This is a genomic window from Halorubrum salinum (assembly GCF_024494575.1).
Classification (GTDB): Archaea; Halobacteriota; Halobacteria; order Halobacteriales; family Haloferacaceae; genus Halorubrum; species Halorubrum salinum.
The window spans coordinates 164643-387355 of record NZ_JANHDO010000003.1 but is presented as its reverse complement, the minus strand read 5'-3'; the positions used below and the strand labels follow the sequence as shown (position 1 = coordinate 387355).

The 222713-nt window shown below is 67.9% G+C and carries 220 protein-coding genes, 5 tRNA genes and 2 pseudogenes (1 of these 227 only partly in view); 90 read left to right on the top strand and 137 right to left on the bottom strand.

Annotation, left to right across the window (positions count from 1 at the left end; genetic code table 11):
- On the top strand, positions 1–293 hold the final stretch of the coding sequence (gene larC, locus NO930_RS10660; RefSeq protein WP_256403444.1) for a nickel pincer cofactor biosynthesis protein LarC. Its footprint begins 1114 nt before the window's first position; 293 of the gene's 1407 nt are visible here — the last part of the coding sequence; its start codon lies off the left edge, out of view; the stop codon is at positions 291–293.
- A gap of 106 nt (positions 294–399) precedes the next feature.
- Positions 400–1704 (top strand): aspartate--tRNA(Asn) ligase, encoded by a 1305-nt coding sequence (gene aspS, locus NO930_RS10655; protein ID WP_256403443.1) that lies wholly within the window; start codon positions 400–402, stop codon positions 1702–1704.
- A gap of 52 nt (positions 1705–1756) precedes the next feature.
- Here the strand turns inward: aspS and NO930_RS10650 are convergent, their stop codons facing one another.
- Together NO930_RS10650 and NO930_RS10645 are read right to left on the bottom strand one after the other, a co-directional pair.
- Positions 1757–2035 (bottom strand): UPF0058 family protein, encoded by a 279-nt coding sequence (locus tag NO930_RS10650; RefSeq protein WP_137784064.1) that lies wholly within the window; start codon positions 2033–2035, stop codon positions 1757–1759.
- 119 nt (positions 2036–2154) lie between these two features.
- Positions 2155–2370 (bottom strand): DUF7120 family protein, encoded by a 216-nt coding sequence (locus NO930_RS10645; RefSeq protein ID WP_049982317.1) that lies wholly within the window; start codon positions 2368–2370, stop codon positions 2155–2157.
- 221 nt (positions 2371–2591) lie between these two features.
- Here NO930_RS10645 and NO930_RS10640 point away from each other — a divergent pair, with 221 nt between their 5' ends.
- Together NO930_RS10640 and NO930_RS10635 are read left to right on the top strand one after the other, a co-directional pair.
- Entirely contained in the window at positions 2592–3200 is a 609-nt protein-coding gene (locus tag NO930_RS10640; protein WP_137784063.1) for a sulfite oxidase-like oxidoreductase, read from the top strand.
- A 125-nt stretch (positions 3201–3325) separates the two neighbouring features.
- Positions 3326–4708 carry an isochorismate synthase gene (locus NO930_RS10635; RefSeq protein ID WP_256403442.1) on the top strand — a complete coding sequence of 461 codons (1383 nt, stop codon included), beginning with the start codon at positions 3326–3328 and terminating at the stop codon, positions 4706–4708.
- A 10-nt stretch (positions 4709–4718) separates the two neighbouring features.
- On the opposite strand, the gene NO930_RS10630 is transcribed toward NO930_RS10635, so the two are convergent.
- On the bottom strand, positions 4719–5459 hold the full coding sequence (locus tag NO930_RS10630; RefSeq protein WP_256403441.1) for a proteasome assembly chaperone family protein: 741 nt from the start codon (positions 5457–5459) through the stop codon (positions 4719–4721).
- Between the two features lie 119 nt (positions 5460–5578).
- On the opposite strand from NO930_RS10630, the gene NO930_RS10625 reads away from it, so the two are divergent.
- Both NO930_RS10625 and NO930_RS10620 read left to right on the top strand, forming a co-directional pair.
- Positions 5579–6544 carry an RsmB/NOP family class I SAM-dependent RNA methyltransferase gene (locus NO930_RS10625; RefSeq protein WP_137784366.1) on the top strand — a complete coding sequence of 322 codons (966 nt, stop codon included), beginning with the start codon at positions 5579–5581 and terminating at the stop codon, positions 6542–6544.
- Positions 6541–7092, top strand: coding sequence for a DUF7122 family protein (locus tag NO930_RS10620; protein ID WP_256403440.1), 552 nt, complete (start codon positions 6541–6543; stop codon positions 7090–7092). The genes NO930_RS10625 and NO930_RS10620 overlap by 4 nt, the downstream gene beginning before the upstream one ends.
- A gap of 3 nt (positions 7093–7095) precedes the next feature.
- Here NO930_RS10620 and NO930_RS10615 read toward each other — a convergent pair whose 3' ends face one another.
- The 3 genes from NO930_RS10615 to NO930_RS10605 form a co-directional block, all read right to left on the bottom strand.
- Positions 7096–7593, bottom strand: coding sequence for a DUF371 domain-containing protein (locus NO930_RS10615; RefSeq protein ID WP_256403439.1), 498 nt, complete (start codon positions 7591–7593; stop codon positions 7096–7098).
- Positions 7594–7700: 107 nt separating this feature from the next.
- Positions 7701–8531 (bottom strand): amidohydrolase family protein, encoded by an 831-nt coding sequence (locus NO930_RS10610; protein ID WP_256403438.1) that lies wholly within the window; start codon positions 8529–8531, stop codon positions 7701–7703.
- A gap of 92 nt (positions 8532–8623) precedes the next feature.
- Positions 8624–9811, bottom strand: a complete 1188-nt coding sequence (locus NO930_RS10605; protein ID WP_256403437.1) for a redox-regulated ATPase YchF — start codon at positions 9809–9811, stop codon at positions 8624–8626.
- Positions 9812–9960: 149 nt separating this feature from the next.
- Here NO930_RS10605 and NO930_RS10600 point away from each other — a divergent pair, with 149 nt between their 5' ends.
- From NO930_RS10600 to NO930_RS10575, 6 genes are all read left to right on the top strand, one after another.
- On the top strand, positions 9961–11436 hold the full coding sequence (locus NO930_RS10600) for a D-aminoacyl-tRNA deacylase (RefSeq protein ID WP_256403436.1): 1476 nt from the start codon (positions 9961–9963) through the stop codon (positions 11434–11436).
- A gap of 142 nt (positions 11437–11578) precedes the next feature.
- A complete protein-coding gene (ftsZ, locus tag NO930_RS10595) occupies positions 11579–12736 on the top strand; it encodes a cell division protein FtsZ (protein WP_256403435.1) in 1158 nt (385 codons plus the stop codon).
- Positions 12737–12813: 77 nt separating this feature from the next.
- A complete protein-coding gene (locus NO930_RS10590; protein WP_006628863.1) occupies positions 12814–12990 on the top strand; it encodes a protein translocase SEC61 complex subunit gamma in 177 nt (58 codons plus the stop codon).
- Positions 12990–13442, top strand: a complete 453-nt coding sequence (locus NO930_RS10585) for a transcription elongation factor Spt5 (protein ID WP_008004357.1) — start codon at positions 12990–12992, stop codon at positions 13440–13442. Before NO930_RS10590 ends, NO930_RS10585 begins: the two co-directional genes overlap by 1 nt.
- Positions 13443–13557: 115 nt before the next feature.
- Positions 13558–14520: an archaeosortase A gene (artA, locus tag NO930_RS10580; RefSeq protein ID WP_137783925.1), complete on the top strand. Its 963-nt coding sequence runs from the start codon at positions 13558–13560 to the stop codon at positions 14518–14520.
- Between the two features lie 129 nt (positions 14521–14649).
- Positions 14650–15897 (top strand): MgtC/SapB family protein, encoded by a 1248-nt coding sequence (locus NO930_RS10575; RefSeq protein WP_256403434.1) that lies wholly within the window; start codon positions 14650–14652, stop codon positions 15895–15897.
- A 25-nt stretch (positions 15898–15922) separates the two neighbouring features.
- Here the strand turns inward: NO930_RS10575 and NO930_RS10570 are convergent, their stop codons facing one another.
- The 3 genes from NO930_RS10570 to dph5 all read right to left on the bottom strand — a co-directional run bounded on the left by NO930_RS10570 (position 15923) and on the right by dph5 (position 17611).
- Positions 15923–16297 (bottom strand): CBS domain-containing protein, encoded by a 375-nt coding sequence (locus NO930_RS10570; protein ID WP_137784262.1) that lies wholly within the window; start codon positions 16295–16297, stop codon positions 15923–15925.
- Between the two features lie 68 nt (positions 16298–16365).
- A complete protein-coding gene (locus tag NO930_RS10565; RefSeq protein WP_137784263.1) occupies positions 16366–16749 on the bottom strand; it encodes a CBS domain-containing protein in 384 nt (127 codons plus the stop codon).
- A 64-nt stretch (positions 16750–16813) separates the two neighbouring features.
- Complete coding sequence (gene dph5 / locus NO930_RS10560) at positions 16814–17611, bottom strand: diphthine synthase (RefSeq protein ID WP_256403432.1); 798 nt, start codon at positions 17609–17611, stop codon at positions 16814–16816.
- A 163-nt stretch (positions 17612–17774) separates the two neighbouring features.
- Between dph5 and NO930_RS10555 the strand changes: the two genes are divergently transcribed.
- From NO930_RS10555 to lrpA1, 3 genes are all read left to right on the top strand, one after another.
- Positions 17775–19670 (top strand): 2-oxoacid:acceptor oxidoreductase subunit alpha, encoded by a 1896-nt coding sequence (locus tag NO930_RS10555; RefSeq protein WP_256403431.1) that lies wholly within the window; start codon positions 17775–17777, stop codon positions 19668–19670.
- A 2-nt stretch (positions 19671–19672) separates the two neighbouring features.
- Positions 19673–20611: a thiamine pyrophosphate-dependent enzyme gene (locus NO930_RS10550; RefSeq protein ID WP_137783604.1), complete on the top strand. Its 939-nt coding sequence runs from the start codon at positions 19673–19675 to the stop codon at positions 20609–20611.
- Between the two features lie 105 nt (positions 20612–20716).
- A complete protein-coding gene (gene lrpA1 / locus NO930_RS10545; RefSeq protein WP_256403430.1) occupies positions 20717–21145 on the top strand; it encodes an HTH-type transcriptional regulator LrpA1 in 429 nt (142 codons plus the stop codon).
- A 19-nt stretch (positions 21146–21164) separates the two neighbouring features.
- On the opposite strand, the gene NO930_RS10540 is transcribed toward lrpA1, so the two are convergent.
- From NO930_RS10540 to ileS, 3 genes are all read right to left on the bottom strand, one after another.
- Complete coding sequence (locus tag NO930_RS10540) at positions 21165–21659, bottom strand: hypothetical protein (RefSeq protein WP_137783606.1); 495 nt, start codon at positions 21657–21659, stop codon at positions 21165–21167.
- A gap of 63 nt (positions 21660–21722) precedes the next feature.
- Entirely contained in the window at positions 21723–22193 is a 471-nt protein-coding gene (locus NO930_RS10535; RefSeq protein ID WP_137783607.1) for a GNAT family N-acetyltransferase, read from the bottom strand.
- Between the two features lie 166 nt (positions 22194–22359).
- Positions 22360–25509, bottom strand: a complete 3150-nt coding sequence (ileS, locus tag NO930_RS10530) for an isoleucine--tRNA ligase (protein ID WP_256403429.1) — start codon at positions 25507–25509, stop codon at positions 22360–22362.
- A 131-nt stretch (positions 25510–25640) separates the two neighbouring features.
- Between ileS and NO930_RS10525 the strand changes: the two genes are divergently transcribed.
- Entirely contained in the window at positions 25641–26090 is a 450-nt protein-coding gene (locus NO930_RS10525) for an Lrp/AsnC family transcriptional regulator (protein ID WP_137783260.1), read from the top strand.
- 91 nt (positions 26091–26181) lie between these two features.
- Here the strand turns inward: NO930_RS10525 and NO930_RS10520 are convergent, their stop codons facing one another.
- The 5 genes from NO930_RS10520 to NO930_RS10500 form a co-directional block, all read right to left on the bottom strand.
- Complete coding sequence (locus NO930_RS10520) at positions 26182–26679, bottom strand: DUF7332 family protein (protein WP_137783261.1); 498 nt, start codon at positions 26677–26679, stop codon at positions 26182–26184.
- A gap of 88 nt (positions 26680–26767) precedes the next feature.
- Positions 26768–27139: a methylglyoxal synthase gene (locus NO930_RS10515; RefSeq protein WP_137783262.1), complete on the bottom strand. Its 372-nt coding sequence runs from the start codon at positions 27137–27139 to the stop codon at positions 26768–26770.
- Positions 27140–27220: 81 nt separating this feature from the next.
- The gene (locus NO930_RS10510; protein WP_137783263.1) at positions 27221–27508 is read right to left on the bottom strand and encodes a lipoyl domain-containing protein; all 288 of its coding nucleotides are present in this window, start codon (positions 27506–27508) and stop codon (positions 27221–27223) included.
- Complete coding sequence (locus NO930_RS10505) at positions 27505–28533, bottom strand: alpha-ketoacid dehydrogenase subunit beta (RefSeq protein ID WP_137783264.1); 1029 nt, start codon at positions 28531–28533, stop codon at positions 27505–27507. The genes NO930_RS10510 and NO930_RS10505 overlap by 4 nt, the downstream gene beginning before the upstream one ends.
- Positions 28530–29546, bottom strand: coding sequence for a thiamine pyrophosphate-dependent dehydrogenase E1 component subunit alpha (locus NO930_RS10500; RefSeq protein ID WP_137783267.1), 1017 nt, complete (start codon positions 29544–29546; stop codon positions 28530–28532). Before NO930_RS10500 ends, NO930_RS10505 begins: the two co-directional genes overlap by 4 nt.
- Positions 29547–29695: 149 nt before the next feature.
- Between NO930_RS10500 and NO930_RS10495 the strand changes: the two genes are divergently transcribed.
- Positions 29696–30235 carry a CBS domain-containing protein gene (locus NO930_RS10495; RefSeq protein ID WP_137783265.1) on the top strand — a complete coding sequence of 180 codons (540 nt, stop codon included), beginning with the start codon at positions 29696–29698 and terminating at the stop codon, positions 30233–30235.
- 33 nt (positions 30236–30268) lie between these two features.
- Here the strand turns inward: NO930_RS10495 and NO930_RS10490 are convergent, their stop codons facing one another.
- A complete protein-coding gene (locus tag NO930_RS10490; protein WP_137783266.1) occupies positions 30269–30457 on the bottom strand; it encodes a hypothetical protein in 189 nt (62 codons plus the stop codon).
- On the bottom strand, positions 30454–30582 hold the full coding sequence (locus NO930_RS10485) for a hypothetical protein (protein WP_255511561.1): 129 nt from the start codon (positions 30580–30582) through the stop codon (positions 30454–30456). The genes NO930_RS10490 and NO930_RS10485 overlap by 4 nt, the downstream gene beginning before the upstream one ends.
- A 216-nt stretch (positions 30583–30798) precedes the next feature.
- On the opposite strand from NO930_RS10485, the gene NO930_RS10480 reads away from it, so the two are divergent.
- The 3 genes from NO930_RS10480 (at position 30799) to NO930_RS10470 (ending at position 33259) form a co-directional block, all read left to right on the top strand.
- Entirely contained in the window at positions 30799–31116 is a 318-nt protein-coding gene (locus tag NO930_RS10480; protein WP_199242195.1) for a DUF8134 family protein, read from the top strand.
- A gap of 80 nt (positions 31117–31196) precedes the next feature.
- Entirely contained in the window at positions 31197–32945 is a 1749-nt protein-coding gene (locus NO930_RS10475; protein ID WP_256403428.1) for a nitrite/sulfite reductase, read from the top strand.
- Between the two features lie 2 nt (positions 32946–32947).
- Positions 32948–33259: a DUF6360 family protein gene (locus NO930_RS10470; protein ID WP_137784410.1), complete on the top strand. Its 312-nt coding sequence runs from the start codon at positions 32948–32950 to the stop codon at positions 33257–33259.
- Between the two features lie 28 nt (positions 33260–33287).
- On the opposite strand, the gene NO930_RS10465 is transcribed toward NO930_RS10470, so the two are convergent.
- The gene (locus NO930_RS10465) at positions 33288–34049 is read right to left on the bottom strand and encodes a ribonuclease H-like domain-containing protein (protein WP_256403427.1); all 762 of its coding nucleotides are present in this window, start codon (positions 34047–34049) and stop codon (positions 33288–33290) included.
- 328 nt (positions 34050–34377) lie between these two features.
- Here NO930_RS10465 and NO930_RS10460 point away from each other — a divergent pair, with 328 nt between their 5' ends.
- A complete protein-coding gene (locus tag NO930_RS10460; protein WP_256403426.1) occupies positions 34378–35136 on the top strand; it encodes an SOS response-associated peptidase in 759 nt (252 codons plus the stop codon).
- A 153-nt stretch (positions 35137–35289) separates the two neighbouring features.
- On the top strand, positions 35290–35541 hold the full coding sequence (locus tag NO930_RS10455; RefSeq protein WP_256403425.1) for a hypothetical protein: 252 nt from the start codon (positions 35290–35292) through the stop codon (positions 35539–35541).
- 82 nt (positions 35542–35623) lie between these two features.
- Here the strand turns inward: NO930_RS10455 and NO930_RS10450 are convergent, their stop codons facing one another.
- From NO930_RS10450 to NO930_RS10440, 3 genes are all read right to left on the bottom strand, one after another.
- On the bottom strand, positions 35624–37123 hold the full coding sequence (locus NO930_RS10450) for a small ribosomal subunit Rsm22 family protein (RefSeq protein ID WP_256403424.1): 1500 nt from the start codon (positions 37121–37123) through the stop codon (positions 35624–35626).
- A gap of 38 nt (positions 37124–37161) precedes the next feature.
- A complete protein-coding gene (locus NO930_RS10445) occupies positions 37162–37935 on the bottom strand; it encodes an NAD(P)-binding domain-containing protein (RefSeq protein WP_256403423.1) in 774 nt (257 codons plus the stop codon).
- A gap of 88 nt (positions 37936–38023) precedes the next feature.
- Positions 38024–39301, bottom strand: a complete 1278-nt coding sequence (locus tag NO930_RS10440; RefSeq protein ID WP_256403422.1) for an MFS transporter — start codon at positions 39299–39301, stop codon at positions 38024–38026.
- Positions 39302–39693: 392 nt separating this feature from the next.
- Here NO930_RS10440 and NO930_RS10435 point away from each other — a divergent pair, with 392 nt between their 5' ends.
- Together NO930_RS10435 and NO930_RS10430 are read left to right on the top strand one after the other, a co-directional pair.
- A complete protein-coding gene (locus NO930_RS10435; RefSeq protein ID WP_256403421.1) occupies positions 39694–40638 on the top strand; it encodes an NAD+ synthase in 945 nt (314 codons plus the stop codon).
- 111 nt (positions 40639–40749) lie between these two features.
- A tRNA-Gly gene (locus NO930_RS10430) sits at positions 40750–40820 on the top strand.
- Positions 40821–41063: 243 nt separating this feature from the next.
- On the opposite strand, the gene NO930_RS10425 is transcribed toward NO930_RS10430, so the two are convergent.
- The 3 genes from NO930_RS10425 to NO930_RS10415 form a co-directional block, all read right to left on the bottom strand.
- Complete coding sequence (locus NO930_RS10425) at positions 41064–41537, bottom strand: redoxin domain-containing protein (RefSeq protein WP_256403419.1); 474 nt, start codon at positions 41535–41537, stop codon at positions 41064–41066.
- Positions 41538–41661: 124 nt separating this feature from the next.
- Positions 41662–42165: a DUF367 family protein gene (locus tag NO930_RS10420; protein ID WP_256403418.1), complete on the bottom strand. Its 504-nt coding sequence runs from the start codon at positions 42163–42165 to the stop codon at positions 41662–41664.
- Positions 42166–42219: 54 nt separating this feature from the next.
- Complete coding sequence (locus tag NO930_RS10415; RefSeq protein WP_256403417.1) at positions 42220–42516, bottom strand: DUF7565 family protein; 297 nt, start codon at positions 42514–42516, stop codon at positions 42220–42222.
- A gap of 143 nt (positions 42517–42659) precedes the next feature.
- Between NO930_RS10415 and NO930_RS10410 the strand changes: the two genes are divergently transcribed.
- Positions 42660–43451 carry a PHP-associated domain-containing protein gene (locus NO930_RS10410; protein ID WP_256403416.1) on the top strand — a complete coding sequence of 264 codons (792 nt, stop codon included), beginning with the start codon at positions 42660–42662 and terminating at the stop codon, positions 43449–43451.
- A gap of 50 nt (positions 43452–43501) precedes the next feature.
- Here NO930_RS10410 and NO930_RS10405 read toward each other — a convergent pair whose 3' ends face one another.
- On the bottom strand, positions 43502–44002 hold the full coding sequence (locus tag NO930_RS10405; protein ID WP_137784592.1) for a metal-dependent hydrolase: 501 nt from the start codon (positions 44000–44002) through the stop codon (positions 43502–43504).
- A 108-nt stretch (positions 44003–44110) separates the two neighbouring features.
- Positions 44111–45082: a phosphoadenosine phosphosulfate reductase family protein gene (locus NO930_RS10400; RefSeq protein WP_256403415.1), complete on the bottom strand. Its 972-nt coding sequence runs from the start codon at positions 45080–45082 to the stop codon at positions 44111–44113.
- A gap of 212 nt (positions 45083–45294) precedes the next feature.
- On the opposite strand from NO930_RS10400, the gene NO930_RS10395 reads away from it, so the two are divergent.
- Entirely contained in the window at positions 45295–46638 is a 1344-nt protein-coding gene (locus NO930_RS10395; RefSeq protein WP_256403414.1) for an alkaline phosphatase family protein, read from the top strand.
- Positions 46639–46726: 88 nt separating this feature from the next.
- Here the strand turns inward: NO930_RS10395 and NO930_RS10390 are convergent, their stop codons facing one another.
- Both NO930_RS10390 and aglM read right to left on the bottom strand, forming a co-directional pair.
- Positions 46727–47629: a DUF7847 domain-containing protein gene (locus tag NO930_RS10390; protein ID WP_137784426.1), complete on the bottom strand. Its 903-nt coding sequence runs from the start codon at positions 47627–47629 to the stop codon at positions 46727–46729.
- A gap of 110 nt (positions 47630–47739) precedes the next feature.
- Positions 47740–49083: a UDP-glucose 6-dehydrogenase AglM gene (aglM, locus tag NO930_RS10385; RefSeq protein ID WP_256403413.1), complete on the bottom strand. Its 1344-nt coding sequence runs from the start codon at positions 49081–49083 to the stop codon at positions 47740–47742.
- Between the two features lie 88 nt (positions 49084–49171).
- Between aglM and NO930_RS10380 the strand changes: the two genes are divergently transcribed.
- From NO930_RS10380 to NO930_RS10370, 3 genes are all read left to right on the top strand, one after another.
- Positions 49172–49726, top strand: a complete 555-nt coding sequence (locus NO930_RS10380; RefSeq protein ID WP_256403412.1) for a TIGR04206 family protein — start codon at positions 49172–49174, stop codon at positions 49724–49726.
- 100 nt (positions 49727–49826) lie between these two features.
- Positions 49827–50681 carry a ZIP family metal transporter gene (locus tag NO930_RS10375; RefSeq protein WP_256403411.1) on the top strand — a complete coding sequence of 285 codons (855 nt, stop codon included), beginning with the start codon at positions 49827–49829 and terminating at the stop codon, positions 50679–50681.
- Between the two features lie 51 nt (positions 50682–50732).
- The gene (locus NO930_RS10370; protein WP_256403410.1) at positions 50733–50942 is read left to right on the top strand and encodes a hypothetical protein; all 210 of its coding nucleotides are present in this window, start codon (positions 50733–50735) and stop codon (positions 50940–50942) included.
- 161 nt (positions 50943–51103) lie between these two features.
- On the opposite strand, the gene aroC is transcribed toward NO930_RS10370, so the two are convergent.
- Positions 51104–52291: a chorismate synthase gene (gene aroC, locus NO930_RS10365; protein ID WP_256403409.1), complete on the bottom strand. Its 1188-nt coding sequence runs from the start codon at positions 52289–52291 to the stop codon at positions 51104–51106.
- Between the two features lie 118 nt (positions 52292–52409).
- On the opposite strand from aroC, the gene NO930_RS10360 reads away from it, so the two are divergent.
- Entirely contained in the window at positions 52410–52631 is a 222-nt protein-coding gene (locus tag NO930_RS10360; RefSeq protein ID WP_137784224.1) for a hypothetical protein, read from the top strand.
- 110 nt (positions 52632–52741) lie between these two features.
- Positions 52742–53515 carry an enoyl-CoA hydratase/isomerase family protein gene (locus tag NO930_RS10355; protein WP_256403408.1) on the top strand — a complete coding sequence of 258 codons (774 nt, stop codon included), beginning with the start codon at positions 52742–52744 and terminating at the stop codon, positions 53513–53515.
- A gap of 166 nt (positions 53516–53681) precedes the next feature.
- Here the strand turns inward: NO930_RS10355 and NO930_RS10350 are convergent, their stop codons facing one another.
- Positions 53682–54470 (bottom strand): SDR family oxidoreductase, encoded by a 789-nt coding sequence (locus NO930_RS10350; protein ID WP_256403407.1) that lies wholly within the window; start codon positions 54468–54470, stop codon positions 53682–53684.
- 177 nt (positions 54471–54647) lie between these two features.
- The gene (locus tag NO930_RS10345) at positions 54648–55997 is read right to left on the bottom strand and encodes a nickel pincer cofactor-dependent isomerase, group 22 (RefSeq protein WP_256403406.1); all 1350 of its coding nucleotides are present in this window, start codon (positions 55995–55997) and stop codon (positions 54648–54650) included.
- A gap of 102 nt (positions 55998–56099) precedes the next feature.
- On the opposite strand from NO930_RS10345, the gene NO930_RS10340 reads away from it, so the two are divergent.
- From NO930_RS10340 to NO930_RS10325, 4 genes are all read left to right on the top strand, one after another.
- The gene (locus NO930_RS10340) at positions 56100–57458 is read left to right on the top strand and encodes a glycerate kinase type-2 family protein (RefSeq protein WP_256403404.1); all 1359 of its coding nucleotides are present in this window, start codon (positions 56100–56102) and stop codon (positions 57456–57458) included.
- 409 nt (positions 57459–57867) lie between these two features.
- A complete protein-coding gene (locus NO930_RS10335) occupies positions 57868–58629 on the top strand; it encodes an IclR family transcriptional regulator (protein WP_256403403.1) in 762 nt (253 codons plus the stop codon).
- A gap of 104 nt (positions 58630–58733) precedes the next feature.
- On the top strand, positions 58734–60005 hold the full coding sequence (locus NO930_RS10330; RefSeq protein ID WP_137784469.1) for an MFS transporter: 1272 nt from the start codon (positions 58734–58736) through the stop codon (positions 60003–60005).
- Between the two features lie 53 nt (positions 60006–60058).
- Positions 60059–61315: a CaiB/BaiF CoA transferase family protein gene (locus tag NO930_RS10325; RefSeq protein ID WP_256403402.1), complete on the top strand. Its 1257-nt coding sequence runs from the start codon at positions 60059–60061 to the stop codon at positions 61313–61315.
- 13 nt (positions 61316–61328) lie between these two features.
- Here NO930_RS10325 and NO930_RS10320 read toward each other — a convergent pair whose 3' ends face one another.
- On the bottom strand, positions 61329–62312 hold the full coding sequence (locus tag NO930_RS10320; RefSeq protein WP_256403401.1) for an NADPH:quinone reductase: 984 nt from the start codon (positions 62310–62312) through the stop codon (positions 61329–61331).
- A gap of 99 nt (positions 62313–62411) precedes the next feature.
- Between NO930_RS10320 and NO930_RS10315 the strand changes: the two genes are divergently transcribed.
- Positions 62412–62801, top strand: coding sequence for a VOC family protein (locus NO930_RS10315; RefSeq protein ID WP_137784756.1), 390 nt, complete (start codon positions 62412–62414; stop codon positions 62799–62801).
- A gap of 7 nt (positions 62802–62808) precedes the next feature.
- Here the strand turns inward: NO930_RS10315 and NO930_RS10310 are convergent, their stop codons facing one another.
- The 5 genes from NO930_RS10310 to NO930_RS10290 all read right to left on the bottom strand — a co-directional run bounded on the left by NO930_RS10310 (position 62809) and on the right by NO930_RS10290 (position 68321).
- Positions 62809–63135: a Zn-ribbon domain-containing OB-fold protein gene (locus NO930_RS10310; RefSeq protein WP_256403400.1), complete on the bottom strand. Its 327-nt coding sequence runs from the start codon at positions 63133–63135 to the stop codon at positions 62809–62811.
- Positions 63132–64331, bottom strand: a complete 1200-nt coding sequence (locus NO930_RS10305; RefSeq protein ID WP_256403399.1) for a thiolase family protein — start codon at positions 64329–64331, stop codon at positions 63132–63134. Before NO930_RS10305 ends, NO930_RS10310 begins: the two co-directional genes overlap by 4 nt.
- A gap of 636 nt (positions 64332–64967) precedes the next feature.
- Entirely contained in the window at positions 64968–66467 is a 1500-nt protein-coding gene (locus NO930_RS10300; RefSeq protein WP_137783732.1) for a tripartite tricarboxylate transporter permease, read from the bottom strand.
- The gene (locus NO930_RS10295; RefSeq protein ID WP_256403398.1) at positions 66468–66965 is read right to left on the bottom strand and encodes a hypothetical protein; all 498 of its coding nucleotides are present in this window, start codon (positions 66963–66965) and stop codon (positions 66468–66470) included.
- Between the two features lie 216 nt (positions 66966–67181).
- Positions 67182–68321, bottom strand: a complete 1140-nt coding sequence (locus tag NO930_RS10290) for a Bug family tripartite tricarboxylate transporter substrate binding protein (RefSeq protein WP_256403397.1) — start codon at positions 68319–68321, stop codon at positions 67182–67184.
- A 371-nt stretch (positions 68322–68692) separates the two neighbouring features.
- On the opposite strand from NO930_RS10290, the gene NO930_RS10285 reads away from it, so the two are divergent.
- Entirely contained in the window at positions 68693–69124 is a 432-nt protein-coding gene (locus NO930_RS10285; protein ID WP_137783493.1) for a universal stress protein, read from the top strand.
- Positions 69125–69339: 215 nt separating this feature from the next.
- Here NO930_RS10285 and NO930_RS10280 read toward each other — a convergent pair whose 3' ends face one another.
- Complete coding sequence (locus NO930_RS10280; RefSeq protein ID WP_137783494.1) at positions 69340–70395, bottom strand: isocitrate/isopropylmalate dehydrogenase family protein; 1056 nt, start codon at positions 70393–70395, stop codon at positions 69340–69342.
- Between the two features lie 109 nt (positions 70396–70504).
- On the opposite strand from NO930_RS10280, the gene NO930_RS10275 reads away from it, so the two are divergent.
- On the top strand, positions 70505–71287 hold the full coding sequence (locus NO930_RS10275; RefSeq protein ID WP_137783495.1) for an enoyl-CoA hydratase/isomerase family protein: 783 nt from the start codon (positions 70505–70507) through the stop codon (positions 71285–71287).
- Positions 71284–72489 (top strand): CaiB/BaiF CoA transferase family protein, encoded by a 1206-nt coding sequence (locus NO930_RS10270; RefSeq protein ID WP_137783496.1) that lies wholly within the window; start codon positions 71284–71286, stop codon positions 72487–72489. The genes NO930_RS10275 and NO930_RS10270 overlap by 4 nt, the downstream gene beginning before the upstream one ends.
- A gap of 138 nt (positions 72490–72627) precedes the next feature.
- Here the strand turns inward: NO930_RS10270 and NO930_RS10265 are convergent, their stop codons facing one another.
- From NO930_RS10265 to NO930_RS10255, 3 genes are all read right to left on the bottom strand, one after another.
- A complete protein-coding gene (locus tag NO930_RS10265; protein WP_256403463.1) occupies positions 72628–75591 on the bottom strand; it encodes an FAD-binding and (Fe-S)-binding domain-containing protein in 2964 nt (987 codons plus the stop codon).
- Positions 75592–75765: 174 nt separating this feature from the next.
- The gene (locus NO930_RS10260) at positions 75766–78024 is read right to left on the bottom strand and encodes an NADP-dependent malic enzyme (RefSeq protein WP_256403396.1); all 2259 of its coding nucleotides are present in this window, start codon (positions 78022–78024) and stop codon (positions 75766–75768) included.
- A gap of 109 nt (positions 78025–78133) precedes the next feature.
- Positions 78134–79798 carry a thiamine pyrophosphate-requiring protein gene (locus tag NO930_RS10255; RefSeq protein WP_255511564.1) on the bottom strand — a complete coding sequence of 555 codons (1665 nt, stop codon included), beginning with the start codon at positions 79796–79798 and terminating at the stop codon, positions 78134–78136.
- 107 nt (positions 79799–79905) lie between these two features.
- Here NO930_RS10255 and ddh point away from each other — a divergent pair, with 107 nt between their 5' ends.
- Positions 79906–80844, top strand: coding sequence for a D-2-hydroxyacid dehydrogenase (gene ddh, locus NO930_RS10250; protein ID WP_137783560.1), 939 nt, complete (start codon positions 79906–79908; stop codon positions 80842–80844).
- Positions 80845–81234: 390 nt separating this feature from the next.
- Here the strand turns inward: ddh and NO930_RS10245 are convergent, their stop codons facing one another.
- On the bottom strand, positions 81235–82002 hold the full coding sequence (locus NO930_RS10245) for an IclR family transcriptional regulator (protein WP_137783561.1): 768 nt from the start codon (positions 82000–82002) through the stop codon (positions 81235–81237).
- 182 nt (positions 82003–82184) lie between these two features.
- Here NO930_RS10245 and NO930_RS10240 point away from each other — a divergent pair, with 182 nt between their 5' ends.
- Together NO930_RS10240 and NO930_RS10235 are read left to right on the top strand one after the other, a co-directional pair.
- Positions 82185–82943: a helix-turn-helix domain-containing protein gene (locus NO930_RS10240; protein ID WP_256403395.1), complete on the top strand. Its 759-nt coding sequence runs from the start codon at positions 82185–82187 to the stop codon at positions 82941–82943.
- 74 nt (positions 82944–83017) lie between these two features.
- Positions 83018–85516, top strand: coding sequence for a heavy metal translocating P-type ATPase (locus NO930_RS10235; RefSeq protein WP_256403394.1), 2499 nt, complete (start codon positions 83018–83020; stop codon positions 85514–85516).
- Between the two features lie 32 nt (positions 85517–85548).
- Here NO930_RS10235 and NO930_RS10230 read toward each other — a convergent pair whose 3' ends face one another.
- Complete coding sequence (locus tag NO930_RS10230) at positions 85549–87501, bottom strand: archaea-specific SMC-related protein (protein WP_256403393.1); 1953 nt, start codon at positions 87499–87501, stop codon at positions 85549–85551.
- Between the two features lie 66 nt (positions 87502–87567).
- Positions 87568–88179 carry a rod-determining factor RdfA gene (gene rdfA, locus NO930_RS10225; RefSeq protein WP_137784304.1) on the bottom strand — a complete coding sequence of 204 codons (612 nt, stop codon included), beginning with the start codon at positions 88177–88179 and terminating at the stop codon, positions 87568–87570.
- Positions 88180–89047: 868 nt separating this feature from the next.
- Between rdfA and NO930_RS10220 the strand changes: the two genes are divergently transcribed.
- A complete protein-coding gene (locus NO930_RS10220; protein WP_137784849.1) occupies positions 89048–89530 on the top strand; it encodes a universal stress protein in 483 nt (160 codons plus the stop codon).
- The gene (gene truA, locus NO930_RS10215) at positions 89527–90489 is read left to right on the top strand and encodes a tRNA pseudouridine(38-40) synthase TruA (protein ID WP_256403392.1); all 963 of its coding nucleotides are present in this window, start codon (positions 89527–89529) and stop codon (positions 90487–90489) included. The genes NO930_RS10220 and truA overlap by 4 nt, the downstream gene beginning before the upstream one ends.
- Positions 90490–90493: 4 nt before the next feature.
- Here truA and NO930_RS10210 read toward each other — a convergent pair whose 3' ends face one another.
- A complete protein-coding gene (locus NO930_RS10210; RefSeq protein WP_256403391.1) occupies positions 90494–91180 on the bottom strand; it encodes a DsbA family protein in 687 nt (228 codons plus the stop codon).
- Between the two features lie 105 nt (positions 91181–91285).
- On the opposite strand from NO930_RS10210, the pseudogene NO930_RS10205 reads away from it, so the two are divergent.
- Both NO930_RS10205 and NO930_RS10200 read left to right on the top strand, forming a co-directional pair.
- Positions 91286–91579 (top strand): annotated as a pseudogene (locus NO930_RS10205) (DUF5779 family protein); the annotation flags it as partial.
- A 149-nt stretch (positions 91580–91728) separates the two neighbouring features.
- Positions 91729–92703: a nucleotidyltransferase family protein gene (locus tag NO930_RS10200; RefSeq protein ID WP_137783776.1), complete on the top strand. Its 975-nt coding sequence runs from the start codon at positions 91729–91731 to the stop codon at positions 92701–92703.
- On the opposite strand, the gene NO930_RS10195 is transcribed toward NO930_RS10200, so the two are convergent.
- Positions 92700–92918 carry a DUF8145 family protein gene (locus NO930_RS10195; RefSeq protein WP_256403390.1) on the bottom strand — a complete coding sequence of 73 codons (219 nt, stop codon included), beginning with the start codon at positions 92916–92918 and terminating at the stop codon, positions 92700–92702. The genes NO930_RS10200 and NO930_RS10195 overlap by 4 nt on opposite strands.
- Positions 92919–93011: 93 nt before the next feature.
- Positions 93012–94475 (bottom strand): DHH family phosphoesterase, encoded by a 1464-nt coding sequence (locus NO930_RS10190; protein WP_137783778.1) that lies wholly within the window; start codon positions 94473–94475, stop codon positions 93012–93014.
- 194 nt (positions 94476–94669) lie between these two features.
- Here NO930_RS10190 and NO930_RS10185 point away from each other — a divergent pair.
- Positions 94670–94743: transfer RNA gene (locus tag NO930_RS10185), tRNA-Lys, on the top strand.
- A 542-nt stretch (positions 94744–95285) separates the two neighbouring features.
- On the opposite strand, the gene NO930_RS10180 is transcribed toward NO930_RS10185, so the two are convergent.
- Together NO930_RS10180 and NO930_RS10175 are read right to left on the bottom strand one after the other, a co-directional pair.
- Complete coding sequence (locus NO930_RS10180) at positions 95286–95549, bottom strand: hypothetical protein (RefSeq protein ID WP_256403389.1); 264 nt, start codon at positions 95547–95549, stop codon at positions 95286–95288.
- 40 nt (positions 95550–95589) lie between these two features.
- Positions 95590–96237 carry a transcriptional regulator FilR1 domain-containing protein gene (locus NO930_RS10175; RefSeq protein ID WP_321169342.1) on the bottom strand — a complete coding sequence of 216 codons (648 nt, stop codon included), beginning with the start codon at positions 96235–96237 and terminating at the stop codon, positions 95590–95592.
- 58 nt (positions 96238–96295) lie between these two features.
- On the opposite strand from NO930_RS10175, the gene NO930_RS10170 reads away from it, so the two are divergent.
- Both NO930_RS10170 and NO930_RS10165 read left to right on the top strand, forming a co-directional pair.
- Positions 96296–96826 (top strand): CinA family protein, encoded by a 531-nt coding sequence (locus tag NO930_RS10170; protein WP_256403388.1) that lies wholly within the window; start codon positions 96296–96298, stop codon positions 96824–96826.
- A gap of 94 nt (positions 96827–96920) precedes the next feature.
- Positions 96921–97340: a universal stress protein gene (locus NO930_RS10165; RefSeq protein WP_137784115.1), complete on the top strand. Its 420-nt coding sequence runs from the start codon at positions 96921–96923 to the stop codon at positions 97338–97340.
- A gap of 41 nt (positions 97341–97381) precedes the next feature.
- Here the strand turns inward: NO930_RS10165 and NO930_RS10160 are convergent, their stop codons facing one another.
- Entirely contained in the window at positions 97382–97585 is a 204-nt protein-coding gene (locus NO930_RS10160) for a hypothetical protein (protein WP_137784116.1), read from the bottom strand.
- Between the two features lie 115 nt (positions 97586–97700).
- Here NO930_RS10160 and NO930_RS10155 point away from each other — a divergent pair, with 115 nt between their 5' ends.
- Entirely contained in the window at positions 97701–98531 is an 831-nt protein-coding gene (locus NO930_RS10155; RefSeq protein WP_256403387.1) for a M14 family metallopeptidase, read from the top strand.
- A gap of 19 nt (positions 98532–98550) precedes the next feature.
- Here the strand turns inward: NO930_RS10155 and NO930_RS10150 are convergent, their stop codons facing one another.
- The 4 genes from NO930_RS10150 to pan2 form a co-directional block, all read right to left on the bottom strand.
- On the bottom strand, positions 98551–98928 hold the full coding sequence (locus NO930_RS10150; RefSeq protein ID WP_049982231.1) for a DUF5811 family protein: 378 nt from the start codon (positions 98926–98928) through the stop codon (positions 98551–98553).
- A gap of 48 nt (positions 98929–98976) precedes the next feature.
- Entirely contained in the window at positions 98977–100128 is a 1152-nt protein-coding gene (locus NO930_RS10145; protein WP_256403386.1) for a cobalamin-independent methionine synthase II family protein, read from the bottom strand.
- A 139-nt stretch (positions 100129–100267) separates the two neighbouring features.
- Entirely contained in the window at positions 100268–100828 is a 561-nt protein-coding gene (locus NO930_RS10140) for a pyruvoyl-dependent arginine decarboxylase (RefSeq protein WP_137784190.1), read from the bottom strand.
- A 61-nt stretch (positions 100829–100889) separates the two neighbouring features.
- Positions 100890–102113, bottom strand: a complete 1224-nt coding sequence (gene pan2 / locus NO930_RS10135; protein ID WP_256403385.1) for a proteasome-activating nucleotidase Pan2 — start codon at positions 102111–102113, stop codon at positions 100890–100892.
- 383 nt (positions 102114–102496) lie between these two features.
- Between pan2 and NO930_RS10130 the strand changes: the two genes are divergently transcribed.
- Complete coding sequence (locus NO930_RS10130) at positions 102497–103054, top strand: response regulator (protein WP_256403384.1); 558 nt, start codon at positions 102497–102499, stop codon at positions 103052–103054.
- 39 nt (positions 103055–103093) lie between these two features.
- On the opposite strand, the gene NO930_RS10125 is transcribed toward NO930_RS10130, so the two are convergent.
- The 4 genes from NO930_RS10125 to NO930_RS10110 all read right to left on the bottom strand — a co-directional run bounded on the left by NO930_RS10125 (position 103094) and on the right by NO930_RS10110 (position 106366).
- A complete protein-coding gene (locus tag NO930_RS10125; protein WP_256403383.1) occupies positions 103094–103375 on the bottom strand; it encodes an amphi-Trp domain-containing protein in 282 nt (93 codons plus the stop codon).
- A 129-nt stretch (positions 103376–103504) separates the two neighbouring features.
- On the bottom strand, positions 103505–104584 hold the full coding sequence (locus tag NO930_RS10120) for an aminopeptidase (RefSeq protein WP_137783854.1): 1080 nt from the start codon (positions 104582–104584) through the stop codon (positions 103505–103507).
- Between the two features lie 54 nt (positions 104585–104638).
- Positions 104639–105352, bottom strand: a complete 714-nt coding sequence (locus tag NO930_RS10115) for a haloacid dehalogenase type II (RefSeq protein ID WP_137783855.1) — start codon at positions 105350–105352, stop codon at positions 104639–104641.
- Between the two features lie 246 nt (positions 105353–105598).
- Positions 105599–106366, bottom strand: a complete 768-nt coding sequence (locus NO930_RS10110) for an IclR family transcriptional regulator (protein WP_256403382.1) — start codon at positions 106364–106366, stop codon at positions 105599–105601.
- A gap of 204 nt (positions 106367–106570) precedes the next feature.
- Here NO930_RS10110 and NO930_RS10105 point away from each other — a divergent pair, with 204 nt between their 5' ends.
- Both NO930_RS10105 and NO930_RS10100 read left to right on the top strand, forming a co-directional pair.
- Entirely contained in the window at positions 106571–109021 is a 2451-nt protein-coding gene (locus NO930_RS10105) for a DNA topoisomerase VI subunit B (RefSeq protein WP_256403381.1), read from the top strand.
- Positions 109022–110107, top strand: a complete 1086-nt coding sequence (locus tag NO930_RS10100) for a DNA topoisomerase IV subunit A (protein WP_137783551.1) — start codon at positions 109022–109024, stop codon at positions 110105–110107.
- A 51-nt stretch (positions 110108–110158) separates the two neighbouring features.
- On the opposite strand, the gene NO930_RS10095 is transcribed toward NO930_RS10100, so the two are convergent.
- The gene (locus NO930_RS10095) at positions 110159–110392 is read right to left on the bottom strand and encodes a CDGSH iron-sulfur domain-containing protein (RefSeq protein WP_137783552.1); all 234 of its coding nucleotides are present in this window, start codon (positions 110390–110392) and stop codon (positions 110159–110161) included.
- A gap of 115 nt (positions 110393–110507) precedes the next feature.
- On the opposite strand from NO930_RS10095, the gene msrB reads away from it, so the two are divergent.
- Positions 110508–110930, top strand: coding sequence for a peptide-methionine (R)-S-oxide reductase MsrB (gene msrB, locus NO930_RS10090; RefSeq protein ID WP_137783553.1), 423 nt, complete (start codon positions 110508–110510; stop codon positions 110928–110930).
- Positions 110931–110991: 61 nt separating this feature from the next.
- Here msrB and NO930_RS10085 read toward each other — a convergent pair whose 3' ends face one another.
- From NO930_RS10085 to NO930_RS10075, 3 genes are all read right to left on the bottom strand, one after another.
- On the bottom strand, positions 110992–112134 hold the full coding sequence (locus NO930_RS10085; protein ID WP_256403379.1) for a pyridoxal phosphate-dependent aminotransferase: 1143 nt from the start codon (positions 112132–112134) through the stop codon (positions 110992–110994).
- The gene (locus tag NO930_RS10080) at positions 112131–112619 is read right to left on the bottom strand and encodes an Lrp/AsnC family transcriptional regulator (protein ID WP_049982218.1); all 489 of its coding nucleotides are present in this window, start codon (positions 112617–112619) and stop codon (positions 112131–112133) included. Before NO930_RS10080 ends, NO930_RS10085 begins: the two co-directional genes overlap by 4 nt.
- 97 nt (positions 112620–112716) lie before the next feature.
- A tRNA-Glu gene (locus NO930_RS10075) sits at positions 112717–112827 on the bottom strand.
- 372 nt (positions 112828–113199) lie between these two features.
- On the opposite strand from NO930_RS10075, the gene NO930_RS10070 reads away from it, so the two are divergent.
- The 7 genes from NO930_RS10070 (at position 113200) to NO930_RS10040 (ending at position 116897) form a co-directional block, all read left to right on the top strand.
- The gene (locus tag NO930_RS10070; RefSeq protein WP_256403378.1) at positions 113200–114198 is read left to right on the top strand and encodes a phosphate signaling complex PhoU family protein; all 999 of its coding nucleotides are present in this window, start codon (positions 113200–113202) and stop codon (positions 114196–114198) included.
- A gap of 62 nt (positions 114199–114260) precedes the next feature.
- Positions 114261–114644 carry a DUF7971 family protein gene (locus NO930_RS10065; RefSeq protein ID WP_256403377.1) on the top strand — a complete coding sequence of 128 codons (384 nt, stop codon included), beginning with the start codon at positions 114261–114263 and terminating at the stop codon, positions 114642–114644.
- Between the two features lie 79 nt (positions 114645–114723).
- A complete protein-coding gene (locus NO930_RS10060) occupies positions 114724–115005 on the top strand; it encodes a ubiquitin-like small modifier protein 1 (protein WP_137784841.1) in 282 nt (93 codons plus the stop codon).
- Positions 115002–115364 (top strand): MoaD-like domain-containing protein, encoded by a 363-nt coding sequence (locus tag NO930_RS10055; RefSeq protein ID WP_137784842.1) that lies wholly within the window; start codon positions 115002–115004, stop codon positions 115362–115364. The genes NO930_RS10060 and NO930_RS10055 overlap by 4 nt, the downstream gene beginning before the upstream one ends.
- Positions 115364–115807 carry a DUF8048 family protein gene (locus NO930_RS10050; RefSeq protein ID WP_256403376.1) on the top strand — a complete coding sequence of 148 codons (444 nt, stop codon included), beginning with the start codon at positions 115364–115366 and terminating at the stop codon, positions 115805–115807. Before NO930_RS10055 ends, NO930_RS10050 begins: the two co-directional genes overlap by 1 nt.
- 77 nt (positions 115808–115884) lie before the next feature.
- A complete protein-coding gene (locus NO930_RS10045) occupies positions 115885–116109 on the top strand; it encodes a hypothetical protein (protein WP_256403375.1) in 225 nt (74 codons plus the stop codon).
- Between the two features lie 71 nt (positions 116110–116180).
- Entirely contained in the window at positions 116181–116897 is a 717-nt protein-coding gene (locus NO930_RS10040; protein ID WP_137784752.1) for a fumarylacetoacetate hydrolase family protein, read from the top strand.
- 54 nt (positions 116898–116951) lie between these two features.
- Here NO930_RS10040 and NO930_RS10035 read toward each other — a convergent pair whose 3' ends face one another.
- From NO930_RS10035 to NO930_RS10020, 4 genes are all read right to left on the bottom strand, one after another.
- Complete coding sequence (locus NO930_RS10035; protein WP_256403374.1) at positions 116952–117863, bottom strand: bifunctional methylenetetrahydrofolate dehydrogenase/methenyltetrahydrofolate cyclohydrolase; 912 nt, start codon at positions 117861–117863, stop codon at positions 116952–116954.
- Positions 117864–118010: 147 nt separating this feature from the next.
- Entirely contained in the window at positions 118011–120041 is a 2031-nt protein-coding gene (locus tag NO930_RS10030; RefSeq protein ID WP_256403373.1) for an AMP-binding protein, read from the bottom strand.
- Between the two features lie 87 nt (positions 120042–120128).
- Positions 120129–120563 (bottom strand): universal stress protein, encoded by a 435-nt coding sequence (locus NO930_RS10025; RefSeq protein WP_137784010.1) that lies wholly within the window; start codon positions 120561–120563, stop codon positions 120129–120131.
- 86 nt (positions 120564–120649) lie between these two features.
- Positions 120650–121603 (bottom strand): transcription initiation factor IIB, encoded by a 954-nt coding sequence (locus NO930_RS10020; protein ID WP_256403372.1) that lies wholly within the window; start codon positions 121601–121603, stop codon positions 120650–120652.
- A 353-nt stretch (positions 121604–121956) separates the two neighbouring features.
- Between NO930_RS10020 and NO930_RS10015 the strand changes: the two genes are divergently transcribed.
- Both NO930_RS10015 and NO930_RS10010 read left to right on the top strand, forming a co-directional pair.
- The gene (locus NO930_RS10015) at positions 121957–122097 is read left to right on the top strand and encodes a hypothetical protein (RefSeq protein ID WP_158298442.1); all 141 of its coding nucleotides are present in this window, start codon (positions 121957–121959) and stop codon (positions 122095–122097) included.
- Positions 122094–122717 carry an METTL5 family protein gene (locus NO930_RS10010; protein WP_256403370.1) on the top strand — a complete coding sequence of 208 codons (624 nt, stop codon included), beginning with the start codon at positions 122094–122096 and terminating at the stop codon, positions 122715–122717. Before NO930_RS10015 ends, NO930_RS10010 begins: the two co-directional genes overlap by 4 nt.
- Before the next feature lie 30 nt (positions 122718–122747).
- On the opposite strand, the gene NO930_RS10005 is transcribed toward NO930_RS10010, so the two are convergent.
- The 3 genes from NO930_RS10005 to NO930_RS09995 form a co-directional block, all read right to left on the bottom strand.
- Entirely contained in the window at positions 122748–124544 is a 1797-nt protein-coding gene (locus NO930_RS10005) for a rhomboid family intramembrane serine protease (protein WP_256403369.1), read from the bottom strand.
- A gap of 105 nt (positions 124545–124649) precedes the next feature.
- Complete coding sequence (locus tag NO930_RS10000) at positions 124650–125405, bottom strand: DUF2064 domain-containing protein (RefSeq protein WP_256403368.1); 756 nt, start codon at positions 125403–125405, stop codon at positions 124650–124652.
- 84 nt (positions 125406–125489) lie between these two features.
- Complete coding sequence (locus NO930_RS09995; protein ID WP_256403367.1) at positions 125490–126137, bottom strand: NUDIX hydrolase; 648 nt, start codon at positions 126135–126137, stop codon at positions 125490–125492.
- Positions 126138–126262: 125 nt separating this feature from the next.
- Here NO930_RS09995 and NO930_RS09990 point away from each other — a divergent pair, with 125 nt between their 5' ends.
- Positions 126263–127684 carry an ATP-binding protein gene (locus NO930_RS09990; RefSeq protein WP_256403365.1) on the top strand — a complete coding sequence of 474 codons (1422 nt, stop codon included), beginning with the start codon at positions 126263–126265 and terminating at the stop codon, positions 127682–127684.
- 124 nt (positions 127685–127808) lie between these two features.
- Here the strand turns inward: NO930_RS09990 and NO930_RS09985 are convergent, their stop codons facing one another.
- The 3 genes from NO930_RS09985 to dps are packed head-to-tail and all read right to left on the bottom strand — an operon-like array spanning position 127809 to position 129258.
- Positions 127809–128180, bottom strand: a complete 372-nt coding sequence (locus tag NO930_RS09985) for a RidA family protein (protein WP_256403364.1) — start codon at positions 128178–128180, stop codon at positions 127809–127811.
- A gap of 1 nt (position 128181) precedes the next feature.
- On the bottom strand, positions 128182–128565 hold the full coding sequence (locus NO930_RS09980; protein WP_256403363.1) for a 2Fe-2S iron-sulfur cluster-binding protein: 384 nt from the start codon (positions 128563–128565) through the stop codon (positions 128182–128184).
- A 33-nt stretch (positions 128566–128598) separates the two neighbouring features.
- Complete coding sequence (gene dps, locus NO930_RS09975; RefSeq protein ID WP_256403362.1) at positions 128599–129258, bottom strand: DNA protection during starvation protein; 660 nt, start codon at positions 129256–129258, stop codon at positions 128599–128601.
- A 129-nt stretch (positions 129259–129387) separates the two neighbouring features.
- On the opposite strand from dps, the gene NO930_RS09970 reads away from it, so the two are divergent.
- Positions 129388–130137: a helix-turn-helix domain-containing protein gene (locus NO930_RS09970; RefSeq protein ID WP_256403361.1), complete on the top strand. Its 750-nt coding sequence runs from the start codon at positions 129388–129390 to the stop codon at positions 130135–130137.
- A 179-nt stretch (positions 130138–130316) separates the two neighbouring features.
- On the opposite strand, the gene NO930_RS09965 is transcribed toward NO930_RS09970, so the two are convergent.
- Positions 130317–131318 (bottom strand): sulfurtransferase, encoded by a 1002-nt coding sequence (locus NO930_RS09965; protein WP_256403360.1) that lies wholly within the window; start codon positions 131316–131318, stop codon positions 130317–130319.
- Between the two features lie 122 nt (positions 131319–131440).
- Entirely contained in the window at positions 131441–132022 is a 582-nt protein-coding gene (locus NO930_RS09960; RefSeq protein WP_256403359.1) for a class I SAM-dependent methyltransferase, read from the bottom strand.
- A gap of 128 nt (positions 132023–132150) precedes the next feature.
- Between NO930_RS09960 and NO930_RS09955 the strand changes: the two genes are divergently transcribed.
- Positions 132151–132744, top strand: a complete 594-nt coding sequence (locus NO930_RS09955; RefSeq protein WP_256403358.1) for a GNAT family N-acetyltransferase — start codon at positions 132151–132153, stop codon at positions 132742–132744.
- Positions 132745–132992: 248 nt separating this feature from the next.
- Here the strand turns inward: NO930_RS09955 and NO930_RS09950 are convergent.
- A tRNA-Gly gene (locus NO930_RS09950) sits at positions 132993–133063 on the bottom strand.
- Between the two features lie 199 nt (positions 133064–133262).
- Here NO930_RS09950 and NO930_RS09945 point away from each other — a divergent pair.
- Positions 133263–133787, top strand: a complete 525-nt coding sequence (locus NO930_RS09945) for a DoxX family protein (protein ID WP_137783879.1) — start codon at positions 133263–133265, stop codon at positions 133785–133787.
- Between the two features lie 13 nt (positions 133788–133800).
- On the top strand, positions 133801–134091 hold the full coding sequence (locus NO930_RS09940; protein ID WP_137783878.1) for a hypothetical protein: 291 nt from the start codon (positions 133801–133803) through the stop codon (positions 134089–134091).
- A gap of 8 nt (positions 134092–134099) precedes the next feature.
- On the opposite strand, the gene NO930_RS09935 is transcribed toward NO930_RS09940, so the two are convergent.
- The 4 genes from NO930_RS09935 to NO930_RS09920 form a co-directional block, all read right to left on the bottom strand.
- Positions 134100–136577 (bottom strand): methyl-accepting chemotaxis protein, encoded by a 2478-nt coding sequence (locus NO930_RS09935; RefSeq protein WP_256403357.1) that lies wholly within the window; start codon positions 136575–136577, stop codon positions 134100–134102.
- A 60-nt stretch (positions 136578–136637) separates the two neighbouring features.
- A complete protein-coding gene (locus NO930_RS09930; protein ID WP_256403355.1) occupies positions 136638–137270 on the bottom strand; it encodes a class I SAM-dependent methyltransferase in 633 nt (210 codons plus the stop codon).
- 93 nt (positions 137271–137363) lie between these two features.
- The gene (locus NO930_RS09925) at positions 137364–139517 is read right to left on the bottom strand and encodes a type II secretion system F family protein (RefSeq protein ID WP_256403354.1); all 2154 of its coding nucleotides are present in this window, start codon (positions 139515–139517) and stop codon (positions 137364–137366) included.
- The gene (locus NO930_RS09920; RefSeq protein ID WP_256403353.1) at positions 139514–141205 is read right to left on the bottom strand and encodes a type II/IV secretion system ATPase subunit; all 1692 of its coding nucleotides are present in this window, start codon (positions 141203–141205) and stop codon (positions 139514–139516) included. The genes NO930_RS09925 and NO930_RS09920 overlap by 4 nt, the downstream gene beginning before the upstream one ends.
- Before the next feature lie 137 nt (positions 141206–141342).
- Here NO930_RS09920 and NO930_RS09915 point away from each other — a divergent pair, with 137 nt between their 5' ends.
- Positions 141343–141798 (top strand): DUF5793 family protein, encoded by a 456-nt coding sequence (locus NO930_RS09915; RefSeq protein WP_137784834.1) that lies wholly within the window; start codon positions 141343–141345, stop codon positions 141796–141798.
- A 64-nt stretch (positions 141799–141862) separates the two neighbouring features.
- On the opposite strand, the gene NO930_RS09910 is transcribed toward NO930_RS09915, so the two are convergent.
- Together NO930_RS09910 and NO930_RS09905 are read right to left on the bottom strand one after the other, a co-directional pair.
- Positions 141863–142702: an SAM hydrolase/SAM-dependent halogenase family protein gene (locus tag NO930_RS09910; protein WP_256403352.1), complete on the bottom strand. Its 840-nt coding sequence runs from the start codon at positions 142700–142702 to the stop codon at positions 141863–141865.
- A gap of 136 nt (positions 142703–142838) precedes the next feature.
- Positions 142839–143369, bottom strand: coding sequence for a nicotinamide-nucleotide adenylyltransferase (locus NO930_RS09905; protein WP_137784383.1), 531 nt, complete (start codon positions 143367–143369; stop codon positions 142839–142841).
- A 170-nt stretch (positions 143370–143539) separates the two neighbouring features.
- On the opposite strand from NO930_RS09905, the gene lonB reads away from it, so the two are divergent.
- The 3 genes from lonB (at position 143540) to NO930_RS09890 (ending at position 146964) form a co-directional block, all read left to right on the top strand.
- Entirely contained in the window at positions 143540–145795 is a 2256-nt protein-coding gene (lonB, locus tag NO930_RS09900; protein ID WP_256403351.1) for an ATP-dependent protease LonB, read from the top strand.
- A 53-nt stretch (positions 145796–145848) separates the two neighbouring features.
- Entirely contained in the window at positions 145849–146631 is a 783-nt protein-coding gene (locus NO930_RS09895; protein ID WP_137784472.1) for a CBS domain-containing protein, read from the top strand.
- Between the two features lie 93 nt (positions 146632–146724).
- Positions 146725–146964, top strand: a complete 240-nt coding sequence (locus NO930_RS09890; RefSeq protein WP_256403349.1) for a hypothetical protein — start codon at positions 146725–146727, stop codon at positions 146962–146964.
- Between the two features lie 104 nt (positions 146965–147068).
- Here NO930_RS09890 and NO930_RS09885 read toward each other — a convergent pair whose 3' ends face one another.
- The 6 genes from NO930_RS09885 to NO930_RS09860 form a co-directional block, all read right to left on the bottom strand.
- Positions 147069–147758, bottom strand: a complete 690-nt coding sequence (locus NO930_RS09885) for a MogA/MoaB family molybdenum cofactor biosynthesis protein (RefSeq protein ID WP_256403348.1) — start codon at positions 147756–147758, stop codon at positions 147069–147071.
- A gap of 73 nt (positions 147759–147831) precedes the next feature.
- On the bottom strand, positions 147832–148248 hold the full coding sequence (locus NO930_RS09880; protein WP_256403347.1) for a DUF7124 domain-containing protein: 417 nt from the start codon (positions 148246–148248) through the stop codon (positions 147832–147834).
- A gap of 45 nt (positions 148249–148293) precedes the next feature.
- Positions 148294–148503 carry a DUF7979 domain-containing protein gene (locus NO930_RS09875; RefSeq protein WP_256403462.1) on the bottom strand — a complete coding sequence of 70 codons (210 nt, stop codon included), beginning with the start codon at positions 148501–148503 and terminating at the stop codon, positions 148294–148296.
- Between the two features lie 67 nt (positions 148504–148570).
- On the bottom strand, positions 148571–150748 hold the full coding sequence (locus NO930_RS09870) for a PAS domain S-box protein (RefSeq protein WP_256403346.1): 2178 nt from the start codon (positions 150746–150748) through the stop codon (positions 148571–148573).
- 54 nt (positions 150749–150802) lie between these two features.
- Complete coding sequence (locus NO930_RS09865) at positions 150803–152041, bottom strand: NAD(P)/FAD-dependent oxidoreductase (protein WP_137783928.1); 1239 nt, start codon at positions 152039–152041, stop codon at positions 150803–150805.
- A 95-nt stretch (positions 152042–152136) separates the two neighbouring features.
- The gene (locus NO930_RS09860) at positions 152137–152730 is read right to left on the bottom strand and encodes a DUF1684 domain-containing protein (protein ID WP_256403345.1); all 594 of its coding nucleotides are present in this window, start codon (positions 152728–152730) and stop codon (positions 152137–152139) included.
- 139 nt (positions 152731–152869) lie between these two features.
- On the opposite strand from NO930_RS09860, the gene NO930_RS09855 reads away from it, so the two are divergent.
- Together NO930_RS09855 and NO930_RS09850 are read left to right on the top strand one after the other, a co-directional pair.
- Positions 152870–153466, top strand: coding sequence for a DUF6149 family protein (locus NO930_RS09855; RefSeq protein WP_256403344.1), 597 nt, complete (start codon positions 152870–152872; stop codon positions 153464–153466).
- A 60-nt stretch (positions 153467–153526) separates the two neighbouring features.
- Complete coding sequence (locus NO930_RS09850) at positions 153527–154567, top strand: AI-2E family transporter (RefSeq protein ID WP_256403343.1); 1041 nt, start codon at positions 153527–153529, stop codon at positions 154565–154567.
- Between the two features lie 79 nt (positions 154568–154646).
- On the opposite strand, the gene hpt is transcribed toward NO930_RS09850, so the two are convergent.
- The 24 genes from hpt to NO930_RS09730 form a co-directional block, all read right to left on the bottom strand.
- A complete protein-coding gene (gene hpt, locus NO930_RS09845; protein ID WP_137783861.1) occupies positions 154647–155216 on the bottom strand; it encodes a hypoxanthine/guanine phosphoribosyltransferase in 570 nt (189 codons plus the stop codon).
- Between the two features lie 127 nt (positions 155217–155343).
- Positions 155344–155820: a hypothetical protein gene (locus NO930_RS09840; protein ID WP_256403342.1), complete on the bottom strand. Its 477-nt coding sequence runs from the start codon at positions 155818–155820 to the stop codon at positions 155344–155346.
- 73 nt (positions 155821–155893) lie between these two features.
- Positions 155894–157330 carry a 7,8-didemethyl-8-hydroxy-5-deazariboflavin synthase subunit CofH gene (gene cofH / locus NO930_RS09835; protein ID WP_256403341.1) on the bottom strand — a complete coding sequence of 479 codons (1437 nt, stop codon included), beginning with the start codon at positions 157328–157330 and terminating at the stop codon, positions 155894–155896.
- Between the two features lie 134 nt (positions 157331–157464).
- The gene (locus tag NO930_RS09830) at positions 157465–158511 is read right to left on the bottom strand and encodes an HFX_2341 family transcriptional regulator (protein ID WP_256403340.1); all 1047 of its coding nucleotides are present in this window, start codon (positions 158509–158511) and stop codon (positions 157465–157467) included.
- Positions 158512–158619: 108 nt separating this feature from the next.
- A complete protein-coding gene (locus NO930_RS09825; protein ID WP_256403339.1) occupies positions 158620–160398 on the bottom strand; it encodes a Na(+)/H(+) antiporter subunit D in 1779 nt (592 codons plus the stop codon).
- Complete coding sequence (locus NO930_RS09820) at positions 160395–162530, bottom strand: cation:proton antiporter (protein WP_256403338.1); 2136 nt, start codon at positions 162528–162530, stop codon at positions 160395–160397. The genes NO930_RS09825 and NO930_RS09820 overlap by 4 nt, the downstream gene beginning before the upstream one ends.
- Complete coding sequence (locus tag NO930_RS09815) at positions 162527–164134, bottom strand: proton-conducting transporter transmembrane domain-containing protein (protein WP_256403337.1); 1608 nt, start codon at positions 164132–164134, stop codon at positions 162527–162529. Before NO930_RS09815 ends, NO930_RS09820 begins: the two co-directional genes overlap by 4 nt.
- Entirely contained in the window at positions 164127–164627 is a 501-nt protein-coding gene (locus NO930_RS09810) for a cation:proton antiporter subunit C (RefSeq protein ID WP_256403336.1), read from the bottom strand. The genes NO930_RS09815 and NO930_RS09810 overlap by 8 nt, the downstream gene beginning before the upstream one ends.
- Entirely contained in the window at positions 164624–165289 is a 666-nt protein-coding gene (locus tag NO930_RS09805) for an MnhB domain-containing protein (protein WP_256403335.1), read from the bottom strand. The genes NO930_RS09810 and NO930_RS09805 overlap by 4 nt, the downstream gene beginning before the upstream one ends.
- Positions 165286–165864, bottom strand: a complete 579-nt coding sequence (locus tag NO930_RS09800) for a DUF4040 domain-containing protein (protein WP_256403334.1) — start codon at positions 165862–165864, stop codon at positions 165286–165288. Before NO930_RS09800 ends, NO930_RS09805 begins: the two co-directional genes overlap by 4 nt.
- A complete protein-coding gene (mnhG, locus tag NO930_RS09795; protein ID WP_137784056.1) occupies positions 165861–166187 on the bottom strand; it encodes a monovalent cation/H(+) antiporter subunit G in 327 nt (108 codons plus the stop codon). The genes NO930_RS09800 and mnhG overlap by 4 nt, the downstream gene beginning before the upstream one ends.
- Positions 166187–166492: a cation:proton antiporter gene (locus NO930_RS09790; RefSeq protein ID WP_137784054.1), complete on the bottom strand. Its 306-nt coding sequence runs from the start codon at positions 166490–166492 to the stop codon at positions 166187–166189. The genes mnhG and NO930_RS09790 overlap by 1 nt, the downstream gene beginning before the upstream one ends.
- The gene (locus NO930_RS09785) at positions 166489–167730 is read right to left on the bottom strand and encodes a monovalent cation/H+ antiporter subunit E (protein ID WP_137784053.1); all 1242 of its coding nucleotides are present in this window, start codon (positions 167728–167730) and stop codon (positions 166489–166491) included. Before NO930_RS09785 ends, NO930_RS09790 begins: the two co-directional genes overlap by 4 nt.
- 286 nt (positions 167731–168016) lie before the next feature.
- Positions 168017–169186 (bottom strand): bifunctional phosphopantothenoylcysteine decarboxylase/phosphopantothenate--cysteine ligase CoaBC, encoded by a 1170-nt coding sequence (gene coaBC / locus NO930_RS09780; protein ID WP_256403461.1) that lies wholly within the window; start codon positions 169184–169186, stop codon positions 168017–168019.
- A gap of 144 nt (positions 169187–169330) precedes the next feature.
- Positions 169331–170482 carry a DUF63 family protein gene (locus NO930_RS09775; RefSeq protein ID WP_256403333.1) on the bottom strand — a complete coding sequence of 384 codons (1152 nt, stop codon included), beginning with the start codon at positions 170480–170482 and terminating at the stop codon, positions 169331–169333.
- A gap of 86 nt (positions 170483–170568) precedes the next feature.
- A complete protein-coding gene (locus tag NO930_RS09770) occupies positions 170569–171144 on the bottom strand; it encodes a DUF6517 family protein (RefSeq protein WP_256403332.1) in 576 nt (191 codons plus the stop codon).
- A 105-nt stretch (positions 171145–171249) separates the two neighbouring features.
- Complete coding sequence (locus tag NO930_RS09765; RefSeq protein WP_137784665.1) at positions 171250–171570, bottom strand: transcription factor S; 321 nt, start codon at positions 171568–171570, stop codon at positions 171250–171252.
- A gap of 77 nt (positions 171571–171647) precedes the next feature.
- Positions 171648–172484 carry a DUF7289 family protein gene (locus NO930_RS09760; protein WP_256403330.1) on the bottom strand — a complete coding sequence of 279 codons (837 nt, stop codon included), beginning with the start codon at positions 172482–172484 and terminating at the stop codon, positions 171648–171650.
- Complete coding sequence (locus NO930_RS09755) at positions 172481–173026, bottom strand: DUF7266 family protein (protein ID WP_256403328.1); 546 nt, start codon at positions 173024–173026, stop codon at positions 172481–172483. Before NO930_RS09755 ends, NO930_RS09760 begins: the two co-directional genes overlap by 4 nt.
- The gene (locus NO930_RS09750) at positions 173019–174017 is read right to left on the bottom strand and encodes a DUF7261 family protein (protein WP_256403327.1); all 999 of its coding nucleotides are present in this window, start codon (positions 174015–174017) and stop codon (positions 173019–173021) included. The genes NO930_RS09755 and NO930_RS09750 overlap by 8 nt, the downstream gene beginning before the upstream one ends.
- Complete coding sequence (locus NO930_RS09745) at positions 174005–174643, bottom strand: DUF7288 family protein (protein ID WP_256403326.1); 639 nt, start codon at positions 174641–174643, stop codon at positions 174005–174007. Before NO930_RS09745 ends, NO930_RS09750 begins: the two co-directional genes overlap by 13 nt.
- A 2-nt stretch (positions 174644–174645) precedes the next feature.
- A complete protein-coding gene (locus NO930_RS09740; protein ID WP_256403325.1) occupies positions 174646–175251 on the bottom strand; it encodes a DUF7287 family protein in 606 nt (201 codons plus the stop codon).
- The gene (locus NO930_RS09735; RefSeq protein ID WP_256403324.1) at positions 175241–177271 is read right to left on the bottom strand and encodes a type II secretion system F family protein; all 2031 of its coding nucleotides are present in this window, start codon (positions 177269–177271) and stop codon (positions 175241–175243) included. The genes NO930_RS09740 and NO930_RS09735 overlap by 11 nt, the downstream gene beginning before the upstream one ends.
- A 27-nt stretch (positions 177272–177298) precedes the next feature.
- Positions 177299–180253, bottom strand: coding sequence for an ATPase, T2SS/T4P/T4SS family (locus NO930_RS09730; protein WP_256403322.1), 2955 nt, complete (start codon positions 180251–180253; stop codon positions 177299–177301).
- A gap of 218 nt (positions 180254–180471) precedes the next feature.
- Between NO930_RS09730 and NO930_RS09725 the strand changes: the two genes are divergently transcribed.
- Positions 180472–181146: a DUF1405 domain-containing protein gene (locus tag NO930_RS09725; RefSeq protein WP_137784572.1), complete on the top strand. Its 675-nt coding sequence runs from the start codon at positions 180472–180474 to the stop codon at positions 181144–181146.
- Between the two features lie 33 nt (positions 181147–181179).
- Here the strand turns inward: NO930_RS09725 and NO930_RS09720 are convergent, their stop codons facing one another.
- Positions 181180–181902, bottom strand: coding sequence for a metal-dependent hydrolase (locus NO930_RS09720; protein ID WP_256403321.1), 723 nt, complete (start codon positions 181900–181902; stop codon positions 181180–181182).
- Positions 181903–182118: 216 nt separating this feature from the next.
- Between NO930_RS09720 and NO930_RS09715 the strand changes: the two genes are divergently transcribed.
- The 3 genes from NO930_RS09715 to NO930_RS09705 all read left to right on the top strand — a co-directional run bounded on the left by NO930_RS09715 (position 182119) and on the right by NO930_RS09705 (position 185187).
- The gene (locus NO930_RS09715; RefSeq protein WP_256403320.1) at positions 182119–183315 is read left to right on the top strand and encodes a sensor histidine kinase; all 1197 of its coding nucleotides are present in this window, start codon (positions 182119–182121) and stop codon (positions 183313–183315) included.
- Between the two features lie 60 nt (positions 183316–183375).
- Entirely contained in the window at positions 183376–184119 is a 744-nt protein-coding gene (locus NO930_RS09710) for a fumarylacetoacetate hydrolase family protein (RefSeq protein ID WP_256403319.1), read from the top strand.
- Positions 184120–184191: 72 nt separating this feature from the next.
- Positions 184192–185187 (top strand): SDR family NAD(P)-dependent oxidoreductase, encoded by a 996-nt coding sequence (locus tag NO930_RS09705; protein WP_256403318.1) that lies wholly within the window; start codon positions 184192–184194, stop codon positions 185185–185187.
- Between the two features lie 198 nt (positions 185188–185385).
- Here NO930_RS09705 and NO930_RS09700 read toward each other — a convergent pair whose 3' ends face one another.
- The 12 genes from NO930_RS09700 to NO930_RS09645 form a co-directional block, all read right to left on the bottom strand.
- Positions 185386–185580 carry a cold-shock protein gene (locus NO930_RS09700; protein ID WP_137784680.1) on the bottom strand — a complete coding sequence of 65 codons (195 nt, stop codon included), beginning with the start codon at positions 185578–185580 and terminating at the stop codon, positions 185386–185388.
- Between the two features lie 78 nt (positions 185581–185658).
- Positions 185659–185919, bottom strand: coding sequence for a DUF8119 family protein (locus tag NO930_RS09695; RefSeq protein WP_137784681.1), 261 nt, complete (start codon positions 185917–185919; stop codon positions 185659–185661).
- Positions 185920–186024: 105 nt separating this feature from the next.
- Positions 186025–186486: a universal stress protein gene (locus NO930_RS09690; RefSeq protein WP_256403317.1), complete on the bottom strand. Its 462-nt coding sequence runs from the start codon at positions 186484–186486 to the stop codon at positions 186025–186027.
- Positions 186486–188252: a VC_2705 family sodium/solute symporter gene (locus NO930_RS09685; RefSeq protein ID WP_256403316.1), complete on the bottom strand. Its 1767-nt coding sequence runs from the start codon at positions 188250–188252 to the stop codon at positions 186486–186488. The genes NO930_RS09690 and NO930_RS09685 overlap by 1 nt, the downstream gene beginning before the upstream one ends.
- On the bottom strand, positions 188249–188719 hold the full coding sequence (locus NO930_RS09680) for a DUF4212 domain-containing protein (RefSeq protein ID WP_137783573.1): 471 nt from the start codon (positions 188717–188719) through the stop codon (positions 188249–188251). Before NO930_RS09680 ends, NO930_RS09685 begins: the two co-directional genes overlap by 4 nt.
- 110 nt (positions 188720–188829) lie before the next feature.
- Entirely contained in the window at positions 188830–190821 is a 1992-nt protein-coding gene (gene acs / locus NO930_RS09675) for an acetate--CoA ligase (RefSeq protein WP_256403315.1), read from the bottom strand.
- Between the two features lie 93 nt (positions 190822–190914).
- On the bottom strand, positions 190915–192711 hold the full coding sequence (locus tag NO930_RS09670; protein ID WP_256403314.1) for a bacterio-opsin activator domain-containing protein: 1797 nt from the start codon (positions 192709–192711) through the stop codon (positions 190915–190917).
- Between the two features lie 260 nt (positions 192712–192971).
- Positions 192972–194942, bottom strand: coding sequence for an acetate--CoA ligase (gene acs / locus NO930_RS09665; RefSeq protein ID WP_256403313.1), 1971 nt, complete (start codon positions 194940–194942; stop codon positions 192972–192974).
- 99 nt (positions 194943–195041) lie between these two features.
- Positions 195042–196403 carry a GTPase HflX gene (gene hflX / locus NO930_RS09660; protein ID WP_256403312.1) on the bottom strand — a complete coding sequence of 454 codons (1362 nt, stop codon included), beginning with the start codon at positions 196401–196403 and terminating at the stop codon, positions 195042–195044.
- Complete coding sequence (locus tag NO930_RS09655; protein WP_256403311.1) at positions 196400–196756, bottom strand: DUF2209 family protein; 357 nt, start codon at positions 196754–196756, stop codon at positions 196400–196402. Before NO930_RS09655 ends, hflX begins: the two co-directional genes overlap by 4 nt.
- 169 nt (positions 196757–196925) lie before the next feature.
- Positions 196926–197465 (bottom strand): cyclic pyranopterin monophosphate synthase MoaC, encoded by a 540-nt coding sequence (gene moaC, locus NO930_RS09650; protein ID WP_137784603.1) that lies wholly within the window; start codon positions 197463–197465, stop codon positions 196926–196928.
- Positions 197458–198951, bottom strand: coding sequence for an NAD(P)H-hydrate dehydratase (locus NO930_RS09645; protein WP_256403310.1), 1494 nt, complete (start codon positions 198949–198951; stop codon positions 197458–197460). The genes moaC and NO930_RS09645 overlap by 8 nt, the downstream gene beginning before the upstream one ends.
- Before the next feature lie 300 nt (positions 198952–199251).
- Between NO930_RS09645 and NO930_RS09640 the strand changes: the two genes are divergently transcribed.
- Both NO930_RS09640 and NO930_RS09635 read left to right on the top strand, forming a co-directional pair.
- Positions 199252–200280 (top strand): glycosyltransferase, encoded by a 1029-nt coding sequence (locus NO930_RS09640; RefSeq protein ID WP_256403309.1) that lies wholly within the window; start codon positions 199252–199254, stop codon positions 200278–200280.
- Entirely contained in the window at positions 200281–201933 is a 1653-nt protein-coding gene (locus NO930_RS09635) for a DUF2070 family protein (protein ID WP_256403308.1), read from the top strand.
- A gap of 37 nt (positions 201934–201970) precedes the next feature.
- On the opposite strand, the gene gatE is transcribed toward NO930_RS09635, so the two are convergent.
- Together gatE and NO930_RS09625 are read right to left on the bottom strand one after the other, a co-directional pair.
- Complete coding sequence (gatE, locus tag NO930_RS09630) at positions 201971–203854, bottom strand: Glu-tRNA(Gln) amidotransferase subunit GatE (RefSeq protein WP_256403307.1); 1884 nt, start codon at positions 203852–203854, stop codon at positions 201971–201973.
- Between the two features lie 455 nt (positions 203855–204309).
- A tRNA-Leu gene (locus NO930_RS09625) sits at positions 204310–204394 on the bottom strand.
- 160 nt (positions 204395–204554) lie between these two features.
- On the opposite strand from NO930_RS09625, the gene NO930_RS09620 reads away from it, so the two are divergent.
- Both NO930_RS09620 and NO930_RS09615 read left to right on the top strand, forming a co-directional pair.
- Positions 204555–205115 carry a DUF420 domain-containing protein gene (locus NO930_RS09620; protein WP_256403306.1) on the top strand — a complete coding sequence of 187 codons (561 nt, stop codon included), beginning with the start codon at positions 204555–204557 and terminating at the stop codon, positions 205113–205115.
- 126 nt (positions 205116–205241) lie between these two features.
- The gene (locus NO930_RS09615; RefSeq protein ID WP_256403305.1) at positions 205242–205754 is read left to right on the top strand and encodes a metal-dependent hydrolase; all 513 of its coding nucleotides are present in this window, start codon (positions 205242–205244) and stop codon (positions 205752–205754) included.
- Positions 205755–205771: 17 nt separating this feature from the next.
- Here the strand turns inward: NO930_RS09615 and NO930_RS09610 are convergent, their stop codons facing one another.
- From NO930_RS09610 to rqcH, 4 genes are all read right to left on the bottom strand, one after another.
- On the bottom strand, positions 205772–206503 hold the full coding sequence (locus NO930_RS09610) for a halocyanin domain-containing protein (protein WP_256403304.1): 732 nt from the start codon (positions 206501–206503) through the stop codon (positions 205772–205774).
- Between the two features lie 165 nt (positions 206504–206668).
- Positions 206669–208168 carry an amidophosphoribosyltransferase gene (purF, locus tag NO930_RS09605; RefSeq protein ID WP_256403303.1) on the bottom strand — a complete coding sequence of 500 codons (1500 nt, stop codon included), beginning with the start codon at positions 208166–208168 and terminating at the stop codon, positions 206669–206671.
- Positions 208169–208298: 130 nt separating this feature from the next.
- Entirely contained in the window at positions 208299–208682 is a 384-nt protein-coding gene (locus tag NO930_RS09600; protein ID WP_256403302.1) for a DUF5820 family protein, read from the bottom strand.
- Positions 208683–208758: 76 nt separating this feature from the next.
- Positions 208759–210939 carry a ribosome rescue protein RqcH gene (gene rqcH, locus NO930_RS09595; RefSeq protein ID WP_256403301.1) on the bottom strand — a complete coding sequence of 727 codons (2181 nt, stop codon included), beginning with the start codon at positions 210937–210939 and terminating at the stop codon, positions 208759–208761.
- Between the two features lie 194 nt (positions 210940–211133).
- Between rqcH and NO930_RS09590 the strand changes: the two genes are divergently transcribed.
- The 5 genes and pseudogenes from NO930_RS09590 (at position 211134) to NO930_RS09570 (ending at position 215667) form a co-directional block, all read left to right on the top strand.
- Entirely contained in the window at positions 211134–211529 is a 396-nt protein-coding gene (locus tag NO930_RS09590; protein WP_256403300.1) for a MarR family transcriptional regulator, read from the top strand.
- A pseudogene (locus NO930_RS09585) lies at positions 211526–211875 on the top strand (type II toxin-antitoxin system PemK/MazF family toxin). Before NO930_RS09590 ends, NO930_RS09585 begins: the two are co-directional and overlap by 4 nt.
- A 164-nt stretch (positions 211876–212039) precedes the next feature.
- Positions 212040–212870, top strand: coding sequence for an MBL fold metallo-hydrolase (locus NO930_RS09580; protein ID WP_256403299.1), 831 nt, complete (start codon positions 212040–212042; stop codon positions 212868–212870).
- A 100-nt stretch (positions 212871–212970) separates the two neighbouring features.
- On the top strand, positions 212971–214659 hold the full coding sequence (locus NO930_RS09575) for a hypothetical protein (protein WP_256403298.1): 1689 nt from the start codon (positions 212971–212973) through the stop codon (positions 214657–214659).
- A 102-nt stretch (positions 214660–214761) separates the two neighbouring features.
- On the top strand, positions 214762–215667 hold the full coding sequence (locus tag NO930_RS09570; protein WP_256403296.1) for a phosphoribosyltransferase HisG-related protein: 906 nt from the start codon (positions 214762–214764) through the stop codon (positions 215665–215667).
- A 9-nt stretch (positions 215668–215676) separates the two neighbouring features.
- Here NO930_RS09570 and NO930_RS09565 read toward each other — a convergent pair whose 3' ends face one another.
- The 4 genes from NO930_RS09565 to NO930_RS09550 are packed head-to-tail and all read right to left on the bottom strand — an operon-like array spanning position 215677 to position 218253.
- Positions 215677–216507 carry an energy-coupling factor ABC transporter ATP-binding protein gene (locus tag NO930_RS09565; protein ID WP_137784496.1) on the bottom strand — a complete coding sequence of 277 codons (831 nt, stop codon included), beginning with the start codon at positions 216505–216507 and terminating at the stop codon, positions 215677–215679.
- Positions 216495–217304: a cobalt ECF transporter T component CbiQ gene (cbiQ, locus tag NO930_RS09560; RefSeq protein WP_256403295.1), complete on the bottom strand. Its 810-nt coding sequence runs from the start codon at positions 217302–217304 to the stop codon at positions 216495–216497. The genes NO930_RS09565 and cbiQ overlap by 13 nt, the downstream gene beginning before the upstream one ends.
- The gene (locus NO930_RS09555; RefSeq protein WP_256403294.1) at positions 217301–217600 is read right to left on the bottom strand and encodes a PDGLE domain-containing protein; all 300 of its coding nucleotides are present in this window, start codon (positions 217598–217600) and stop codon (positions 217301–217303) included. The genes cbiQ and NO930_RS09555 overlap by 4 nt, the downstream gene beginning before the upstream one ends.
- Positions 217597–218253 carry an energy-coupling factor ABC transporter permease gene (locus NO930_RS09550; protein ID WP_256403293.1) on the bottom strand — a complete coding sequence of 219 codons (657 nt, stop codon included), beginning with the start codon at positions 218251–218253 and terminating at the stop codon, positions 217597–217599. Before NO930_RS09550 ends, NO930_RS09555 begins: the two co-directional genes overlap by 4 nt.
- Before the next feature lie 180 nt (positions 218254–218433).
- Between NO930_RS09550 and NO930_RS09545 the strand changes: the two genes are divergently transcribed.
- The 3 genes from NO930_RS09545 to NO930_RS09535 all read left to right on the top strand — a co-directional run bounded on the left by NO930_RS09545 (position 218434) and on the right by NO930_RS09535 (position 221258).
- The gene (locus tag NO930_RS09545) at positions 218434–218847 is read left to right on the top strand and encodes a CopG family ribbon-helix-helix protein (protein ID WP_137782955.1); all 414 of its coding nucleotides are present in this window, start codon (positions 218434–218436) and stop codon (positions 218845–218847) included.
- A gap of 1003 nt (positions 218848–219850) precedes the next feature.
- On the top strand, positions 219851–220231 hold the full coding sequence (locus NO930_RS09540) for a DUF5805 domain-containing protein (RefSeq protein ID WP_137783395.1): 381 nt from the start codon (positions 219851–219853) through the stop codon (positions 220229–220231).
- Positions 220224–221258, top strand: coding sequence for a tyrosine-type recombinase/integrase (locus tag NO930_RS09535; RefSeq protein WP_137783394.1), 1035 nt, complete (start codon positions 220224–220226; stop codon positions 221256–221258). Before NO930_RS09540 ends, NO930_RS09535 begins: the two co-directional genes overlap by 8 nt.
- Positions 221259–221335: 77 nt before the next feature.
- Here NO930_RS09535 and NO930_RS09530 read toward each other — a convergent pair whose 3' ends face one another.
- Positions 221336–222583: an MFS transporter gene (locus NO930_RS09530; protein WP_256403460.1), complete on the bottom strand. Its 1248-nt coding sequence runs from the start codon at positions 222581–222583 to the stop codon at positions 221336–221338.
- Positions 222584–222713 lie beyond the last annotated feature (130 nt).

The following is a 222713-nucleotide window of genomic DNA, read 5'->3' as shown; positions in this document are numbered from 1 at the left end:
ACGCCGAGGCGGTCGCGGAGGCGCTCGCCCGCGAGACGGGGACGCTCGGCGTCCGACAGTCGGGAGCGAGCCACCGCTGGATCGCCGATCGCGAGTTCGAAACGGCGACGATCTCTCTCGACGGCGCGGACCACGAGGTGTCGGTGAAGGTGGCGTCGACGGCCGACGGCGAGGTCTACGACGTCAGCGCCGAGTACGACGACGCGGCCGCGGTCGCGGCGGAGACCGGACTCGCTGTGCGGGAGGTGCTCCGCCGCGCGGAAGCGCAGGTCCGCGCGCCGATAGACGGGTGACCGCGACGGAGATTACGGACGAGACGACCCAGCGCGTCGGGTTCTGTCGAGGCGAGACGACAGGCCTATGACGGCCGCCCGACCAGTGGGACGTAACTCAGTCTCCATGATAGAGCGTATCCACACGTCGGACGTCGAACCGGACGCGGACGAGGTCGCCATCGCCGGCCACGTTCACGAGATCCGCGATTTAGGCGGGCTGGTTTTCCTCATCGTACGCGACCGTGAGGGGCTCATCCAGATAGTCTTCAAAGAGGAGCGGGAGCCGGACCTGTTCGAGGCGGTCCAAGACGTCGGAGCCGAAGACGTCGTTCGCGTCGTCGGCGAGCCGCTGGAGAGCGACCAGGCGCCAGGCGGCGTCGAGATCGCGCCGACCGAGTACGAAGTCATCGACGAGGCGGGCTCGCCGCTGCCGCTCGAGATCTCGAAAGACATCGAGGTCGACCTCTCCACCCGGCTCGATAACCGCGCGCTCGACCTCCGGAAACCGGAGACGCTCGCCGTGTTCACCCTGCGCTCGAAGCTGATCACGGCGATGGAAGAGTGGTTCGACGACGAGGGGTTCGTCGACATCAAGACGCCGCTCATCTCGAAGGGCGGAGCCGAGGGAGGCGCGGAGCTGTTCCCGATCCTCTATTACAACCAAGACGCGTTCCTCTCACAGAGCCCGCAGCTGTACAAGCAGATGCTCATGGCCTCCGGCTACGAGGCAGTCTACGAGACCGGCACCGCGTTCCGCGCCGAGGACTTCGCGACCTCACGGCACGTCTCCGAGATCGCGATGTTCGACGTCGAACTCGCGTACATCGACGACCACGACGACGTGATGGACGTCCAAGAGGAGTCGCTCCGCTACGCGCTTCGCGCGGTCGCAGAGGACGCCGAGCGCGAACTGGACTTACTCGACGTCGACCTCGAGGTGCCAGAAGACGACTTTCCGCGGGTCACCTTCGAGGAGGCGCTCGACATCCTCGAAACCGAGTACGGCCACTTCCCGGACGACCCGACCGACCTCGACACGAAGGGTGAGAAGCTGCTCGGCGAGCATTTCGAGGAGCAGGGACACCCCGCCTTCTTCGTCGTCGGGTACCCCGACGAGAAGTTCTACTACATGCAGGACGTCGACGAAGACGACATCGCGTCTCGGAAGTTCGATCTGATCTACAAGGGACAGGAGTTGTCGTCGGGCGGGCAGCGTGAACACGACGTCGATCGGATGGTCGAGGTCATGGAAGAGGAGGGCGTCGAGACCGCCAACTTCGAGTTCTACATCGAGGCGCTGAGCTACGGCACGCCGCCGCACGGGGGCTACGGGCTCGGTATCGACCGACTGGTTCAGAAGGTCGCCGGGCTCTCGAACATCAAAGAGGCGATCATGTTCCCGCGGGACCCGAACCGTTTAGAACCGTAGAGCGCGCCGTCGCTGCCGGCAGGGAGTCCGCGTATCGGCGTACAACCGCCTTTCAGATCTTGTTTTCGGCGTCGTCGGCGAGTTCTTTCATCCGCTTTCCGACGCGGCCCGCAGGCGAGAACTCGTCTTCGCTCATCGCGTTCGCGAGGGCGTTGCCGAGCACGAACACGGCGTGTTTGTGCTCGCTCTTCGACTTGTGGACGTGCGACGGGTCGACGTCGAGTTCGTCGTACGGATCGAAAAGCGAGCCGTCGACCGTCTCGTGGTCGCGGAAGTGCTCCATTATCGTCACCATCTGTTCGTGAAGTTCGAGCAGCTCGTCTTTGTGCATACCCGCAGATACGGGTCCTCGCCCCTTTAAGCGTTGTTGAGGGGGGTACGCACGGTTTTGTCGGTGCGATAGCGGTCGGATATCGCCGCGTCGGCGAGACCGGGCCCGACCGCCGCCGGTCAGAACACGTACTCGTCTTCGTGGCCCATCATCCCCTCGTCCTCGAAGCCACTCGACTCCTCGTCGTCTCGGGGACCGCTGGTTTTGTACGCCTTAATTCCCGTCGACAGGAGTTCTTCGACCGCTTCTTCTCGGTTGAGGAACTCCCCCTGCTCCACCATCTGGGCGATCTGCATCTCCAGATGCTCCGGCACGGTTATCTCCACTCGTGGCATTTCCTGTCCGGGAGTAATGGCAATGGGGATATAAATGTGGCGTCGAAGATGCGGGTATAAGAAAACAAAAGTAGAATACTTCAAAAGACTACTTCGAATTCATCTAACTCTATTTCAGAATATGCGTATTAGTGAGTGTGTGCGTATGTGTTCGCCGCGTCGGATTGCGCTCTCCGGCCGGGAGCGACACCGATAGGTGCGTACGCCACTGATCGGCACGCATGGCCGACACCGACGGCGTGACCGATCTCACGGGGCTCTTTCGAGAGTACGGCGACGACCGGCTCCCGCCCGGACAACGCGAGACCGACCGCTTCCCGGTGCTCTCGAAGGGCGAGACGCCCGCGTGGGACGCGGACTCGTTCGCCTTCGAGGTGTGGGGTGCCGTCGACGAGCCCCGGTCGTTCTCGCTCGCGGCGTTTCGCGACCTCCCCTCTGTCACGCAGCGGCAGGACTTCCACTGTGTCACCGGCTGGAGCAAGTTCGACTGCACGTTCACGGGCGTCGAGTTCGCCGAGATCGCGGCGCGTGCCGGGCTCGATGACGACGTCTCTCACGTGGTGTTCCACGCGCTCGACGGCTACACGACGAACCTTCCGATAGACGAGTGCACAGAGCCCGGGGTGCTGTTCGCGTACGGCTACGACGGCGGCGACCTCCCCGCCGACCACGGTGGCCCGATCCGGGTCGTCACTCCCCACAAGTACGCGTACAAGGGCGCGAAGTGGGTCACGGGCGTGGAGTTTCTCACCGAGAAGACGCTCGGGTACTGGGAGAAGCGCGGGTACAGCGACACGGCGAACCCGTGGGAAGAAGAGCGGTACAGCTAGCGGCCGCGTGCGGCACGACGAACCGCACGTCGGCCGGTCGAGTCGGGGATCGTCGCGCCGGTCGACGGGCGGGCGGGTTCCCCCGATAGTCAGGATAAAGGTTCCTCGGCCCGGAGTTCACGGCAATGGAACAGGCGCGTTCGACGTCGCCGCCGTCGCTCGTCAGCCGCACGACCGCGATCGACGCCCCGACGTTCGCGGCGGCGTTCGACGCGCTTCCGGCACCGCGGACGACGTGGAACGCACCCGACGACGCGCTGGTGCTCGGGAGCGGGGCGGCCGCGACGCTGACCGGCCGCGGCCCCGACCGTTTCGCCGAGATCCGCGCCGCCGCCGCCGACCTGTTCGACTCCGGCGACGTCCACGCCGGCACCGAGGCCGCCCGCCCTCGCGTGTTCGGCGGCTTCGCGTTTCACGCGGGGAGCTGTGACGGCGACCCGTGGAAACCGTTCCCCGAGGCGCGGTTCGTCCTCCCGCGCGTGCAGGTGACGTTCGCCGACAACGGCGTCTGGCTGACGGTGAACGCGAACGGGTCGGACGCGTCCGTGGGCGACGTAGAGCGTCGGCTCGAAGCCGAGGCGGATCGACTGTCCGGGCTCGACGCGGAGACGGAACGGCCGCCGCGTCCCGGGATCGCAGCGAGCCACCGCACCACGAGCCGCGAGGCGTGGCGCTCAGGGGTGGAGGCCGCAGTCGACCGGATCCGAGGCGGCGATCTACAGAAGGTCGTTCTCGCGCAGGCGCTCGAAGCGGAGCTTTCCGCGCCGTTCCCGCGCTCGGCGACCCTGGAGCGGCTCGCGGAGAAGTACCCCGACTGTCACCGGTACTACTTCGAACCCGCGGGCGACGAGCGCGGGAGCGCCTTCTTCGGCGCGACTCCCGAACGGCTGGTCGCGCTCCGCGGCCGAACGGTGGAGACGGACGCGCTCGCCGGGACCACCGGCCGCGGCGAGACGCCGACGGAAGACGAGTGGCTCGCGCACGAACTCCTCGACGACGCGAAGAACGTCCACGAACACGAACTCGTCGCGGAGACGGTCCGCGAGCAGTTGGAGCCGTTCGCCGCGTCCATCTCGGCCGGCGACAGGCGCGTGCGTCGGCTCGCCACGGTACAGCACCTCCACACGCCGATCACGGCGGAGCTCGACGACGACCGCCACGTCCTCGAACTGGTCGAGGCGCTTCACCCGACACCCGCGGTCGGGGGACTTCCGCCGGACCGCGCGCTCGACACCATCCGGGAGGCGGAGCCGTTCGATCGCGGGTGGTACGCCGCGCCGGTCGGCTGGATCGACGCCGCCGGAAACGGCGCGTTCGCGGTCGCGATACGCTCTGCGGTCGCGCGTCCGCGTCGAGCGACGCTCTTCGCCGGCGTGGGTCTCGTCGCCGACTCCGACCCCGACCGGGAGTGGGACGAGGTGCAACTCAAGTACCGGCCGATCCTCGACGAACTGGAGGACGGAACCGCCGCTCCCGGCGAGGAGACGGGGGCGGCGGACGGCGGCTAGGCTACTCTCGTCACTGGAACATCTTCAGCGGCTCCGCCTGCGAGCTCTCCTCGGTCGCCTCCCGCATCTGCTCTGCGAGCTGCTGTTTGGCGTTGCGGATCTCGGTCGCCTGATCCACGAGGCCGTCGGTCGGCGTCTCGGTCCCGGCGATCGGGTCGATGCCGTCGCGAACGAGGACCCGTGCGGCCTCCGGGTCGGGGAACTGTGGATCCGATTCGACGATCAGACCGACGGCGTCGCGGCCGCGCTCTAACGCCGCCGCGATCATCGCGCCGGTCGGCCCGGAGACGAGCCCGGACTCCGGGGGGTCGTCGACCGACGCGCGCGACAGTGCGTCGCCGCCGTCGCCGGTCGCGATCCCGTACAGCGCCGGCGGCTCCTCGTCCTTCTCGCGGCCGAGTCCGGAGAGGAACACGGGGAACGCTTTCGTCTCGTCGAACCAGCCGTCGAGGCAGTTCGCGACCTCCGTGGCGGCGTTCGGGTGGACCGGCACGTCGCTTCTGAGCGCGACGAGATCGAGTTCGGGGTCGGCGTACAGCCGCACGGGAGCGGTCACCGTCGGATCGTCTTCCCGGTACACCGCCACTCGCGGGAGGCCGTCGCAGTGGACGTTGGCGTAGTGAGTCATCTCGTGTGCGTCGATCATGTGATCGGTCGCGATCTTGCCGACGAGCCCCACGCCGGGAAACCCCTCGACAAGGGTCGGTTCGGACAGCGACACCTCGTCGTCGAGTACGGATATTCGCGCCATGTGCGGCGGTACGCCGCCGACCGACCTAAAACGGTGGGGCCGTCGGGCCACGGGAGCGCGGCGAGTTCCGGACCGTTCCGTGCCGAAACCGACTAACGCCCCCGCGGGGTAGACAGGCCATGAATCCGCTCGACCGGTACGAGTCACTCGTCGACGACGTCGACGCGTTCCGGGCGGCGTGTGACCGGCCGCTGCCGTCGGTCGTGCGCACGAACGGGATAGCCGCCTCGCCGTCGCGCGTCCGCGAGGCGTTCGAAGAGGAGGGTGTGTCGTACGAGCCCGTCGACTGGCACGACGGACTGTTTCGGCTGCCCGACGGGAACCCCGGCGGGAACTGGCCGTACGTCCACGGCTGGACCCACGGCCAGGAGGAGGTCTCCGTCTTGCCGGGGCTCGCACTCGACCCGCAGCCCGGCGAGCGCGTCTGGGACGCCTGTGCCGCTCCGGGGAGCAAGACGACGCAGATCGCCGACGCCATGGACGACCGGGGGACCGTCGTCGCGAACGACAACAATCTCGGTCGGCTCTCGGCGCTGCGGCACAACGCCGAGCGGCTCGGCGTGACGAACGCGATCGTCACGAACCAGGACGCGCGCAACTTCTCCGTGAAACCGCTCGCGTTCGACGCGTTCGACCGCGCGCTGGTCGACGCCCCCTGCTCGTGTGAGGGGACTTGCCGGAAGAACCCGGACGTCCTCGACCAGTGGACGCTCGATCACGTCCACGGCGTCGCCGGGATCCAGAAGGGGATCCTCTCGCGCGCCGTGCAGGCGACCCGTCCCGGCGGGACGGTCGTCTACTCGACGTGCACGTTCGCGCCGGAAGAGAACGAGGCGGTGCTCGACCACGTGCTCGCGAACGAGGCGTGCGAGGTGGTCGAGTTCGACCTCCCGCTTGTAACCGATCCGGGCGTCACCGAGTGGGAAGACGAGACCTACGACGAGGCGGTGACCCGCGCGAAGCGGATCTACCCGCACCGGAACGACACGGGCGGGTTCTTCTGTGCGAAGCTGCGGGTTGACGGTGGCGATGCCGACGGTAACTCCCCCGACGAGGGGGTCGACGAGACGGAGGTGGCGACGTGAGCGACAACACCGACGGCGAGAAGCGAGGCGACCCGGCCAACGACGGCCAGCGGTTCGACCGTCTGCCCGAGACGCCGGCGGACCGGGTGGTCGAGGGGCGCGCGAGCCGCGCCGAGGTGCTCGACTGGTGGCAAGAGCGGTTCGGGATCGGAACGGGCGTGTTCGAGGGGTACAGCTTCTGGGAGAAGGGGGCCGGGAAGATCTGGATATTCAACGGGGAGGCGAGCGACCCGAGCGAGGTGGAGGCCGTCGGGATGACGTTCCTCCGGACGCGACAGGAGCACTGGAAGCCAACCGGTCGGGCGGCGTCGCGGTTCGGGGCACACGCGACGCGAAACGTGATCGACTTGGGTCCCGAACGGGCCGCCCGGTTCGCGGCCGGCGAGGACCAGGACCTCCCCGAGTGGGACGGCGACTGGGGGTACCTGATCGCGACCCACGAGGTCGCCGGCGAACCGGTCCCGATCGGCGTCGGGCTCTACCTCTACGACGAGCTTCGCTCCGTCGTGCCGAAGGGGAGCCGAGCGGACCTGCCGGTCGTCGAGTGACGGCTACGCTCCGGGATCGACCGTCAACCGCAGCGCCGCGGGCGCGCCGGCCGCGAGCGCGTCGACGAGGTCGCGGGCGAGGTCGCCGGCCGCCGCGTTCCCGTCGACGAGGACCGTCCGCTCGTCGTCGGTGTACGCGCTCGTCCGAGCGACCATGGAGCGGTCATCGAGGAGCGTCAGGTCGGGGTCGCCCCGGCCGACGATCGCCCCCGCGTGGGCCGGGTCGTCGAGCGCAACCGTTTCGTCGTCGGGCGATCCCACCGCGATCTCCGCGGTGATCGTCGCCTCGGCGTCCCGACACGCCTCGCGGAACTCGGCGGAGAAGTCCCGCGGGGTACGGTCGGCCGCGACGCCGACGATGCAGTCGCCCGCGGGCGTGAGCCAGTCGTCGGTGGTGAACTCGACGGTGCTCGCGTGCTCGGCGGTGACGTTCTCGTGGCCGGTCGCGCGGACGACCTCGACGAGGGGGTCGTCGGGGCCGTCGGCGTCTGCGTCGCTCATGGTCGCGAGTGGGCGACGCGCCGGCAAGTGGCTACCGCTTGGCGTCGGCGGTGCGGTCGGTAGGAGTCGTCGGCAGCGCGTCAGTCGGCAGCGCGGCACAGTCAGGGTCAGACGTCGGCCCCCTCGGCGAGCGCGGGCACCAGCCGAACCGGGTTCTTCGCGAACACCCGGCGCATCAGGTCCTCGGAGACGTCGAGCGTGAGCACCTCCATCACGCCCACGTTCGGATGGGCGTCCGGCGCGCCGGAGCCGAACAGCACGCGGTCCGGGTGTTCCAAGATACCGCGTTCGAGCACCTCGCGGTAGCGCACGGCGGTCGTGTCGACGTACAGCCGGTCGTGGTCGTCGAGCAGGTCGAGCGTCTCGTTCATCAGGTCGGCGTCGAGCGGATGGCCGCCGAAGCCCCCGAGCACCACCGGGAAGTCGTACCCGAGCAGTTCCGTCTCGACCGCCGACGGCGGGAACCGCTTGCCCGCGTGGACGATGAGCGGGAGGTCCGCGTCCGCCAGCCGCGTCAACACGTCTTCGTTGGGGAGCCCGTCGACGTGCGGCGCGAGCGTGAACCCGTGAAAGCGGTCGTCGTAGGAGTACTGCTCGACGTCGTCCGGTCGCGTGTGGTGGTCCTCGCGCTCCGCGCGGAGGTTCCGAACCACGGACATCGGTCCGGTTCCGGCGTCGCGCGGACCGTTGAGGCGGGCGAACGCGACGAAGGGGCGATCGATGGAGAGCCGCGCGACGGCGTTGTTCGCGCGGAGGTAGCTCCGTCCCGCCGCGCGCTGTCCGGGGCTCGCGACGGCGCGGACGATCCCGGCCTGCAGCATCTCCCGTTCCAGCCGCTCGGGGGAGATGTCACGGCCGTGGGTCGCGACCGACGACTCGTCGGGATCGAGCGTCGCCCGCGTGTCGACGATCCGGAAGTCGTGTTCGAGCCCCAGCATGGCCGGTGTCTACCGGTCCCTCTCTCCCGAATCGGATGTGTCTATCGGTCGCACGGCGGGGAGCGTCCGACGCCAGCGGCTCCCGGAACCGGTCACGGCCCCGCCGTCGAGACTATCTTGATCACGTCGCCCTCCGACAGCTCGTGACTCTCTCCGATCCGGCGCGAGGAGCGCGCGTCGACCGCGTGGAGGTACCCCTCGCCGATGTCGGTGTGAACGGCGTACGCCAGATCGGGCGGCGTCGACCCCGCGGGCAAGAGGTGGGCGTCGGGGAGGACGTTCCCGGTGCCGTCGGTCCACTTCCCGGCGTCCTGGACCGGATACACCGTGATCCGATCGAGGCGGTCGTAGACGGCCGCGTTCAGCGCCGCCTGCACGCCCGTTCCCCCGTGGCTCGCCATCGCGTCGGCGATAGCGTCGAGGCCAGCCCGCTGACTCTCGGAGACGTCGCCGACGACCTCGAACGACTCGTCGCCCGGGTCGTAGTCGACGACGCCGGCCTCGGCGGCGCGGCGGAGGGCGCGCTCGCCGTCCGCGGTCGCGGGGACCACGGGCTTGTCGGTCCCCTCGCGGATGCGGTCGACCGCGCCCTCGGGCGCGGCGTCGACCTTGTTGGCGACGACGACGATCGGCTTGGTCCGGCGGCGGACCGCCCGCGCCAGCGCCTCGCGGTCGTCGTCGGTCCACGCCTTCGGGTCGGCGGGGTACTCCAGCCCGCGGAGCACCGCCGCCACGTCGTGCTCGCTCGCGCCGAACCCCGTGAGCATGTCCGTGAGCGCCGCCTCGATGTCGAACTCCGGCGACCGCGACTTGCGCTCGACGCCCTCCCAGTTGCGGTCGACGATCCCCGTGAGCCACAGGTCCATCTCCTCCTCGATGAAGTCCACGTCGTCGAGCGGGTCGCGGCTCCCCGGTTCGACCGGCTCGCCCTCGGCGTTCGTCGCCCCGGACGCGTCGACGACGTTCACCACCACGTCCGCGTTCGTCAGCTCGTCTAAGAACTGGTTGCCGAGCCCCTTCCCCTCGTGTGCGCCCGGGACGAGCCCGGCCACGTCGAGGAGTTCGACCGGGACGTACCGCTTGCCGGCACGGCAGCGCTCGTTGCCGCAGCGCTCGTCGCGGTCGAGACAGGGGCACTCGGTCCGGACGTGGGTCACCCCGCGGTTGGCGTCGATCGTCGTGAACGGGTAGTTCGCGACGTCGACGTCGGCCATCGTCGCGGCGGTGTAAAAGGTTGACTTGCCGGCGTTCGGCTTTCCCGCCAGCGCGACCGTGATCATACGCGAGGGTCGCGGGCCCGCGAAAAGCGCCTTTCGGTCGTCGTTCGCCGGCGGCCGCTCGTCCGCCCGCGACCGGAAACGGCCCGACAGCCGTTCGAGCCCGCCCGCGAACCGACGGCTATTCGGGCGACGCTCCCGGAGCGACGGGCGTGATAGCGATCGTCGTGAGTCGGGCAGACAGCGCCTCGGTACACATCGGAGAGCAGCTGCTCGCGGTCGGCGACTGGGAGCCGCACGAGGACGAGACGCGCCCCGACGCGGCGGGAGGCGGTACCTACTACCGGACCGACGGGTTCGAGCTCCGCGAGTTCGACGACCTCCACGTCGATCTGGACGATCCGACGGACGCGTTCGGTACGGACGGCGAGACGCCGGCGGTCCTCGTGTTCGTCTCCAGGCACTCGGGCGAGAGCGGCGAGCTGCTGACCGCACACGTCACCGGGAACTTCGGCCCAGCGCCGTACGGCGGCGCGTCCGAGACGCTCTCGCGGGCCGCGCCCGGCACTGAAAAGCGCGCGGTCGCGGCGCTGGCGTCGCACGCGCCCGCGGGGTACGACGTGGGGATCGAGTGCACGCACCACGGACCGACAGACGTGGGCGTCCCGTCGCTGTTCGTCGAACTCGGCTCGGACGAGCCGCAGTGGAGCGACCCGGACGCGGCCCGCGCCGTCGCGCGGGCGGTCCTCGATCTGCGGGGCACGGGGCCGGACCTGCTCGTCGCCGGCGACGACGGAGGGGAGCCGACCCCGCGCCACGTGGTCGGATTCGGCGGCGGCCACTACGCGCCGCGGTTCACCCGGATCGTCCGCGAGACGGCGTGGGCGGTCGGTCACGTGGGCGCGGACTGGGCGCTCGGGGAGATGGGCGCGCCCGACGCGAACCGAGACGTACTACGGCAGGCGTTCGAGCGGAGTCGAGCCGACCTCGCCGTGGTCGAGGGAGACAGACCGGCCCTCGAAGCGGTGATCGACGACCTCGGGTACCGCGTCGTGAGCGAGACGTGGGTGCGGGCGGTCGGCGACAGACCGCTCGGGCTCGTGGAGCGACTGGAGGCCGACCTCTCGGCGGTCGACGACGGGCTCCGGTTCGGCGAGGTCGCGCCCGCGTCGACGGACTCCGACGGGCTCCGGCGACGCGACCTGCCCGACGCCCTGCTCTCTCGGGCGCAGGGCATCGACTCGACTGCGGCCCGCGCGGCGGTCGAATCGGCGACGGTCGCCTTCGAGACCGAGCAGGCCGGGACGCGAGCCGCCGGGCGAGCGGCGTTCGCGACGGCCTCCGAAACGCCGGACTACGCCGACCTCGTCACCGAACTCGCGGGCGTCTTGGAACGACGGTACGACGCGGTCGACGTCGAGTACGGTGACTCCGGTGCCGGACCGACGGCTGGCTCCGGTACCGAACCGGCCGCTGACGCTGATACCGAACCGGCCACTGGCACCGGAGAACCGACGGCGGTCGTCGCCCGCGAGACCGCCTTCGATCCGGGACTCGCCGCCGAGGAAGGCGTACCCGAGGGGCCGGCGTTCGGGCGACTCGCCGACGGCGAGCCGGTGGACGTCGGCGACGGGACGGTCGAGCCGGCGGACGTGTCGCGGACGCAGGTGGATCGGTTCCCGGTCTGAACCGCGGAAGACGACGACCGTCACGGCTGATCGGCCTCCCGGCGCATGTCGGGTACGGAGCCTCCGATCGACGGAATACGTCCGACTATCGTCAGACGATCGGGCAAAAATAAATACGTCCGGGTCGCAACCACACCACATAATGGACTCCATCGTAGAGGACGCCATCGACGAAGCCGAGGAATCCCCGGGCGACGACGCCGGGGAGGCCGGCGCGGACGCCGGCACCGGCGACGGAACCGCCAGTGCGCCGCCACAGACCGGAACGATGACCGACGACGAACTGCAGGACGTTCTCCAAGACCTCCAGACGAACATCACGGTGGTCGGCTGCGGCGGGGCGGGCGGCAACACCGTCAACCGGATGACGGAGGAGGGGATCCACGGCGCGAAGCTCGTGGCCGCCAACACGGACGTGCAACACCTCGTCAACATCGAGGCGGACACGAAGATCCTGATGGGACAACAGAAGACGCAGGGGCGCGGTGCCGGCTCGCTCCCGCAGGTCGGCGAGGAGGCGGCGATCGAGTCCCAAGAGGAGATCCAGGACGCCATCGACGGCTCCGACATGGTGTTCGTCACCGCCGGGCTCGGCGGCGGCACGGGCACCGGCTCCGCCCCGGTCGTCGCGAAGGCCGCCCGCGAGTCGGGCGCGCTCACCATCGCCATCGTCACGACCCCGTTCACCGCCGAGGGCGAGGTGCGCCGGACGAACGCCGAGGCCGGCTTAGAGCGGCTCCGCGACGTGAGCGACACGGTCATCGTCGTCCCCAACGACCGCCTGCTCGACGCGGTCGGCAAGCTCCCCGTCCGACAGGCGTTCAAGGTGTCCGACGAGGTCCTCATGCGCTCCGTGAAGGGTATCACGGAGCTCATCACGATGCCCGGGCTCGTCAACCTCGACTTCGCCGACGTCCGCACCGTGATGGAGAAGGGCGGCGTCGCGATGATCGGCCTCGGCGAGTCCGACTCCGACTCGAAGGCGCAGGACTCGGTGAAATCGGCGCTCCGCTCGCCGCTTCTCGACGTCGACATCTCCGGCGCGAACTCCGCGCTGGTGAACGTCACCGGCGGGCAAGACATGTCGATCGAGGAGGCCGAAGGAGTCGTCGAGGAGATCTACGACCGGATCGACCCCGACGCGCGGATCATCTGGGGCACCTCCGTCGACGACGATCTGGAGGGGGAGATGCGGACGATGATCGTCGTCACCGGCGTGGAGTCGCCGCAGATCTACGGCCGCAACGGCGAGGCCCCGGAGGGCGCGTCCGAGGTCGAAGACATCGACTACGTGGAGTGATCGAGGCAGGACGGTCCGACCTGCGACCGGCCAGCATCAAAAGGTAAAAACCGTCGCGTCTCGAAGCCGGTCGTAACATGGACGTTCCGTACGACCTCAACAGCTACATTCGGGTGCTGAAGCTGGCGAGCACGCCGAGCACCGACGAGTTCCTCCAGGTGTCGAAGATCGCCGGCGCGGGCATCCTCCTCATCGGCTTCATCGGGTTCCTGATGTTCGCGATCATGAGCCTCCTGCCGGGGGTCGGCGCGTAATGCCGATCTTCTCGGTCAAAACCACCGCGAGCCAGGAGCGGACCGTCGCCGACATGCTCGCCGAAAAGGAGATGCCGGAGATTCAGGCGGTCATCGCCCCCGACCAGCTCACGAGCTACGTGATGGTCGAGGCGACGGACGGGAGCGTGTTCGCGCGTATCCTCGACGAGATCCCGCACGCCCGCGGCGTGATTCAGGGCTCCGAGGGACCCGCGGAGAGCCCCTTTTCGGAGGTCGAACACTTCCTCTCGCCGACCCCCGACGTGGAGGGGATAGCGGAGGGCGACATCGTCGAGCTGATCGCCGGTCCGTTCAAAGGCGAGAAGGCCCGCGTTCAGCGGATAGACGAGGGGAAAGACCAGGTGACCGTCGAGCTGTACGAGGCGACCGTCCCGATTCCGGTCACCGTGCGCGGGGACCAGATCCGCGTGCTCGACTCGGACGAACGCTGATCGGATCGGCGGCGACCCGACGCCGCCGAACTCCCGTTCTCGTCCCGCGTCCGGATACCCGACGCATCGTCGGCAACGACAAGGGCTTTATTCGGCGACGACCGACAGGTCGGATATGTTCGGTTCCGGCGTGCCGGCGGTTTTGAGCCTTATCCCGGACACGTTCACGTTCGCGTGGATCGTCGCGATCTTGTTCGCCACGGCGTGGCTTCTGGACAGCCGCGGGCTGGCGGCCGGACGCGCGCTCGCGGCCGGGACGTGGGCGCTGTTCGGGCTGTTCTGGCTGTCGACGGTGCCGTACTTCGCGTTCGAACACCAGAGCTACGTCGAGTCGATCCTCGCGCTCGTGGGCTTTCCCGCGAGCGTGTACGCCGGCTACCTGCTGTACAGCGGTCGCGCGTCGCTTTTCACCCTCACGCGAGCGATCGCGATCATGCTGTTCATCTACCTCCCGTTCGAGACGATCCCGGCGTTCACCGTCGCGGGCGTTGCGGTTCCGGAGCCGCGACGGGTGCTGATCGAGATCGTCGCGGCGCAAACCGGGGCGCTCATCGACCTGCTCGGCTACGCGCCCGAGGCGGTGACGAGCAGCGAGGGGTACGACGCGGCGTACTCGTGGACGCTTGAGGACGGCCACACCGTCGTCATCCACATCGTGCTGGCGTGTACGGGACTCGGGAGCATGGCGATCTTCGGCGGGCTCGTCGCCGCGGTGCAGGCTCCGCTGTCGCGGAAGTTCCGCGCGCTCGCGGTGTCGCTCCCGCTCATCTACGTCCTCAACATCCTCCGGACCACGTTCATCTCCGTCGTCGCCGGCAACCAGTACATGCACTGGTACCCCGATCTCGTGTTGACGATGTTCGGCGCGACCGACCCGTACCGCGTCTCCTTTCTGATCTCAGACCGGATCATGAGCCAACTCCTCGCGGTCGTCGCGCTCGTCGGGATCACGTTCCTCGTGGTGCGACAGATGCCCGAACTCGTCGTCATCCTCGAAGACGTGCTGTACCTCCTCACGGGCGAGGAGCACGACCTCACCGAGTCGCTCGACCTTCCGCGAGAGCCGACGAACCGGTGACCGGAGCGGCCGTCGCCGGGTAACGCGTTGCATGGCAAACTATAGGCGTCGCTGTCGAGTGGTTCGGCGTATGCGAGGTACAGCTTCGACGGCGAACGGGCGCGGGTTCGCGACCCGGCGGTGGTGGAGATGGTAGACGCGGTCGACCCGCTCGTGTACCTCCAGACGAACGTCGCCAAGCTGGCGTTGGCGACGGCGCTCGGGATGTTCCTCGGACTGGAGCGGGAGTGGTCCCACAAGTCGGCCGGGATACGGACGTTCGCGCTGATCAGCCTCTCGGCCGCGGTGTTCTCTCTCGTCGACAGCGACGGGCTCCTGATCGTCGGGGGGATCCTCATCGTCGTCATCGCGGTGCTGCTCGCGGTCCGCAGCTTCGTTGAATCCGACGTCGAGGGGCTCTCGCTCACGACGTCCGTCTCGATGCTCGTCACCTACGGAGTGGGCGCGCTGGTCGCGAACGAGTTCTTCATCGAGGCGGTGACGGTGGCCGTGCTCTCCTCGCTGCTCCTGGTGTTGAAACGCGAGCTTCACCAGTTCGCGTGGGGACTCTCCAGAGAGGAGGTGCGAAGCGCCGTCGAGTTCACCATCCTCGCGTTCGTCGTCTTCCCGCTGCTTCCGACGGAGACCGTCGACCCGTGGGGGGCGATCCAGCCGCGGCTCGTCTGGTCGCTCGTCGTCGCGGTCAGCGGTATCGGCTTCGTGAACTACGTGCTCGTGAAGCGGTACCAGAGCAGGGGGTACGCGGTCACCGGCTTCTTCGGCGGGCTCGTGAACTCCACCGCGGTCGTCGCCGAGATGGCCAAGCGAGCGCGGGGGCGCGAAGACCTCCGACGCGTCGCCGTCGGGTCGATCCTGCTCGCGAACGCGGCGATGGCGCTTCGAAACGCCGCGGTCGTCGCCGTCTTCGTACCGGACGCCGCCCTCGTCGTCGGCGTGCCTCTCGGCGCGATCACGGTCGTCGGGGTGGCCGTCGCGGTGTGGCGAAGCGACTGGGAGACGCCGATAGAGACGGACCTCACCTCGCCGTTCAGCCTCCGGAACGCGCTGACGTTCGGCGCGCTGTTCCTCGCGGTCCTGTTCGTCTCTGCGGGCGCGGAGCGCGCCTTCGGCGCGGGCGGATTCGTCGCCACGTCGTTCCTCTCCGGTCTCGTCTCTTCGGGGACCTCGACGGCGACGGCGGTGTCGCTTCTCGGAACCGGACAGATCGGCGTCGAAACCGCGGTCGCGGGCGTGATCGCCGGAACGGTAGCGAGCATCCTCGTGAAGACCGCCTTCGCCGCGAGCGTCTCGCGAGAACTCGTTCGACCGGTGTTCGTCTGGAACCTCGTGTTGATCGCCGCGGGCGTCGTCGCGGGCGTTCCGCTGTTGGTCCTGTGACCGGTACGAACGGCTCGTCAGACCGTCACGAGAGGTGCTCGGCCACGTCCGTCGAGGAGACCATCCCGACGTAGTCGTCGTCGACGACCGGGAGGTGTTTGACGCCGTACATGGTCATCATCGCCGCGACTTCCTCCATCATCAGATCGGGAGTCACGGTCTCGACGTTCTCCGTCATCACGTCTCGAACCGTCGTCGATTCGACGTCGCGCGCCTCGGCGACCGCGCCGACGATATCGCTCTGGGTGACGATACAGCCGCCGCCCGTCGTGACGACGAGCGCGCTGATCCCGTCGTCGTGCATCCGTCTCGCCGCGTCTCGCAGCGGTTCGTCCGCGCCGATCGTCTCCAGTGGTGTCGACATGACGTCGCTGACGCGGGTCCGATCGTTCAGATCCATGCAGTGGTGTGTGCTATCACGTTAAATTACTCTTCCGGAACACCCACCGGGGTCGGGGTGCCCCGTCGCTACTGCGCCTTCGAGAGAAACGCCGTGAGGTCGGTCGAAGAGACCATCCCGATCAGCTCGTCGTCCCCGGTGGTCACCGGTAGGTGGGTGTACCCGTGCGCCGTCGGCTCGGCCAGCTCTTCGACGGTGTCGTCCGGCCCGACCGTGACGACGTCGTGCGTCATGAACGCGTCGACGGGCGTCTCGTCTTCCGGGTCGTTCTCGTGGACCAGCGAGACGAAATCGGTGGCGGTGATGAGTCCCGTGAGCCGACCCCCGTCGACGACCAACACGGAGTTTACGCCGGTTTCGAGCATCAGCGCCGCGGCGTCGGCCGCGGTCGCGTCCGGTCCGATCGTGACGAGGTCCGTCGACATGATCGCTTCGACTGCTGGTGAGTCCATGAGACATGGTACCGTGCTACGTCGATATCAAACGTGGGGTCGCGACGCGACGGGCTGTGGCGACTCACCGTTCGACGAGGTCGTCCGGTGCGCCCGCCAGCCCGGCGAGCGCGTCGGCTTCGACGTGATGGAGGTCGCCGGGGATCACGAGCAGGTGGAGCGGGTCGCCGAAGTCGCGGTCTGCGAGCGCCGAAAGCCGATCGGCGGTGACGACGGCGTCGGGGGAGCCGGCGCGGGCGACGACCACCGCCAGCACGTCTTCCCATCCCTCGGCGAGCAGCTCGGCGGCGACGTCCGCGGTCATGTACTCCTCGTGGTCGGGATCCGGCCCCGTCGGACCGGTCCCGACCTTGATATCGAGGTAGACGACCGTGTGGAGCCCGCGCTCGCGGTTCGCCTCGATCGTTTCGATCACGCTCTGTGGCACGTCGTCGCCGCCGTGTGCGTACGGAAACGGGAGGGTCGTCGCCTTCCCGAACCGGTAGTTCTGGAGGCCGGTGAGACTCGACGCGGCCGACTGCGCCGTCACGCCGTGGATCACGCGCGTGTCGATCCCGCGCTCCGCGGCGCGGAGCCGGAGGTCCGTGTGGGTCGTCGAGATCATCGTATCGCCCGCCGTCAGGAACGCGGCGTCGCCGTCCGCGGCCGCGTCGAGGATCGCCTCCGGGTCCTGTTCGACGCCCTCGCGCGGACGGACCTCGATGTCGACGTCGTGGTACGCCTGCAGGTCGGCCACGTCCGCGCCGACGAGCTTGCTGGTGTAGAACTCGGCGAAGACGCGGTCGGCCGCCCGGATCGCCTCGCGCCCCTCGACGGTGACCGACCGCTCGTCGTAGAGGCCGAGCCCGATGAAGGTGAGCATGCCACTGGTCGGAGCGGAGACCGTTAAAGTGACCCGGAACCGCGTCGCCGACGGAGAGCGGTCCGGTATTCTTCACGATCGTCTCTTGTGATTCCATAGCAAGCACTAAGAGGTAACCGACACAACCCCAAGCTACGAGGCCTACACGGGCTCACATACCACTATGACTGACGATGAACTCATCTGGCGAATATCGGGGGGATCCGGTGACGGGATCGCTTCGACGAGCCAGAACTTCGCGAAGGCCCTGATGCGCTCGGGGCTGAACGTCTTCACGCATCGCCATTACCCGTCGCGGATTCGCGGCGGCCACACGTACACCGAGGTCCGCGCGTCCGCGGACCCGGTACAGTCCCGCGGCGACGGGTACAACTTCCTCTTGGCGCTCGGCGACTCGTTCGCCCGTAACCCGCAGGAGGAAGCCGTCTACGGGAACGAAGAGGTCAAGCCGCTCTCGGAGAACCTCGACGAGCTTCGCGAGGGCGGGGTCATCGTGTACGACGAGGGCCTGCTCGACGCCTCCGAGATCCCGAACTTCGAGGAGCGCGCCGAGGAGAACAACTGGCACGTCTACCCGCTCGACCTCCGCGGGCTCGCCCGCGACATGGGCCGGGAAGTCATGCGCAACACCGCCGGAGTCGGCGCGACCCTCGCGTTGATCGGGATGGACCCCGAGCACGTCGAGGACCTCATGCGCGACGCGATGCCGGAGAAGATCCTCGACCCGAACCTCGAGATCCTCGAGACCGCGTACAACCAGGTCCAAGAGGAGTACGACGTCGACGCGCCCGACGTAGCCGTACCGACCGGCGAGCACGACGAGACGCAGCTTCTCATGTCCGGGTCGGACGCGATCTCCTACGGTGCCATCGACGAGGGCTGCCGGTTCATCGCCGGCTACCCGATGACGCCGTGGACCGAGGTGTTCACCATCATGACGAAACACCTGCCGAAGCTCGGCGGGATCTCGGAGCAGGTCGAAGACGAGATCGCGGCGGCCGCGCTCGCGGTCGGTGCGTCGCACGCCGGCGTCAAGGCCATGTCCGGCTCCTCCGGGGGCGGCTTCGCGCTGATGTCCGAGCCGCTCGGGCTCGCCGAGATGACGGAGACGCCCGTCGTCTTGGTCGAGGCCATGCGCGCCGGTCCCTCGACCGGCATGCCGACGAAGCCGGAGCAGTCCGACCTCGAACACGTCCTGTACACCTCACAGGGCGACTCCCAGCGCGTCGTCTTGGCGCCGGGAACCGTCGAGGAGGCCTACGAGCAGTCGCGGCTCGCCTTCCGGCTGGCCTACGAGTACCAGATCCCGTCGATCCTGCTGTACGACCAGAAGCTCGGCGGCGAACTCGTCAACGTTCCCAAGAGCCACTTCGATCGCGAACCCAACCCGACGCTCGGCAAGACGCTGACCGAAGACGCGCTCGCGGAGCAGCCCCACTCGGCCGACGGGAAGTTCCACCGGTTCCAACACGACGTCGACGACGGCGTCTCACCGCGCTCGCTGCCGGGCCAGAAGGGCGGTCGCTTCCTCGCGACCGGCAACGAACACGACCCGACCGGCCACATCGCCGAGTCCCCCGACAACCGCGTCGCGCAGATCGACCGGCGGACACAGAAGCTGGAGGCGATCCGCGCCGACCTCGACGCCGAGGACACCGGCTCGTACGCCGGTCCCGAGGACGCCCAGTACGGGATCCTCACCTTCGGGAGCCAGCAGGGCACGGTCGAGGAGGCCGTGGGTCGGCTCAACGACGCCGGAGTCTCGGTGAAGTCGTACGGCGTCTCCGACATGCTCCCGTTCCCGACCGAGCAGGTCGAGGCGTTCGTCGAGAGCGTCGACGAGGTGCTCGTCGTCGAGATGACCGCTTCGGGACAGTTCCGCGGGCTCATCCAGAAGAACCTCGGCCGCTACGGCGAGAGGCTGTCGAGCCTGCTGAAGTACAACGGGAACCCGTTCGAGCCGGCGGAGATCGTCGACGGGTTCGAGGCCGCCATCATCGAGGGCGACGGCGACGCGTCCGGCCACCAGACCACCTTCGTCCCAGCCGCAGGTGACTAACAATGAGCACGTTTTCAGCAATCGGAGAGGAGCGAGAGATCGACCGCGACGAGTACACACCGGGCGTCGAGCCCCAGCCCACGTGGTGTCCGGGCTGCGGTGACTTCAGCGTCCTGAAGGCGCTGAAACAGGCGCTCCCGGAAGTCGGGCGCACGCCCGAGGAGACCCTGCTCTGTACCGGGATCGGCTGTTCCGGCAAGCTGAACAGCTACCTCGACACGTACGGGTTCCACACGATCCACGGGCGCTCGCTGCCCGTGGCCCGCGCCGCGAAGCTGGCGAACCCCGACCTCGAAGTCATCGCCGCCGGCGGCGACGGCGACGGGTACGGGATCGGTGGGAACCACTTCATCCACACGGCCCGGGAGAACCACGACATGACGTACATCGTGTTCAACAACGAGATCTTCGGGCTCACGAAGGGGCAGACGTCCCCGACCAGCCCGAAGGGCCACAAGTCGAAGACCCAGCCGTCCGGCAGCGCCAAGGAGCCGATCAAGCCGCTCTCGATGTCGCTCAACGCGGGCGCATCCTACGTCGCCCGCACGGCCGCGGTCAATCCGAACCAGGCCAAAGAGATCCTCATCGAGGCGATCGAACACGACGGGTTCGCCCACGTCGACTTCCTCACTCAGTGCCCGACTTGGAACAAGGACGCGCGTCAGTACGTCCCGTACATCGACGTCAACGAGTCCGACGACTACGACTTCGACAAGACGGACCGCGTCGAGGCCCAAGAGATGATGCGGACGACTGAGGAGTCGCTCTACGAGGGCGAGGTCCTCACCGGCCGCTTCTACGTGGACGAAGACCGCCCGTCGTACGGCGAAGAGAAGCGCGCGATCGGCGAGATGCCAGAGGAGCCGCTCGCAGAGCGGTACTGGGACGACGACTACGAGTGGGAGCGGTCTCACGACTCGTTCCTCGACAAGCACGCGTAACGCCCCGACCGCCAGAGCGGGCCGCCGATCCGGCGCGGTTCGGTGTCCGTTCGTCTCGTTTTTCGATTCGGAAGGTATTTTTTCTACGGAGACAAACCCACGGGTATGAGTACGGTATCGACGGAAGAACGGATCCTGTCGGTGTTAGAGGAGGACGCGCAGGCGTCCTGCGCCGAGATCGCAGAACGCGCCGAGGTCTCCAAGCCGACCGTGCGGAAGTACATCGATCGTTTAGAAGAGAAGGGGGTTATCGTGGGGTACTCGGCAGAGATCGACCCGAAGAAGCTCTCTTCGCAGTCGATCGCCATGGTTGGGATGGACGTCGACTCCGGCAAGTACGTCGGGGCGACCCGCGAGCTGAAAGAGCTCGACGAGGTGCAGGCGCTTTACACCTCTTCTGGCGACCACATGCTGATGGCCGAAGTCCGCGCCGGCGACGGCGACGAACTGGGTGACGTGATCTCGGATAAGCTGCTCGCGATCGACGGTGTCACCGCTGCACACCCCTCGTTCTTACAGGAACGGCTGAAGTGACGACGCTGGCAGAACAGATCTACCGATACGCGAGCGCCACGAGGCCGCCGACCATTCCGCCGACAAAGAGTGTCACGGCCGCTATCACGGTCTCGCTGGCCCCCAGTAGGACCCCCACGAGCGGGAAGCAGAGCAGGACTCCGGTCGCCATCGCCGCACCGCCGAGCCGGCGCGCCCGCTCGCGGCTCACGTCCGGGGTCGTCAGGAGTTCACGCCGGTCGCGGTAGCGGACGAGCCAGCCGAGACCGAGCGTCCCGACGGCGCTGACTCCGAGCGCCCCGCCGGCGACGATCCGGTCGGGGACGTCGGCGACGATCGCGGCGGCGAGCGCGAGCAGAAACGCGCCGGTTCCCGCGAGGACGGCCGCGTTCGCCCGTGCGCCCCGATCGTCCGTGTCGGCGACTCCGTAGAGCCGGCGCAGTCGGCTTCCGGACGGCAGGCTCGCGAGAGCGACGATACAGAGCGCGACACCGAGCGCGACGAGGAGGGCGGGGGCGACGTCGGCGGAACTCATCGGTGGACGGGTGTCGTTGGGAACGCTATCGTCTTCACTTCACCCCGTCGCGCGTGCGGTGCGTCACTGGAGCGCGTCCACGTCGGTGGCGACGATGGTCTCGTCGCCCGCGGGACCGCGTCGCGTCTCCCGCGGCTCGAAGCCGTACGACGCGAAGAACTCCTGTGCGCCCGGGCTGTCGGTCGGGACGCTCGCACGGAGGGTGTCGACGCCGCGGTCGATCACCGAGGACGCGACCCGAGAGAGCAGGTCGTCCGCAACGCCTTCGCCGGCGTGGGTCGGGTGGACCCAGAGGGCGAGCAGCTCGGCCTCCGTCCCCTCCGTGTCGGGGTGTGCGATGGCGACGCCGACGGGGCCGTCGTCGTCTTCCATCAGGAACGACCACTCCGCCTCCGCGGCCGCCTCGCGGACGCCGGCGGCGGACACGTCGAGAAGCGGGGATCCGATATCGTCGAAGACGGTCGCCTCTCGGGCTCGCGAGACGGCCGTCCGTAGCGCCTCCGCGTCGTCGGGCCGGGCCGCCCGAACATGCATACGTGACCATGGGGAAAGCGATCACCTATAGGTTTCGGGATGTCACTGTACCCCACACAGATACTCGACGAACAGCCGATCGGCTGGCCGCTCACTCACAGAGACGCGGCGTTCGATCGATTTCGACCCCGACGGCCACGCGGTTCGTGCGTCGACCAGCGTCCGCTTACGACACCGGTTCGATCCCGATCGTGACCGTGACCCCTTCGACCTCCCACTCCTCCGTGAGTCCCTCCTCTCCCGCCGCCTCGCTCGGGTCGTCGAGCCACGCGTCGGCTCGGACTTCGCCGGCGATCAGGTCGGCGTGGTCGTCGACGAACCCGGCGACGCGGTCATCGTCGACGGCCACGCCGACGCGGATCCGCGCTTCGACGTCCAGATCGAGGTCCTTTCGCATCTCCTGAATCCGACGGATCACGTCGCGGGCGTACCCCTCGGACTCGATCGCCGGCGTCAGCGACGTGTCGACGTACACGGCCCCGCCGTCGAACTCGACGCCGGTGACGTTCTCCGGCGGCTCGGCGACGTACTCGACCATCGCGTCGTCGAGGTCGACGGGATCGTCGTCGACCGTGACGTCGCCGGCCTCGACGGCCTCGCGAGTCGCCCCCTGCACCGCTTCCATCACTTCCTGGGCGTCGCCGCCGAAGGCGGGACCGATCTCGCTCATCTGCGGCTCCGCGGTCTCGACCAGTTCGTCGAACGCGTCGGTGACGCGAACCTCGCGGGCGTTGACGCGGTCGGCGATGAGGTCTGCGAGCCGCTCGACGGCGGCGGCGACCTCCTCGTCGTCGGTCTCGACGACTACGCGCGGCACGGGCCACCGGAGCTTGCGACCGGCCTGCTGGCGGGCGTTGGCGGCGGCCTCTTCGACGTCGCGGAGGACCGCCACGTCGCGTTCGAGGTCGGGGTCGCGCAGGTCGTCGTCGGGCTCCGGATACGCGAGCTGGTGGACCGTGGTCGCCCCGCCGTCGAGCGTCTGGTACATCCGCTCCGTGAGGTAGGGAGCGATCGGCGCGAGCAGTCGGATCACCTCGTCGAGGACCGTCGCGAGGGTCGCGTACGCCCCGCGCTTCGAGGCGGAGTCGGCCTCCTCCCACATCCGGTCGCGGACGGCCTTCACGTAGAATCGAGAGACGTCCTGCGTGACGAACTCGATCACGGCGTTGACGGCGTCGCTGACGCGGTAGTCGTCCCACGCCTCGGTGACCTCCGTCTCGACCGACTGAAGCCGAGAGAGCACCCACCGGTCGACGAGTTCGAGGTCGCCGTCCGACAGGTCCGGCTCGGCCGGGTCGTACCCGTCGAGATCCATGTATTCGAGCGGGAACCGGAACACGTTCCAGAGGATGTTGAGTTTCCCCTGGATCTCGCCGAGCCCGTCCCACTCGAACGCGAGGTCGACCCCCTGTTGGTCGTGACTGAGCAGGTAGGTCCGCAGCGGGTCGCGACCGGCGCGCGCTATCGCCTCCTCGGGCGTGACGATGTTGCCGACGGACTTGGACATCTTCCGGCCGTCTTCGTCGTTGGCGAACCCGTGCATTATCACCTCCTCGTAGGGGACCTCGCCGACCGCGGCGGTCCCCATCCCGAGCTGGGACCAGAACCAGCCGCGGGTCTGGTCGTGCGCCTCGATGATCAGGTCCGCGGGCCACAGCTCGTCGTGAGCGGCCTCGTCGCTCGGGTAGCCGAGCGTGCCCCACGTGGCGACAGAGGAGTCCAGCCACACGTCGAAGACGTCCTCGACGCGGCGGTACGTCGTACCGTCCTCGACGATCGTGAGGTCGTCGACCGAGGGACGGTGGAGGTCGATCGCGTCGGGGTCGACGTCTTCTTCCACCCGCTCTGACAGCTCCTCGCGGGTGCCGACCACGATCATGTCCTCGTCGAGGTGGTCCGGGTCCGCGTCCTCGGGCACCCAGATCGGGATCGGAATTCCCCAGTACCGCTGGCGGGAGACGTTCCAGTCGGGGGCGTCCTCGATGAAGTCGCGGAAGCGGTTGTCTCGGGCCCACTGAGGGTGCCACTCCGACGCCTCCATGTTGTCGAGGAGGTCGTCTTTCACGTCCGTGATGGAGATGAACCACTGGTCGGTGACGAGCTGGATGATCCCGGTGTCACACCGCCAGCAGTGGCCGTAGCTGTGCTCGACGGTCCCGTGCGCGAGCATGTGACCGTCGGCGACGAGGTCGTCGATGATGTCGCCGTTGGCGTCGCGGACGAACTCCCCGGCGTACTCGCCTGCGGCCTCGGAGAACTCTCCGTTCGGCCCGACGGGACAGTAGACGTCGAGTCCGAGCTCCGTGCCGCGATGGAAGTCCTCCTCCCCGTGGCCGGGCGCGGAGTGGACGAGTCCGGTCCGGTCGGCCTCGACGTAGTCTGCGGCGTACACCTGCCCCGCGCCCTCGAAGTCGGGGTACTCGGCGACGTGGTCGGCGAGCGGATGGTCGTACGCCCAGCCGACGAGGTCGCTCCCCGAGAGCTCCGCCTCGATCTCGTAGTCCTCGTAGCGCCCCTCACCGAGCACGTCTTCGACGCACTCTTCGGCGACGTAGAGCAGCTCCTCCTCGCCGTTCTTCTCCGCGCGAACCGCGTTGTACGCGAGGTCTTCGTCGACCGCGACGAAGGTGTTCGCCGGGATGGTCCACGGCGTCGTCGTCCAGATGACGAGGCTCCCCTCGCGGTCGGCCAGGGGGAACTTCACGTAGATGGAGGGGTCCTCGACGTCCTCGTACTCGACCTCGTTGTTCGCGAGGCCGGTCTCACACCGCGGGCACTGCGAGATGGAGCGTTTCCCCTGCTCGACGAGTCCCTTGTCTGCGACCTCCGAGAACGCCCACCACGCGGCTTCCATGTACTCGGGCGAGACCGTCTCGTACGGGTCCTCCCAGTCCATCCACACGCCGATCGACTTGAAGTCCTCGTCCATCGCCGCGCGGTTCTCTAAGGCGAACTCCTTACACCGCTCGATGAACGGTTCCATCCCGTACTCCTCGATGTCGCGTTTGTTCTCGAAGCCGAGCTCCTCCTCGACTTTCACCTCGATCGGGAGCCCGTGCATGTCGTAGCCCGGTCGGTCGGTGACGCGATGGCCGGTCATCCGCTTGTGGCGGATGACGGCGTCTTTCAGCGTCTTGTTCCACGCCGTCCCGAGGTGCATCTGACCGGAGGTGTACGGCGGTCCGTCGACGAAGAAGAACGGCGGGTCGTCGGCGTGCGCCTCCTTGGCCGCCTCGTAGGCGTCGGCGTCGTCCCAGTACTCGTCGACCGCCGACTCGACGTCGGCGGGCGTGTACTGGTCGTCGATATCGTCCATACGGATCGGTCTTGGCGCGGATATTTGAATACGGCGGAGTCACGCACCGGCGTGGTGTCGCGTATCACGGGTCGTGTATCGCGACCACGTGGCTCCGGAAGGGCCAAGTCCGGCGGATGCGTATCGTACGCATGGAACTCGACGAGACGGACCGCGCCATCCTCCGAATCCTTCAGGCGGATGCACGAACGCCGTTCTCCGAGGTCGCACGCCGCATCGACATGTCCAGTGCGACGGTCCACGACCGGGTGGGTCGCATGGAGGAGGCGGGAGTCATCGAGGGATACCACGCGTCGGTCGACCCCGAGGCGGTCGGGTACGGCGTGAGCGCGTTCGTCGGGCTCCGGGTCGAACAGGGGCGCGAGGAGAACGCGATCGACGGACTTCGCGACGTGGACGAGGTCCGCGAGATCCACCTGACGACCGGCGAGTGGGACGTGCTCCTCCGCGTCGTCGCCGCCGACACCGGGAGCCTCCGAGAACTGATGTTCGACCGGATAGCGGAGATGGACGGCTTCTCGCGGTCACAGACGATGATCATCCTCGAAACGAACTACGAGGAAGACGGTCCTCCGGTCTGACGTCGGGACTCGCCGGCGGTCGAGTCAACGAACGCTGGCGTCGCGTTCGATGACCTCGACCCGCGAACCCGAACGCGACGGCCGGAACACGTCAACACGGGACGACGCCCGCGCTCGATCGGAACGGCGAGCCGCTGTCCCGGTATTCCGTCTCGTCTATCGACCCGCTGAACATCGGGAGGCGGAGTTCGTAGGTATATAGGATGTCGAACGCCGCGAACGGGTCGACGCCGTCCGCGATCGCCTCTCGCGCGGTGAGTCTGACGCCGGCGGCGAGCGTCACGATCGAGTCGTCTTCTAACGTGCCGGCCGCCTCGATTCCGAACTCGTTGCCGACCGCCGGGTCCGTCAACACGGAGAGGTGGACGAGCGCGTCCAGCGTCGCCCCCGTCTCACCTATCGAGATGGGATATCCGTCGCCGGTGAAACACGCCGTCATCGGCTCGACCGAGCCGTCGCTCGGGTCGCCGGGGAGCCCGTCGTCTGCCGCCTGAGCCGGCCCCGTGAGGGCCGCGCCGCTCACAGCCCCCGGAGCCGCGAGGAGCAGCGCGACCGCGACGACGACGCGGAGCCGATCCGGACGCTTCATCGGCGGGTCGTACGACGGCCGGGGGTAAAACATCGCCGGACGGAGTCTCTACGATGATAATCGGCGGCCTCGACGGGACCGAACGCGCTCACCCGTCGCCGAGGAGTCCGTCGACGAGGAGGTCGGCGGAGGCGACGTTCGTCGCCAGCGGGACGTCTTTCACGTCGCACACGCGCAACAGCGCCGAGATGTCCGGCTCGTGTGCCTGCGCGGTGAGCGGGTCCCTGAGGAACACGACGCCGTCTACGGTCCCGTCCGCGATCATCCCGCCGATCTGGAGGTCGCCGCCGTACGGACCCGAGGCCTGTCGATTCACCGCGAGGCCCGTCTCGTCTGCGATCCGCTTTCCCGTCGTCCCGGTCGTCACCAGTTCACACTCTCCGAGGGCGTCAGCGTGAGCGGTGACGAACGCGACCATCTCGTCTTTCAGTTCGTCGTGGGCGATGAGCGCAATGCGCATACCACAGACCGCACGTTCCGTCGATATATAATCCCCCGGCCCGGCCGAGCGAAACCGGGGGAATCGGGCGCTCCGGTGTGCTCACTCGGACCGGAGCCACCCGAGCGTGTCGCCGATCTCGAACGCGTCGTCTTCGTCCACGACGATCTCGTCGAGGGTTCCCGCGACGGGCGCGTGGATATCGACGCTCACCTTCTCCACTTGTATCTCACAGACGGTATCGCCGGCCTGCACCGACCGCCCCTCGCGGGCGAACCAGTCGACGACGATCCCCTCGGTCTCGTCGACGTCCTCCTCCCAGTCGCCGGCGGCGCGAACCGCGACCCGCATCCCGGATCCGCCGTCGGTCACGCGTCTCCGGTCGGTCATTCTCCCGAGACGACCTCGCGGACGCTCGCTTCGATGTCCGTGGCGTCCGGGATGACCTCGTTCTCCATGGGGCGAGCGTACGGGATCGGGACGTCGGGGACGGCGACCCGCTCGACGGCGTCGAGCGCGTCGAGGTCGCCGTCGGCGACGCTCGCGATGATCTCTCCGGTCACGCCGAACGACCGGTAGTCCTCGTCGACGACGACGAGCCGTCCGGTCTTCCGGACGGACTCGAGTATCGTCTCCGTATCGAGGGGAACGAGCGTGCGGAGGTCGATGACCTCCGCGTCGATACCGCCCGCCGCGAGCGACTCCGCCGCGTCGAGCGCCCGGTGGACGTGGAGACCGAGCGTGACGACGGTGACGTCTGCTCCCTCGCGTTTGACGTCCGCCGACCCGAAGGGGATCGTGTAGTCCGTCTCCGGGACGGGCGTCTTCGGCCCGTCCGGGGCCGGCATCCAGCCGATACCCATCAGCCGCTTGTGGAACAGGTACATGACCGGGTCGTCGTCGCGGATCGCGTTGTGCATCAGCCCCTTCGCGTCGTACGCCGTCGACGGAACGACGACCTTCAGCCCCGGCACGTGCGCGAACGTCCCGTACAGCGTCTGTGAGTGCTGGGCGGCGTCGTTGTACGTTCCGCCGACGGCGGCCGTGAGAACGAGCGGGACGTTCACGTTCCCCCCGCTCATGTAGGTGTTCTTCGCGAGCTGGTTGTAGATCTGGTCCATCGCGACCCCGAAGAAGTCCACGAACATCAGCTCCGCTATGGGTCGCATCCCCTCTTGGGCGGCGCCGACGGCGGCCCCGAGGTACGCCGTCTCGCTTATCGGCACGTCCATGATCCGGTCGCGGCCGAACTCGTCGAGGAGCCCTTGGGTGCTGTCGAAGATACCGCCGTAGTCGGCTACGTCTTCGCCCATGTAGAAGACCTCCTCGTTCGCGCGCATCTCGTGGGCGATCGACTCCACCATCGCTCGGCTCATCGTCAGCTCGCGGTCGACCGCGTCGTCCGCGTCGCTCATCGGTCGTCACCTCCTGCGAGATCGAAGTCGGGCTCCTCCGTCGTCACGCCCGACGGCGGGTTGACGAACACGTCGTCGTAAGCGTCCTCGGGAGCCGGCTGCGGCTGCTCTTTCGCCCACGCGATCGCCTCCTCGACCCGCTCTTCCGCGTCGCCGCGAATCGCCGAGAGGTCGTCGTCGCCGAGGCCGTGGTCGCGGAGCGTCGATTCGAGCCTGTCGATCGAGTCGCGAGCGAGCGCCGCCTCCTCGTCGTCGTCGGGGCGGTACGTCTGTGGATCGCCCATGAAGTGGCCCATCCGGCGGTGGACCTGCACCTCCAAGAGGGTCGGTCCGTTCTGGTCGCGCGCGCGGCCGATCGCCTCCCCGGCCGCCTCGTAGACGGCGAGGGCGTCGTCGCGGTCGACGCGGAAGCCGGGCATGTCGAATCCGGCCGCCCTGTCCGAGCCGTTCTCCACGTCGGTGACGCGCTCTTTCGGCATGCTTATCGCCCAGTCGTTGTCCTCCACGACGAACACGACCGGCAGGTCGTGAACGCTCGCGAAGTTCAGCGATTCGAGGAACGCTCCCTGATCGATCGCGCCCTCGCCGAGGAACGCGACCGCCACGGAGTCCTCGTTTCGCTTCTTCGCCGCCAGCGCCGCCCCGGCGGCCGGCGGACACCCCTCGGCGATGATCCCGCTACAGGCGAAGTTCACGTCGGGGTCGAACAGGTGCATGTGACCGCCTTTCCCCTTGCCGAGTCCCGTCTTCCGTCCGAATATCTCTGCGGTCATCCGCTTCAGGTCCACGCCCTTCGCGATCGCGACGTGGTGTGGTCGGTGCGGCGCGGTCACGGTGTCGTCCGCTCGGAGGTGGTGACAAACGCCGACGGCCGCCGCCTCCTGTCCCGCCGCGAGGTGGAGTTCTCCGGGGATCGGTCCCGCCGAGATGTCGAACGCCGGCTGTTTCCCCTCCAGATACTCCTCCTGTAAGCGCTCCTCGTAGTGGCGCGCCGTGACCATGTCGGCGTACAACTCCCGCATCCTGCCCAGTGATACCATGACACGGTATCGTACACGATCGATGATAGTGTTTCCGGCGGCAGTCGGACGTCCGGAACTGTCCCGCTGCGATATCGGACGCCGTCGAAACCTTTTCTAATAACCCGGAGTTATCCGTCGGTATGGAACTTCCGACGCCACAGGACCTCCGCGAGCGCCGAACGGACCTCGAGTTGACACAGAGTGAACTCGCGGAGGCGGCCGACGTCTCACAGCCGCTCATCGCGCGGATCGAGGGCGGTGACGTCGACCCGCGGCTCTCGACGCTGCGTCGGATCGTCAACGCGCTCCACGCGGCCGAAGGCGAGGTCGTCCGCGCGACCGACCTGATGAACGAGACGGTCATCAGCGTCGCGCCCGACGACGCGGTTCGTGAGGCGGTCGAACTGATGGAAGCGGAGGCGTACTCGCAGTTACCGGTCCTCCAGAACGGGGTGCCGGTCGGGTCGATCAGCCAAGGCGACGTGATCCACGCCGGCGACAACGTCGGGGAGCACCCGGTCAGCGAGGTGATGAGCGAGTCGTTCCCCACCGTCGCGCCGAGCGCGACGGTCGACGAGGTCCGGAACCTCCTCGACCACTACAAGGCCGTGATGGTCACCGACGGGGGCGAGACGGTCGGCATCATCACGGAGGCCGACATCGCGGCACACCTGTCCTAGCGCGCGTTTCTGACGCGTGCGCGTCCGCTGAAGCTACTCCCGTCCCTCGGAGAGCTTCTCCCAGATCTCCGTACATCCCGCGCCGTCTTCGAGGTCGTCGAGGTGGCTCGCGTCGCCGTCCGCCGGTCGCGGACCGTCGTCGGCGTCGTCGCTCGGGGCCGCGCCGTGTTCGGTCTCGGACTCCGACTCGTCCGTCGACGGCGGTGCGGTGTCGAGCGTCATCGGCCCTCTCCGTCTGCGTCGCGCTCGAACAGCTCCGGTGCCACGTCCGCGGACGCGTGCTCTCTGTGCTCCGCACTCGCCGGAACGGCGGAGGGCGCTTTCGATCCGGTAGTCGGGTCGGTCATCGATATGGTCCACGGCCCACCGGGCCATAAGCGGCCGTTCAGGAGTAATTCGCACCACTACTCGGGGATACCGGAACCGGTGTCCGGTACTCGTGACGACGGCGCGGCGACCGTTCGCGCCTCAGTCCGGCGATTTCGCCTGTTCGAGGCGTCACGGAAACGCCGGCCGTTTGCACGCACCGACACGCATTGACGGCCTCGCGCCTAATTCGACCCGTGACAACTCGCCTGCGAGTCCTCGACGACGGGGCGTGGATCTCCGTCGACGACCACCGAGAAGTGCGCGTTAGCGAACTGTGGCGGCTCGACACCGACGAATTCTGTGGCTGCGATCTCGCCGATCTGGTCGTCGAGAACTTCCAGACCGTCGGCGTCGACGGGTCGACCGTCGAGGTCCGCGTGTACGGACAGTGTATCGCCTGCGGCGCGTCCGGAACGACCGGCTGGATACCCGTCGGACGGATTCGCGACGGTTCCTTCGCCGCAATCGATCGGTCCGCTATCAGACGGCCACGCCCCGAGACGAACCAGTAACAGTTGCCGCTTCGGGGCAGCACCGGGGAAGGTTGACTCGACGCAGTCGCCTATGTGATGGGGGCGTGTAGGCGATATCGATGCCAACGGACGTCGAAAACTGGAAGTCGGAGGTCTACGGGTCGGAGATCCGAGACCACCTGTTCGAGTTCGCCGAACGGGGGTTCGACTCGATCCCCGACGACGAGCGGGACGCGTGGTTCGAGCGGTTCAAGTGGTGGGGCCTGTACCACCAGCGGAACGGACAGGAAGGGTACTTCATGATGCGGATCGGGACGCCGAACGGCGTGCTCGAACCGGGGCAGCTCCGCGTCGTCGGTGAGATAGCCGACGAGTACGCCCGGGGTCCGGGAACGAACCCGATCTTCGGCGACGCGTACGCCGACTTCACCACCCGCCAGTCGATCCAGCTCCACTGGATCGAACTCTCGGACGTGCCCGCCATCTTCGAGAAGCTCGAAGCGAACGGGCTCTCGACTCAGCAGGCCTGTGGCGACTCGTGGCGGAACATCGTCGGCAACCCCGTGGCCGGCAAGGACGCCCAAGAGGTCATCGACGCGTGGCCCGTGATCCGCGACCTCAACGAGACGTTCAAGGGGAACGACGACCACTCGAACCTCCCGCGGAAGTGGAAGGTGTCGGTGACCGGCTCCGCCGACGGTTCGGGTCAGGGCGACATCAACGACCTCGCCTTCGAGCCCGCGTACAAGGAGGTCGACGGCGAGGACGTCGTCGGATTCAACGTCCGCGTCGGCGGCGGCCTCTCGCGCAACGAGCCGCGGCTCGCCCGCGACATCGACGTCTGGGTCTCGCCCGAGCGCGTCTCCGACGTGGCCGGCGGGCTCTCGGCGCTGTTCCGAGACAACGGCGACCGCGAGGACCGCTACAACGCTCGGATCAAGTTCCTCGTCGACGAGTGGGGAGCCGAGAGGGTCCGCGAGACGCTCCAAGAGGAGTACGTCGACTTCGATCTGCACACCGCCGGCCGCGACGTCCGCGAGGAGTACACGTACAACACGGGCGCTGGCGAGCGGAACGATCTCATCGGAATCCACGACCAGAAGGACGGGACGAACTTCGTCGGCCTGAACGTCCTCGTCGGGCGGATGGGTGCCGAAGACGTCCTCGAACTCGCGGACGTCGCCGAGGAGTACGGCTCCGGCGAGGTGCGTCTCTCACAGCGCCAGAACGTCATCGTGACCGACGTGCCGGACGACGCGATCGACGACCTGCTCGACGAGCCGATATTGGAGCACTACTCGCCGTCGCCGTCGCCGTTCATGCGCGGCTCCGTCGCGTGTACCGGCACCGAGTACTGCTCGCTGTCCATCGTCGAGACGAAGAACCGACAGGTCCGGTACGCCCGGTGGCTCAAGGAGAACGTCGAACTGCCCGACGACGTCGACCAGTTCCACATCCACCTCTCGGGCTGTACGGCCTCCTGCGCGCAGCCGCAGATCGCCGACGTGAGCCTCCGCGGCATGAAGACGCGTAAGGACGGCGAGCCCGTGGAGGCGCTCGACGTCGGTCTCGGCGGCGGCCTCGGCGCTGAGCCGCAGTTCGCCCGGTGGGTAACCCAGCGCGTCCCGGCCGACGAGGTCCCGGGCGCGATCGCGAACCTGATCGACACCTTCGCCGCCGAGCGCGAGGAGGGCGAGTCGTTCCGGGCGTTCGTCGCCCGCCACGACGACGACGAACTGGACGCGTTCGTCGACCCCGAGGAGACCGACTACGACGACCCCATGATGCACAACACGAAGCGGACGTGGTACCCGTACGCCGAGGACGACTCGCTCGATTCGGCGCCACCCGCGCCGGCGGACGACTGATGATGGCCGACAGGCTGCTTCGGGTGAACGCGTACACCACTCTCGATCTGGTCGACGGCCGCGCCCGCGGCCACGAGTTCGAGGCGGACGCGCCGGGCGTGGTAAACGTCACGGCCCCGCGGGAGGACCCGGAGCACGTGACGCTACAGGTCGAACTCGACGGGACGGACACCGACGCGCTCGCGCCGCACGCCGACGAGATCGACCTCTCGCCGGCGCAGGCGCGGACGCTCGGCGACGCGCTGGAGTCGACCGCCGATCGCGTCGAGGCGGCGCGAGCCGATTCGTCCGCCGACGGCGACGCCGACCGGTAGCGGGGCGTTCCGTCGGTTTCTCACCGCGCTACAGCTCACGCTCGTCGACGAAGACGCTCTCGTGAAGCGACTCACAGACCACGTCGGCGAGCGTGCGCAGGTTCTCCGCGTCCTCTCGGTTGTACGAGACGAGCGTGTCGAGTGCGTCCTCGTCGCCGCGCTCGTACTCGCGCCACAGCCGGACCGCGTCGCGCCCGGAGATGTCCGGCCGGTCGCGCTCGATACCGAGCTGCTTCTCGATGGGTTTCAGTCCGCCCGAGAGCCCGATCCGCTTCGCCGGGTACATCAGGTCGAGGTGCGGCGTGTCGACCTCGATATCGAATGAACTCTCTAAGAACGGAACGTCGAAGCGAGCCCCGTTGAACGTCGCGAGCAGGCTGGCGTCGCGGAACTCCGCGGCGATCGCCTCGGCTGTGAGGTCCTCGCCGGCGACGAGCGTCGTCGTCTCGCCGTCGCGGTGGAAGCTCACCGTGGTGACCCGGTCGCGGTGCTCGTCGAGCCCCGTGGTCTCGATGTCGAAGAAACACGTCTCCGACCGGAAGTTCTCGTAAAGCCGCCAGCGCTCCCCGCTCGGGAACGCGCGGTCGAAGTAGGCGGCGTCGCCGTCGTCGAGCCGGGTCAGCGCCTCGGCGATGAACGACTCGATCCGCGTTGCGGTCGCGTCCCCGACGCCTGCGACCCCGACGCCGGGATCGAACGCCTCCCACGTCGTGACCCCGGACCGCCAGAGCCGGCGCTCCGTCGTCTCGCCGACGCCCTCGACCGGGATGAAGCTGTTCTCGATGCGCATACCCGACCGCGGCGTCGCGCCGGTAAAAAGCCGACGGGAGCGAGAGCGCCGACAGTTCATAAACGAGGCGCCGAAGGCCATACCAAGCGCGATAGCGCACGGCCGTCATCGACCGGCGCGCCGCCGAGCGGCCGCTTACGAGCGGGCGCGAGGGGCTCGCGAGGGAGGCGCCGGGCGGACGTGAGACGGTTCGCGTCCGCCGGACGCCGAGGCTGGGGAGGGACGAGGGCGGCGCTCGGCCGACCGCCCCGTGCCGACCCGCGTCGGCCGGTCGAACCGTCCTGTCCCGCTTCGCATTTAACTACTCGCCGCACGAATCACCGACAGAATGTGCGGCCGCTACACCCTGTTCACGCCCGCCGCCGACCTCGAAGCGCGGTTCGACGCCGACTTCGGTGGCCACGAGCCGAGCTACAACTGCGCGCCCGGCCAGTCGCTCCCGGTGATCACCGGCGAGGACCCTGCGGCCGCGACGCGGATGGAGTGGGGGCTCACCCCGCGCTGGGCCGACGAGTCGTTCGATCTGATAAACGCCCGCGCGGAGACCGTCCGCGAGAAGCGGAGCTTCGCCGACGCCTTCGAGCGCCGGCGGTGTCTGGTGCCCGCGGACGGGTTCTACGAGTGGGTCGAGCGCCCCGACGACTCCGCCGGACGCTCGTCCGGAAAACGGCCGTACCGGGTCGCCTTCGCGGACGATCGGCCGTTCGCGATGGCGGGGATCTACGAGCGGTGGGAACCGCCCGAGCCGGAGACGACCCAGACCGGGCTCGACGCTTTCGGCGACGCGAGAAACGGGGCCGACGACGGGGGTGACGCGGTCGACGACGGGAGCGGCGGCGACGTGGTCGAGACGTTCGCGGTCCTCACGACCGAGCCGAACGACCTCGTCGCCGACCTCCACCACCGGATGGCCGTCATCCTCGGCCCGGACGAGGAGGAGGCGTGGCTCCGGGGCGACTCCGCCGAGGCCGCCGACCTGTTGGACCCGTATCCCGCCGACGACATGACCGCCCACCCGGTGTCGACGCGGGTGAACTCGCCCGCGGTCGACGCGCCGGAGCTGATCGAGCCGGTCGGCGCGGAGTGATAGCGCGGAGTGACGGCGACGAGCCGGACGCCACGCTGACGCGCCCGGGACCGCCCGACGCCCTGCTGACGCGCCCGGGACCGCCCGACTCTCCCGCGTCGTCGACCTCGCGGAGGAACGTTTTTGACTCTCGTCACGGTAGTTGGTCGCGTTATGCCACTCCCCCTCCAAGGCATTCCCGTCGGTCCGGAACTGTTCGTTCTGCTCGTGGTTCCCGTGTTTTTCGCCCTCGTGGCGGTGATCGTCTCGGCGCTCATCTATCGCGACGCGAAGCGTCGCGACAGCGGACACGCGATAGCGTGGACAGTCGGCGCGTTCTTCGGCGGTCTGATCGTCTGGGTCCTCTACTTCGTCGTCCGGGACGAGATCGGTCGGAGCGGCTCGGCGACAGGAAGCGGACTCTGACCGCGTTCGCGGACTCAGCTTCGTTCGCGGACCCCCTGCGTTCGCGGACTCGCTGCGCCGGATCCCCACGGATCTGGAGCCGTCAGGGCGCGACGAGGTCGACGACCGTCTCGTCGTCGACGACCACGTTGTATGCGCCCTCGTCGTCGTTCCAGAGGACGAGCCCGTTCTCGACGAAGACGACCGCGCCGTAGCCGGCCTCGCGGAGGTCGCGGTTCAACGCCGTCTCCCGGGTGCAGACGAGGTAGTGGTCGACCGTCTGTGATCCGTCACCGACGAGGTACAGCGCGTTGTCGCCGCCGCTGAGGTCGTGGCTGAGCTTCACCGCGAGCAGGTTCACCCGGTCCGTGACGTGCGACTCGGAGTCGGCCATGGGCGCGCACCGGTCCGCGCTCGCGCGCACGTCCACCCGCCGTCTCCCGTCCGGTCTGAGGATCGCGTACGCGAACTGCACGTCGACGTTGACGAACTCGCCGGGCTCGTCTCCCGCCTCGCGCGCGGCCGCCTCGTCGAGCCGGCGCTGGAACGGCGGCACGTCGAGGTCGGACGCGACGTCGAACGACCACCCGCCGTCGGCGGGCGTCGCGTCCGGCCACAGGCGGAGCGTCGGCGCGTACACGGACACGCCGGATTCGGGGGTCGCGACCGCGCGCTCGACCTCCCGGAGCCCCATCGCGGTGTTGCGGTCGGCGGGCGCGAACGCGACGACGCTCCCGTCGGCCGCGAGCCGGTCGAGCGCGGCCTCGACGACCGCGACCGGGTCGTCCAACTCCGAGAGGACGTTGCCGAACACGATCAGGTCGAACTCCTCGTCGCTGTCATCGGTGCCGGCCGCTTCGTCTGCGTCGCCCGCGTCGTCGGCGTTGTCTACGTCGTCTGCGCCGTCGGCTCCGCCCTCGGTCCCCAGGAATTCCTCCGCCGTCGTCCGATGGATCGTCGACCGGAAGTTGCGCCCCGTCTCGTCGAGCATGTGGTCCAGCACGTCGGCGGCCGCGCTCGGCTCCACCGCGTGGTAGTCGACGACGGCGTCGTCCGGCAGGTAGTCGTGGAGTCCGAGCGCCGGGCCGCCGACGCCCGCGCCCACGTCGAGGACTCGGAGCGTCCGGTCGATAAGGCCGTTCTCCGCGAGGTCGTCGAGCACGTAGCCGACCGTCGCGTAGTACGCCGGCAGGTGATACGTGGCGTAGCCGAGCGCGGCGACGCGGTCGTAGGCCACGTCGTTCTCGTAGAGGTAATCCGTCTTCAGCCGCCGGACGGTTTCCCGAAGTCGATCGCCGGACTCCCCGCGGTGCCAGTTCGCGCCGAACTCGCCGACCAGGAGGTCTTCGAGCGCGAACGAGTACGCGTCCGGGAGCGCCGTCGGCGACCAACTCGGAGCCGGGATCGGTCCCGCTTCCACGGGTTCGAAGGTTCCGTCGTCGCGTTCGCGGAGCCGGAGGTCGAACGCTTCTTCGCGGAGCGTCTCGCGGACGACCGCCGGATGCGGCGTCCCCTCCACGTACTCCGCGATCTCGTCGGGGTCGATCGGTCTGACGTTTCGCAGGTAGTTCGCGTTGTTCCGGACTGCCTCTCGGTCTATCATTGGTGTGTCGTCTCCGTCTCGGGTCCGCCTCGCTCTCCTCACTCGTGTCGCTCCCGCCCCTCGTGGTCGCCGCGGGCCGCCTCGTACAGGGACGCGAACGCCTCGCCGTCCGCGTCTGCGATCTCGCGGGCCGCCGCCGCGACCTCGTCCGCCCCGTCGAACGCGCGCTGGATCTCGGCGTACACCTCGGGCGCGCCCTCGGTCACCGTGTCCGCGACCTCGTCGAGCGCGGCCGAGACGGGCGTGTGAAACTCCTCGCGCACGTCGTCGCCAGCGAGTCGCCACGCCAGCACGGCCGCGTGCGCGCCCGCCTGAACCGTCTCCATCGCCTCGTCGTGTTCCGCGGGCGTCGTCTCGAACACGTCGTTGCCGCCCGCCGCGATAGCGGCGGAGATCCCCTCGACGACGGGACCGTCGGCGTCGATGACGGCGGCGACGTTGCCGGGAACGCGCGGCGGGGCGAAGAGCGGGTGGTAGCTCGCGCGTTCGAGCGCCGGCGCGTGCTCGCGCATCGCCGCGACCGCCTCCGTCATCTCGCCCGACACGTCCACCATCGCCCGCTCCGCGCGGGGCGCGTACGCCTCGACCGCGGCGGGAACCGCCGACATCGGCACCGCGAGACACACCGCGTCGTGTGTCGTGTCGCCGTCGGCCGGGACTACGTCGGCGTCGCGACTCTCGGCCGCGTCGGCGGCGACATCGGGATCGCGGTCCGCGAAGGCGACCGTCGCGTCGAGCGGCGACTCGTCGGCCCCGACCGTGTCGGCGATCCAGCGGCCGATCTCGCCCGCCCCGACGATCAGGAGGTCCATCTGTCGTCCGTACGGATGGCGCGGGTGCGGTAAAAAGGCTCGACTCGGGCGGCCGTTCGGTCAGGCGGGCCCGTCGACCGGGTCCCGCTCACTCCGAGACCGACCGGTCGGTCTCGAACAGCCCGCCGACTCCCCTCCCGGGCGCGATCGCTTTCACCGCCGGGAGCAGGGCGATCGCGATGGCGAGTTCGAGGCCGCCGACAGCGAGGAACGCCGGCGTGTACCCGAACAGGTCCGTGGTGCCGCCGCCGACGAGGAACCCCGTGAGGAAACCGAGCGAGCCGAACACGTTGAAAAGCCCCATCGCCGCGCCGCGCGCCTCCGGATCGACGAGGTCGGTGACGAGCGCCATCGTCGCCGGTGCCATGAACGCCCCGCAGACGCCGACGAGCACCATCAGGCCGGCCGCGACCGGGTATATCGGTGCGACACCGACACCGATCGTGACGACGCCGTACGCGAGCGACCCCGCGACGACCGGGAGGAATCTCCCGATCCGATCCGACAGCGACCCGAACGGGGCCTGCAACAGCGCGAACGGGACGAAAAACAGCGCGAGCGTCGCGCCCGCGCCCGCAGCCGAGAGGCCGAACGTCGTCGGGTCCTGGAAGTAGTACACACCGACCAGCGCGAAGAAGCCGGCGGTGAGCCGGTCGATGAATCCGAACGCGAGCGGAACCAACAGCCCGGGCGTCGACCGCGTCCGGTCGAGCACGGCACGGAAGCCGACGCCGGTCTCGTCCCCGTCGTCACCGGAGAGTCTCCCCTCGCCACCGTCCCCGCGCCGGGCTTCCGCGATCGCCTCCTCGTCGACCGTCGCCGCGACGGCCGCGGCGGCCGCGAGCACCGCCGCCCCGGCGTACACCGGATAGAAGGTGTTCATATCGGCGAGCGCGCCGCCGACGACGGACCCGATCGCCGCGCCGAGTCCGATAGCGAGCCCCGCGGTGCCCATGTTGCGACCGTTGCCGCCGCGCAGATCCATCAGCGAAGTGATCGCGAGCGAGAACGCCCCGATCGTGAGCGCGCCGCCGCCGACCCGGACGGCGAGGACCGCGTCGAAGCCGAGACCGAATCGGGGCAGCGCCGCGAGCGCGACGTAGGAGGCCGCGCCGCCGAGTGCCCCGACGACGACGAGCGGGAGCCGCCGACCGAGGGCGTCGCTCGCGGCCCCCCAGACGACCGCGAAGGCGACGAACGCGCCGAACTCCGCGACGAGGAACCACATTCCGGCGTCGATCCCGGCGGGCGCGCCGAGCGCGACCACGAGGTCGGGGACCCCCGGATACAAGAGCACCTGCGAGATCAACACCGCGAGTACGACCGCTCCGAGCCGGCGACGCGTCCCGCGGTCCGCCTCCGTCATGGGGTTATAACCGGCGCGCGCGCTCAAAAGGCCGACGCTCCGCGGTGGCCCGGGCGCGTGAGAGGCCTCGGACGCCTCGTACCGGCGTCAGCCCACACCGACGCCTGCGCTCGCGGATCGTATCGTTTACCTGCTAGCCGCACTGATACCTTGGATTTCGACACGAATATAATTATTAATCGATTATTAGTGCAGATACACTACCGTAGACGCAGTATTCCTTAAATAATGTGTACCACGAGTATTTATTCGCTCGTTGGGAACCGCCGCGTGAACATGAGCGATCGAATCGCCGTTCCGGTCGCGCTCGCGTCGCCCGCGGCCGACACCGCTCGATCGGATCGCGGAGGAGACGACCGGCGTCGCGCCGCCGGCGACGGAGGGTCGCGGCGATGAGTGACCGCGGACCGTCGGCGTTCGAGTCCGACGCGCTCGACGAGCGGGCGGCGTCTGGCACCCGGGGCTCCCGGTCGTCGGACGGGCTCGACGCCGGACCGCGCCCGGGGGAGTCGGGTGACGACGCGGACGCGCCCCTCGACGCGGCGGACCCCGCGGCAGAGCGTGAGCGCGTCTGTGCGTTCATCGAGCGGACGGTCGAAGACGCGGCCGCAGACGGCGTCGTCGTCGCCATGAGCGGCGGGCTCGACTCCACCGTGACGGCGGCGCTGGCCGTCGAGGCGCTCGGCTCCGAGAACGTGTACGGGCTGATACTCCCGTGTAACAAGATCGGGGCACCGCACGCGAGGGACGCGGAGGCCCTCGCGGACGCGCTCGGGATCGACCACGACACGGTCCACCTCCAGCCGCTCTTCGCGCAGTTCGGCGCGGTCGCGCCGGAGCGGTTCGACCTCCACGACGACCCGGTCCGCTCCGGCAACGCGATCGCGCGGCTCCGGATGACGATTGCGTACCTCGCCGCGAACGCGACGGGCCGGCTCGTCTGCGGCACGAGCAACCGGAGCGAGCGGCTGCTCGGCTACCTCACGAAGTACGGCGACGGCGCGGCCGACCTCCTGCCGCTCGGTCACCTGTACAAGACGGACGTCCGCGCGCTCGCGGCCGAGATCGACGTGCCGCAGTTCGTCGTCGAGAAGCCGCCGACGGCGGGGTTCCTCCCCGGACAGCGGGATGAGGAGGACCTCGGTGCGCCCTACGAGACGATCGACCGCGTGCTCCGTCTCGGGGTCGACCGAGGCCTCGATCCGGAGGCGATCGCGGAGCGTCTGGACTCGACGGACTGCGTCGACGCGGCGACGGTCGCCGACCTGCTCGCGCGACACCGCGCGACCGCGCACAAGCGCGGACCGCCGTCGATACCGACGGATCCCGATGAGTGACATGAGTGACCCCCGCGGGCGGCGACCCGCCGACCCGGGACCGCCGGGTCGGGTCCGACCGGCCGCCGGAAACGCTACGTTGAAGTGTCGCGGTCGGGTACCGGCGAGTGCGCACCGTTGGTCCAGTGGTAGGACATTAGCTTCCCAAGCTAATAGCCCGGGTTCAATTCCCGGACGGTGCACTTCTCGAACGTAGTGAGAGAAATCACCGTCCGGGAATTGAACCCTGAAAGCCGCAGCCCGGAACGGCCGACCGGAGCGAGGTCGCACGCTCGGACCGGCTTCCTCTGGTTCGATTCCCGGACGGTGCACTCTTTTCAGCCGCGCCCCGTCCGTTGTCCCGTTCGCTCCGCTCACCTGACTCCCGGACGGTGCGCTCCTCGAACGAACTGAGCCGACTGAGAGAAATCTCCGAGCGCGGGGTTTCAGGCCGACTCGGCGGCGGAGAGGACGGCCTCGTAGTCCGGCTCGTTGGTGGGGTCGTCGGCGACCCAGCTGTAGACGACCTCGCCGCCGTCGTCGATGACGAACACGGCCCGGTTCGCGATGCCGTGCAGCCCGAGGTCGGCGATGTCCATCTCAAGGCCGTACGCGCGGATCGCCTCGCCGGCCATGTCGCTCACGAGGTCGAACTCGATCCCGTGCTCATCGCGGAACGCGCCGAGCGAGAACGGCGAGTCAGCGCTGAGCCCGAGAAGCGTCGCGCCGGCCGCCTCGAACTCGTCGGCCCGCTCCTGGAACGCGATCATCTCGTTCGTACACGGCGGGGTGAACGCCCCCGGGAAGAACGCCAACACGACCGGGCCGTCGCCGAGTCGGTCGGTCAGGTCGAACGGTTCGTGGTCGCTCGTGCCAACTGTCGCGGTGAACGTCGGTGCGGTGTCTCCCTCGGTTACCATCACCTACCCGTACGGGCGATCGACCGAAAAATGTTGTCTCACACTCGATCGCCGCCGGTACCGACGATCATCGTCTGTCTCACCGGTTGTCTGCTCGACCGCCCCTCTGTCCCACCGGTCGGCGTCACTCCCGGTCGAGGTACTCCTGTTGGACTGCGACGATCTCGCTCGAATCCTCGCAGTCGGCGTACCGCCGGAGCGGCTCCTCGTTGAGGTCCAGGAACGTCTCGCCCCACGTGAACTTCGCCATGACCCGCTCTGCGTGGTCGGGCTCGCCGAGGATGGCGAGCGCACCGGCGAACGCCTCGACGGTCGTGAGACGCATCGGCCGTCCGAAGTTCACCGGGTTGCCGGCCACGAGGTACGGCAGCGCGCGGTGCTCTCCGGGAAGCGTGAACTGTTTTTCGCCCGCGGATTCCCACGAACAGTCGAGCGCGACGAGCGCGTTCCCGCGAGCGGTCTCGGCGTCGGCCGGCGACAGAGCACGCTCCGCGTGGGGATTGAGGACGACCCCGTACGGGGTCGCGCGGTCGGACCGGTGGAGCGTCGCGAGGTCGAACCGCGCGAGCTTTCGCGCCGTACACTTGTCGGGGTCGTCGTCGCCCTCGTACCGGACGTGCAGGTCCACGGACGGTGTTCGGCTGTCGTCGATATAAACGAAAGGAACGCGCCCGACCGCAGACTACTCCGAGCGGTCCAACTGCTCGACGACGCTCTGGAGGTCCGCTTCCCGTTCGATGTCGCGTTTAATCTCCTCGCGGCGGCGAACGGCGGCGGAGTCCGCGTCGTACGCCCGAACGAACTCGGCGCGGGTGTGCTCGTCGAACGCGTGTCGGATCGCGAAGTAGCCGTCGGGAACGATCGTCCCGCACACCTTACACTCGTGGCGCTGGTGGCCGTTCGTCTGGTGGACGATGGCCGATTCCACGTCGTCGAAGGCGGCGTCACAGCCGTCGATGCCGCACGTCCAGCGGGGCATGTCCGTGTGGTCGCCGCCGAGGGGGATTAACCGTTTCCCCCGCTTCTCGTCGAGCCGGCCGCGGGTCAGGTGTCTGCGGTTCCGCCGCCGCCGCGTGACCGTCGAACGATACGCCTTTGCTCGGCGACGCACACCGTCCACTCGTGACCAGACCGAGAACGCGCGTCGACGCACACGTGAAGGTGCTCGACGACGACGTCGTGGCCCTCGCGAAGGAGCGAGGGATCGACGCGCTCGTGTACGCGCCGCACTTCACCCGCCTGCCGACGATCCGAGACCGTGCGGCGCGGTTCTCAGACGACGACCTCACCGTCGTTCCCGCCCGCGAGGTGTTCACCGGAGACTGGGGCAACCGACGGCACGTTCTCGCGATCGGCCTGTCTGATCCCGTTCCGGATTACATTACCTTTGAGGCGGCGATGGCGGAGTTCGATCGACAGGACGCCGCCGTGCTCGTCCCGCACCCCGGGTTCGCGACCATCTCGCTCACCCGACCGGAGATCGCCGCGCACGCCGACCGACTCTCCGCGGTTGAGACGTACAACACGAAGCTGCTCCCGCACCAGAACGCGCGGACGCGACGGATCGCGGAGGCGACGGGCCAGCCGGGGTTCGGCTCGTCGTACGCCCACCTGCGCGGTACGGTCGGTGAGGCGTGGACCGAGTTCGACGCGGCCCTCGACGGCGTCGACGAGGTCGTCGACGCCTTCCGTACCGGCCTGTCGCGGACGGTCGTCCACCGCGGCGGCGCGGCCCATCAGATCCGCGGGATGGTCGAGTTCGCCCACCTCGCGTACGAGAACACGTGGGAGAAGCTCGACCGGCTCTTTTTATCGGGCGACGAGCCGACGCTTCCGACGAACGTCGCCTACGAGGGGCGGTTCTCCGACGTGAGCGTCTACTCGGGTGCGCTGTCGGATTACCGGCCGAAGTAGGACGCGGCGGCGACCACGGTTCGCGCCGACTGCGGCGCGGCGGCGGCCGGTCAGAGCCCGAGACCGGCCGCGGCCTCGGAGGCGGCCGACAGGTCGAGATCGAGCGTGACGACGTAGGTGTGGAGCGCCCAGAACATCGCGAGTTCGACCGCGGTGACGACGACGGTGACGAGGTCCGCGTACTTGCTGCTCGTCGTCACGCCCGACGGGAGCCCGTACTCCGCGTCCGACAGCGGGTGGAAGAGCGCGATGCCGCGCCGGCTTCCGACCACGTCGAGCACGTAATGTGTTAACACGCCGATCCAGACGTACTGAAGGTTGCCGAACACGATCGGGTACGCGAGGAAGATCCCGAGCACGGGCAGGCTGTGAAGCGTCTTTCGGTGTCGACCGAACGCCGTGTCGACGTCAGGAAACAGCGCGCCCAGGACGATCGGGACGGTGATCTGCGCCGTCGTCCGCACCGTGGCCGCGTCGAGCCCGGGTTCGATGACGACCCCGAGTCCGAGCGCGAGCAAGAGGGCGTTGAGGACGTGGCCGCGTTTGTTCATATCCCGCGGTCGGCGGGGCGGTAAGTGAACCCACCGGATCGGAGTCGTCGGCCACGGCCGGTCGCGGCGTCGGCGATCGAACCCACCTCGGCCGCGACGCCCGGACGCCTACATGTAGCCGAGGTCGCGCAGGCGCTCCATCAGGTCCTCCTTGTCCTGGGCGCGGCCGGCGCGTTCGGTGGTGTCTTCGAGGTTCTGGAGCCACGCGGGCTCCTCGGTCGTCTTCTCCGTGCTGACCTCGCTGCCGAGCGAGCGGAAGCCGGCGAAGTACTTCGGCGAGATAGGGATGTCGGCCTGCGTGACGCCGTCGGGCAGGTCGTCGTCCGCCTGCGGGACGTACCCCTCGTCCGGGAACGCCTCGACGGTGTCGGGGACGACGTACCCCCAGAACGCCTCCCACACGTCGGCCTCCGCGAACTGCAGGATCGGGTGGACCCGGTCGTGCGGCGGGAACAGATCCGGGTCGTGCCGCGGCGAGAAGAACGTCTCGTCGGCGCGGGCCTCCTGTTCGTCCCAGCGCACGCCGGAGATGACGCCGTCGATGTCGTACTCCTCTAAGGCGTCGTTGAGCGCGACCGTCTTCAGCAGGTGGTTGCCGACGTACGTGTCCAAGAGGAACGGGAACGTGTCCTCCTCGTACTCTAAGATGTCGCGGATGTGGTGTTGGTTGTGCTCGGAGAGCGCGTCGACGGGGATGTCGTCGCCCGGCTCTAACCCGTGTTCGTCGACGTACGCGCCCACGTCCTCGTTGCGGGCGTACACCAACTCGATGTCCCACTCGTCGGCCCAGCGCTCGACGAAGTCCGTAATCGAATCGAAGTGCTGGTAGTGGTCGATGAACACCGCGGTCGGCTTCTCGTAGCCGTATTCTTCTGCTACCTGATTGATGAAGTACAGCGTCAGCGTCGAGTCTTTCCCGCCCGTCCACATCACCGCGGGGTTGTCGTACTCTTCGAGCCCGCGACGGGTGACCTCGACCGCCTTCTCGATTTTGTGCTGTAACGACGGGTAGTCGGACGGGTCTTCGCCCTCGCCGTCGTCGTACTCGACGTCGACGCTCGCCGGGAAGTCATCGCTCATACGCCCGATATGTCTCCGCCGGGGTGAATAGGCCTTCTGAATCGGCCGCGCTTGCCACCCGACGCCGACGACGGCGGGTGTCGCCATGGGTCAGCGACCCCGGTCGCCCTCGCTGCCGCTCCGAGACCTCGGTGGATCCTGCCGGATCACCGGCGACGCGGCGTGAATCGCCAGAGCACAAGCGATATGTCGGCGGAAGCGGATTTCCGAGTATGGGACTGTTCGACCGGCTCCGCGGCGACGACGACGGGCGCGTCGTCTTCCTCGGGATCGACGGCGTACCGCTCGACCTCGTCGAGGACCACCCCGACGTCTTCGAGAACCTGACAGACATCGCCGAAGCGGGCTCGGCGGGACGATTAGAGAGCATCGTGCCGCCGGAGTCGAGCGCGTGCTGGCCGAGCCTCACGACCGGCGTCAACCCCGGCGAGACGGGGGTGTACGGCTTCCAGGACCGCGAGATCGACTCCTACGAGACGTACGTTCCGATGGGCCAACACGTGAAGGCGACGCGGCTGTGGGACCGCGTCACCGACGCCGGCCGCGACGCGACCGTGCTCAACGTCCCGGTCACGTTCCCTCCCTCGACGCGGATCCAGCGACAGGTGTCGGGGTTCCTCTCGCCCGATCTCGAATCGGCGTCGAGCGACGAGTCCGTCCGCGAGACGCTGGACGGGCTCGATTATCGGATCGACGTCAACGCCAAGCTCGGGCACGACGACGACAAATCAGCGTTCATCGAAGACGCCCACGAGACGCTGGACGCCCGCTATTCGGCCTTCTCGCACTACCTCGCCGAGGACGACTGGGACCTGTTTTTCGGCGTGTTCATGAGCACCGACCGGGTGAACCACTTCCTTTACGGCGACTACGCGACCGACGGCGAGTACAGATCGGAGTTCTTGGAGTTCTACCGGACGCTCGACGAGTACATCGGCGAGATCCGCGAGACGCTCGACGACGACACGACCCTGCTCGTCGCCTCCGACCACGGGTTCACCCGGCTGGAGTGGGAGGTGAACTGCAACCAGTTCCTCGCCGAGGAGGGATGGCTCACCTACGACGGCGACGACCACGACGCGCTGGCGGACATCGGCGACGACGCGCGCGCCTACTCGCTGATTCCCGGCCGGTTTTACCTCAATCTGGAGGGTCGCGAACCGAACGGTTCGGTCCCGAAATCCGAGTACGAGGCGACGCGCGAGGAGCTCATCGACGACCTCGAATCGCTCACCGGGCCCGACGGCCGACAGGTCTGCAAGCGGATCGTGAAAGGCGAGACCGTCTTCGACGGCGACCACGACGAGATCGCTCCCGACCTCGTCGTCATTCCCGCCGACGGGTTCGACCTCAAGTCCGGATTCTCGGGGAAGGAGGCCGTCTTCACCGAGGGGCCGCGAAACGGGATGCACAAGTTCGAGAACTCGCTTCTGTACGCGACCGATCCCGACCTCGACGTCGGGGGCGCGAACCTCTTCGACGTGACGCCGACGATCCTCGATCTCATGGACGTCGACGTCGACGACGCGCTCGACGGCGAGAGCCTGCTGGCGTAGCCGGCGCGGGCGGGCCCGTACCTACCGCGTCGCTATCGGCTGACGCGTTCGGCCTCCCCGGACCGTCTCGATCGCACCAACACGGCCTCTATGCCGATCCCGAGAGCGACCGGTAGAACGCCACCGAGTAGGTCCCGTAGAACGCGCCCATGACACCGACGACGACGAGGTACACGACGAGACCGACCACGGCGACGGCGGGCGACAGCGCCGGGAGCAGCTCTGCGGCCGGGCTTCCGTCGGCCATTCCGCCGCCGAAGGCGACCGCGGCGATCGCCGACGAGAGGGCGGCGATCCCGCCGAAGACGATCCCGCCGACGAAGAGAACGATCGTGTACCCGAGGGAACTGAGCAGATTCCGCCGGACGAGCCCGGCGCTGCGGCGGAACCCGGCCACGAGGTCGGTCCCGTCGAGGACGACGGCGTGCGCGTAAAACTGGATGAAAAAGGTCACGAGGAGGTACACGAGCAGGAGTCCGAGTCCGACGAGCGCGGCCGCGGCGAGGACGGTCGGGTCGGCACCGAATCCGCCGGTTCCCGTCGCGGCACCGCCAGCGCTCGCACCCGTGCTCGTCGACATCGCGTTCCCGGCCGCGCCGCTCCCGGCGGCGGTGTACGCGCCTCCGAGGACGACCGCCATGGCACCGAAGAAGGCGAGGAAGCCGAACGCGAAGTTCAACGCGAGGAGCACGAGATAGCCGAGCAGCAGGGAGACGTAGTGCTCCTTGCCGACGCTGAGGAAGGTTCCGAGCCGGGTGCGACCCGAGACCGCCTCGTCGGCCATCCCGAGGAATCCGCCCTGCGCGAATGGGAGACCGAGGACGAACACCCCGAACATGCCGATCGAGACGGCGAGCGAGAGCACCGGCATGGACGGCGGCACGAGGAGGTTGGGAAGCTGTGCGACGGCGAAGAGCGCCGCGACGACCACGAGTATCGGGTTCCGAACGATACCACCGACTGCCGGCCGCAGCGATTGGAGGGCTGCCATACGCGATGACACAGAGCGGTGATATATAAAATCGGAGGGAAGCGACCTCGCGTCTCGGCCGACGGCAGGGCGATATCGGGTCGGCCGCGGGCTACTCGGTCGGATGCGCGCTACCAGGTCAGCCCCTCGTACGCGATCCCCTCGCGGCGCTCGATCACTCGCCGACCGTCGACGACGACCGGCGCGTCAGCGCCCGGTGCGGCCGCCATCGCGTCGAACTCACCGTCGAGCGCCGCGAACTCGTCCCAGTCGGTGACGACGAGCGCGGCGACCGCCCCGTCGAGCGCGGCCGCGGCCGAGTCCGCGTACTCGATCGCTCCCGCCTCGAAGTGCGCTCGCATGTTCTCGGCTGCGACGGGATCGTAGCCGACGACCGCCGCATCACGCGCCAGGAGGCCGTCGACGATCGGAATTGCCCGGGAGTTGCGCACGTCGTCGGTGCCGGGTTTGAACGCGAGCCCGAGCACCGCGACGCGCTCGCCGGCCACGTCGGCGCGGTCGTCGAGCAGGTCGAGCATGCGCTCCGGCTGGCCGTCGTTCACCGTGACTGCTGCGCCGAGGAGCGCGGGTTCGTAGCCCGCCTCGCGAGCCGCCGCGCGGATGGCGTCGACGTCTTTGGGAAAGCAACTTCCGCCCCAGCCGACCCCCGAACGCAGGAACCGCGCTCCGATACGGTCGTCGAGCCCGATCGCGTCGGCCACCTCGTAGGCGTCGATCCCGAACTCCTTGCAGATGTTGCCGAGGTCGTTTACGAGCGAGATCTTCGACGCGAGGAAGGCGTTGTTGGCGTACTTTATCATCACGGCCGTCTCGGGGTCCGTCCGGATGGTCGGCACGTCGCCGCCGGCCCCGGCGACGATCGGTTCGTACAGCGACTCCAGCCGCTCCGTCGCCCACGCGGAGTCGGTCCCGAAGACGAGCTTGTCGGGGTGCTGGAAGTCGTCGACCGCCGACCCCTCGCGGAGGAACTCGGGGTTCGTGGCCAGTTCGACGCGGTCTGCGGCGTCGCCCGCGCCCTCGCGGAGGGCCGCTAGGATCTCGGTCACCCCCGGCGGCGTGACCGTGCTCTTGACGACGACGAGGTGGCGGTCGGCGGCGGCGCGGGCAGCGTCGCCGTTCGCGTCCGTCGCGATCGCCTCGCCGGTCATCTCGGCGGCAGCGGTGAGCCCGCCGAGGTCGATGCTGCCGTCCTCGTTCGAAGGCGTGCCTATCGCGAGGAACGTGACGTCGGCGTCGGGCACGCTATCGTACTCGGTGGTCGACTGGAGGCGGTCGCCGGCGTGTTCGGCAAGCAGGTCGTCGAGCCCGGGCTCGTGGATCGGCGCGCGGCCGTCGTCGAGCGCCGCGACCACGTCCGGGTCGATGTCGACGGCGGTCACGTCGTGGCCCGCGTCCGCGAGACAGGCCGCGAGAGTGGTTCCGACGTACCCGCTGCCGACGACGGTGACTCGCATACCGAAGGACCGACCCCGGCAATAAAGAGCGTTGCGCGTCGCTTTCCACTCCGGACCATACTTATTCGCAGGCACCCGAAACGACACCATGCCAATCGGTTCGCCGCCAGCCGATCGATCCGACGACTCCGATGTCGCTCGGTTCCGGGCGCTGGGGTCGTTCGTAGGTGCGCTCTTCGCCGTCGCCCTCCTCGCGGTTCCGATGGCCGTGATCCCCGGAGAGGACGTCACCGTCGTGAGCCTCTGGGGCTTCCTCAACGTCACCGGGACGTCCGACGGAACCGGCGTTGTCGGCGGCGTCGGCGGCTACCCGGTGTGGCGCTACTTCTTCGACCAGCCGCGGGCGTTCTCGACGCTCCCGCCGTCGATCCGCGCGTGGCCGCTCGCGATAGGGTTCCACCTCCTCGCCGCGGGAAGCGCGCTCTCCGGAATCGCGTGCGGGCGCGAGGACCGCCGCGTCACCGGCGGACTCCTCGTGCTCGCCGCGGGCGCGTCCCTCTGGGTGTCGGTCGGCCTCGCGCTGCGGTTCGGCGTCGGAACCACGACGGGATGGTTCACCGTGATCCCGGTCGGCGCGCTCGCGACGGTCGCCGTCGCCGTCTCCGCGTACGGTCGGGACCTCCGCGGGATAGTCGAGGCGTGACGCAGCCGCCGGGCGACGGGGCGGAGGTCTGAGGCAGCGCGGCGCAGCCGGTCCATTTCCAGGGTGCGGTTTTTAAATCGCCGCCGCCCAACTCGGGGACATGACTGACCTCGCCGGCGTGGTTGCGATAAGCGGCGTCGCGGGCGTCGCGACCGGGCTCGGTGCGCTCCCCGTCTTCGTGCGCGATCGCGTCACGCACCGCGTGTACGACGCGGCGCTCGGCCTCGCGGCCGGGCTGATGGTCGCCGCCAGCGTCTTCGGGCTGATCATCCCGGGGATGGATGAGGGAACACTGGCCGCGGTGATGGTCGGCGTCTTCGTCGGCGGCGGCGGGCTCCTCGTCGGCAACTACGCGATTCCGCACCTCCACGCGCAGTACCGCGACTGGCGACCCGAGGGAGGTGCGACCGACCGCGACGCGTCGGGGGTCGGCATTTCAGCCGTCACGTCGACCGCCGCGTCAGGCGCGAGCGGCGGAGTCACGACCGACCCGGACCGCGACGTCACCCTTCGGAAGGCGCTTCTCATCGGCGGTGCGATCACCCTCCACAACGCGCCCGAGGGGCTGGCTATCGGCGTCGCCTTCGCCTCTGGATTGGAGGAGGTCGCGTTGGTGTTGGCGGTCGTGATCGGCCTCCAGAACGTGCCCGACGGGTTCGCGTTCGCGGTGCCGATGGCGGAGACCGGGATGTCGAACCTCCGGGTGGTCTGGTACACGATGCTCTCGGGGGTCGTGCCGCAGGTGGTCGCGTCCGCCTTCGGGTTCCTTCTCGTCTCGGTCGCGACCGGGCTGTTCCCCGTCGCCTCCGGGTTCGCCGCGGGCGCGATGCTCGCCGTCGTGTTCCGAGAGCTGATCCCCTCCTCGCACGGGCACGGCCACGCCGACGCCGCGACGGCCGCCTTTCTCGTCGGGTTCGTGCTGCTCGTCGTCGTCGACGCGGTCGTGGCGGTGTGAGAAGCGCACGGCCGCGAAACGCTTTGGTGGCGGGAGCCGGTCGATCTCGACATGTCCACGACCGTGTCGACGCCTGGGGCCGACGAGACGTGCGCCTACTGCGGGTCACCGATATTCGAGCACGACCCGATATGCGTGCGCGACTGCGAGGAGGACTGCGGCTCGCCCACGTATTTCTGCAACTACGCCTGTCTGTCGGTACACGTCGACGAGAACGACCTCACCGCGGGCGACGCCTGCGAGTGGTCGCCGGGGGTGTGAGTCGGGCGGCGAGCCAGACACAGGAGTCGGAGCGTCGCGGTCGCCGACCGCGACAGCACCTCACGCCTCCCCAGCCTCGGCCTCGCGCGGGCTCCGTCGCGCCCAATTGGGCGCTCGGAGGCGCGCGCCGAACGCGACTGTTGACGTCGCCTTGTCGCCCGCTACTCGTTGTCCGGACTGCTCGGGTGGTAGTCGGTGTCGTACTCGCCCGGCCGCCCGTCGACGCGGTCGGGGTTGATCCGGCCGGCGAGAAGCATGAAGTCGAGGACGGTGCAGTAGAGCATGGCTTCGACGACGGGGACGGCCCGCGGCGGGAGCACGGGGTCGTGGCGGCCGACGACCTGGACCTCCTTCTCCTCGCCCGTCTCCCAGTCGGCGGAGCGCTGCTTCTTCGGGATCGAGGTCGGCGCGTGCCACGTCGCCTCGCCGTAGATCGGCTCGCCCGTCGTGATCCCGCCTTGGAGCCCGCCGTGGTCGTTGCCGACGGGGACCGGATCACCCTCCTCGCTCTCGACCTGATCGAACGACTCGCCGTCGTCGAACGTCCAGTCCTCGTTGCGCTCGCTACCCGTCACGCCGACGGCGTCTTTACCGAGCCCGAACTCGACGCCGGTGGTCGCCGGAATGGAGAACATCGCCCGCCCGAGCCGGCTCGGGAAGCCGTCGAAGCGCGGCGCGCCGAGTCCCCGGGGGACGCCCCGGCACTCGAAGTAGATGGAGCCGCCGATGGAGTCGCCCGCCTCCTGGTACTCCTCGATCAGCTCCTGCATCTCGGCGGCCGCCTCGGGGTCGGCACACCGAACGTCGTTCTCCTCTGAGCGGTCCAGGATCTGCTCGAAGCTCACCTCGTCGGCTTCGACGTCGCCGATCTGGTTCACGTGCGCTTTGATCTCCACGCCGTACTCGGAGGCGTCGAGCACCTGCTCTGCGACCGCGCCCGCGGCGACCCAGTTCACCGTCTCGCGCGCCGAGGAGCGCCCGCCGCCGCCCCAGTTGCGGGTCCCGAACTTCGCGGAGTAGGTGTAATCGCCGTGCGATGGTCGGGGCGCGGTGACGTACGGCTCGTACTTCCCGGAACGGGCGTCCTTGTTCTGGATCACCATCCCGATCGGCGTGCCGGTGGTGTACCCGTCCTGCACGCCGGAGTTGACGACGACCTCGTCGGGCTCGCCGCGCGAGGTCGTGATCATCGACTGGCCCGGCTTGCGCCGGTCGAGCTGCGCTTGAATGGCTTCCTCGTCGAGTTCGACGCCCGCGGGCACGCCCGACACCGTCACGCCCATCGCATCGCCGTGGCTCTCCCCGTAGGTGGTCAGCTGGAAGAGTCGACCGAACCGATTTCCGTTCATACTCCCACGTGTGCCCGGGGGCATATATGGGTTGCAATCCGCACAGGGACGGGCGAGTCCGCGCGGTCGAGACGGAGCGACCGGTGACTGTTTATTAGTCGGCTCCGTTGACCGAAGCGTGCGCGACCGTCTCACCTCTGATCTCGGCGTGTATGCCCTCTCCGGAGTGTTCTCGCTCGTCGTGTTCGCCGTCGCGCTGACGATACTCTCGCGAACGCTTCCGGGGGGGATCGGCTCCCGACAGCTCGTCGGCCTCGTGTTCGGGTACCTGCTCTTCATCGGCGCGTACACGGCCGCGTGGTTCATCTACAGCGAGATCGACAGCCGCGAGGAACTCTGAGACCGAACACGGCGTGGAGACGACCACACCGGAACGGACCGAGCGCCACCCCGTCCGCCTCGGGGTTCCGACTGGCGAACGGTTTTCACGCTCCGCCATGAGCCTCAGGTATGACGTGGGACACTATCACGCTCACCGTCGAGGACGGCGTCGCGACGCTGACCGTCGACCGCCCGGATCAGCTCAACGCCCTCACCGTCGACACGCTGGAAGCGATCGAAGCGGGGCTCGCGGAGGCCGCGGCCGAAGACGCTCGGGCGGTGGTCCTCGCCGGTGCGGGCGAAAAGGCGTTCGTCGCGGGCGCGGACATCTCGTACATGGTCGACCTGTCGACGCCGGAGGCGCAGGCGTACGCCGAACTCGGCCACCGCGTCGCCGACACGATCGAGTCGTTCCCCGCGCCCGTGATCGCCGCGGTCGACGGCTACGCGCTCGGGGGGGGCTGCGAGCTCGCGCTCGCCTGCGACCTCCGGATCGCCGCCGACAGCGCCGTATTCGGACAGACCGAGATCGACCTCGGGATCATCCCGGGGTGGGGCGGCACCCAGCGGCTTCCGGCGCTCGTCGGCGACGAGACGGCGCGCCGCCTGATCTTCCTCGGCGAGCGGATCGACGCCGACGCGGCCGCCGAGTGCGGGCTCGTCGGCGAGGTCGTCGCCGACGAGGCGTTCGACGCCCGAGTCGACGAACTGGCGGACACGCTGGCCGCACAGTCGGCGACGGCGATGCGAGCCGCGAAAGAGGCGCTGAACGCCGCCGGCGACGGCCCGACCGCGGCGGGGCTCGCCGTGGAACGCCGCGCGTGGTCGGGGCTGTTCGGCACGCACGACCAGCGTGAGGGAATGCAGGCGTTCTTAGAGAAGCGCGATCCGTCGTTCGAGTGATCGACAAATACGATACAAAATATGATATGTTAGCACAATACTACCATTTCAGTAATAAAACCGGTAGCGGATAGGCTGGTGTGCGATCGTGTCGCGTTCGGCCGTTCGCGATCGGCTGTCAAAAACGGTTCAGGGCGGTGTCCGAAGACGCGGTCGACCGCGCCCGCTAGAGGTTCGACTGCGTCGAGCCGCCGTCGATGGGAAGGGCGGCACCGTTGATGTATCCCGACTTCGGCGAGGAGAGGAACGCGACGGTGTTGCCGAGTTCCATCGGGTCGCCGACGCGTTCGAGCGGATTCTGTGCCCACTCGTCGAGTCCCTCCTCGTAGGAGTCGTACTCGCCGCGTTCGAGCGCGGCGTTGACGAGGTTCTCGATCCGAGAGGTCTCGTGTGAACCGGGGAGCACGGCGTTCGCTCGGACATCCGGTGCGAACTCCTTCGAGAGCGTCTTTTCGAGACCGATGACGCCCATGCGGACGGAGTTCGACAGCACGAGACTGTCGATCGCCTCCTTGACGCTGCTCGACGTGATCGTGACGATCGTCCCGCCGTCGCCCTCGCTGAGGTACGGCTCCGCCTCGCGGGCGAGCCGCACGACGCTCATCACCAGCAGCTCGTAGGCGTCCTCCCAGTCGTCGTCGTCGGTGTCGAGGAACGCGCCCGACGGCGGACCGCCCGCACTGGTGACGAGGTGGTCGATGGTCCCGAACTCGTCGACGGTCCGCTCCACGAGCGTTTCGATGTCGTCAGGGTCAGTCAGATCGCCCGACTGCGCGACGACTTCGCCCGATGCGACGGCCTCGATCTCTTCGAGGGCGTCGGCGAGTCGATCCTCGTCGCGACCGTTGATCACGACGTCTGCCCCCTCACGAGCGAGCGCCTTCGCCGACGCCTTGCCGAGTCCGCTTGACGACGCGGTGACGAGCGCCGCGTTGCCGTCGATAGCTAGATCCATGTCGATTCAACTGTCTGGAGTTGGGCGGGAAAGCGTTTCCATACAGGCAAATCGGCTCCGCACCTCACCGCCCCCGACGGCCGCACGTGAGCCATACTACTCAGTTTTAAATAATACATTGTATTCTGATACTTTTGCACGGTCCGAGGGCGACGGGCGTTCGGATCTCCCCCGAACTCAGGTGTCGACGTCGCCCGTCTCGTGCGGGGTCGGTGCCGCGAACGCCCCGCCGTCGAACTCGATCGGCGTCGGCTCGGCGACGACTCGCAGGTCGGCGCGGTCGCGGGCCGCCTCGACGAGCGCGGGCGACGCGTACAGCCGATCGAGCCGCATCGTGTCCGTGGCTCTGAGCACCCGCACCGTCTCGGGGTCGACGACGCCGACCGTCGACAGCGACGCGACGAGGCCCGCGCGGTCGGTCTCCACGACCGGCGGGAGGCGGACGCCCCGCGTCGTGCTCGCCGTGATCGCGTTGATGAGCGAGGTCGAACTGTCGAGTTCGGCGGCGAGGTCGCGATGGACGAAGTCCGCGGACCCCATCCCCATCGCGTTCCCGTGGGTGGTCTCTGTCAGTCCCCGGACGAAGATGCGCTTGATGTCGGGGCGCTCGGGGGCGGGCTCGTTGATCGCGAACGGTCGCCGACCGATCACGTTCGTGTCCATACCCTGTCCGCTGACGTCTTTTCCCTGCCGGTCGAGGACGAGCACGTCCACGTCGTCGAAGGGAACGGTCGGCAGGAGGTCGTAGGCGCGTTCTAACAGCTCTGCCTCCCGATCCAGAAAGCCGGACGGGGGGACGCCCTCGATCAGCGCCGTGTCGTCGAACTGGTCTTCGACGATAGCCACCCCGCCCGCGACCGGCAGCTCGGCGAGCAGTTTCCCCGTGATCTCCGGGATCATGTTCCGGAAGCTCCAGTCTATCGCCCACTCGTGTGCCGTCTTCGCGCCGCGCTGTTTCCCCATCCCGATCACGAGCATCTTCGAGAGGCCGCTCTCGACGGGCCCGTCGTAGTCGGTGTGGGGTTTCACCCGGTTGACGGGCACGATGGCGTCGGCCGCGGCCGCGTTCGCGTCGGCGTACACGGGAACGCCCCGGTCGTCGGTCTCGCCGACGCGGACGACCTCCATGCTCGACCGGATCTCACAGCCGATCGCGTCCTCCGTGACGCCGAGCGATTCGAGCATCTCGCGTTGTCCCTCGCCCGTCGCACCGCCGTGGCTCCCCATGGCCGGAAACACGAACGGGTCGTATCCCGCGTCCCGAACCGCCCCGACGACGCCCCGTACGATAGAGGAGAGGTTCGCGATCCCGCGGCTTCCGGCACCGACGGCGACCTCACCTCCCTCTGGCACGTCGTCGAAGTCGAGCGATTCGACCGCCTCGGCCGCGGCCGACTCGACGCGGTCGCTCGGTATGGGGTCGGTGTTCCAGACGCGCTCTATCAGTCCGAACTCCGGCAGCGGGGTATCGCCGCAGGCTTCGAGGACGGTCGCTTCGGGCACGACGAGGTCGTCGAGTGTGTCCATGGATACGACTCCGACGCGGTCGACATAAGCGTGGGGGCCTCACCGGACGGCGACACTCGTACGAGGGTCAACGTTTATGAGGAGACCCGCGGAAGTGCTCGTATGTTCGACCGCGACGACGTCGGCGGCGACGACAGTGACACCGAAGGACACGGGGAAGAGCCCCGCCGAGTCGCGCTCGACGCGCTCGAAGCCGGCGTCGACGCGGCGCATCCCCGGTCGGTGATCGCGGAAGACGTGACGCTCGACGGTGAGACGCTCCGCGTTGCCGACCAGACCGTCGACCTCTCAGGGTACGACGAACTGCTCGTGTTCGGCGGCGGCAACGCCGCCGGCCGGGTCGCGGCCGCGCTCCACGATCGGCTCGGCGACCGCATCGACGGCGGCGTCGTCGTCACCGACGACCCGGCACCGGCGGGGCCCGTCGAGATGGTCGAGGGTACCCACCCGCTTCCGAGCGAGTCGAACGTGACCGGCGCGCGCCGGCTCCTCGACCGCGCCCGCGAATGCGACGCGGACACGCTCGCGCTCGTCGCGGTCAGCGGCGGCGGAAGTGCGCTTCTCACCGCTCCGAGCGGCGACATCGGCCTCGAGGCACTCACCGACCTCACCGACTCGCTGCTCCGGAGCGGAGCGCCGATCGAAGCGATCAACACGGTCCGACGCGCCGTCTCGGACGTCAAGGGCGGCGGTCTGGCCGCCGCGCTCGCCCCGGCGACGGCGATCGGTCTCGTGTTCAGTGACGTAACCTCGGACGATCCCGCCGTCGTCGCCAGCGGCCCGCTGTCGCCGAACCCGACGACCGCCGCCGACGCTCTGGACGTCCTCGGCGACTACGACGTCGACGCGCCGAGCGCAGTCGTCGAATACCTCGAATCGAAGACTGGTGCGACGGACGACTCGGGGCCGGGCAACGCCGCATCGGCGGCGTTCGACCGCGTGTCCGTGCACATCCTCGCCGACGGGTTCACGGCGCTCTCGGCCGCGGCCGCGGCGTGTAACGACGCCGGCTACGAGTCGCTGATCCTCTCGCGGTCGGTCCGTGGGGAGGCACGCGAGGCCGCGAAGACGCACGTCGCGCTCGCGGAGGAGGCACAGATAACGGGGAATCCGGTCGACCCGCCGGCCGTCGTCCTCTCCGGCGGCGAGACGACGGTGACGGTTCGCGGTGACGGGACCGGCGGACCGAACCAGGAGTTCGCGGTGAGCGCCGCGCTCGATCTGCCCGACGGGGTCGTCCTCGGTGCCATCGACACCGACGGTATCGACGGTGCGACGGACGCCGCAGGGGCGCTCGTCACCGGAGAGACCGTAGCGAGCAGCGAGGACGCGCGCGAGGCGACCGCCGCGCTCGCCGATAACGACGTGTACCCGTACCTCGACGAGCGCGGCGCGCTCCTCGTCTCGGGCGTGACCGGAACCAACGTCAACGATCTCAGAGTGCTCGTCGTCACCGAGTAACTGCCGTCTGAGGTCCCCGGCGAGCGTTTTATTCTTTCGCTGGAGGTGAAATCCCACATGTCGAAACGCCATCTCGGCCGCCCGTTAGCGTCGCGAACTCGTCGGACAGCCGGTGGCCGTGTCTGACCGTCCCGTCGATAGAACCGCGGAGAAATTACAACAGTACGTCTGTAATTTCGAACCCACCGCGAAGGGAGATGGCCCGTTTCGGCGGCCCGCGTTCGACACGCCGCCGGACGGTTCGCGACTCACCGCCAACGAGACGTGATCTACTCTACAAAATTCTGTATACTCGGACTTGCCGCTCTCGTATCCGTCTTATCGGCGACACTGGGTCGCACACGTGCCGAATAATTGCGTACTCTCCGAGTTACCGGGAAGTTAAGTATCCACTAACGATAGGACGGGCATGGAAAACACGCCCAAATCGGTCGCCAAAACGACTGAAACGTCGTTGCAGATCGTCGAAGTGCTGCGCGGCACCGACGGCATGACGATCGCCGAATTATCCGAGCATATAGAATTAGCGCCGAGCACGGTCCACCGACACCTCACGACGCTCAAGAAGCACGGTTACGTGGTTCACGACGGTGACGTCTACGCGCTCGGTCTCCAGTTTCTCACGGTCGGCGGGCAGATACAGCGGCGCGTGACCGCGTATCCGATGATCAAAGAGAAAGTCGACGCGCTCGCGGACGAGACGGGCGAGCGCGCGCAGTTCCTCGTGGAGGAGAACGGAGAGCGGGTGTACCTCTACACGGAGGTGGGACAGAGCGCGGTCCAGACCGGCGCACACGTGGGCAAGCGCGGGCCGCTCCACACGAGCGCGGCCGGGAAGGCGATCCTCTCGAACTACGACCGGGACCGCGTGGAATCGATCATCGACGCCCGCGGACTCGACGGCGTCCACGGCGGCAGCGTCACCCGTGAAGAGCTATTCGAGGAACTGGAACGTGTCCGAGACCGCGGGTACGCGTTCAACCGACAGGAGACGACGGCGGGCGTTCACGCGGTCGGTGCCCCCGTCACGGCCGACGGCGAGGTGATAGGTGCGTTGAGCGTCGCCGGTCCGGCGAGTCGAATCACCGACGACCGGTTCACCGAGGTGCTTCCAGAGCGCATCCTCGGCGCGGTGAACGAGCTGGAACTGTACATCGAACACTCCGTGTAAGCCGGCCTCGAACCACGTCGGAGCGGGGCACGCGCCGCGGTCGGACCGGCGACGTCTTGGCACTGCCCTGAATTTTATTTACCTGCTTTGTGGACGTTCGATCAATGAACGAAAACGACCGCGCGCTCGTGCAGTTCACCGCCCTCGCACACGGGCTATTTCATACGTACGAACTCTCGATTCCGCTCTTCGTCGGCCTCTGGATGGCGGAGTTCGGCGTATCTGCCGCGGTCATCGGTGCGGTCGTGAGCGTCGGCTACGGCGTCATCGGCGTCGGTGCTCCGGTGAGCGGCGTGCTCTCGGACCGCCTCGACGCGCGGCGGCTGATATCGGGGGCCGTCGTCGGGATGGGGATCGGGTTCGGCGTCGTCGCGCTCGCGCAGGGACCGCTCACGCTCGGAGCAGCCGTGCTGTTGTGGGGGTGTTTCGCGAGCGTCTATCACCCCGCCGGCCTCTCTCTCATCAGCCGGACGGCCGACGCTCGCGGGACCGTGTTCGCGTACCACGGCGTGGGCGGAAACGTCGGAACCGCCTTCGGACCGCTCCTCACGGCGCTGCTCCTGATGTTCGTCGACTGGCGGCTCACGGCCGGCGTGCTCTCGGTCGTCGCGGTCGCCGTCGGCGTGGCCGGGACGCAGATCGAGTTCGACGTCGGCGGCGAGACCGACGGCACGGCAGCGGACGGTGGCGAGTCGGGTAACGGCACAGACGAACCCGATCCGGTCGGCGACGACTCGGACGAGACCCCGGTGTCTATCGCCGCCGAACTCCGACAGATGGCCACGTCGTCTCGCGCGCTGTTCGGGACGGCGTTCACCGTCGCGTTCGTCGCGGTGCTGCTGTACGGGGTGTACTATCGCGGGCTGTTGACGTTCCTCCCCGACGTGCTCGCGGAGTCGCCGGCGCTCGCTCCCGTCGAACTGCTCGGACAGACGGTCCAGCCCTCCCAGTACGTTTACACCGCGCTCTTGACCGTCGGGATCGGCGGCCAGTACGTCGGGGGACGCCTGACCGATCGCGTCCCGAGCCGCACGGCCTTCCTCGGCTTCTTCGCGGCGCTTTCCGTGCTCGCGCTCTCGTTCCCGCTCGTTCGCGAGGTGGGAACCGTTCCGCTCGTCGGAATCTGTCTCCTCCTCGGCTTTTTCGTCTACGGTACCGCCCCGATCTATCAGGTGGTCGTCTCGGAAGAGGCCCCCGACGAAGTGCAGGGGCTCTCCTACGGGTTCACGTACCTCGCGATGTTCGGCGTCGGAGCGCTCGGCGCGTCGATCGCCGGCTTCGTGCTCACGAACGCGACGAGCGCCGTGCTGTTCTCCGTGCTCGGCGTCGTCGCCGGACTCGGGGCGCTCACCGTGGTCGCGCTGCGGCGGGCGTAGGGGTCGCGAGCGTCCCTCCCAACATTTATGCCGTCGTCCGCGGAGTATCGAATGTGAGCTCAACCGACAAGCAACAGCGTTTATTAGAAGAGATCGTCGTGGTCGACCTGACGACGTTCGTCACGGGCGGCTTCGCGACGATGATGCTGGCGAATCAGGGCGCGGAAGTGATCAAAGTCGAGCGGCCCGGCGTGGGCGACGACAGCCGCTACTCGGGGCCGCCGTTCGTCGACGTGGACGAGTACGAGGGTCCCGGACGGGCCGCGGCCGAGGAGGGCGAGTCGCCGTACTTCTGGACGGTTAACTACGGCAAACAGAGCATCGAGCTGAACCTGAAGAAAGACGAGGGGATTCAGGCGCTGTACGACCTCGTGTCCGAGGCGGACGTCGTCGTCGAGAACTTCCGGCCGGGAACCGCCGCTCGGCTCGGCGTCGACTACGAGACGCTCCAAGAGCACAACGACGACCTCGTCTACTGCTCGATCTCGGCGTTCGGCGAGACGGGACCGTGGAGCGACCGCCCCGGGTACGACCTCCTCGTACAGGGGATGAGCGGCATGATGGACGTCACCGGGTATCCCGACGCGCCGCCGGCGAAAGTCGGACTCCCGCAGACGGACCTGATCACCGCGATGTGGTCGGCGTTCGGTATCGTCACGTCGCTGTACAACCGCGAGCGGACCGGAGAGGGAGAGCGCGTCGAGTTGGGGATGCTCGACGCCGCGCTCCCGTGGCTCACGAAGCAGGCGGGAAAGAGCTTCGTCGGCGAGGAGACCTCGCGGATGGGGACGAAAGACCCCGTGCTCGCCCCCTACCAGATGTACTCGACGGCCGACGGCTACCTCAACGTCGCCTGCGGCAACCAGAAGCTCTGGGAGGAGTTCTGCGCCGGCATCGGCCGCGAGGACCTCGCGACGGACGACCGGTTCGAGACGAACTCCGCCCGCGTGAACAACATGGACGAACTGGAGGCGGAGCTGTCCGACGTCCTCGAAACGAAGCCGACCGACGAGTGGGTCGAACTGCTCGCCGAAGAGCGCGGGCTCCCCGTCGGCCCCGTCTTCGACGTGGACGAGGCGCTCGACAACGAGCAGGTCAACGCCCGTGGCGTGGTCGACTCGATCGACCACCCCGCGGCCGGCGAGATCCCCGTCATCGAGCACCCGCTCAACTACGCGGAGGCCGACGCCGGGTTCGATAAGGCCCCGCCGCTGCTCGGTGAGGACACGGTTCGCGTGTTGCAGGCGGTCGGCTACGACGACGACCGCATCGCGGCGCTGGTCGAAAACGACGTGATCCCGGAGCCCTGAGCGGCGCGCGCGATCAGCGCGTCGTATCGAGCACCACTTTTCCGAGCGTTCCCGAGGCGGACAGCCGAGAGAGCGCCTCCGGAACCGCCTCCAGTCCGAAGACCGAGTCGATCTCGACGGAGAACGTCCCGTCCGCGAGCAACTCGCCGACGCGTTCGAGGATCGCCGCCTGATCGCCTGAGGAGGCCACGATCGACATGAACCGCAGGTCCGCGTCCGCCTGTTTCGCCGCCATCGGCAGGCCGCCGTCCAGCGTGATCGGTCCCTCCTCGCCGATGGCGACGATCCGGCCGCCGCGCGAGAGGCAGTCGAGGTTCGCGTCCAGATGCGCGTCGGCGTGCGGGTCGAACACCACGTCGACGCCGCGGCCGTCGAGCGCCGCGCCGATCTCGCCGCCGAGGTCGTCGCTCCGGTAGTCGACGACGGCGTCGGCTCCGAGCGACCGCGCGAACGCCGCCGGCTCGCCCTCGCGCGCGGTGCCGACGACGGTCGCGCCCGCGGCGGCCGCGACCTGCACCGCAGCGTGTCCCACCCCGCCGGACGCGCCGTGAACGAGCGCAACGTCGCCGAGGCGGAGGTCGCCGCGCGTCACGAGCGCGCGCCACGCGGTCGCGAACGCCATCGCCGCGGCCGCGCCTTCCTCGAACGAGACGGCCTCCGGCAGCGGCGCGAGCTGGTCCGCCGGCGCGACCGTGTACTCCGCGTACGTGCCCGGCGAGAACAGACCGAGTCCGGTCGCGAACACGCGGTCGCCCGGCTCGACCGCCGTCACGCCCTCACCGACGGCCTCGACGACGCCGGCGAGGTCCGACCCGCCGACGTGCGGTAGCCCGGACGGGGGACGCACGTTCCCCTCGCGGACGTACGTGTCGATCGGGTTGACGCTCGCGGCCTCGATCCCGACCAGCACTTCTCCCCGTGCGGGCGTCGGTTTGTCGACCGTCTCCAGTGTCAGAACGCTCTCGTCTCCGTGCTCGTGGTAGCGAACGGCGCGCATACCGTTCAGTGTGCGAACAGTGACCAAAGCGTTGTGGTAGCGGTGGTTCGCCGATCCGCCATGAGATAGCTTTTTGCTTGTGTCTCCCAAGCATACATCATGCACGTCAGCGGCCTCGACCACCTGGTGTTGACCGTCACGGACGTCGAACGGGCGGTGTACTTCTACGCGACCGTCCTCGGCGGAACCCCGGAGACCTTCGACGGCGGTCGGCGAGGGGTGTCCTTCGGCGATCAGAAGATCAATCTCCATCCGGCAGGTGACGAATACACGCCTCACGCAGCGGAGCCGACGGCCGGAAGCGGCGATCTCTGTCTCCTCGTCGAGGACTCCGTCGAAGAACTCCGACGCGAACTCCGCGAGTACGGGGTGGCGATCGTCCACGGTCCCGTAGAGAAGGTCGGGGCGCGCGGACGCATGGAGTCGGTCTACGTCCGGGACCCTGACGGCAACCTCGTCGAACTGGCGCGGTACGACGGGGATACGTAAGTACCGGTCACTCCACGGCGACGAGCCGAGCTCCTCGCAGCGTCCCGTCGTCCGTGACGCGGAGGTCGTGGCCGCCCTGTAACCGCACCGCGTCGCCGATACTCAGGCCTTCATCGAGCTGTGCGACGACGTTCGCGCCGCCGGGGAACGCGGCGAGCCCGAGCCGGTTCGGCTCGCGAACCCCCTCCGGCGTGACGTGAACGGTCGTCACCGAACGGAGTTCGCCCCGTCCGGCGTCGACGCGGTCGAACGCCGACCCGCCGCACTCCAGACATCGCCGCTTCTCGTAGTAGGTTCGCCGGCCGCACTCGCGGCACTCCAGTAGCTGCGTCACGCGTCCGCCTCCAAGAGCGTGCAGACGGCGTTGTTTCCGAACCCGGCGACGTTCACGGCGAGCCCCCGTTCCGCTCCGTCGACGCCCCTCCCCTCGGGAAGGTCGCCGCGAAGCTGCCAGACGAGTTCGACGACCTGCGAGACGCCGGTCGCGCCGAGCGGGTGCCCGCGGGCCTTGAGCCCGCCGCCCGGGTTCACGGGGAGCGCCCCGTCGAGTGCGGTCTCACCGTCGCGGGTGAGACGCCACGCGTCTCCCTCCGGTGCGAGCCCCAGCTCCTCCATCTCCAGCCATTCGAGGATGCTGAAGGCGTCGTGAATGCAGGCGACGTCTATCGCCTCCGCGCCGAACCCGGCGGACTCGTAGGCGTACTCGCCGGCGAGCCTGACGCTCTCGATTTCGAGCGGGTCGGTGCGGTCGGCGACCGCGTGAGTACCAGTCGCGCTCTCACAGGCAGCCACGGAGACCGCGTTCGGCGTCGGCTCGGCCGTGATCAACACCGCGGCGGCACCGTCGCTCGTCGGACAGCAGTCGTAGAGCCGCAGCGGCGAGGCGACCGCGGGCGAGTCGAGGACGTCGTCGACGTCGATCCGTTTCCTGAACTGCGCGTACTCGTTTTTCGCCGCGTTGGCGTGGTTCTTCACCGAGATCCGCGCGAGGTCGCGGCGGTCCGCGTCGTACGCGTCGAGGTACGCGGCGGCCGCGAGGCCGCCGAACGACGGCAGGGTGACGCCCTGTTCGTACTCGCGGTCGTGCGTGATCCGACTGATTATCTCGGTCGCCGTCGCGGTGTCAGCGCTCGACATCTTCTCACCGCCGACGGCCAGTGCGTGCGTGCTGTGGCCGCCAGCGACGGCCTCGAACGCACTCTGAACGGCGCTCGCGCCGCTCGCGCTGGTGTTTTCTATCCGACGTGCGGTGACGCCGGTCAGTCCGAGGCTCCCGGTGAGCGCGTTCGCGAGGCCCGAGCGCTCGTTGAACGCTTCCGCGGCCATGTTTCCCACGTGGACCGAATCGACCGTCGACGCGTCGCACTCGGCGTCGTCGAGCGCGCGTTCGGCGGCCGCGAGAAGGAGGTCGATGAGGGGGCGGTCGTCCGCGCTCGCGAACTCCGTCATACCGACGCCGGCGATAGCCGGGGGATCATCGAGACCCAGTGATGCGTCTGGCACCCCTGCGTCCCGGTGCTGGGCAGTCATCGTGTGTACGAAGGTAGCAACCAAGTATGTATATAAGTATTGTTCGTGCCATCTGCCGACGACATCGGGCCGTGACTCGCGTGAACGGGGAACAATACGAACACACCGCCGCAGTCGCCGGCGATGAGCGAGCCGACGCGGCGAGGGAGTCGTGGATGTTTACGGCCACACGTTCGGTCGCCGACCCATACCGGCGAGTAAGGGCGTGAGGCCGCCCGTGTGTCGACATTCCCGATCAGGTTTCTTTACGAGTTCGGTCGTCGCTCGCGCGTATACGGTCGATAACCACACGTGATATCGTCGTTCGTCGACGAAATCATCGACATTCGTGGCCGTATCTATGTGGATCGTTGTGGATCGTTACTGCCACTGCTGCTCTCCGTTAGGTGAGCCGTCGAGCGGTGCGGCCGTCCGACGGCGTCATCGCCCCGTCGACGGAACATTCGAACTAACATTAACGTCACTGATAGTTACGGCCGTTCTGTCGTTCGACCGTCTCCTCGCACAGCGATCGAGCCGGTGAAGACGTCCGTCGTGAGCGTCGATCGGACACGGTCCGGGCGTCGAAAAAAATCGAATCGAAGCGGAAATCGGTGAGACGACCGAAGCCGACTGCTCCGAGGTGGGAGCGTCGTGCTACCTGAAGTTGTTTATCGCGTTCTTCACGTACGGCCCGACGAACGGCCCGATCAGCACCACGATGATCAGGATGGAGATGCTGAGCGTGAGCGGCCGACTCGGGTTGACGAAGATTCCGTATCCGCCGCCCGACAGCTGGAGCGAGCGGAAGAAGTTCTCCTCGGCTATCGGCCCCAGAACGATTCCGAGGACGAACGCGATCACCGAGTACTTGTACTTCACCATGTAGTAGCCGATGATCCCGAGCGCCAGGACACCGAAGGCGTCGAACCAGTTCCGGCGCAGGCTGAACGCCCCGATGAACGACAGCACGATGACCATCGGGATGATGATGTCGGTGTCGATCTTCGTGATCGCGCTCGCGTACGGGATGACCGAGTACCCGACGGCGAGGATGAGGATGTTACCGAGGAACACCGAGACGAACAGCGCGTACGTGATGTGGAGCTGTTCGCCGAACAGCTGCGGACCGGGCTGGAGCCCGTGCATCAGGATTCCGCCGAGGAACACCGCCGTCGAACCGCTCCCGGGAATACCGAACGAGAGCGTCGGGACGAGCGACCCGCTGACTGTCGGGTTGTTCGCTCCCTCGGGGGCGATGATCCCGCGGGGATCACCCTCACCGAAGATACCGTCTGCCGCCGAGGAGCGCGCCTCCTCGGCGTACGCGACGAACGTCGACGTGGTCGCGCCGGATCCGGGGACTGCACCGATCAGCATCCCGATGATGCCCGCTTTGATGGTCGTCTTGGGATACTGGAACACCGTCTTGATCCCGTCGGTGATGCTGCCCGTGATACCGACGGCGTCTTCCGCGATCTGGTCTTGGACCGCGAGTTTCATCATCTCCGCGAACGCGAACATTCCGATAAGCGCGGCGACGAAGTTGATCCCATCGTACAGCGCGAGCTGACCGAACGCGTAGCGAGGGGTCGGGGACATGATCGCGACGCCGATAGTCGAGATCATGAAGCCGAACGCGCCCGCCACGATCCCCTTGACGATAGACCCGTCCGCGACGATCGTGATGAGTGATATTCCCAAGATCGCGAGTAAGAAGTACTCGACCGACCCGAATAAGAGTACTACCTCGATGAGGATCGGTGAGATGAGGACGAGAAGGATCGCGGCGACGAACCCGTTCAGCGCGGAGGCCGTCGTCGCGATCGCGAGTGCGTTCTTCGCGAGTCCCTTCTTCGCCATCGGATACCCGTCGAGCGTCGTCGCGGCCGCCGACTCGGTTCCCGGCGCGTTCAACAGGATCGCCGCGATACTCCCGCCGAACATCGCACCACTGTAAATGGAGATCAGGAGGATGAGCGCCGGCGTCGGATCGAGGGGGACGGTGAGCGGCAGAACGATCGCCATCCCGACCGGCGACCCGATCCCCGGTAGCGCACCCATAACGATTCCGGCGAGCAGTCCGGCGGCCATCCAGCCGATGACCGGCCAGCTGACCGCGATCAAAATGCCTTCGACGAGACTACCGACCGCCATCTATAGTCCCCCCGTGAACACTATCGCTCCCTGGTCGAACGGCATGAGCAGGAAGACGATGAATCCGTATACGATGACCGTCGCGAGCGCGGCGAGGAAGGCCCCCTTGTACATCTTCACCCGGAACCACGTGGTGTACGAGAACACGAAAAGCGGCGTTACGTAGAGGAACCCCGCCGCCCACCCGAGCGCGAAGTAGATGCTCGAGAAGATGATCATGATGACGGTGTTGTTGATGTTGATCCCCCACTTCTCGTGGAGCGGTACCTTCGCGATGTCCTCTGAGGTACCGTCTTCTTCGTCCTCGGTGTCGACGTACTTCTCGTCGATGTCGGCCTGTTCGGCCTTGCTCTTCTCGATGGCGTCGACGCCTTCGGTTTGTTGCTCCTCGAAGCTCTCCGTCATGCTCACGTCCTCGCCGACGAACCGCTGGATCGGTCCGGGGAGATAGTTCTGAATGAGGATGAGGAACGATCCGATCCCGACGACCTGTGCCATAAGCTGCGGGAAGATCGCCGCGTTTTGGGGATAGTCTTTGAGTATCGGGTCCACGTAGAATACGATGGACAGCCCGATGAGCGTTACGAGCAGTACGTGTTCGGCTGTAATGCCTTCAAGCCGTTGTGAGTAATTGACCATGACAGTGGTGTCTCATCCGGGGAACTCCAAGTATAAATAAATTAAGTACGACGCGCCGCCGAGGCCCTGACCGACTCAGGGCTGGTTTTCGTTGACGAGTTGCAGAATCTCGAGCTCTTCGTACTGCTCGAAGGCGTCCGCGAAGTTCTGTTCGGCGACTTCCGGCCCTTCGAACACGACCGGGTTGCCCGTCTCGTCACTCCACGACTGCGTCGCCTCGTTGTTGACCGTGGCTTCCAGCGTGTCCGCGTAGAAGTCGACGATCTCCTGCGGCGTCTCCGGCGGCGCGTACATGCCACGCCAGACACCGCCCACGAAGTCGATCTGCGGGTAGCCGAGGTCGGTCACGGAGTCGATGTCCGGGTAGACCTGCGTGCCGGGCCCGAAGAACGTCGTGACGGGGTAGATCCGGCCGGTATTGACGACGGACTGGGTCCCGGCGTCGGTCCCGATACCACACGGGACCTCGCCGCTGGCGACCGCCTGCGCGACCGGGCCGGTCCCGGTGTACTGCACGCGGTTCTGCCAGTTCCATCCGACCTCGTCCGGGTACGCGTACTTGTACAGCAGGACGATGATGTCCTGGGAGCTACCGGACGACTGGACGCCGATATCCTCCCACTCGCCGCTCTCGTACTTCGCGAGAACGTCGTCGAAGGTCTCGACCTCGTCCTGGTACTCCTCGTTGACGACGAGACACCACGTCGACTGCCCGACGACACCGAGGCCGGTGAGGTCGCGGATGTCGAAGTTCGGCTCGTTGAGCAGCTGCGGAGCTACCTCAAGCGGACCCGCGTTGCCCGCGATGGTCTGTCCGTCGGGTTCTGAGCGGTACAGTTCGCCGAGGCCGTTTAGGCCACCGGCACCCGGAATGTTGTCGATCTGCAGCGACTCGCCGAGCTCCTCCTGGAACCCTTCCTGAATACCGCGAGCGTACGTGTCCGTGCCGCCACCCTCGTCGTACGGGACGATGTAGCGCACGGTTCCGGACGGCGACCATCCGTCGCCGCCGTCGCCACCGTCACCGCCGTCGCTTCCGTCGCTCCCGTCGCTCCCGTCACTGCCATCGCTCCCGTCGCTTCCGTCGCCGCCGTCGCCGCCGTTGCCGGAACAGCCGGCGAGGGAGACGGCCGACGTCGCACCGACCGCCTGCAGGAACCGCCGTCGTGTGTTCGAACTCGATTCGCCCGTATCGTCTGCTGTGTTCTCTGTCATCTTGTCACGTGGTTTCGATAGTTGGTTTTATCGGCCGGAACTGCCTTCTTGGGATTGCCTTTGCCGTGTCCAACCGTGACATTAGATGGGAATATCATAAATGTTTCCCCTCGTTGTCCCCGTCTTACACGAGTTCGACGAGTGACGTGAACTACCGAGCGGTCCGGTTGAGACGACGAGATCGCACAGAGCCGACGGCCGGCGTCTGTGTGAGACAGCTGCTAGAGGCGACTGTTGCTGTGTGCGGACTGTTGCTGTGTGCGGCGACTTGGCCGTGTGATCGGGAGCGTGCGCGCGCGAGGGCCAGCGGGTGGCGGTGGCGACGGCGACCGGGTGGAATATTTTATATAACAGGATTGAATACGGACTGTATGGTGATCGTTGCAGCTGTCGATCGGTCAGAACGGGCCCCGGCAATCGTCGAAGAGGCAGTCGAGCTCGGCGAGGCGTTCGACGAGCCCGTCGAAGTAGTGCACGTCTTGACGCGTCAGAAGTTCATCGACCTCGAACGGACGAGCGTCAGCGACACGGGGAACACGATCCCGACCGACGACATCCTCGAAATGGCGGAGGACATCGCCCAGGAAGTGGTCGACGACTCGTCCGCGGTCGACGTGTCGCCGGTCGGTCTCCTCGGCGATCCGGCCGACGAGGTCGTTAACTACGCCGAGTCCAACGACGCTCGATACCTCGTCATCGCCGGCCGCAAGCGCTCCCCGGTCGGGAAGGCGCTCTTCGGTAGCACCGTCCAGACCGTGATGCTCGACTCCGAAGTCCCCGTCGTCTCGATCCGCGCGGACTAACCCGTCGACGACGGATCGTCCGTGATCCCGGGCCGATCGCGGTCCGTTTCAGAGACCGGTAACGCGTCCACACCGATCGACGCGTGAGTCGTATAGCGACCCGCAGTCCAGTCGAATGGAGACACCCACGCCGGTAGCTATCTGTGTCGCGCTACCCGGCCGTGCCGCTGTACGGTAACGCATCGTGTCCGATAAAAGATCGACGAGCCGCGCGGTTACAGTCGTTCTTCGATCGCGTCGACGACGTCGCCGGTCGAGGCGGACCCGCCGAGGTCCGGGGTCACCGGTGCGTCGTCGTCCGAGAGCACCGCTCTGACGGCGCTCCAGAGCGCGTTACTGATGGCGTCCTCGCCGAGGTTTTCGAACATCATCGCGGCAGAGAGCACCGTCGCCATCGGATTGGCGACGCCCTGACCGACGATGTCGGGCGCGCTCCCGTGGACCGGCTCGAACATCGAGGGGTACTCGTCGTCCACGTTGATGTTGCCGGACGGGGCGAGTCCCATGCTACCGCTGACGATAGCGCCGATGTCGGTCAGGATGTCGCCGAACAGGTTGGAGGCGACGAGCACGTCGAACTCCTCCGGCCGGCGAACGAGGTCCATGCTCGCCGCGTCGACGAGGAGCGACTCGACCTCGACGTCCGGGTAGTCGGGCGCGACGTCCTCGACGACGTCGTCCCAGAAGGTCATGCTGAACGCCTGCGCGTTGGACTTCGTGATGCTCGTCAGGTGTCCGTCCCGCTCGGTCGCCGCCTCGAACGCCGCCCGGACGATCGTCTCCGTGCCCTCCCGCGTGTGAACCGCGCTCTGTACGGCCACCTCGTGGTCGAACCCCTCGTGGATACGTCCCCCCGCGTCGGAGTACTCGCCCTCGGTGTTCTCGCGGAACACGACGAAGTCGATGTCGCCGCTCTCGTAGCCTCGGAGCGGACTCTCGACGCCGTCGAAGAGGATCGACGGACGCTTGCACACCTGTTGGTTGAACCCCTTCCGAATCGGCAACAGGAGCCCGTGGAGCGTGATGTGGTCGCGGACGTCCGGGTGACCGACTGCACCGAGCAGGATCGAGTCCGCGTCGACGATCTGATCGAGCCCGCCGTCCGGCATCATCTCGCCCGTCTCGAGGTACCGCTCCGTCCCCCAATCGTACTCGGTGAACTCCACGTCGACGCCGTGTCGCGACGCGGCCTCGTGGAGCAGTGGCAGGGTTTTATCGACGACTTCCGGACCGATACCATCGCCTGGTATCGTCGCTATCTCATACGACATGCGTTCGGAATTCACTCACTCGTAGTAAACACTTTGGTACGTGACACGCTTTGCCCACCCTCGTCGCTGACTCACAACCCTTTTTACGGCCTTCATGGTATGGGGGTGCATGGTAAGCGAAACAGCCTTCGAGAGTATCTCGCTCGACGTCACCGACGGCGTTGCGACGATCGAGTTCCACAGGCCCGAGGTGTACAACGCGCTCAACGACACGGTCATGCTGGACCTGCTCCGCGCGTTCGACGAGATCCAGCTCGACCGCTCCATCGACGTGGTCGTGATCACGGGCGAGGGCGACGACGCGTTCTCGGCGGGTGCGGACATCTCCCAGTATGCGGGAACCGCTGAAGAGCACGACCCGCGACAGAAGGACCGACAGGAGCTGTTCTACGAGATGTACCGCAAGCCGTTCGAGTGTCACGCGCCCGTGATAGCCAAGGTCAACGGCTACTGCGTCGGCGGCGGCCTCATCTTCGCGATGTACTGTGACATGCGGATCGCGGTCGACGACGCCAAGTTCGGCGTCCCGGTGACCGACATCGGACAGATCCCGACCGGCAACTCCACGTGGCGAGCGATCGAGCTCGTCGGCGAGGCGAAAGCCAAAGAGCTCGTCTACACGGCCGGGATGATCGGAGCCGACGAGGCCGAGCGGATCGGGCTCGTCAACCACGCCGTCCCGCGCGAGGAGCTCGACCAGACCGTCGACGACATCGTCGAGGCGATCCAGAGCACGGGCCGGTCCGCGGTGAAGAACTCGAAGCGCGCGTTCAACTACGCGGTCGACGCGGAGACCGCGGAGGAGAACCGCCAGTTCGAGTCGGACGTGTGGTGGGAGCAGTTCGCGACCGACGAGCGAGAACGTCTCGTCGACGAGTTCAACGAGAAATGACGGGGGGACCGCTCGCAGACCTCACCGTCGTGGAGATGACCGGCCACCGGGCGGGCCCGTTCTGTGGAGCGCTGCTCGCCGACATGGGGGCCGACGTCGTGAAGATCGAACGGCCGGGCGCGGGCGACCCCGCCCGCAGCCAGGGCGTCGGGCCCGACGGGAAGTCCGGCTACTTCATGGCGAACAACCGGAACAAGCGATCCGTCACGCTCGACCTCAAGTCCGACGCCGGCACCGAGGCCGCGCTGTCGCTCCTGGAGGAGGCCGACGTGTTCATCGAGAACTTCGGGTACGGCGTCACGGACAAGCTCGGCGTCGGCTACGAGGACGTGACGGAGCTGAACCCCGAGATCGTCTACGCCAGCATCAAAGGGTACGGCGAGACCGGTCCGCGCAAGAAGCAGGCCGGCCTCGATCTCATCCTGCAGGCCGAAGGCGGGATCATGAGCGTCACCGGCCCCGAGGGCGGCGAACCGGTCAAGGTCGGACAGGCCATCGGCGACCTCACGACGGGAATGTTCACCGCTATCGGACTGCTCGCGCGGCTCTACGAGCGCGGACACCTCGGCGACGGGGACGACGAGTCGTTCAACGGGAAGTTCGACGTGGGACTGTTCGACTCCATCGTGACGCTGATGAACGAGTACCTCACCTCCTACTCGATGGACGGGTCCGTTCCCGGACCGCAGGGAACTTCCCACCAGACGCTCGTCCCCTATCAGCGGTTCGAGACCGCGGACGGTGCGCTCGTCACCGGCGTCCCGAGCGACGATCGGTGGGACGACTTCGTCGAACTCGTCGGCCGCGAGGAGTTGGCCGAGTATCCGACGAACGACGACCGCTTCGAGCACGCAGACACCGTCGTCGGGATCATAGAAGAGGAGTTCGAGACGGAATCCACGGAGTACTGGCTCGACAGGCTCATCGAGTACGGGTTCCCGTGCGGGCCGATAAACGACGTCGAGGACGTCGTCAACTACGACCAGACGCGGGCGCGCAATCTGGTCGTCGAGCACGACGACCCCGACTGGGGCGAGTGTCTCCTGCCCGGCCACCCGATCAACTTCCCCGACCACGACGACATCGTCCGCTCGCCCGCGCCGCGGCTCGGCGAGCACACGGAGTCCGTCTTCGCCGAGGTCGCCGGCGACCAGACCACGCTCGACGAGTGGCGCGACGAGGGCGCGTTCGGCGGCGAGTAGGGAGACGACGCGTTTTGCGTTTTTTGACGTATCTGTAGGTAGCTTCTATCTCTCACGTCCGTCGGCACAGCGACGCGTCTCCGCCGAGAGTGACGGACTGAAAAAAAGAGGAAGAGGCTCGGACGCCCGCAGTCCGGCCTACGCGAGAGCGTCTGCGAGCTTCTCGATCGGGTGCGGCGGCTTCTCGTCGTACTCGTCGCCGATCTGCGTCCGGCAGGACGCGCCCGGCGCGACGACGCTGTCGCCGTCGCTGTCGTCGATCCGGTCGAACAGCATCGACCCGATCGCCTGACTCATCGAGTAGTGCTCGGCCTCGTAGCCGAACGTCCCCGCCATCCCGCAACAGCTCGTGTCGAGCGGGTCGACCCGGAAACCCGTCCGGCGGAGCACGCCGACCGCGTGGTGGTCCTTCTTCACCGATTTCTGGTGACAGTGACCGTGGTAGGTGAGACGCTCTGCGCCGCCGTCGGCGTCGAGCGCCTCGTCGAGCCGGTTGACGTCGACGTACTCTAACACGCCGTAGGTGTTTTCGGCGACGGTCGCCGCGGCGTCAGACGAGAGCAGATCGAGGTAGTCGGACTGGAACATGACGGCATCAGAGGGCTCGACGACGACCACGTCGCGGCCGTCTTCGACGCGGGGAGAAAGCGCCGCGACGTTGGCTTCGGCGGTCTCGCGCGCCTTCCCCAACAGCCCCTTCGAGTGGGCCGGCCGACCGCTGTCTGTGATGTCTTCGGCGACCTCGACGTGGACGCCGGCGGCTTCGAGCACCCGGACCGCCGCCTTGCCTGCGTCGGGGTTGTTGTAGTTGGTGACCGTGTCGGGCACGAGGACGACGCGGTGTTCCGCGGACGACTCGCTCACCGTCGACCCGCCGCGCGCGCTCCACCAGTCGACGAACGTCTCCCGATAGAACGTCGGGAGCGAGCGCTCGCGGGCGATCCCGAGCGTCTTCTCCATCACGGCGCGTGCGCCCGGGATCTTGGTGCCGAGGTTCGAGAGGGGAGCGGTCGCGCTCCCCAGCTTCGAGAGCGTCTCGACGTTGGCGAACAGCTTCGAGCGGAGGTCCGCGCCGTGTTTCTCGTGGTGGGCGTTCTCCACCTCGACTTTCATCTTCGCCATGTCGACCTCGCTCGGACAGTCGATCGAACAGCCCTTACAGCCGACACAGAGGTCTAACACCTCGTGCATGAACTCCGTGTCGAACTGCTCGTCGTCGTCGAGGTCGCCGCTCATCGCCTGCCGGAGGAGGTTCGCCCGACCGCGCGTGCTCGTGATCTCCTCTTGGGAGGCCCGGTAGGTCGGACACATCACGCCGCCGGCTCCGTCCTGGCTGGTGCGACAGCCGCCACAGCCGTGACAGAGCTCGGCCATCCCCTGGAACCCGTTGTCGTTTTCCCACTCCAGGGCGGGCTCGAAGCCGGCGTCGAACTCGTAGTCCTCGCCGAAACGGAGGTTCTCCGTCATGTCGTGATCGCCGCAGACGCTGCCGGGGTTGAGGAGCCAGTCGGGGTCGAACGCGGTCTTCAGATCCCGAAACACGTTCCACAGCCGGTCCCCGTACAGCTTCCGATTCCACTGCGTCCGCGCGCGGCCGTCGCCGTGCTCGCCCGACACCGACCCGCCGAGGCGCACGGCGAGGTCGGTCGCGGCGTCGGAGATGGACTCCATCGTCTCCGTCCCCTCCGCCGTCTTCGTGTTGATGAGCGGCCGGACGTGCATACAGCCCGGGCCGGCGTGGGCGTAGAAGCTCCCGAACGTGTCGTGGTCCTCGAAGATCTGCTTGAACTCCTTCGTGTACTCGGGCAGGTGCTCGGGCGGGATCGCGAGGTCCTCGATGAACGCGATGTGCTTCTCGTCGCCGGTCCGCGAGAGCAGGATCGGCGTCGACGCCTTCCGCATCTTCCAGAACTTCTTCTGGGTCTCCTCGTCGTACGCGGCCATCCCGTCGAACGCCAGATCGCCGACGCGGTCGTCGAGGAGGTCGTCGACCCGCGCTTTGGCCTCCTCCTCGGTGTCGGCGTAGAACTCGATCAACAGGAACGAGTCCGTCTCGTCCGGCAACAGACCGATGACGTCTTTGAACTCCTCTAAGTCGCGCGCCAGATCGACGAGGACGCCGTCGAGCACCTCGACCGCGGCCGCGTCGTGTTCGAGGATGGGACCCACGTCCTCCATCGCGTCCATCAGGCTGTGGTACGTGAGCAGGCCGACCCCTTTCGTCTCCGGGATCGGCTCCAAGCTGATCTCGGCTTCGGTGACGATCGCCAGCGTCCCCTCGCTGCCGACGAGGAGCTTGGCGAGGTTCACCGTTCCCGACTCGGACTCCTCGACCAGCACGTCGAGGTTGTACCCCGAGACGTTCCGCTTGAGGTCGGGGTACCGGTCGTCGATCTCGTCTGCCTCCTCGTCGAGGATGCGGACGACCTCGGCGTAGATCCGTTCGAGGAGCGCGCCGTCGGGGTCCGCGTCCTCGCGAAGCTCCGACACCGCGATCTCGCCGAACGTCTCGACGCTGCCGTCGGCCAACACCGCTTCGACCTCCTCGACGTAGGCGTCGGTCTTCCCGTACTTGAGCGAGTGCGCGCCGGTCGTGTTGTTCCCGATCGCGCCGCCGAGCGCGCTCCGGTCGGCGGTCGACGGGTCGGGCGCGAACTTCAGGTCGTGCGGTTCGAGCGTCCGGTTTAGCTCGCCGAGCGTGATCCCGGTCATCGCCCGCGCCCGCCGGCCGTCGGGGTCGACGTCGAGGACGTCGGTCATGTACCGGGTGAAATCTAAGACGACCGCCTCGTTGACCGACTGGCCGGCGAGGCTCGTTCCGCCGCCGCGGGGCAGTACGGGGATCTCCTCTCCGGCGCAGTACTCCGTCACGGCGGCGACGTCCGCGGTCGACGTCGGGTAGACGACGCCGATCGGCGTCACCTCGTACGCCGACGCGTCCGTCGCGTACATCTGTTTCGAGTACTCGTCGAAGCGTACGTCGCCGTCGACGAGCCCGTCGAGGTCGGAAACGAGCGCCGAGTCGGCGTCGTCGTCGCTGCGGTAATCGTAGTTCGTCCGCGGATCTACGGACGGATCTGGGGGTGTGTTTTTGGAAGCCATCTGTGTCGGTAGTATTGTCATCTCTCGGTGTGGCGGAGGTATGAATGTTACGCGTCAACAGACGCCGACCGTGACCCGTGTGGTCGGATGACACTATTCTCACATTGACTACCGGTACGCCGAGCGAGGGCGAACCGATCCGAAAAAGCGGGACTGCGGATCGTCGCGGGCGGGCTACTCGCGCTCTTGGGCGTCGACGACGGCGACCGCGGCGAGGTTGACGATGTCTTTCACCTCGTCGCCGCGCTGGAGCACGTGGACCGGCTCGTCCATGCCGACGAGCATCGGGCCGATGGCCTCCGCGTCGCCGAGGCGCTGGAGGAGCTTGTACCCGATGTTCCCGGACTCGAGGTTCGGGAACACGAGGACGTTCGCGGGCTCGTCGAGGTCGGAGAACTCGTAGGTGTCGGTGAGCATCTCCTCGACGAGCGCCGTGTCCGCCTGCATCTCGCCGTCGACCGGGAAGTCGACCGCGGAGTCCGCACGGAGCATGGCCGCGGCGTCTCGCGGCGCCTGCGTCTCCTCGCCCTCGACGCTCCCGAAGTTGGAGTACGAGAGCAGCGCCGCGCGCGGCTCGACGTTGAACTGTCGCGCCAGCTCCGCGGTGTGGCGCGTCGTCTCCGCGAGCACGTCCGCGTCGGTGTCGCGGTTGACGGTGACGTCCGCGAAGAACACCACGCGGTTCCCGATGGTCAGCATGTAGACGCCGGAGACGTACTCGGCGTCGTCGGCGGTCCCGATGACCTGAAGCGGCGGCCGAAGCGCCGACGGGTAGTGGTGCGTCAGCCCGGTGAGCAGGGCGTCCGCGTCGTTCTGGTCGACCATCACGCTACCGAGGTAGTTCGTGCTGGTCCGGACGAGTTCGCCCGCTTCGCTGCGGGTGATTCCCTTGCGCTTGCGGAGTTCGTGCAGTCGGTCCGCGTACGCGTCGTACTCGGCGTCGGTCGGGTCGTTGACCATCGGCTCGTAGTCGAGCCCAAGCTCGTCGATCGTGGCCGTGATCGCGTCCTGATCGCCCAACAGCACCGGCTCTGCGATCCCCTGCTCCGAGAGCTGATACGCCGCGCGGATCATCTTCTCGTCTTCGCCCTCCGCGAGGGCGATGCGCTTCGGGTCCTGTTTGGCCTTGTTGAAGACGATCCGCATCATCTCGCGGGACTTGCCCACGCGTGCCTCCAAGGCGTTGCGGTACTCGTCTAAGTCGACCTCCTCGCGCGCCGCACCGGACTCCATCGCCGCCTCGGCGACCGCCGGCGCGACCTCGAAGAGGACGCGCGGATCGACCGGTTTCGGCAGGATGTACTCCGGACCGAACTGCAGCGGCTCGTCGCCGTACGCCTTCAACACCGCGTCGGGAACGTCCTTGCGGGCGAGTTCCGCGAGCGCCTCGGCGCAGGCGACCTTCATTTCCTCGTTGATCTCCGAGGCCCGGACGTCGAGCGCGCCGCGGAAGATGAACGGGAACCCGAGGACGTTGTTCACCTGATTCGGGTAGTCCGAGCGGCCCGTCGCCATGATCACCGTGTCGTCGCGGGCGTTCTTCCCCTCGTCGTAGCCGATCTCGGGGGTCGGATTCGCCATGGCGAAGATGATCGGGTTGTTCGCCATCGAGCGAACCATGTCCTGTGAGACGATGCCGCCGGCCGAGAGGCCGACGAGCACGTCCGCGCCCTCCATCGCGTCCGCGAGGTCACCGTCTTCGATGTCGCGGGCGAACACTCGCTTATACTCGTTGACGTCGCCGGCCTCGGCTCGCTCCTCGGTGATGATGCCAGTCGAGTCACAGAGCACGATGTTGTCGGGGTCGACGCCCAGCGAGACGTAGAAGTGGGCGGTCGCGAGCGCCGACGCGCCGGCCCCAGAGAACACGACCTTCATGTCTCCGAGGTCCTTGTCGACGATGTCGGCGGCGTTGATCAGCCCGGAGCCGTTGATGATGGCGGTGCCGTGCTGGTCGTCGTGGAACACGGGGATGTCCATCTCGTCCTGGAGCCGCTCCTCGATCTGGAAGCACTCCGGTGCCTTGATGTCCTCGAGGTTGATCCCGCCGAAGGTCGGCTCCATCGCGGCGACGGCCTCACAGAAGGCGTCGGTATCGTCGATGTCGAGTTCGACGTCGAACACGTCGACGTCGGCGAACCGCTTGAACAGCACGCCTTTTCCCTCCATGACGGGCTTCGACGCCGTGGCACCGATGTTCCCGAGTCCGAGGACCGCAGACCCGTTCGAGACGACGCCGACGAGGTTCCCCTTCGCGGTGTAGTCGTACGCCTTCTCCGGCGATTCCGCGATCTTGCGGCACGGCCCCGCTACGCCGGGAGAGTACGCGAGCGAGAGGTCACGCTGCGTGTTGGTCGGCTTCGTGGTCGCGATCTCGATTTTGCCCGGCGGGTCTGCCTCGTGATACTCCAGTGAATCGTCTTCCAGAGTCATACCGATATGTTGTCAGACCTGCTTATATATTTATGGGGAATACGCGGGCAGTCGCTGGCGAACGGAACCGGTCAAAAAACCGCGACCGCGGCCGATCAGACCGGTGCGCTCAGTCGAGGTCGGGACGCGAGAGTTCGGTCTCCTTCGCGGTGATGAACTCCAGCAGCGCGGGCGTCCCCTCCTCGGTCTTCTCGATGGCGCGTTCGAGCGCCGGCGCGACCTCTTCGGGGTCCTCGACGCGCTCGCCGTAGCCGCCGAGCGCCTCGCCGACGTCGGCGAAGTCGCCGCTGAACGGCGTGTCGTACGACGCCATCTCGTAGTTGTTCAGGTGGATGGTCAAGATCGGGGCGTCCTCGCGGGCGGCCGTCTCGAAGTCGAGGCCGGTCATCCCGATGGCACCGTCGCCCATGATGTTGATACAGAGCTTCTCCGGGAACCGGACCTTCGCGCCGAGCGCGAGTCCGAGCCCGTAGCCGAGCTGCGTCGTCTTCCCCCAGCCGATGTACGAGAGCGGCTCGTCCGTCTCGTAGAACGGCGCGAGGAAGTCTCGCGGGTTGCCGGCGTCGGCCGTGATGATCGTCTCCGACTCGTCGACGACGTTCGTGATCTCGTGGATCACGCGGTAGGGGTTGATCGGCGTCTCGTCGGACGTGAGCTTGCCCTCCCACTCATCGAGCCAGTCGGCTTTGACCTCGGCGATCTCGTCGGCGACGTCGTCGAAGCGACCGCGGTCCTCGTCCACGCGCTCCGCGACCGCGTCGACCACCGCGTCGAGGACGATCTGTGCGTCGCCCACGAGCGCCATCTCGGAGTCGACGTCCTTGTCGATGTCGGTGGGGTCGAGCGTCGAGTGGATGACCGTCTTCCCCTCGGGGACGGTGATGCCGTAGGCCGTCTCGGTGAAGCTGCAGCCGACGCCGAACAGGACGTCACACTCGTCGAGGAAGTGCGCGAGCTGTCCGGGCTCGCTCTTGCTGCCGGCTCCGAGCGAGAGCGGGTGGCTCTCCGGGAAGGCGCTCTTGCCGTTCAGGCTGGTCGCGACGGGCGCTTCGAGCGTCTCGGCGAGCTCCTTCAGCTCGTCCCACGCCTCGGCGTAGTGGACGCCCTGTCCGGCGAAGATGACCGGGTTCTCGGCGTCGACGAGCTCGTCGGCGACGGCCGGCACGGCCTCGGGGTCGACGCCGGCCCGGTTGGCGCTCGACGGAACGTACTCGAAGTCCTCCGGTGCGTCCTCCCAGAAGACGTCCTTCGGGACTTCGACGACGGCGGGACGCGGACGGCCGTTCCGAGCCGCGGTGAACGCCCGGCGGAACGTCTCGCCGACCGCGTCGGGGTCCGAGAGCTGCTCGCAGGTCTTGCTCACGCTCTGGTAGCTCACGAGCGAGTTGAACTTCGGATCCACGTCGGTCTTGGCTCGGTCGTATCCGGCCGGGATAGCCACGAGCGGCGCGGACTCGCCGTACGCCTGCGCGACGGCACCGATGGAGTTCTCCGTGCCCGGACCGTGCTGACAGGCGAACGCGACGACCTCGTTACCGGACGTGAGCCGCCCGATAGCGTCGGCCATGTGCACCGCCGTCCGCTCTTGGCGGGTAATGATCGTTCGGAGGCCGGCCTCCTCTGCGGCCCCGGTGTCGAAAAGCGGGTTGCTCGGGAACCCGAATACGTACTCTACTCCTTCCTCTTTCAGCGCGTGTGCAATTGCTTCAGTTACGTTCATCACTAGTCTCTCTTGCGGATACCGGACCTGCGACGCGGGAGGATATAAAAGTATCTGTGTGGACAGTTGGTGTGTGAATTGTTGTGTATCGATCCGGTAGTGTCACGCGTTAGCTTGCGGCTCCCGAAGGACTGATAACCCACTGTGACGACGTTGCCTCCATGTCCGAGCGAGCACGACTCGATCACCTGTACGTCCACGAATCCGTCGAGAACGTCATTCCGCCCGAGGCGTTCGTCGAGGCGTTCGATCACCTCGACATCCCCGTCGAGTTGGTCGGCGACGGCGAGTCGTACGACGAGACCGACGCGGTCGCCACGTACGTCCCGAAGCCGGAGTTCCTCGACGCGGGATGGGTCCACTGTATCCGCGCGGGGTACGACGAGTTCGACACCGAGGCGTACGACGCCGCGGGCGTTCCACTCACGAACAGCACCGGGATTCACGACACCACGGTCAGCGAGGTCGCGATCGGCTACATGGTGTCGCTCGCCCGACTCCTCCACGTGTACCGCGACAACCAGAACGAGGGGAACTGGTACACGCCCGACTACGAGCGCCCGTTCACCGTGGAGAACGAGCGCCTCTGCGTCGTCGGCCTCGGCACCATCGGCCAGGGGATCGCCGAGCGGGCCGACGCGCTCGGCATGGACGTGGTCGGCGTCCGCCGCTCCGACGAGCCCGTCCCGGGAGTCTCCGAGATCTTCGACCCCGCGGACCTCCACGACGCGATCGCGGACGCCCGGTTCGTCGCGCTCGCGCTCCCGCACACGCCCGAGACCGAGGGTCTGATCGGCGACGCGGAGTTCGACGTGATGCGCGACGACGCCTACCTCGTCAACGTCGCTCGCGGCCCGCTCGTCGACGAGGCCGCGCTCGTCGACGCCCTCGACCGAGACGCCATCGCCGGTGCCGGCCTCGACGTGTTCGAGACCGAACCGCTCCCCGACGACTCGCCGCTCTGGGACTTCGAAGAGGTGATCATCTCGCCGCACAAGGGCTCGGCGACGAACCGCTACCACCTCGACATCGCCGACCTCGTCGCAGAGAACGTCGAACGGTACCAGACGGGCGAGACGCTGCGGAACCGCGTCGCCTGACCTGCTCAGGAGTTTCGTTATTGCGAACTAAACAGCTGAATTACATTCTCGGCGGCCGGCCGTCTCCCGCGCCGCGCGCTTGATACGCCGCGGTCGCCGGCGGTTCGAGACGCTTCGGCCCAGCGACTCGGACGGCTCCCCCGGCGGCGCGCAGGCGTCACCGATCGGCGAGTTCGCCCCGTTGTGCGCCGACGCACGTCCGCGTCGAGTCGATTGCACCTCCGCGTCGGGTCGATTCCACGTCCACGTCGGTGCAACCGATCCGGTGGGACACGCACCGAGGGATCGACCGCTCGCGACGAAAGCAGTTTCGTATAATCGAACACATTTCGCGCCGCTCGGCGTGATCTCTTACATTACTACTTTTGTAATTGTTATCTGGATCGGCGGTCACTGACCGTGAGCCAGGGTGACCTCGATGACGTTCGCCGTCTGGTTGAGCATCTCGGTGTATTCGTGCCGCGTGTCGTCGGGGCGGAGGCGACTGATCGGCGTCATGATGCTGATCGCGGCGTTCCGTCGGTCGCCCGTATCGAGCGGCGTTCCGACGCAACCGACGCCGCCGAGTCGCTCCTCCTCGTTGTACGCGAACCCCTCCGTGCGGATCTGTGTGAGTTCCTCGAACAGCCCGGAGCGCGTGGTGATCGTCTCGTCGGTGCGGGCGGGAAGCCCGTGCCGGTCGACTATCTCGTCGACGTGGTCGTCGTCGAGACTGGCCAGAAGCGCCTTGCCGAGCGCCGTCGTGTGGAGGTACACGCGTCGGCCGAGTCGGCTGTCGAGGTTGATCGCCTGGTCGCCGCGCGCGGTGTACACGTAGACGCCCTTGCCCTGTTCTTCGAACATCAGGTTCGTCAGTTCGCCGGTCGCCTCGGCCAGCTTGTCGAGTTCCGGTTTCGCCACGTCGAACACGCCGTCGTACTGTCTGGCCGTGCCGCCGAACTCCAGACACCGGAGGCCGAGCCGATACCCGGTCTCGTGGTTGACGACGAGACCGTGCTCTTCGAGCGTGATGAGGTGTTTGTACACCGTGCTCTTTGCCAACTCCAGCCTGTCGACCAACTCCGCCATGGGGACGCCGCCCTCGTTCTCGGCGATAGCGGTCAGTATCTGCATCGAGGTCCCCGTCGCCCGGACCGACTTCGTTTTTGCCCCCTTCATGCGCGTATGTGGCGCGAGACGGGTAATAAGGGTTGTGAGGGCGATACAGTCCGGTATCGTCCCGGGATCAGTCCAGTACCGGACGCGCCGATCAGGGTTTCTTATGTTCGAACCGGCTAGTTGCGTGTCGACGGGGGGCGGCGGCGACACGTCTTATACCCGTGAGACGCGTACGACCGCGCATGCGAGAACTCGTCTTCGCGTTAGAATACCGCCCCGGATGCAACCGGGTGGCCGACGCGCTCGCCGAACACCCCGACGCCCGGGTCCGGTCGCTCTCGCTCCACGCCACGGCCGACCGTCTCTGGCGGGTGGACCACGCGACCGGCGCGCCGGCCGCGCTCGACGACCTGGAGGCGGCCTTCCGCGACGCCGACTACTACGCGGACTGCCTCGCGAGCGACGACTGCGGCGCGACCCAGACCACGCGCGTGCTAGACCGCGACGGCGACACCCTCGTGTTGTACTCCGACTGGGAGCGCACGCCGCGGTGTGCGTCGGTCCCGCACATCGCCCGCGAACACCTCGGTGAGGGCGTGCTCTTCGAGACGCGACACGAGGGTCGCCACTACACGTGGCGGCTCATTCACCCGGGAACGGGGGACGTGGGCGCGTTCTTCGACGCGATCCGCGACGCCGTCGGCGACTGCGCCCGTACGGAACTCCTCAAGACCGGGAGCACGTCCGCGGCCGCCGCCGGCAGTGGCGAGGGAACCGTCGGCGACGGGAGTGACCTCTCGCCCGAACAGGAGGCCGCGCTCCGCGCCGCCGTCGAGCACGGCTACTACGAGACGCCGCGCGAGACCGACGTCGGTGACCTCGCCGACCACCTCGGGGTCCCGCGATCGACGCTCACCTACCGCCTCCGCCGCGCCGAAGAGCAGCTGGCGAAGCGGTTCGTCGCGGACGCCCGCCTGCCCGACTCGGCCGCCGGTGCCTGACGAGCGACCGCCAGCTAGAATACTTGGAATATTCCAACCAAGACTTACCCCAGTGTCGCCCGTACGGTCGGGTAATGACAGACGACCCGGACGCGGACGACGAGAACATCGGTGGGGCGAGGCGGCGAGAGCTGACCGCTCGGCTCGCCGTCCCCGAGATGGACTGCCCCTCGTGCGCGCGGAAGGTCGACGGCGCTCTCGGCCGCGTCGACGGCGTGGTCGACGTCGACCTCAACCCGACGGCGGGGACCGCGACGGTGGCATACGACGGCGACAGCACCGACGAGGCCGCCGTGGTCGCCGCGATCGAGGGCGCGGGCTACGAGGTGACGGGCGGCCGGCGAGGGGCGGATGAGAGCGGCGAGCGGAGCGACGGCGACGCCGACAGCGACGCGTCCGAGGCCAGCGGCGACTCGGGTGGGGTCGCCGTCGCGCCGCCGACCGAGGTGTGGACGAGCACGCGCGCGAAAAAGACGTGGATCGGGGCCGTGCTCGTCGCACTCGGGCTCGGCTTCGAGTTCGTCGCGACCGGCCGGAACGTCCCGGTGGCGAGCGTCCTCGGCGCGCCGATCACGGTCGCGGACGCGCTGTTCCTCGGTGCGGTCGCGGCCAGCGGCGTTCCGGTGATCCGCGACGGCTACTACTCCGCGCGTAACCGGAGCCTCGACATCGACCTGCTGATGGGGACGGCCATCGTCGCGGCCAGCGGGATCGGCTACTTCGTCGAGGCCGCGACGCTCGCGGTGCTTTTCAGCATCGCCGAGCTGCTGGAGGACTACGCGATGGACCGCGCCCGCGACTCGCTACGCGAACTCATGGAGCTGTCTCCCGACGAGGCGACCGTCCGCCGCGAGGGTGAGGAGCTCGCCGTCCCCGCGGACGAGGTCGCGGTCGGCGAGACCGTGATCGTCCGACCGGGCGAGAAGGTCCCGCTCGACGGGAGGGTCGTCGAGGGCGAAAGCGCCGTCGACCAGTCGCCGATCACCGGCGAGAGCGTCCCGGTCGACAAGACGTCCGGCGACGACGTGTTCGCCGGCAGCATCGCTGCGGAGGGGTACCTCGAGATCGAGGTGACCTCGACCGCGGGCGACTCGACGCTCGCGCGGATAATCGAGATGGTGCAGGGAGCACAGGCGAAGCGCACGGAGACGGAGCGGTTCGTCGACCGGTTCGCGGGCTACTACACGCCCGTCGTCGTCGTCCTCGCGATCGCGACCGCGACCCTCCCGCCGCTCCTGATCTCCGACCCCGTCACGGTCGAGGTCGCCGGGTACGGGTTCGCGTTCGTCGGCGACTGGGGCACGTGGTTCGTCCGCGGGCTCACCCTGCTCGTCATCGCCTGTCCGTGTGCGTTCGTCATCTCGACGCCCGTCTCCGTCGTCTCGGGGATCACGAGCGCCGCGAAGAACGGCGTTCTGATCAAGGGTGGCAACCACTTGGAGGCGATGGGCGACGTCGACGTGGTGGCCTTCGACAAGACGGGGACGCTCACCCGCGGCGAGCTCGCCGTCACCGACGTGATCCCGGCCGACGGGACCGACGAGGCGACACTGCTCCGATACGCCGCCGCCGTGGAGCGGCGCAGCGAACACCCCATCGCGGCCGCGGTCCTCGCGCACGCCGACGCCGCCGCTGCCGGAGCCGACACCGGGGCGTCGGAAGGTTCGACGCCGGGAGAGGGCCCGGAGCCAACCGAGTTCGAGAGCCTCACCGGCCGAGGCGTCCGCGCCGTCGTCGACGGCGAGACGTACTACGCCGGCAAGCCGGCGCTGTTCGAGGACCTCGGCTTCGACCTCGCCCGCCCGGCGACCGACGGGGGCAAGACGGCGGAGGCGAGCGGGCGGACCGCTCCCGACGCCGACGGCAACCCGGCGGCGACGGGCGACGACGCGGGAGACGCGCGCTCCGCCCGGTCCGGATCGCTCGACGCGGAGACGCTTGCGGCGGTCGAACGCCAGGGGAAGACGGTGGTGCTCGTCGGCACCGACTCCGCCCTCCTCGGGGCCATCGCCGTCGCGGACGAGGTGCGCTCCGACGCGGCGCGCGTCGTCGCCCGGCTCCGCGAACTCGGCGTCGAGCGCGTCGTCATGCTGACCGGCGACAACGAGGGGACCGCGAGCGCGGTCGCGGAGCACGCGGGGATAGACGAGTACCACGCCGGGCTGCTGCCGGAGGACAAAGTCGAGGCGGTCGAGACGCTTCAGGCGGAGTACGGGGCGGTCGCGATGGTCGGCGACGGGATCAACGACGCGCCGGCGATGGCGACCGCCGACGTCGCCGTCGCGATGGGAGCGGCAGGCACCGACACCGCGCTCGAAACCGCGGACATCGCGTTGATGGGCGACGACGTCGGGAAGCTCCCGTACCTCTACGCGCTCTCTAACACCGCGAACGGCGTCATTCGTCAGAACGTCTGGGCCAGCCTCGCCGTGAAGTTCCTGTTGGCGCTCGGCGTGCCGCTCGGACTCGTGAGCGTCGCCGTGGCGGTCGTCGTCGGCGACATGGGAATGAGCCTCGGCGTCACGGGCAACGCGATGCGGCTCTCGGGGATCGACCCCGAGCGTTACGAGTGAACCGCACCGGGACGCTCATCGGGCCTCGTCGTTCAGATCGACTCGACCGTGTGGTGGTCGCCGTCGATGGCCGCCGCGTCTTCGGGCAGCAGGGCGACGACGAGGTAGCCGGCGTACTCGCGGAGGTACTCGACCATCGCCGCGATCCGGTCCGAGTCGATCGCCTCAAGCGAGTCCAACACCATGAACGGAAGCGTCTCGTACACGTCGTGGACGAGGTACCCGGCCAAGGCGAAGACGAGTCCCGTCACCTCGCGCTCGCTCTCTGAGAGGTGGTCGACGGTGTCGCGGTAGGCGCTCCCGTCGTCCGTCGAACGAACGACGTGGAGGTCGAACCGGGCGCGTGAGACCTTGCGGCGACCCTCTCGGACTTCCGACTCCCGGCGCTCGATCCAGATTCGGTCGATGTTGTCGTATCCAAGCACGTCCAACACCGCGGCCATGTGCTCGTTGAACGCGTCGACGGCGTCCGCTTCGATCCGATCCACGCGCGTGCGGAGATCGGTCAGCTCGTCGGCCACCGCCTCGCGCCGCTCGCGGAGCGTCTCGCGCTCGTCTATCTTCGTTTCGGTCTCGTCGATCTCCGCTTCCACCTCCGTCAAGTCCGACTCCAACCGGTCGACGCGCAGTTCCAGCTCGTTGGCCTCGCGGTGACGCTCTATCACTTCGTCGTACTCGCCGGCTCCGACGTCCTCCGTCTCGGCCTCGCGCTCCCGGACGCGCGTCTCGGCGGCCTCGCGCTCGGCTTCGAGCGCCTCGATCCGGTCTTTCACCTCCTCGATCTCCGCTTCGACCGCTTCGAGGCGCTCTTCGGCCCGCTGCCTCTCGGCCCGCTGCGTTTCGATGGACGACCGCTTCGACGTGAGCTCCGAGATGCGGTCTCGAACCTCGTTTCGCTCCTCCAGCCGCTCGCCTCTGAGATCCCGGAGCGCGTCCACCGTGTCGTCGATCCGGCCCCGCTCGACCTCGGAGCCGCAGGTCCAACACACGACCTCGTCGGTGCCGAGGAGTTCGTCCGTGACGGAGTTCGACTCCGCGTCGTCGCCGTTCGAGCGCTGTCCGAACGCGACGTCGAGCCCGTCGCCCTCCAGCATCTCCTCGTTGAAGCTGATCACGCTCCCGAGTTCGTTCAGCGTCTCGTCGAGAGCGCGCTTGCGCTCGCGGAGTTCCGTGAGCCGACCGTCGATCCGCTCCGGGTCCTCGTCTGGCGGCTCCGACTCTTCGAGCGTCGCTTCGAGGTCGGTACGCTCCGAGCGAAGCTCCGAGAGCGTCGACTCCTCGGTTTCGATCTCGAAGGTGAGATCTTCGACCTCCGACCGGGCCTCGCGGACGCGTTGGAACGCCGCTTCGAGCTCTTCCTTCCGAGAGCGACTCTCTTCGAGGTCCGCGTCGAGTTCGTCTATCGCTTCCTGTGCGTCCGCGAGGTCCGCGCGGGCCTCCTCCAGTTCGGCGGCGATCTCGTCCCGCCTCGCCTCTAAGTCCGGCAGCGTCGATTCGAGCTGATCCAGTCCCGAAATTCGGTCGTCGAGGTCGTCTTTCTCGCTCTCGAGTTCCCGGATCTCCGCTTCGATCTGGTCCGTGTCGACCGGCCGCATGATTATCTCGCGGAGGTCGTCTCCGCGGGCGACGGCGCGCCGTGACTCGTTGTTTTCGAGGAGGAACGCGAAGAGGTCGGCGAGTTCCGGATCGTCGAGGTACGGGTCGCCGCCGAACGCGATCGTGTCGCCGCGGCGAGTGAGCGTCCGCGTGTACGTCTCGTCACCGACCGTGAGTTCGACGCGTCCCTCTGCCGCGTCGCCCTTCAGCGACGGACGGGTGCTGCCGAGCCCGGCCATGAGCGCCTGCAGGAACGAGGTTCGGTTGGTCGCGTTACGGCCGCTAAGAACCGTCACACCGGGTTGAATCTGGACTTCTGTCTCGTCTATTCCCCCCACGTTGCTCGCGTGAACGCGGACGGGCGACTCCGAAAGCATCTTCGGCTCCATTACGCGAGTTCTACCGGTGCGATTAATATAATTGTTATGTAACTGCAAAATCACGAACGCGCCGCCCTACGAGTCGTCGCAGTCACAGCCGCCCGACCGGAGCAGGTCGCCCACGGGGTAGTCGGAGCCACAGTCGGGACAGATCGCGCGCACGTCGACCAGTAGCTCGTAGTCGTGATCGGTCAACTCGCCGGCGTCGACGAGCGATTCCACGGTGGACTCAGTGACGGCGGCAGTTCGTCCCTGCAGGCGTTCGAGCGTCTCTATTTTCCGGTCGATGCGCTCGTCGGATCGGTCGGGGAGTTCCGCATCGCGGTAGCTCGTGAGGTACGTGTGGACGGCTTGATGAGTGACGAAATCACCGAGCACGACGTCGACGTCGACACCGGCCTGTTCGAGGTCGCGCCGCTTTCGCATTCGGTCTGCGCTACCCGCCTCCTCGTCCGTCAAGGACGCGTACGCGCTCTCGACGTCGCTCTCCACCGCAGAGTGGCCCGCCTCGCGCATCGCCGCCGCCAGGACGCGACGGTTGAACAGTGTCGCGAGGTCCCGGAGGCTCGTTCGGTCGCCGTCCTCGCCGGTCCACCGACGTTCCAACTCCGCACCCAATCCGTCCAACTCGTACGCGTCGATCACCCGCGCGACTTTGCTGTTCGGCCGCGACGACGTATCGGTCATGGCTCACCTTCGCGCTCAGCCTTTACAAAAATAGCGGTGTAACATACGGGTCGGACCGGCACCCTCACGGCGGTCCGAACCGCGTTCAGCGTCGAAACACCCGATTCAGACGCGCTGACTCGATCGTTCTCGTCGTCGCTCCCGAATCGCCGTCTTTCTCCTACCGTCGGCGCTCGCGACTCCGCGTCGTCAGGAACGTCCTCGCACCGCGCTCCGTCCGTGTTCGGCAGAGCGTGCAGACCGGTGGATCCCACGATTGGGTACCACACATTCGGAACGAAAGAACAGAAATATATAATAGCTATAAATTTGATAAAAAGGACGGCTGCCACGGCAGACGGCGCGACTTCCGCCCGTCACGACCGATCGGCCGGCCACCGGTCTCTCCGCGGTGCGAAACGCGTCGAGAGGCGATCCGAGACGTAGACGGGAACGTCCGACGTGATCGCGAAAAGCACGTTGACCGATCGTCGGTCGTGTTGTCCGCCCCGATTCGTCCCGGTCGGCGTCGGGTTCGCATTCGACTATCGGTGGTCTCACCGGCTACACGTGTCGAATCACTCGCTCAATCGTACGAATCTGCGGTCTCTCACGATTCGGTGAAACGTCCTCCGGTCGCGGCGGTCGCGGCGCAGCGACGCGTCACGCACGACCGCCGTCTGTCTCGGACCGGCTCGCCCGCTTCGTTTCTCGATGTGTGACAAAATATATGGAATACTACTATTCTGCTAAGTTACAAGATAACATATGTATATTCGCAACGGGTCTGGCAATGGGAAGCGGCCTCGCGTACTGGTCGGGGGGAGTGTGCCTTCACCTCGATGAGGCGGCCGGTACCGTTTTGCATCCGGCCGGACGACCCTGATACATGTACGACACGATCCTGCTTCCCGTCGCGCCGGGCGGAGAGGCGAACGACGCGGTGCCCCACGTTGCGAGCCTCGCCGACCGCTACGACGCGACCGTCCACGTCGTTAGCGCCATCGACACCGTGGCACAGACGCTGCGCGGGCCGCAGGCCGGCGCGTTCGCCGAGCGCGTCGAGACCGCGGCGGAGGCGCGCGTCGAGGAGGTCACGGCCGAACTGGAGGCGGCGGGCGTCGACGTCGTCGGGAACGTCGTTCGCGGCGAGCCGCTCGACGTGATCGAGAACGCCATCGGCGACAGCGGTGCCGACCTCGTCGTGATGCCGAGCCACGCTCGGACGGGGATCGAACGCGTGCTCTTGGGAAGCGTCACCGAAAAGGTGGTTCGGGTCTCACCGGTCCCGGTGGTCACGGTGCCGATCCGCGAGTCGGACGAGTCGGATGAGCCGGACGAGTCCGATGTCGGTCGGAACGACGCGGCGTGACGGACGCGCCGGCGGCCGAGGGCGAGACCGCATCGACGGAGGACGCGGGACGGCTACGCGCGTTTCGGGTCGCGTACGACGGCCGCGAATACGCGGGGTTTCAGCGCCAGCCTCACGCGACGACGGTCGAGGGGACGCTGTTGCGGGCGCTCGCGAAACACGGGGTCCTCGACCGCGGCGACGGGCCGACACACGCGACGCCACCGGGGTACGCCGCCGCGGGACGTACCGACGCGGGCGTCTCCGCGGTGGGTCAGACGGTCGCGTTCGCGGCCCCCGACTGGCTCACTCCCCGGGCGTTCAACGGCCACCTCCCCGGATCCGTTCGGGTATGGGCCGCCGCGGACGCGCACGACGCGTTCCACGCGACACACCACGCGCTCCGCCGGACGTATCGGTACCACCTCTACGCACCCGGCGGTGGAGAAGGCGGTGCGGAAGCGAGCGCGGGTACCGGACACGACGACGCAGCCCGCGACTCCATCGACGACGAGCGCGTCGCGGACGCGCTCGCCCGGTTCTCCGGCGAACACGACTACCACAACCTGACGAGCGACGAGACGGGGACCGTCCGCGACCTCGACGCGACCGCGACGCGAGACGGCGACGCGCTCGTCGTCGAGGTGTCTGCCGGCGGGTTCCCCCGCGCGCTCGTTCGGCGGCTCGTCGCAGCGGTCGAAGCGATCGGTCGGGGCACCGCGGACCTCGCCTACGCCGACCGGCTGCTCGCCGCAGAGCCCGTTCCCGGGGAACTCGGCGTGGGACCGGCACCGCCCGAGCCGCTCGTCCTCTGGGACGTCTCGTACGAAGACCTGACCTTCTCCGTCGACTCCGAGGCCGCGTCGAGCGCCCGCGTCGCGTTCGACGAGCGCCACCGGGAGGCGCGCCACGCGGCCGCGGCGACCGGGGCGATACGCGATCGGATCGCGGCGAGCGACCGAGGTCGCACCGGCCGGTAGCGACTCAGTCTCCGGAGAGCGCGGACTCGATGGCCGTAGAAATGGCGTCTGCGCCGTATCCGTCGACGGGGTCGCCGTTCACGAAGATGGCCGGCGTTCCGGAGACGCCGATCGACTCGCCTTCGCTGCGGTCGCTCATCGACGCCTCCTCGTACGCGGAGTACTCGGCGTCGGCCATGGCCGCACAGGGGTCGCCGCCCGCCGTCTCGGCGGCCGCCCCTATCGCCTCGCCGCTGTAGCTCCCCTGCGACTCGTAGACCGCCGTCGAGAAGGCGAAAAACGCCTCGTTCCCGCCGCGGGCACCGACGCCGCGAGCCGCGCTCGCGACGGGGACAGCCCACGTCTCGTTGACCGGAATCGGGAAGTCCCAGTGTTCGTACCGGACGTCGCCGGACGCGAGGTACTCCTCGCGGATCGTGGGGAACGCTTCGAGCTTGTAGGTCGCACAGTGAGGACACGTGAAGTCCTCGAACGCCTGTACGAGCACGTCCGCGTCCGGGTCGCCGAGCGTCGGCCGGAAGCCGAGGTCCGGGTCGGTAGGCTCGGTCAGGTCACAGTCGTACTCGCCCGTGTCGAGGCCGACCGTGGCTCCGCTGCCGCCGCCGTCGCCGCTGCCGCCGAGACACCCGGCCGCGCCGACGACGCCGGTAGCCGCAACGCCGGCGAGCAGGGACCGTCGCGTGTGTTTCATACGCCGGATCCGTTCGGAACGCACTTAACCACACCGTGACCGGGCGGCGGTGACCGGACCGACACCGGTCCGAACGTTTTTGCCGTCGCCTCGTGACGCTGTAGTATGAGCGACTGGGACCTCGACCTCCGAGACGCCGAAGCGGAGATGGACGAGGCGTTCGCAGCCAGCGGCGACGTCGTCCTCGGCGTCCTCGACGGGACCACCGATCCCGACGAGTGGGTCCGCAGCGTCGACTACGGCAACACCCTCGTGTTGACCATCGACGGCGACCTCAACGAACTCGCCGCGGGATTCGCCCGCGACGTCAAAGACATGGGCGGCGAACTCATGCACTTCCGCGGCTTCCTCGTCGTCACGCCGCCCGGCGTCGCCATCGACACCGACCGACTGAGCGACTAATCGACCGGAGACCGAGAGGCCCCACGACCGAGCGACAACTCGGATCTCCACCGCCCCCTCCAAACAGCAGGCCCCCGGCGTCGTCAGCATTTCTGAACGTCGATAACAGCACAAGAAGTATGCCGCTTCGGTGAGAGGGTGTCTCCATGAAAGCCGTCGTACTCGCGGGGGGATACGCGACCAGACTCTGGCCCATCACTCACCACCGACCGAAGATGTTCCTTCCGGTGGGAGAAAACACCGTCATCGACGAGATATTCGAGGACTTGGAGGCCGACGACCGCGTCGACGAGGTGTTCGTCTCGACGAACGAGCGGTTCGCCGACACGTTCGCGGAGTACCTCGCCGACAGCCCCTTCGAGAAGCCGACGCTCTCGGTCGAAGAGACCGTCGAGGAAGACGAGAAGTTCGGCGTCGTAGGCGCGCTCGAACAGCTCGTCGACCGCGAGGGCGTCGACGACGACCTGATCGTCGTCGCCGGGGACAACATGATCAGCTTCGATCTCGGCGAGTTCGCCGACTTCTTCGAGTCGAAGGGGACGCCGACGCTGGCCGCCTACGACGTCGGCGACCGCGAGCGCGCCAAGTCGTACGGACTCGTCGACCTCGACGGCGACGAGGTGATCGACTTCCAAGAGAAGCCCGACGACCCGAAGACGACGCTCGTTTCTATCGCCTGTTACGCGTTTCCGGCCGAGACGCTGCCCGACCTCTCGACGTACCTCGAAGACGGGAACAACCCGGACGAGCCCGGCTGGTTCCTCCAGTGGCTCCAAGGGCGCGGGTCGGTCCACGCGTTCACCTTCGACGGGGCGTGGTTCGACATCGGTACCGCCGACAGCTACCTCGACGCGGTCGAGTACGCTCTCGACGGCGGGAGTCTCGTCGCCGACGGCGCGACCGTCGAGGACTCCGAGATCGGCGACGTCGTCCACGTGATGGACGGCGCGACGGTCACCGATTCGACGCTCGACCGAGCTGTCGTCTTCGAGGACGCGACTATCGCCGACTCGTCGATCCGTAACTCCGTGATCGACGAGGGCGCGACGCTGACGGGGGTCGACCTCTCCGGATCGCTGATCGGCGCGTACACCTCGATCACCGACGGCGACGGGTTCTAGCGCGGATCGCCGCCCTCCTCGTCTGCTTGTCCGTGCGTGTGATGGTAGCAGTCGAGCGCGGGGCCGCCCCCGTCGTCCGCCGGATGGAAACACACGCGGCGGTACCGCTCGTTGTCGAGGAGATTGACGACGAACCCGGCGGCGTGACGCGACACCGACTCGTAGGAGTCGCCGCAGGCGGGACAGCGTGCGGGCGGATCGGCTGGAACGTGCATGAGTGTCGCCGTTTGCGTTCTGTCAGTGCCGAACGAGCAAAACCGCTGCGCCGCGCTACGAGCGGTCGTCACCGTACTCGCGGAGCCGCGGCGCTACGAGCCGTTTCCGCTCTCGGTGCCGCCGCCCTCGACGCCGAGCGCGTCGAACAGCTTCCGTCGAACGGCCTCCTCGGTGAGTTCGAGCAGCGTGTCGCGGTTGTCGCCGCTCGCGTCGATGCCCGTGAAGATTCCGAGCGGGATCTCCAGCGATCCCTGCGTCGAGTGACCGGCGGCGTCGCCCATCTCAGAGAACGCCTCGTCGAGGACGTTGCCGATGTTCAGGCGGATGTCCTTCGAGCGCGCCGCGAGGTAGATCGTGTCGTCGGCGATACCCAACACGGCCGTGGTCGTGATCCCTTCGAGGTTGAGGAGGTGTTGGGCGGCCTGCGCGAGCGCCTCGCGGTCCCGGATGAACCCGGCGGTCGAAAAGAGGTGGCTCCCCTGAACCTCGCGATTCTGGATCGCCTCCGCGAGCACGTCGAGCGTCTCGGGACTCATCGACGGCGACTCGACCTGTTCGAGCGTGTCGTGGTTCGCGAACGGGTGGAGGTACGCGGCGGCCGTCAGGTCCGCCGGCGTCGTGTCCCGTTTGAAATCGAGCGTCTCGGCGCGGATGCCGTAGAGGAGTGCGGTCGCGACCGCCTCCGAGGGCGACTGGTCGAACTCCTGTAAGTACTTCGTGAGGATAGTCGACGTCGAGGAGACGTTCGTGCGCACGTCGACGAACCGCGCGTCGAAGGGCACGTCGGCTTCCAAGTGGTCGATGTAGATGTCGATCTCGGTCTCGAAGTCGAACCCGTCGTCGGCGGACTTCGCGAGGTCGACCGCGGCGATGGTCCCGTACTCCGCGAGCTCGGGGGCCTCGGACCGCGCCACGAGGTCGATCCCGAGGAGGTTGACGAAGGCGCGGTTCTCCTGATGGCCGACGTCGCCGGAGTAGAGGATGTCCGCCTCGACGCCGAACGCGTCCGCGATCGCCTGCAGCGCGGTCGCCGACGCGATGGAATCGGGTTCCGGGTTGTCGTGTGTCAGGATCGCCATCCGCCCGTCGCCCGCCTCGATTATCTCGGCGAGCTGGCGAGCCATGTACTCCAGTTCGCCGGTTTCGAGCGACTGGAGCGCGCTGTCTGCGATCACCGTCGAGGGGTTTATCACCACGTCCGCGCCACGCTCACGGAGCTCGTCCTCGCTCACCGGATCCGACGCCCGGACGACCACGTAGTGGTCTCCGCCCGTTTCGCGAACCGCCGAGACGGCCGCCTTGTTGGCCTCGACGTCGCTGGCGAGGATCAACACGATGTCGCGGTCGGCCAGTTCCTCGGTGACGTCGGGCTCGGCGATGTCCTGCACGCGGGCGTTGAGGTCCTGATCGCGGAGCGCCTCGACGCGGCTCTCGTCTCGGTCGAGAATGAGCACGTCCTTGCCGCGGCCCGTGAGTTCCTCCGCGACGGCGTGCCCGACGCTTCCACAGCCGAGGATGGCGTACCGCGTCTGCGCCGATCCGGATGCCCCACTCATTGGCGGTGGTTCCGCGGGACGACACTTAACGAGTGCGTTCTCTCTCACCTCGTTCCGACCGTAACGCGCGTCCCGCTGGGCCGCAGGAGCCGGAGAGCGACCTCCGTGACTACGACGGGCGGGATCCGTCGGAGGCCGCTCGCGTATCGTCGAATGAAAAGGCCTTTTACCGCGACCGCGGTACGACTCAGTGAGGGCCGGTAGCTCAGTTAGGGAGAGCGACGGACTCTTAATCCGTCGGTCGCGTGTTCAAATCGCGCCCGGCCCGCTCCGTATAAATACGTCTTGTATCTGTATCCTCTTATCTCCTAAAACACATTCATGGAAAATATAATACGGATCGTATAGGATCGCACGGGTATGGGTTCACCAACCCTCCCGACGATCGCCGCGAGCATCGTCGTAGTTGCCACGCTCGTTATCGTGAGTAGTGGTGCGGTAGCCGCGGACTCGAACATCGCTCAGGCCCCACAGGACAACCCGTACGACTGTGACGACCCCGCTCCCGGGTACGAAGGGTACACGTGCACGGACAGCGGATCAGTGGACGTACGAGACACGACCGAGACGACTCCATCAATGACTGCTCCCGAGACTGACGGGAATAGTCTCGAAGAGTGTGAAGCAGCGGGAGAGCGGATGGTACAGTGGCATAATTCACGCAGAGGAATCGGAATCGCCACGCACTTCGCGGCTACCGCACAGTACGGTCATTGCGTGTCCGAAAACACGGACTGACTGACACGGAGTTTTTATCGAGCGCGCACTCCGCGGATTACGTTTTTTCGATTGTCCCCTACCGAAGAAGACTCAGTTCACGTCCGGTTCGTCAGCGTCGTCGAGGGGGTCCGTCGCAGTCGACTCGTCTGCGGCGGCCAGTCGGTATAGTCCGAAAAGCGCGCCGGCGACGAAGACCGCTCCTTCGAGGCGTGCACCGGCGTACACCCACTCGCGCGCTTCGACGTCTCCGGAATTTCGAAACGCGGCGCGAGTCCACGCGCGGACCACGAATCGCGGTGCAACGGTCTCGACGAGTCCGACGATGCCGGCTGCCAGAAGCAGTAGGGCCTTCATAGCTGCCCTTCGCCGGGTGCGACCAAAAGCGATGCGGCGGCTACGGGCGTTCGTCGGCGTTCGGCGCGTCGGCGTTCGGCGCGTCTGCGTCGTCAGCGGCTGCGGCGTCGGTATCGTCGGCGGCGTGGTCACCGATGTCATCCGGCTGGTCGTCGACGTCGTCGCCCGCGGCGGCCGCGGCGTACCGCCGATAGACGCCCGCGGCCCACGTTCGCACCTCGGGCGCGTCCGTCGAGAGGAGCGCGGCGAGTCCGTCCCCGTCGAACAGTCCGACGACCGCCCGTTCGCCGACGAGAAGCACCGCAACCGACGACTCGGCCGCGTGGACTGCCACCTCGATCCCGCGACGCGCGAGCGCCGCCCGGAACACGGCTCCAGACCGTCCCGAGAGCCTCTCGGCCGCGAGTCCGGTGAACACGAGCCGTACCGTCCGGTCGGGGTCGCCCCCGTCGACCGCGTCACGGAGCCGTCGGACCGTCGTCGCGTCGAGCCGCGGAACCACGCCGACGATCGAACTCGATCCGGTCTCCGCCACGACCGTCGAGAGCACGCCGACCGGTCCCGGGTCGTCTCCTCGCTCCGTCACGGCTACGCTGCGGTCGTCCGTCGCTCGATCCCCGCCGTCGCCTCCGTCGACGGCGCGCTCGACGAGCGATCGGAGGGCGGCTCCCGGACCGTCGTCTGCCATACGACGCGTTTCGTCCCCGTGGAGGTAAACCCAAGGCCCGGCGAATAGAGGGATCCGCATGGCCGAACGCGACGCGGGAGACGCGGACGGGGCGGAGTCGATCGGGGAGCTGCTCACTGAGCGAGACGAGACCCTCGCTGTCGCCGAATCGCTGACCGGCGGGCTCGTCGGATCGCGAGTGACAGACGTCCCGGGCGCGAGCGCGTACTTCGATCGCGGTTTCGTCACGTACGCGTACGACGCGAAGCGCGAACTGCTCGGCGTGTCCCGCGAGTCGCTCGACGCGGAGGGGGCGGTGAGCGCGGCCGTCGCCGAGGAGATGGCGGCCGGCGCGCGCGACAGAGCGGGGACGACGTGGGCGGTGTCGACGACCGGGGTCGCGGGCCCCGGCGGCGGAACCGAGACGAAGCCGGTCGGACTTGTGTACGTCGGGGTCGCGTACGCCGCGCCGTGGGGGACGGAGGACTCGTTCGTCCGGAGCGAGAGGTTCCGTCTCGACGGCGACAGAGCCGCGGTGAAACAACAGTCCGCTGATGCGGCACTCGACTCGCTCGCCCGCGCGATCCGCGAGGTCGACGCCGAGAGGTAGCGAGGCGTCCCGCAGAAACACCGGCACCGATCGGACGGACCACCGATCGGACGGACGCGCGAGCGTTTATCCCTTCACCCCGCGTACACGACGCATGATCGACCGCGTGCTGGTCCCGATGGACGACTCCGCGCTGTCCGAGCGGGCGCTGCGGTACGCGCTCGACGTCCATGACGGCGCACAGATAACCGTGTTACACGTCGTGGGTGAGCCGTCGCGGATGATGGGGGCAGCGACGGAGATCGCTCTCTCCGACGACAGCGACGAGCGGATCCGTGAACTCGCGGCCGACGTGCTGGACCGCGCCCGCGAGATAGCAGACGAGTACGACACGACCGTCGACGGAGAGATCGAGGTCGGGTCGCCGGCGCGGAAAATCCTCGATCGGGCCGACTCGTTCGACGCGGTGGTGATGGGGACGCACGGCGGGTCACTCGCCGACAGACTGCTCGTCGGTAACGTGGCACAAACCGTGTTCCGGCGGTCTCCCGTTCCGGTGACGGTCGTCCGGTGAGACGCGGGGGACGGACCGCGAGCGGGACGGATGGCGGGCAGTCAGTCGATGTACGCGTGGCCGACGACGGCGACGAGCAACGCGGCGACGACGATCCACGACAGCGGCTCGGCCGCGAGCAGCCCGATGGGCCGAGCGACCGACTCGTCGAATCCGAACAGCGCGCCGGCCGCCAACGCGGCCGCTACCACGAGTGCGGCGACAACGCCGGCGACGCCGAGAAGCGCGGAGTCGGTCGAGTCCATAGGTCGTGTGCGTTCGGAGAGCAGATAAATGGATCTCCGCGGCTCGCCGTCCGCTCGTCCGGCCGTCGCGGTCGGAACGGGCACCCTTTTCACGCAACGTGCGCGTACACTTCGTATGGAAACGATCGAACGCGGGTCAGCGGGAACGTCCCGCGTCGCGATCGTCGGCGGTATTCACGGTGACGAGCCCGCGGGCGCAGAGATCGTGCGACGACTCGCCGCGACGCTCGACTCGGAGGGGTCTGGAGACGGCACCGTCCGACTCGTCATCGCGAACGAGCCGGCGCTGGCGGCGGAGACGCGCTACACGGACGCGGACCTGAACCGGGCGTTCCCGGGCGATCCCGAGAGCGACGAGTACGAGCGCGCGCTCGCGCCTCGTGTCGCGGCGGCGCTCGACGGAATGGACGCCGTGTTAGCGCTCCACACCTCACACAGCGCGCCGCCGCCGTTCGCTATTTACAGCGAGTTGACTCCGTCGGTTCGCCGGAGCGTGACCGGTATGCCGATCGACTACGCTCTCGACTCGGGGAACCTCCGGTCGACCACGCTCGACTCCGTCGTCCCGCACGCCGTCTCGATCGAGGTCGGTCGACAGGGGAGCGAGGACGCCGTCGAGTTCGGCTACGAGGCGTGTCTCGCGTTCCTGCGGGCGCACGGCGCGCTCGACGACGAGCCGCCGGCGTTCACGGAGACGACGGTCGTGGCGGGCGACGAAGAGGTGCCGAAGGGCGGCGGCGAGCCCCACGTGTACTTCGAGAACTTCGAGTCGATACCCCGCGGTGCCGTGTTCGCGGAAGACGACGTGTACACGCACCGCGTCGACGAGGAGGGCGTCGTCCCCATCCTCGCGAGCGAACACGGATACGAAGAGATATTCGGCATCTACGGCCGAGTGCAGCACACGCTTCAGCCGCCGGACGCGGCGGGAGACAGTCCCGTTTGAGGGTTCCGGCGCAGTTACTTCACTTCGCGGTCGGCGTCACGTCACCGACCGCTTCCATCACCTGCATCGCGGCGCTCGCGGCGAGACCGCGCGCGACCTCGTCGGTGTCTGCGTCGGCGATACCGGCGTCTAAGTCGTCCGGGTCGGGTGTAAAGCCGGCCGAAACGGGATGTCCGGCCGGCGGGTTGACGGCGACGGTCGCCTGCGGCCCGTTCGTGCCGACGGACAGCTCGGATCCGACGGCGTAGCTGTTGGGGAGATACGATTCGGTTCGCGTGACGATCCCGGCTACCGCGCGCCGGAGACGCCGTTCTTGATCGGGGGTGAGGTCGACGGCCGCGGGCTCGCCCGCGTTCGTCACGCCCGGTGCCCCGGCATACGGGTTGTTGCCGTTCATCGAAGACACACCGTGTACGCGGAGCCCACTCAAAAAGGCGTCGCCGAGTCAGCCGTAGATCCGCTCGGTCGCGATCGCGGCCCCCTCGTCTAAGGCCTCCAGCTTCGCCCACGCGATCTCGGGATCGACCATGCCGAGCCCGGCCTGCGTGCCGAATCCGCAGTCGGGCGCGGCGACGAGCGGCGTTCCGTCCGCGACGGCGTCGGCGACGCGCTCCAACCGGTCCGCGATCGTCTCGGGGTGGTCGATGATGTTCGTCTTCACGTCGACGACGCCCGGGATCAGCGTCCAGCCGTCCGGAACCGGGTGCTCCGCGAACGCGCGGTACTCGTGCTGGTGGCGGGGGTTGGCCTGCTCGACGCTGAGTCCGGAGATGTCGGCCTCGTAGATCTCCGGGAGCATGTCAGCCAGATCCGTGTCGAGGTGATGGGGTCCCTCGTAGCTCCCCCAACAGGTGTGGAGTCGGACCTGCTCTTCGGGGATCCCAGAGAGCGCCTCGTTCAGCGCCTGCACGTGGAGCCGCGTCGCCCCCTTCACCTCCGCGAGAGGCTCGTCCGCGTACGCCGCCGTGTGGCCGACGGTCAGCAGTTCCGGCGCGTCGATCTGGAGCGTGAATCCCGCGTCCGCGACGATTTGATACTCCTCCGCCATGGCGTCGGCGACGGCGAAGAGGTACTCCTCGTAGTCGCCGTAGTGGTCGTCGACGTGCGTGGCGGTGACGACGCTCGGCGACGCCGCGGTGACGAACTCCCCCGCGAAGTCGGCGTCGACGGCGGCGAGCGCGGCGCGGAACTCGGACAGTTCGGCCTCGGCCTCGTCGCGCCCGGTGTACTCGACCGGACCGGTCACGACGGGGTGTTCTGACAGGTCGATGACGTCGGTCTTGAACGTCTCCTCGGCGTAGTCGGGGAACTCTTGGAGGTCCGCCCACAGCTCCTGTTCGCGCTTCCCCTCGATGCCGCTGAGCCGATCCGCGACGTACCAGTTGAACGAGACGCGGGACTGTTCGCCGTTGTCGGCGATGTCGATGTTCGCCTCGCCCTGTCGCTCAACCACGTCGCGCGTGGCGTCCGCGACGGTCGCGTTCCACTCCGCCTCGTCGACGGGCTCCCCGTCCTGCCGCTTCGTGAGGAGTTCGAGCAGTTCCGGCGGCCGCGGGAGGCTGCCGATATGCGTCGTCTGGATCTGGTTGGCAGTCATCGGTACCCGACTCTCGCCGCTCGCGTCGCCTAAAAGTCGCGGAACGCACAATCCGGTCCGGTTCGGTCGGACCAGTTCGGCCGGACCGGCTCTCCGTTCGGTCCCGTTCGGTCTCGGCTCCCGATACCGCGGCGACGGGTTACTCCTCGGCGGCCGAGAGGATCGACTCCGACTCGCCGTACGCGGCGATCACGACCACAGTCGTGTACCGGCCCGGTTCGGCTGCGGCGCTCTCGACGCGGAACGCCCGGTCCGGCAGGTCCCACTCGCGGAGGTCGCTGCCGGCGTCGAGTCCGGATTCGATGCGCTCGCGGACCGCGCCGCGGTCCTCTCCGGTCACCTCGTAAAAGAGTCCGGGTCCGGGACCGGTCGCCCACCCGAGACCGGCCGCCACGTCGGGGTGACGCCGGGGCGCGCGCGTCGACTCCGCGTCCTCCGCGCCGGCGCGACCGCCCTCTCGAAAGTCGACCTCGTCTCGCGGGCCGATCGTCCGCCGGGCTTCCACGACCGTGAGCCGGTTGCCGGCGGGTCCGAGATCGGGGGCCTCGTCCACCTCGACGACGGTCGCCTCGGCGGGAACGACCGAGGAGACGGCGACGAGGTTGTAGTTGTGGAGGTTCGCGTCCGCGAGCGCGGCGTCGTAGGAGGCCATCGCTGTGTCGGCGACGCCGACGCCGCCGGCGACGTGGATGGTGTTCATCACCGATGGCTCCGCCGGCACACCGCTAAGAAGTTACGAACCGGACGCGGCCGCCGACCGATCAGTACTGGTAGTTGATTACCTGCTCGTCGGTTTGGTCGGCGTCTTGGAGCTTCTCGCGAGCCGCCTCGAAGTCGCCCTGCGTCACTTCTGTGCGCCCGTCGCGGATCGCGAACATCCCGGCTTCCGTCGCCAGCGAGGCGATGTCGGCACCGCTGTATCCCTCCAGATCGGCCGCGACCTCGCTCACGTCGGTCCCGTCTGCGACGTTCATGTCCTGAGTGTGGATCTCGAGGATCCGCGCGCGCCCCTCGACGTCTGGCTCCGGAACCTCGATGAGCCGATCGAACCGCCCGGGACGCAAGATCGCCTCGTCGAGCATGTCGAAGCGGTTGGTCGCGGCCATGATGCGGATCTCCCCGCGCTCGTCGAACCCGTCCATCTCGGAGAGCAGTTGCATCATCGTCCGCTGGACCTCGGCGTCGCCGCTCGTCTTCGAGTCCGTCCGCTTGGCGGCGACCGCGTCGATCTCGTCGATGAAGATGACGGCAGGCTCGCGCTCGGCGGCGAGCTCGAACAGGTCGCGGACGAGCCGCGACCCCTCACCGATGAACTTCCGAACCAGCTCGGACCCGGCCATCTTGATGAACGTCGCGTCCGACTCGTTCGCGACGGCCTTCGCGAGCATCGTCTTCCCCGTGCCCGGCGGTCCGTGGAGCAGGACGCCGCTCGGCGGCTCGACGCCGACGGCCTCGAACTGCTCGGGGTTCTCTAGCGGGTCCTCGACGGCCTCGCGGACCTCGCGGATCTGGTCGTCGATGCCGCCGATATCGGCGTACTCGACGTCCGGCGACTCGGTGACTTCCATGGCTTGCGCGCGCGAGTCGGTCTCGTCGTCGAGCACCTGCTGGACCGCGAAGGAGTCGTTGATCGCGACGCGGTCGCCGGGGCGGAGGTCCTCGTCCAGCCGCGTGGCCGCCTGCGTCAACACCTCCTGGTTGTTGCCGTGCTGTTTGATCACCACGCCGTCGTCCGTGATCTCCTCGACGGAAGCGATGTACAGCGAGGTCGTCTTCAGCACCTCGTTCTCGCGTTTCAGCTCGTCGACGTCGGTCTTCAGCTCTCCGCGCCGGTCCTGTGCGTCGTCGAGCCGGTCTTCGAGCTCGTTGTTCACCTGCAGGATCCGCTGGTAGTGCTGGCGGATCGCCTCCAGCCGCTCCGTCTCGCTCATCTCCGGATCGAGCTCCAGACGAGGGCGGTCGGGCAATGAGGGACTGTGAGACATTCGTTGCGCCTCGCTACGGCTCGCGCGTAAATGTGCCTTTGGGTCACGACAGTCCGGCTCGCCCGTCCGCCGCGACAGCCCGCCGTACCTCACGGAACCGCGCCGTGAGAGTCACCGCGGCGTCACCGGTCCACCCCTACCGTCCTCGGGAGGAGCGGCCGTTCGCGTCGGCGAGCGACCTCGCCGTCGGGACGGGCGTCCCGTCCAAATATCTCGTTTGATACTGAGGGCTCAAGACTTTAATCCGAGACCTGTCTCCGTTCGAGTATGACCGAACGCTCGCCCACTGCACGCGTCTCATTCAGTCTCGCCGGGAGTGGTCTCGCGGCGAGCGATCCCGCGGCGAGCACCCCTGCGGGGTCGGAAATCGAGGTCGTCCGTCCATGAGCGGAACGCACGAGCACACGGTGCTCGCGGTCGACGACGAGCCCGACCTCGCGGAGCTGTACCGGGTGTATCTCGCGGAGGCCTACGACGTTCGGATCGCCACCGGCGGCGAGGAGGCGCTCTCCAAGATGGACGACTCCGTCGAGGTGGTGCTGTTGGATCGCCGGATGCCCGACATGACCGGGCACGAGGTTCTGGCGCAGATGCGCGCGGCCGGCTACGACGCTCGGATCGCGATGTTGACCGCGGTCGAGCCGGACGTCGACATCATCGACATGCCGTTCGACGACTACAAGACGAAGCCGGTGACGAAAGAGGACATCCTCACGCTGGTCGAGGTGTTACTACACCGGGCGAACTTCGACGAGCGGAGCCAGGAGTTCTTCGCGCTGGCGTCGAAGAAGGCGGCGCTGGAGGCGTCTGGCGCGACCGACTCGGAGGAGTACGAGGACCTCATCAAACAGATGGAGGCGGTCAGGATCGAGGTCGACGACGCGCTCGACCGACTCTCCGCGCGCGACGCGTTCGTCGAGGTACCCGGCAGCGTCCCGTGAGGCACGACGCCAACCCTCGACCGCGTGCGTTCCGGACCGCTACTCGATTTCGAGATCTCCCGTCGCGTTCCCGTCGCGTCCCTCGTCCCACTCCAGTTCGAACTCGACGCTCAACTCGCCGGGCCCGTCCGCGGGCCCCTCGCGCTCCGCCTTCACCTCGAAGGTCGGCTGGGCGGGCGGATCGAGGCTCACCGAGTCGTCACCCTGCCGCAGCGTGAGCGCGGCCCCCTCTTCGAGCGAGTCGGCGACGGTTCGCAGATACGCGGCGATCTCCTCGCGACTACGGCGGCTCTCGGATTTGAACAGGACGTCTTCTGGCATGCAGTCGGGTACGGCCGCCCGGGTGATAAGCGTCGCGCGCCGGCCGAGAAAAATCTGCATAAAAACCCCGCCCCGAGGACGGCTATCGACCCGGACCGGAGATCCACCGATCCGAACCGTGGAGCGCTCTCAGAACCCCTCTTCGAACGCGAACGTCCCGTTTCGCTGCACGACTTCGCCGTCGACCTCGATCACGGAGTCCTCGCTCATGTCGACTATCATGTCGACGTGCTCTGCGGACTCGTTGACCGCGTTCTCCTCGCCGACCGTCTCCGGGTACGCGGACCCGACCGCCATGTGAACCGTGTCGCCCATCTTCTCGTCGAACAGCATGTTGTAGGTGAACCGGTCGATCTGGCGGTTCATGCCGATCCCCAACTCGCCGAGCCGCCGCGATCCCTCGTCGGTATCGAGGATGCCCGTCAACAGGTCCTCGTTGCGCTCTGCGGAGTGCGAGACGACCTCACCCTCCTCGAATCGGAGCCTGACACCCTCGATCTCTCGACCGTAGCGGTACAGCGGCAGGTCGAAGTACACCTCCCCCTCGACCCCGTCGCGGACCGGTGCCGTGAACACCTCGCCGCCGGGGAGGTTCTTCTCGCCGTGGTCGTTGAGCGTGCGGTTCCCCGAGACGTCGAGTGTAAGATCGGTCTCCTCGCCCGATCGAATCCGGACCTCGTCGGCCTCGTCGAGGATCTCCACCATCTGCGCCTGGTGTTCGCGCTGGGCGTCCCAGTCGAGCGAGACGGCGTCCCACACGAAGTTCTCGTACGCCTCGGTGCTCATCCCCGCGAGTTGCGCGTGGCTCGCGGTCGGGTACTGGGTGAGACACCACGTCTTCGAGAGCCGCGTCCGCTTGACCTCCTCCATCGCGCGGTTGTACGCCGCGTTCGTCTCCGGATCCACGTCCGCGTCCTCCGTCGCGTTCGACCCGCCGCGAGCGATCACGAACACGTCGGCCTCCTCGTAGAGCGCGCGGCGATGGCTCGGTTCGGTGAACTCCGCAGAGGCACGCTTGAACGCCCGCTGCGCTCGCTTCGAGTAGTTGAGGTACACCGGGTTGGCACCACGGTCCCCGCAGATCTCGTGGAGCGCGACCGCCAGCTCCTCGGCCTCCCTCGGCAGCTGAATGACGACGTCGTCTCCCGCCTCGATACCCGTGGAGTGGTCGGCGATAGTCTCGGCGTGCTCGCGGATGCGTGCGTCCATACGACTACTCGCGTCCCGGACGGATTACCGCTTTTGGAAGCGGTCGCGAAGGACTCAGTCCGTGAGCACGTCCGCGAGCGCCCCCGTGTCCTCGACGACGATGTCGGGACGCTGTGGCCAGCCGCCGTACGGGTTCTCGTGACGGTTCAAGAACGCTCCGCGCATCCCGACCGCCTTCGCGCCCACGAGGTCGAACGTGTGTGCCGTGGCGAACACCACCTCGTGCGGTGCCACGTCGAAGGCCTCGCACGTGAGGTCGTACGACGCCCGGTGCGGCTTGTACGCGCCCGCGTCGGCGACGGAGACGACGCCGTCGAGTTCGGTCTCGAAGTTCGGGCGGACGGCCTCCAGCATGTCGGGGTCACCGTTCGAGAGCCCGACCAGCGTGTACTCGTCGCTCAGCCGGTCCAACGCGGCGTCGACGTCCGGATACGGCTGGAGCGTCTTCCACTGCCGGATGACGGCGCGGACCTCCTCGTCGGGGACGTCGAGGCCGATCTGGTCGAGCCGGTAGGCGAGCGCGCGGCGGCTGATCTCCTTGAACGGCGTGTGCGGTCCCGGAATAAGCGAGTCGATCATCGAGTCGCGGAAGTGCATCGCGAGGTACCGCCGGAGCAGGATCTCGGGATCGTAGTCGCTGTCGTGGTCGTCGAGCAACGCGTCCAGCGCCGGGACGAGCGTCGCCTCGCGGTCGAGGAGCGTGTCCCAGAGGTCGAACGCGATCACGTCGGCCTCCTCGCGGATCGTCTCTGCTGCAATTGTGGACATATGGTAACTAAGATGGCGGTTCGATGGGATATGAAGCTACTGTATGCGGAATAAAATACGAATATTCTGTGATGTTGAACGAAAATAGAGACGGGAGACAATCGTTCGCTACGGGCGAACGCCAGTTCGCGTCGGAGCGAGTCCGGGTACCACCGAACACGACCGGAGAACCGTTCTGGTGAGACGGACGCCCTCCGGTCGGCCCGTTCGATCGCGCGTTCGCCATCGGTGAACGCGACCGGCGGCTCAGAGATAGGTGAGGTTGAGCGTGACGTCTTCGACCGCGCCGATCAACTCGTCGCGGTACCGCTCTCGTATCTCGCCGTTCGACGTGAGCCGGTGTGTCGGTCCGGAGACGCTTATCGAGCCGATCACGCGTCCGTCGGTCGAGCGGATCGGCGCGCCGACCGCGGTCAGCCCGTCGACGGTCTCTCCCTCGTTCGTGGCGACTCCGGTGTCTCTGATCGCGTCCAGCTCCGCGAACAGCGTCTCCTCGTCGGTGATCGTCCGGTCCGTCTCCGCGGGGAGTCCCCAGCGATCGACGATTTCGCCCACGCGCTCCGGCGGGAGGTGCGCGAGGATCGCCTTCCCGGAGGCGCACATGTGGAGGTAGCGGGGCGTCCCGAGCGACGTGTCGTTCGGCGCGCCGCGGTCCCCCTCCGCCTTCTCGACGTATATTCCGCGCCCGTGTTCCTCGACCATGAACTGCGCGCTCTCGCCCGTCTCGTCGGCCAGTCGCCGGACGTTGGCTCTGATCACGTCCAGTCCCTCGATCCCGTCTCGGGCGTGGGTCGCGACGCGCAGGAAGCGGTTCGAGACCGCGTACTCGCCGTCGACCGTGACGAGGTACCCGAGGTCGTAGAGCGTGGCGAGGTGCGCGTGAACCGTGCTCGGAGAGTAATCGAGCGCCCGAGCCAACTGGTTCACGCCGCCCTCTTCGGTGTCGACCATGCGTTCGAGTATGCGGACGGACCGCTCGACCGCGCCGATCCGCTTGCCGTCCCCGGTGTCCATACTCCCACCACACCGCGGAGGCAGATAAGTTGCCGAACCGACTCCCCGCTTCCCGCGACCTGTCTTCCGTGGCGACTCCCGGGCGGCGCGCCGACTCCGGCTGCGACGCGAACCTCCGTTCGAGACCGCCCCTCGCGACGGGATACACTTTCACCCCGCTGGCGGTGCGTTTTTAGGTGCCTCGGCGAAAGGAGGAGGTACCGAATGACGTCCTTCCAGTCGACGATCGGCGACGAGGAGGGGATCGCGGAGGAGCTGGCCGAGGGCCAGCGCGAGATCTCCATCGCCGAGTTCTTCGAGAAGAACAAACACATGCTCGGGTTCGACTCGGGCGCTCGCGGGCTCGTCACCGCCGTCAAGGAGGCGGTCGACAACGCCCTCGACGCGACCGAGGAGGCCGGAGTCCTCCCCGACATCTACATCGAGATCGAGGAGGTGGGCGACTACTACCGGCTCGTGATCGAGGACAACGGGCCGGGAATCACGAAAGAACAGCTCCCGAAGGTGTTCGGGAAGCTCCTGTATGGGAGTCGTTTTCATGCCAGGGAGCAGTCACGTGGACAGCAAGGTATCGGGATTTCGGCCGCTGTGCTATACTCTCAGTTGACTTCCGGACAGCCGGCGAAGATCACCTCGCGCCCGAAGGGGCAGTCGCGGGCGCAGTACTTCGAACTCATCATCGACACCGACACGAACGAACCGGAGATCAGAGCCGACGAGGAGACGACGTGGGACCGTCCCCACGGCACCCGGATCGAGTTGGAGATGGAGGCGAACATGCGCGCCCGCGGCCAGCTCCACGACTACGTGAAACACACGGCCGTCGTCAACCCGCACGCCCGGATCGAACTGCGCGAACCGGGGCTCGACGAGCCGATGAAGTTCGAGCGCGCGACCGACGAGCTGCCGGCGGAGACGGAGGAGATCCGCCCGCACCCGCACGGCGTCGAACTCGGCGCGCTGATCAAGATGCTCGCCGCGACCGAGTCGTACTCGGTCTCCGGGTTCTTACAGGAGGAGTTCACCCGGGTCGGCAAGAAGACCGCAGACGGGGTGATCGACAGCTTCCGCGACGTCTACTACGGCCGCGAACTCTCGTGGTCGCCGCCGCGCGCGCACGACGACCGCGACGTCGAACGGGCGGTCGCCGACGCGGTCGCCAACAAGGGGAAGGCGGCGACGACCGCCTTCGCCGACGGGGTCGCGGAGACCGTCGCGAGCCACGACCACATCTCGCGCTCGGAACTCGCGACCGTCGTCGGGAACGTCGCAGAGACCGTCGAGGGAGACACCGGAAAGACGTTCGGCGAGACCGTCCGCGAGAACGCGGTCGCCGCCGCGTGGGCCGCGATCACGGGCGTCGACGGCGATGAAGAGGGGGCCGACGCCGACGAAAGCGACGACGCGAGCGAGTCGCCGCTCGTCGCCGATACGTACGCCCTCGTCGACGAGGCGACCTCGACGCGCAAGGACGACGCCGCGGTGCAGGCGATGGCCGACGCGCTCGCGCGGCGGTTCCTGAACCTCGACGGCGACGCGTTTCGGATCGCTCGCGACTCCCTCGACCGGCTCGTCGGGGACGCCGCGAGCTTCGTCGCCGAACAGCACGACGCGACGTTCGGCGAGACCGCCCGCGAGAACGTCGCCGACGCGGTGTGGTCGCGGGCGCGGACGGTCCCCGACGACCCGCCGAAGGTGCGGGAGATCGCCGACGACCGCGACGCCGCGGCGGACTTACTGGAGGCGATGCGCGAGACGGACATCCTCGCGCCGCCGACCGACTGCCTCGCGCCGATCACGGCCGAACTCGTGGAGGCGGGGCTGCGCAAGGAGTACGACGCCGACTTCTACGCGGCGGCGACCCGCGACGCGGAGGTCCACGGCGGCGACCCGTTCATCGTCGAGGCCGGGATCGCCTACGGCGGGGAGATCCCGGCGGAGGGGTCGGTCGACCTCCTGCGCTTCGCGAACCGCGTCCCGCTCGTCTACCAGCGGGGCGCGTGCGCGACGACGGACGTGATCAAGTCGATCGGCTGGCGCAACTACGGGTTAGACCAGCCGGGCGGCTCGGGGATGCCGAACGGGCCGGCCGTCATAAGTATCCACGTCGCCTCGACGAACGTCCCGTTCACGAGCGAGTCGAAGGACGCGATCGCGAACGTCCCGGCGATCGAAGACGAGATCGAACTCGCGGTCAGGGAGGCGGCCCGGGAGCTGAAGTCGTTCCTCAAAAAGCGGCGTTCGATGCAGCAGCGCCGCGAGAAACAGAACGTCCTCGGGACGATCCTCCCGGAGATGGCGGACAAGGTCTCGGAGGTGACGGAGCGCCCCCGGCCCGACATCAGCGGGGCGCTCGCGCGGATCATGAACAACGTGAGCGTCGAGCGCGAGGTCGACGACGGGACGGTGACGCTCGTCGTCGAGAACCACTCGGGCGTGAACGAGCAGGTGGAGATCACGGACATCGTCTCGTCGGAACCGACGGACCTGTCCGACGGAACGGTCGTCGACATGGACGGCGAGTGGTTCGTCCAGTGGACGCCCGAGGTTCCCGCGGGCGACGAGCGGGAACTAACGTATCGAGTGGCAGACGACGCCGACTTCGAGGTCAGCGTCGGCGGCGTCGAGACGGAGAAACTCACGGTGAACGCGTAAATGACGACCCAAAACGACGCACGAGACGAGCTGATCGACCTGGCCGCGGACTTCTACGACCAGTTTGCGGCCGGAAAGATTCCGGAGATGGAGCTGCCGACGCGGACGAAGACCAACATCGAGTACGACGAAGAGAGCGGCGTCTGGACCTACGGCGACCGCACGTCGACGCGGAGCGCCAACTCGGTACGGGGCGCACGCAAGCTGTTGAAGGCCGCGTACACGATCGAGTTCCTCGCCGACCAGCTCGACGAGGACCGCTCCTCGACCCTGCGTGAGCTGTACTACCTCTCCGAGTCGTGGGATAACGACGAGGCGCAGTTCAAGAGCCAAGACGAGTCGAACGACCTCGTAGAGGATCTCGAGATCGTCACGGGCGCGACCCGCGAGGACTTCCACATGCGTCCGGAGGAGTCGGGCGCGAAGGTGATGGGTCCGCTGCGGCTCCGCGAGCAGACCAACCGCGGCGACCGCGACATCCACTGCCAGCTCGACGTCGGACAGGGCGGCTATCAGATTCCGAACAACCCCGACACGATCGAGTTCCTCGACAACGACGCCGAGTTCGTCCTCTGCGTCGAGACCGGCGGGATGCGCGACAGACTCGTCGAGAACGGGTTCGACGAGGCGCACGACGCGCTGGTCGTCCACCTCGGCGGCCAGCCGGCGCGCGCCACCCGCCGACTGACGAAGCGCTTCCGCGACGAACTCGATCTCCCCGTGGTGGTGTTCACCGACGGCGACCCGTGGTCCTACCGGATCTTCGGCTCCGTGGCGTACGGGTCGATCAAGTCCGCGCACCTCTCGAAGTACCTCGCGACGCCCGAGGCTCGGTTCATCGGGATTCAGCCCGAAGACATCGTCGAGTACGACCTTCCCAGCGATCCCCTCTCCGACTCCGACGTGAACGCCCTCGAATCAGAGCTTGAGGACCCGCGCTTCCAGACCGACTACTGGGAAGAGCAGATCGAACTCCAGCTCGACATCGGCAAGAAGTCCGAACAGCAGTCGCTCGCGAGCCGCGGGCTCGACTTCGTGACGGACACGTACCTCCCCGAGCGACTCGGCGAGATGGGCGTGCTCTGAGACTGCGGCCGGCTACCACCCGGTTCGTCTCGCTCGGCGGCTACACGACGCTCATTCGTCCGCGTAGACGATCTCGTCGATCTCGCGGCGCTCGCCAGCGGAATCGTCCTCGTATTTGTACCGTACGCCGTCTTCCTCGTCCGCGGTCGCGTTGTGCGACCCGTCACACAGCGGCTTCGTTCCGGAGAGCCCGCACTGACAGACGTAGATCATGTCGTCGTCGCCCATATCGGACTCGTCGAGCTTCGCCGGTCCGCGCGCCTCGTGCGTGACTTCGCGTGCCATATCTCGACTCTCGGCGGCCGTCGGGAAACGCGTTGTGGCCGGTCGAAACGCGCATCACCGGCGACAGGTGGTCACCCGCCGCAACCGCCTTGAGCGTGCGGGACGTACGCGTGGTATGAGCGAGACAGACGAGCCCGACGCCGCAGACATCGGGAACCTGACCGACGAGGAGTGGCACGAGCGGCTCTCCGAGGAAGAGTACCGGGTCCTCCGCGAGAGCGGGACGGAGGCGAAGTTCTCCGGCGAGTACGTCGACCATCACCCAGACGACGGGGAGTATCGCTGTGCGGCCTGCGGGACCGTGCTGTTCGACGCCGAGACGAAGTACGAGTCCGGTTGCGGCTGGCCCGCTTTCTACGCCGCCGAGGAGGAGTCGGTGACGACGACGCTCGACACGAGCCACGGGATGCGACGCACCGAGGTCCGGTGTGCGACCTGCGATTCGCACCTCGGGCACGTGTTCGACGACGGCCCGGAACCGACCGGCAAGCGGTTCTGTATCAACTCCGTCGCGATGGAGTTCGACGACGACGCGTAGGCGGGCAGTCGGCGGATCGAGCCGCGCGACTCGAGTTGACCGAATCGAGCTGACCGAGGAGTCACCAGCGCTCGTCGACGAACGACGCGATCCGGTCGGTCGCCTCCTTCAGTTCGCGCATCGAGGTCGCGTACGACACCCGGAGGTGTCCCTCGCCGCCGGCGCCGAAGACGGAGCCGGGGACGACGGCGACTCCCTCCGCCTCCAGCAGCTCCTCCGCGAACGCCTCGTCGTCGCCGCCGCAGTCTGGGAACGCGTAGAACGCCCCGCCGGGCTCGAACGTGTCGAGCCCCATCTCGTTGAACCGAGAGACGACGAGCCGTCGGCGGCGGTTGTACTCGTCGACCATCTCCTCGACCTCGTCGTCACAGCGGTCGAGCGCCTCGATGGCCGCGTACTGTGGCGTCGTCGGGGCCGACAGCATCGTGTACTGGTGGATCCGGTTCATCGCGTCGATCGCGTCCGCCGGTCCGAGCGCGTAGCCGAGCCGGAGCCCGGTCATCGCGTACGCCTTCGAGAACCCGTTGACGACGACCGTGCGCTCGCGCATCTCAGGCTGCGTCGCGATCGACGCGTGGTCGTCGCCGTAGGTGAGCGCGGCGTAGATCTCGTCGGCGATCACTCGGAGGTCGTTGTCGCGGCAGAACGCGGCGACCTCGGCGAACTGCTCGTCGCTCATCGTCGCGCCCGTCGGGTTGTTCGGGTAGCACACGACGAGCAGGTCGGCCTCGGCGGCCCCCGCGGCCTCCAGCCGCTCCGGGGTCAGCGCGAAGTCGTCTTCGGCCCGGGTCGGAACGGCGAGCGGATCGCCGCCGGCCAGCTCGACGCCGGGGGCGTAGGAGATGTACGTCGGCTCGTGGATCGCGACGGTGTCTCCCGGGTCGACGAGCGCGCGGAGGGCCAGGTCGACCGCCTCGCTCGCGCCGGTCGTGACGAGCACCTCGTCGGTCGGATCGTACCGCTGGTCGTACCGCTCGTGGTGAACGGCGATCCGCTCTCTGAGCGCGGCCATCCCACGGTTAGACGTGTAGGAGGTCTTCCCACGTTCCAGCGAGTCGATCGCGGCGGTGCGGGCGGCCCACGGCGCCGAGAAGTCCGGCTCACCGACCCCGAGCGAGATGACGTCGTCGCGGGCCTCGGCCAGCTCGAAGAACTTGCGGATCCCCGACTCGGGGATCTCGCGGGCGCGGTCCGAGAGCCTCATGGCGACACGGAGAGGCGGTCGTCGTCGTCGCCGTCCTCGAACCGCACGCCGCCGTCCTTGTACGTCTCCATGATGTAGTGGGTCACCGTCTGAGTGACCTCCGGCATGGGCGCGACCTGCTCGGAGATGAACTGCGAGACGTCCTGCATCGTCTCGCCGAGCACCTCGACGGCGAAGTCGTAGTCACCGGAGACGAGGTGTAAGGCGTCGACCGCGGGGAACTTCGCTATCTGGTCTGCGACCTCCTCGTACCCGGTCTCGCGGTCGAGTTCGACGTTGATCTCGACGACCGCCCGTATCTTCCCCTCGTCGACGCGGTCCCAGTCGATAACCGCCTGGTAGCCGTGGACGACGTGGTCCGCTTCGAGCGTCTCGATCGCCCGCTCGACGGCGGCCGCGTCGAGGCCCGTCTGGGCCGCGATGTCGTCGATGTCCTCGCGGGCGTTCCGCGCCAACACGTCGAGTACCTCGCGCTCGGCGTCCATACCCGACGATCGATCGGGGGCGGTTTAGTAGTAGCGACCCGCGCAAGACGGACGGCCGACAGCGGTCGCTAGACGTATCGGCGGCGTCGGAGAGAAGTGCTCGGTCAGGGATTTGAACCCTGGTCGTCGGCTGTCTTCCAGACCGATGTTCCGTCACACCGCGTCTGTCGAAAGGCCAACATGATTGGCCGGACTACACCAACCGAGCGCGACTTACGCTAGCGGAGCACCCGATTTAACTCTTCTCAACTCCCGCCTCTGTGTGAACGGTAGACAAGGTGTGTGACACCCGTCGATACCGTCTCGTCACTCCTCTCTTCGGACCGGTTCGACGAGTCCGTTCCGGCCGTTCCCGTCTCGTGTGTCGGCGGCGTGAACGTCGCTCGACACGATACGTCTCGATGAAGTATATAGAAACATATAGAAATATATACCTATATAGCTAGAACCGATCAGACACGATCTCATGGGGTCTCATATGCCGTATGCCCACTGAGTGTCGGTTAAACCGACTCACAAAATTATTTGAGAGTATATATCTTAGGACAGATTTATAGTGAATAGACAGATAGTGGGGAGTATGGAGACGAGGAAGGTGCAAGTCACCGGCGGCTCGACGTACACGGTCTCGATTCCGAAGACGTGGGCGACCGACAACGACGTCGAGGCCGGGACCGAGATCGAGTTCCATCCCGACGGTGACTCGCTGTTTCTCACGCCGCGGTCCGAGTCAGAGCGAACCCGCGGGACGCTCGATATCTCGGATCTGTCGGGACAAGCGCTCGCTCGGGCGGTGACGACGATGTACGTCAGCGGGTTCGACACCATCGAACTGACGAGCCAAGACATCACCACCGAACAGCGGTCGGTGATCCGGGACGCGGTACAGAGCCTCGTCGGACTGGAAGTGCTAGAGGAGACGCGCGACACGGTCGTCATCCAGGACCTGCTCGACTCCTCCGAACTGTCGATTCATAACGCGGTCACGCGCATGCGGCTGATTTCGCTTTCGATGCTCGAGGACGCGATCACCGCGCTCTCGGAGCACGACCACGACCTCGCCCGCGACGTGATCGGTCGGGACGACGACCTCGACCGCCTGTGGCTCGTCGTCTCCCGGATCTTTCGGGCGACCCTCCGGACGCCGAAGGCGGTCGAAGAGCTCGGGCTCCCCCGCGAGGTGTGTTTCGACTACCACTCCAGCGCCCGACAGCTGGAGCGGATCGGCGACCACGCGACGAAGATCGCACACCTGACGCTGAACATCGAAGACCCCCTTCCCGACGACGTCGTCGACGCCGTCGACGACCTCCACGCGGACGCCGTCGAGGTGATAGACACGGCCATGGACGCGCTGTTCGACGAGGACAGCGAGTCGGCCACGCAGCGCGCGAACGAGGCCCGGACGGGCGTCAGAGCGATCGACGAGCGCGTGCGCGCCATCGACGAACTGCTCCGAGACCTCGACCCGGCCCGCGCCCAACTGCTCGGACTCGTCGTGGACTCGGTGCTCCGGTCGGCCGATTACGGCGGCAACGTCGCGGAGACGGCCCTCCAGAAAGCGGCTCCGACGCCGTAATCGGGAGCGAGGTGGCGGCCGAGTCGCGTGGGTTTTTCACCGTTCCGACCAGACGACCACGTATGCCACAGATCGACCTCGGCGTGCCGAAGGGCGTCGTCGAGTCGCTGCCCGAGGAGGACGGAACCGCAGAACGCGACATGCGCAGGGCGATAGCCGGTATCCAGTCGCGGCTGAACGAAGAGATCGAAGGCCACGACCCCGCGGCGGCGGCCGAGGTCGTCGCCGACGCCGTAGAGCGCATGGAACAGCAGGCGAGCACGTATCACGAGTTCGTTCCGGAACTGCGCGCGTGGGGGCAATCGCCCATCTACGCGATCGCGTGGCGGAACCTCTACGTCGAACTGATCGGGCAGCTGTACGACCACGAGTGGCTCGGCGACGACCTCGACCGCGAGCGGAACTTCCGACTCGTCGAAGACGGAATTCGGCTCTCCGATCTGTAGCGCCCCCGATACCGCTGTCGGGCCCGTAGCGCTCTCCGCTGTCGCCCGTTTTTAAGCCGTCGCGTCCCGATGTCCGCACATGGACCTCGAACTGCGATTTTTCGCCACGTTCCGCGAGGCCGCCGGCGGGAAAACCGTCGAGGCGTCGTTCAGCGAGGGTTCGACCGTCGGCGACGTGTTACGGGAGTTAGAAGCGGAGTACGAGGGGATGGCCGGTCGACTGGTCGTCGACGGGGAGTTGGCTCCGCAGATCAACGTCCTGAAGAACGGACGGGAGGTGCTCCACCTCGACGGGCTCGACACGCCGCTCGACGACGGCGACCGGCTCTCCGTGTTCCCGCCGGTCGCGGGTGGGGTATGACGGACGCGGCCGGAGGAGCGGGCGAGACGGACGGGCCCGACGACGGCGACGCCGCCGACGACGCCCCGACCGCGGAGCCGGGATGGGAGCGCGAGACCGTCGCGTACCGCGGCATCTCGCGCCGGCTCGCCGCCCACTACCTCGTCAACCTCGGCGGTGAACTCGTCGGAACCGACGATCCCGCCGAGGCGACCCGGGTCGACGGCGACGGCTGGCGCGCGGCGCTTCGTGCGGACCGCGTCACCGCCGCCGGCTCGATCGCGCTCACCGAGGTGACCGCCGAGTTCGCCGGCGACCCGGACGCTCTCGCCGAACTGCTTCCCGCGTACCGCAAGAAAGCGATGCGGGCCGGCGGGTGATGTCCGGCGACGAGGGGGCGGAGCGACCGGGCGAGGGGGGCGGGACGGACGGACGAAGAGACGGCGGCGCGTCGGCGGACTCCTACCCAATCGAGGGGGCGGCGCTCGTCACGTCGGCGGCGCTGGCGAGCGTTCCCGCGTCGCGGCTCCCCGAACTGCTCGCGCGCGTGCAAGCCGATCTCGGTCCGCGGATCGACGCGTACCGGCGGCGGTACGAGCGGATCGCCGCCGACGCGGACCGCGAGGCGTTCCTCGTCGAACCGGATCACTGGGAGTCGATCGCCGAGCGGTTGGACCTCGACGACCGCGAGCGCGACGCCGTCGTTCGGGCGCACGAGGCCGCCGTCGTCCGCGTCGGCGGAGACGGCCGGGCTCGCGAGGAGTTCGAGACCGCGCTGGAGATCCGCTCCGGCGTCGTCATCGGGGTCGAAGAGACGACGTAGACGAGAGCGGAGCGGCGGCCACCGTGCCGACCGACGCCGTCCAGACATCTAAGTGGCTCCGACAGCGACCGGGGCCTATGGACGAACTCCTCGACGCCGTCGACCTCGTCGCCGACCTCGGGTTCGAGAGCGTCGTCGCGTGGCTCATCCGCGCCGTCGGGCTCGTCAGCCTCCTCGGGGGGCTCGCGCTCTGGCTCCTGACCGAGACGGGGCTCCTCTGGATACCCGCCGGCCTGATCGCCGTCGGGCTCGTGTTGCTCGTCGTCCCCAGCCTCCTGCTGGCTCTCGCGGAGTTCGCGTGAGGGGTCGGTGCGCGCCGACGGAACTCGACCGTCACCGACGCCTTTTCACGCCCGCAGAGTGAGGTGCGGGCATGCGACTCGCACGCCTGCTCACGCCCGAGGGACCGGTGTCCGGCCGCTACGAGGACGGGACGATCGTCGCCGAAGACGGCCGCTACGAGGTCGGTCGCGACGGCCGCCTGCTCCCGCCGTGTGACCCGAGCGCGCTCTACTGCGTCGGTCGGAACTACGCGGAGACCCTCGATCAGATGGAGTACGAGCGGCCCGAGGAGCCGGACTTCTTCATCAAGCCGCCGACGAGCCTGCTCGCACACGGCGAGGAGATCCGCTACCCCGACTGGACCGACGAACTGACCTACGCCGGCGAACTCGTCGCCGTGATAGACGAGCGGTGTCGCGACCTCGATCCCGAGGACGTGCCGGACGTCGTCCGCGGGTACACCATCATGAACGACGTCGACGCGCTCGACCAACAGGGACGGACCGCGCGCAAGGCGTTCGACGGATCGGGACCGCTGGGCCCGTGGATCGAGACCGACGTGGATCCGACGAACCTCGACATCTCGACCACGGTCGGCGGCGAACTGCGGCAGGACGCCAACACCGAACTGATGCTGTTCGGTCCCCGCGAGATCGTCGCGTACCTCTCGGAGCGGTTCACGTTCGAACCCGGCGACTGCGTCGCGTTCGGGAGCCCGGCGAACCCCGGGCTGGTCGAGCCGGGCGAGACGGTCGAGATCACCTACGAGGACGTCGGAACGCTGTCGAACCGCGTCGTCGAGCCGTAGCTCGGATACGACGTCCGAAGCCGGCTCGGTCGAACCGACTCAGCCGAAATCGGCTCAGTCGAGGTCGAGGTCGACGCCGTGTTGTAGTCCGGCCGCCTTCACCGTGTTGTACAACAGCATCGCGCGCGTCATCGGTCCGACGCCGCCGGGAACCGGCGTTATCGCGCCCGCGACCTCGCTCGCGGAGTCGTAGTCGACGTCGCCGACGAGGGCGTACCCCTTCTCCGTGTCCGCGTCGACGCGGTTGATACCGACGTCGATCACGGTCGCTCCGGGCTTGATCATCGAGCCGTCGACGAACTCCGGGATCCCGGCGGCCGCGATCACGAGGTCCGCGTCGGCCAGCTTCCCCTCCAAGTCCTTGGTCCGCGAGTGACAGACGGTCGTGGTGGCGTTGCCGACCGGTGACTTCTGTATCAGGAGGTTCGCCATCGGCTTCCCGACGATGTCCGAGCGACCGACGACGACCGCGTCTGCCCCCTCGGTCTCCACGTCGTACGCGTCGAGCAGCTTCTGTACCCCGTGGGGCGTGCAGGGCTTGAACCGGGCGTCGCCGGCGACGAGCCGCCCGACGTTCTCCGGGTGGAAGCCGTCGACGTCCTTTTCCGGGTCGATCTGGCGAAGAACGCTCCGCTTGTCGACGTGGTCCGGCACGGGGAGCTGGACGAGGATGCCGTGAACGTCCTCCCGCTCGTTCAACTCCTCGATGGTGTCGTACAGCTCCGCCGCGGGGGCGTCGGCGTCGATCTCGACGTGGATCCCCTCGATTCCGACCTCCTCGCAGTCGCGCTGTTTCATCGACACGTACGTCTCGCTCGCGGGGTCGTCGCTCATCAGCACGGTGGCGAGCCCCGGTGTCACGCCCGCGGCGTCGAGCGTCTCGACGTGGCCCGCGACCGCCTCGCGCACGTCGGAAGCGACGGCGTTTCCGTCGATGATCTCGGCTTCGTCGATGGACTCGGTCATACCGAACCGACGCCGAGGTGATATAAAAACTACGCGGGATCGTGCGTATATGGCATTTCGAAGTATCCAATGTGTTCGAGAACGTGGATCGGCGCGTGTCGGCAGGGTCCGACTCGACCGGACGCGCCGACGGAGCGCCGGGAGCGTTCAGCGTCCGTCGGCCTCGTGAGCGTCGACTCCCTCTCCGGGCTCGCCGTCGTTTCCGGGCTCGCCGTCATCTCCGGGCTCGCCGTCGTCGCCGTCGTTGCTGTCGTCTCCGGAGTCGTCTGTGGCCCCGTCGCCGTCGCTCGCTCGCCCGGTGTCACTCGGGGCTTCGGACCCGCTCCCGTTCTCGTCGTCTCGGGCGGAATCAGACCCGTCTCCGTCCGTCTCGCGGTCGTCGGCCGACCCACCGGTGCGGTCACTGTCGTCCGCGTCAGTCGCGCTCGCTTCCGGTCGGCGGCCGGCGTCGCCCTCGGCTTCCGGGGGGTCCGCCGGGTCGGCCGGTTCGAACCCAGCGGTCTCAAGCTCCGCCTCCGGTCCGTCTCGTGGGTCGTAGCCGCGCTCCCGGAGCGTCTCTCTGACCGCCGCCCTGTCGACGGTCCCCGAGACCGTCCGCGGGAGTTCCTCGGCGTACGCGATCGTCTTCGGGATCTTGAATCCGGCGAGCCGCGTCCGGAGGACCGAGAGGAGCCGCTCGTCGTCGACGGTCGACGGTCCGTCCGTGCCGGCTGCCGGCGCGCGCTCGGCGTCAGGGTCGGCGTCGGGGTCGTCCTCGTCAGCCGAGACGCCTTCGACGTGGTCGCCCTCGTCACTCCCGGAAGAGACGCCGTCGGTGGAGGCGCTGACGACCGCTGATTCGGCGACGAGCAGCGCGGCGACGCGTTCGCCCCACACGTCGTCGTCGAGGCCGACGACGGCGGCCTCGTCGATCCCCGGAACGGCGTGGAGCGCGTCGAGCACCTCGCCGGGCTCGACGTTCTCGCCGCCCGTGATGATCCGGTCGTCGAGGCGGTTGAGCACGTACAGGAACCCGTCCTCGTCGACGCGACCGACGTCGCCGGTGTGTAACCCGTGGTCGCCGAACGCCGAGCGATCGAGCCGCGTCGGATCGTCGGGGCCTACGTATCCCGGCGTGATCGTCGGTCCGTCGACGACGATTTCGCCCGTCTCACCCGCGTCGACCGGCGTGCCGTCCTCGTCGACGATCGTCACGGTGGTGCCGAACAGGGGGCGACCCACGGTCCCGATCCGGTCCGCCGTCTGCGTCGGCGTCGCGGTGGCGATCTGCGACGCGGACTCGGTCATCCCGTACGTCGGATACACCGGCACCGAGTAGTCACGGCACCGTTCGAGCAGGTCGTCCGGGGCGGGTGCGCCGCCGAGAAGCACAGCGCGGAGCGAGTCAGAAAGCGTCCCGCGCCTGTCGAGCATCTGGGTGAGCATCGTCGGGACGAGCGACACGCCCGTCACGTCGTACGCGTCGATATCGTCCGCCGTCTCGCCGGGTCGGAACCGCTCGCGAAGCACGAGCGTCGTCCCGTACAGCGCCGAGCGGTACACCGGTGCGAGCCCGCCCATGTGGTGTAACGACAGGGAGACGAGCCACCGGTCGTCCGGTTCCATGCCGAGCCTGAACGCGGACGCGACGGCGGAGCTGTACACGTTCCCGGCGGTGAGCGGAACGCCCTTCGGTTCGCCCGTCGTGCCGGAGGTAAAGAGCAGACAGAGGTGATCGGAGAACTCCCACTGGACCGGTTCGACGGGCTGCGGCTCGACGGCGTGGACGGCCTCGACGGCGTCGTTCGTCGGATCGTCGACCGAATACACCGGGGTGTCCGAGATATCGTCGACCGCGGCGCACGCGGCGTCCTCCGTCGGCTCCGCGCAGACGACGGCCGACAGGTCGGTCCGTTCGACGCGCTCGCGAAGTTCGCGTCCGGTGAGTTCCGGCCCGAGCGGGACGAACGTCGCGCCGATCCGCATCGCCGCGTGGACGAGTCCGACCGTCCCGACGTACGGGGGCGTGAGCACGCCGACCCGGTCGCCCTCTGAGATCCCGCGAGCGACGAGCCGGCCCGCGGTCTCGGAGACCAGGTGATCGAGATCGGTGTACGTCCACGACTCGCCGTCCTCGGCCCGTACGAGCGCCGTCTCGTCAGGCGAGGAGACGACGCGGTGAGACAGCCAGTCCCGCACGGGGATCACCGCGTCCTGGAACGGAACGGGCCCGGTCGTCTAGCAGGCTCACGGAGGGCGAGACGCGCCGCCGATCGCGTCGGGAGGCTACTCATCCGCCGGCTGTCGAACGGTCAGTACGGGGACGTCCGCGGTCCGAACGACGCGCTCCGTAACGCTGCCGAGGAGGTATCGGTCGAGCCCCTTCCGACCGTGGGTACCCATGACGATCATGTCGACGTCGTTCGACTCCACGTAGTCGCGGATCGACTGGTAGGCGGTCCCCGTAGTGACGGTCGTCTCGCAGTCGACGCCGGCGTCCGCCGCGGCGTCGGCGACGCGGTCCGTCGCCTCCGTGCCCTCCTCTTCGAGCGCCTCGACGACGAGTTCCGCACCGGCTTCGAGCGAGGAGTACGCGCTCCCGTCGACCACGTAGAGCGCGTGAACTCGCGCGTCGTACTGTGCAGCGAGATCGAGCGCGTGCTCGATCGCCGCGTCGGACGCCGGACTGCCGTCAGTCGGAACGAGGATCTGCGAATACATTTCAGACGACGGTACGGCCGAAGCGATTAAAAACCCGATCACCGGAGTCTGCGACGAGGCGACCCCACCCCACCGGAGCCGGTCGCCTACCGGAACCCCATCGCTTCGATCTGCTCTTGATACCGGTTGCGGATGGTGACCTCCGTCACCTGCGCGACGTCCGCGACCTCGCGCTGGGTCTTCTTCTCGTTACAGAGCAGCGACGCGGCGTAGATCGCCGCGGCGGCGAACCCCGTCGGGGACTTCCCCGAGAGCAGCCCCTGTTCGGCGGAGACGTCGATGATCTCCGTCGCCTTCGACTGGACCTCCTCTGAGAGCTGGAGCGCGGAGGCGAAGCGGGGGACGAACTGCTTGGGGTCGACGGGTTTCAGCTCCAAGCCGAGCTCCTGTGAGATGTACCGATACGTCCGACCGATCTCCTTTTGCGGGACGCGCGACACGTCTGCGACCTCGTCGAGACTGCGGGGAATACCCTCCTGACGACAGGCGGCGTAGAGGGCGGCGGTGGAGACGCCCTCGATAGAGCGGCCGCGGATGAGGTCCTCGTTCAGCGCGCGGCGGTAGATCACCGAAGCGACCTCGCGTACCGAGCGCGGCACGCCGAGCGCGCTCGCCATCCGGTCGATCTCCGAGAGCGCGAACTGGAGGTTGCGCTCGCCCGCGTCCTTCGTCCGGATCCGCTCTTGCCACTTGCGCAGCCGGTGCATCTGCGACCGCTTCTCGGAGGAGAGCGACCGCCCGTACGCGTCCTTGTCCTTCCAGTCTATCGTCGTCGTCAGCCCCTTGTCGTGCATCGTCTCCGTGATCGGCGCGCCGACGCGCGACTTCGACTGCCGCTCCGAGTGGTTGAACGCCCGCCACTCCGGGCCGCGGTCGATGTTCCGTTCGTCGAGCACCAGCCCGCAGTCCTCACAGACGAGCTCTTGATCCGCGTCGGTGACGATCTCCGTCGAGTCACACTCCGGACACGAGAGGGTCTCTTCGTCCGACTCTCGCTCCGTGTCCCGCTCCTGTTGGCGCTGACGGCTCGGACGTTCCATTATAAGGTTTCTGGTTACTGCCGCATTTAAGTCTTTGTCCGAGCCGGCGAGCACGCCTCGTCGTCACGCCGTCTGCCACCCGGTCCGATCACGCGACGGCGACGCCACGGTGACCGTTTCGGCCATCGACACCGCAGTGTCTCAGTTCCGTGATACGCCGCGAGCGCCGCACGCCGAACACGAAACGTGACCGTCGTCCGCGGACGGAACCACTCGTCGCCGCCCGCCTCCACGCCCTCCGTTCGCGGCGACGCGTGAAGGTGCGTCGCGGCGTCGACGACCGGCCTGCGGCCGAAAGTATTACTTTTAAACATTCACGAACTGTTTTATATTACTCTCTCGTGCGTCGCGGTATGCACGCGACTGGAGCCGGCGGCGTCGACGACGGCGGGGGTGTCCGGCGTCCGCTGCCGGCGAAGGAGAGACGCGGTTCGGGGCGATCAGACGGGCCAGACGCCGCCGTGTCGGCGGGGCGGACGACGGCCGACAGATGACGTCGAAGCGCTCTCTCGCAGCCAAGCTGGGCGTCGTCACGGGCTTCGAGAACCCCCAAGCCGCCCTCGAACAGTACCCGACGCCGCCTGAGCTGGCCGCCCACGTCGTTCACCTCGCCGACCTCCACGACGACGTCGACGGGCGAACCGTCCTCGATCTCGGCACCGGCACGGGGATGCTCGCGCTGGCCGCGGCCCTCCGCGGTCCCGCCCGCGTGATCGGGGTCGAACTCGACCGAGCAGCGCTGACGACCGCGACGGAGAACGACCGCCGCGTCGCGGCGAGCGCTCCAGTCCACTGGATTCAGGCCGACGCGACGCGGCTCCCGCTCGCGATTCCCGACCCCGTCACCGTCGTCATGAACCCGCCGTTCGGCGCACAGGACGGGAACCGAAACGCGGACCGCGGCTTTCTCTTGACCGCGAGCCGCGTCGCGGACGTCTCCTACTCGGTTCACAACGCCGGGAGCCGGGAGTTCGTCGAGGCGTTCGCGGCCGACGAGGGCGGCGAGGTGACACACGCGTTCGCGGCCGATTTCGCGATCGACGCCCAGTTCGACCACCACACCGAGGCATCCCGCGAGATCGACGCCGAGGTGTACCGGATCGAGTGGCGCTGACGGGGTCGTCGTCCGCGGCGCGTTCCCCGCCTACTGACGGCCTTCGTACAGCTCCTGTCTGGCGACCTGTAGCCGCGTCTCGCCTCGTTCGGCGTACACCCGAGACCCCTCCCGCACGAACGAGACTCCCCGGACCGTGACCGACTCGTTTCTCGCGGGCAGCGGTGCGGTCTCCGTCCACCCCTCGTGACCGACGCGGAGTTCGAACCCGCCGTCGACCGCCGCGACGAGGATCTGACGCCCGTCGATCCGCCCGTCGACGCGCGCGGGATCGCTCACGAACAGGGTCGAGCGCGTCTCGTTTCGGATCGCGTCGACCCGGTACGTCGGCCCCCCGCCGGCTGCGACCCACCCGGTCCGCTGGACCCAGACGGTCTCGCGCCAGCCCGTCCCGCCCACGTCGACGGCGCGGTAGCCCCAGAACGCCAGATTCCCCCGCGAGACCGCGGTGGTCCATATCTCCCGGTCGGGGTTCGCGACGATCACCCCCGAGGTGTTCACCGACGTCGACCGTCCGAACGCCTCGACGTCGACGGCGCTCACGAGCCGGTTCTCGACGTTTTCGGCGTAGGTGATCTGGTACTCGTCGACCTCGATCGGATCGCCCGGCAGGTCGCCGCCGTCGTCGACGGTCACGAGGTTCGGGACGACGGCTGGACCGGCGACGGCGGCGAGCGCCGCGAGGAGACAGAGCAGACCGACCGCGGCCGGCGTCGCCGACCGAACTGCGCCTCGGACCGTCTCGGGGCGAGAGACGGCGCGGTCAGGCCATATCGGCTCGTCGCGTCCGGCGACCGCGACGGCGACGATGGACGCGAGCACGGCGAGCAGCCCGAGACCGAGCGCGCGGTACAGCTCGAACCGCTCGTTGCCGAGGTACCAGTACACAGCCCAGATCCGACGCGATGCGCCGAACAGCAGAACGCCGCCGAACGCGGCGAGCGCGGCGACCCCGGACCGATCGGCGTCGGTGGGGACGCGGGGGCCGGTGTCCCGACCGGAGACCGGGGCAGAACCGTGCTCGCGTCGCCGGCGGACGAGCCACACCGCGGCGAGTGCCCCGACGATCAGCCCGAGTGCGTGGCCCTGCACGGCGACGTTCGCCCACCCCGGCGGGCCGTACGAACCGGTCGCCTCGCCGACCGCCACCGGACTGCGGAGCGTCCAGTAGGCGACGCTCGCGAGCGTCGGTCCGGTCAGCGCCGCCAGCGAGCGGACCGGGTAGTGGACCAGCGCGAACCCCCAGAGCGCGAAGACGGCCGTCGAGAAGCCGATCACCGGACCGAGCGCGAAAAGCGACGAGAGCACCGCGAACCCGAGTATCGCGCCCGGAACGACGACGAACGCGCGAACGTACGGGTTCGAGACGAGCGGCCCGTCGCGCGCGGACGCGTCGAGGAGGTTGTCCGCGATGGAGGCGGCGCGGCGGCGGTCGCGACCGCCCGGCGCGTGACCGTACGCGTACTCGGCGATGCTTCCCGCGACGAGCGCGGAAAACAGGTTGCCGGTGAGGTGTCCCAGTCCGGAGTGCGCGAGCCCGGCCCAAAAGAGCCCCTCGGCGTAGAAGTACGACCACGACCGGAAGGGGATCGCGACGGGCCGGTAGGGGTTTGAGATCCCGTCCTGGACGAACAGGTAGACTCCGACGACGACCGCGATCGAGACGAGCGTCCCCCACGGGACGCCGTAGAGGAACCGCGTTCGCAGCGCGCGCGTCCACCCGCCGTCGGGCCGATCGACCGCGTACACGGCGAGCACCGCGACCGCGGCGAGCGCGAGTCCGACGCCGAGGTGCGCGGCGTCCGAGAACGCCACCCCAGTCACCATGTCGTGTAGCGAACGGGCGTCGACATATCAATCCGCGGGTGGACCGGACGTCGATCCATCGGGCGCGTCGGTCGCAGGCTGCCCGCTCGTCTCGCTCACGCTCGCTTACTCGCGCACGACGCGCGGCTCGCCGTCCTCGACGACCACGTCGAGTCCGTGTTCGTGAACGAACGCGGCGGTGTAGTCGGGCACGACCCGCTGGGCGGTGAACCGCGCGCGCAGCACCGGGAGCGCGTCGAGCAGGTCGCCGCCGTCGACCATCGACGGCGAGGGTTCGACGAACTCGACGTCGAGGCCGGCGTCTCGTCCCCGGGCCGCGAGTGTCGGGAGACTGGGCGCGTCGAACGCCCCCTCGAAGTCGATCGGCTCGGTGAACCCCGCGTAGTAGGTCCGACCGCGGGTCGACGGGCCGAGCACGACCTCGTTCGTCCGGAGCTTCATCGCGGCCGAGTCGACGAGGGTGCGCGAGAGCAGCGGCGCTTGCGGCGTGACGACCGCGACGGAGTCCGCGTTCTCCTCGCGCAGGAGATGCGTGACGGTGTTGCCGGCGCGCGCCCCGAACGACGAGCCGACCTGTCGCTCGAAGCGGACGTCGCCGGTGCCGCCGAGCGTGTCGGCGACGAGCGTTCGGAGTTCGGCCTCGGGAGCCGTGTCGGTGCGGTGTTCAGCGGGCAGGTCGTCCCCGTCGGGATAGTTGACGAGGAGGTCGCCGCCGGAGCGGTCGACCGCGAGCACGGCGTCGCGGAACAGCGCCTCGTACAGTTCTGCGGCCTCGGCGGTCGACAGCGGAGTCGACTCCGCGAGCCCGGTCGCGACGAGCCCCTCGCGGGGCGGCTTCGCCAGCACGACGACGACGGTCATGTCTCGAAGCAGTCGCCGGCGCGCCTTCAACTCGCCGTTTCGGCTGCGGAGTCGCCCGGTCGAGCGCAGCGGGGACGACCCGGATCAGGCGAAGTCGCGCCGCATCGCGATCTCGAACCACGGGCACAGCCGGAGCTGGCGGTACAGCGCGGGGTTCTCGTGGAGGTGTTCGTAATCGACCCAGAGCATGCCACCGATCTCCTCGTCGTCGGGATCGAGGTCGGTGTCCTCGAGCGTGACCTTCAACACCGCACAGACCTCCCACTCGACGCCCTCGTTGGGGTAGTACCGCTTGTACTCGAACTTATCAGTCATCCGGAGGTCGTCGTACTGATCGGGCGTGATACCCAGTTCCTCTTCGAGCCGCTGTGCCGTCGCGTCCTCCTGTGACTGTCCCTCGATCGGGTGAGACGCGACGGTGCCGTCCCAGTGGCCGTCCCAGAGCCGCTTCGTCGGCGCGCGCTGGGCGAGCAGTATCCGCCCGTCCGTGTCGGACACGAGGCAGGTGAACGCGCGGTGTCTGATCCCGTCGCCGGTGTGGGCGTCGAGCCGGTTCACCGTCCCCTGTTCGACGTCGTCGGGGTCGACGGCGATCACGTCCTGGTTCGCGTTCTCGTGGTCCGGTGCGGCGTCTGCCGCGTCGGGTCCGTCCCCGTCAACGGCGGTCTCGTCGCCGTCGCCCGATGCGGCTCCACCGACGTCCTCGGCGCCGCCCGCGTCCTCGAAGCTCATGCTACACCGGTCTCTCACCAGGGATAATAAGCGTTCGATACGCCGGGTCGCGGAGGTGAGGGAGTTCGCGAACGGGCGAGCGCAGTTCGACGCGCTTAACCGCGTCCCGAGGCTACGTCGCGCGGATGAGTGATCCGGCGCTCGACGTCGTCGAGTTCGTGTTGACGACGCACCTCTACACCGAGAACCGCGATCTCGACGAAAACGACCTGCCACCCAGGTTCCGTCAGGTGTTCTGGTCCGACGACGCGGCCGAGGACGCACCGGGCGGCGTCGAGCGACCGATAAAGGCGACCGACGGGGTGACGCGCACCGCCACCGGGGTCGACCGCCCGTGGGAGGCCGTCTCGGAGCTTCTCTTCACCCAGCGGACCGACTTCTCCGGCGAGATCTCTCTGACCCAACCGGACATGGCGCTGGAGTGGTACGTCGATCACGCGGACGAGGACCGAATCGGAGCCAACCCGACGATCGTCGCCGCCCTCGGTGACGCGGACGACCTCGACGCGCCCGTGACCCACGAGGAGTCCCGGGACAACGTGCGCCCGGTGCAGGCCGACCGCGTCTGGATCGACGCCTTACTCGACGAGTATTTCGACGAGGAGGAGGACGCCGAGATGCTCGACCTGGTCAACGTACGCGCGCCGGAGGAGATCGAGACGACGCTCGACGACCTCGTGCTCACCGGCGACCAGGAGGGCGAGATCCAGAAGATCGTGAAAGCGATCGAACACCGCGAGTACCTCGCGAGCATCGGGCTCCGCGAGATCGGCAAGCTGCTGTTCGTCGGCCCTCCCGGAACCGGGAAGACGACGATCTCGCGCGCGCTCGCACACGAGCTCGGGCTTCCGTTCGTCGAGGTCAAACTCTCGATGATCACGAGCCAGTACCTCGGCGAGACGGCGAAAAACGTCGAGAAGACGTTCGAGGTGGCGAAACGGCTCTCGCCGTGTATCCTCTTCATCGACGAGTTCGACTCGGTCGCGAAGACCCGTCGCTCGGACGAGCACGCCGCCTTGAAGCGCGCGGTCAACACCCTGCTCAAGTCGATCGACGAGGTGTCGCTGATCCGCGACGAGGTCCTGTTGATCGGCGCGACGAACCACCCGGATCAGCTCGACGCGGCCGCGTGGCGTCGCTTCGACGAGATCGTCAACTTCCCCAAGCCCGACCGCGACATGCGCGCCGACATCCTCCGCGTGGTGACGAAAGAGATGCAGATCGCCGACTTCGACCCCGAAGAGGTCGCAGACCGGACCGGCGGGCTCACCGGCTCGGACCTCCGGATGGTGCTCCGCGAGGCCGTCCTCGGCGCGCTCACCGAAGACCGGATGACGATCACCCAAGAGGACGTGATGGCGGCCGTCGAGGACTTCGAGGAACGCGACAACCTGAAGAACATGGATATGATCGACGGCGAGGGCGCGGAGGTGCTCGGCGAAACGGGGTCCGACGAGGGGGACTCCGACGACCACGATCACGCCCACGACGGATCGAGCGAGGGCGACGCGCACGACCACGCCGCGCACGGCCCCTCACACGACTGAACCGCGACCGCACTCGGCCTCTCCGCCCCTCCGACGCGGGAAAGCGAGAACGCCCCGTCCGGCGCGGTGAAGGGGCCGGCAAACCGGATCGCTTCTGATCCGTCCGTTCGGTCGTACGCCTATCTCACCCGTCTACCCCCGTCGCTTCGATTACGACTGCAGCGCCGTCAGGTAGCGTGTCCGCACCGACGGTTGTGCGCGACGGTCGTCGCTCCTCGAAGAACGACTCGAACGTGGCGTCGACCGCCTCCGCCCGGCTCATGTCGGTCAGGTACACCGTCGTCCGCACCAGATCGCGGGTGTCGATCCGCTGCTCTTCGGCGACCGCTCGGATCCGCTCGAGCGCGGCGAGGGTCTGCTCTCGCACGCCGCCGTTCGCTATCGTTTCGGCGTCAGCCGTCTGCCCGTCGAAGAAGACGAGCCGTCTCTCTCGGCGTGTGTAGGGATTGACTGCCGATCGTCGGTCCGTCTCGCGTCGCGTGTGTGTCTTGGACATGTTAGGTGTCGAGTTTGGAACTGCCCGGAGGTCTCCCGTGGTCCGCTCGGAATTCGAGAAAGTCGTCGTACTGGCCGACGATCAACGTCGTGTCAGCGCGTGGCTTCGCGGTGCAGGGCAACACGAATCCGGCCTCGCGGTCCTCGTCGTAGTACCGGCGGGCGTTCGGGTGAGCGACGTCCCCGTCCACGAGACGAGCGGCACACGTCGTACACCAGCCCTGCTGACAGTCGGCCGGTAGCCACACCCCCGCCGAGCGCGCGGCCGCGAGGATCGTCTCGTCTTCTCTGACCTCCAGATCGAACGTTTCGCCCGCGGCGTCCAGCGACGACGTTTCGGGGACGACGATCCTGACTGACCACGTTTCGCTCGCCGATTGTGTCATAAATATAAGTTGTATGCCGTCCGACCGTCGTGACTAGGCCGAGTCGTTGAACCGGTTGTTCGTCGAGTACGGCGCGTCTCCGGGCTCGCCGCGAGCGAAGTGGCCGGCCGGGTTTATCTCGTCGTCGCGTTCCTTGCTCAACAGCTCGATGAACCACGCCTCGTGGTCTATCTCCTCGTTGAGGATGCGCTGTGCCATGTCGTAGGTTCGCGGATCCGCTCCGCGAGTCATATCGCAGATCTCGCTCCACGTTCGGATGGCACACCGCTCGGCTTCCAGCAGGACTTCGAGGATGTCCTCTACCTCGAGGTCGCTCGTATCGAAGTTGCCGCCGTCGTCCATCGGCGTCGGCACTTCGGCGTCGGGACACGAGGCGCGGTCCGCGAAGTCGCGGATGTCGTTCGGCAGCGACCCCTCAAGCTCGTACACCCGCGGCACGACGAGTTCGAAGTGCGCCCGGTCTTCGAGGCGAGCGTCCTCCGTGATCTCCTTGTAGTCCTCCTCGCCGGCGAGGTGCATCCGGAGGTTGGTGTAGTAGTAGTACGTCGTGAACTCCGCACCGATGGCATCGATCAGTTTCTCGCGAAGCTCTTCCGGGTCGACGCCCCGTTCGCGGATGACCTCGGCACCGACTCGCTTGCTCGTGTCTCCCGGTTCTACAGCGCCGCTTCCGTGCGCTTTCTCGTCGGACATTGCATCTCTACGTACCCCTCTTATCACAATCAGTCTTCGTTTAGTACATACTAAATCTCGAAATATCGAATACAATTTTTTGATAACAGCAGATTTCTTTTTATTTCTGTGTCGTGGAGTCATAGTCGAATGGACGCACGCCCGGCGGACGTCGAAGAGACGCGAGAGTTCGAATTCGTTCTGCGGTTCGAGTCAGGTGCGGACGAGCTGATGGACGTCTTCCGGCGGTACGAGAGCCTGTCGCTGTGGTCGTCCGCCATCTTCACGAACGACACTCACATGTGGCGGCTCGACCACGCGAAGGGCACGGCCGACGCGTTGGAGGCGTTCAACGAGGTGTTTCTCGACGGGTCTCGCTGTAACGAGTGTTTCGACGTCACCGACTGTGACACCGGCCGCGAGTACCACGTTCTGAGCGAGGAGGAGACGAGCCAGACCGTCTACACGCTCCGCCGTGAAATCGAGAACTGTCACTCGGTGCCGTATTTCGTGCGGAATCACATCCAAGAGGGCACCGTGTTCGAATCGCGGCGGGTCGGCCACGAGTACCGCTGGCGCGTGCTCTACCCGGGGACCCGGTCCATCGGCGACGTGTACGACAGAGTGGAGGCACACCTCCGAGACGGCGTGTCTATCGCCGTTTCACACGTCACCGGCGCCGGAAAGTGGAACGCGACCGAGAGGGCCGTGACGGACCTGTCGCCCGCACACTGGCGCGCGCTCAAAGCCGCCGTCAACCACGGCTACTACGAACGTCCCAGAGAGGTCTCCGTCGCCGATCTGGCGGCGCTGCTCGACGATCCTCGGTCGACCGTGCAGTACCGACTCCGCACCGCAGAAGACCGCATCATAACGCAGTTCGTGAAACAGATCACCTGACCGACGCCGCCATCGCGAGGTCTCTCCGCCCGAGAGCGACGGTCGGCGCGGTCGCGGACCGCGCCGCAGTTCGATCGATCCAGCGAGATCGGCCGAACCGATGGATCAGCCGAATCAATGGGTTCTGTCGAATCAACGGAATCAACCGAGACGGCGTCGCGTCCGATCGCCAGGGCCGCTCACGCGAACGTGTCGACGACCGTGCCGGTGTCCTCACCCGTCGTATAGTAGTAGCCGTTCTCCTCGGTGAGCGTCCCCCAGTCGGCCCAGCTGCCCTCGTAGTTGCGGACGTCTTCGAAGCCGAGCTGGTCGAGGACGAACCAGCCCACGGAGGCACGGATGGCGGTCTGACAGTAGGCGACGGCCGTCTCGTCGCGGGAGAGGCCGGCGTCGTCGATCCACAGCGTCCGCAGGTCTTCGGGCGACCGCAGGCGGCCCTCCTCGTCGTCGATGCTCTGAACGAAGTTGAGGTTGGTCGCGCCGGTGACGTGGCCGAATCGGTCGAGGTCGCCGCGCTGGTCTTCGCCCCAATACTCCGCCGGTGAGCGCATGTCGAGGATGGGGATCGCGGCCCCGTCCTCCTCGACGTTCTCGGCGACGAACTCGCGGGTCGCCACGACGCCGGTGTCGAGTTCCGGCTCGTAGCTCGCCTCGCCCGCCTCCGGCGACGAACTCGTCGTCTCCTCGCCAGCGGCGTCCCAGACGGAGAACCCGCCGTCGAGCAGGCTGACGGTCCCCTCGTGGCCCAAGGCGTTGAGCGTGTAGATCGCGTACGTCTCCCAGAGGTTCGAGTCGGCACCGTACACCACCACGTCGTCGCCGGACTCGATCCCGGCCTGCGAGAGCGTCCACGCGATCACGTCCGGGGAGGCCTCGAACCCGTCCGGCGTCTCCTCCGCGTAGCTGTCGAGCATCTCCGAGTCGGGGAAGTGGTACGCGCCGGGGATCCGCGACTCGCCGAACGCCTCCTCGTCGCGAACGTCGAGCAGGTGCACGTCCCCCAGGTTCTCCGAGAGCCACTGGCTGTCGACGACGCCGTCGAACTCCGCCGCGGCGGGCGTGGTGTACGCCGCCGGCGGTTCGTCGTTCGCCGAGCCGAGGCAGCCGGCCGTCGCCGCGATCGCCGCGCCGGCCGAAGCCAATACCGCCCGTCTGGAGGTCCGCGTCTGTCGGTCCTGCATTCGGACACCGATAACAGCGTGGCGGGCATAACCCTGTTACACGAGGCCCGTCTTACCGCCGCGCGTGACGGAATCGGCGTCCTCGTCGCCGGCACCGGCCAGTCTTGCGAGCAGGGCGACGGTCACCGCTTCCCCTTGACGCCCGCGACGGTGTAACCGAACCCCCGGTCGACGATCCGCGGGTCGAGCCCCGCGTCCGCGAGGCGGTCGGCGAGATCGCTCGGAGCGCGGAACCGCGACGCCATCCCGACCGCGCGTTCGGCGGCGGCGAGCCCCCGACCGAGCGGATGCGTCGGATCGAACTCGCGGATCACGACCACGCCGCCCGGCGCGAGGACGCGAGCCGCCTCGTCGATCGCCGCGTCGTGGTCCGGCAGGTGATGGAAGGCGTCGACGATAGTGATCGCGTCGACGCTCGCGTCGCGGACCGGCAGCCGCCCGGCGTCGCCGACCGCGGCCGACAGTCCGCGCCGGTCGCGAGCGCGTGCGAGCATCTCGCGAGAGGCGTCGACGACACAGATGTCGGGACCGGACAGCGCTGCCGCGGCCCGGCCGGAACCGCCGCCGACGTCGAGCAGTCGATCGATCGGTCGCGTCCCGTGGGCAAGCCCGGCCGCCAGCGCCTCGCCGTCCGCCGGCGGCATCGCGAGGTCGTACAGCGGAGCCAGCCGGTCGAAGAACCGAACGTCGCCGAGTCCGTGCATACCCCGACTCGGGGTTCCGTCACCTAAACCGTCTCCCACGCATCTGCTCGACGCTCGCACGGCGCTCGTCCTCGCTCCGCGTCTCCTGTGTCCCGCCGCATATATGCGGTCGCGACGTACCGGTCGGCATGGAGTTCGCGCTCGTCGGCGCACCCGGATCGGACGTCACGCTACGGCTCGACTACCGGGCGTTCGCGTACGCCGGGAAGTTCGTCCTCGGCGGACCGGGGAAGGCGGTGTTGCGGACGCCGGACGGCTCGCCGGCGGTCCCGGAATGGGAGCCCGACGAGCCGCTGTCCCCGGCGGTCGACGAGCGCGCGCTCGACCACGACGTGGTCGCCGCCGTCTCGTTTTCGCCGGACCGCACCGATCCCGACCGCTGTCGGATCCGGTACGTCACCGTCCACGTCGCGCGACGCGGCGAGGGGCTCGGGCCGCGGCTGATAGACCGGACCGTCGACCGGCTCGCGAGCGAGGGGTACGACCGGGTGCGGATCGCGGTCAACAACCCGTTCGCGTACGCGGCGCTCCACAAGTGCGGCTTCGCGTACACGGGCGAACGGACGGGGATCGCGGAACTGGAGTTGGCCCGCACGGTCGACTCGCCGGCCGACGACGACCCCGACCGGTACCGCGCGGGGCTCCGGGCGTTCCGCGAGGCCGACCGCGACCTCGACGAGGTCGAGGAGGAGTTCATCGCCGACCGGCTGGACGGCGGGTGACGAGAGCGGTTCTCGCGGCTCATTTCGGTGATTTCTCGAACGAAGTGAGAGAAATGCGCCGGCCGGGACTCCCGCGAACGCAGTGAGTGGGAGTACGGGCGGCGCGCGACCGAAGGGAGTGCGCCGGCCGGGATTGTGAACCACGGTCGCAAATCGAAGATTTGCTCCCTGATTCAAATCCCGTCGAGTTGCATTTCCCTCACGGCTCGCTCGTCGCTACCGCTCCTCGCTCGCGGTGTTCGGGAAAATGCGCCGGCCGGGATTTGAACCCGGGCCATGAGCTTGGAAGGCTCAGGTCCTACCACTAGACCACCGGCGCGCGTCTACACGTAGGCAGAACTGATCTGATAAACGTTCCGTGTTCTCTACGTCGTCCCGCGCTCCCGACCGAACGAGTTGATAAAACACCACAGTATCGCGGGGCGTTCCAGCGGCCTTAGAACGGTTCTCGGACGCGTAGAACCGTTCTGGGGGCCTTTAGGGGTAGCCGTCCAACGTGCACCTGTGAGGTGACGACGATGTCATATCAATCGAGCAATCCCCTGGTCGAGGACGTCGAGTTCGCCCTGGACGGTCCGTGGGCGGCGTACTGGATCGCGTTCCTGCGCGTCGTCACCGGCTGGTGGTTCTTCCACGCGGGGATCACCAAGATCATCGAGAGCGGGTTGTCGTTCACTTCCGGCCCCGGCTACATGCGGGGAATGACCGACACCGCGCTCGGCGGGATCCCGGTCTGGATGGGCAACAACCTCGCGTGGCTCATCGAGCCGGGCGTGCCCCTGTTCGAGACGCTGATCGGGCTCGCGCTGATCGCCGGCGCGTTCACCCGCCTAGCCGCCTTCGGCGGGGTCATATTCATGGTCCTGTTCTGGGTCGGCAACGCGGGGTTCGGTCACGGCCTCGTCAACAGCGACCTCATGGGTCTGCTGTTGTTCATGACGATGATCGTGCTCGCGGCCGGCCGGTACTACGGGCTCGACGCGGTCATCGAGCGGCTCGACGTGGTCGAACGGCATCCCAAACTGCGGTACCTGCTCGGCTGAGAGGTGACCACCAATGACGAACACAGACATCATCGACAAAGCGGCGATGGCGCTGAGCGCGGGGCTCATGCTGCTCGGCATCGTCGGCATGGGGATACTCGAGATCCTCGCCGGCCAGCCGTACAGCCCGGTCCCGGTGACCAACGAGGCGGGTGAGGTCGTGGCGACCCCGCTCATCTCCCCGCAGATCCGGACCGGCCTCGTGCTGGCCGGGATCGCAGTGCTCGGGCTGTACGCGGCCTACAAGATCGTGGTTCCGATGCCCGAAGACGAGCGGACCGGCCACGAGACCGTCGCGGACTGAGCCCGCCGCTACTCTTCTGTGCGTCCGTTTCGAACGCCGGCCTCACCGTCCTCGGTGTCTCCGACACCGGCATCGGCGGAGCCGTCGACAGCGGGGTCCGCCGTCGAGCCGTGCGTGACGCCGCCGTCGGCGCTCACCTCTCCCGCCGTTCCGTCGCCACCCTCGACGTCAGGGGTGACACCGCCCGCGACGGCGTCGTCGGCGTCGGGCGCGTCGAAGGTGAACCCGGAGTCGTCGCTCTCGGCGTCGGCCGCGACCTCGACCTCGAACCCCTGTGTCATCCGCCGTAGGTCGCGCGCGCGCTCGGTCAGGTCGCGAGCCTGAGCTGAGACCTCGCCGAGCGTCGCGGCCTGCTCCTCTGCGGTCGACGCGACGGTCGTCGCCTCGGCGGTCGTCTGCTGGCTCACGCCCGCCAGGTCGTCGACCGCGCCGGTCACCTCGCTGACCGACGACGCCTGCGCGTCCATCGCGCCCGATATCTCCTGGATCCCGTCGTCGGCCGCCGCCACCCGCTCCGTCACCTCGTCCAGCGCGTCCTCGGCCCGCTCGACGGTCTCGACGCCGTCGTCTATCCCCTCCCGGATCGCGGTCATCTCGGCGACGGTCGCGTCGGTGCGGTCGCGGAGCTCGTCGATCAGCGCCTCGACCTCGGCCGCTGACTCCTGCGTCTCCTCGGCGAGCGACTTCACCTCCTCGGCGACGACGGCGAACTCGGAGCCGGCCTCGCCGGCGCGGGCGGCCTCGATGCTCGCGTTCAACGCCAGCAGGTTGGTCTGGTCTGCGATCTCGGAGATCGTCTCGACTATCGCGTCCACCTCCTCCATCTCCGCCTCCAGCCGCGAGATCGTCTCGGCGGCGGACTCGGAGCGGTCCTCGATGTCGTGGAGTTCCTCGGTCGCCGTGGCGGTGGCCTCGCGGCCCTCTTCGGCGGCCTCGCTCGCACGCTGTGAGGTGTGTGCGACCTCCTCGGACGACGACGCGACCTCCTCGACGGTCGCCGACATGTCCTCCATCTCGCCGGCGACGTCAGACAGGCGGCGGCTCTGACGCTCCGCGCCCGCGGAGATCTCGTCGACCGCGTCGCTCGTCTCCCGGCCCGCGGCCGCGACCTCGTCTGCGCCGTCGGAGACCGCCTCGCTCTCCTCCGCGACCGTCGCGGCGAAGGCGTCGACCTCGGCTATCGCCGTCTCCAGTTCGTCCATCGCGTCGTTGAACCCGGCCGCGATCTCTCGGAGCGCCTCCGGATCGTCGTCGGCGGCGTCGAGGCGAGCCGTGAGGTCGCCGTCCGCGCAGTCGTCCATTTTCTCGCCGAACGCCGCGGCGCGCGACTCCAGCCGTTCCGCGAACGCCTCGCTCTCGGCCTTCGCCGTCTCGGCGCGCTCCCGCTGCGTCTCGGCCGACCGGATCTGTTCGCGCAGGGAGTCGCGCATGGTCGAGAACGCGCCGTACAGGTCGCCGAACTCGTCGCGTCGGTCGGTGTCGAAGGACACGTCGAGATCTCCGGACTCCAGCGAGCGCGCCCTCCCGGAGAGCCGGTTCAACTCGATGACGGTCCCGCGGCCGAGCGTCGTCCCGAGAAGCCCTAGCCCGACTACGGCGACGCCGACGATCAAGAGCAGGTTCCGGCCGATCATCCCGGAGAGGGCGTACGCCTCGGAGAGCGGGACGTGGACCGCGACGCGCCAGTCCTCGGAGGAGATCGGGGCGTACGCGACGAAATACTGGGCGTCGCCGGCGAACTCGAACGTCGCCGACGACACGTGACCGATCGCGGACTCGCCGAGGAGCACGTCACCGACCTCGCCGGCGTACTGCTCGCCTGCGACGCCGTCGCGGTCGCTCGCGCCGATCGTCCCGTCGGGCTCGACGAGCGCGGTGAACGATCCCTCCGTCGGCTGTCTGAGGTCCCCGACGACGGACGCGAGCGACACTTCCATCACCAGGTAGTTTCGCCCCGGCGTGTGTGCGACGTACGAGACGTACCGCTCTCCGTCGATCTCGTAGGTCGGCGACGTGTAGGTGTCCGTCCCCACCAGGAGGTTGTCGGCCATCCATCCCTGGCCGACGATTGTGGAACCCCGGGCCGCGTCGGTCGAGGCGACCAGTTCACCCTCGGTTCGCTCGACGAAGTGGAGCGCCACGACGTCGTCCGCCTGCCACGAGAGGTGAGACGTGAGGTAGCTCTCCGCTTGCTCGGGCGATCTCGTGGCTCCGAGCGCCTCGCTCCCGGCGAGTTCGCGGGCGGTCGTTCGGCGCTCGCTCGTCCACACGTCGAGTTCCGTACCACTCAGCTCCGCGACCGCGGTGTAGTCCTGCTGGGCGCTCTCTTCGAGACGGTCGGTCGTCTCAGCGTAGGTGACGGCACCGACGCCGCCGATGGCGACGACGATGAGGAGCACGACGACCGCGAACTTCGCGAGATAACTCCGGGTTATCACGTCGGGACTCACCCGGCGGAGGAGACGGCCGAGAGGATTCGAACTCATTGCCTCCACGGGCGCAATACGACATGATTAATACTTTCGTCTCAATATTTTCGTTGATAATTAGGATCCTCCATCGGCCACGACGGCATAGCAGTTCCCGCTTGAGACGGTCGATTCGACGACTGAGAGTCGGCTCTCTGCGAGGTCGGCGTCGAACTCCCGCGGCGCGTAGATGTGATAATATCGCGGAACGGTCTCGCCGCCCGGCAGCGTCCAGTCGACGGTCGTGTCGAACCCGTGCTCCCGGTCGAAGCGGTCGTGGGCCGTGCTCCACGCGCTCACCAACGCGGTACCGTCCGGGTCGAGCACGCGACCCAGTTCGTCGAGGCTGCGAACGCGCGCCCCCCGCGAGGGCAGGTGGTGGAGGGTCGCGACGTACACCCCGAGCCCGACCGCGTCGTCGGCGATCGGCAGCGCCGCGGCGTCCCCGTGGACGAACGACGCGACGTCGTCGAAGCCTCGGTCGCGCGCGCGCTCGACGGCCTCTCGGAGGAGTCCGCGGCTGAGATCCACGCCGACGACGCACTCCGCGCGGTCGGCGAGCGATTCCGTGTGCCGTCCGTTACCACATCCGACGTCGAGCGCGGTCGTCGCCGAGCGGTCTGCGAGGAACGACTCGACCTCCGGCCACGGATGCTCTCGTGTCTTCGAGAAGTGAGCGGCGATGTGGTCGTACGTCGCCTGCGGGTCCATACCGAGGGGTCGACGGCCCGCGATATAGGTCCGGTGACCGCGGACGCGGACGGTCCGCGGACGCCGGCGGGAGCGTTCGGTTCGGGCGGCGGGTCAGACGAACCCGATCACGGCGAACGCGGCGAGCGTCAGCGCGAGCAGCACGACGACGTGTTTCACGCCGTCACGTACCGACCCCTCCCCGAGCTGGCCGGCGACGAGCCCCGAGCAGACCGCCTGCACCGCCGCCGCGTGGAAGAACAGCTGCTCGTAGGCGAACGCGTCGATGTCGCCGAGTCCGTCCACGATCCCGGACTGGCCGCCCGGGAGTCCGCCGCTCGCGGACGTCCCGCTACCCGGGACCGCTGCGGACTCGACCGCGGGGATAAAGGACACGGAGAGCGCGGCGATGATCCCGAGGAAGACGAAAAAAGAGATGTAGATCACGACGAGGTACGTGAGCATGACCTGTCGGCGCTCGCGCCGAAGCGACCACGTCGCGCGCGCCTCGTCCGCGGCGATCCGGAGGACGGGACCGATGTCGCCGCTCGCGTACATCGCGTTCGAAACGAGCGTGACCGCACGCGAGACCATCGGCGACCGCACGCGGCGTTTCAGTCGCCGCAGCGCCGTGGCGGCGTCCGCCCCCCAGTCGATATCGCGTCGGGTCCGCTGTACGTCCGCCGTCAGCGCTTCGAGGTTCGAATCGGCCACGCGGCGAATCCCACCGACGACGGACGTTCCGGCCTCGTTGACGCTGGCGAGCCGGTCGAGGAAGTCGGGGACCGCCGCCTCTCGCCGCCGAACGCGCCGTTTGCTGACCTCGTACACCGCCGCGTACGACCCGAGCGCGGCGGCGGTCGCGACGACGAACGCCGTGTCGAACTGGTCGACCACCTCGACGGGCGTCCCGCTCGCCACCGGGAGCACCGCGGCAAGAAAGCCGACGAGTGCGAGGGGGACGGAGACGAAAACCACCGTGTGCGGTTCGGCGAGGACACTCGAAAGCGGCGACGCGACCCACTCTCTGACCCTCCGGAGGCGGTCGTAGACGCGGAGCCGCTCCCGGCTCGCGGTCCACGGGTCGGCCGGACCGGCGGCGTCGCGCTCGCCGTCGGCCGCGTCCGGCCCTCGGACGGGCTCTCCTCCGTCGGCCTGCGCCGTGGTCGTCCGCCCGAGCGCCGCGTCGCCGTCGGCCGTCTCATCCCCGTCGCTGACGGTCTCCGTACCGCCCACGCCCTGCGCCACGCTGTCGACGTAGACGACGAAGCCGAACGTGGCGAGGGGTAAGCCGAGGTACACGACCACGCGGAGAAGCGGGAGCGTGTCCTGTAACACGAGCCCGATCACGACGAGTATCGTGATGAAAAACAGCGGCCCGGCGACGAGCGCCGTGACGTACGCCTCCGCGAACGTCGAGAGCAGTTCGAGGTACTGCTCCTGTTTCGACTCGGCCTCCTCTTGATACCGGTCGTACTGGTCGCTCAGGAACGCCGAGATCGGCTGACCGGTGCCGAGCACCGACGCGAGGTTCTCCGCGAAGTCACCGAGGTCCTCGCTCGGCGTCCGGCGCGCGGTCCGCTGGAGCGCGGTCAGCGCGTCGGTTCCGAAGGCGTTCATATCGCGCACCGCGATCGACAGCTCCGTCGCGGCCTCGCCGTAGACGGCCTCGTTCTCCGCGACCGTGTCCATCACCCGAGGGAAGGCCATCCCCGACCGCGAGAGCGCGTACATGAACGCGACGGTCCGCGGGAGCGTGGCGTCGATCGCCGTCGATCGCGTGTGGGCGCGCTGGCGCAACAGCTCCCAGCGACCGTAGTACGCTCCCGCCGCGAGCGCGGATCCGACCGTCGCCGACGCGAACGCGAGCAGGAGGAACAGCTGTGACAGCCCCAGTTCAGTGAGCCGTGCGATCCCGGCGAGAAACGAGAGCGGTTCGGGGAGCAGCCCGCGCAGCGTCGCCTCTCCGACCGAAAGCATCGAGAGGAGTCCGCCGACGGCGTACACGCCGATGACGCTTCCCGCGACGCCGAGGACGCCGGCGTACAGGAGGGTCTTCGACGCGTACTCGCGGTGTGTTCCGGCGACGTGGGCCGCGCGGAGCCGGTCGCGTTGCCGTCGGCGTCGCTCGGGGTCGCCGACGACCGCGTCTCCGAACGCCAGCAGCCCGAGCCGCGTGGCGAACCGGTCGGCGCGGCGGCTGACCGCCGGGAGGAGTACGGCGACGCAGGCCGCGAGCGCGGCGGCGAGCGGAATGTACGCGATCATCGGCGGTCGGCGTCGGCTGCGCGTTCGCCGCCGGCGGTGACGTCACCCCGCCGGTCGCCGTCGTCCGCCGCCGTCCCGTCGGCGCGCGATTCGAGCCGGTCCATCACGCGCTCCGGGTCGGCGTAGTACTCGTTAACGAGGGCGGTGAACGTGCGGTAGTCGGTGACGTCGAGCGCGCGAAGGAGTTCGAGGAACCGCTCGCGTCGCTCGATCTCGCGGAGCAATTCCGACCGGGACCAGCCACGCTCGTCGGCGATCTCGTCCATCAGCGACGAGTCGTTTCGGCGGAACTCGTCGCTCTCGGCGTCCCATTCGAATGCCGACGAGTAGTCGAGTTCGCCGGTCCGCTGGTCTATCCCCCCGATCTCGCCGATCGTCTTCGCGCGTCGCACGCGCTGGTCGCCGGACCGCGTCAGCGTCTGGATCGAGAGCATGTCGAGCGACTGGACCATCGCGCGCGGCACGTTGATCGGCTCGTTCTCCAGCCGGTTGATGACCGTCTCGATCGAGTCGGCGTGCATCGTCGAGAACGTCGTGTGACCCGTGTTCATCGCCTGAAACAGGGTGATCGCTTCGTCACCGCGGACCTCGCCGACGATGATGTACTCGGGGCGGTGCCGCAGCGCGGACCGAAGGAGGTCGTACATGTCGATGTCGGTGCCCTCGTAGCGGCGCTCGCGGGTGACAGACGAGAGCCAGTTGTCGTGATACAGAGAGAGTTCGCGCGTGTCCTCGATGGTGAGCACCTTCGCGCGCGGCGGGACGAACATCGACACCGCGTTCATCGAGGTAGTCTTCCCGGAGGCGGTGCCGCCCGCGAAGATCAGGCTCTTGTTGTGCTCGATACAGAGCCAGAAGTACGCCATCTGCTCGATCGAGAAGGTGCCGTACTCCACGAGGTCGATCGGCGTGAACGGGTCCTCCGCGTACTGGCGGATCGTGAACGCGGAGCCGCGCGGCGTCACCTCCTCGCCGAGCGCGAGTTCCGCGCGCGAGCCGTCCGGCAGCGTCGTCTCCACGATCGGGTCGCCGACGGAGACGTGCCGCCCGGACTGCTGGGCGAGCCGGATCACGTAGTTGTCGAGCTCCTGTTTCCCGAACGAGACGTTCGTCTGGATGTCAGTGTACTCGTCGTGGTAGACGAAGATCGGCAGGTCGTAGCCGTCACACGAGACGTCCTCGATGTGGCGGTCGTTGAGGAGCGGGTCGACCCGCCCGTAGCCGCGGAAGTCGCGGTAGAGGTAGTAGGTGAGCGCGTGGAAGGTGTCCATCCCGGCGTCGACGCCGTAGCTCTCGAGGAGCGACTCCAGTTCCCCCCGGAGCGTCGCCGCGTCGGTCTTGCCGGTCCCCTCGCGATAGAGCAGCGGGTCGCGGATATCGTCGACGACGCGGTCGAGGAGGTCGCGCTCGAACCGGTCTAGGTCCGGTTCGACCGCGTAGTACCGGTGTTCGCTGTCCGCGTCGTCGTAGGTGACGACGACGTACGCGTACGGGGCGTTCACCCAGTACCGGTCGATCTCGCGTTCGCCCTCGGGAACGTCGAACGTAGCGAGCGGGCCGTCTCGCCCCGGTCGGAACGGGCGGACGTCGATGTCCACGCCGCGAAGCGTCTCCCACACGCGCGAGAGGCGTCGCCGGAGGTCCTCGACGCTTCCTTCGAGGTCGGCCGCTCCGGTGTCACTCGCCATTCCGTTACCGGCCGTATGTGCCGGGGCGATTTAAAATCCCCTCGGCAGATATCGCCGGTGAGACCGGGGCGCGGCCACGCCGGCGTCACACCGCCCGTCAAGTTGATACGGGACGGCCGCGAATGGACGGACAGGCAATGCGGCGTGACTACTTCGAGTTGACCGTCGAGGGCGTCGGTGACGACGCTCGGGCGACCCCTCTGGTCCGCATCGACTTCCGTGGACCCGAGGGGCTGTTGCGCGACCGCCTCTCGGACGGCGGGGGCGAACTGCTCGCCGCGAGCGACATCGACGTGGCGTATCGCCTCCGCGAGCCGCTCGCCGCGGCCGACGACCCCGACGGCGTCGTCGCCGTGACGAACCGATACACCGGGGACTTCGTCCTCGAACTCAACGAAACGGCCACGGACGTCCTTCCCTTCATCCACGCCGCGCGCGATTCCGCGGGCGACGAGGACGCGCACTACCGCGTCGAGATCGACGTCGAGGGCGACCGACTCGTCGCGTACGACAAAGACACCTTCCTCGTCTACGACCACGAGGGGAACCTCCTGCGGAACGAGAGCCTGATCCCCTCCGGCGTCGAACTGTAGCCCGTTCTCGGCTCGCGCGGCCAGCTTTCGGCCGGTCGGCGCTCGCGGCCCTTCGCGGTCCGATTCACACGCTGACGTTGTCGGCGACGAACCGCACCGAGTCCCCGGGACGCATGTCGAACGCCCCGTCACCGCGGCCGTCGTTCACGTCGCACTCGACGTGGCCGTGGCTCCCGACCGTGACGAGTCGCTCGCCCGGGTCGACCGCGCCGAACGTCTCGACGACCGGCGTGAGGTCGCCGTCGACGCGCACCCAGTCGCGGTCTTCGAGCAGTTCCCCCGGAACGTTGGTTATCACGTTTCCGAACCGGTCGATCGCGAGCACCTCGCCGTCGACCGCGGCCACGCCGCCGCTGTCGTCGCGCTCGACGGTCGGGTCGGGGAAGACGAGGTCGACCGGGTCGGACGCGCGCGAGAGGTCGTCCATCTCCGCGAGCGCGTCGGCGACGTCGGACCGGCTCGCCTCGTCGGGGGACCCTCCGGACTCGTCGGAGATCGCCTCGTGGACGCGCGCCGCGGTCGGCGCGAACACGTCGCGGCCGTGGAACGTCGCGCTCTCCGGGTCGGCCGCGTCGATCGCCCAGACGTCGACGTCCGTCTCGTCGGTCGCCAGCGCCCGCGCGGGCGGCATCGCCAGCCCGTTGTCGGGCGCGACGACGACGTGTGAGCCGGCCCTGATGACGAGCGCGTCGCGTCCGGTCCCCACGCCGGGGTCGATCACGGCGCAGTGGACCGCGGGCGGGAACTCCGGGAGGACGAAGCGGAGCCAGAACGCCGCCGCCCGCGGGTCGCCGCGGGGCAGATCGTGGCCGACGTCGATCAGTTCTGCGTCCGTGTGCCGGCGGATCACTCCTTTCATCGCGGCGGGGTACGGCGAGCCGAAGTCGGAAGTGAGCGTGAGCATATCCGATCCGGCGGTCGGCGGACGCATAAAGGAGGCGGGAGCAGCGGAGCGGCGACCGTCCGTGCCGAAGTGCTCTCTCGGCCGGTTCACCGACTCTGTCAGCGCTGCATGGACGAGCCCGCCGCACGGCGGCGCGTCACTCGTCGGACGGGCCCGCGCCGTTCGAATCGGTCTCTGCGATCCGTCGAATTCGCTGGACGCCGCCGATCTCCTCGATGACGCTGACGACGGCCTCGGGGACGAGCGTCTCCCAGTCGCGCCCGTGGATCATGCGCTCTCGGAGTTCGGTCCCCTCCAGCACGTCCCGGCGGAACATCGGCGACTGGCGCACCTCGACGCCGGCCTCCTCGAACAGCCGGACGACGAGCGGGTTGTTCGAGTAGGCCACGTCGAACCGCGGGGTCATGCTCTGGACGTGGCTCACCCACACGGAGTTGCGGTCGAGGTCCTCGATGGGGACGACGTACGTCGTGACGGGGAGGTCCTCGACGGCCTTCGTCACCATCATCACGCGCTCGCCGGCGGTGAACGGGTTCCGGGTGGTGTGAGAGTCGCCGGCGGATCCGATCCCCAAGACGAGTTCGTCGACCTCCGCCGCGATCTCCTCGACCATGTGGTGGTGACCGTCGTGAAACGGCTGGTACCGCCCGATGTAGAACCCGCGCATGGATCGACATACCGCAGCCCTCATTTATAAACCTCGTGAGACCACGCCACGCGCGTTTTCTGGACTTAAAACGCTCCTACGCACCGATCTGCCGATTCCACCCGCCCGACCGGCGGGGAGAAAGTATATCAGTTGCCGACCCTTCCGTTTTCGTAGCGACACCCGATTCTATGAGCAACGAAAAGGACACGAACGACCCGACAACCGGGACCGACGAGGGGCGGGACGACGCCGATTCCGCGCCCTCCGATCCGGCGGGGAACGGCGGCGACGCCCCGCGGAACCCCGGTGACTCCGGGTCAGCGCCCGACGACTCGGCCGAGTCGGCGAGCGACGACTCCGGCAGTGACGGCTCGGAGGAAGTCTGGGACGACACGGTCGTCATCGAAGACGATCCGAGCACCGACGGCGTCGGGGCGGGACGAGAGGAATCAAACGGGGCCACTACCGACGACGCCGAACCGACCGAGGGCGGCATCGACGAACTCGGCAGCACGGTCGAGGTCGAGGGGGCGGAGATCGACGACGACCCCGACGAAGACGACCTGCTTGGCGGACTCAAGATCGACACGACCGCCGAACTCGAGATACCCGACCGCCTCGTCGACCAGGTGATCGGCCAGGAGCACGCCCGCGACGTGATCATCAAGGCGGCCAAACAGCGCCGCCACGTGATGATGATCGGCTCGCCCGGGACGGGGAAGTCGATGCTCGCGAAGGCGATGTCCGAACTCCTACCGAAAGAGGAGCTACAGGACGTCTTAGTCTACCACAACCCGGAGGACGGCAACAAGCCGAAGGTCCGGACGGTGCCGGCCGGCAAGGGCGACCAGATCGTGGAGGCGCACCGCGAGGAGGCGCGAAAGCGCAACCAGATGCGGTCGCTTCTCATGTGGATCATCATCGCCGTCGTGTTGGGCTACGCGCTCATCATCGTCGGACAGATCCTCGTCGGCATCATCGCCGCCGGGGTCGTCTACCTCGTCTTCCGCTACCTGAACCGCGGCTCCGACGCGATGATCCCGAACCTGCTCGTCAACAACGGCGACACGCAGACCGCGCCGTTCCGCGACGCGACGGGCGCACACGCCGGCGCGCTGCTCGGCGACGTTCGCCACGACCCGTTCCAGTCCGGCGGGATGGAGACGCCGAGTCACGACCGCGTCGAGGCCGGGGCCATCCACAAGGCGAACAAGGGCGTACTGTTCATCGACGAGATCAACACGCTCGACATCCGGAGCCAACAGCACCTCATGACGGCGATCCAGGAGGGCGAGTTCTCGATCACGGGCCAGTCCGAGCGCTCCTCGGGCGCGATGGTCCAGACCGAGCCCGTCCCGACCGACTTCGTCATGATCGCGGCGGGGAACCTCGACGCGATGGAGAACATGCACCCGGCGCTGCGCTCGCGGATCAAGGGGTACGGCTACGAGGTGTACATGGAGGACACCATCGAGGACACCCCAGAGATGCGTCGGAAGTACGTCCGCTTCATCGCCCAGGAGGTCGCGAAGGACGGCCGTCTGCCGGAGTTCACGGCCGAGGCCGTCGAGGAAGTCATCCTCGAAGCCAAGCGCCGGTCCGGTCGGAAGGGCCATCTCACCCTCCTGTTCCGGAACCTCGGCGGGCTCGTCCGGGTCGCCGGCGACATCGCCCGCGGCGAGGACGCCGAGTTGACCACGCGCGACCACGTGCTGCAGGCGAAGGGGCGCTCGCGCTCCATCGAACAGCAGCTCGCGGACGACTTCATCGAGCGCCGGAAGGACTACGAGCTGCAGGTCTCCGACGGCTACGTCGTCGGCCGCGTCAACGGTCTCGCCGTGATGGGCGAGGACTCCGGTATCATGCTCCCGGTGATGGCCGAGGTCGCCCCGTCGCAGGGGCCCGGGGAAGTCATCGCCACGGGACAGCTGAAGGAGATGGCACAGGAGTCCGTGTCGAACGTCTCCGCGATCATCAAGAAGTTCTCCGACGAGAACATCTCGGAGATGGACATCCACATCCAGTTCGTGCAGGCCGGTCAACAGGGCGTCGACGGGGACTCCGCGTCGATCACGGTCGCCACGGCCGTGATAAGCGCGCTGGAGGACGTCGGCGTCGACCAGAGCCTCGCGATGACCGGTTCGCTGTCGGTGCGCGGCGACGTGCTGCCCGTCGGCGGCGTGACCCACAAGATCGAGGCGGCGGCGAAGGCCGGCTGCACGCGGGTCATCATCCCCGCCGCCAACGAGCAGGACGTGATGATCGAAGACGAGTACGAGGACATGATCGAGGTCATCCCGGTGAGCCACATCAGCGAGGTCCTCGACATCGCCCTCGAAGGCGAAGCCGAGAAGGACTCGCTCGTCTCCCGACTCAAGTCGATCACCGGGTCTGCGCTCAAGGAGGGCAACGTGTCGAGCCCGTCCAGTCCGAGCCCGCAGTGACGACCGAGCGGTAGCGCCTCCCTTTTTAACCCACGAGGGCCTTGTCCTCGTCGATGAGCGGCAAACCGACCGTCGACGAGTACATGACCCGCGACGTCGAGACGGTGAGTCCCGACGAGACCGCCGGGTCGGTCGCGCGCCGCATGGCCGAGAGCGACGGACACAACGGGTTCCCGGTCACGCAGGGGCGGACCGTCGAGGGGTTCATCTCGGCCGCAGACCTCCTCTTGGCCGACGACGACGCGCCCGTGTTCACGGTGATGTCGGACGACCTCATCGTGGCGCATCCGAACATGAAGGTGACCGACGCGGCCCGCGTCATCCTCCGGTCCGGGATCCAGCGGCTCCCCGTGGTCGACGACGCCGACAACCTCGTGGGTATCATCTCGAACACCGACGTCGTGCGCTCGCAGATCGAGCGGGCGACGCCGAGCAAGGTCGGGAAGCTGATGCGGACGCTCGAACAGATCCACGGCGTCCCGCTCACCGAGGAGCGTCGCGAAGTCCGGCTCACGAACCTCACGCCGACGCAGGCGCGGGTGTACGCCGACGAGCTCGAAGGCCGGAAATACGAGCTCGAACGCGGGCTCGCGGAGCCCCTCGTCGTCATCGACAACGACGGGACGCTCCACCTCGCGGACGGGCACCACCGGGTGATGGCCGCTCACGAGAGCGGCATCGAGACGATGGACGCGTACGTCATCGTTCCGGACGTGCGAATCGACCTCGGAATGGCCAAGACGGCCGAAAAGGAGGGGCTCGACGACATCACCGACATCGAGATCGTCGACTACGCCCGTCACCCGCTCGTGGAGACGACGAAGCGCCTGCAGTGAGGACGCCGCCGCGACCGAGTGCGACGGAACACCCGCGCGGCGGCCACGGGAACCGACGGCAGGTTTTTGTCGTCTCGGAGAGAACGCTATCGTATGAAAGCCAGAATCAAGAACGCGTTGTCGAGAGCGAAGTGTGCGGCGATCGGTGCGGCCGTCGGGGCCGCGGTGGGCGGCTTAGTGAGCCGAAACGCCGCGAGCACCGGCGGGGCGCTCGGCGGACTCGCGGGCGCGACCCTGGCGGACGTCCGATCCGACCCCGACGGACTGTTCGCCGCGCTCCGGTCCGACGAGTCGGACGATCCCGACGCCGACGCCGACGCGGCGGCGGAGTAGGTCGGTCGCCGTCCGCCGTCCCGTAGTCCGTCGGTCCGCGGACCGTTCGACGTCACGGCGTTTTTCCTCAGTAGACGCGACCGTGAGCGAGCTCAGCGTTCCGTTTATTTCTCTGATTTCCCCGGTTCGTCGCCGTTCTCGTCGTCCGATCCGCCGCTATCCTCATCCGCATCGTCCTCGCGGTCGCGACCGGCGAGCCCGACGAGGTGGCCGACTTCCGGGAGGAGTATCTCGTCGACGCCGAGCCTGACCGCGTTCTCGGAGCCCGGGAGACAGAACACCGGTGTCCCCGCGGTGATACCCGCGGTCGCCCGCGATCCGATCGTCCGTGTACCGATCTCCTCGTAGGAGAGCCGGCGGAACAGTTCCCCGAATCCGGAGAGCGTCTTCGCGAACAGCGGCCGGACCGCTTCCGGAGTCACGTCGTCGGGAGTGACTCCGGTCCCGCCGGTGGTGACGACCACGTCGGTGTCCTTGCGTCGGGCGAGTCGGTCGACGGTCCCCTGAACGCTGTCGTACTCGTCCGGGACGAGTTCGCGAACTGAGACCTCGTGTCCGGCCTCCTCGAACGCCGTCGCGACGTATTCGCCGGACGTGTCGCCCGAGTCGATCGAGCGGGAGGAGGAGACGGTCACCACGGCGACCGCGACGGTGTCGGCGTCGTGGTCGTGATGGTCGCCGTGGTCATGATGGTCGCCGTGGCCGTTGCCCTCGCTGCCGGCGTCGTGGTCGTGATCACCGGCCCCGCGGTCCGACCGGCCGTCGTCGCTACCGTGAGAGTGGCTGTCGGTCATGTCGGATAGTTCGCCGCGGACGCCCAAAACACCCCGCGTCTCGACGACGATCCGGTTCCCGCGACTCCGCCCGCTACGGCCAGTCGTCGCGCGAGGGCGACTCCGCCGGTTCCTCGTCGGGTTCGTCGGACGTCAGCGTCCAGCCGGCGGCGTCCGCGGCGTCCTCGACGTGGAGGAACTCCCAGCCGGTCGCGTCGGCGAGCGCCTCGTCTTCGTCGTCGACGCCGACGAACACGTGCCGGTCCGTGTCGAACTGCTGTGCGATGTTCTCCAGACTCTCCTCGACGCCGCGCGGTCCCGAGAAGAAGTCCTGACGCACGCGGTGTTTGCGCGTGAAGTTCGTGACGACGTACGTGGGCTTTTCGCTGACGACCCCGACGTACTCCGTCCACTGCCGGGCGTTGTTGAACACGGCGTTCGGGTCGGCGAGAGTCTTCAGAGCCTCCAGCTCGAACGCCAGCGTCATGTCTGTAGATCCGCCACTGTCCATGGTTCGGGTTTCGTTTCGCGGGCGAAAACAACTTCGCTTCGGCGGTCAGCGCGTGCGAATCTGGTAGTAGTCGGTGAACTTCACCACGTCGCCGTCGTCCAGATCGCCCGTCTCCCGCCCGGTTCGGGGGCGGCCGGCCAGCTCGCTGACCGCGGCCTGTGCGTCCTCGTCGAGCTCGTCGAAGTGGCGAACCCGCGCGTCGTCCGGGATGAGTCCGACCCGCCGGACCCGGATCCGCCTGTCCGTCTCACGCATTGTCACGAGTTAACATACACCATAGATCGTGATAAACGTATCGGCGGCACGGCGAGTACGGCGGCGGTCACACGCCCCCGCGCACGGCCGGCCGCGGGAGGGTGACGGTGACGCGCGTCCCTCGGGGGGCAACCGCTTCGACGTGAGCGGACCCGCCCGACTGCTGGACGACCCAGTAGACGAGCCAGAGGCCGAGCCCGCTCCCGTGATACAGGGCGTCGACGGCCTCGCCCGTCTCTAACACCTCTCGATTCATGCCCGACAGCCCCGGACCGTCGTCGGTGACGTGGACCGCCACGCCGTCGTCGGTCGGCTCCACCGCGGCCTCGACGGTCGGCGCGTCCCCGTCGTGGTGGACGATCGCGTTTCGTAACAGCTCGTCGACGGCGCGGCTGAGCCACGTCGTCGCCGACGCGGTCAGCGACGCCTCCGCGATCGACACCGACACCGACGCCTCCGGGAACTCGTCTGCGACCGCCGCCGCGATACGCTCGACCGTTCTGGAGACGTCGACCGGCTCCGTCTCCGGCGGATCGCTCAACACCTCGGTGATGTGATGAACCTTCTCGCTCGTCGACAACAGCGCCTCGGCGCGGGCGATCACGTCGTCGGCCGCGTCGACTGCCGCCCGGTCGTCCGACTCGGCTATCTGTCTCGCCCGCCCCCGGACGACCGTCATCGCGTTCCGGAGGTTGTGTTGCAACACCCGGTCGACGACGCGAAGCTGATGAGCGCGGTTCTCACTGTCGGTCACGTCGCGCAGGACCCCGACGACGCCGTCGACGGAAACGGCCCCGTCTTCGACGTGTTCGAGCGGATAGTACCGGACGTCGAACCGTCGCGTGCCGCGGTCCGGATGGGTTCGGCTCGTCCGGTACTCGACCGCGTTCCCGTCGAGCGCCCGGCTCACGTGTCGGGCCACGTCGCGATACTGCTCGTCGTCGACGACGTCTTCGAGGGTGCGGCCGCAGATATCCGCCTCCTCGTCTATCCCGTGGTACGACCGGTACTGCTCGTTCGCGAACAGAAATCGCTCGTCGCGGTCGACGGCGGCGATGAGGTCGGTCGCCCCCTCGACGGCGCGCTCGTACCGTTCCAGTTCGGCCTCGTGTCGCTTGAGTTCGGTGACGTCACGACAGACCGCGAACGTCCCCGCCAGTTCGCCGTCGCCGTCGTAGTAGGGGTACCGACGGGTGCTGAACGTCGCGTCCCGGTCGCCTTTCGGAAACGTCGGCGAGATCTCGTACGACGCCGGCTCCTCGGTCTCCAAGACCGTCTGCCGGTGTTCGTCGATGTCGGCGGCACTCGCGTCGTCCATGAAGACGGACTCGTCCGCCCCGTACAGCGCTTCGCGAGACACGCCGGCGAACTCGCTCACCGCCTCGTTGAGGAGTTCGAACTCGCCCTCGCGGTTCTGCAACAGGATCGGGTCGTCCAGCCGTTCGACGATGTCGCGGTACTGCTTCAGCCGTCCTTCCGCCTGCTTCCGGTCCGTGATATCCGTCTGGATGGCGACGAACCGAGAGACCGTTCCCGCCTCGTCGAACACCGGCGCGATCGTCTGGTGGGCATGGTACAGCGTGCCGTCTTTTCTCCGGTCGACGATCTCCTCCTCCCACACCCCGCCCGAGCGGATCGTCTCCCACAGCGAGTCGAAGTAATCAGTCGGCATCTCTCCGGAGTTGAGGATCGCCGGCGTCTCGCCCACGGCCTCCTCCGGCTCGTAGCCGGTGTGTTCCGTGAACGCCGGGTTGACGTACTCGATCGTGCCGTCGGTGTCGGTGACGTATATCGCGTGTCCGGCGTGTTCGATCAGATTCCGGTACGTCCGGAGGTCGCGACCTCGAGTGCCCTCGGTGCGCTCGCGGAAGACGCCGGTATAGACCGGACCGTCCCCCGGGTCGTGTTCGTGGAACCGAGCCGAAAACGAGCGAGCCGTCCCGTCGCTGTCCGCGAGCGGAACCGTGACGTCTCCGCTGTCGACGAGACGCTCGGGCGTCGAAAGCCGTTCGCGGAGGGACCGGGCCCGTCGGTCGGCAGTGCTCTCGGGGACCATCGATTCGAGGTGACGACCGACGAGCGACTCGGCATCGTACCCCAGCGTTCGCGCCGCGGCCGGGTTCGCGTACACCACGGCACCCGTCGCATCGACGGACAAGACCGGATCCGTGCTCTCCTCGATAAACGACGCGTAGAACCCGTTTCCGGGGGGATCCGATTGACCGTCGCGCGCGCCGTGGGCCATCTATACACGACGATACGACCTCAGAGCGGGAAAAGGTACTGACCGCCGCGGACGCTACTGTTCGGTCGTCGCCGCGAGGTCGTCGACTGCGAAGCCGGGCTCCATGAGCAGGTCCGTCTGGCCGCTCACGTCGCGGCCTTCACGCATCAGCTGTTTGAACGCCGACTGCGGCGAGAGGTCGCCGATGAGGACGCCGCCGACGACCTTGCCGTCTTTGAGCGCCACGCGCCGCCACTCGCCCTCGTCGGTCATCGCTTCGACCGACTCGTCGCCGATCGTCGGGTGACCGAACGAGAGGAACGGGAAGTCGAAGTGGGTGATCGAGTACGAGGAGACCCACTCGAACGCGTCGGAACCGTACTCGATCATGTTGCGCGCGGCGACCGTCCCCTGCTCTTTGGCCGATCCCCACGAGCCGTTCTTACCCTGCTCGCCGAGCACGAGGTCGTTGAACGTGGTGATGTCACCTGCCGCGAACACGTTGTCGACGTTGGTCCGCATGTACTCGTCGACGACAATGCCGTTTTCCGTCTCGATCGGCGTCGGCTCGACGAGCTCGGTGTTGAAGTTGAGGCCGATCGCAACGCCCGCGAAGTCGCACTCGTAGCGCTCGCCGTTCGGGTCGACTGCCGCCTCGACGTGGCCCTCGGAGTCCACCTCGAAGTGGTCGACGCCGGAGTCGAAGACCGGTTCGACGCCGCGTTCCCGCATCGCGTCGTGCATGATCTCTGCGCCCTCCGTGGAGAGCGCGTAGCGCCACCACGCGTCGCCGCGCATGAGGTACTTCGCCTCCACGTCCTGCGCGCCGCAGATGGCGGCGAAGTCGATGCCGAGAAGCCCCGCACCGACGATGACGGCCCGCTCTGCGTCCTCGACGCTCTCTTTGATGTTTCGGGCGTCTTGGAACGTCCAGAAGTGGTGGATCCCGTCGGCATCGGCGTTCTCGACGGGGAGCTGTTGAGGGGTCCCGCCGACGGCGAGAAGGAGCGAGTCGTACTCGAACGTCTCGCCCTCGTGGGTGTGGACGGCGTCGTTTTCGACGTCGATGTCGACGACGACCGTGTTGAGCCGGAGGTCGACGTCGTGGTCGTCGTACCACGACTCCTGGTGGATCGAGATCGGCGCTTCGGGGAGCTTCCCCTTCGCGTACTCCTTTATCAGGATCCGGTTGTAGAGGGACTCTCCCTCGTCGGTGAGAACCGTGATCTCGGCGTCCGGCGCTTCCTCACGGAGCGTCTCGGCCGCGGACGCACCCGCGATACCGTCACCGACGATCACGTACGAATCACTCATACGCGGGCGTTCGGATTCATGGTTAATGTGGGTTGTCATCCGCGTCTGTAGCCGTGACACACCGTCGCTCACGCGGGGGCCGAGGAAACGATCGGTCAGTTCGACTCCGGGGAGTGGGACCCAGCGGGATCGGCGGGAAAGTCCTTCTCGCCGGCCTCGATCCGGACGTCGAGCCAGTTTTCCATCGGTATCAGCGGACACTCGTAGGCGTGGTTGTACGCGCACGTCGGGTTGTACGCGTGGTTGAAATCGAGGATCCACTCGCCGTCGACGCGGTCGCGCTCCGGTTCGAGATCGAGGTACCGGCCCGCGCCGTACGTTTCTTCCCCGTTGGTCTCGTCTCGGAAGGGAACCCAGAACCGGTCGGACCCATCAGCCGGCCGATACGCCTGCAGGACGGACGTCTCGCCGCCGATCTCGAAGGTGAACTCGCCCCACCGTCGGTACGTCTGCTCGCCGTCGGCGGTCGTCTCGACGGTCACGGTCTCCGGGTCGTCGTGCTCGTGAAGCGGGAGCACGAACCGGTACGTTCGGTCCGGGTCGAAGTACGCCAGCCCGGGGGACTCGTCCCCACGCATCGACTCCGGCAGCGGCGACCGCGCCGAATCCCGGAACTGTTCCGCCTTCGCCCGTCGCTCGTGCGTTATCTGTCGAGCCCAGTCGTCGTCGCCGTCGGTCGCCTCGGTCATACCCGATATTGTTCGTTGTGTACAATATAGGTTTCGTCGCGACCGCGGTTCGGCTGCCGCCGCTCGAAGCGCTCGCGTCGGCACGGGAAGTCGACCGCGGACGCCACAGATTCAAGAGTGTCGCGGTCCAATCACGGGTATGAAAATTCGGCAGAACATCCGCCATTGGGCCGCGAAGAAGGCGCTTACGACGCCGGTTGTGGGGGACGTGGCGAACGACAAACTCGTCGACCTCCACACGAGCATCTTCCTCAACAAGGCCGACGAAGAGCGTCGCGAGGAGCGACGTGACCACCTCGACGGCTTCTTCGACGCGACGATGGACGCGTACGTCGCCGCCCTAGAGCGGGGGTTCACCGAGGCCGAGGCTCGCGAGATCACGCACGTTCAGGCCAACTTCGACTTCTTCAATCACGGCTGGACGGAGATGATGGAGATACCCGGCGACGAGTTGGAGGCACACTACCGCCGCTACGAGGAGTTCTTCGCCGACCACGCGATAACCATCGACGACCCGCTCGGCGCGTTTCGACCGGCCGACGGGATCCCGGAAGCGGCGGAGACGCCGGAGCGACTCGAGACCGCAGAGTACGAGAACGCGCTCGCCGGATTCGCCGACGACGTCTACGTCGAGACCGACGAGGGCGAGACCGTCGTCGGCGGTGAGACCGAAGAGCCCGACGAGGTCGACCCGAGCGCCGCACCCGGACTCGACGAGGACGAAGCCAGCGCCTGAGACGCGTCAACGCTCCCGTCGCCGGCCACGTTTATATCGCGGCGGCGAGAGGGCACAGACATGAACCGCGGTCAGTCGTTTCTCCTGTTGCTCATCGGATCCGTCTCTTTACTGACTATCTTCGTCATCCTCCCGTTCGTCGAGTACGTCATCGCGTCGGCCATCCTCGCGTACGTGCTCTTTCCGTTCCACGTTCGGCTCTCGCGGCGGCTTCGGTCTCTCTTGTCCCGTTGGCTCCGACAGTCGCTCGCACAGCGGTTCGGGAGCATGCTCTCCGCGTTGGGGCTCATTCTCACCGCCGTCGTCTCCGTCATCCTGCCTGTCGCGTACATCTCGTGGGTGTTCGCCCGCGACTTGGCCGACATCGCGCGCGGAAATACCGACATCGACGTAGCCGCGATCGAAGCCGAGATCGGTGCTCTCACCGGACAGGAGGTCGACGTCGGCGAGCTGCTCGCGATGGGCGGACAGCTCCTCGTCGACTCGCTTTTCGGCGGGGTAAGCGGGATCGTCACGACGGGGCTCCGCGCGTCGGTCGGGCTCTCGCTGGCGCTGTTTCTCGTCTACTACACGCTCATCGACGGCCCGGCGTTCGTTCGCTGGCTCCGCTCGACGAGTCCGTTGCCCCAGCACGTTACCTCCGATCTCGTTGACCGAGTCGACGCGATGACCCGCGGTGTCGTGATCGGACACATCGTCGTGGCGCTGTTGCAGGCGGTCGTGGCCGGGATCGGTCTCTGGGCCGCCGGGATCCCGGACGTCGTCTTCTGGACGTTCGTCATGGCCGTGCTCGCTCTCGTCCCGCTCGTCGGCGCGTTCTTCGTCTGGGGGCCGGCCGCGGCGTACCTCATCGCCATCGATCAGGTGACTGCGGGCGTGTTCCTCGCCGTCTACGGGGTGCTCGTGATCGCCATGGTCGACAACTACGCCCGGCCGTTCGTCATCGACCAGCAGGCACATCTCAATCCGGCGGTCATCCTGCTCGGCGTGTTCGGCGGGATCTACTCCGTCGGCTTCACCGGGCTGTTCGTCGGCCCGATCGTCATCGGCGTGCTCGCCGCGACGCTCGAAACGTTCCGCGAGGATTACGACGCAATCTAAGCTAAGCGCTTCTCTCAGTCTTCGGTACGCGGGTTCTGGATCCGTGACGGAAGCCGAACGCGTCTCCGTCGAGACGGGCCTACTCGTCGCCTTGGGCGTCGACGATCACGACTTCGCCGTCCTCCACGGTGACGTTGATCAGCGTCTTCACGTTGTAGTCGGTGTCGTCGAGCTCGTTGTCGCCCGCCTTCTTGATCACCGCGACGACGTCCACGACGTCCGCACCGACCTCGTCGGTGAGCGCGTCTAGGATCGCCTTCATCGTGCCGCCGGTCGAGAGCACGTCGTCTAACACGAGCACGCGGTCGCCCTCCTCAACGTCGTTGATGTACATCTCCGACTCGGAGTAGCCCGTCTCCTGGAACAGCGGCACCTCGCCGTCGAGGCCGTACTGCCGCTTGCGGATGACGACGAGCGGGATGTCGGTCATGAGAGAGAGCGCGGTGGAGATGTGGATCCCCATCGCGGCGGGCGTGACGATCTTGTCGACGTTCTCCAGCTCAGCCTTTCGGATGATCCGGATGACGATCTCCCGGAGCAGCTCCGGTTCGAGCATCGGAACGCCGTCGCTGATCGGGTGGACGAAGTACTGGTACTCGCCTTTCTCGATTATCGGCGCGTCGAGGAGCGACTGCCGCAACTGGTCCATGTCGCGGGTACTCGGGGCGATTAATAAAGCGTGGCGATTGGTCGCCCTCGTGGGAGGCGGTGGCAGGCCTCGACCCGACGGTGCCCTCGACCGGTCGGACCCGCCTCGGTGAGGCCGTCCGCGCCGGTCAGCCGGTCGCGACCAGCTCGTCGAGCACTGTCTCGTCGCCGTGGCGGACGACCGCCCGCTCGGGAACGGCCGCGTCGCGGAACGAGACCGCGACCGAATACGGATGTGTCTGTCCCACGTCGGGACAGACGCCTGCCGCCGAATCCGACGTGCGTACGGTCGCTATCCGGAGTTCGAGGATGTCGTCGGCGAGGCTCGCTTCGCGGAGCGTAGCTCCGTAACACTCCCGCGCGCCGTCGAGGATCACGCCGACAACGCTCAGCCGGGGCGGGTCGGCGTCGAGAGCCGGACGGAGCGCGGCAACGTCTCGCGGGCCGTGGTCGTGCCCCTCGATCGCCCCGTCGTACACCCTCCGGAACGTCACCGTCACCCCGTCGATCTGCGCCGGATCCTCGCTCCACGGGGGCGTCGGACAGCCGGCGAGCGGAACGCTCCCGGCAGCGCTCGCGGCCGCGAGGAGGGTTCTACGGCGCATGACGGCGCGTGTGTCGTCACCGGCGAATACTTTGTGGCGGTCTCCGCGATCGGTTCCGTCGCGTGCCCCGCTCTCAGTCGTCGGCCCCGGCCGATTCCGCACCCGGTTCGCCGCCCGCAGACGAGCGGTCAGACAGGAGCGGCGTGCCGTCGGCCCGCGGACCGAGCTTCGGGCCGTGCGGGCCGTCCTCGGGGTCGAGACGTCGACGCGTCCGGTAGTCGGTCGAGCGTTCGACCGGCTGCCGACCGATCGCCGTGATCATCTCGACGTAGTCGTCGAACGAGCGGTACTCGCCGTATTCACCGCCGGCCCGCTTCGTGATCTCCTCGGAGAGGATCGTCCCCATGAAGTCGTCGGCACCGCAGTTGAGGAGTTTGAGACCGTGCGCGTCGCCCGACTTGACCCACGAGGCCTGCACGTGGTCGACGTTGTCTAAGAAGAGGCGCGCGACCGCGACGACCAGCTCGTCCTCGGCGCGCGACGCGCCGCCGTCCACGACGCCGTGCCGGTACAGCGGCGTGTTCTGGTGGATGAATGAGAGGGGGACGAACTCCGTGATCCCGCCGGTGCGGTCCTGCAGGTCGCGGATCACGCCGAGGTGCTCGGCGCGGTGTTCGACCGTCTCGACGTGGCCGTACATCATCGTGGAGGTCACGTCGAGGCCGGCCGCGACCGCGCCCTCCATCGCCGCCACCCAGTCGTCGGTGCCGATCTTCCCGGGACAGATCACGTCGCGGACCTCGTCGACGAGGATCTCCGCGGCGGTGCCCGGCGCGGAGTCGAGCCCCGCGGCGGAGAGGTCGCGGTACACGTCCTCGTACGTCCAATCGGTGCCTCGTTTGGCGTGATACGCCTCTTCCGGAGTCATCGAGTGGACATGGATCCCGCCGACGGACATCGCCTCTACCTGCTCGACGTAGGTGCCCGGATCGGTGGCGTAGCGGCTCGGCGGCTTGTAGTTCACCGCGCTCGCGGGGTCGTCGTGGGCGGCGAGGATCTCGTGGTGCTCCGCGTCGAGCGCCAGCGCGGGATGGAGCCCGGAGACCGAACACACCTCGTAGACGCCCATGTCGAGCGCGTCCTCGACTATCGCTTTCGACTCCGCGGGCGTCTTGGTGAACCCCGCGTGGTCGGCGTCGCTGTCGGCCTCGAAGGCGTGGGCGGAGTCCTTGAAGTTACAGAACAGACAGCCGGTGTTACAGGCCGTGGTGACGTTGTTGTTAATGTTGGCGACGAACGTCACTTCGTCGCCGACCGCCTCGCGTCGCCGACGGTCGGCGGCCTCCAACACGGCCTCCTTGCGGACCGGGTCGATCCCGGCTCGGTCCGTGCCCGTCGCGAGCAGTTCGACCGCGTCGTCCACGGTGAGCCGCGTTCCGTCGCGGGCCTTCGCGAGCGCGTTCTCGAACGACTGGTCGGTCGAGGGGGCGGCGAAGTCGAACTCGTCTCCGTCGATGGCGGCGGCTCCGTCGCCGGTCGGAGTCGCGCCGGAGTCGCCCGCCGAAGTCATCCCGTAACCGTCCCCGTCCCACGGATAAAAAGCGGACGGTCACGGTAGCCGTGACGCGCCGGGTGACGAGCCACGCGCACGCTCGGCTCGCGCCGAGCGATGGATCTGATCAGCGGATCGCTGAGCGGGACGGTTCACGCCAAGTCGCGGTCGTCACCCGCGTGCGCGCGGACCCACAGCTCGCCGATCCGCGAGAGCGTCGTCCGGTAGGACTTCCCGCGCTCCTCGCGCTCGATGTAGCCCTTTCCGCCGGGACCGAGGCGGTCGACGTTGTATATCACCTTCGAGCGGAACGAGTCCGTATACTCCTCGTTGAGGTCGTCTGCGAGCGTCTCGGCCAACTCCGAGACGGAGGCGAACTCGCCGTGCTCGCCCAGGGTGAACAAGACGAGCTCCTCGAAGGGTTTGACGTTCTGGAAGGAGGCGACGGGGAGTTCGATAACGTGGCTGTCGCCGATGCGCTTCGCCCCGATGGTCGTGCCGCGCTCGTCGAACTCGGAGAGCAGCTCCGTGGTCGTGGCGAGCCGGTCCGCGATTCGATCGGCGTCGACGCCGGAGGTCCCGTCGCCCCCACCGCCGTCGTCACCGTCGGCCGCGCCGTCCGCCGCGTCGCGCTCCGCGACCAGTTCTTCGAGCAGGTCGCGGTTCGCCCGCAGCTCCTCGGCGAGTTCGGTTTCGAGGTACTTCTCGGGGGCGGTGTAGTAGGTGTGTATCCGGTCGCGGTCGTCCTGTCGCTCGACCATGATCGAGTGGGCCGCAGTCGCGAACGCGAACGAGACCGGCCGGGGCATCGAACAGAGGTTCACCCACACCTCCCGGTCGTCGCCGCCAGCGGTCGCGTCGTCGGTGTCGCCGCCTGCGGCGTCCGCAGCCGCGTCGCCCGTGCCTCCGTCGTCGCTCGCGCTGCCGTCGAGCTCCGCGTTGATCAGGTCGAAGGCGCGTTCGAAGGCGGCGTCGTAGTCGTACACGTCGGTCAGCCGCTCGCGGACGGTCTCCGCGCCGAGTAAGTTCGTGAAGTCCTGTTCGAGCTTCCGGGCGATGTTCCGCGAGTACTCCACGTTGGCCTCGCTGCCGACCGTCCCCTCCAAGAGGATCACCCGGTCGACGTCGAACTGGTCCCGGATGAGCGGGGCGATCATGCGGTCGTAGTCGAACCCGACCGGCACGATGTGGGTCTGCATACGCGAGAGGGAGGAACCGCGTTCGAATAAAGCCCCCTTTCCGGCACTCTCAGAACGGCGGCGGGCACGCGTCTCGGCCCGCCATTCGGCGGGCGACGACCGTGCCGCTCAGCTCAACACGAACACGAACAGCGCGACGCCGGCCGCGACGGTCAAGAAGAGGACGCTCCGACCGATCCCGGTGCGGATCTCGGCGTCGACGCCGGCCCGACCGAGCGCCTCTCGCGGATTCATCGCGGTCCACTCGATCGCGCCGACGAGCCCCATCACCGCGCGGTCGACCGCGGCCCACAGCTCCGTGACGCCCCAGATCGACGCGCGCCCGAGGTAGAACATCGCCGGGTACGTCACCGCGTCGACGTCGGGCATGTGGTGGGCGAGCCAACCGAGCGGCCGCTTCAGCGCGAAGAAGCCGACGAAGCCGGCGACGAGCAGTGCCGCGCTCTCGGTGAGGTGGCTCTGGCTGTACGGCTTGAAGTAGACCTCGTCGCTCAGGATGAGTTCGGTAAAGGGCATCAGCTCGATCAACTGGGTGTAGAAGACGCCGAAGAAGACGCACGCCCCGCCGGCGAGGACCATCCCGGCCGTCTGGAACGGGGTCGCGTCCTTCGGCGACAGCGTCGCCGAGCCGTGGAAGAACATGTAGTAGCCGAGCTTGATGAACGACATGAACGTCCCCACGCCGCCGAGCACGAGCAGCCACCAGAGCAGGCCGCTGTCCAGAAGCAGCGTGACGTTGTGGACCTCGTGGGCGGAGTCGAGCACCATCCCCTTCGAGATGAATCCGTTGAACCCGGGCACGGCGGTAATCGAGGCCGCGCCGACGAGGTACACGATGAACGTGACCGGCATCTCGCGCCAGAGCCCGCCCATGTCTCTGATGTCCTCGACGCCGGTCCGGTAGATCACGACGCCGACAGCCATGAACAGCAGGCTCTTGTAGAGGACGTTGTTGAACAGGTGCGCGAACCCGCCGGTGACGGCGAACTCGCCCACGTACGTCGCGAGCCCGAACCCGGCGAGCATGTAGCCGAGCTGGGCCTGAATGTGATACGACAGCAGGCGACGCGGGTTGTACTGGAGCAGCGCGAAGAACGCGCCGTAGACGGCCATGATCCCGCCGAGGTACGCCAACCACATCCCGCCCTCGGGGAACGCGCGGTACATCACGTACGCCGCCGTCTTCGTCGTGAACACCGAGAGGAACACCGACGCGGCCACGTGCGGGCGCGGGTAGGTGTCCGGCAACCACGTGTGCAAGAAGACGAACCCGCAGTTGATCCCGATGCCGATCGCCGCGAGCACCGTCGCGGCCGGATGGATCCCGGTCGTCGCCGAGAACAGGAACGTCCCGGCGTGCGCGAAGTGAACGACGACCGCGCCGAGGAGGATCGTCCCGCCGATCCCGTGGAACAGCGCGTAGCGGTAGCCCGCGCGCACCGCCGCGCCGCCGTACTGCCACACCAGAAGCGTGCTGGTGACGGCCATCAGCTCCCAGAAGAAGATCAGGGTGAGCCAGTCGCCGGCGTAGATCGTCCCCACGGTAGAGGAGACGTAAATCAGCGCGAACGCGGTCACCCACGTCGGCGCCTCCGTGCCGTAGGCGTACAGCACCGCCGCCGTCGCGAGGAAGCCGACGACGACGCCCATCAAGAGCGAGAACTGGTCGACGTTGAAGAAGACCACGTCGAAGCCGAACAGCTGCGTTGCGAGGTGCGCCCCGGTGCCGCCGTCGCCGAGCAGCACGGCCTGTCCGAAGGTGAACGCCGTCGCCAGCGCGGCCGCGGCGTGGCCCGCGCGACGCGGGAGCGCGAGCACCGCGAGCGCGGCGACCGCGAGCACGACGTACGGCGGAATCGAGGTGAGGAGGCCGGTCGCGGCAGTCATGGCCGCATCACCTCTTCGGGGAGCCGCGTGTCAACGATGAGCTCGATCAGCTCCAGGAATCCCATCTCGTAGGGGATCACGCCGAGCAGCACCGCGAGGCTCATCGCGGTGAGAATCGGCCCGAGGGTGAACCACGTCGACTCGCGGCCGAGGAGGGCCGCGACGCCGTCGATGCGCTCCCAGCCGCCCGGCGGCGGTCCGCCGTGGTGGCCGTGGTCGTCGTGATCGTCGTGGCCGTGGTCAGTTTCGTGGTCAGTTTCGTGGTCGTCGTGACCGCTTTCGTGGTCGTCATGACCGTGGTCGGACTCGTCGACGGAGCCCTCGGCCGACTCGGCGTCTCCACTCCGTCCCACGCCGAAGGGCACGTCGACGTCCGAGGGGCGTGAGTCGACCGCGTAATCGCCCGTGTCGACGCGTTCTGCGGGCTCGGAGAAGTCGCGCTCGCTCGTGTCGAAGTCCGGCCGGACGACGCCCTCCTCGTCCGTCGGGAGGTCGTCCATCTCCGCGTCGGGGATGTCGGAGTCGTCGGGAACGCCGGCGTCGTCGTCGGAACCCTCTGACGCCTCGTCGTCGCTTCCCGCGCGCTCGACGACCTCGTCGACGTCGTCACCGGCGGCACCGTCACCGTCGTCGTCACCGCCGTCGGGGTCGTCCGCGTCCTCGTCTTCCGGGCGACCACCATCGGTGGCCGGAAGCGTCGACCGCGACTCCCCGCCCATCCGGAAGTCGACGAGCGGCTTCGCGTCGTGGTCGTCCTCGGCCTCGAAGAAGGCCGTGTAGATCACCGGCCAGAAGTACGCGATGTTCAACACGCCGGAGAGCAGAAGCGCCCCGACGAGGTAGTAGGCGATCGGCGTCAGCTCCATCCCCATCCGGATTCCCCCGATCAGCATGTAGTACTTGCTGACGAACCCGGCGAGAAGCGGGATCCCCGCCATCCCGAGCGAGGCGACGGTAAACGCCCCCATCGTCAGAGGCATCCGCTTGCCGATCCCCGCCATCTCCGAGATGTAGTCCGTGTGCGTCGACACGTGGATGTTCCCCGCACAGAAGAACAGGGTGAGCTTCATGAACGCGTGCGCCGGGATGTGCAGCAGCGCGCCGACGAGCCCGTACCATCCGAACAGGCCGAGCCCGAGGATGATGTAGCTCAGCTGGCTCACCGTCGAGTACGCGAGCCGCTGTTTCAGGTGGTCCTTGCGCAGGGCGATGAAGCTCGCCGCGGTCAGCGTGATCGCGCCGATGGTCGAGAGGACGAGCCCGGCGGAGAAGCCGAGCGGTAAGGTGAGGTCGAAGACGAGCTCGGGGCCGAACACGTCGAGGACGACCCGCGAGACCCCGAACGCCCCGGACTTGACGACCGCGACCGCGTGGAGCAGCCCGGAGACGGGCGTCGGCGCGACCATCGCCTCGGGCAGCCACTGGTGGAGCGGCATGATGCCGGCCTTCACGCCGAATCCGATGGCGAGGAGGAAGAAGGCGAGCATCGCCAACCCGGGGTCGGCGTTCGCGAGTTCCTCGATGCCACCGGCGGTGAAGGAGACGTTACCGGCGATCAGGTAGACTAACGCGGTGCCGGCGAGCACGAACACGCCGCCGCCGAACATCGTGTACGCGAGGTACTTCCGGCCGGCCGAGCGCGCCTCGTCGGTCTCGTCGTGCGCGACGAGCGGGTACGTCGCGATCGACAGCAGCTCGTAGAACACGAAGATCGTCACGAGGTTGCCGGCGAACGCGATCCCCATCGTCGCAGACAGCGACACGGCGAACGCGGCGAAGTAGCGCGTCTGATTCGTCTCGTCGTTGCCGCGCATGTAGCCGATGCTGTAAAACGAGGTGATGATCCACAGCCCGCTGGCGAGGAACGCGAACAGCATTCCGAGCGCGTCGGCGCGTAAGACGAACTCGATTCCCCCGGGTAGGAAGGCCCCGAGCGACCACTCGAAGACCGCGCCGTCGAGGACGGCCGGCAGCATCGAGGCGACGATCCCGAACTTCGCGAGCGCCGCCGCGATCGTCCACCCCTCGCGGACGTTCGGCGAGCGGTACGACGCGACGATGAAGAAGGCCGCGACGAACGAGACGAGAACCGCCAGTAGGGGTCGTAGATCCTGAATTGGAACGTCAGTCATGCGAACACCTCCGTGAGGAACGGGTCGAACCACTCCGCGAGACCGAACCCGGCGAAGCCGAGCGCGATCGCTACGAGCGCCGCGGCGACGAGCGCTGCGAGCGACGCGGGCGGAACTCGATCGGGCACGCCCGGCACCGTCGGTGCGTCCTCGACGGGCGAGACTCGCCGCGGACTCGAACGCTCGTGTGTCTCGTCGCGAGCGGCTGTGTCGTCACCGCTGGTCCCGCCGTCGGCGACGGCCGGCTCGCCGTGGTCGCCGGGCAGCCCGACGCCGGCGAAGTAGAACCGCTCTAACAGCCGTGCGACGTACGACAGCGTGAACAGCGTGCTGACGAAGATCACGGCCGCGATACCGATTCCGGCCGCGCCGCCGTCGGCGAGACTCGTTTCGACCGCGCCGACGCCGATGTACCACTTGCCGAGGAACCCCACCGACGGCGGGATCCCGACGAGCGCGAGCGCGAGCACGGCGATCGATCCGGCGGTGAACGGTGCCTCCCGGGCGACGCTCGCGAGGTCCTCCAGCCGGCGGGCCCCGTAGCCGTACGCGAGCAGGCCGACGCCGAGGAACAGCCCGAACTTGATCAGGCCGTGCCCGACGAGGTGGACGGCCGCGCCGAGCAGCGCGGTCTCGTTGGCGAGCGCGATCGCGGCCACGATCATGCCGAACTGCGCCACAGAGGAGTACGCGAACATCCGCTTGAGGTCGGATTGCATCGCCGCCAGCACCGACCCCGCGAGGATCGACGCGCCGGACACGACGAGCATCGTCGTCGTGATCGCGTCGCTCGCGGCGAGGAACTCGACGGTGAAGACCGTGTAGCTCACGCGGAGCAGCGCGTACGCGCTCGCGGTCGAGACGAGCGCGGCCACGATCGTCGTGACCGCGTCCGGCGCGCGCTGGTAGGCGTCCGGCTGCCACGCGTGGATCGGGAACACCGCGATCTTCAGCCCGAGCCCGGCGACGATGAGCGCGTAGCTCGCCCTGACGAGCGGGTCGCCGTATCCCACTTGGGCGAGCTGTGCCTGCATGTCGAGCATGTTCAGCGTGCCCGTCGCGAGGAACGCGTAGCCGACGCCGAGTAAGTACAGCGAGGCACCGACGGTCCCGACGACGAGGTACTTGAGCGAGGCGTACGCGCTCGCGCCCGAGCGGTCGGCCGCGATGAGCGCGTACGTCGAGATCCCGACGATCTCTAAGAACACGAATAGGTTGAACAGGTCGCCCGTGAGCGTCATCCCCGTCAGCCCGCCGACGAGGAGCAGGTACCCGCTGTAGAAGGGGTTCCCGCGGGGACCGGCGACCCGCACGAAGGCGAGCGTCGCGAGCGAGACCGCGGCGACTAACGCGAGCACCGCGGCCGACAGCGGGTCGGCGACCAGTTCGATGCCGATCGGCGGCCGGTAGCCGCCGAGCGCGTGCGACAGTCGGTCGCCCCGAGCGACGCTCGCGACTATCGCGGCCGCGACCCCCGCGAGCGCCGTCGTCGCCGCCGCCGCGACCGGCCACCCGAGGTCGTCGTACCGGACCCCCAAGGCGATCGGTAGCGTCGCCGCCACGAGCGGTACCGCGATGGCGACCGGGAGGAGCACGTCAGTCATCCGACTCACCTCCGAGGCCGTCCGGCGCGTTCGAACCCCCCGTCCCGAGGTCCGCTCTCTCGGGGATCGATCCCTCGTCGCGGAGCAGCTCGCGGAGGACGTCGGTACGGAGCGTTCCGTACTCGTCGTAGATACGGATACAGAGCGCGAGCCCGACCGCGGTGAGGCTCACGCCGACGACGATGGCGGTCAACACGAGCACGTGCGGGAGCGGACTGACGTACGTCCCCGTCTCCGCCCCTCCGGACGGCACGATGGGAATCGCGCCGCCCTCGACGTATCCCGAGGTGATGAAAAGCAGGAAGATGGCGGTCTGGAACAGGTTCAGTCCGACGATCTTCTTCACGAGGTTCGGGTTCGCGATCATCATGTAGAGTCCGATACACAGGAGCAGCGCGAACGCGACGTACGCGTGTCTTGTCGTCAGTATCTCGACCGGTCCGGTCGCCGTCGCGGCGGCGGAGACGACCGAAGCGAGTCCGGCGGTCGTCATGCGTCACCTCCGTGCTCGCGGCCGCCGTCTGCGACCGCCGCCGGCGACGCGGAGTCTCCGCCAGCGTCTCCGTCGCCGGACCCGCCATCCGGGGCGTCCGATTCGTCCGGGTCGTCCGGCTCGAACCCGTCGCCTCCGAGGGCGAAGCCGTTGGCGAGCAGGAAGAACAGCCCCATCAACACGCCGGCGACGAGCGGAGCGATTCCGATGATCTCGACCGCCTCTAACCCGTACTTGATCGGGATCGGAAGCAGGTCGTACTGGAGGAACGCGCCGCCGAGCGCGACCGGAACGAGGCCGATGCCGGCGAACGCGAGCGCGCCGCCGACCGCGAGCGCGACGACGACGGTGTTCGCGAGCCAGGTCCGGGTCGACTCGATGCCGAACGCGAAGGCGATCATGAACACGACCGCGGCCATGATCGCGCCGCCCTGGAACCCGCCGCCCGGCGAGCCGCCGCCGTGGAAGGTGACGAACAGCCCGTAGGTGAACGCGAACGGAGCGACGACCTTCACGGTCGGCATGATGACTTGGCTCTCCGTGTAAGGCGTCCCTTGTCGCTCGGTCGAGTCGAGTCGCCCGGACCGGTCGACGGCGCGGTGGGGCGGGAGGTCGCCGCCGTCGCGTGGGTTCGCGTCGTCGCGTCGGTCGGAATCGCTCATGCGAACACCTCCCGTCGGAGGACGATCAGTGCGGCGATCCCGCCGGCGAAGACGACGATCGCCTCGCCGAAGGTGTCGAACCCGCGGAACGCCGCCAGCACGCCCATCACCGTGTTCTCGACGTGGACCTGCGCGTACGTCTCTGCGAGGTACCACTGGGTCACGTCCGGGTTCGACCACACGGGCGCGTTCGGCGAGCCGATCGCCGGGATCGCGTCCATCGTGAGCAACAGCCCGACGAACAGGAACGCGGCCGCGCCGGCCGCGGGGTAGTTCACCGATTCGAAGGCCGCCTCGTGGTCGATCCGCGTCGTCTTCGCGAGCGTCAACAGCAGCAGCACGGTCGTCACGCCGGCCGAGATCGCGGCCTCCGTCAGCGCCACGTCCGGCGCGCGGTAGAACACGTACAGCGCCGCCATGCCGAGGCTGTACGCTCCGAAGATGATGACGGCCGCGAGCACGTCGCGCGCGAACGCGGTCGCCAGCGCCGTGAGCACGACGAACGCGAGCAGGCTCGCCTCGATGGCCGTGACCTGCGCTGCGACGGGTGCGGTTACGCTGAGTGCGCCCGTCATCGGCGCTCGTCCCCCTCGGTCCACGGCACGATCCCCTCCTCGAAGGCCGCCCGGGCGATCCCGTGGGCCGCGGTCGGGTTCGTCACGAAGATGAAGAACAACAGGAGCACGCTCTTGAACCCCGCGCCCTCCCAGCCGACGGTGAGCGCGACGGCCGCGAGGCCGAACCCCGCGCCGAGGGTGTCGGCCTGCGAGGCGGTGTGCGCCCGCGAATACACGTCCGGCAGTCGGAGCACGCCCACCATCGAGACGAACGAGAAGAACAGCCCGAGCAGGACGAAGACGACGATCAGCCCCACGCGGACGGTCTCGACCGCGTCGATCACAGGACACCACCCCGCTCGACCGTGAACTTCGAGATGGCGATCGCCATCAGGAAGTTCAACAGCGCGTACACCAAGGCGACGTCGAGGAACGTCGGCTCGCCGAGCGCGGCGGCCAGCAGGCCGAGGATCACGACGGTGTTCGTCCCGAGGACGTTCACCGCCAGCACGCGGTCCTGCATCGTCGGTCCCTTCACCGCGCGGTAGAGCATCCCGATCGCGAGCACGGCGAAGCCGGCCGCCGCGTACAAGAGCACGTCAGCGACGGTGTAGCCGGCGACGAGCGTCGCGTCGACGAGCGTCATCCGTCGGTCACCTCCGCTGCGTCCCCGGCCGCCCCGTCCGTCGGAGTCGGCTCGGCGGTCGCGTCCTCACCGCCATCGGTCGCGGCTATCGGCAGGTCCTCCGTCGCGTCCGGGCCCTGCAACACCGCGCAGTCGTCACGCTCTCTGGGCGTCGGGAGCCGGGCGGACGACCGACCGTAGTAGACGAACCGGGTCCAGCGCTCCAGTGACCCGTCGAAGAGCCCGTCGCGGGCCCACGGGATGAGCGAGTGGACGTACAGGTCGCTGTCGCGGGCGCGGACGGTGAGCGTCCCCGGCGTCAGCGTGATCGAGTTCGCGAGCGTCATCAGCGGGAGCCCGCTTCCGACGATCACGCGCATCCGGTTCATCGTCGGCTCTATCGGGAGTCGGGGATCCAGTATCACCCGCGCGACGACGAGGTTCGCCATCACGATCTCGTACAGGAGGACGGGGACGTAGATCGCGCCGCGAGCCAGCCGCAGCGGCGTCCGCGGCAGCGCAGGGTCCGCGTCGAAGCTGATCCGCGAGAGAGTGATCGAGACGATCGCCGCGCTCGCGACGCCCGTCACCCAGTCGAACCAGTACAGTGGGTCGCCGAGCACGAAGTAAAACGCCAGCGAGAGCCCGAACATCGCGGCGAATCGAACGCCCGTCGCCTCGCTTCTGAGCCGCTCGCGTCGCGTCGGCCGCGTCACGGGCGCGGTCTCGACTGCCAGCCCCGTGTTCGACAGCGCGAACTCGAGCGGCTGGAGCAGCGTCGTGTTGCCGACTGGCGTGTACTCCGGGTCCAAGAGCACCGCGTCGCAGTCGTTCTCCTCGGCGTACTCGACCAGCACGCTGACGTAGTCGTCCGGTCCGAAGAGGTAGTCGTCGGAGCCGATGAGATCGACCGCGATGGTGACGTCCGTCTCGTCGGCGTCCGAGTCCGCGAGATCGGCCTCTGCCCACGCCAACACGCGTTCGAGGATCCGCTCGGCCTCGGCCGTCCGCTCCTCGCTTTCCGGGTCGCCGTCGCGCCACGAGGCGATCTCGACGAAGTGCACCGCGGAGAACTCACCGGATGCGGCGGACTCGACCGCGTGTGCGACCGTCGCGCGAAGAGTCGGCGTCCGTTCGACGGGCACGACGACCGTGCCCCGTCGACCGCCCTCGCCTGACGGGCCGGATCCGGTCTCGGCGGGGTCTCCCGCCGTTACGTCGGGATCGGCCGCGTCCGACTCGTCACTGGCGTCAGTCACCCACCACACCTCCGCCGGATCGGGGGATGACGGTCTCTGTGTGCATCGGTATCTCTACCCGGTTACTTTTCCTACCGCCTCAAAACAGTTTGTATCCCAGCGGATATGCGCGTCCCGAGACGACGCGACCGCTCTGTGTCCCGATACGCGATGCGAACCCCGTCGTTCGCCGATTCGAGCGCGATCCGTTTGTTTCCGACCCGTTCTGGCTCCGATCCGTTTGTTTCCGACCCGCTCTGACGCCGATCCGTTCTGGCACCGGCCCGATTCCGTAGACCGTCGGCGGTCAGTCACCCCGACCGAGGCGCTCGGCGAGCCGGTCCGCGATCCGCCCCGCGACGGCGTCTTTCGACCCGGTGACCTCCTCCGGGTCCGTTCCGCCCTCGGCGACGAGGAGAACGCGCGTCTCGTCGTCGCCCATCACGCTCGCGTCGTTGGCGACGACGAACGCGAGGCCGACCCGGTCGCGGATCCGCTCCGCCTCCGCGATCATCGCCGCGTCGTCGCCGGACGTCTCGGCTTTGAATCCGACGATGGGGAGGTCCGGGTACGCCTCTCGAACCGAGTCGATCAGCTTCGGCGTCGGCTCCAGATCGACCGACAGCGGCGACCCCGATCGGATCTTCTCGTCGACCGCGTCGGCGGTGAAATCCGAGATTGCGGCCGCGGAGATAAGCGCGTCCGCGGTCGCCGCGGTCCGTCGACACGCCCGCATCATCTCGTCCGCGGTCTCGACGCGGACCACGTCCGCGTACGGCACGTCCGGCCCGTCCTGAACCAGCGTCACGCGCGCGCCGCGGACGGACAGCGCTCGGGCGACAGCGCGGCCGGTCTTGCCCGAGGCTCGGTTCGTCAGGATTCGGATCGGGTCGATCCGCTCTTTGGTCGCGCCCGCGGTGACGACGACGTGCGTCCCGGCGAGCGTCTGCGGCGTCGTCGCGCGAGCGACCGCGGTGACGATCGCCGCCTCCTCCGCGATCTTCGCTTTCCCCTCCTCGATCCGCGGATCGACGAGGGACACGCCCCACGACTCCAGCCGGTCGAGCGCGTCGAGGACGCCCGGGTGGTCGTACATCGGCTCGTGCATCGCCGGGGCCAACACGACCGGCACGTCCGCGCCGAGCGCGGTCGTCGCGCAGGTCGTCACGGGCGTGTCGTCGATCGCGGCCGCGACCTTCCCCGCGGTGTTCGCGGTCGTCGGTGCGAGAAGCAGCACGTCGGCCCAGCCGTCGCGCCCGCAGAGTTCGACGTGTTCCACGTCGCCCGTTATCTCGGTGACGACGGGTTCGTCCGTCGCGAAGTCGACCGCCCACGGGTGGACGATGTTCGTCGACGCCGGCGACATGACCGCGCGGACGCTCGCGCCCTGCCGGCGGAGTTCGTGTGCGAGTTCGACGACTTTCACGGCCGCGATGCTCCCCGAGACCCCGAGCGCGACGTTGACGCCCGCGAGCATCGACGGTGACCCCTCGGACATTGCCCGTGAGTTTCGCCCGCGGTGGCTTATAAGGTGGCGTTGCGGCGGACGGCTCGCGGGCGCCGTCGCCAGCGTGCCATCGAGGTGCCGTCGAACGCCGCGTGATCGGATCGCCGCAGACGGTCAGATCCCGAACGTCGCGCGCAGCATGTCCCGGCTTCCGGGGCCGAGTCCGACCGCCAGCACGGTGATGAGAAGCATCAGCGTGTACCGCGGCGACTCCTCGAACATCTCGCCGTTGAACACCCAGACGACGAACGTCGCCGCCGCGAGCTTCACGAGCAGGAACGGCCACGCGTCGCCGGTGACGGCGACGACGGAGTCGGGAAGCAGCCGGCCGGTCCAGTCGACGATGAGGGCGTTAACGACGTGTTTCGGCACGAGGTTCGGCGTTCCGGTGAGCGCCGGCATCCAGTTGAGGCCGATGACGTTGGCGACGCCGTCGACCGCGTGCCCCCAGATGATGAGGATCCCCGCGAATCCTGTCCCCTGTCTGACCGACGGCTCGTACCGCGTCGCGAGCGCCCACGTCACGAGCGTCGCGAGCGTCGCGATGCCGAGCGTCGAGACGAGGATGATCGGATAAAAGTCGACGTAGTCGGTGGCGGCGGCGAGGTACGAGAGGTAACCGAGCGCGAGCGCGAGCGCGCCGACGCCCATCGCGAACAGCGGCCGCGCGTAGTCGTCGACGACCCCGCGCCCGGCGAGCCCGTAGGCGGCGACTACGCACGCGAGCGTCACGCCGAAGACGGTGAAGTAGATGAACGGACTGATCAAGAGCGCGCTCGCCGGGAACGGGATGAGCGGCTCGACGCCCGCGTCCATCGCCGCGACGCCCGCGTCCTCGACCGTCCGGAGCGTTCCGCCGAGAAGCATGAACGGGAACAGCGCGTAGAAAAAGCGCAGCTCGTTGCCGATGTCGAACCGCTGGAGCAGGAACACGACGCCGACCAGCATCCCCAGCAGTATCACGACGTAGCTCACGGTCGACACCGTGGTGTATCCCGGGAAGGCGACGACCGCACCGGCGTCGACGGCCTCCGCGCAGGCGGCGGTACTGTCGAGAAGGGTGGTCCCGTCGGCGTCTCGCACGGCGCACTGTGCCCCCTGTCCGTCGGCCGCGACCGGCCCCCAGAAGTACCGCCAGAGGAACCGGTCGTAGACGATTCGCGGGAACGCCGCCGATCCGACCGCGAGGACCGCGGCGACGAGGGCGACCGCCGCCGCCCACGCCTGCTCCGGCGACAGCCCGACGCGCGCTCCGTCCGTGGTCATGCTCTCCGATGAGAGCGTCCCCGAGTTGAGCGTTCCGGTCCGGTACCGCGGTCCGGACGGATCCTCGCTCCGTGGGCGGTCGGGAGTCACTCCCCGGACGATCCGGGGGTCACTCCCCGGACGATCCGGAGCAGGTCCCGGCGAGCGGCCGACGCGTCTCGGCCCGCCGGATACGCGTCGTCGGGGACCGGGTAGGCACCGCCCGCGAGGAGGTATCCGTCGGCGACCCACACCGCGAGAAGCGCCTCGACGGCGACCGACTCTCCCCGATCACCGTCGGTCGACTCGCCCGCTCCGTCGGCGGTCACACACCGTCCCCGGAACGTCGAGAGCGTCGCCTGTGAGGCGTTCGGGTCGTCGATCGCGATCGCACGATCGCCGCGGTGCTCGACGGCGTCGATGTCGCGCGCGGCGAGGCGATCGCGGAATCCCGATTTCGCCTGCCGTTCCACGAGCCGCGTGAGGGCGGCGTTCGGAGCCGTCTCCGGTCGAATCTGGAGGCGACTCGCGAAGACGAATGGCCGCGGCGTCGGTCCGGTTCGCTCGTATCGAAGCGTGTGCGCCTCGACCGAGACGGGCCCGGCGGCGAACGGTCTCTCGGTCGTCTCGGAGACGCGTCGCCACCCGTCGAGGTGTGCGCGCGGCAGCGACGGCGGGCGCATACGCACTCGTCGTGGCGCGCACACCTAAAACGAGGTGTCGGCTCCGCCGAGGGTGACGAGCGGTCGTCGCCGGCGCGCGGCTGTCCCGCCGCCGGACGAGAATCCTCAGTGGTCGTCTTCGCGCCACTTGTGCTCGCACTCGGTACAGACGAAAAATCGGGTCTCGGACTCGTCGGCAGAGCGGATCTGTTGCATGTACCAGTACGCGCGGTCGTTACCGCACTCGGGGCAGTGCGCGGTGGTCTTCGGGAGACCCTTGTCCTCCGCGTCGCTCACGTCCACGACCTCCGATTCGACCTGCGACTCCGTGGTCCACTCGTCGTCGTCGTCCTCGCGCCCGATCTCGTAGCCGCAGGAGTCACACACCCAGTGGTCTTCGCCCTCGCCCGACTTCATCATCGAGCCGCACTCGTCGCAGAACTTCATGTCGGAGGGAACCGCGGATCGTATATAAACGGCGGGATCGAGTCGCCGCGAGCGCGCCGCGTCGTCCCCCTCGGCGGTCACGACCGAAGCGCGGCGTCGATGGCTATCCGGCGGACGTACACGGTCTGGTTCTCCGTGAGCGTCGCGCTCGCGACGGTCTCGTTCGCGGTGACGTCCCCGAAGCCGTCGGTGCGATCGAAGTACCGTCCCCACGCGGGCGCTCGCGGCGACTCGATCCGGATCTCGTGGGGGTCGTCCGCGGCGTCGAGTCGGGTGAGTCCGCCGTCGTTCGGCGTGCCCGTCTCGATCTGGACGGTCCCGTCCCCGCCGGCGGTCACGGCACCGGACACCTCTAACAGCCGGACGACGGGGAGGACCGTTTCGCCCTCTGCGGCGACGAACGGAGGGTCGGACAGCACCGCCGTTCCGCCCGAATCGCTCCGGAACAGCGCTCCGGCCTCGTAGGCGATCGTCGTGTCTCCGCTCGTGTACTCGATCGGCCGGGTCGTGATCTCCCTCGTTATCCGTCCCCCGCTCTCGTTTTCGATCCACACCGTCGTCGGATCGGCGACGGCGAGTCGCCCCCCGTTCATCCTGATCTCCGTCGACCGGCTGGGGTCGTCGTACCGCTGGATGTCCCGAACGTTGTCGTCGAGCACCTCGAAGGCGCGCTCGACGTTCGCGAGACGCGCCGCCTCCTGTCTGTCTTCCACCCCGGCGAGCCCGACCGTGAACACCGTCCCGATCGTGACGGTGACGAGCGAGAACACGAGGACGTACCCCACGACGTTGCTCACGCCCCGGTCGTCGGACGCGAGCCCCGCGAACCCGCCGTCGGCGACCGAGATCGTCGGGGCCCGGCCTCCGCGTTCGTCCCCGTCGCCTCGCCCGCGGAGCCGCGCTCCGTCGCTCATCGCTCCGTCACCTCGAGTGTCCCCGGCCCAGAGGCCCCGTCGGCGACGGTGTATCTGATGCGGATCGCCCCACCGCGAACCGTCGTCGGCGACACGTCTCGGGTCGCGGCGTGAGGGATCTCGATCCGGACGTCGGGGCTATCGGTCCGGACCGCGACCGCGTCCGAGTCGACCGCGATCCGATACGGTCTCCCCGCGATCCGCGACGGGAGGTCGGCCTCGACCGCGACGGTCACGTCTCCCTCGCTTCCCGGACGATCGGCCTCGGCGGCGCGAGCGAGCCGATCCGCGGCCTCGAGATTCGCGACGGCCGTCTGCCCGGCGACGGCGAGTTCGCTCTCGACGGTCCGCTGCGTCTGCCCGTCTATCACGCCGCCGACGGCGACGACGACTCCGGAGAGCAGCAGCGCGCCGATCGCGAGCGTGAGCACGTAGCCGACGGTGACGCTCACGGCCCTGTCGTCGGCTGCGAGCGACCCCCGGCCGCCCCCCGCCGCGGGAGGGATCGAGGCGGACCGGCCCTCGCTGCCGGCGTCACTCATCGGGTTCACCCGGGGCGACCCGAACGGTCGTCTCGAACCGGACGTCCGCCGTCCGGTAGCGGAACCGGAGGGTGGCGTCGTACACCGCCGGAGAGGATGCGTCCGCCAGCGGGCCGTCCGGCTCCCTCGTCGTGAGCGCGGTCGCGGTCATCTCGGCGTCGACGCCGTCGGCGTTCGCGAACTCGATGTCGTACGGATCGGCGTCCCCGCGCAGTTCCGCCGGCCAGATCCCCGGACACGGTTCGCCGTCGATCGTCCCAGCGGTGAGATCGACCGGAAGCCGCCCGCCGTCGACCGTCTCCAGCCGACACGTCTCCGTCGCGTCCGTCCCGTTCGTCGCGGTCGCGACCGCCGCTTCGTCCGACCCGTCGTCCGGGTCGTACACGTACACCTCGTGGGTGGTGTTCGATCCGGTTCGGTTGAACACGACGGTGACGGCCGTCCCGGGAGCGGTCGACGCGCTCGCGTCCGGAAGCGACGGCTCCCCGACCGCGAACACGAACGCCCGCGTCCGCTCTGCGTCCCGGACGGCCGCCGAGTCGTCGACCGAGCCCGCGACGTATCGGCCCTCTCGGAGGCCATCCCCGGTCGGGTTCAGCTGAGAGATCCCGCCGCGTTCGGCCGCGGTCCGCGCGAGCCGCCCGTCGAGGTCGGTGATCCCGTCTTCGACCGCGGTCTCGGCGGAACCGTAGCTGTCGGGGCGCTCGCGGTTCGTCGCGTCGATCAGCGTCCCGGTTCCGTCGACCGCGGCCGCCCTGATTTCGAGGGGCTCGCCGTCGGCGGCCTCGATACCGCGCGTCGCGAGGTTCTCGCTGTAGATGCTCGCGTTCAACAGGACCACGAGCGCCACCAGCGAGACGGCCATGACCAGTCCGGCGACCAACAGGAGCTGTCCGCGGTCGGCGTCGCGGAAGCGGTCGCCGTCGCGGAGACGCCTCTCGTCGTCCGCCTCGTCGCCGTCGGCCGCGGGCGGGACGTTCACATCCGCCATACGACGATGCGCACCTCCACGTAGTCGTACACGTCGCCGGCGACGACGTCGTCTTCGACGTAGAACGCGCCGGGGTCGCCCTCCAGTTGACGGAGCGTCGTGTCTTCGTACCCGGGAGCCGTCAGGTTCGCGTCGTCTGCGAGCGCGACCGACCGCCTCGCGGTCACCGCGTTGTCGCTCGGCCTCCCCATGTCCACCACCTCCGTCCGGTTCTCGTTGCGGTCGCCGTGTCGGATATCCACGTTGAACGCGATCGATCGGTCGAGGAACGTCCGGTTCAGCGTCTCGCCGAAGTCGTTCGGCGGACCGCCCTCGGTGTAGCTCTCGTCTTCGCCCGTCCCCACGAACGCGCCGTCGCCGGAATCGGCCTCGGGGTCCCAGTAGAGCAGCGCCGACTCGAGGTCGCCGTTGTCCGCGCTCGTCGCGAGCAGGTCGCCCGCGACCGCGCGCTGCTGGTTCTCGATGTGCTGGTTCGACGTGCTGGCCGAAAGCGGCGTCACGGCCGTCGCCTGCAGGGCGAACGTCAGCCCCGCGACGAGCAGGATGGCCGCCGCGAACGCCTCTAAGGTGTGCGCCTGCGCGCGGTCGCGCCGTCCGCCGCCGAGCCGGTCGAGGAGTCCCCGCATCGTCACCACACCCGCACCGTGAGCCGATACTGCTCGCCGTGGAGCGAGACGAGCCGCTGTGAGACGGTGACGTCGCCGCCGGCGTCGCCGGGCGATTCCGGCCGGGAGAGCACGACGTCCTCGAACGTGCCGTGTCTGGTCGGTATCGTGACGTTCGCCGGGTTCTCGCTCGGGGCCGTCTCGTCCGGTCGGTGTATCACGACCTGCACGTCGCGGTCGAGGCCGAACTGCGCGTCCGGGCTGGTCGCGACGCCGTCTGCACAGCCGGCGTCGGTAGCGAGGGTGCCGTTCGGTTCGAAGAAGGCGACGGTGCACGCGGGCGACAACACGCCCGGATCCGCGGGCGACGCGGCGAGGACGTCGTCGGCGAGCGCGGCGGCGATCCGGTCGCTCACGAGCGGCGCGGCCGTGTCGGCCGCGGCGAACGGATCGAAGAGCGACGGGACGAACGCGACCACGAACGCGAGCGTCAACAGGAACACGCCCGCGCCGACCGCGAAGTCGATCGGCGTCTGCGCGCGGCGGTCGCCGAGTCCGACCGGTTCGGGGCGCTCGCTCCGGTCGCCGAGCGCCCGCCGTCCGATCCGGCCGGCGCGGTCATCCGACATAGATCCACACCCCCAGCGCGAGCGTCAGGAGGACGACGGCGAACTTGACGCCGGAGACGATGTCGGCGTTGCGGATGTACCCGCTGATGAACCCCGACAGGATCGCCTGCAGCGTCACCGCGTGGAAGAACAGAAGCGAGAGGACGTCGGGGTCGACGCCGCCACCGCCGCCGAAGCCCGCGCCCGCCGAACCGCCCTCGGCCTGCGAGGAGAGCCCGCCCATCACGTCGATGAACTGCGTCTGGAGTATCGCCATCACGCCGAGAAGCGTCACGTACGTCATCACGATGATCGCGACCTGCATCCGCGTGCGAGAGCGGCGCTCGCGCTCGATGTCGTCCTGGTTCTCCGAGGCCTGCGCCGCCGTCGTCAACACGTCCGTGATCTGCGAGGAGGCCTCCTGTGCCTCCGAGATGAGCTTCACCGTGCGGGCCAGCCGCGGGACCGCGTACGCGTTGTTGAACTCGACCAGAGCGTCCCGGAGACTCATCCCGTAGTTCACCTTGGCGTGGATCACCTCGAACTCCTCGGCGAGCGTCCCGCTCGACGTGTCCGCGACGGTCTCGACCGATTCGAGCAGGGTCTGTCCGGTGTCATTCGCAGACGAGAGCTTCCGGAGGCTCTCGGAGAGCTTCCCCGTTATGGCCCGCTTCGACCGCTGGCTCCACTCGTGGAACACCGCGAGCGGGACCAACACGAGGTACGTCGGAACGTACACCCAGACGAACGTCGCCCACACCGGTCGGGCGACCCACCCGTCGAACGTCGTCGGCGCGCTCCCGCCGACCGCCGCGACGACGACGATGACGAGCGCGGTCGGCACCGTCAGCGCGAGGGTGTAGAGCGGATTGTCGCGCAAGAACAGGTGCGGCGAGGCGAGGATCTGTTTCGTCTTGTAGGTCCCCTCCCTGTTCCGGATCCGGTCGAAGACGCCGAACCGTCCGACGAACGCCTCGACGAGCCCGAAGTGGAACAGCCCCTCCTTGCTGGTCTGCCGGAGCCGCTCGCTGCCGCCGTCCGGCCGGAGGTAGCCGTCTCCCGGCTCGTCCTGTTTCACGGTGGAGACGAGCACTAAGAACCCCGCGCCCGTCAGCGGGATGAGCGCGTACACCGTCGCGTACAGGAGCCGGTCGTCCGCCTCGCCCATCATCCCCATGATGACGAGGATGATGATGAGGAGCAGCGGAAAAAGCGAGAGCGTCATGTACATCTCGCCGAACAGCTCCAGCGTCTCCAAGGTCATCTCGCGCTCCTGTTTCGAGGTGCGGAGGTGTTTCTCCTTTTTGTCCTTCAGGAAGCTCTCCATGTCGCCGCCGGAGTTGACGATGGAGAGCATGTCCGCGAGGAACTGCGACAGCTCGTCAGAGGGGGTCTCCATCGACTGCTGGCGGATCGCGTTCCGGTAGTCCGTGCCGAAGTACTCCGTCTCGTTGACGATGCTCTGGAACTCGCGAGAGACCTCGCCGTAGGTGTCCTCCGCCGTGGCCATCGCCTGAAGGATCTCCAGTTGGTTGAGCCCGCCGACCGACAGCGCGTACATGAACGAGACGGAGTCGGCGAGAAGGAGGTTGATCTCGCGCTCGCGGGCCGAGGCCCGCGAGTAGGGGACCGCGACGAGCCCGCCGAACCCCGCAGCGAAGCCGAGCGACCCGAAGACGAGCCCGCTGAGGACGATCGCCGTCGGCACGACGAGCGAACGAAGCAGCTCCTGAGCCGCCGGGTTGGGGGCGGGGATACCGAGCGAGAGCGCGGTCGGATCGAGCAGTCCGAGCGAGAAGATCCCGTAGCCGACGAGCGTGCCGACGAGCCACAGGACGCCGCCCACGATGACGCCCGCACCGAGCGCGCGCGACACGTACATCTCGACCTGATCGGGCATGCGCGCCTCCGCGAGCGTTCGCTCGACGTCGCCGACGAAGTCGCCGTCGGGGTCGAACAGGAGCTCGAACGCCGGGTAAAACAGCTCCGCGAGGAGGTCGCCGTCGACGGAGCCATCGCCGACGCCCGTGTCCACGCTCATCGCACTCGCCCCCCAGCGTGCATCGGCTCAGTCCTCCTCCGGGGGATCGACGGTACCGAACCCCCAGTCGCGGTCCGGCTCGTCGTCGGTTCCGGTCTCACCCTCGCCGTCTGCGTTCCCACCCTGATCGTCGGCTTCGTCCGCGTCCGGTTCGTCTCCCTGCTCCTCGGTCCCGTCCCCCGGCGACTGGCCCAACACGTCGATTCCCTCCTCGAAGGGTTCGTCGAAGTCGATCCCGTCAACGGCCTCGTCGTCGCGTCCGTTCTCCGACGGAGGCGTCGCGTCGGCCACCCCCTCGAACGCGTCGTGGTCCGGCGCGGTCGGTGCTCGCGGCGACGTCGTCGACTCCGGCGACCGGTCCCCGTCGACGTCGGACGCCGGGGGCGATCCGGGACTCGCCTCGCCCGCGGAGTCCGCTCCGGCGGGATCTGCGCCGGCGGGATCTGCGCCGGCGGGATCTGCGCCGACGAGACGGTCGGGGTCGAGCGCGTCTGACTCGACGCCGACCGCCGAGACCGCCTCGGCGTCGAGCGTCGCCGCCTCTCGCGCGGTCGACGCCAGCGTCTCGTGGTCCGCGTCCGGCTCGGCCTCCACGTCGCGGGCGGGCGCGACGTCGAGCAGCGCGTCAGCGACGGAGTCGGGCAGCCGACCGCGGTACTCCGCGAACAGGTCCTCGGCCTCGTCGAGGATGCCTTCGACCTCCTCGCGGCCCGCCTCGTCGGGCTCCGGCCGCGGGACCATCTCCTCCTTGTCGCGGTCGACGTTGATCAGGACCGACTCCATCTCGCGGAGGTCCTCGAGCGAGCGCTCCAGCTCCTCGTTGGCCATCAGCGCGAGCACCGTCTCCGGGTCGTTGATGAACGCCTGAAACGTCGCCGCCACCTGCGCGTAGCTGTTGAGTCCGCGGTCGATGAGGTACGCTAACACGATCCGCCGCTTCCGGAGTTCGGCGTCGAGCGTCTCGCGGCTCCACCCGCGGTCGAACATGATGTCGTCGAGCGTGTTCGAGTCGCCCATCTGGAGGAACTCGTCCGTCTCCGCCTGCCACTGGAACACGTCTTGGACGTTGATCTCGTCGTTCTCGGCGTCGTAGTGGTTGATCTCGGTGAGCGACTTGTTGCGGCGCACCTTCCGGCCCTGCACCCGCGTCGACGTCTGCACGGAGACGAGATCGAGGGCGGTGAACATCGTCTTCGAGACGTTGATCGGGTCGGTGGTGAACCGCTTGAGCACCTCGCCGACCGTGTCGGCGTGGAAGGTGGTGTAGGTGGTGTGGCCGGTCGACATCACTTGGAATGCGGTCCGGCCCTCCTCGCCGCGGATCTCGCCCATCACGATGTAGTCGGGGCGCTGGCGGAGCGCGGCCTCAAGCAGGTCGAACTCGTCGATGTCGCCCTTGTCGTCGTCCGAGAAGGAGGGGCGGGTGACGGAGGCGATCCAGTTGCGCTGTGGAAGCTCGACTTCGCGCGTGTCCTCGATGGAGACGATCTTCGCGTTCGAGGGGATGAAAAGCGAGACCGCGTTCAGGCTCGTCGTCTTCCCGGAGGCGGTGCCGCCCGCGAAGATCAGGCTCTTGTGGTTCTCGATGGCGAGCCACAGGAAGGCCATCTCGTCGAGCGAGAACGTCTTCCAGTTGATCAGGTCGATCGGGGTGAAGGGCACGTCGTTGAACTGCCGGATCGTGTAGTTCGTGCCGTGGTCCGAAACCTCCCGACCGAGCGTGAGCTGCGCGCGGGAGCCGTCGGGGAGCGTGGCGTCGACCTGCGGGCGACGCTTCGAGATCCCCTTCCCGGAGCGCTGTGCGAGCTTCACGACGAAGTCGTCCAGCTCGTCGGTGCCGTGGTAGACGTTGGTGATGATCTGCTCGTAGTCGGAGTGGTAGACGAAGACGGGCGAGTCGTACCCGTCACAGGAGATGTCCTCGACGTTGATGTCGTACTTTATCGGGTCGATGCGCTCGTAGCCGATGAAGTCGCGCTTGAGGTAGTAGAGCAGCTTTTCGACCTGATGATCGGTGAGCGTCTCCGGGTCCTCGGCGAGGACCGCGGGCTCGGGCCGCGCGCGCACCGCGGTCGCGGCGTCGCTCCCCTCCATCGGGGGCTCGTAGCCGAGCGACTCCGTTATCCGCCCGGCGATACCGGCGGTGACGTCGAGTCCGAAGCGATCGGAGAGGCCGTCGATCAGGTCGTCGACGGCTCCCCGCCCGCCGTCGGCGCGGTCGTAGAGGCCGTATCGATCGAGAAGCGTCAGCGTCTCGTCGACGATGACGCCCTCGCGGAACGTCTCGTCGCCGCCGGCGATCGCCTCGTCCGCGTACTTGATCGACGTGCGGAGCTTCCCGGTGAGAAATTCGACGAGGTCGGTCTCGATCTCGGTCCGATACGGCTGCACCGCGTAGTACTTCACCTCGTTCTCCTTCGTGGACCGGAAGACCATCACGAACGCGTACGGCTTGTTCACCCAGTACCGCTCGATCTCGCGGAAGTGCGCCTTCTTCGGGAGCGGGACCGCTTTCTCCAGGTCGTAGCGGTTCGCGAGTGTCGCGCGTCCGTCGTCGGTCGAGAAGAACGCGTCCTCGTCGACGTCGGGGTTCACGTTCACCGTACGCTCGTCGACCAGGTCCGCGAGGTCCGCGGCCGCGCGCTCGCCGGCCCCGAGGAGCGGTTCGGTCCGGTCGGGATCGAACCCGAGCGCCTCGGTCTTGTCGGCGTGCGTGAAATCGCGTGGTTCCCCCTCCTCGTCGGTCGGGGGGGTCCCGTCAGCGTCGAAAAAGAACTCCTCCGCGTAGTCGTCCCACGTGTACCGCCCCTTCACCGCCGTCGGCCCCTCGCGTTCACCGCCCGTACCGACGCGATCGCTGAGGTGGCGGGCGGCGGTCGCACCCGCAGCCAACAGATCGGGAACGGCGTCCGGCTCGAACGCCGGCGGCTCCGCCGTGCCGTCCCCTGACGGAGGCGAGCGCTCGGCGTCCCCTGTGGTCATAACTTCGAACTGTTCACGAGTACTAAAAAAGGTGTCTCGCAAAACTCCGCGAGTGATAATCACCACGCGTCAGACAGTGAACACGTGTTCGGTACGCTCGGGCCCGCTCGGGGTCGCGCGGCGTCGGAAACGCGCCGCGGTCAGTCCCGTCCGAAAGGGGCGGTTTTAGGTCGGCGGGGAACCGATCGCTCGGTGTGTCATCCTCCGATCGCGGCCGACTGACGGCGGCTCGAACGCTCCTCGGGCGGCTCCGCGATCCGGCGGTCCGCGACCGCGTCCGTGCGGCCGTCACGACGGAGCTTCTGGGGACGCCCCGGAGCCTCGCGATCGTCTTCGGATTCACCGCGTTCATGTTCGCCGTGGGCGTCGGCTACTACGCGCCGACTGCCGGCGACGTCCCCGTCTGGCTGTGGCCGCTGTACGCGGACTCGGCCGTCGGCGTCGCCCTCGGCGGGCTGGTCCTCGCGAGCGTCGTCCCGACGGTTCGGGCCGGCGAGAGCGTCGTCGACGCGCCGACCTCGCGGCCGCTGGCGTATCTCCACACCGTCGCGTTCGTCTGGCTCGTCCAGTTCGGGCTCTGGCCGCTCGTCTCGCTGAACCTCGCGGTCGGCGCGTACCTCGCCGCGCCCGACGCGCTGGTCTACTACTGGGGCGTGATCGGGACGCACCTCTGTTTCGTCGGGCTCGCGCTGCTGTTCCCGGCGTTCGGCCGGACGACGCGCGGCGCGCTCGCGACGGCGCTCGCGCTCGTCGGTCTCAACGCGGTCGTCGACTACGGCTTCGGATACCACCCGCCGCTTCTGTACGAGCCCGGGCCGGTCCTCGCCGGCGCGACGCTCGCGATAGGGATCGGGGCCGTCTGGCTCGCGGCGCGGTCGTTCCGTCGGCTGTGAGCCAGCTTTTCGGCTCACCGGCCCACCGTACCGTCACTCCAAGACGTAGGTCTCGTCGCCGTCGAGGACGATCGGCTCCGCTGCGGCTCCCGCGGCTTTCACCTCGTTGACGAACTCCCGCGTGTCGATCTCGATCGGCGGGAACGTGTCGTAGTGCATCGGGAAGACGACGTCAGCGCCGACCCAGTCGGCGGCGATCCCCGCGCCGGCCGGCCCCATCGTGAAGTGATCGCCCGCCGGGAGCGCGGCGGCGTCGGGTTCGAGGTACGGCGCGATCACGTCGACCATCTCCGACATCAGGCCCGTGTCGCCGGCGTGGTAGAACGTCGTGCAGTCGGGGTCGGACTCCTGTGTCGGCTTCTTGTCGCCGATGACGAAGCCGGCGGGCATCCCCGCGGAGGTGCCGTAGCCGGTGTCGATCCCGTTCGAGTGGTCCGCGCGCACCATGGTCACCCACGCGTCGCTGCACTCGACGGTGCCGCCGATGTTCATCCCCATCCCGCCGACTGCGCTGTCGTGGCCGAAGGTGTCCTGTACGTACCCCGTCAGCTCGGGGGTGGCGACGACCGTCGCGTCCTCGTACCGGTCCGCGTCCGAGATGTGGTCGGTGTGCCCGTGCGTCAAGAGGAGATAGTCGGGGTCGAGTTCCTCCGGATCCACGTCCGTCTTCGGGTTGTCGAAGTGCGGGTCGATGAGCAGCTCCGTGTCGTCGACCACGACGTGCCACGTCGAGTGGCCGTGCCAAGTGAGTTCCATAGTCCGCTCGGACCATCTCGGCGAACGCTAATAAAATCCGACACCGCAGAGGGTCGGACCGGAGGCTCGTGGTGAGGAACGTCCGGTTCACCCGCAAACTTCGATCGATGAGGACACTCGATCACTTCTAGACCACCTTATCGCAATATCGACCCTCGACTACACGCTTAACAGTTTCATCGACGTATCGGAACCGAATGACCTCGGAGCCACAGCATGGGGCGTGACCGATCGGGTCGAGGGGACGATGCGAGCGAGGCCGGGAGTACCGAGCGCGCCGGGAGCGACCGCGGCGGTGACGAGACGCGCACCGCCGGCGACGGTCATGCGACCGAAACGCGTCCGACCGGCGACGGCCGCGCGGTCGATTCGGGCCGCTACCGACACCTCATCGAACACGTCCAGGACGCTGTCGTCGAGTTCGACTTCGTCGACGACGAACCGATCGTTCGGTCGGTGAACCGGGCGTTCGTCGACGTCTTCGGCTACGACCCGGGCGAGATACGCGGCGGGTCGCTCAACGACTGGATCGTCCCAGACTGGAAGCGCGAGGAGGCCCGCCGGCTCGACGAGCGCTCCGCCGCCGGCGAAGTCAACTATCAGCAGGTCAAACGCGAGACGGCGACCGGACTCCGGGAGTTCCTGTATCGAGGCGTACCGTACGCGGAGGGAGACGAGGCGGCGAGAGACGGCGGATTCGCCGTGTACACAGACCTCACGGAGATATCTCGGAACGAACGCCGGCTGAAGGTGTTGAATCGCATCCTGCGTCACAACATCCGCAACAACGCGAACGTCGTCGCGGGCCACACGACGCGCCTGCTCGCCGAGATGGACCGGCGAGACGACGAGGCGGTCGACGTGGCGGCGACGATCGAGCGGGCGGCCCACGAACTGGAGCGGCTCGCGGACGAGGCGGGGAACATCCGTCGCGTGCTCCGCCGACCGACAGAGGAGGGCGACGAGATCGACCCGGTCCCCCTCGTCCGGTCGGTGGTCGAGGACCACCGCGAGCGGTCGCCGGCCGCCGATATCTCCCTCTCGCTTCCCGAGTCCGCGTCCGTGCTCGGAGACAGCCGCCTGCGATACGCCGTGGACAGCCTCGTGGACAACGCGATAGAGCACAACCCGAGCCCGACGCCGCGGGTCCGCGTCAGCGTCGAGGGCGCGACCGCCGCGAGCGACCCGGACGGCGAGTGGATCGTCCTCCGGGTCGAAGACGACGGCCCGCGAATACCGCCCGACGAGCGGGAGGTGATCCTCGACAGCGCGGAGATCACGCCGACGCACCACGGCAGCGGTCTGGGGCTCTGGCTGACGGAACTCACCGTCGAGACGTTCGGCGGAGACCTCGCGTTCGACAGGAGCGACATGGGCGGCAACGACGTCTCGATACGCCTCCGGCGGCGGTGAGTCGGTCGCTCGGCGGCCGAACCGGGAACGCTTTGTGCCGCGGCCTCGCACACGCCGACCATGCACCGCGTACGGTTCCGCGACCCGGCCGGATCGATCCGCGAAGGCACGTACGACCCCGCGAGCGACACCGTCGCGTTCGCCGGCGACGAGTACGCGCTCGACTCGCCCGAGATCGACGTGCTCCCGCCGACCGACCCCTCGAAGATCGTGTGTATCGGCCGCAACTACGCCGAACACGCCGCGGAGCTTGGCAACGACGTGCCCGACCGTCCCCTGCTTTTCTTGAAGCCGCCGAACGCGCTCGCGAGCCACGGCGACACCGTCACCGTCCCGGCGGGCAAAGACCGGATCGACTGGGAGGCCGAGATCGCGGTCGTGATCGGCGAGCAGTGCAAGGGCGTCGACGCCGACGACGCGATGGACGTGGTGGCGGGGTTCACCTGCATGGACGACATCTCGAACCGCGACGACCAGAACAGAGAGCAGAACTGGGTCCGTGGGAAGGCGTTCGACAACGCCGCGCCGCTCGGCCCGGTCCTCGCCACGCCCGACGAGGTGCCCGACGACGCGAGCGTCGAGTTGCGCGTGAACGGCGAGACGAAGCAGTCGAGCGACCGCGCACACCAGATCTTCGACGTGCCCACGCTGATAGAGGAGATCACGACGTACATGACGCTCGAAGCCGGCGACGTGATCGCGACCGGCACGCCCGAGGGCGTCGGTCCGCTCTCCGACGGCGACACCGTCGAGGTCGACGTCGAGGGCGTCGGCGTCCTCGAACACGACGTGCGGATCCCGTGACCGGTCGAGCCGCGCCGGCCCACTGACGCCGCGGCCGACAGGTTTCTTGTGGTGACGCGCCTCGGATAGCGTATGGCAGGATGGACGGCCGACGAGATGCCGCGACTGGACGGGAAGACGGTCGTCGTCACCGGTGCGAACAGCGGGCTCGGGTTCGAGGCGACGCGGGCGTTCGCCGCGAGGGGAGCAACGGTCGTGATGGCGTGTCGAAGCGTCGACCGCGGCGCGGACGCGACCGCCGAGATCCGCGCGGACGCCGGCGGCGACACGGACGGTACGCTGGAGGTGCGCGAGTGCGACCTCGCCTCGCTCGACTCGGTGGCGTCGTTCGCCGAGGGCGTCGCCGACGGCTACGACGCCGTCGACGTGCTGTGTAACAACGCGGGCGTGATGGCGATCCCGCGGCGCGAGACCGACGACGGCTTCGAGACCCAACTCGGCGTCAACCACCTCGGCCACTTCGCGCTCACCTGTCGGCTGTTCCCGCTTCTCGCCGCCGCAGACGGAATCGAAGACGGCGGGTCGGAGAGGCCGGGGAGCGGAACGCCCGACGGGGCCGGGGACGCCCGCGTCGTCACCCAGTCGTCGGGCGCACACGAGCGCGGCGAGATGGATTTTTCCGACCTCAACTGGGAGGAGTCGTACGACAAGTGGGACGCGTACGGTCGGAGCAAGCTCGCGAACCTGCTCTTCGCCTACGAGCTGCAACGGCGGATCGACGCGGCCGACGACCCCGTCGGCGTCCGCAGCGTCGCCTGTCACCCCGGATACGCCGCCACGAACCTCCAGATGCGGACCGCAGAAGAGAGCGGCACTCCTCTCGCCGCCGCCGTGATGCGCGTCGCGAACGCCGTGTTCGGTCAGGACGCCGCGACGGGCGCGCTCCCGTTGTTGTACGCCGCGACCGCCGACGTCGACGGCGGCGCGTACGTCGAGCCCGGCGGCCTCCTGAACATGCGCGGGTCGCCGATAGTGGGCCGCTCGAACGACGCGTCCTACGACCTCGACGACGCCCGACGCCTCTGGGAGCACTCCGCGGAGGCCACCGGCGTGGACCTGTCGCTTTGAGCCGAGAGGCCGGAGTCCAGAGCCGAGAACCGAAAACGGGAATTGAGTGCCGAGTGCCGAGCCGCCGGCCGCCGCCGCGACGGCGTGGCCGTCGCTCGCGGCGGTGATATACGCGAGACGCGGTTCGCGCGCTGTGCGTGAGAGTCTCCGGCGTCGCCGTCGGCGAGATCCCCGAGGGTCGCAGCCGGACGAGACGAGCTACAGCCGGGTGAGGTTCGTCGCTCGCGGCCCCTTCTCGGCCTCCTCTATCTCGAACTCTACCTCCTGTCCCTCCTCGAGGTCCGGGCCGCCGACGTCTTCCATGTGGAAGAACACGTCCTCGTCAGCGTCGTCAGTCTCGATGAATCCGTAGCCGCCGGTGTCGTTGAAGAAGTCGACCTTGCCTGTCGCCATCGCACGTCGAGAGACACCCGACTGCATGATAAGTGTTGTGTACCCACAGAACGGCGGCGGCGACGCGCTCTGCCGGCCTCACTGGCTCCGTTTCGCCATCTCGACCGAGATGAAGAAACCGAAGTACGCCGGAATCCCCGCCAGCATGAACATGTACAGGACCCACCGCGGTGCCGTCGGAAACACGAAGTCGTAGAGGAGCGACGCGAGCGTCACCCACGCGACGGCGAACGCCAGATCGCCGACCATCCCGGTCCGGTTCTCGCGGACCTGCGATCGCAGGCGGTCGGCGACGCTCTGGTCCGTCTTTCCGTCGTCAGGCGAGTTCGTGTCGGTCATGCGTGTTGGTGGGGATCGAGGTACGTCGGTGTTGTGGAACCGAGCCGAGAACGAACGACACCGGGGCCTGAAACGCGCCGCGAGCGCCGGTTCGTTCGGTGCCGCTCACTCCTCGTCGAGGTAGTCGACGACGAGAATGGGGACGTGCGTCGAGCGCAGCGTGCGCTCGGTGACGCTCCCGAGCAGCGCGCGGCGGACGCCGGCGCGACCGTGGCTCCCCATCACGATGAGGTCCACGTCGTGGTCCTCGGCGTAGTCGCCGATCACCTTGTGCGGTCGGCCGCCAGAGACGTGTTCGACGACGTCGACGCCGCGTTCGGTTCCGCGATCGGCGACCACGCCGGTCGCCTCGTCGGCTTGGTCTTTCAGTTCGCCCATCTCGTCGAACCGGCCCTGTTTGAGACGGTCGACCTGTTCGGTCCCGAGACTGAAGTTCACGGAGTCGATGTCGACGACGTACAGCGCGTGGACCTCGGCGTCGTACTTCTCCGCGAGGTCAAGCGCGTGGTCGACGGCGGCCTCCGCGACGTCGCTTCCGTCCGTGGGTACGAGGATGCGGTCGTACATTATCGTTCCTCCTCCGTTGATCCGTCGTCAACTGCGCGGTCGCCCTCGGCGGCCGCGTCGTCGATTGCGCGGCCACCATCGGTCGCAACGTCCTCACCGCCGTCCGCGGCGACCACGTCCTCGGCGGTCTCCTGTTGCCCCATCGGCTCGGGGCTGTGACACTGCCGGACGATCCGCTTCGTTTCGAGCGACGGCTCGTCGGTCGCCATCGAGACGACGATGGTGACGACGAACACGATCGGGAGCGTGATGAGCGCCGATCCGATGGCGGGCATCCACTGAGCCAGTCCCGCCGACAGCGGCGCTTCGAGGGAGCCGATGTACGTCGGGACGATCTGGTTGATCATCGGGATCGACCAGAGCGTGAGCCCGGTCGTCATGCCTGCGAGTGCGCCCGGCCGGTTGGCGTTCTCCCACCACATACCGAGGAAGAACATCGGGAACAGGACGGAGCCGGCGAGCGAGAACGCGTATCCCACGAGCGCCGCGATCGACGACGCGGGGTTGAGCGCGGCCAGCGTGGTCAGCGCGCCCAGCGCGACGATCGAGAGGCGGCCGACGAGGATCTGCTGGCGCTGCGTCGCGTCCTCGTTGATGATGTTCGTGTAGATGTCGTGGCTGATCGCCGAGGAACCGGCGATGAACAGCCCGGCGACCGTCGCGATCGCCGCGGCGATACCGCCGGCCGCGACGATGCCGACGAACCAGTCCGGGAGCCCGGACAGCTGCGCCGCCAGCACGACGATGACCTCGCTGGCCGCGCTCGTCATGCCGGGGTCGCCGTAGGTCGCACCGACGTTCTGCGAGTAGAGGTCGGTCCCGAACGCCGCGAACGCCGGAGCGCTCCAGTAGAGGATACAGATGAAGAACAGCCCCCACACCGTCGACCAGCGGGCCGTCCGTTCGCTCTCGACCGTGTAGAACCGGACGAGCACGTGCGGCAGGCCGCAGGTGCCGACGATCAGCGAGAACGTGGTGGCGACCCAGAGGTAGTAGCTCGACGAGGCGAACGGCTCGGAGAACTCGCTACCGAGTTCGCTGATCAACATCCCGTATTCGAGCTGCGGTAACACCGTGGAGTAGCCGTTCGTCCAGCCGACGACGAACAGCCCGACGACGAACGCGAGGATGAGGATGACGTACTGGACGGCCTGGTTCTTCGTAGCGCCCAGCATCCCGGACAGGGTCAGGTAGCCCACGGTGACGACCATCATGGCGACGACCATCACCTGGTACCCGTCGAGGCCGGGAATGAGCCCCCCGTAGTTACCGAAGATGTACAGGCCGACGAGCGCCATCCCCTTCGCCTGGCCGATGGCGTAGACGAATCCGATGAGGAACGTCGTCACCGCCGCGATGGCGCGCGCGGTGTCGGAGTTGAAGCGGTCGCCGACGAAGTCCGGCGCGGTGTACTTCCCGAAGCGGCGCAGCTGCGCGGCGAGGAAGATGAGCAGGATGAAGTAGCCCGTCGTCCAGCCGACGACGAACACGAGCCCGTAGAACCCCGCGAGCGCGATCGACGCTGCCATGCCGAGGTACGAGGCGGCCGACATCCAGTTCGCCCCGATCGCCATGCCGTTCTCGACGTTCCCGATGGACCGACCGGCGACCCACATGTCGTCGGTGTCGGCCACGCGGAAGACGAAGCCGATCGTGAGGAACAGGCCCAACATTCCGATGACGAGGAGCGCCGGCCCTATCTTGAACGAGATGTCGAGCGCCTCCGGAAGGAGGTCGCTCTGTAGGAGGAGCGAACTCGCGGTCATTCGTCGGACCCCCCGTCGGTCGCGGCGACGTTAGCGCTGCTTCCGCTCTCCGTACCGGTGGCGTGGTCGATACCGTACTTCTCGTCGAGCGCGTCTCGCTTACGCGAGTACCAGAACGCTAAGATCAGCGCGCTGGTCGGCGCACCGAACGCGACGAGGAAGTAGTGGAGCGGGAATCCCAAGATCGGCATCTGGCTCGTCATCGGGCCGGGTGCGAGCCGCGTCAGGGTCACCGGTCCCCACACCGCGAGGACCCAGATGGCGAACCCGGTCCAGACGATGCGGAGGTGATCGCGCATGTACGGCGTGCTCGGATTCAGGATGTTCACCTCCGCTCCGAGGTAGTCGGTGTCGCTGTGCTTCTGTGCCGCGCCGGTCGCGACGCCGCCATCGGTGGCCGCGTCGTCGGCTGCGCGGCCCCCGTCGGTGGCCACGTCGTCCGTGTCGTGTGAGCTATTATCTGTCATGTGTCGTGGTATGTCGCATCGTGATCGGTTTGTGGTCGTTTTTCGTGATGGATTGTCGCGGTGGCGTCGTATCGTTTCGATTGCGTCTCTCGAAAACGGTGCCGCGGTCGCTACTCGTTGGCTTTCTGCTGGATCTCCTCGACGATCTCGGGATTCCGGAGCGTGCTGGTGTTACCCAACTCCTTGCCGTCGGCGATGTTCTCCAGCAGGCGGCGCATGATCTTTCCGGAGCGGGTCTTCGGGAGGTCGGGCGTGAACACGACCTGTTCGGGGCGAGCGATCGGCCCGATGGCGTCCTCGACGGCGGCGACGATCGCCTCGCGAAGCTCGTCGTTGCCCTCGTAGCCGTCTTCCGTCGTCACGTACGCGTAGACGGCCTCGCCTTTGATGTCGTGGTCACCGCCGACGACGGCGGCCTCCGCGACGCCCTCGACGCCGACGATGGCCGACTCTATCTCCATCGTCCCGAGCCGGTGGCCGGAGACGTTGAGCACGTCGTCGACGCGGCCGAGCACGGTGATGTAGCCGTCGTCGTCGATCTTGGCCCCGTCCTCGGGGAAGTACACCCAGTCGTCGGGGTCGTCGCTGTCCGTGTCGGAGTACTCCGCCCAGTACTCCTCGATGTACCGCTCGTCGTTTTTATACAGCGTTCGGAGCATCCCCGGCCACGGCTTCTGTACCGTGAGGTAGCCGGCCTTGCCCGGCTCCACTTCGTCGCCGAGCGTATCGAGGATCTGGACGTCGAGACCCGGCAGCGGCGGTCCGGCCGCTCCCGGCTTCATGTCCTTGACGCCCGGGAGCGTCGTTACCATCATCCCGCCCGTCTCGGTCTGCCACCACGTGTCGACGACGGGACACTCCTCGTCGCCGATGTGCTGGTAGTACCACTTCCAGGCGCGCGGGTTGATCGGCTCGCCGACGGTCCCGAGCAGCCGCAGGCTGGAGAGGTCGTGACGGTCGGGGTACTCCTCGCCCCACTTCATGAACGCGCGGATGGCGGTCGGCGCGGTGTACAGCTGGGTCGCGTCGTACTCTTCCACTATCTCCCAGAGCCGGTCGCGCTCCGGGTGGTCCGGCGTCCCCTCGTACATCATCGTCGTGGTCCCCAGCGACAGCGGCCCGTAGACGATGTACGAATGGCCCGTGATCCAGCCGATGTCGGCCGAGCAGAAGTACGTGTCTTCGGGCTTGATGTCGAGGACGGCCTGAGACGTCCAGGAAACCCATGACAGATACCCGCCGGTCGTGTGTTTCACGCCCTTCGGCTTGCCCGTGGTCCCCGACGTGTACATGAGGAACAGCATGTCCTCCGCGTCGCGGGTGACCGGCTCGACCTCCGCGCCGGCGTGGGCGTCGACGAGGTCGTCGTAGTCGATCTGGTCGTCGCCGAGGTCGCGGCCGAAGTCGTCGCCGTTCGGGCCGAGTCGGTCGACGACGACCGTCGTGGTGTCGTGCTCGACGTCCGCGAGCCCCTCGTTGGCCTTCTCCAAGTGGTCGAGGGGGTCGCCGCGCCGGTAGTAGCCGTCGCAGGTGACGAGATACTCGGAGTCCGCGGAGTTCATGCGCGTCGCGAGCGCGTCGGCGGAGAATCCCGCGAAGACGACGCTGTGGGGCGCGCCGATACGGGCGCACGCCAGCATCGCGATCGGCAGCTCCGGGATCATCGGCATGTACATCGTCACCACGTCGTCCTCCTCTACGCCCTGTTCGCGGAGCGCGGCCGCGAACTCGTTTACCTCGCGGTGGAGTTCCTCGTACGTGTACGTGCGATCGTCCTCGTCGACGGGCTCGCCGACCCACTCGATCGCGGCCTCGTCGCCCCGCTCGTCGAGGTGTCGGTCGAGACAGTTCGCCGACGCGTTCAGTTCGCCGCCCGTGAACCACTCGTAGAAGGGCGGGTTACTATCGTCGAGCACCTGATCGTACCCGGTTTCCCAGTCGAGAAGGTCGGCCGCCGTCTCCCAGCACTCCGGCCAGTTCTCCTCGAAATCGTCGTAGATCTCGGGGTCGGAGACGTTCGCCTGTTCGACGAACGACTCCGACGGCTCGAACACCGCCTGCTCTGCCAACCTCGCTTCCAGTTGACCGTCACCCTCTGTCATGGTACGGTCTTACCCAACCGATCTCACCATATAAACGCTCACGCTAAATACGAAAAATCGTGATACTCTCCGCGGGGCCCGCCGCCCCACGAGTCACGAGCGGCGCAGTCGGCGCTCGTCCTCGAAGAGCCCGTCCAAGAGCGCGCGCTGGGCCTTCCGGAGGTGGTTGTGGAACGTCGGCGACGAGACGTCCATCGCGTCGGCGACCTCCTCGGCGGTGCTCCCCCGCGGCCAGTCGAAGTACCCGCCGTGGTACGCGGCCGAGAGCGCGGTCCACTGCCGGTCTGTGAACCGGTCTTTGACTCCCTCACGGAGCGACGATTCGGTCCGGGGAGACCGCGCGACCGACTCCTTGCTCGCGAGTCGCGCCTCGTCGAACGCGCGGCGAAACCCGTCTGCGACCGGACGCACGTCCGTCCCTTCGGGCAGATCTGCGATGACGCGCACCCGGCCGTCCGCGGCCGTCGCGTCGCGGACCGTGGCCCCGTAGTCGGTGAGCGTCTGGACGGCGGACCCCTCCGTCACCTGAACCGACACCGAGCACCCCTCCTCGTCGGTCTCGATCAGGCGGAGATCGGAGACGCCGGGAAGGCCGTCGACGACGTCCGCGATCCCCTGCGGTCTGGCGTCGGTCACCGACAGATACAATCGGGACGTGTCGTCGGAGACGGTGACCGTCGAAGAGAGGTCGATCTGACAGTCGAGAGCCGCGCTCGCCCGCGCGAGGAACGCGGCGTCGTCGGTCGTCTGAAACTCCACCTCGGTCACCGCGTCGGAGTGGAGCAGCTTCCGCCAGCGCCTCGCGGTCACGGCCCAGCCGAGCGACCGTCCGAGCACCTCTGTCGTTCGACGTTCGGGCGCGTCGACCGGGCGGCCGTCGGCGGCGACCGCACACAGCGAGCCGTGCGTCACGTTCTCGTAGGTGACCGGGACCGCTACCGCGGGCCGCCCCCCCGTCGTGGGATGGCCGTCGGTGGTCACCGCGGTCCCCTCCAGTGCGTCGTGCCACGGTCCGCCGTCGACGAGCCCGCGCTCGCGGAGCGCCTCCGGTTCGACGCCCGCGGCTCCCGCGACGTCGACGCGGCCGCCGTCGGTGGGCTCGCGGACAACCCACGCCTCAGCCCACCTGTCGTCCGCCGCGAGCCGCCGCGGTACCGCCGAGATGGGACGACCGTCGCCGTCGTCGTCTCCGGTCGCGATCGCCTCGAATCCGGCGAGCCCGGTCGGTGCCGCCCGGTCCGGGTCCGACGTCCCGCCCGCGTCGTTCGGGGCGGCGGGCGCGTCCCGACCTGACGGGGGACGAGCGACGGCCTCGGCGAGCGCTCGCCCGTCGAGACGGTCGAGGTACGGGTCGAGGGGCGCGGTCGTCTCCCACCCGCCGGCGTCGCGAACGGCGTGGGGGTCGACGTCGCGGTCGACGAGGAGGCGGCGCGCGAAGGTGTGTCTGAGGTCGTTCACGGTCACGTCCGGACTGACGGTCCCGTCGGTCCGTGCCGACGCGCGCGTCGCCGTCTCGCGCACGACCATCTGGATCCGCCGCGCAGACACGCTCACGAACGGGTCGGTCTCGCCGATCCCCTCGCTGTCTGCGTATCTTCGGAGTTCGGCGGCGAGCGACGCAGGAGCAACGGTCTCGCGGTCGATCGAGCCCCCGTCGTTCGGAGACTCGTCCGCCGTCTCCGGGCCCGCGCTCTCGTCTCCCGACGGGACGGCGAGGAGGACGTGTTCAGACGCGACGCCCACCTCCCGGAGGTGACCGGGCGTGACGCGTCCGATCTCGTCGGCCCGGAGCCCGGCCTCGCCGGCGAGCCGGACCGTCAGCGCCGCGCGGTACGTCTCCGCGGCGGTCACGAGCGCGTCGTACGCCTCCGTGTCGAGCGCGTCAGGCATCTGTTTCGGATCGTACAGCCAAACCGAAATAAAACGATCGGTCTCTGCGTCGCGTCTCCGGCCTCGTACCGAGCGTATTCGTCACTACCCGTTCTCATCGCGCGTGCGAGAGACGGTCAGCTGTACCGCTTCGGACACTTCGGCGACGAAGTATTTCGCAGACAGTATAGAAAGCGAAACGGAACCGTCGCCGGACGTCGACGACGCCGTGCGGGCCGGGTCGTGGCCGGACCCGTCTGCGACGTCGACGCCCGTCGGAGTCACTCCTCGCGAACGGTCGATTCGATCTCGCCGACGACCTCGGGGTTCCGGAGCGCGCTGACGTCACCGAACTCCTCGCCGCGGGCGATGTCTTCCAGCAGCCGGCGCATGATCTTCCCGGAGCGAGTCTTCGGCAGCTCCGGCGTGAAGACGATCCGATCCGGACGGGCGACGTCGCCGACGGACCGGGCGAGCCGCTCGCCTATCGCCTCGCGGAGCGGATCGTCGGTGTCGACCCCTCTTTGGGTGGTGACGTACGCCACGATCTGGCCGTCGTCATCGCCGACGACCGCCGCCTCCGTCACGCCGTCCGTCTCGACGATGGCCGACTCCAGTTCGGCGGTGTTGAACCGGTGCGCGCGGACGTTGATCACGTCGTCGACGCGACCGAGGATCGTGATGTACCCGTCCTCGTCGACGGTCGCGCCGTCGCCGGTCCGGTACCGCCAGCCGTCCTCGCCCTCCAACCAGTACTCGCGGCGGTAGCGGTCGTCGCCCTCGCGGAGCCCGCGCAACATGCCGGGCCACGGCGCGGCGATCGTGAGGTAGCCGGGCTCGCCGGGCTCGACCGGGTCGCCGTCCTCGTCGACCACGCGCGCGTCGATCCCGGGGAGCGGCGGTCCCACCGTCCCGGGTTTCATCGGCGAGATCCCGGGGAGCGTCGCGAGCGCGATCGCGCCCGTCTCGGTCTGCCACCACGTGTCGACGACCGGGACGTCGCCGCCGCCGACGTGCTCGCGGTACCACCGCCACGCCTTCGGCGTGATCGACTCGCCGACGGTCCCCAGGAGGCGGATCGACGAGAGGTCGTGGGCGTCCGGGTACTCCGAGCCCCACTTCATGAACGACCGTATCGCGGTGGGCGAGGTGTAGAAGACGCTCACCGCGTTGCGCTCGATCAGGTCCCAGACGCGGTCGCGGTCGGGGTAGTCGGGCGATCCCTCGTAGAGCACCGTCGTCGTCCCGAGCGCGAGCGGTCCGTACACGCCGTAGGAGTGACCCGTGATCCACCCGATGTCTGCGGCACACCAGTAGGTGTCGTCCGGGCGGACGTCGAGGACGTTGCGCGTGGTCCACGCGACCTGCGAGAGGTACCCGCCCGTGGCGTGCTCGACGCCCTTCGGTCGGCCGGTCGTCCCCGACGTGTACATCACGAACAGGAGGTCCGTCGCGTCGCGGGCGACGGGATCCACCGTCTCGCCGTCGTGCGCGTCGACGAGGCTCTCGTAGGCGTGCTCGTCGTCGCCGAGCGATACGTCGAGAGCGTCGCCGAGCCGATCGACGACGACCGTCTCACGCAGGTCGCCGTCGATCCGGAGCCGAGCGTTGTCGGCCTTCGACTTCTGGTTGAACGCGTCCTCGCGGCGGTAGTAGCCGTCACAGGTGATCAGGTACTCCGAGTCAGCGGCGTCGATCCGCGTCGCCAACGCCTCCGCCGAGAGCCCCGCGAAGACGACGTTGTGCGGCGCGCCGATCCGGGCGCACGCGAGCATCGCGACCGGCAGCTCCGGTATCATGGGGAGATACAGGGTCACCACGTCGTCCTCGCCGACGCCGAGGTCGCGAAGCCCGGCCGCCAGCGCGTTCACCTCCCGGTGTAAGTCGAGGTAGGTGTACGACCGGCGCTCGCCGCGCTTGCCGAACCACCGGATCGCGAGCTGGTTCCGCCGGTCTTCGAGGTGCCGATCGACGCAGTTCGTCGCGGCGTTGAGCCGTCCCTCGGGGAACCACTCGTAAAAGGGCGGATCGTCGTCGTCGAGGACGGTTTCGTACGGTCGCTCCCAGTCGAGCAGGTCGGCCGCCCTTCGCCAGGCCTCGGGTCCCTCCCGCTCGAACGACTCGTACACCTCGGCGTTGCTCGCGACCGCCCGGTCGCGGAACGACTCCGGCGGGTCGATCGCGTCGCCGCCGCTCACGACCGCGCTGTCGTTCCCGAGCGAGCGCCGGCCGTCCACTCCGGCGTCATCCATGATATTCGTTCGCAATCGGAAGCATGTATACTTTGTCCGAACACCCGGCCGCTGAGAAGCGGTCAGACCCCTCTCGCGGCCCCGTCGACCTCGGCACGGTCAGACCGATTCGGCCGAGGCGAGCCCGGCGGCCTTCGACCGCGCCCGCGCCACGATCGACGGCTTCGCTTCGAAGTCGACCGTGACCTGATCGCTCGCGTACGTCTCGTCGGCGACGTGGCCGTGATCGTGGATCCACGAGACGAGGCTCATCGCGTCGTCGGAGACGGGGAGGACGAGCCGCTCGCGTTCCCACTCCGGGAGTTCCGCCTCGACGCGGTCGCGGAGTTCCGCGACACCGGCTCCCGTCTTCGCCGAGACGGCGACCGGGTCCGGTGCCACGCCGGAGAGCGCGGCCCGCTTGTCCGCCAACTCGCCGGGCGCGAGCCGGTCGACCTTGTTGAACACGGTGACTATCGGTGCCTCGTTGCGCTCGTACAGCGTGTCGTGGCTGGTGACGAGCTTCTCGCGCATCGCCTCCACGGACTCGCTCGCGTCCACGACGAGGAGGACGAGGTCCGCGCGGTACACGGAGTCGAGCGTCGACTCGAACGACTCGACGAGCCAGTGCGGGAGGTCGGCGATGAACCCCACCGTGTCGGTGAGGAGGACGTCGCGCTTCTCCATCTCGGCGCGGCGCGTCGTCGTGCCGAGCGTGGTGAAGAGCATGTCCTGTGACTCCGCCGTCGTGTCGAGGTCGGGGTGGCGGTCGGCGTTCTCGTCCACGTCGATCTCGGCCGCGAGCCGCCGCATCAGCGTGGACTTGCCCGCGTTGGTGTAGCCGGCGAGCGCGACCAAGTCGAACCCGGAGTCGCGGCGCTGCTCGCGGCGCGCCTGCTCCTTCTCCGCGATCGAGTCCAACTCGTCGCGTATCTCCGATATCTGGCGTTTGATGTCGCGTTCGACGCTCTCGTCGTACTCGCCGAGCCCCATGAACCCCGGCCGCTCGTCGCGCTTCGCGAGGCTCGCTTTCGCCTCCGCGCGCGGCAGTTCGTACCGCAGCTGCGCGAGTTCGACCTGTAGCTGGGCCTTCCGCGTGTTGGCGCGCTGGCCGAAGATCTCGAGGATGAGCGTGAACCGGTCTATCACCTCGACGCCCTCCGGAAGCTCCCCGCCGATGTTGAACGTCTGGTACGGCCCCACGTCGTTGTCGAGTATGACCGCGTCGGCGTCGGTACGGAGAACCCGGTCGCGCAGCTCCGCGACCTTCCCCTCACCGAACATGAACGCGGCGTCCTCGGTGCGGGTCTGTGACAGCTCGTCGACGACCTCGTAGCCGGCCGCGGCGGCGAGCTGGCTGATCTCAGTCAGGTCGGCGTCGCCGGCGTCGACGCGCTTCGCGACGACCGCGCGGCGCTCGTTCGTGGCGTTCGCCCCCTCGACGCGTTCTCCCCCGGCGTTCCCCTCGGCTCCCCCCGTCATAACAGGAGGTCGCGAGCGGCGTACGCGGCGTGGTGTGCTGCCTGCACGGTTTCGCGTTCGCCTATGCTCTCGACGTATTTAAACTCGGGTCGAAAGCTCAGGCCGATCCGTTCGGCCGGCTCCTCGTAGAACTCGCCGCCCTCCGCGACCACGGGCCCGTCCGGCGGCTCGGGCAGGTCATCGACGGCCTCGGCCGTGAGCGCGACCGTCGCGTCGAGCGTCGGGCCCTCTCTGACGGCCGCGAACCCCATCCCCTCGACGGAGCGGATCCGTGTCGAATCGATCCGCGCGTGGACCGCGGCCGCCACCATCAGGTACTCGCCGCCCTCCTCGTGACGACCGCTGATGTCCACGCCGACGACCTCAGGGAGGGGCGGCCGCCACCTCGGTTCTCGGACCGCGCGCGAGCGCGCCGCCGCGTTCGATGTTCGCGTCCATGGTCGATGCGTCGACGTTGGTCGGCCGCCGAATTGAACGTTTCCGTTGTTCCGCCGACGCGCTCATCGGTGGCTCCCCTGTTCCTCACTCGTCGAGTCGCCGCTTCTCCTTGTCGACCACTTCCACGTCCGAAATCCGGGTGTCGGGATACTGCCCGTCGGCGTCCTTCTCGGCCGCCTTCACCATGTCCCAGACAACGTTGAGTCCGGTCGTGACTCCCTCTAGCGCCTCCATCTCGCAGCCCGTCTTCCCCGTCGTCTCGACGGCGACGGTCAGCTCGATCCGGTCGTCGCCGACGGCGAAGTCGGTGTCGACGTTCGTGATCGGGATCTGGTGACACATCGGGATCGTCTCCCACGTGTGTTTGACCGCCTGCACCGCGCCGATTCGGGCGGTCGCTAACACGTCACCTTTCCCGACCTCGTCGGCCTCGACGGCCGCGACGGTCGAGGGCGTCAGCCGGATCTCGCCGCGGGCGACGGCGCGCCGGTTCGTGTCCGGTTTCGCGCCCACGTCGACCATCCGGACCTCGCCGGACTCCGTCGTGTGCGTCAGTTCGTCGGCGTTCGGTGTCTCCTCGCCGACCTCCGTTCCCCCGCCGGCCTCCCCGGTGTCTTCAGGCATCACGCATCGCCTCGGGGAGCCGGTCGAGTAAGTCCGTCGCCACGAGCCCGTATCCCCGCTCGTCTGCGACGAGGTCGCCCGCGGTCCCGGTGACGTACGCGCCGACGGCGGCCGCGTCGAACGCGTCGGTCTGCGCGGCCAGCGCGCCGACCGCCCCGGCGAGCACGTCACCGGTCCCCCCGACGGTCATCCCCGGGTTGCCGGTCCGGTTCAGCCGCACGGCGTCGCCGTCCGTCACCACGTCGTACGCGCCCTTCACGAGCAGCGTGTGACCGATCTCGGCCGCGAACGACCGCGCGAGGTCGCCCCGTCGGTCGGGGTCGTCGGCGGTCTCGCCGCCCATTCCGACCAACTCGCCCTGATGGGGCGTACAGATCAGGTCGGCGTCCGTGTCGACCTCCGGGACCACGCGGAGCGCGTCGGCGTCGACGACCGCCCGGCCGTCGTACTCGTCGAGGAACGCCCGGACGAAGTCGGCGGTCCCGTCGCCGTCCCCCAGTCCCGGACCGAGCACGACGACGTCGTTTCCGGCGGCCAAATCACGGATCCGGTCGAGGTGGTTCAGCCCGATCCGGTCGCCCGGAAGGTCGCGCACGATCAGGTCGGCCGAGAAGCCCTGGATCTCGCGCGCGACGGTCTCGGGACAGGCGACTCGGACGAGGTCGGCACCGGTTCGGAGCGCCGCCCGGGCGGTGAGCGACGGCGCGCCCGTGTACGGGCCGCCGCCGACGACGAGCACCTCGCCGTTGTCGCCCTTGTGCGAGGCCGGATCGCGCGTGATTCCGAGCAGGTCGCCGGGACCGGTGAACCGCTCCGCGGCCGCGGGTATCCCGATGTCCGCGACGGTCACCGCGGCGTCGAGCGCGTCGAGACCGGGCTTCGCGTCGTGAAACGTGACGACGCGGTCGGCCTCGACCGCGACGGCGTCGTCGGCCTCGGTCGGGCCGCCAGCGCCGGTCCCTGCCGGATCGCCCGTGTCGGCCGCGCCGGTCGGGTCGCCCGTGTCCGCGTCGATGCCGGACGGGACGTCGACGGCGACGACCGCCGCGTCGCTCGCGTTGATCGAGCGCGCCGCGCTCCGCTCCGGTTCGCGGAGCGCTCCCGTCACCCCCGACCCGAGCATCGCGTCGACGACCACGTCGGCGTCGCCGAGGTCGAGGTCCGTCGAGTCGGTCACCGTCTCGGTCGGGATCTCGCACTCGGCGAGCGCCGCCCAGTTCTCACGGGCGATGTCGGTCCGGATCGACTCCGACCGCCCGAGCAGGGAGACCGTGACGTCGTACGCAGAGAGGAAACGCGCGGCGACGAACGCGTCGCCGCCGTTGTTGCCGCGTCCACAGAGGAGCGCGACGGTAGCGCCGGGGCCTGCGACGGCTCGCACCTCGCGCGCAACCGCGTTGCCAGACGACTCCATGAGCTGTTTCCGGGGGACGCCGAGCGCGGCCGCGTTGGCGTCGACCGCCGCCATCCGGTCGGTCGTGATCATGCGTCGGAATTCGCGCGACGAGTGATAAGGATGGGGCACCGCGGGCGTCGGACGCAGTTCGTTACCGGACGCCACGTCGGCCGCCGGCACGTCGTCTCTGAATGAAAATCTTGATGCGGATCGGAGGGGAAGCGCCCATCGAGAAGCCGTGCCTTCCGACACACGCCCCGCCATCCCGCCCCGGTTCCGATCCGTTCCGCCGCGGAGCGGTAGCGCCCTCCGTCGAGCGGTGCGTGTGGCCGCCTCGGCGGCCGCCGAGAGACACCTCCAGCGGACCGACGTTCGCAGACGGATCTTCGCATGAATATCGGATTCTTCACCGACAGCTACTTCCCCGGCATCGACGGCGTCACCTACACGATCAGCGCGTGGCGCGATCGGCTCCGGGACCGCGGACACGAGGTTTCCGTCGTCTATCCCGAGAGCAGCCACGAGCCCGACGACCACGAGTTCCCCGTCCCCTCGCTGCCGAACCCGTTTTACGAGCAGTACCGCGTGCCGACCTACCGGCGGCTCTCCACGCTGCCCGACTTCGACGTGGTCCACTGCCACGGCCCCGCGTCGACGGGGCTGATGGGGGCCCGGTACGCCAAGCGACGCGGCGTGAAGTCGGTCTACACCCACCACACCCCGGTCGAGGACTACTTCGTCCAAGGGCTCAGATCGGAGGCGCTCGCGACCGCCGCGGGACGGCTGTACGTCGCGTACGAGAACCGACTGCTCCGGTCGTTCGACTGCGTGACCGCCTCCACCGACCGGATACGCCGCGACGTGACCCCCCGGAAGCTCCCGGTCGGCATCGAGATGGACACGTTCCGCCCGACCGATCCGCTGTTCGAGTCCGACGACCCCGTGATCGGCTACAGCGGTCGACTCACGCGAAAGAAACACGTCGACGAGATCCTCCGTCTGGCCGAGCGACGGCCCGACCTCCGGTTCGAACTCGTCGGGGAGGGGCCGGTCCGGGAGTCGCTCGAACGCGCGGCTCCGGAGAACGTGCGGATCCGTGACTTCCTGCCGCGCGGAGACCTCCCGGCGTTTTACGCCGCGCTCGACGTGTTCGTCACGGCCTCGACCTGCGACACGCTCGGCCTCTCGACGCTCGAAGCGAACGCCTGCGGGACCCCCGTCGCGGCCGCGGACGTGTCGCCGTTCGACGAGACGATCGGTCGCGACAACGGCGCGCGGTTCGCGCACGGCGACATCGACGACATGGGTCGGGCGGTGGACGACTGTCTCGACCGCGACCGTCCGACGCGCGACGCGGTCGAGCGGTTCTCCGTCGAGCGGACGATAGACGAGCTCGAAGCGATCTACGGGGTGAAATAAATGGGCGCGGACAACGTCGATATCTTCCAGCGGCTGGTGTTCAGCGTCCCCTCGCTCTCGGTACAGGTCCCGGCGCTCGCGGGGCTCAGTCTCGTGTACGGCGCGATCGCCTTCGTCGCCGTCTCGACGTTCACTCCGCTCGATCCCGCGCCCGCGAGCGTGCTACCGGTCGCAGTCCTGCTGTTTTTCGTCCCGTTCGCGTTCGCCGCCGAGCTGTTCTCTCGGGTGTTGTCACAGTACCCGCGAACGTGGAGCTACTTCCTGGCGCTCACGAGCCAGTTCGTCATGTTCGTCTACGCCTTGGTGCTCTCCGGAGCGAACAACATCGGGAACGCGTGGAGCATCATCTGGCTGTGTTTCATCACGCTGTACCTGCTCAACATCTTGGTGCTCGTGATCTCGACGGGCATCGATCGATACAAGCGGGTCCTCCTCGTCTCGCTGGCCGAGCCCGCCGCGCTCATCGCCGCCTTCTACGCGATCGGCGGGGGCGGAGACCTCGGCTTCTCGACGTACCGACACGTGTTCGCGTTCGCGTCGCTGCTCATCGCGGCGGCCTTCCTCGTGTTCGTGCTGCTCGTCGTCGACTACCTGATCCGGAGCAACACCGACGTCTCGGCGTTCGAACTCACCTCCGGAATCCTCCGGAACGACCGCGCGTCGCTCGATCTCGGCGTCGAGGCCCGCCCCGACGTCGAGACGCTCGTCATCGACAACGGCGACCGGCTCAGGCTGGTCGCGCCGTGGGTGCATCCGGGGCCGCTCGGCGGCTTCGGAGGGGGACAGCTCAGCAGCAACGTGATCGACGCGCTGAACGAGGACGACGAGAGCGGCTTCTTCGTTCACGTCCCGTGTACGCACAAAGAGGACCTCTCGAACCCGGAGGACGCGGCGAAGATCTTAGAGGCCGTACGCGACCCGACGGGCGTCGCGCAGGCGTCGCGGCTGGTCCACGAAGACTACGGCGAGATCGAGTTCTACGGTCGCCGCATCGGTGACAAACAGGTGATATTCCTCCACGGGGAGGGGATAGACGACTACGACACCGGCGTCTTCATGCGCGACGTCGACACCGAGGAGGTGCTCCTCGTCGACCTGCACAAACACGACCTCCAAGACGGCCCGGAAAAGGAGGTACTGTACGGCTCCGCGGAGGCGGACCGACTGAAGGCGCACTTCGACGACTTCCGCCGTCGGCTCTCCGCGGAGCCGGTCAGCGAGTACGCCGCCGGCTTCGAGGTCGTCCGGTCGGCACAAGACGTGGTGGCGATAGTCGAGCGCGTCGACGGCGAGTCGGTCCTGCTCATGGGGATAGACACCAACGGCATCACCCCGGACGTGCGGGCGTTGGCGGCCGAGTACGAGGCGGAGTTCGACTCCGTGCTCGTCTTCTCGACGGACACGCACGCCTCCATCCACGAACTCGCGAACATGACCCGGTCGGACGTCGAGGCGCTCGAAGAGGCGGTCGAGCGCGCGACCGCGGACGTGGCCCCCGCGACGGTCGGGCTCGCAAGCCAGCAGACCCGCCCGCTCAAGCTTCTCAAAACCGACTACAACGGGCTGGTGTTCAGCGTCAACATCCTCATTCGGCTGACGATAATCGCGCTTTTCATCCTCTACGTGGCGCTCGTGTTGTGGCTGTTCTTCTGACGAGACGGGAATCGTCGCGGGCCACTCGCGGAGCGCGTTACGACCGCTTGCCGATCTCTTCGCGGAGCACGTCAGAGACCACTTCGCCGTCGGCCTTGCCGCGCAGCGCGCCCATCGCCTCTCCCATGAGCCCGGAGAACGCGGCCATCCCCTCCTCGTCGATCTGGTCGGCGTTGCGCTCGACGACCTCGACGACCGCCTCGCGAACCTCTGCCTCGCTCACGCCGGAGAGGCCGGCCTCCTCGACCGCCTCGCTCGCAGACAGGTCGGGGTTCTCGGCGAGCGTCGAAAGCACCTCGGGAACGCCCTCCTTCGCGAGGTCGCCGTCCTCGACGAGATCGAAGACCGCGAGGAACTGGTCGTCGGTGAGGTTCTCGACGGGCGCGCCGTCGCGCCGTATCTCCGTGGTCGTCGACTCCAGCGTCGACGCGGCGAAGGTGGGGTCGACGCCGCGGTCGACCGCCGTCTCGAACAGCGGGAAGCGCTGTCCGAACGCGACCTGCTCTGCGAGCCCCGCGTCGAGGCCGAACTCCTCGGCGTATCGGTCCGTTTTCTCGTCGAGGAGCTCCGGGCGATCGACCTCGGTCGGGTCGGGTTCGACCGGCGGCACGTCCGTCTCGGGGTACATCCGCGCGGCCCCGGGAAGGGGTCTGAGGTACCGCGTCGTCCCGTCGTCGTTCGCGCCGCGGGTCTCCTCCGGCACGCCCTCGACGGCGGTCTCGGCGCGGTCGGCCGCCGCCTCGATCGCGAGGTCGGCGGTCTCGGGGTCGGCCGCGACGATGGCGACCGCGTCGCCCTCGCCGGCTCCGACCGCGTCGTGCAGCGCTTCGACCTCCGCCTCTGTCACGCCGTAGGCCGGCAGTTCGTCGGTGTGGAAGATCCCGCCGGCACCGTGTCGCTTCGCGTGGTCGGAGAGCTCGGTCCCGAGCCGCCGGTCGTCTTGGATCTCCCGGCCGACGAGCCCGTCGAACCCGAACAGGGGAACCGCCGTCACCTTCCCGCCCGAGTCGAGCGCGCCGCGGATCACGCCCGACTCCGTGTCGGCGAACACGCCCGTCACGTCGCGCACGTCGCCGACGCTCGCGTCGCGCTCGCGGAGCTCGTCGCGGACCGCGAGCAGCTCTGCCTGTCGGCCCACTTCGCCGCGGACGATGTCTTCTATCCCCGCCAGGTCCTGGACGCCTTTCACCTCGACGCGCGCGCCGTCGGCGATCGAGACGTTGACGTCCTGCCGGATGGTCCCGAGCCCGCGCTTGACCGCTCCCGTGGACCGGAGGAGCATCCCGATGCGCGCGGCGGCCTCGCGGGCACCCTCGGGGCTTCGAATGTCCGGGCCCGTCCCGATCTCGACGAGGGGAACGCCCAAGCGATCCAGCGAGTAGACGACGCCGTCGTCGGTCTCTTCGACCCGCTTCGCGGATTCCTCTTCTAACATGAGGTCCGCGATGGAGACGGTTCCCTCGCTCGTCTCGATCTCGCCGTGCTGCCCGAGCAGGATCGACCGCTGGAAGCCGGAGGTGTTCGACCCGTCGATGACGAGCTTGCGCATCACGTGGGCCTGATCGACGACGCTCACGTCGAGGAGGTCGGCGATCTGCAGCGCCACGGAGAGCGCCTCGCTGTCGACGCGGCGGGGCGGTTCGTCGTCCTCCTCGACGAGACAGGTGGTGTCGTACGCGAGGTAGGTGAACTCCCGGTCGACGCGGCTCTCCTCTACCGCGGCGTCGTCGAGTTCGCCAAGTTCGCTCTTCGTCGGGTGGAGCCGCCGGGTGATGTCCCGGTCCGACTCCGCCGGGTCGCGCTCGGTCGTCGGGGAGTCACAGAACAGCTTCGTCGCCGTGTCGAGCTGTTGGTGGATCTCCAGTCCGGCGACGAGCCCCAGCTCCTCGTAGTCGTACGCGGGGGTCGCGTCCTCGCTCATTACGCGTTCATCCGACGGCGCGCGACTAAAAGGGTGGCAGTTCGCGCGAGCGCCGATCGACCGTGGGAACGATCGAGGACCACCGCCAGCGACGCAAAAAACACACCACAGAGGCGGTGGCGCGCGCCTTCGAGCGGCCGACGGCCGCGAGGAGCACGTGCGAGGGAGTCGGGCGGCCGGAGCGAAGCGGAGGCAACCCGACGAGGCTGGGGAGGCGTGAGGCTGCGGTTGACGTACGGGAGTGACTCAGACAGCCGCGAGTCCCCGTGCGGTGGGGGCTTTGGGGCGTCCGACACGGAAGAGCCGATCGCGTGCTATCGGGCGGGATGTGGAGTTATCACCATTTCAGCGCCCAGTACGACGTAGCCACTCTTCGCGTAGCGGTCGAAAGGAATTATGCGTGGGTGCTGTCGTAGAGACAACACCGTGCATCGGTGGGGGTGTGCCCCGAGCGATGCGTGGGACCGGATTTGAACCGGCGGACCTCTACAGGACAGCGCCCTCAACGCTGCGCCGTTGGCCTGGCTTGGCTACCCACGCTCGCGGTGTTCTGTCGCGTTTCCCCGTACCCTTCCCCCGATTAAAAGCCCTTCCATTCGGCAGTGCCGTGCCGGGGAGTCGCAGAGCCGATCGAGTCCCCGGCTCCGCGATCCCCGCTCGAACCGGCACGCGTTTTTGCGTCGCGCCCGTGGTTCGGACCATGTCCGAGTGGGCCCGCGAGAACGTCCCGATCCTGACCGCTCTCTTGTCGACCGTCGCGCTCGCGCTCGTGTTCGGGGCCGTGGGCGGCGCGATCCCGAGTTCGCTCCTCCCGCGCGCGAGCGACGCCGTACTCGCCGCGATCCCGCACGTCAACGCCGCGATCTCCGCGACCGCGATCGGCACCATCGCCCTCGGGTGGCGGGCCATCTCCCGCGGGAACGTCGCCCGCCACCGCGCGCTCATGCTGACATCGTTCGCGCTGTTCGCGACGTTCCTCGCGGCGTATCTCTACCGGCTGATCCACGTGGGCACCGCCTCCTTTCCCGGCCCCGAACTCGTCTACACGTACGTTTACCTCCCGTTTCTCGCCGTCCACATCCTGCTCGCCATCGTCTGCGTCCCGTTCGTGTTCTACGCGCTGCTGCTCGCGGCGACTCGACCGTACGAGGATCTGTACCACACGCGACACGCGCAGGCGGGATTCGTCGCCGCCGTCCTCTGGCTGATATCCTTCGCGATGGGGATCGGCGTGTACCTGATGCTGTACCACGCGTTCTGAGTGTATCACGCGCTCTGAGACGCTCGGTGCCGTTTCGATCGGCCCTCCCCGCGCTGAACGACCGCCTCCCTTACTCTCCGTCCGCACCAACGAAGCTTGAAGCCGTCGTCGCCCGTACGAACGGCCGTGCTGTTCGCGACGCATCTCCTCGTCGCCGCCGCGATCGGGCGACTGTCGGACCGCCCGCGGGTCCGGCGGTATCTCTCTGACCCGCCGGGGCTCTCGACGGCGTGGCTCGTCGCCGGGGGCGCGCTCCCGGACGTCATCGACAAGCCGCTCGGCGCGCTCGGCGTCGTCGACACCTACCACTCGGTCGGCCACTCCGCGCTGCTCGTTCCCCTCGGGATCGCCGTCGCCGTGAGACACCGACGCGGACTCGCGGCCGCGGTCGGCTGGGGGTCACACCTCGCGCTCGACGCGTTCCACGTCGTCGTGAACGGGCGAGCGAGCGACGCGCTGTTCCTCGCGTGGCCGGTCGTCTCCCGGCCTGATCCGCTCGCGATCCCGCCCGGCGAGTTCGCGCTGTTCTACGCCGGGAGCCCGGCGTTCTTCATCGAGGTGGCGCTGTGGCTGGCGGCGATCGTCGTCGCGGTACGGTCACGGTTCGGCGGCGGTACGGGTGGAGAACGTGCTCGGTGACCCGCCCTTCGACAGCCCTACCCCTCGTCGTTTGCCATCTTGTGAGCCGCGTAGAACAGCGGGACGAGTAAGGCTCCGGCGAACCCGAGTCCGAGCGCGAGCGCGCCGAGGTCACTCGCGGTGAGGTCGCGGCCGTCGCCGCTGCCGTTCGAGCCGCTGTCTCCCCCGTCGGAGCCGTCACCGCTTCCGCCGTCGCTGCCGCCGTCGGAACCGTCAGAGCCGCCATCGCCTCCACCGCCGCTGCCGCCCCCGTCGCTCCCTCCACCGGGAGTCACGAGGTCGTCGTCGACGGAACCGATCGCGATCGCACCCTTCATTCCGACCGCCTCGTGGGGCACGCAGAGGTAGTTGAAGGTGTCTCCCTCCGAGACGTCCTCGAAGGTGTGCTCGAACGTGTACCCCGCTTCGTTGACCGTCTCGCCGCTGTCGAACGTCTCGTCGTTCGCGACGACGTTGTGCGCGCCGCCCTCGCCGGACCACTCCCAGACGACGGTCGTACCCGGGTCGATCAGGATGGCTGCCGGGCCGAACACGAGGCCGTTGCCCGCGCCCACCGTCACGGTCACCTCGTCTTGCCCCGTGTAGTCGTGCGTCCCGTCGTAGTTCGGAACGTCGTCCAGCCAGCCGTCGTATTGGGCCGTCGCGCTCCCGGTGCCGGCTGCGAGACCGGTCGCGACGGCAGCACCGGCCGCACCGGCTCGAAACAGGCCACGGCGACTCATCGTCGTGTCGTCGTCGATAGCGTTCATACACTCATATCCAGTCGTGTACGTATGTAACTTCCCGATGTGCTCCCGTGCGGATCGCGGAGCGATCACTGAAACGTAGATAGACGAGACCGCAGACGTGGAGACCGCACTTTCCGGAGCAGTTCATCCCGTCAGCCGTCAGCCTGCGTCAGTCGTCACCCTGCGTCAGTCGTCGGCGGGCGTCAGGTCGGACGTGACATCGCCGATCGACCGATCGGTCGCTTCACCCTCGACGTCGTACGGGTACTCGCCGGTGACACAGCCGAGACAGAGGTCTGCGCGGCTCTCGCCGAGCGCGTCTGCGACGGCGTCGACCGAGAGGTACGACAGCGAGTCGGCACCGACCGCGTCGCGGATCTCCTCGGTCGAGGCGTCCGCGGCGATCAGCTCGTCGCGCGTCGCCATGTCGATCCCGAAGTAGCAGGGCGCGACGATCGCCGGTGCGCCGATCCGCAGATGGACCTCCTCGGCTCCCGCCTCGCGGACGAGATCGACGAGCTGCGTCGAGGTCGTCCCGCGAACGATCGAGTCGTCGATGATGGTGACGGACTTCCCCTCGACGGTCGATTTGATCGGGTTGAGCTTCAGCCGCACCGCGCGCTCGCGCTCGTCCTGCGTCGGCATGATGAACGTCCGGCCGACGTAGCGGTTCTTCATCAGCCCCTCCGCGAACTCGATGCCGCCGTCACCCTCGGGCCGGGGATCGCCGTCGGCCGTGGTCTCGCCCGCGGCGTCGGCGTAGCCGGAGGCGAACGCGCGCCCGGAGTCGGGCACCGGCATCACCACGTCGGACTCGACGCCGGACTCCTCCCAGAGCTTCCGCCCGAGCTTCCGGCGGACCTCGTACACGAGGTTCTCGTCTATCACCGAGTCCGGCCGCGCGAAGTAGACGTGTTCGAAGAAGCAGTGCGCGGTCGACTCGCGCTCGACGAGCTGATACGTGTCGTATCCGCTTCCGTCGGGTTCCAACACGACGAGTTCACCGGGGCGAACGTCTCGGATCAGCTCGCCGTCGAGGGTGTCGATAGCGGCGGACTCGCTCGCGAGCACGTACCCGTCGTCGAGTTCGCCGAGACACAGCGGCCGGTTCCCGAGGGGGTCGCGCACGCCGAGGACGGTGTCGTCGTGCGTGATCGCGAGCGAGTACGAGCCGTGGATCCGGTTCATCGTGTGCTTGACCGCGCGCACGAGGTCCTCCTCTAAGAGGTTGCGCGCGAGGTCGTGGGCGATCACCTCGGTGTCGCCGTCTGAGGTGAACGCGTGGCCGGCGGCCGCCAACTCCTCGCGGACCTCGTCGGCGTTCACGAGGTTCCCGTTGTGCGAGAGCCCGAGCGACCCCGACTTGAACGAGACGGAGAAGGGCTGTGCACAGCTCTTGTCGAGGCTGCCGGCGGTCGGGTATCGCACGTGGCCGATTCCCGTTCCACCGGAGAGCGACGCCAGGTCGCCCTCGTCGAAGGCGTCGCCGACGAGCCCCCGCTCGACGTGGCTGTGCTGCTGGAACCCGTCGTGCGTGACGATCCCGGCCGACTCCTGGCCGCGGTGTTGGAGCGCGTACAGCGCGTAGTACAGCGGCCGCGCGGCCTCTCGGTCCGCGAGCGAGACGCCGACGACGCCGCACTTCTCTCGCGGCTCGTCGGAGGTGTAGTCCCCACCGGCGTTCATACACGCACTCGTGGGTCGGGAGTCGATAAAAACCCTCGTGTTCGTGGCGTCCCCGGCCCAATCTACGGGCGACAATATCCAACTTCGTGGATCGATCTCGTGACCACGGCGGATCGCCACCGCGGTCGAGTCAGTCGTCGCCGACGAGCTCGTCAAGCCGATCGAAGTACGCCTCTCGCGGCACCTGATAGGCGTCTCGGTAGTTCACATCGCCGTCGGCGAACCGGGTCGCGATCTCGACCGCGGCGTCCGCTCCCGCCTCGCGGGTCTCGCGGGTCTCTGTGGCCAGTTCGATCTCGGGTTCGGCGAAGAGCACGACGTGCCACTCGTCGGTCGCGTACTGCCCCGAGCCGGGCCGGGCCGTCCGGGCGCCGTTCGTCAGGTAGATCGTCGGGAGACACTCGGCCGGGAGGTCGTCGCCGCCGAACACGTCGGGTCGGTACACGAGGATGGCCCGACCGCTCGGCTCTTCGTTCCACACCCGCCAGCCGTCGGGCAGCGCCGCGAAGCTCATGCCCCTGTTCGGTCGCGGAGGCTTGAAAGGGTCGCGCTCGTGCGCCGGCACGCAGTGAGCGTCACCGCGTCCGGCGTTACTCGACGATGTCGGACCCGCCCGGCGGCAGGAACTCCTGTAGCTGGTCCGCGCTCGCCACCTTCCGCACGAACGACTGGTCCGCGAACCGGTCTTTCAGCCGGCGGTAGACCATCATCGCCGCGTCGTTTTGGGCGTACATCCCCGGCTCCAGCGTGACGTGCGACGCCGCCCGCTCGGTGATCGCCGACGGCGGCCCGCCGATGGCGCGGGTGACCGGCTCGCACTGGACGCCGACGGCGACCCGGCAGGGCACGTCCTCGAAGTACGTTCGGTCACCGCGGATCACGAAGCTCCCCTTCTCGATGTATTCGCCGCTCTCCGGCGTCTTCGACACCTGATCCGGCTCGACCATGTAGGCGTCGCCCGCGCCGCGACCGTCCTTCCAGTCCGAGGAGTACGACACCGCGAACTGGGCGGCCTCCCGCAGGGTCTCCTCCGAGAAGTCGACCGGGTCCGCGGACTCCGAGGGCCCGGCCGCCTTCAGCAGCGTCACCGGCCCCCCGTGCGCCTGCGTGTGGAAGAAGCGGTCGTGGTTGCCCATGTACTTTTTCACCAGCTCCTCGTTCTGGTCGGCGTTGCGCCCGCCGATGACGAGGTATCCCGTCGAGGTGTGGAACCACCGGAACCGCTCGTACCAGTCGTCGGGACTCCGGATCGGGATCGACGAGCGCGAGAGCCAGTCGGTCTCGTACGTCTCGCCGTCGTCGCCATCGGACTCCGCGTCGCCGGCGTCGTCTTTCGCCTCGCTTTCCTCCCACTCCGCCTTCCGCCGCTTGACGGCCTCCAGTTCCTCCCGGGTCGACTCGATGGCCTCCATCGCGCCCTCTTTTTTCCCCTCGATCCGCTTCGCCTCCCGATACAGCTGATCTGCGTTGACCTCGACGCCCGCGTCCGCGTCGAGTTCGATCTCGGTCGCCGCCCCGTCGTCGCCGTCGAGTTCGACCGTCACGGTCCCGTCGCCTCCGTCGACGCCGACGACGGCCTCCGCGGCGGGAATCCCGCGCTCCGCGCCGGCGGCGAGGGTATCCGCGATCTCGTCCCACGGCACGTCGTCCGCGCGCGCGTCCCGAACGGTCGAGAGAACCTCGTCGACGAGGTCGTAGTTGGCGTAGAGGAGTTCGGCGCGCTCGCGCTCGCGTTCGGCCTGTTCTTCGAACCCCTCGATCGCCCCCTCCTGCTGTTCGATGATCCGCTCCTGTTTCGCGATCTCTTCTTCGAAGTCCGGGCGCGACGGGCTCGCGTCCGCGGGGGCGGCGTCGTCGCCGGTCTCGCCCTGCCGTTCGAGCCGGTAGAAGTATTCGTCGACCGCGGCGTTAAACGAGTCGAAGCCGACGCTCGGAAGCCCCTCGTGTTCCGCGAGCGGGAACGGCGTGACGTCGACCACGCGGGTTTCGGGATCGCCGTCGTCGCTCGAACCGTCCTCAAGCACTTCCTCGTACACGCGCGGATCGACGTCTCCGGAGCGGAGTCGGTCTGCGAGGTCCGCGAGCGCGTCGTGGAGCGCGCGGAGCTGATCGGCGGTCACCTCGCCGATCGGCGTCTCCTTGTCGATACCGGCGCGGGTGCACACCTCCTCGGCGTACAGGCCGCCGAGGTTGAGCTGCGTCGCCAGCGTCCGCACCACGTCGCTGTCCGACTCGCGCATGTGCCGTTCGAACCCGCCGAAGCTCACGTCGAGCGGGTTCAACCGCGAGGCCGGGTACTCGTACTGCGTGCCGGGCGCGACCGTCCGCGATTTGAGTCGGACCGTCTCCAGCGCCCCGACGACCGCGCCGGTCTCGTCGAGCGCGGCGACGTTGCCCTGACCGAACAGCTCGGCGACGAGAGTCGTGTTCTCGTCGTCGCGCTCGAACTCGAAGGTGAGGATGCGGTCGAACTCGTACTGCTCGACGCCGACGAAATCGGCACCTGACAGCCGGTTGCGGAGCATCTTCGCGAAGTTCGGCGGGCGGCCCGGGGCGTCCGCGACGTGGTCGGCGTCCGCCACGTGCGCGCGTTTCACGTCGCCCACTTCGATCATGAGTTCGACCCGACCGCGGTCGAAGTCGCGGAGCTTCAAGCGAACGAGGTCGTCGTCGTAGCGGTACGCCTTGTCGACCTTCGCGCCCTCGTACCGGTTGAGTTCGGTGACGAGCGCGCGGAGGTCGATGCTCGACAGCTCCCGCTTCGGGTCCATACGCGTCGAACAGGCGGACCGGAAAAAGACGTGTCGTTGTTGGGACGCGCGGCTGTTCGGAACGCGCCGGCAGACAAGACAGTATTGAGGCTGGCCGTCTCAATGTATACGATTCTCGAACTGCTTCGACGAGGCTACGGGCGAAGCATCTCCTTCAGTATTTTCGTCGATTTCATACCTAACTCTCGTTACGGTTGACACCGTATTTTTGCTCAACGAGGTCCATCGACCGAGATACCTTCGAGAAGACGAGTGAGGACGAACTCGAGGAGCTTTCCATCCCGGATCAGGTCATCGGATTTCTCGCCGCCAACGATGATCGCGCGTTCAAGGCCCGCGAGATCTCCTCTCAGATCGGTCTCGATGAGGGCGCGGTCAGCACCGCGCTCTCGAGACTGAAGGACCGCGATCTCGTCGAACACAAAGCGACGTACTGGGCGATAACCGACGACACAGAGCGGCTCGACGGATACAGTGGGTACGAACGAGCGACCGCCCTGTTCAACCAGCGACTCGGTACAGAGGACAAGGAGTCCTGGCGCGAACACGCACCCGAGGAACCGCATCCGAGCGTCGAGGACGAACAGTGACAGACGAAGAGGGGCCGATTTTCGAGCGTGGCGACGTCGTCTACGGAGATGATCCGTTGAAAGGCGAGGAAGACGCTCCCCCCTGGCTCATTCTCTCGAACCACGAAGGTCGTCCATTCCACGGCGAGCAGTATATCGCGCTCACGTTGAGTCGAAATCTTGGATGGACATCCTGATCGACATTCCTGGTGGGAGTTGGCTTCGTGGTGGGACCCCAGACGTGAGCCGGATTGTTCCGTGGGGAGTCCAATCGATCGACCACGAGGACATCGACTTCTGGCAAGGTGGCCTTGACAGCGATCTCGTCGACGAGGCGGTTGCTGCGCTCGTCGAAGAACTACACTAGTGAGATCCGTTGGAATTCTTTGGGACGTGCCTCTTCAGGACAGTAGATTTTATATCGCGATATGTACTATACGTGTGCGGTCGAGATCGGTTCGCGTCGTCGTGCGGCACAGATTTGTCGCGAACTCCGCAACGGTTACCCCGCGCGCACCCGCACGGTCGGCCATGACCGACTCCGACTGGGGCGACTGGCTGCCGCGAGCGGTGGACGCGGCCGACCCCGACACCGTGGCGCTGTGGTACCTGGGCTGTAACGGGTTCGCGATCAAGGGACGCGACGGGACCGTCCTCTGGATCGATCCGTACGTCGGAACCGGCGACCCGCCGCGAACCGTGCGGATGATCCCGGTCCCGTTCGACCCCGCAGACGTCGACTCCGCGGACGCGGTGCTGGCTACTCACGAACACACAGACCACGTCCACGGGCCGTCGCAAGCGCCGATCCTCGCGGCCACCGACGCGGACTTCATCGCGCCCGACGACTCGATCGCGATCGCCCGCGAGGAGGAGTGGACGGACGAGTGGGACGTCGACGAAGGGGCATTCACCGAAGTCACCGAGGGCGACGAGGTTCGGATCGGCGAGTTCACCGTTCACGTCGTCGAGACGCAAGACGGGGACGCGACGCATCCGGTCGGCTACGTGATCGAACACGCCGCCGGGACCCTGTTTCACGCCGGCGACAGCAAGCCGTCCGACTCGTTTCCCGATCTCGCAGAGCGGTTCGACATCGACCTCGGCATCCTCGCGTTCGGGTCGGTCGGAGCCGTACCGGACAAGGAGACCGGCGAACCGGTCCGCACGAAGTGGTACAGCGACGAGAACCAGATCGCGGCGGCGGCGAACGACCTCGAACTGGATCGGCTCGTTCCGACACACTGGGACATGTGGAAGGGGCTCACCGCCGACCCGACGGCGCTTCACGAGCACGTTCGGAGCTTCGAGAACCCGAACCAGCTCGAGATCGTCGAGATCGGCGACAGGATCGATCTGTGAGGCGAACGGTCGTCGCTCGGTGCCCGGATCTCGGCCGCGCCGTTATCACGACCGACACCCGGCCCGTGGAATTTAAGCCCCTGCTCCGGGACGGAGTCGTATGAGCGAACGGACGGACGGCGGGACGACCGTCGACGAAGACGGCGTCCGCGTCGAGAAGTCTTTCACCGAGGACGCGTTCCCCGTGCCGGCGGTGAGGTACGACCTCTCCTCCGACCGCGAGGACGCCGTACGAGTGCGCATCGTCGATCAGATACCGGAGTCGTTCCCGATGGACCGGATCGGGTTCCATCCCGACTACGAGAGCGACAACTGGACGGCGTACAAAGACCACCGCGTCGAGTTCGAGCGCGTGCTGGAGTCGGGCGAGGCGGTCGAGACGGTGTTCGGAATCCGAGACGAGGACCCCGACCTCGACGGGTTCCTAGAGGCGCCGGTGATCGAACACGTCCCCGTCGGCGAGGAGATAGAGGACGTGCTCGGCGCGGGCGACGCCGACGCCGTGAGGGAAGTTCTGGCCGGCGACCGGACGACGTTGCCCGGGATGGAAGAGACGGTCGAGAGCGCACCGGAGGCGGTCGACGCCGGCGACGCGGCACCCGCGGAAGACGACGACGCGTCGGAGCCGCTCGGCGCAGAGGGAGCGGACGCAGCCGACGCGGTTGACGCGGCCGGCGCGACAGACGCAGAGACCGAGCCCGAGGCGACCGGTCGCGAGTCCGAAGAGCCAGCGGAGCGAGACGCGCCCGCGCCGCGAACGGTCGGCGACGGCCGCAAGGCTGCGGTCACGCCTCGCGACGACGCCGACAGCGGGGTTCCGGACGAATCGGCGGAGACGACCGCGGCGGACGAGGAACGCGAACCTGACGGGGAGCCGGACCGCGACGACGGGCCCGAACCGGGCGACGAACCGGGTCTCACCGACGCGCCCGAACCGGACGACGGAGCGGCGACACCGGACGAACACCGACCGGCTGCGGGCGTCGAGGACGGCGTCGCCGCCGCGCTCGCCGCGGAGATCCGGTCGGGCGAGGCCGACCCCGAGGACATCCGGACGATAGAGGCCGAACTCGACGGCGGCGTACCGCGCAGCGTCGACGTTCGCATCGGCCGGCTGCAGTCGAGCGTCGCCGACATCGAGGCGTACGCCGACGCGCTCGCGGAGTTCATCGACGGCGAGGGGACCGCCCGCGAGATACTCGAAGACCTGAACGACCAGATCGACGCGGTGGAGTCGACGGTTTCGACGCTCGACGACCGGGCGGACGACGCCGAGGCCGCCCGGGCCGAACTGCGCGACGACGTCTCTCGCGTCGACGAAGCGGTCGACGACGTGGCGGACGACGTCTCCGAGGTCGACGGCCGCGTCGACGGGGTCGAGTCGTCCGTCGAATCCGTCGAGGCGTCCGTCGACTCCGTCGAAGCGTCGGTCGAGGCTGCGACGACTGACATCGCTCGGATCGACGAGGAAACGGACGGGATCGCAGAGGACGTGGCCGGACTCACCGACGACGTGGAGGCGGTGTCCGACGGGCTCGACGCCGTCGAATCCGACTTGGGCGCCACGGACGGCCGGGTCGACGACGTCGAATCGCGGCTCGGCCGGTTCGACGAGGAGTTCGACGACCTGTGGGACGACCTCGCCGAGGTCGACACGCGGCTGACCGAGGTCGAGGACCGGCTCGGCGACGACCTCGACGACATCGAGGCCGAACTCGACGAGATAGACGACCACCTCGAAGAGCTCGAAGCGTTCAGAAAGCGGCTCAACGAAGCGTTCGGTCCGTAGACCGAGGGAGAGGCAGACGGACCGAGAGTCGGCGGACTCGGGCCGCACAACCGTCGGAGACAAAACGCAATCCGTTTTACCCGCGGCGACGCACTTCCGGCAATGAGCGACCCGGTTCCGGTCGCCGTTCCTCGGAAGGGGCGACCGCTCGAAGCGGTCCTCGAACGGATCGCCCACGTGGGGGACGACGATCGGCTCGACCGCCTCGCGGACCGCGTCAGCAACACGCTCCGGTACGAGAAGTCGATCACGAAGGGACGGACCGACGCCGACGACGGGCCGTACGAGCGGCTGGCAGACTACTCGCATCCCGGCGAGCCGAACAGCCCCGAGTTCACGCTGATGCGCGACGACCGCGACGGGAAGCCGCGCCGGATCGTCTTCGACGCGGCGACGGTCGACCTCGGAGGCGTTCGGCTGAAACTCGTCGGTCGCGAGGAGCCGTTCCGCGCCCTCCGGACGCACGAGTTCGCGCTGGGATTCGACTCCGCGGACCTCGTCTTAGAGGAGGTCGTCGGGATCGAGCCCGACGGATTGGGAACCATCGCCGACGTCAACCAGCGGATCGACCCGGTGGACACCGACGTCCGCGTCGTCAACGGCCTCGGAGACACGGTGTATCACACCCTCATGGGACAGCCGTCGGAACTCGACCTCGGAACCGATCTCGATCGCGAGTTCCTCGCGTCGTACACCGGACCCCTCTGCATCTCGCCGCGGTACGAGCGGCTGGTCACGGCCGTCCTGGGAACCGACGCGCTGGAGGGAGTCGAGTTCGTGTATCCCGCTGCCGACGAAGAGGAGGAAGCGGCCGTCGCGCGGACGGGACTCGGCGTGTACCTCACGGTGACGGGGTCGACCGCCCGCGACCACGGCCTCGTCGTCGGCGAGCACCTCTTCCCCAGCGAGACGGTGCTGATGCGGAACACCGCCGAAAGCGACGCCGGAGTCGACCGCGCAGCAGAGGTCGTCGCCGTCGACGAGGCCGCGTCGGACATCCGAGTCTGAGCGCGTCGGTCAGCGGGTCGTCGAAGGGTCAGACGACTCTCTACCCAGTTCGTCGACGAGGAATCGCCGCGCCGCCGCGGTGGTCAACGGCATCTCGTCGGCGTCGAGAATCCCCTCGAATAATCGCACGGGTGCGGGCGGTCGAAGGCCGTTCTCCCGCAACAGGCAGACGTCCGTCAAGACCGCTCTCGCGGGGCCGTCTGCCGCTATCGATCCCGTCTGTCCCACGACTATCACGCGGTCGGCGAGTTCGGCGGCGAGGTCAAGCGACGGCGTGAACACCATCACGGTCCCCTCGTGGTCTCCCACCAGTTCGCGGACGCGTTCGCGATAGTGAGCGTCAACGGCTCCAAACGGCTCGTCGAGGAGGAGCACGTCCGGGTCGAAGGCGAGGACGCTCGCCACCGCGGCCCGCTGTTTTTCGCCCCCTGAGAGCCGAAACGGCGGCCGGTCAAGCAGGTCCGTCAGTCCGAGTTCCGCCGCGAGCCGGGCGATCCGCTCGTCCGCCGCCCGCCGCGACGTTCCGAGCTGTGCCGGTCCATATTCGAGGTCTTCGCGAACGGTCGCGTTGAACAGGTAGTCGTCCGGGTCCTGCAACAGCACGCCGAGTCGGTCCCTGACGCGTTCGGCGTCCGTCGTCTGACCGAAGTACCGAACCGTCCCCGCCGACGGATCGACCAGCCCGCCGAGAGCGAGCTGTAACGTGCTCTTTCCCGACCCGTTCGCGCCGACGACCGCGACTCGTTCGCCGCGGTCGATCGAGAGCGTCGCGTCGCGGAGCGCCGTGGTTCCGTCCGGGTACTCGTATGTCAGCGCCCGCGCGTCGATCACGGGATCCATCGGATCACCCCCGCGGTGACGACCGCTGCGGCCGAACAGAGGGCGAGCGCGTAGTCGTACCGATCGGCGGCCTGCCGGCGACCGTACGGCGACGGAGGGCGAGCACCGCCGCGGGCTCGCATCGCGCGGCCGACCCGTTCGCCGCGGTCGAGCGTTCGAAGCAGGAACGTCCCCGCGATCCGCCTCGCGTCGCGCCAGCCGCCGGAGAGCCCTCGCCCGGTCGTTCGACTGTTTCGAGCGAGGACCAGCCGCTGCAGTTCGTCGAAGAACAGGAACAGATACCGGTAGGTGACAGCGATCACCCACACGAGCGCCACCGGAACCCGAAGCTCACGCATCGCGGCGACCACGGACGAAAACGGCGTCGTCAACACGACGAGAGACAGGAGCGCGACACCGACGCCGACGCGGAGCGTGAACGAGACGACGTACGCGACGCCGGCGTCGGTGATCGCGACGCCGGCCACGTCGATCAGTGCGTCCCCGGGGATCAACGCCGCTTGCGGGAGAACGACGAACGCTGACACGAGCGGGACTGCAGCGGACCGAGCGAAGAGGCGCCGGAGCGGAACCGCAGACGTCCTCGCTAACACGACCGTCACGACGCCGAACGCGAGCGTCACCGCGGCCGTCCGTGTGATCATCACCGCCAGCGCGAGACCGGCGAGCGAACACAGCGACACACGCGGGTCGCGCCGCTGGAGGAACCCGTCGCTCGCGGCGACCCGTTCGGCCGCGAAGACCGCCCGGAGCGCTCCCGCGATCGACGCGACGGATCGACCGAAGACGCCGGTCACCGTTCGACCAGCTTCCCGGCACAGAGCGCGAACACGAGCGTGAGCGTCGTCCCGACGACCGCCGACACGAGCGTTCCCGCCGGCGCGCCGAGACCGGGCACCGAGTAGTCAGGAAACGGTCCGGAGATGAGAGGGCTCGCTTCGTCGGCCGCGCCGGTGGCCTCCGCGGCGTTTTCGAGCGGCTCGGCGTACCCGACGACGCCCGACGCCCAGCCGAAGGCGGGCGCGAGGACGACGAGAAGGAGGAGCAAGAGGAGCGCCCGTCGTCCCCACGAGTTCCGGGTGAGCGCTTTCACAGGCCCACCTCGGGCGAGAGCCCCTCGTCGGCGGTCCGTCCGAGAACGAGGTCCGGTCGAGCGTCCGCGACGTAGCCGTACACGGCGGCCGTGATCGCTCCCTCGATCGTCCCCAAGAGCGCGTGTCCGCCCACCATGATCGGCACGGTCACGCCGAGTTCGTACGCGAACGCCGAGGAGGCACCGACCCCCGCGCCGACCGCGAGCGCGCTCGCAGTGACCGCCACCCAGCCCGCGACGAAGGCGGCACCCGTCTCGTGAACGCCCCTCAGCCCGCGGAAGACCGCGTAGCCGACGAGCACGTCGACGACGGCCATCGCGAAGAGGTTCGCGCCGAGGGCGATGATCCCCCCGTCGCCGAACACGAGGGCTTGGATCGTCACGACGGCGGTCATCGCGAGGACGCCGAGGGAGGGACCGAGGAGGATTCCGGCGAACGCGCCGCCGACGAAGTGGGCGCTCGTGCCGCCCGGAATCGGCCAGTTCAACATCTGCGCGGCGAACAGTCCCGCGGCGACGACGCCGAGGAGCGGCGTCCGCTCGTCACCGAGCTCGCGACGGGCACGCCTCACGGCGATGCCGATGGCGATGCCGGAACCGACCCAGAAGAGACCCGCGACCAGCGGATCGAGGAAGCCGTCCGGGATATGCATGCGTACGTCCACCCAGATCCAACGCGGTGATAATACTTTTCCTCTTAATCGTAATACTATATGAGGATGTCCAGCCGAGATACACACGGCCACTTCGACGAATGATCGATTCGTCGCGGTCGAGATAACGAGCACCGGCACCGCGGTTATATTACCTGACCGACGGAACACAACGCTGTCATGGGCGAAGACGTCGATCGGATGAGCGTCACGCTGCCGCCGAGCCTCCTCGCGGAACTCGACGCAGTCGTCGACACCGGCGAGTATGACAGCCGATCGGAAGCGACGAGAGACGCACTACGAGCGTTCGTCACGGAGTTCAATCGACAGAGGGACCTCACCGGGAGCCGCCGCGGCACGGTGGTCGTACTCTACGATCACCACCACGGCGGGGTGACGGACGAGATGACCGAACTCCAACACGATTTCACGGAGACGATCATCGCCGTGCACCACGTCCACCTCAGCGGCGACCTCTGTCTTGAGTCTATCGCGGTCGACGGAACGGGCGAGCGGATCGAGGAGCTTCTGTCCAGAATCCGCCCGCTGAAGGGCGTTCATCGAGTCGCGCTCACCGTGGTCGACGCCGATTAAATATTGGTAGACACGACCGACCTCCGCCCCAGTCGGACTCAACCGTCAACGGCTGGCGGCCTTGGTGTCCGAGTTCGTATAGCGGTATAAGATATACGTGGTGTGTGTCACAGATGATTCGGGAGGAATATAACTGAGCTGCTGATCTAAAGCCTACGTGCTCTACGACTGTCAGCGGTTCCGCCGTTCGACGCTCTCTGTTGTACCTCTCGATTTTATATAGTGCTTTGATCTGTTACGCGTTCGGACAAGTTGAATCGGCCGAGACCGTCGAGACACGGTAGTCCAGACGGGTTCCGAATCACAGCCAGTCGGAAGCTATCGGCCTAGAGATTCGTAGAGCTATCCGTCGTCGAAATCGACAGAGTGACCGCGTGCGTGGGGGGGGGACGGCATGCTATCTTCGACATCGATATCGATGCCGAGCGCTACAACGCGCGCACTTACCCGCTCTTTCCACGAGTTGACTTCCGCATCGTTTACTTCGATCGTGTCTTCGCTCGACGAGCTTCTATGTGTCGTGAAAGCGAGACTAGCTTGAACTGCTCAGATCGCTTGAATAGAGATGGATTACCGAGAATGCAACGTGCTCCGCCGGTCGGAACAGCATCTACGCCTCTACCGATGGCGGCGATCGTATCGGTTCCACCAGGTATGATAGTCCGTCGGCTACGGTGCCACCGCTTGCGAGCAACACCATGCACGACGTCTGACACGCGCTACCCCGTCGGAGATCCCTGTCGCTCGATGATCCACGTGAAAACCGAGATCGCCTCCACTGAGAAGTCGCCTTGTGAAACCGACACACGAAACGCGAGAGCGGTGCAGTAGAGCGACTAAAGAATATCTTGTATTCTAGGTACATTTATCTATACTTGTGTGCCTAGAATATCGCATAATTGTATTCACCCACCGTTTAGACGGGACTATATCTAAAGATAAACTTACTTATCCGCGATTGTGGGATAGCTTAAAGTCGCCGGCGCAAAAACGGACTGTCGAGATGAGCGACGACCGCCGCTCGGTGAAAACCTACGTGCCTGCCGAGCAGAAAGACCGATGGCAGGCCCACGCGGACGAACTGGGAATGTCACAAAGCGAGTTCGTCAGGACGATGGTACAGGCCGGCAGACGGGGATTTTCGCTATCAGAGCCGTCAAACACGTCGGAGGCCACTTCTGCGGACGAAACCCCTGGGAGTCACGACCTCGAAACACAGGTGGAACGGGTTCTTGCTGACGGACCGCAGTCGTGGGACGAACTGGTCGAGGCGTTGCTCGGCGATTTCGAAGATCAACTGGAAGACGCACTCAACGCGCTCCAAGATCGGAACCGCGTCAGATACAACGGCCGGCGAGGGGGGTACGCGCTCGCCGATGAGTAGCACGCGCGCGCCCGCCGACATCGGCGATCCGATCGAGTACTTCATCGAGGACCTGACCTACCACGGGAAGACCTCCCGGACGCGAGAGTCGTACGAGCGCGTGCTCCGGCGATTCGAGTCGTTTCTCGACGAGACGTCCACCCCCGAGACGGCCACGCACCGCGACTGTATGGCGTTCATTCACTCGCTCCGAGGTGAACTCGCCGACAGCACGGTAGCGACGTACGCGGCGTATCTGCACCGATTCTACGGGTATATGACCGAGGTCGGCGCGTTCGACGGCAATCCGATGACGCTTGTCGTCGAAGAGATGGACGAAACGATCGACACGGACCCGGCCCGCCGGGACATTTCGATTCCCGCGATGCGAACGTTCGTCTCCGGCATCACCCATCCGCTTCACCGCGCTCTCGTCGTGACGCTCTTGAAGACCGGGATGCGGGTCGGTGAGTGTTGTAACCTCGATCTCCGTGACGTCACAGTCACTGACGAGGAGCTGGACGAGACGTACGATCTCGGAACCAGACCGGTGCTCGGAGATCGACCGAATTCGGTGTATGTGACGCCTGATGCGACCGTCGGAGAGGAGCTGAACGGCGAGATCCGCTCGGCGTCGAACAAGCGGAAGCGCAGCACCGTGATCCCCGTAGACGACGAGTTGGCGCAGGCCCTCAAATCGTGGCTCGCTATCCGGCCCGACTGCCCTTCGTCGGCCGATCCGCTCTTCGTCGGCACCGCCGAGGGGTGGGGATCGCGACTCGACCCCCAAGCAGTGCGGCACATCGTCGAGCGATACGCCCGAGAAGCGGGGTGGTACCGAACCGGCGGCGGTGCCACGGAAAACGTCACACCGCATTACTTTCGGCACTTCTTCACCACGCATCTCCGGGACCGAACCGGTGACCGCGGGGTCGTCAAGTACCTCCGCGGCGACGTCGCCGACGACGTGATAGACACGTACACGCACGATTGGGGGAACCAAGTTCGTGAGACGTACGAGGCGAATATGTATTCAGTATTCGAGTGACTCTCGTACGGTGACTGTGGTCCAAACGAGAGGACAAAACTGGTCAGTGCGGATCAAATAAATTGTATATCGCTATATCAAGTTTGGCGGGCCGTACCGGATTCAGTCACCCATAGTCCCACCGCACCGGAAGTGGCGACCGCAAGTACGGCCGCGAGCAGTCCGAAGGCGACCCGGAAACTCGACGCGTCGACGACGAGTCCGACGACGCTCGGAGCGAGAGCGGTCACGCCCATCAGAAGCGACCGAAAGATACCGAGTCCCCCGCCGGTGAGCCGGTCGGGTAGCAGTTCCATCAGATACGCGCCGCGGACGGGGTTGAAGCCGTGGGCACCCAGACCGAAGAGAGCGATCAGCATGCAGAGCGCGATCAGGCCCGCGTCGGGAACGAACACGATCCCTAACAGAGCGGCCGAAGCGAGGGCGGCCGTGACGACGAGCACCGGAAACCGACCGACTCGGTCGGAGAGGTCGCCGGCGACGAGCTGGACGAACGCCATCCAGAAGAACAGCGAGTACAGGAGGCTCGCAGTCGTCGTCGACAGGCCCGACACCCGAGAGAGGTAGAGGGGGAGAAACGCCAACAGCCCGTTGTTCGCGAAGGCCACACCGATGGAGACGCACACGAACGCGCCGAAGCGCACGTCCCGGAGGAGTTCGAGGTACGCGCCGATTCCCGGATTCGCTCCGGCTGGCCGGGAGCGTTCGCGCCTGTCGTCGGGAAGTCTTCCGCGGAATCGGAGCCCGAATGTCACTGCGAGCGCGAGCGCCGCGAGGGCGGTGCTCAGGAACACCGCCCGCCAGTCGGCACCGGGCAGCACGTCGAGCGCCCGCGCGAGAACGGGTGGCGCGGACAGAAACACCACGACCGCAGTCGGCGCGGCCACGCCGCCGAAGGTACCGAGCGTGTCGTGTATGCCGAGGGCACGGCCCGTCCGCTCGGGGTACGTCCGGGCGATGAGTCGAACGGCGACGGTCTTGTGCACGCCCGTACCGGCACCGATGACGAGCATCGCCGCCACGAGCACCGGAAACGGCGAATCAACGACCAGGGCCAACGCGCCGACACCGGCGACGGTCACGCCGAGGGTGACGATTCTGACCGACCCGATCCAGTCTGCCACCACGCCGCTGGGAAACTGCATGAGCGCGTACACGATCATGAACCCGGTGAACGCGCTTCCGACGGTGGCGTTGCTGATCCCGTACGTCGCCTGCAGAGGTCCGAAAAGCGGCGGAAACGCGTACCGCACGAACTTCGCGAGAAACCAGATGAGGGAGACGAGCACGAGAACGTCGTAGTCGGCGAGTCGTCCCTTCGTCACTCGTTCCATTGATACTGTGAGAATAGGTCGCGGGGCGATATCGGTTTCGGACGCCCGCCCGCTCCGCTGTCCTTTCGGGACGCTCCCCCGCAGTACGCGCGACCGGTCGTCGGGCGGTGGGTGCCGGCGG

Excerpts from the sequence above, each read along its gene's own strand:
- aspS (WP_256403443.1), top strand. The coding sequence starts at position 400 with ATGATAGAGCGTATCCACACGTCGGACGTCGAACCGGACGCGGACGAG.
- NO930_RS10650 (WP_137784064.1), bottom strand. The coding sequence starts at position 2,035 with ATGCACAAAGACGAGCTGCTCGAACTTCACGAACAGATGGTGACGATA.
- NO930_RS10645 (WP_049982317.1), bottom strand. The coding sequence starts at position 2,370 with ATGCCACGAGTGGAGATAACCGTGCCGGAGCATCTGGAGATGCAGATC.
- NO930_RS10640 (WP_137784063.1), top strand. The coding sequence starts at position 2,592 with ATGGCCGACACCGACGGCGTGACCGATCTCACGGGGCTCTTTCGAGAG.
- NO930_RS10635 (WP_256403442.1), top strand. The coding sequence starts at position 3,326 with ATGGAACAGGCGCGTTCGACGTCGCCGCCGTCGCTCGTCAGCCGCACG.
- NO930_RS10630 (WP_256403441.1), bottom strand. The coding sequence starts at position 5,459 with ATGGCGCGAATATCCGTACTCGACGACGAGGTGTCGCTGTCCGAACCG.
- NO930_RS10625 (WP_137784366.1), top strand. The coding sequence starts at position 5,579 with ATGAATCCGCTCGACCGGTACGAGTCACTCGTCGACGACGTCGACGCG.
- NO930_RS10615 (WP_256403439.1), bottom strand. The coding sequence starts at position 7,593 with ATGAGCGACGCAGACGCCGACGGCCCCGACGACCCCCTCGTCGAGGTC.
- NO930_RS10610 (WP_256403438.1), bottom strand. The coding sequence starts at position 8,531 with ATGCTGGGGCTCGAACACGACTTCCGGATCGTCGACACGCGGGCGACG.
- NO930_RS10605 (WP_256403437.1), bottom strand. The coding sequence starts at position 9,811 with ATGATCACGGTCGCGCTGGCGGGAAAGCCGAACGCCGGCAAGTCAACC.
- ftsZ (WP_256403435.1), top strand. The coding sequence starts at position 11,579 with ATGGACTCCATCGTAGAGGACGCCATCGACGAAGCCGAGGAATCCCCG.
- NO930_RS10590 (WP_006628863.1), top strand. The coding sequence starts at position 12,814 with ATGGACGTTCCGTACGACCTCAACAGCTACATTCGGGTGCTGAAGCTG.
- NO930_RS10585 (WP_008004357.1), top strand. The coding sequence starts at position 12,990 with ATGCCGATCTTCTCGGTCAAAACCACCGCGAGCCAGGAGCGGACCGTC.
- artA (WP_137783925.1), top strand. The coding sequence starts at position 13,558 with ATGTTCGGTTCCGGCGTGCCGGCGGTTTTGAGCCTTATCCCGGACACG.
- NO930_RS10575 (WP_256403434.1), top strand. The coding sequence starts at position 14,650 with ATGGTAGACGCGGTCGACCCGCTCGTGTACCTCCAGACGAACGTCGCC.
- NO930_RS10570 (WP_137784262.1), bottom strand. The coding sequence starts at position 16,297 with ATGGATCTGAACGATCGGACCCGCGTCAGCGACGTCATGTCGACACCA.
- NO930_RS10565 (WP_137784263.1), bottom strand. The coding sequence starts at position 16,749 with ATGGACTCACCAGCAGTCGAAGCGATCATGTCGACGGACCTCGTCACG.
- dph5 (WP_256403432.1), bottom strand. The coding sequence starts at position 17,611 with ATGCTCACCTTCATCGGGCTCGGCCTCTACGACGAGCGGTCGGTCACC.
- NO930_RS10555 (WP_256403431.1), top strand. The coding sequence starts at position 17,775 with ATGACTGACGATGAACTCATCTGGCGAATATCGGGGGGATCCGGTGAC.
- NO930_RS10550 (WP_137783604.1), top strand. The coding sequence starts at position 19,673 with ATGAGCACGTTTTCAGCAATCGGAGAGGAGCGAGAGATCGACCGCGAC.
- lrpA1 (WP_256403430.1), top strand. The coding sequence starts at position 20,717 with ATGAGTACGGTATCGACGGAAGAACGGATCCTGTCGGTGTTAGAGGAG.
- NO930_RS10540 (WP_137783606.1), bottom strand. The coding sequence starts at position 21,659 with ATGAGTTCCGCCGACGTCGCCCCCGCCCTCCTCGTCGCGCTCGGTGTC.
- NO930_RS10535 (WP_137783607.1), bottom strand. The coding sequence starts at position 22,193 with ATGCATGTTCGGGCGGCCCGGCCCGACGACGCGGAGGCGCTACGGACG.
- ileS (WP_256403429.1), bottom strand. The coding sequence starts at position 25,509 with ATGGACGATATCGACGACCAGTACACGCCCGCCGACGTCGAGTCGGCG.
- NO930_RS10525 (WP_137783260.1), top strand. The coding sequence starts at position 25,641 with ATGGAACTCGACGAGACGGACCGCGCCATCCTCCGAATCCTTCAGGCG.
- NO930_RS10520 (WP_137783261.1), bottom strand. The coding sequence starts at position 26,679 with ATGAAGCGTCCGGATCGGCTCCGCGTCGTCGTCGCGGTCGCGCTGCTC.
- NO930_RS10515 (WP_137783262.1), bottom strand. The coding sequence starts at position 27,139 with ATGCGCATTGCGCTCATCGCCCACGACGAACTGAAAGACGAGATGGTC.
- NO930_RS10510 (WP_137783263.1), bottom strand. The coding sequence starts at position 27,508 with ATGACCGACCGGAGACGCGTGACCGACGGCGGATCCGGGATGCGGGTC.
- NO930_RS10505 (WP_137783264.1), bottom strand. The coding sequence starts at position 28,533 with ATGAGCGACGCGGACGACGCGGTCGACCGCGAGCTGACGATGAGCCGA.
- NO930_RS10495 (WP_137783265.1), top strand. The coding sequence starts at position 29,696 with ATGGAACTTCCGACGCCACAGGACCTCCGCGAGCGCCGAACGGACCTC.
- NO930_RS10490 (WP_137783266.1), bottom strand. The coding sequence starts at position 30,457 with ATGACGCTCGACACCGCACCGCCGTCGACGGACGAGTCGGAGTCCGAG.
- NO930_RS10485 (WP_255511561.1), bottom strand. The coding sequence starts at position 30,582 with ATGACCGACCCGACTACCGGATCGAAAGCGCCCTCCGCCGTTCCGGCG.
- NO930_RS10475 (WP_256403428.1), top strand. The coding sequence starts at position 31,197 with ATGCCAACGGACGTCGAAAACTGGAAGTCGGAGGTCTACGGGTCGGAG.
- NO930_RS10470 (WP_137784410.1), top strand. The coding sequence starts at position 32,948 with ATGGCCGACAGGCTGCTTCGGGTGAACGCGTACACCACTCTCGATCTG.
- NO930_RS10465 (WP_256403427.1), bottom strand. The coding sequence starts at position 34,049 with ATGCGCATCGAGAACAGCTTCATCCCGGTCGAGGGCGTCGGCGAGACG.
- NO930_RS10460 (WP_256403426.1), top strand. The coding sequence starts at position 34,378 with ATGTGCGGCCGCTACACCCTGTTCACGCCCGCCGCCGACCTCGAAGCG.
- NO930_RS10455 (WP_256403425.1), top strand. The coding sequence starts at position 35,290 with ATGCCACTCCCCCTCCAAGGCATTCCCGTCGGTCCGGAACTGTTCGTT.
- NO930_RS10450 (WP_256403424.1), bottom strand. The coding sequence starts at position 37,123 with ATGATAGACCGAGAGGCAGTCCGGAACAACGCGAACTACCTGCGAAAC.
- NO930_RS10445 (WP_256403423.1), bottom strand. The coding sequence starts at position 37,935 with ATGGACCTCCTGATCGTCGGGGCGGGCGAGATCGGCCGCTGGATCGCC.
- NO930_RS10440 (WP_256403422.1), bottom strand. The coding sequence starts at position 39,301 with ATGACGGAGGCGGACCGCGGGACGCGTCGCCGGCTCGGAGCGGTCGTA.
- NO930_RS10435 (WP_256403421.1), top strand. The coding sequence starts at position 39,694 with ATGAGTGACCGCGGACCGTCGGCGTTCGAGTCCGACGCGCTCGACGAG.
- NO930_RS10425 (WP_256403419.1), bottom strand. The coding sequence starts at position 41,537 with ATGGTAACCGAGGGAGACACCGCACCGACGTTCACCGCGACAGTTGGC.
- NO930_RS10415 (WP_256403417.1), bottom strand. The coding sequence starts at position 42,516 with ATGCCCCGCTGGACGTGCGGCATCGACGGCTGTGACGCCGCCTTCGAC.
- NO930_RS10405 (WP_137784592.1), bottom strand. The coding sequence starts at position 44,002 with ATGAACAAACGCGGCCACGTCCTCAACGCCCTCTTGCTCGCGCTCGGA.
- NO930_RS10400 (WP_256403415.1), bottom strand. The coding sequence starts at position 45,082 with ATGAGCGATGACTTCCCGGCGAGCGTCGACGTCGAGTACGACGACGGC.
- NO930_RS10395 (WP_256403414.1), top strand. The coding sequence starts at position 45,295 with ATGGGACTGTTCGACCGGCTCCGCGGCGACGACGACGGGCGCGTCGTC.
- NO930_RS10390 (WP_137784426.1), bottom strand. The coding sequence starts at position 47,629 with ATGGCAGCCCTCCAATCGCTGCGGCCGGCAGTCGGTGGTATCGTTCGG.
- aglM (WP_256403413.1), bottom strand. The coding sequence starts at position 49,083 with ATGCGAGTCACCGTCGTCGGCAGCGGGTACGTCGGAACCACTCTCGCG.
- NO930_RS10380 (WP_256403412.1), top strand. The coding sequence starts at position 49,172 with ATGCCAATCGGTTCGCCGCCAGCCGATCGATCCGACGACTCCGATGTC.
- NO930_RS10375 (WP_256403411.1), top strand. The coding sequence starts at position 49,827 with ATGACTGACCTCGCCGGCGTGGTTGCGATAAGCGGCGTCGCGGGCGTC.
- NO930_RS10370 (WP_256403410.1), top strand. The coding sequence starts at position 50,733 with ATGTCCACGACCGTGTCGACGCCTGGGGCCGACGAGACGTGCGCCTAC.
- aroC (WP_256403409.1), bottom strand. The coding sequence starts at position 52,291 with ATGAACGGAAATCGGTTCGGTCGACTCTTCCAGCTGACCACCTACGGG.
- NO930_RS10355 (WP_256403408.1), top strand. The coding sequence starts at position 52,742 with ATGACGTGGGACACTATCACGCTCACCGTCGAGGACGGCGTCGCGACG.
- NO930_RS10350 (WP_256403407.1), bottom strand. The coding sequence starts at position 54,470 with ATGGATCTAGCTATCGACGGCAACGCGGCGCTCGTCACCGCGTCGTCA.
- NO930_RS10345 (WP_256403406.1), bottom strand. The coding sequence starts at position 55,997 with ATGGACACACTCGACGACCTCGTCGTGCCCGAAGCGACCGTCCTCGAA.
- NO930_RS10340 (WP_256403404.1), top strand. The coding sequence starts at position 56,100 with ATGTTCGACCGCGACGACGTCGGCGGCGACGACAGTGACACCGAAGGA.
- NO930_RS10335 (WP_256403403.1), top strand. The coding sequence starts at position 57,868 with ATGGAAAACACGCCCAAATCGGTCGCCAAAACGACTGAAACGTCGTTG.
- NO930_RS10330 (WP_137784469.1), top strand. The coding sequence starts at position 58,734 with ATGAACGAAAACGACCGCGCGCTCGTGCAGTTCACCGCCCTCGCACAC.
- NO930_RS10320 (WP_256403401.1), bottom strand. The coding sequence starts at position 62,312 with ATGCGCGCCGTTCGCTACCACGAGCACGGAGACGAGAGCGTTCTGACA.
- NO930_RS10315 (WP_137784756.1), top strand. The coding sequence starts at position 62,412 with ATGCACGTCAGCGGCCTCGACCACCTGGTGTTGACCGTCACGGACGTC.
- NO930_RS10305 (WP_256403399.1), bottom strand. The coding sequence starts at position 64,331 with ATGACTGCCCAGCACCGGGACGCAGGGGTGCCAGACGCATCACTGGGT.
- NO930_RS10300 (WP_137783732.1), bottom strand. The coding sequence starts at position 66,467 with ATGGCGGTCGGTAGTCTCGTCGAAGGCATTTTGATCGCGGTCAGCTGG.
- NO930_RS10295 (WP_256403398.1), bottom strand. The coding sequence starts at position 66,965 with ATGGCACAGGTCGTCGGGATCGGATCGTTCCTCATCCTCATTCAGAAC.
- NO930_RS10290 (WP_256403397.1), bottom strand. The coding sequence starts at position 68,321 with ATGACAGAGAACACAGCAGACGATACGGGCGAATCGAGTTCGAACACA.
- NO930_RS10285 (WP_137783493.1), top strand. The coding sequence starts at position 68,693 with ATGGTGATCGTTGCAGCTGTCGATCGGTCAGAACGGGCCCCGGCAATC.
- NO930_RS10280 (WP_137783494.1), bottom strand. The coding sequence starts at position 70,395 with ATGTCGTATGAGATAGCGACGATACCAGGCGATGGTATCGGTCCGGAA.
- NO930_RS10275 (WP_137783495.1), top strand. The coding sequence starts at position 70,505 with ATGGTAAGCGAAACAGCCTTCGAGAGTATCTCGCTCGACGTCACCGAC.
- NO930_RS10270 (WP_137783496.1), top strand. The coding sequence starts at position 71,284 with ATGACGGGGGGACCGCTCGCAGACCTCACCGTCGTGGAGATGACCGGC.
- NO930_RS10265 (WP_256403463.1), bottom strand. The coding sequence starts at position 75,591 with ATGGCTTCCAAAAACACACCCCCAGATCCGTCCGTAGATCCGCGGACG.
- NO930_RS10260 (WP_256403396.1), bottom strand. The coding sequence starts at position 78,024 with ATGACTCTGGAAGACGATTCACTGGAGTATCACGAGGCAGACCCGCCG.
- ddh (WP_137783560.1), top strand. The coding sequence starts at position 79,906 with ATGTCCGAGCGAGCACGACTCGATCACCTGTACGTCCACGAATCCGTC.
- NO930_RS10245 (WP_137783561.1), bottom strand. The coding sequence starts at position 82,002 with ATGAAGGGGGCAAAAACGAAGTCGGTCCGGGCGACGGGGACCTCGATG.
- NO930_RS10240 (WP_256403395.1), top strand. The coding sequence starts at position 82,185 with ATGCGAGAACTCGTCTTCGCGTTAGAATACCGCCCCGGATGCAACCGG.
- NO930_RS10235 (WP_256403394.1), top strand. The coding sequence starts at position 83,018 with ATGACAGACGACCCGGACGCGGACGACGAGAACATCGGTGGGGCGAGG.
- NO930_RS10230 (WP_256403393.1), bottom strand. The coding sequence starts at position 87,501 with ATGGAGCCGAAGATGCTTTCGGAGTCGCCCGTCCGCGTTCACGCGAGC.
- rdfA (WP_137784304.1), bottom strand. The coding sequence starts at position 88,179 with ATGACCGATACGTCGTCGCGGCCGAACAGCAAAGTCGCGCGGGTGATC.
- NO930_RS10220 (WP_137784849.1), top strand. The coding sequence starts at position 89,048 with ATGTACGACACGATCCTGCTTCCCGTCGCGCCGGGCGGAGAGGCGAAC.
- NO930_RS10210 (WP_256403391.1), bottom strand. The coding sequence starts at position 91,180 with ATGAAACACACGCGACGGTCCCTGCTCGCCGGCGTTGCGGCTACCGGC.
- NO930_RS10200 (WP_137783776.1), top strand. The coding sequence starts at position 91,729 with ATGAAAGCCGTCGTACTCGCGGGGGGATACGCGACCAGACTCTGGCCC.
- NO930_RS10195 (WP_256403390.1), bottom strand. The coding sequence starts at position 92,918 with ATGCACGTTCCAGCCGATCCGCCCGCACGCTGTCCCGCCTGCGGCGAC.
- NO930_RS10190 (WP_137783778.1), bottom strand. The coding sequence starts at position 94,475 with ATGAGTGGGGCATCCGGATCGGCGCAGACGCGGTACGCCATCCTCGGC.
- NO930_RS10180 (WP_256403389.1), bottom strand. The coding sequence starts at position 95,549 with ATGAAGGCCCTACTGCTTCTGGCAGCCGGCATCGTCGGACTCGTCGAG.
- NO930_RS10175 (WP_321169342.1), bottom strand. The coding sequence starts at position 96,237 with ATGGCAGACGACGGTCCGGGAGCCGCCCTCCGATCGCTCGTCGAGCGC.
- NO930_RS10170 (WP_256403388.1), top strand. The coding sequence starts at position 96,296 with ATGGCCGAACGCGACGCGGGAGACGCGGACGGGGCGGAGTCGATCGGG.
- NO930_RS10165 (WP_137784115.1), top strand. The coding sequence starts at position 96,921 with ATGATCGACCGCGTGCTGGTCCCGATGGACGACTCCGCGCTGTCCGAG.
- NO930_RS10160 (WP_137784116.1), bottom strand. The coding sequence starts at position 97,585 with ATGGACTCGACCGACTCCGCGCTTCTCGGCGTCGCCGGCGTTGTCGCC.
- NO930_RS10155 (WP_256403387.1), top strand. The coding sequence starts at position 97,701 with ATGGAAACGATCGAACGCGGGTCAGCGGGAACGTCCCGCGTCGCGATC.
- NO930_RS10150 (WP_049982231.1), bottom strand. The coding sequence starts at position 98,928 with ATGAACGGCAACAACCCGTATGCCGGGGCACCGGGCGTGACGAACGCG.
- NO930_RS10145 (WP_256403386.1), bottom strand. The coding sequence starts at position 100,128 with ATGACTGCCAACCAGATCCAGACGACGCATATCGGCAGCCTCCCGCGG.
- NO930_RS10140 (WP_137784190.1), bottom strand. The coding sequence starts at position 100,828 with ATGAACACCATCCACGTCGCCGGCGGCGTCGGCGTCGCCGACACAGCG.
- pan2 (WP_256403385.1), bottom strand. The coding sequence starts at position 102,113 with ATGTCTCACAGTCCCTCATTGCCCGACCGCCCTCGTCTGGAGCTCGAT.
- NO930_RS10130 (WP_256403384.1), top strand. The coding sequence starts at position 102,497 with ATGAGCGGAACGCACGAGCACACGGTGCTCGCGGTCGACGACGAGCCC.
- NO930_RS10125 (WP_256403383.1), bottom strand. The coding sequence starts at position 103,375 with ATGCCAGAAGACGTCCTGTTCAAATCCGAGAGCCGCCGTAGTCGCGAG.
- NO930_RS10120 (WP_137783854.1), bottom strand. The coding sequence starts at position 104,584 with ATGGACGCACGCATCCGCGAGCACGCCGAGACTATCGCCGACCACTCC.
- NO930_RS10115 (WP_137783855.1), bottom strand. The coding sequence starts at position 105,352 with ATGTCCACAATTGCAGCAGAGACGATCCGCGAGGAGGCCGACGTGATC.
- NO930_RS10110 (WP_256403382.1), bottom strand. The coding sequence starts at position 106,366 with ATGGACACCGGGGACGGCAAGCGGATCGGCGCGGTCGAGCGGTCCGTC.
- NO930_RS10105 (WP_256403381.1), top strand. The coding sequence starts at position 106,571 with ATGACGTCCTTCCAGTCGACGATCGGCGACGAGGAGGGGATCGCGGAG.
- NO930_RS10100 (WP_137783551.1), top strand. The coding sequence starts at position 109,022 with ATGACGACCCAAAACGACGCACGAGACGAGCTGATCGACCTGGCCGCG.
- NO930_RS10095 (WP_137783552.1), bottom strand. The coding sequence starts at position 110,392 with ATGGCACGCGAAGTCACGCACGAGGCGCGCGGACCGGCGAAGCTCGAC.
- msrB (WP_137783553.1), top strand. The coding sequence starts at position 110,508 with ATGAGCGAGACAGACGAGCCCGACGCCGCAGACATCGGGAACCTGACC.
- NO930_RS10085 (WP_256403379.1), bottom strand. The coding sequence starts at position 112,134 with ATGAGGCTCTCGGACCGCGCCCGCGAGATCCCCGAGTCGGGGATCCGC.
- NO930_RS10080 (WP_049982218.1), bottom strand. The coding sequence starts at position 112,619 with ATGGACGCCGAGCGCGAGGTACTCGACGTGTTGGCGCGGAACGCCCGC.
- NO930_RS10070 (WP_256403378.1), top strand. The coding sequence starts at position 113,200 with ATGGAGACGAGGAAGGTGCAAGTCACCGGCGGCTCGACGTACACGGTC.
- NO930_RS10065 (WP_256403377.1), top strand. The coding sequence starts at position 114,261 with ATGCCACAGATCGACCTCGGCGTGCCGAAGGGCGTCGTCGAGTCGCTG.
- NO930_RS10060 (WP_137784841.1), top strand. The coding sequence starts at position 114,724 with ATGGACCTCGAACTGCGATTTTTCGCCACGTTCCGCGAGGCCGCCGGC.
- NO930_RS10055 (WP_137784842.1), top strand. The coding sequence starts at position 115,002 with ATGACGGACGCGGCCGGAGGAGCGGGCGAGACGGACGGGCCCGACGAC.
- NO930_RS10050 (WP_256403376.1), top strand. The coding sequence starts at position 115,364 with ATGTCCGGCGACGAGGGGGCGGAGCGACCGGGCGAGGGGGGCGGGACG.
- NO930_RS10045 (WP_256403375.1), top strand. The coding sequence starts at position 115,885 with ATGGACGAACTCCTCGACGCCGTCGACCTCGTCGCCGACCTCGGGTTC.
- NO930_RS10040 (WP_137784752.1), top strand. The coding sequence starts at position 116,181 with ATGCGACTCGCACGCCTGCTCACGCCCGAGGGACCGGTGTCCGGCCGC.
- NO930_RS10035 (WP_256403374.1), bottom strand. The coding sequence starts at position 117,863 with ATGACCGAGTCCATCGACGAAGCCGAGATCATCGACGGAAACGCCGTC.
- NO930_RS10025 (WP_137784010.1), bottom strand. The coding sequence starts at position 120,563 with ATGTATTCGCAGATCCTCGTTCCGACTGACGGCAGTCCGGCGTCCGAC.
- NO930_RS10020 (WP_256403372.1), bottom strand. The coding sequence starts at position 121,603 with ATGGAACGTCCGAGCCGTCAGCGCCAACAGGAGCGGGACACGGAGCGA.
- NO930_RS10015 (WP_158298442.1), top strand. The coding sequence starts at position 121,957 with ATGCACGCGACTGGAGCCGGCGGCGTCGACGACGGCGGGGGTGTCCGG.
- NO930_RS10010 (WP_256403370.1), top strand. The coding sequence starts at position 122,094 with ATGACGTCGAAGCGCTCTCTCGCAGCCAAGCTGGGCGTCGTCACGGGC.
- NO930_RS10005 (WP_256403369.1), bottom strand. The coding sequence starts at position 124,544 with ATGGTGACTGGGGTGGCGTTCTCGGACGCCGCGCACCTCGGCGTCGGA.
- NO930_RS10000 (WP_256403368.1), bottom strand. The coding sequence starts at position 125,405 with ATGACCGTCGTCGTCGTGCTGGCGAAGCCGCCCCGCGAGGGGCTCGTC.
- NO930_RS09995 (WP_256403367.1), bottom strand. The coding sequence starts at position 126,137 with ATGAGCTTCGAGGACGCGGGCGGCGCCGAGGACGTCGGTGGAGCCGCA.
- NO930_RS09990 (WP_256403365.1), top strand. The coding sequence starts at position 126,263 with ATGAGTGATCCGGCGCTCGACGTCGTCGAGTTCGTGTTGACGACGCAC.
- NO930_RS09985 (WP_256403364.1), bottom strand. The coding sequence starts at position 128,180 with ATGTCCAAGACACACACGCGACGCGAGACGGACCGACGATCGGCAGTC.
- NO930_RS09980 (WP_256403363.1), bottom strand. The coding sequence starts at position 128,565 with ATGACACAATCGGCGAGCGAAACGTGGTCAGTCAGGATCGTCGTCCCC.
- dps (WP_256403362.1), bottom strand. The coding sequence starts at position 129,258 with ATGTCCGACGAGAAAGCGCACGGAAGCGGCGCTGTAGAACCGGGAGAC.
- NO930_RS09970 (WP_256403361.1), top strand. The coding sequence starts at position 129,388 with ATGGACGCACGCCCGGCGGACGTCGAAGAGACGCGAGAGTTCGAATTC.
- NO930_RS09965 (WP_256403360.1), bottom strand. The coding sequence starts at position 131,318 with ATGCAGGACCGACAGACGCGGACCTCCAGACGGGCGGTATTGGCTTCG.
- NO930_RS09960 (WP_256403359.1), bottom strand. The coding sequence starts at position 132,022 with ATGCACGGACTCGGCGACGTTCGGTTCTTCGACCGGCTGGCTCCGCTG.
- NO930_RS09955 (WP_256403358.1), top strand. The coding sequence starts at position 132,151 with ATGGAGTTCGCGCTCGTCGGCGCACCCGGATCGGACGTCACGCTACGG.
- NO930_RS09945 (WP_137783879.1), top strand. The coding sequence starts at position 133,263 with ATGTCATATCAATCGAGCAATCCCCTGGTCGAGGACGTCGAGTTCGCC.
- NO930_RS09940 (WP_137783878.1), top strand. The coding sequence starts at position 133,801 with ATGACGAACACAGACATCATCGACAAAGCGGCGATGGCGCTGAGCGCG.
- NO930_RS09935 (WP_256403357.1), bottom strand. The coding sequence starts at position 136,577 with ATGAGTTCGAATCCTCTCGGCCGTCTCCTCCGCCGGGTGAGTCCCGAC.
- NO930_RS09930 (WP_256403355.1), bottom strand. The coding sequence starts at position 137,270 with ATGGACCCGCAGGCGACGTACGACCACATCGCCGCTCACTTCTCGAAG.
- NO930_RS09925 (WP_256403354.1), bottom strand. The coding sequence starts at position 139,517 with ATGATCGCGTACATTCCGCTCGCCGCCGCGCTCGCGGCCTGCGTCGCC.
- NO930_RS09920 (WP_256403353.1), bottom strand. The coding sequence starts at position 141,205 with ATGGCGAGTGACACCGGAGCGGCCGACCTCGAAGGAAGCGTCGAGGAC.
- NO930_RS09915 (WP_137784834.1), top strand. The coding sequence starts at position 141,343 with ATGCGGCGTGACTACTTCGAGTTGACCGTCGAGGGCGTCGGTGACGAC.
- NO930_RS09910 (WP_256403352.1), bottom strand. The coding sequence starts at position 142,702 with ATGCTCACGCTCACTTCCGACTTCGGCTCGCCGTACCCCGCCGCGATG.
- NO930_RS09905 (WP_137784383.1), bottom strand. The coding sequence starts at position 143,369 with ATGCGCGGGTTCTACATCGGGCGGTACCAGCCGTTTCACGACGGTCAC.
- lonB (WP_256403351.1), top strand. The coding sequence starts at position 143,540 with ATGAGCAACGAAAAGGACACGAACGACCCGACAACCGGGACCGACGAG.
- NO930_RS09895 (WP_137784472.1), top strand. The coding sequence starts at position 145,849 with ATGAGCGGCAAACCGACCGTCGACGAGTACATGACCCGCGACGTCGAG.
- NO930_RS09890 (WP_256403349.1), top strand. The coding sequence starts at position 146,725 with ATGAAAGCCAGAATCAAGAACGCGTTGTCGAGAGCGAAGTGTGCGGCG.
- NO930_RS09885 (WP_256403348.1), bottom strand. The coding sequence starts at position 147,758 with ATGACCGACAGCCACTCTCACGGTAGCGACGACGGCCGGTCGGACCGC.
- NO930_RS09880 (WP_256403347.1), bottom strand. The coding sequence starts at position 148,248 with ATGGACAGTGGCGGATCTACAGACATGACGCTGGCGTTCGAGCTGGAG.
- NO930_RS09875 (WP_256403462.1), bottom strand. The coding sequence starts at position 148,503 with ATGCGTGAGACGGACAGGCGGATCCGGGTCCGGCGGGTCGGACTCATC.
- NO930_RS09870 (WP_256403346.1), bottom strand. The coding sequence starts at position 150,748 with ATGGCCCACGGCGCGCGCGACGGTCAATCGGATCCCCCCGGAAACGGG.
- NO930_RS09865 (WP_137783928.1), bottom strand. The coding sequence starts at position 152,041 with ATGAGTGATTCGTACGTGATCGTCGGTGACGGTATCGCGGGTGCGTCC.
- NO930_RS09860 (WP_256403345.1), bottom strand. The coding sequence starts at position 152,730 with ATGACCGAGGCGACCGACGGCGACGACGACTGGGCTCGACAGATAACG.
- NO930_RS09855 (WP_256403344.1), top strand. The coding sequence starts at position 152,870 with ATGAAAATTCGGCAGAACATCCGCCATTGGGCCGCGAAGAAGGCGCTT.
- NO930_RS09850 (WP_256403343.1), top strand. The coding sequence starts at position 153,527 with ATGAACCGCGGTCAGTCGTTTCTCCTGTTGCTCATCGGATCCGTCTCT.
- hpt (WP_137783861.1), bottom strand. The coding sequence starts at position 155,216 with ATGGACCAGTTGCGGCAGTCGCTCCTCGACGCGCCGATAATCGAGAAA.
- NO930_RS09840 (WP_256403342.1), bottom strand. The coding sequence starts at position 155,820 with ATGCGCCGTAGAACCCTCCTCGCGGCCGCGAGCGCTGCCGGGAGCGTT.
- cofH (WP_256403341.1), bottom strand. The coding sequence starts at position 157,330 with ATGACTTCGGCGGGCGACTCCGGCGCGACTCCGACCGGCGACGGAGCC.
- NO930_RS09830 (WP_256403340.1), bottom strand. The coding sequence starts at position 158,511 with ATGCAGACCCACATCGTGCCGGTCGGGTTCGACTACGACCGCATGATC.
- NO930_RS09825 (WP_256403339.1), bottom strand. The coding sequence starts at position 160,398 with ATGACTGCCGCGACCGGCCTCCTCACCTCGATTCCGCCGTACGTCGTG.
- NO930_RS09820 (WP_256403338.1), bottom strand. The coding sequence starts at position 162,530 with ATGACTGACGTTCCAATTCAGGATCTACGACCCCTACTGGCGGTTCTC.
- NO930_RS09815 (WP_256403337.1), bottom strand. The coding sequence starts at position 164,134 with ATGACTGACGTGCTCCTCCCGGTCGCCATCGCGGTACCGCTCGTGGCG.
- NO930_RS09810 (WP_256403336.1), bottom strand. The coding sequence starts at position 164,627 with ATGACGACCGCCGGACTCGCTTCGGTCGTCTCCGCCGCCGCGACGGCG.
- NO930_RS09805 (WP_256403335.1), bottom strand. The coding sequence starts at position 165,289 with ATGAGCGATTCCGACCGACGCGACGACGCGAACCCACGCGACGGCGGC.
- NO930_RS09800 (WP_256403334.1), bottom strand. The coding sequence starts at position 165,864 with ATGACGGGCGCACTCAGCGTAACCGCACCCGTCGCAGCGCAGGTCACG.
- NO930_RS09790 (WP_137784054.1), bottom strand. The coding sequence starts at position 166,492 with ATGACGCTCGTCGACGCGACGCTCGTCGCCGGCTACACCGTCGCTGAC.
- coaBC (WP_256403461.1), bottom strand. The coding sequence starts at position 169,186 with ATGCTCGCGGGCGTCAACGTCGCGCTCGGGGTCTCGGGGAGCATCGCG.
- NO930_RS09775 (WP_256403333.1), bottom strand. The coding sequence starts at position 170,482 with ATGACCACGGACGGAGCGCGCGTCGGGCTGTCGCCGGAGCAGGCGTGG.
- NO930_RS09770 (WP_256403332.1), bottom strand. The coding sequence starts at position 171,144 with ATGCGCCCGCCGTCGCTGCCGCGCGCACACCTCGACGGGTGGCGACGC.
- NO930_RS09765 (WP_137784665.1), bottom strand. The coding sequence starts at position 171,570 with ATGAAGTTCTGCGACGAGTGCGGCTCGATGATGAAGTCGGGCGAGGGC.
- NO930_RS09760 (WP_256403330.1), bottom strand. The coding sequence starts at position 172,484 with ATGAGCGACGGAGCGCGGCTCCGCGGGCGAGGCGACGGGGACGAACGC.
- NO930_RS09755 (WP_256403328.1), bottom strand. The coding sequence starts at position 173,026 with ATGAGTGACGCCGGCAGCGAGGGCCGGTCCGCCTCGATCCCTCCCGCG.
- NO930_RS09750 (WP_256403327.1), bottom strand. The coding sequence starts at position 174,017 with ATGGCGGATGTGAACGTCCCGCCCGCGGCCGACGGCGACGAGGCGGAC.
- NO930_RS09745 (WP_256403326.1), bottom strand. The coding sequence starts at position 174,643 with ATGCGGGGACTCCTCGACCGGCTCGGCGGCGGACGGCGCGACCGCGCG.
- NO930_RS09740 (WP_256403325.1), bottom strand. The coding sequence starts at position 175,251 with ATGTCGGATGACCGCGCCGGCCGGATCGGACGGCGGGCGCTCGGCGAC.
- NO930_RS09735 (WP_256403324.1), bottom strand. The coding sequence starts at position 177,271 with ATGAGCGTGGACACGGGCGTCGGCGATGGCTCCGTCGACGGCGACCTC.
- NO930_RS09730 (WP_256403322.1), bottom strand. The coding sequence starts at position 180,253 with ATGACCACAGGGGACGCCGAGCGCTCGCCTCCGTCAGGGGACGGCACG.
- NO930_RS09720 (WP_256403321.1), bottom strand. The coding sequence starts at position 181,902 with ATGGAACTCACTTGGCACGGCCACTCGACGTGGCACGTCGTGGTCGAC.
- NO930_RS09715 (WP_256403320.1), top strand. The coding sequence starts at position 182,119 with ATGGGGCGTGACCGATCGGGTCGAGGGGACGATGCGAGCGAGGCCGGG.
- NO930_RS09710 (WP_256403319.1), top strand. The coding sequence starts at position 183,376 with ATGCACCGCGTACGGTTCCGCGACCCGGCCGGATCGATCCGCGAAGGC.
- NO930_RS09705 (WP_256403318.1), top strand. The coding sequence starts at position 184,192 with ATGGCAGGATGGACGGCCGACGAGATGCCGCGACTGGACGGGAAGACG.
- NO930_RS09700 (WP_137784680.1), bottom strand. The coding sequence starts at position 185,580 with ATGGCGACAGGCAAGGTCGACTTCTTCAACGACACCGGCGGCTACGGA.
- NO930_RS09695 (WP_137784681.1), bottom strand. The coding sequence starts at position 185,919 with ATGACCGACACGAACTCGCCTGACGACGGAAAGACGGACCAGAGCGTC.
- NO930_RS09690 (WP_256403317.1), bottom strand. The coding sequence starts at position 186,486 with ATGTACGACCGCATCCTCGTACCCACGGACGGAAGCGACGTCGCGGAG.
- NO930_RS09685 (WP_256403316.1), bottom strand. The coding sequence starts at position 188,252 with ATGACCGCGAGTTCGCTCCTCCTACAGAGCGACCTCCTTCCGGAGGCG.
- NO930_RS09680 (WP_137783573.1), bottom strand. The coding sequence starts at position 188,719 with ATGACAGATAATAGCTCACACGACACGGACGACGTGGCCACCGACGGG.
- acs (WP_256403315.1), bottom strand. The coding sequence starts at position 190,821 with ATGACAGAGGGTGACGGTCAACTGGAAGCGAGGTTGGCAGAGCAGGCG.
- NO930_RS09670 (WP_256403314.1), bottom strand. The coding sequence starts at position 192,711 with ATGCCTGACGCGCTCGACACGGAGGCGTACGACGCGCTCGTGACCGCC.
- acs (WP_256403313.1), bottom strand. The coding sequence starts at position 194,942 with ATGGATGACGCCGGAGTGGACGGCCGGCGCTCGCTCGGGAACGACAGC.
- hflX (WP_256403312.1), bottom strand. The coding sequence starts at position 196,403 with ATGACGGGGGGAGCCGAGGGGAACGCCGGGGGAGAACGCGTCGAGGGG.
- moaC (WP_137784603.1), bottom strand. The coding sequence starts at position 197,465 with ATGCCTGAAGACACCGGGGAGGCCGGCGGGGGAACGGAGGTCGGCGAG.
- NO930_RS09645 (WP_256403310.1), bottom strand. The coding sequence starts at position 198,951 with ATGATCACGACCGACCGGATGGCGGCGGTCGACGCCAACGCGGCCGCG.
- NO930_RS09640 (WP_256403309.1), top strand. The coding sequence starts at position 199,252 with ATGAATATCGGATTCTTCACCGACAGCTACTTCCCCGGCATCGACGGC.
- NO930_RS09635 (WP_256403308.1), top strand. The coding sequence starts at position 200,281 with ATGGGCGCGGACAACGTCGATATCTTCCAGCGGCTGGTGTTCAGCGTC.
- gatE (WP_256403307.1), bottom strand. The coding sequence starts at position 203,854 with ATGAGCGAGGACGCGACCCCCGCGTACGACTACGAGGAGCTGGGGCTC.
- NO930_RS09620 (WP_256403306.1), top strand. The coding sequence starts at position 204,555 with ATGTCCGAGTGGGCCCGCGAGAACGTCCCGATCCTGACCGCTCTCTTG.
- NO930_RS09610 (WP_256403304.1), bottom strand. The coding sequence starts at position 206,503 with ATGAACGCTATCGACGACGACACGACGATGAGTCGCCGTGGCCTGTTT.
- purF (WP_256403303.1), bottom strand. The coding sequence starts at position 208,168 with ATGAACGCCGGTGGGGACTACACCTCCGACGAGCCGCGAGAGAAGTGC.
- NO930_RS09600 (WP_256403302.1), bottom strand. The coding sequence starts at position 208,682 with ATGAGCTTCGCGGCGCTGCCCGACGGCTGGCGGGTGTGGAACGAAGAG.
- rqcH (WP_256403301.1), bottom strand. The coding sequence starts at position 210,939 with ATGGACCCGAAGCGGGAGCTGTCGAGCATCGACCTCCGCGCGCTCGTC.
- NO930_RS09580 (WP_256403299.1), top strand. The coding sequence starts at position 212,040 with ATGACCGACTCCGACTGGGGCGACTGGCTGCCGCGAGCGGTGGACGCG.
- NO930_RS09575 (WP_256403298.1), top strand. The coding sequence starts at position 212,971 with ATGAGCGAACGGACGGACGGCGGGACGACCGTCGACGAAGACGGCGTC.
- NO930_RS09570 (WP_256403296.1), top strand. The coding sequence starts at position 214,762 with ATGAGCGACCCGGTTCCGGTCGCCGTTCCTCGGAAGGGGCGACCGCTC.
- NO930_RS09565 (WP_137784496.1), bottom strand. The coding sequence starts at position 216,507 with ATGGATCCCGTGATCGACGCGCGGGCGCTGACATACGAGTACCCGGAC.
- NO930_RS09550 (WP_256403293.1), bottom strand. The coding sequence starts at position 218,253 with ATGCATATCCCGGACGGCTTCCTCGATCCGCTGGTCGCGGGTCTCTTC.
- NO930_RS09545 (WP_137782955.1), top strand. The coding sequence starts at position 218,434 with ATGGGCGAAGACGTCGATCGGATGAGCGTCACGCTGCCGCCGAGCCTC.
- NO930_RS09540 (WP_137783395.1), top strand. The coding sequence starts at position 219,851 with ATGAGCGACGACCGCCGCTCGGTGAAAACCTACGTGCCTGCCGAGCAG.
- NO930_RS09535 (WP_137783394.1), top strand. The coding sequence starts at position 220,224 with ATGAGTAGCACGCGCGCGCCCGCCGACATCGGCGATCCGATCGAGTAC.